The 229,371-nt window shown below is 66.4% G+C and carries 211 protein-coding genes and 1 pseudogene (2 of these 212 only partly in view); 101 read left to right on the forward strand and 111 right to left on the reverse strand.

Features of this window, described 5'->3' with window-relative positions; genetic code table 11:
- Window positions 1–1,104 carry the 5' portion of an aminobutyraldehyde dehydrogenase gene (locus tag BLT71_RS16075; RefSeq protein ID WP_091724078.1) on the reverse strand. 327 nt of this gene lie to the left of the window's left edge, so only the first 1,104 of its 1,431 coding nucleotides appear in the window; the start codon lies at window positions 1,102–1,104; the stop codon falls past the left edge of the window.
- A 166-nt stretch (window positions 1,105–1,270) separates the two neighbouring features.
- Here BLT71_RS16075 and BLT71_RS16080 point away from each other — a divergent pair, with 166 nt between their 5' ends.
- Window positions 1,271–2,707 carry a PucR family transcriptional regulator gene (locus BLT71_RS16080; RefSeq protein WP_091722226.1) on the forward strand — a complete coding sequence of 479 codons (1,437 nt, stop codon included), beginning with the start codon at window positions 1,271–1,273 and terminating at the stop codon, window positions 2,705–2,707.
- A 36-nt stretch (window positions 2,708–2,743) separates the two neighbouring features.
- Here BLT71_RS16080 and BLT71_RS16085 read toward each other — a convergent pair whose 3' ends face one another.
- Complete coding sequence (locus BLT71_RS16085; protein WP_091722228.1) at window positions 2,744–3,043, reverse strand: helix-turn-helix domain-containing protein; 300 nt, start codon at window positions 3,041–3,043, stop codon at window positions 2,744–2,746.
- A 113-nt stretch (window positions 3,044–3,156) separates the two neighbouring features.
- On the opposite strand from BLT71_RS16085, the gene map reads away from it, so the two are divergent.
- Window positions 3,157–3,939 carry a type I methionyl aminopeptidase gene (gene map, locus BLT71_RS16090; protein ID WP_091722230.1) on the forward strand — a complete coding sequence of 261 codons (783 nt, stop codon included), beginning with the start codon at window positions 3,157–3,159 and terminating at the stop codon, window positions 3,937–3,939.
- A 74-nt stretch (window positions 3,940–4,013) separates the two neighbouring features.
- Here map and BLT71_RS16095 read toward each other — a convergent pair whose 3' ends face one another.
- Entirely contained in the window at window positions 4,014–5,636 is a 1,623-nt protein-coding gene (locus BLT71_RS16095; RefSeq protein ID WP_091722232.1) for a CYTH and CHAD domain-containing protein, read from the reverse strand.
- 151 nt (window positions 5,637–5,787) lie between these two features.
- On the opposite strand from BLT71_RS16095, the gene BLT71_RS16100 reads away from it, so the two are divergent.
- The 3 genes from BLT71_RS16100 (at window position 5,788) to BLT71_RS16110 (ending at window position 9,018) form a co-directional block, all read left to right on the forward strand.
- A complete protein-coding gene (locus BLT71_RS16100; RefSeq protein WP_091722235.1) occupies window positions 5,788–7,059 on the forward strand; it encodes an MFS transporter in 1,272 nt (423 codons plus the stop codon).
- A gap of 6 nt (window positions 7,060–7,065) precedes the next feature.
- Window positions 7,066–7,746: a FadR/GntR family transcriptional regulator gene (locus BLT71_RS16105; protein ID WP_091722237.1), complete on the forward strand. Its 681-nt coding sequence runs from the start codon at window positions 7,066–7,068 to the stop codon at window positions 7,744–7,746.
- Between the two features lie 108 nt (window positions 7,747–7,854).
- Entirely contained in the window at window positions 7,855–9,018 is a 1,164-nt protein-coding gene (locus BLT71_RS16110) for an AI-2E family transporter (protein WP_091722239.1), read from the forward strand.
- A 94-nt stretch (window positions 9,019–9,112) separates the two neighbouring features.
- Here BLT71_RS16110 and BLT71_RS16115 read toward each other — a convergent pair whose 3' ends face one another.
- A complete protein-coding gene (locus BLT71_RS16115) occupies window positions 9,113–9,649 on the reverse strand; it encodes a hypothetical protein (RefSeq protein ID WP_091722242.1) in 537 nt (178 codons plus the stop codon).
- A gap of 156 nt (window positions 9,650–9,805) precedes the next feature.
- Here BLT71_RS16115 and BLT71_RS16120 point away from each other — a divergent pair, with 156 nt between their 5' ends.
- From BLT71_RS16120 to BLT71_RS20820, 3 genes are read left to right on the forward strand one after another with little or no spacing between them, the layout of a single operon-like run.
- Window positions 9,806–10,096, forward strand: a complete 291-nt coding sequence (locus BLT71_RS16120; protein WP_091724080.1) for a hypothetical protein — start codon at window positions 9,806–9,808, stop codon at window positions 10,094–10,096.
- 3 nt (window positions 10,097–10,099) lie between these two features.
- Complete coding sequence (locus BLT71_RS16125) at window positions 10,100–10,930, forward strand: DUF1206 domain-containing protein (RefSeq protein WP_091722244.1); 831 nt, start codon at window positions 10,100–10,102, stop codon at window positions 10,928–10,930.
- Between the two features lie 28 nt (window positions 10,931–10,958).
- Window positions 10,959–12,179 carry an SRPBCC family protein gene (locus BLT71_RS20820; RefSeq protein ID WP_231994313.1) on the forward strand — a complete coding sequence of 407 codons (1,221 nt, stop codon included), beginning with the start codon at window positions 10,959–10,961 and terminating at the stop codon, window positions 12,177–12,179.
- Window positions 12,180–12,262: 83 nt separating this feature from the next.
- On the opposite strand, the gene BLT71_RS16140 is transcribed toward BLT71_RS20820, so the two are convergent.
- The 3 genes from BLT71_RS16140 to BLT71_RS16150 form a co-directional block, all read right to left on the reverse strand.
- Window positions 12,263–13,729 (reverse strand): FAD-dependent oxidoreductase, encoded by a 1,467-nt coding sequence (locus BLT71_RS16140; protein ID WP_015937972.1) that lies wholly within the window; start codon window positions 13,727–13,729, stop codon window positions 12,263–12,265.
- An 87-nt stretch (window positions 13,730–13,816) separates the two neighbouring features.
- On the reverse strand, window positions 13,817–15,079 hold the full coding sequence (gene cobA, locus BLT71_RS16145; RefSeq protein WP_091722247.1) for a uroporphyrinogen-III C-methyltransferase: 1,263 nt from the start codon (window positions 15,077–15,079) through the stop codon (window positions 13,817–13,819).
- 94 nt (window positions 15,080–15,173) lie between these two features.
- The gene (locus BLT71_RS16150; RefSeq protein ID WP_231994314.1) at window positions 15,174–15,719 is read right to left on the reverse strand and encodes a TetR/AcrR family transcriptional regulator; all 546 of its coding nucleotides are present in this window, start codon (window positions 15,717–15,719) and stop codon (window positions 15,174–15,176) included.
- A 137-nt stretch (window positions 15,720–15,856) separates the two neighbouring features.
- On the opposite strand from BLT71_RS16150, the gene BLT71_RS16155 reads away from it, so the two are divergent.
- Window positions 15,857–16,354 (forward strand): cupin domain-containing protein, encoded by a 498-nt coding sequence (locus tag BLT71_RS16155; protein WP_091722252.1) that lies wholly within the window; start codon window positions 15,857–15,859, stop codon window positions 16,352–16,354.
- 9 nt (window positions 16,355–16,363) lie between these two features.
- On the opposite strand, the gene BLT71_RS16160 is transcribed toward BLT71_RS16155, so the two are convergent.
- The 4 genes from BLT71_RS16160 to BLT71_RS16175 form a co-directional block, all read right to left on the reverse strand.
- Complete coding sequence (locus BLT71_RS16160; RefSeq protein ID WP_091722254.1) at window positions 16,364–16,825, reverse strand: SRPBCC family protein; 462 nt, start codon at window positions 16,823–16,825, stop codon at window positions 16,364–16,366.
- A 215-nt stretch (window positions 16,826–17,040) separates the two neighbouring features.
- Window positions 17,041–18,078, reverse strand: a complete 1,038-nt coding sequence (locus BLT71_RS16165) for an ABC transporter permease (protein WP_231994315.1) — start codon at window positions 18,076–18,078, stop codon at window positions 17,041–17,043.
- Window positions 18,068–18,793 carry an ABC transporter ATP-binding protein gene (locus BLT71_RS16170; RefSeq protein WP_056075674.1) on the reverse strand — a complete coding sequence of 242 codons (726 nt, stop codon included), beginning with the start codon at window positions 18,791–18,793 and terminating at the stop codon, window positions 18,068–18,070. Before BLT71_RS16170 ends, BLT71_RS16165 begins: the two co-directional genes overlap by 11 nt.
- A 27-nt stretch (window positions 18,794–18,820) precedes the next feature.
- Window positions 18,821–19,957: an ABC transporter substrate-binding protein gene (locus BLT71_RS16175; RefSeq protein ID WP_091722258.1), complete on the reverse strand. Its 1,137-nt coding sequence runs from the start codon at window positions 19,955–19,957 to the stop codon at window positions 18,821–18,823.
- Window positions 19,958–20,250: 293 nt separating this feature from the next.
- Between BLT71_RS16175 and BLT71_RS16180 the strand changes: the two genes are divergently transcribed.
- Complete coding sequence (locus BLT71_RS16180) at window positions 20,251–20,688, forward strand: SRPBCC family protein (RefSeq protein WP_091722262.1); 438 nt, start codon at window positions 20,251–20,253, stop codon at window positions 20,686–20,688.
- Between the two features lie 90 nt (window positions 20,689–20,778).
- Here the strand turns inward: BLT71_RS16180 and BLT71_RS16185 are convergent, their stop codons facing one another.
- From BLT71_RS16185 to BLT71_RS16205, 5 genes are read right to left on the reverse strand one after another with little or no spacing between them, the layout of a single operon-like run.
- Entirely contained in the window at window positions 20,779–22,188 is a 1,410-nt protein-coding gene (locus BLT71_RS16185; RefSeq protein ID WP_091722264.1) for a sulfate adenylyltransferase subunit 1, read from the reverse strand.
- Complete coding sequence (cysD, locus tag BLT71_RS16190) at window positions 22,188–23,135, reverse strand: sulfate adenylyltransferase subunit CysD (protein ID WP_091722267.1); 948 nt, start codon at window positions 23,133–23,135, stop codon at window positions 22,188–22,190. The genes BLT71_RS16185 and cysD overlap by 1 nt, the downstream gene beginning before the upstream one ends.
- A complete protein-coding gene (locus tag BLT71_RS16195) occupies window positions 23,132–23,923 on the reverse strand; it encodes a phosphoadenylyl-sulfate reductase (RefSeq protein ID WP_231994316.1) in 792 nt (263 codons plus the stop codon). The genes cysD and BLT71_RS16195 overlap by 4 nt, the downstream gene beginning before the upstream one ends.
- A complete protein-coding gene (locus BLT71_RS16200; protein WP_091722268.1) occupies window positions 23,923–25,668 on the reverse strand; it encodes a nitrite/sulfite reductase in 1,746 nt (581 codons plus the stop codon). The genes BLT71_RS16195 and BLT71_RS16200 overlap by 1 nt, the downstream gene beginning before the upstream one ends.
- Window positions 25,669–25,722: 54 nt before the next feature.
- The gene (locus BLT71_RS16205; RefSeq protein WP_091722271.1) at window positions 25,723–26,592 is read right to left on the reverse strand and encodes a sirohydrochlorin chelatase; all 870 of its coding nucleotides are present in this window, start codon (window positions 26,590–26,592) and stop codon (window positions 25,723–25,725) included.
- A gap of 60 nt (window positions 26,593–26,652) precedes the next feature.
- Between BLT71_RS16205 and BLT71_RS16210 the strand changes: the two genes are divergently transcribed.
- Both BLT71_RS16210 and BLT71_RS16215 read left to right on the forward strand, forming a co-directional pair.
- Window positions 26,653–27,309, forward strand: a complete 657-nt coding sequence (locus BLT71_RS16210) for a trimeric intracellular cation channel family protein (protein WP_091722274.1) — start codon at window positions 26,653–26,655, stop codon at window positions 27,307–27,309.
- Between the two features lie 59 nt (window positions 27,310–27,368).
- The gene (locus BLT71_RS16215) at window positions 27,369–27,794 is read left to right on the forward strand and encodes a hypothetical protein (protein ID WP_091722276.1); all 426 of its coding nucleotides are present in this window, start codon (window positions 27,369–27,371) and stop codon (window positions 27,792–27,794) included.
- 101 nt (window positions 27,795–27,895) lie between these two features.
- On the opposite strand, the gene BLT71_RS20825 is transcribed toward BLT71_RS16215, so the two are convergent.
- The 4 genes from BLT71_RS20825 to BLT71_RS16235 all read right to left on the reverse strand — a co-directional run bounded on the left by BLT71_RS20825 (window position 27,896) and on the right by BLT71_RS16235 (window position 32,428).
- Window positions 27,896–28,393: an endonuclease domain-containing protein gene (locus BLT71_RS20825; protein WP_231994317.1), complete on the reverse strand. Its 498-nt coding sequence runs from the start codon at window positions 28,391–28,393 to the stop codon at window positions 27,896–27,898.
- 829 nt (window positions 28,394–29,222) lie between these two features.
- The gene (locus tag BLT71_RS16225) at window positions 29,223–30,323 is read right to left on the reverse strand and encodes a polyprenyl synthetase family protein (protein ID WP_091722281.1); all 1,101 of its coding nucleotides are present in this window, start codon (window positions 30,321–30,323) and stop codon (window positions 29,223–29,225) included.
- Window positions 30,320–31,651 (reverse strand): geranylgeranyl reductase family protein, encoded by a 1,332-nt coding sequence (locus BLT71_RS16230; RefSeq protein ID WP_091722284.1) that lies wholly within the window; start codon window positions 31,649–31,651, stop codon window positions 30,320–30,322. Before BLT71_RS16230 ends, BLT71_RS16225 begins: the two co-directional genes overlap by 4 nt.
- 3 nt (window positions 31,652–31,654) lie before the next feature.
- Window positions 31,655–32,428 (reverse strand): demethylmenaquinone methyltransferase, encoded by a 774-nt coding sequence (locus tag BLT71_RS16235; protein WP_231994318.1) that lies wholly within the window; start codon window positions 32,426–32,428, stop codon window positions 31,655–31,657.
- Between the two features lie 124 nt (window positions 32,429–32,552).
- Here BLT71_RS16235 and BLT71_RS16240 point away from each other — a divergent pair, with 124 nt between their 5' ends.
- The 6 genes from BLT71_RS16240 (at window position 32,553) to BLT71_RS16265 (ending at window position 38,983) form a co-directional block, all read left to right on the forward strand.
- Window positions 32,553–33,971: an isochorismate synthase gene (locus BLT71_RS16240; RefSeq protein WP_091722287.1), complete on the forward strand. Its 1,419-nt coding sequence runs from the start codon at window positions 32,553–32,555 to the stop codon at window positions 33,969–33,971.
- Between the two features lie 168 nt (window positions 33,972–34,139).
- Window positions 34,140–34,940: an ABC transporter substrate-binding protein gene (locus BLT71_RS16245; RefSeq protein ID WP_091722289.1), complete on the forward strand. Its 801-nt coding sequence runs from the start codon at window positions 34,140–34,142 to the stop codon at window positions 34,938–34,940.
- 116 nt (window positions 34,941–35,056) lie between these two features.
- A complete protein-coding gene (locus BLT71_RS16250) occupies window positions 35,057–35,848 on the forward strand; it encodes an amino acid ABC transporter permease (RefSeq protein ID WP_091722292.1) in 792 nt (263 codons plus the stop codon).
- 11 nt (window positions 35,849–35,859) lie between these two features.
- Window positions 35,860–36,648, forward strand: coding sequence for an amino acid ABC transporter ATP-binding protein (locus BLT71_RS16255; RefSeq protein WP_091722293.1), 789 nt, complete (start codon window positions 35,860–35,862; stop codon window positions 36,646–36,648).
- Window positions 36,649–37,076: 428 nt separating this feature from the next.
- Window positions 37,077–38,126, forward strand: coding sequence for an aminotransferase class I/II-fold pyridoxal phosphate-dependent enzyme (locus BLT71_RS16260; protein ID WP_407681221.1), 1,050 nt, complete (start codon window positions 37,077–37,079; stop codon window positions 38,124–38,126).
- A gap of 29 nt (window positions 38,127–38,155) precedes the next feature.
- Window positions 38,156–38,983 carry a VOC family protein gene (locus tag BLT71_RS16265; protein WP_091722296.1) on the forward strand — a complete coding sequence of 276 codons (828 nt, stop codon included), beginning with the start codon at window positions 38,156–38,158 and terminating at the stop codon, window positions 38,981–38,983.
- Window positions 38,984–39,000: 17 nt separating this feature from the next.
- Here BLT71_RS16265 and menD read toward each other — a convergent pair whose 3' ends face one another.
- The 4 genes from menD to BLT71_RS16285 form a co-directional block, all read right to left on the reverse strand.
- Window positions 39,001–40,839: a 2-succinyl-5-enolpyruvyl-6-hydroxy-3-cyclohexene-1-carboxylic-acid synthase gene (gene menD, locus BLT71_RS16270; protein WP_172829993.1), complete on the reverse strand. Its 1,839-nt coding sequence runs from the start codon at window positions 40,837–40,839 to the stop codon at window positions 39,001–39,003.
- Between the two features lie 171 nt (window positions 40,840–41,010).
- The gene (locus BLT71_RS16275; protein ID WP_091722298.1) at window positions 41,011–43,092 is read right to left on the reverse strand and encodes a PhoX family protein; all 2,082 of its coding nucleotides are present in this window, start codon (window positions 43,090–43,092) and stop codon (window positions 41,011–41,013) included.
- Window positions 43,093–43,320: 228 nt separating this feature from the next.
- Window positions 43,321–44,322: an o-succinylbenzoate synthase gene (locus tag BLT71_RS16280; protein ID WP_091722301.1), complete on the reverse strand. Its 1,002-nt coding sequence runs from the start codon at window positions 44,320–44,322 to the stop codon at window positions 43,321–43,323.
- 63 nt (window positions 44,323–44,385) lie between these two features.
- The gene (locus BLT71_RS16285) at window positions 44,386–45,402 is read right to left on the reverse strand and encodes a magnesium and cobalt transport protein CorA (protein WP_091722304.1); all 1,017 of its coding nucleotides are present in this window, start codon (window positions 45,400–45,402) and stop codon (window positions 44,386–44,388) included.
- A 125-nt stretch (window positions 45,403–45,527) separates the two neighbouring features.
- Here BLT71_RS16285 and BLT71_RS16290 point away from each other — a divergent pair, with 125 nt between their 5' ends.
- The 4 genes from BLT71_RS16290 to BLT71_RS16305 all read left to right on the forward strand — a co-directional run bounded on the left by BLT71_RS16290 (window position 45,528) and on the right by BLT71_RS16305 (window position 48,585).
- Window positions 45,528–45,869, forward strand: coding sequence for an ArsR/SmtB family transcription factor (locus tag BLT71_RS16290; protein ID WP_091722306.1), 342 nt, complete (start codon window positions 45,528–45,530; stop codon window positions 45,867–45,869).
- A gap of 12 nt (window positions 45,870–45,881) precedes the next feature.
- Window positions 45,882–46,391 (forward strand): SRPBCC family protein, encoded by a 510-nt coding sequence (locus tag BLT71_RS16295; protein ID WP_091722309.1) that lies wholly within the window; start codon window positions 45,882–45,884, stop codon window positions 46,389–46,391.
- 47 nt (window positions 46,392–46,438) lie between these two features.
- Complete coding sequence (locus tag BLT71_RS16300; RefSeq protein WP_157693485.1) at window positions 46,439–47,626, forward strand: MFS transporter; 1,188 nt, start codon at window positions 46,439–46,441, stop codon at window positions 47,624–47,626.
- Between the two features lie 68 nt (window positions 47,627–47,694).
- Window positions 47,695–48,585 (forward strand): phosphatase PAP2 family protein, encoded by an 891-nt coding sequence (locus BLT71_RS16305; RefSeq protein WP_091722311.1) that lies wholly within the window; start codon window positions 47,695–47,697, stop codon window positions 48,583–48,585.
- A gap of 23 nt (window positions 48,586–48,608) precedes the next feature.
- Here BLT71_RS16305 and BLT71_RS16310 read toward each other — a convergent pair whose 3' ends face one another.
- The 9 genes from BLT71_RS16310 to BLT71_RS16350 all read right to left on the reverse strand — a co-directional run bounded on the left by BLT71_RS16310 (window position 48,609) and on the right by BLT71_RS16350 (window position 55,839).
- Window positions 48,609–48,959: a hypothetical protein gene (locus BLT71_RS16310; protein WP_231994319.1), complete on the reverse strand. Its 351-nt coding sequence runs from the start codon at window positions 48,957–48,959 to the stop codon at window positions 48,609–48,611.
- A gap of 563 nt (window positions 48,960–49,522) precedes the next feature.
- Entirely contained in the window at window positions 49,523–49,972 is a 450-nt protein-coding gene (locus BLT71_RS16315; RefSeq protein WP_172829875.1) for a hypothetical protein, read from the reverse strand.
- A 33-nt stretch (window positions 49,973–50,005) separates the two neighbouring features.
- Entirely contained in the window at window positions 50,006–50,659 is a 654-nt protein-coding gene (locus BLT71_RS16320; protein WP_091722316.1) for a signal peptidase I, read from the reverse strand.
- Window positions 50,649–51,254 (reverse strand): hypothetical protein, encoded by a 606-nt coding sequence (locus BLT71_RS16325; protein WP_091722319.1) that lies wholly within the window; start codon window positions 51,252–51,254, stop codon window positions 50,649–50,651. Before BLT71_RS16325 ends, BLT71_RS16320 begins: the two co-directional genes overlap by 11 nt.
- Before the next feature lie 71 nt (window positions 51,255–51,325).
- Window positions 51,326–51,871: an alternate-type signal peptide domain-containing protein gene (locus BLT71_RS16330; protein ID WP_091722322.1), complete on the reverse strand. Its 546-nt coding sequence runs from the start codon at window positions 51,869–51,871 to the stop codon at window positions 51,326–51,328.
- A 174-nt stretch (window positions 51,872–52,045) separates the two neighbouring features.
- Window positions 52,046–52,762: an esterase/lipase family protein gene (locus BLT71_RS16335; protein ID WP_091722325.1), complete on the reverse strand. Its 717-nt coding sequence runs from the start codon at window positions 52,760–52,762 to the stop codon at window positions 52,046–52,048.
- Window positions 52,763–52,827: 65 nt separating this feature from the next.
- A complete protein-coding gene (locus BLT71_RS16340; RefSeq protein ID WP_091722328.1) occupies window positions 52,828–54,042 on the reverse strand; it encodes an FAD-dependent oxidoreductase in 1,215 nt (404 codons plus the stop codon).
- Window positions 54,043–54,130: 88 nt separating this feature from the next.
- Window positions 54,131–55,348 (reverse strand): MFS transporter, encoded by a 1,218-nt coding sequence (locus BLT71_RS16345; protein ID WP_091722330.1) that lies wholly within the window; start codon window positions 55,346–55,348, stop codon window positions 54,131–54,133.
- Window positions 55,349–55,413: 65 nt separating this feature from the next.
- Window positions 55,414–55,839, reverse strand: a complete 426-nt coding sequence (locus BLT71_RS16350; RefSeq protein ID WP_172829994.1) for a hypothetical protein — start codon at window positions 55,837–55,839, stop codon at window positions 55,414–55,416.
- Window positions 55,840–56,023: 184 nt separating this feature from the next.
- On the opposite strand from BLT71_RS16350, the gene BLT71_RS16355 reads away from it, so the two are divergent.
- Window positions 56,024–56,389: a hypothetical protein gene (locus tag BLT71_RS16355; RefSeq protein WP_091722332.1), complete on the forward strand. Its 366-nt coding sequence runs from the start codon at window positions 56,024–56,026 to the stop codon at window positions 56,387–56,389.
- Between the two features lie 154 nt (window positions 56,390–56,543).
- Window positions 56,544–56,867 (forward strand): hypothetical protein, encoded by a 324-nt coding sequence (locus tag BLT71_RS16360; RefSeq protein WP_091722335.1) that lies wholly within the window; start codon window positions 56,544–56,546, stop codon window positions 56,865–56,867.
- Window positions 56,868–57,014: 147 nt separating this feature from the next.
- On the opposite strand, the gene BLT71_RS16365 is transcribed toward BLT71_RS16360, so the two are convergent.
- From BLT71_RS16365 to aztB, 6 genes are all read right to left on the reverse strand, one after another.
- Window positions 57,015–58,784, reverse strand: a complete 1,770-nt coding sequence (locus BLT71_RS16365; protein ID WP_091722338.1) for a GGDEF and EAL domain-containing protein — start codon at window positions 58,782–58,784, stop codon at window positions 57,015–57,017.
- Window positions 58,781–59,611, reverse strand: a complete 831-nt coding sequence (locus BLT71_RS16370; protein ID WP_091722341.1) for an alpha/beta fold hydrolase — start codon at window positions 59,609–59,611, stop codon at window positions 58,781–58,783. Before BLT71_RS16370 ends, BLT71_RS16365 begins: the two co-directional genes overlap by 4 nt.
- Window positions 59,612–59,761: 150 nt before the next feature.
- Window positions 59,762–60,973, reverse strand: a complete 1,212-nt coding sequence (gene aztD, locus BLT71_RS16375) for a zinc metallochaperone AztD (protein WP_091722344.1) — start codon at window positions 60,971–60,973, stop codon at window positions 59,762–59,764.
- A gap of 68 nt (window positions 60,974–61,041) precedes the next feature.
- Entirely contained in the window at window positions 61,042–62,007 is a 966-nt protein-coding gene (gene aztC / locus BLT71_RS16380; protein WP_231994320.1) for a zinc ABC transporter substrate-binding protein AztC, read from the reverse strand.
- 8 nt (window positions 62,008–62,015) lie between these two features.
- On the reverse strand, window positions 62,016–63,233 hold the full coding sequence (locus BLT71_RS16385; RefSeq protein ID WP_091722349.1) for a hypothetical protein: 1,218 nt from the start codon (window positions 63,231–63,233) through the stop codon (window positions 62,016–62,018).
- Entirely contained in the window at window positions 63,211–64,128 is a 918-nt protein-coding gene (aztB, locus tag BLT71_RS16390; protein ID WP_091722352.1) for a zinc ABC transporter permease AztB, read from the reverse strand. Before aztB ends, BLT71_RS16385 begins: the two co-directional genes overlap by 23 nt.
- A gap of 47 nt (window positions 64,129–64,175) precedes the next feature.
- Between aztB and aztA the strand changes: the two genes are divergently transcribed.
- From aztA to BLT71_RS16405, 3 genes are all read left to right on the forward strand, one after another.
- The gene (aztA, locus tag BLT71_RS16395; protein ID WP_091722355.1) at window positions 64,176–64,808 is read left to right on the forward strand and encodes a zinc ABC transporter ATP-binding protein AztA; all 633 of its coding nucleotides are present in this window, start codon (window positions 64,176–64,178) and stop codon (window positions 64,806–64,808) included.
- 173 nt (window positions 64,809–64,981) lie between these two features.
- Entirely contained in the window at window positions 64,982–65,605 is a 624-nt protein-coding gene (locus BLT71_RS16400; protein WP_091722358.1) for a hypothetical protein, read from the forward strand.
- Window positions 65,606–65,680: 75 nt separating this feature from the next.
- Entirely contained in the window at window positions 65,681–68,122 is a 2,442-nt protein-coding gene (locus BLT71_RS16405) for an Ig-like domain-containing protein (RefSeq protein ID WP_231994321.1), read from the forward strand.
- A 13-nt stretch (window positions 68,123–68,135) separates the two neighbouring features.
- Here the strand turns inward: BLT71_RS16405 and BLT71_RS16410 are convergent, their stop codons facing one another.
- Window positions 68,136–68,540, reverse strand: coding sequence for an Hpt domain-containing protein (locus tag BLT71_RS16410; protein ID WP_091722363.1), 405 nt, complete (start codon window positions 68,538–68,540; stop codon window positions 68,136–68,138).
- Between the two features lie 234 nt (window positions 68,541–68,774).
- Between BLT71_RS16410 and BLT71_RS16415 the strand changes: the two genes are divergently transcribed.
- Window positions 68,775–70,760 (forward strand): hypothetical protein, encoded by a 1,986-nt coding sequence (locus tag BLT71_RS16415; RefSeq protein WP_091722366.1) that lies wholly within the window; start codon window positions 68,775–68,777, stop codon window positions 70,758–70,760.
- 108 nt (window positions 70,761–70,868) lie between these two features.
- On the opposite strand, the gene lepB is transcribed toward BLT71_RS16415, so the two are convergent.
- The 3 genes from lepB to BLT71_RS16430 all read right to left on the reverse strand — a co-directional run bounded on the left by lepB (window position 70,869) and on the right by BLT71_RS16430 (window position 73,663).
- Window positions 70,869–71,429 carry a signal peptidase I gene (gene lepB / locus BLT71_RS16420; RefSeq protein ID WP_231994322.1) on the reverse strand — a complete coding sequence of 187 codons (561 nt, stop codon included), beginning with the start codon at window positions 71,427–71,429 and terminating at the stop codon, window positions 70,869–70,871.
- Window positions 71,426–73,036, reverse strand: a complete 1,611-nt coding sequence (locus BLT71_RS16425) for a multicopper oxidase family protein (RefSeq protein ID WP_091722372.1) — start codon at window positions 73,034–73,036, stop codon at window positions 71,426–71,428. Before BLT71_RS16425 ends, lepB begins: the two co-directional genes overlap by 4 nt.
- Window positions 73,037–73,150: 114 nt before the next feature.
- On the reverse strand, window positions 73,151–73,663 hold the full coding sequence (locus tag BLT71_RS16430; protein WP_091722375.1) for a hypothetical protein: 513 nt from the start codon (window positions 73,661–73,663) through the stop codon (window positions 73,151–73,153).
- Window positions 73,664–73,852: 189 nt separating this feature from the next.
- Between BLT71_RS16430 and BLT71_RS16435 the strand changes: the two genes are divergently transcribed.
- Window positions 73,853–76,135, forward strand: coding sequence for a fibronectin type III domain-containing protein (locus tag BLT71_RS16435; RefSeq protein ID WP_091722377.1), 2,283 nt, complete (start codon window positions 73,853–73,855; stop codon window positions 76,133–76,135).
- Window positions 76,136–76,293: 158 nt separating this feature from the next.
- Here the strand turns inward: BLT71_RS16435 and BLT71_RS16440 are convergent, their stop codons facing one another.
- Entirely contained in the window at window positions 76,294–77,700 is a 1,407-nt protein-coding gene (locus tag BLT71_RS16440; protein WP_091722379.1) for a sensor histidine kinase, read from the reverse strand.
- Window positions 77,701–77,716: 16 nt separating this feature from the next.
- Window positions 77,717–79,057 (reverse strand): BTAD domain-containing putative transcriptional regulator, encoded by a 1,341-nt coding sequence (locus BLT71_RS16445; RefSeq protein WP_231994323.1) that lies wholly within the window; start codon window positions 79,055–79,057, stop codon window positions 77,717–77,719.
- A gap of 391 nt (window positions 79,058–79,448) precedes the next feature.
- Here BLT71_RS16445 and BLT71_RS16450 point away from each other — a divergent pair, with 391 nt between their 5' ends.
- The 4 genes from BLT71_RS16450 to BLT71_RS16465 all read left to right on the forward strand — a co-directional run bounded on the left by BLT71_RS16450 (window position 79,449) and on the right by BLT71_RS16465 (window position 87,650).
- Entirely contained in the window at window positions 79,449–81,002 is a 1,554-nt protein-coding gene (locus BLT71_RS16450) for a sensor histidine kinase (RefSeq protein ID WP_091722382.1), read from the forward strand.
- Window positions 80,987–81,685 (forward strand): response regulator transcription factor, encoded by a 699-nt coding sequence (locus BLT71_RS16455; protein WP_091722384.1) that lies wholly within the window; start codon window positions 80,987–80,989, stop codon window positions 81,683–81,685. Before BLT71_RS16450 ends, BLT71_RS16455 begins: the two co-directional genes overlap by 16 nt.
- A 112-nt stretch (window positions 81,686–81,797) precedes the next feature.
- A complete protein-coding gene (locus BLT71_RS16460; RefSeq protein WP_091722387.1) occupies window positions 81,798–82,322 on the forward strand; it encodes a hypothetical protein in 525 nt (174 codons plus the stop codon).
- Window positions 82,323–82,424: 102 nt separating this feature from the next.
- On the forward strand, window positions 82,425–87,650 hold the full coding sequence (locus BLT71_RS16465; protein WP_091722390.1) for a peroxidase family protein: 5,226 nt from the start codon (window positions 82,425–82,427) through the stop codon (window positions 87,648–87,650).
- An 8-nt stretch (window positions 87,651–87,658) separates the two neighbouring features.
- On the opposite strand, the gene BLT71_RS16470 is transcribed toward BLT71_RS16465, so the two are convergent.
- The 3 genes from BLT71_RS16470 to BLT71_RS16480 form a co-directional block, all read right to left on the reverse strand.
- Window positions 87,659–89,029: an MFS transporter gene (locus BLT71_RS16470; protein WP_091722392.1), complete on the reverse strand. Its 1,371-nt coding sequence runs from the start codon at window positions 89,027–89,029 to the stop codon at window positions 87,659–87,661.
- Between the two features lie 78 nt (window positions 89,030–89,107).
- A complete protein-coding gene (locus BLT71_RS16475) occupies window positions 89,108–90,298 on the reverse strand; it encodes a type II toxin-antitoxin system HipA family toxin (protein WP_091722395.1) in 1,191 nt (396 codons plus the stop codon).
- The gene (locus BLT71_RS16480) at window positions 90,291–90,494 is read right to left on the reverse strand and encodes a helix-turn-helix transcriptional regulator (RefSeq protein WP_091722398.1); all 204 of its coding nucleotides are present in this window, start codon (window positions 90,492–90,494) and stop codon (window positions 90,291–90,293) included. The genes BLT71_RS16475 and BLT71_RS16480 overlap by 8 nt, the downstream gene beginning before the upstream one ends.
- A gap of 183 nt (window positions 90,495–90,677) precedes the next feature.
- Here BLT71_RS16480 and BLT71_RS16485 point away from each other — a divergent pair, with 183 nt between their 5' ends.
- Window positions 90,678–91,424, forward strand: coding sequence for an SDR family oxidoreductase (locus BLT71_RS16485; RefSeq protein ID WP_091722400.1), 747 nt, complete (start codon window positions 90,678–90,680; stop codon window positions 91,422–91,424).
- A 6-nt stretch (window positions 91,425–91,430) separates the two neighbouring features.
- Here BLT71_RS16485 and BLT71_RS16490 read toward each other — a convergent pair whose 3' ends face one another.
- Together BLT71_RS16490 and BLT71_RS16495 are read right to left on the reverse strand one after the other, a co-directional pair.
- Window positions 91,431–92,153, reverse strand: a complete 723-nt coding sequence (locus BLT71_RS16490) for a hypothetical protein (RefSeq protein ID WP_157693486.1) — start codon at window positions 92,151–92,153, stop codon at window positions 91,431–91,433.
- A 112-nt stretch (window positions 92,154–92,265) separates the two neighbouring features.
- Window positions 92,266–93,534, reverse strand: a complete 1,269-nt coding sequence (locus BLT71_RS16495) for a glycoside hydrolase family 26 protein (protein ID WP_091722405.1) — start codon at window positions 93,532–93,534, stop codon at window positions 92,266–92,268.
- 236 nt (window positions 93,535–93,770) lie between these two features.
- Between BLT71_RS16495 and BLT71_RS16500 the strand changes: the two genes are divergently transcribed.
- Entirely contained in the window at window positions 93,771–94,499 is a 729-nt protein-coding gene (locus BLT71_RS16500) for an ANTAR domain-containing protein (protein ID WP_091722408.1), read from the forward strand.
- Between the two features lie 344 nt (window positions 94,500–94,843).
- On the opposite strand, the gene BLT71_RS20425 is transcribed toward BLT71_RS16500, so the two are convergent.
- Entirely contained in the window at window positions 94,844–94,981 is a 138-nt protein-coding gene (locus BLT71_RS20425; protein ID WP_157672498.1) for a hypothetical protein, read from the reverse strand.
- 179 nt (window positions 94,982–95,160) lie between these two features.
- Here BLT71_RS20425 and BLT71_RS16505 point away from each other — a divergent pair, with 179 nt between their 5' ends.
- Window positions 95,161–96,837 carry a sensor histidine kinase gene (locus tag BLT71_RS16505; protein ID WP_231994325.1) on the forward strand — a complete coding sequence of 559 codons (1,677 nt, stop codon included), beginning with the start codon at window positions 95,161–95,163 and terminating at the stop codon, window positions 96,835–96,837.
- A gap of 79 nt (window positions 96,838–96,916) precedes the next feature.
- On the opposite strand, the gene BLT71_RS16510 is transcribed toward BLT71_RS16505, so the two are convergent.
- From BLT71_RS16510 to BLT71_RS16525, 4 genes are all read right to left on the reverse strand, one after another.
- Window positions 96,917–97,462: a YceI family protein gene (locus BLT71_RS16510; protein ID WP_091722411.1), complete on the reverse strand. Its 546-nt coding sequence runs from the start codon at window positions 97,460–97,462 to the stop codon at window positions 96,917–96,919.
- A gap of 127 nt (window positions 97,463–97,589) precedes the next feature.
- Complete coding sequence (locus tag BLT71_RS16515) at window positions 97,590–98,825, reverse strand: acyltransferase family protein (protein WP_269457135.1); 1,236 nt, start codon at window positions 98,823–98,825, stop codon at window positions 97,590–97,592.
- A 64-nt stretch (window positions 98,826–98,889) separates the two neighbouring features.
- Complete coding sequence (locus BLT71_RS16520; RefSeq protein WP_091722415.1) at window positions 98,890–101,715, reverse strand: S8 family peptidase; 2,826 nt, start codon at window positions 101,713–101,715, stop codon at window positions 98,890–98,892.
- A 158-nt stretch (window positions 101,716–101,873) separates the two neighbouring features.
- Complete coding sequence (locus BLT71_RS16525; RefSeq protein ID WP_091724094.1) at window positions 101,874–102,074, reverse strand: three-helix bundle dimerization domain-containing protein; 201 nt, start codon at window positions 102,072–102,074, stop codon at window positions 101,874–101,876.
- A 121-nt stretch (window positions 102,075–102,195) separates the two neighbouring features.
- Here BLT71_RS16525 and BLT71_RS16530 point away from each other — a divergent pair, with 121 nt between their 5' ends.
- A complete protein-coding gene (locus BLT71_RS16530) occupies window positions 102,196–103,437 on the forward strand; it encodes an amidohydrolase (RefSeq protein WP_091722418.1) in 1,242 nt (413 codons plus the stop codon).
- 342 nt (window positions 103,438–103,779) lie between these two features.
- Here the strand turns inward: BLT71_RS16530 and BLT71_RS16535 are convergent, their stop codons facing one another.
- From BLT71_RS16535 to BLT71_RS16550, 4 genes are all read right to left on the reverse strand, one after another.
- Window positions 103,780–104,634 carry an SGNH/GDSL hydrolase family protein gene (locus tag BLT71_RS16535; protein WP_231994327.1) on the reverse strand — a complete coding sequence of 285 codons (855 nt, stop codon included), beginning with the start codon at window positions 104,632–104,634 and terminating at the stop codon, window positions 103,780–103,782.
- A gap of 133 nt (window positions 104,635–104,767) precedes the next feature.
- Window positions 104,768–105,508 (reverse strand): hypothetical protein, encoded by a 741-nt coding sequence (locus BLT71_RS16540; RefSeq protein ID WP_091722423.1) that lies wholly within the window; start codon window positions 105,506–105,508, stop codon window positions 104,768–104,770.
- Entirely contained in the window at window positions 105,505–106,464 is a 960-nt protein-coding gene (locus tag BLT71_RS16545) for an ABC transporter ATP-binding protein (RefSeq protein ID WP_091722426.1), read from the reverse strand. The genes BLT71_RS16540 and BLT71_RS16545 overlap by 4 nt, the downstream gene beginning before the upstream one ends.
- A 22-nt stretch (window positions 106,465–106,486) precedes the next feature.
- Window positions 106,487–106,861, reverse strand: coding sequence for a GntR family transcriptional regulator (locus BLT71_RS16550; protein ID WP_091722428.1), 375 nt, complete (start codon window positions 106,859–106,861; stop codon window positions 106,487–106,489).
- Between the two features lie 193 nt (window positions 106,862–107,054).
- On the opposite strand from BLT71_RS16550, the gene BLT71_RS16555 reads away from it, so the two are divergent.
- Window positions 107,055–107,339 carry a hypothetical protein gene (locus BLT71_RS16555; RefSeq protein WP_091722430.1) on the forward strand — a complete coding sequence of 95 codons (285 nt, stop codon included), beginning with the start codon at window positions 107,055–107,057 and terminating at the stop codon, window positions 107,337–107,339.
- An 83-nt stretch (window positions 107,340–107,422) separates the two neighbouring features.
- On the opposite strand, the gene BLT71_RS16560 is transcribed toward BLT71_RS16555, so the two are convergent.
- The 7 genes and pseudogenes from BLT71_RS16560 to galU (BLT71_RS16595) all read right to left on the reverse strand — a co-directional run bounded on the left by BLT71_RS16560 (window position 107,423) and on the right by galU (BLT71_RS16595) (window position 116,234).
- Window positions 107,423–108,355 carry a lipid kinase gene (locus BLT71_RS16560; protein WP_091724096.1) on the reverse strand — a complete coding sequence of 311 codons (933 nt, stop codon included), beginning with the start codon at window positions 108,353–108,355 and terminating at the stop codon, window positions 107,423–107,425.
- 203 nt (window positions 108,356–108,558) lie between these two features.
- Entirely contained in the window at window positions 108,559–109,374 is an 816-nt protein-coding gene (locus BLT71_RS16565; RefSeq protein ID WP_091722432.1) for an MBL fold metallo-hydrolase, read from the reverse strand.
- Window positions 109,375–109,779: 405 nt separating this feature from the next.
- The gene (locus BLT71_RS16570) at window positions 109,780–111,318 is read right to left on the reverse strand and encodes a dihydrolipoamide acetyltransferase family protein (protein ID WP_091722435.1); all 1,539 of its coding nucleotides are present in this window, start codon (window positions 111,316–111,318) and stop codon (window positions 109,780–109,782) included.
- A 5-nt stretch (window positions 111,319–111,323) separates the two neighbouring features.
- The gene (locus BLT71_RS16575) at window positions 111,324–112,445 is read right to left on the reverse strand and encodes an alpha-ketoacid dehydrogenase subunit beta (RefSeq protein ID WP_091724098.1); all 1,122 of its coding nucleotides are present in this window, start codon (window positions 112,443–112,445) and stop codon (window positions 111,324–111,326) included.
- 15 nt (window positions 112,446–112,460) lie between these two features.
- Window positions 112,461–113,675 (reverse strand): annotated as a pseudogene (locus BLT71_RS16580) (thiamine pyrophosphate-dependent dehydrogenase E1 component subunit alpha); the annotation flags it as partial.
- Between the two features lie 669 nt (window positions 113,676–114,344).
- Window positions 114,345–115,169 (reverse strand): response regulator transcription factor, encoded by an 825-nt coding sequence (locus BLT71_RS16590; RefSeq protein ID WP_091722438.1) that lies wholly within the window; start codon window positions 115,167–115,169, stop codon window positions 114,345–114,347.
- A gap of 174 nt (window positions 115,170–115,343) precedes the next feature.
- A complete protein-coding gene (gene galU, locus BLT71_RS16595) occupies window positions 115,344–116,234 on the reverse strand; it encodes a UTP--glucose-1-phosphate uridylyltransferase GalU (protein ID WP_091722441.1) in 891 nt (296 codons plus the stop codon).
- Window positions 116,235–117,157: 923 nt separating this feature from the next.
- Here galU (BLT71_RS16595) and BLT71_RS16600 point away from each other — a divergent pair.
- The 4 genes from BLT71_RS16600 (at window position 117,158) to galE (ending at window position 122,449) form a co-directional block, all read left to right on the forward strand.
- The gene (locus BLT71_RS16600; RefSeq protein WP_091722443.1) at window positions 117,158–118,573 is read left to right on the forward strand and encodes a hypothetical protein; all 1,416 of its coding nucleotides are present in this window, start codon (window positions 117,158–117,160) and stop codon (window positions 118,571–118,573) included.
- Between the two features lie 81 nt (window positions 118,574–118,654).
- Window positions 118,655–120,346 carry a GT4 family glycosyltransferase PelF gene (pelF, locus tag BLT71_RS16605; RefSeq protein WP_231994328.1) on the forward strand — a complete coding sequence of 564 codons (1,692 nt, stop codon included), beginning with the start codon at window positions 118,655–118,657 and terminating at the stop codon, window positions 120,344–120,346.
- A complete protein-coding gene (locus BLT71_RS16610; protein WP_091722449.1) occupies window positions 120,343–121,425 on the forward strand; it encodes a putative glycoside hydrolase in 1,083 nt (360 codons plus the stop codon). The genes pelF and BLT71_RS16610 overlap by 4 nt, the downstream gene beginning before the upstream one ends.
- Window positions 121,421–122,449 (forward strand): UDP-glucose 4-epimerase GalE, encoded by a 1,029-nt coding sequence (gene galE / locus BLT71_RS16615; protein ID WP_091722451.1) that lies wholly within the window; start codon window positions 121,421–121,423, stop codon window positions 122,447–122,449. The genes BLT71_RS16610 and galE overlap by 5 nt, the downstream gene beginning before the upstream one ends.
- Window positions 122,450–122,489: 40 nt before the next feature.
- Here the strand turns inward: galE and BLT71_RS16620 are convergent, their stop codons facing one another.
- Entirely contained in the window at window positions 122,490–123,710 is a 1,221-nt protein-coding gene (locus BLT71_RS16620) for a DUF4832 domain-containing protein (protein ID WP_231994329.1), read from the reverse strand.
- A 452-nt stretch (window positions 123,711–124,162) separates the two neighbouring features.
- Between BLT71_RS16620 and BLT71_RS16625 the strand changes: the two genes are divergently transcribed.
- From BLT71_RS16625 to BLT71_RS16650, 6 genes are all read left to right on the forward strand, one after another.
- Window positions 124,163–124,630: an Hpt domain-containing protein gene (locus BLT71_RS16625; protein ID WP_322788291.1), complete on the forward strand. Its 468-nt coding sequence runs from the start codon at window positions 124,163–124,165 to the stop codon at window positions 124,628–124,630.
- A gap of 160 nt (window positions 124,631–124,790) precedes the next feature.
- The gene (locus BLT71_RS16630) at window positions 124,791–125,255 is read left to right on the forward strand and encodes an Lrp/AsnC family transcriptional regulator (RefSeq protein ID WP_091722458.1); all 465 of its coding nucleotides are present in this window, start codon (window positions 124,791–124,793) and stop codon (window positions 125,253–125,255) included.
- 291 nt (window positions 125,256–125,546) lie between these two features.
- Window positions 125,547–126,002: a hypothetical protein gene (locus BLT71_RS16635; protein ID WP_091722461.1), complete on the forward strand. Its 456-nt coding sequence runs from the start codon at window positions 125,547–125,549 to the stop codon at window positions 126,000–126,002.
- A 78-nt stretch (window positions 126,003–126,080) separates the two neighbouring features.
- Entirely contained in the window at window positions 126,081–127,217 is a 1,137-nt protein-coding gene (locus BLT71_RS16640; RefSeq protein WP_231994330.1) for a COG1470 family protein, read from the forward strand.
- Between the two features lies 1 nt (window position 127,218).
- A complete protein-coding gene (locus tag BLT71_RS16645) occupies window positions 127,219–127,704 on the forward strand; it encodes a hypothetical protein (protein WP_091722467.1) in 486 nt (161 codons plus the stop codon).
- Window positions 127,701–129,836: a beta strand repeat-containing protein gene (locus tag BLT71_RS16650; protein ID WP_091722469.1), complete on the forward strand. Its 2,136-nt coding sequence runs from the start codon at window positions 127,701–127,703 to the stop codon at window positions 129,834–129,836. The genes BLT71_RS16645 and BLT71_RS16650 overlap by 4 nt, the downstream gene beginning before the upstream one ends.
- A gap of 163 nt (window positions 129,837–129,999) precedes the next feature.
- Here BLT71_RS16650 and BLT71_RS16655 read toward each other — a convergent pair whose 3' ends face one another.
- Window positions 130,000–132,462 carry a zinc metalloprotease gene (locus BLT71_RS16655; RefSeq protein ID WP_091722472.1) on the reverse strand — a complete coding sequence of 821 codons (2,463 nt, stop codon included), beginning with the start codon at window positions 132,460–132,462 and terminating at the stop codon, window positions 130,000–130,002.
- Between the two features lie 6 nt (window positions 132,463–132,468).
- Window positions 132,469–133,152 (reverse strand): peptidoglycan-binding protein, encoded by a 684-nt coding sequence (locus tag BLT71_RS16660; protein WP_091722473.1) that lies wholly within the window; start codon window positions 133,150–133,152, stop codon window positions 132,469–132,471.
- Window positions 133,153–133,508: 356 nt separating this feature from the next.
- Here BLT71_RS16660 and BLT71_RS20925 point away from each other — a divergent pair, with 356 nt between their 5' ends.
- From BLT71_RS20925 to BLT71_RS16675, 3 genes are all read left to right on the forward strand, one after another.
- Window positions 133,509–134,186, forward strand: coding sequence for a TasA family protein (locus BLT71_RS20925; RefSeq protein WP_269457136.1), 678 nt, complete (start codon window positions 133,509–133,511; stop codon window positions 134,184–134,186).
- Between the two features lie 97 nt (window positions 134,187–134,283).
- The gene (locus tag BLT71_RS16670; RefSeq protein WP_091722476.1) at window positions 134,284–134,931 is read left to right on the forward strand and encodes a signal peptidase I; all 648 of its coding nucleotides are present in this window, start codon (window positions 134,284–134,286) and stop codon (window positions 134,929–134,931) included.
- Window positions 134,928–135,377, forward strand: a complete 450-nt coding sequence (locus tag BLT71_RS16675) for an Hpt domain-containing protein (protein ID WP_091722478.1) — start codon at window positions 134,928–134,930, stop codon at window positions 135,375–135,377. The genes BLT71_RS16670 and BLT71_RS16675 overlap by 4 nt, the downstream gene beginning before the upstream one ends.
- Before the next feature lie 68 nt (window positions 135,378–135,445).
- Here BLT71_RS16675 and BLT71_RS16680 read toward each other — a convergent pair whose 3' ends face one another.
- Window positions 135,446–136,228, reverse strand: a complete 783-nt coding sequence (locus BLT71_RS16680) for a response regulator transcription factor (RefSeq protein ID WP_091722481.1) — start codon at window positions 136,226–136,228, stop codon at window positions 135,446–135,448.
- Between the two features lie 155 nt (window positions 136,229–136,383).
- On the opposite strand from BLT71_RS16680, the gene BLT71_RS16685 reads away from it, so the two are divergent.
- Window positions 136,384–136,824, forward strand: coding sequence for a hypothetical protein (locus BLT71_RS16685; protein WP_091722483.1), 441 nt, complete (start codon window positions 136,384–136,386; stop codon window positions 136,822–136,824).
- A gap of 543 nt (window positions 136,825–137,367) precedes the next feature.
- Here the strand turns inward: BLT71_RS16685 and BLT71_RS16690 are convergent.
- From BLT71_RS16690 to BLT71_RS16720, 7 genes are all read right to left on the reverse strand, one after another.
- Entirely contained in the window at window positions 137,368–137,694 is a 327-nt protein-coding gene (locus BLT71_RS16690) for an Hpt domain-containing protein (RefSeq protein WP_231994331.1), read from the reverse strand.
- 104 nt (window positions 137,695–137,798) lie between these two features.
- On the reverse strand, window positions 137,799–139,793 hold the full coding sequence (locus BLT71_RS16695; RefSeq protein WP_091722485.1) for a glycosyltransferase family 2 protein: 1,995 nt from the start codon (window positions 139,791–139,793) through the stop codon (window positions 137,799–137,801).
- Window positions 139,793–141,490 (reverse strand): glycosyltransferase family 39 protein, encoded by a 1,698-nt coding sequence (locus tag BLT71_RS16700; RefSeq protein ID WP_091722487.1) that lies wholly within the window; start codon window positions 141,488–141,490, stop codon window positions 139,793–139,795. The genes BLT71_RS16695 and BLT71_RS16700 overlap by 1 nt, the downstream gene beginning before the upstream one ends.
- Window positions 141,480–143,507, reverse strand: coding sequence for a cellulose biosynthesis cyclic di-GMP-binding regulatory protein BcsB (locus tag BLT71_RS16705; RefSeq protein ID WP_091722490.1), 2,028 nt, complete (start codon window positions 143,505–143,507; stop codon window positions 141,480–141,482). The genes BLT71_RS16700 and BLT71_RS16705 overlap by 11 nt, the downstream gene beginning before the upstream one ends.
- Before the next feature lie 412 nt (window positions 143,508–143,919).
- A complete protein-coding gene (locus tag BLT71_RS16710) occupies window positions 143,920–146,025 on the reverse strand; it encodes an acyltransferase family protein (protein ID WP_091722493.1) in 2,106 nt (701 codons plus the stop codon).
- 396 nt (window positions 146,026–146,421) lie between these two features.
- Entirely contained in the window at window positions 146,422–147,669 is a 1,248-nt protein-coding gene (locus tag BLT71_RS16715; protein WP_091722495.1) for a MinD/ParA family ATP-binding protein, read from the reverse strand.
- A 695-nt stretch (window positions 147,670–148,364) separates the two neighbouring features.
- Window positions 148,365–148,673: a hypothetical protein gene (locus BLT71_RS16720; RefSeq protein ID WP_157693487.1), complete on the reverse strand. Its 309-nt coding sequence runs from the start codon at window positions 148,671–148,673 to the stop codon at window positions 148,365–148,367.
- A 530-nt stretch (window positions 148,674–149,203) separates the two neighbouring features.
- On the opposite strand from BLT71_RS16720, the gene BLT71_RS20610 reads away from it, so the two are divergent.
- The 3 genes from BLT71_RS20610 (at window position 149,204) to BLT71_RS16730 (ending at window position 153,945) form a co-directional block, all read left to right on the forward strand.
- Window positions 149,204–150,523, forward strand: a complete 1,320-nt coding sequence (locus BLT71_RS20610) for a hypothetical protein (protein WP_197676718.1) — start codon at window positions 149,204–149,206, stop codon at window positions 150,521–150,523.
- A gap of 373 nt (window positions 150,524–150,896) precedes the next feature.
- Entirely contained in the window at window positions 150,897–152,393 is a 1,497-nt protein-coding gene (locus tag BLT71_RS16725) for a polysaccharide biosynthesis tyrosine autokinase (protein ID WP_091722500.1), read from the forward strand.
- A 1,198-nt stretch (window positions 152,394–153,591) separates the two neighbouring features.
- A complete protein-coding gene (locus BLT71_RS16730; RefSeq protein ID WP_091722503.1) occupies window positions 153,592–153,945 on the forward strand; it encodes a transposase in 354 nt (117 codons plus the stop codon).
- 42 nt (window positions 153,946–153,987) lie between these two features.
- On the opposite strand, the gene istB is transcribed toward BLT71_RS16730, so the two are convergent.
- Together istB and istA are read right to left on the reverse strand one after the other, a co-directional pair.
- On the reverse strand, window positions 153,988–154,746 hold the full coding sequence (istB, locus tag BLT71_RS16735) for an IS21-like element helper ATPase IstB (protein WP_091718504.1): 759 nt from the start codon (window positions 154,744–154,746) through the stop codon (window positions 153,988–153,990).
- Window positions 154,743–155,978 carry an IS21 family transposase gene (istA, locus tag BLT71_RS16740; RefSeq protein WP_091718506.1) on the reverse strand — a complete coding sequence of 412 codons (1,236 nt, stop codon included), beginning with the start codon at window positions 155,976–155,978 and terminating at the stop codon, window positions 154,743–154,745. The genes istB and istA overlap by 4 nt, the downstream gene beginning before the upstream one ends.
- On the opposite strand from istA, the gene BLT71_RS16745 reads away from it, so the two are divergent.
- The gene (locus BLT71_RS16745; RefSeq protein WP_157693488.1) at window positions 155,971–156,441 is read left to right on the forward strand and encodes a transposase; all 471 of its coding nucleotides are present in this window, start codon (window positions 155,971–155,973) and stop codon (window positions 156,439–156,441) included. The genes istA and BLT71_RS16745 overlap by 8 nt on opposite strands.
- A 261-nt stretch (window positions 156,442–156,702) precedes the next feature.
- On the opposite strand, the gene BLT71_RS21065 is transcribed toward BLT71_RS16745, so the two are convergent.
- From BLT71_RS21065 to BLT71_RS16770, 6 genes are all read right to left on the reverse strand, one after another.
- A complete protein-coding gene (locus BLT71_RS21065) occupies window positions 156,703–158,067 on the reverse strand; it encodes an O-antigen ligase family protein (protein WP_407681222.1) in 1,365 nt (454 codons plus the stop codon).
- A gap of 47 nt (window positions 158,068–158,114) precedes the next feature.
- Window positions 158,115–158,885 (reverse strand): polysaccharide pyruvyl transferase family protein, encoded by a 771-nt coding sequence (locus BLT71_RS21070; protein ID WP_407681223.1) that lies wholly within the window; start codon window positions 158,883–158,885, stop codon window positions 158,115–158,117.
- Between the two features lie 110 nt (window positions 158,886–158,995).
- Window positions 158,996–160,477 carry a lipopolysaccharide biosynthesis protein gene (locus BLT71_RS16755; RefSeq protein WP_091722508.1) on the reverse strand — a complete coding sequence of 494 codons (1,482 nt, stop codon included), beginning with the start codon at window positions 160,475–160,477 and terminating at the stop codon, window positions 158,996–158,998.
- Between the two features lie 62 nt (window positions 160,478–160,539).
- Window positions 160,540–161,706 (reverse strand): glycosyltransferase, encoded by a 1,167-nt coding sequence (locus BLT71_RS16760; RefSeq protein WP_091722511.1) that lies wholly within the window; start codon window positions 161,704–161,706, stop codon window positions 160,540–160,542.
- The gene (locus tag BLT71_RS16765; RefSeq protein WP_091722513.1) at window positions 161,703–162,536 is read right to left on the reverse strand and encodes a glycosyltransferase family 2 protein; all 834 of its coding nucleotides are present in this window, start codon (window positions 162,534–162,536) and stop codon (window positions 161,703–161,705) included. The genes BLT71_RS16760 and BLT71_RS16765 overlap by 4 nt, the downstream gene beginning before the upstream one ends.
- Window positions 162,537–163,901: a glycosyltransferase family 4 protein gene (locus tag BLT71_RS16770; protein ID WP_157693491.1), complete on the reverse strand. Its 1,365-nt coding sequence runs from the start codon at window positions 163,899–163,901 to the stop codon at window positions 162,537–162,539.
- A 220-nt stretch (window positions 163,902–164,121) separates the two neighbouring features.
- Between BLT71_RS16770 and BLT71_RS16775 the strand changes: the two genes are divergently transcribed.
- From BLT71_RS16775 to BLT71_RS16790, 4 genes are all read left to right on the forward strand, one after another.
- Window positions 164,122–165,564, forward strand: a complete 1,443-nt coding sequence (locus BLT71_RS16775; RefSeq protein WP_091722519.1) for a sugar transferase — start codon at window positions 164,122–164,124, stop codon at window positions 165,562–165,564.
- Between the two features lie 188 nt (window positions 165,565–165,752).
- On the forward strand, window positions 165,753–167,435 hold the full coding sequence (locus BLT71_RS16780; protein WP_231994333.1) for a DUF4012 domain-containing protein: 1,683 nt from the start codon (window positions 165,753–165,755) through the stop codon (window positions 167,433–167,435).
- 179 nt (window positions 167,436–167,614) lie between these two features.
- Window positions 167,615–168,214, forward strand: coding sequence for an LPXTG cell wall anchor domain-containing protein (locus tag BLT71_RS16785; protein WP_091722522.1), 600 nt, complete (start codon window positions 167,615–167,617; stop codon window positions 168,212–168,214).
- A gap of 137 nt (window positions 168,215–168,351) precedes the next feature.
- Window positions 168,352–168,840, forward strand: coding sequence for a VanZ family protein (locus tag BLT71_RS16790; RefSeq protein WP_231994335.1), 489 nt, complete (start codon window positions 168,352–168,354; stop codon window positions 168,838–168,840).
- Between the two features lie 18 nt (window positions 168,841–168,858).
- Here the strand turns inward: BLT71_RS16790 and galU (BLT71_RS16795) are convergent, their stop codons facing one another.
- The 7 genes from galU (BLT71_RS16795) to paaA form a co-directional block, all read right to left on the reverse strand.
- A complete protein-coding gene (galU, locus tag BLT71_RS16795) occupies window positions 168,859–169,749 on the reverse strand; it encodes a UTP--glucose-1-phosphate uridylyltransferase GalU (protein WP_091722524.1) in 891 nt (296 codons plus the stop codon).
- 88 nt (window positions 169,750–169,837) lie between these two features.
- Complete coding sequence (locus BLT71_RS16800) at window positions 169,838–170,620, reverse strand: enoyl-CoA hydratase/isomerase family protein (protein WP_091722527.1); 783 nt, start codon at window positions 170,618–170,620, stop codon at window positions 169,838–169,840.
- A 29-nt stretch (window positions 170,621–170,649) separates the two neighbouring features.
- Window positions 170,650–171,876, reverse strand: a complete 1,227-nt coding sequence (gene paaE / locus BLT71_RS16805) for a 1,2-phenylacetyl-CoA epoxidase subunit PaaE (RefSeq protein WP_091722529.1) — start codon at window positions 171,874–171,876, stop codon at window positions 170,650–170,652.
- 9 nt (window positions 171,877–171,885) lie between these two features.
- Window positions 171,886–172,377 (reverse strand): 1,2-phenylacetyl-CoA epoxidase subunit PaaD, encoded by a 492-nt coding sequence (paaD, locus tag BLT71_RS16810; protein ID WP_091724109.1) that lies wholly within the window; start codon window positions 172,375–172,377, stop codon window positions 171,886–171,888.
- Between the two features lie 32 nt (window positions 172,378–172,409).
- On the reverse strand, window positions 172,410–173,348 hold the full coding sequence (gene paaC, locus BLT71_RS16815; protein ID WP_091722532.1) for a 1,2-phenylacetyl-CoA epoxidase subunit PaaC: 939 nt from the start codon (window positions 173,346–173,348) through the stop codon (window positions 172,410–172,412).
- Complete coding sequence (gene paaB / locus BLT71_RS16820; RefSeq protein ID WP_091722535.1) at window positions 173,345–173,725, reverse strand: 1,2-phenylacetyl-CoA epoxidase subunit PaaB; 381 nt, start codon at window positions 173,723–173,725, stop codon at window positions 173,345–173,347. The genes paaC and paaB overlap by 4 nt, the downstream gene beginning before the upstream one ends.
- Window positions 173,722–174,741: a 1,2-phenylacetyl-CoA epoxidase subunit PaaA gene (paaA, locus tag BLT71_RS16825; RefSeq protein ID WP_091722538.1), complete on the reverse strand. Its 1,020-nt coding sequence runs from the start codon at window positions 174,739–174,741 to the stop codon at window positions 173,722–173,724. The genes paaB and paaA overlap by 4 nt, the downstream gene beginning before the upstream one ends.
- Before the next feature lie 401 nt (window positions 174,742–175,142).
- Between paaA and BLT71_RS16830 the strand changes: the two genes are divergently transcribed.
- From BLT71_RS16830 to BLT71_RS16865, 8 genes are all read left to right on the forward strand, one after another.
- The gene (locus tag BLT71_RS16830) at window positions 175,143–176,423 is read left to right on the forward strand and encodes an RNA polymerase factor sigma-54 (protein WP_172829996.1); all 1,281 of its coding nucleotides are present in this window, start codon (window positions 175,143–175,145) and stop codon (window positions 176,421–176,423) included.
- Window positions 176,424–176,638: 215 nt separating this feature from the next.
- Window positions 176,639–177,352 (forward strand): hypothetical protein, encoded by a 714-nt coding sequence (locus tag BLT71_RS16835; protein WP_091722543.1) that lies wholly within the window; start codon window positions 176,639–176,641, stop codon window positions 177,350–177,352.
- 48 nt (window positions 177,353–177,400) lie between these two features.
- Window positions 177,401–178,186 carry a hypothetical protein gene (locus BLT71_RS16840; protein ID WP_091722546.1) on the forward strand — a complete coding sequence of 262 codons (786 nt, stop codon included), beginning with the start codon at window positions 177,401–177,403 and terminating at the stop codon, window positions 178,184–178,186.
- A gap of 44 nt (window positions 178,187–178,230) precedes the next feature.
- Window positions 178,231–179,556, forward strand: coding sequence for a hypothetical protein (locus tag BLT71_RS16845; protein WP_197676719.1), 1,326 nt, complete (start codon window positions 178,231–178,233; stop codon window positions 179,554–179,556).
- A 2-nt stretch (window positions 179,557–179,558) separates the two neighbouring features.
- On the forward strand, window positions 179,559–181,121 hold the full coding sequence (locus BLT71_RS16850; RefSeq protein WP_091722551.1) for a hypothetical protein: 1,563 nt from the start codon (window positions 179,559–179,561) through the stop codon (window positions 181,119–181,121).
- Between the two features lie 19 nt (window positions 181,122–181,140).
- Complete coding sequence (locus tag BLT71_RS16855; RefSeq protein ID WP_091722554.1) at window positions 181,141–182,247, forward strand: aminotransferase class I/II-fold pyridoxal phosphate-dependent enzyme; 1,107 nt, start codon at window positions 181,141–181,143, stop codon at window positions 182,245–182,247.
- Window positions 182,247–183,068 (forward strand): amidohydrolase family protein, encoded by an 822-nt coding sequence (locus BLT71_RS16860; RefSeq protein ID WP_091722557.1) that lies wholly within the window; start codon window positions 182,247–182,249, stop codon window positions 183,066–183,068. The genes BLT71_RS16855 and BLT71_RS16860 overlap by 1 nt, the downstream gene beginning before the upstream one ends.
- Window positions 183,059–183,670: a hypothetical protein gene (locus BLT71_RS16865; protein ID WP_157693492.1), complete on the forward strand. Its 612-nt coding sequence runs from the start codon at window positions 183,059–183,061 to the stop codon at window positions 183,668–183,670. The genes BLT71_RS16860 and BLT71_RS16865 overlap by 10 nt, the downstream gene beginning before the upstream one ends.
- Here BLT71_RS16865 and BLT71_RS16870 read toward each other — a convergent pair.
- Together BLT71_RS16870 and BLT71_RS16875 are read right to left on the reverse strand one after the other, a co-directional pair.
- Window positions 183,667–185,079, reverse strand: a complete 1,413-nt coding sequence (locus BLT71_RS16870) for a sigma-54-dependent transcriptional regulator (protein ID WP_157693493.1) — start codon at window positions 185,077–185,079, stop codon at window positions 183,667–183,669. The genes BLT71_RS16865 and BLT71_RS16870 overlap by 4 nt on opposite strands.
- A 169-nt stretch (window positions 185,080–185,248) precedes the next feature.
- Complete coding sequence (locus tag BLT71_RS16875) at window positions 185,249–186,004, reverse strand: AfsR/SARP family transcriptional regulator (protein WP_231994336.1); 756 nt, start codon at window positions 186,002–186,004, stop codon at window positions 185,249–185,251.
- Window positions 186,005–186,097: 93 nt separating this feature from the next.
- On the opposite strand from BLT71_RS16875, the gene BLT71_RS20835 reads away from it, so the two are divergent.
- The 5 genes from BLT71_RS20835 (at window position 186,098) to BLT71_RS16895 (ending at window position 189,596) form a co-directional block, all read left to right on the forward strand.
- Entirely contained in the window at window positions 186,098–186,244 is a 147-nt protein-coding gene (locus BLT71_RS20835) for a hypothetical protein (protein ID WP_231994337.1), read from the forward strand.
- A gap of 210 nt (window positions 186,245–186,454) precedes the next feature.
- The gene (locus tag BLT71_RS16880) at window positions 186,455–187,216 is read left to right on the forward strand and encodes a phosphatase PAP2 family protein (RefSeq protein WP_091722566.1); all 762 of its coding nucleotides are present in this window, start codon (window positions 186,455–186,457) and stop codon (window positions 187,214–187,216) included.
- Window positions 187,217–187,226: 10 nt separating this feature from the next.
- On the forward strand, window positions 187,227–187,937 hold the full coding sequence (locus tag BLT71_RS16885; protein WP_091722569.1) for a DedA family protein: 711 nt from the start codon (window positions 187,227–187,229) through the stop codon (window positions 187,935–187,937).
- A 4-nt stretch (window positions 187,938–187,941) separates the two neighbouring features.
- Window positions 187,942–188,613, forward strand: coding sequence for a response regulator transcription factor (locus BLT71_RS16890; RefSeq protein ID WP_091722571.1), 672 nt, complete (start codon window positions 187,942–187,944; stop codon window positions 188,611–188,613).
- Entirely contained in the window at window positions 188,610–189,596 is a 987-nt protein-coding gene (locus BLT71_RS16895) for a sensor histidine kinase (protein WP_091722573.1), read from the forward strand. Before BLT71_RS16890 ends, BLT71_RS16895 begins: the two co-directional genes overlap by 4 nt.
- Before the next feature lie 120 nt (window positions 189,597–189,716).
- Here the strand turns inward: BLT71_RS16895 and BLT71_RS16900 are convergent, their stop codons facing one another.
- The 3 genes from BLT71_RS16900 to BLT71_RS16910 form a co-directional block, all read right to left on the reverse strand.
- On the reverse strand, window positions 189,717–190,061 hold the full coding sequence (locus tag BLT71_RS16900) for a YciI family protein (RefSeq protein ID WP_091722576.1): 345 nt from the start codon (window positions 190,059–190,061) through the stop codon (window positions 189,717–189,719).
- A gap of 121 nt (window positions 190,062–190,182) precedes the next feature.
- Window positions 190,183–190,941 (reverse strand): phosphotransferase, encoded by a 759-nt coding sequence (locus BLT71_RS16905; protein ID WP_091722579.1) that lies wholly within the window; start codon window positions 190,939–190,941, stop codon window positions 190,183–190,185.
- A gap of 64 nt (window positions 190,942–191,005) precedes the next feature.
- Complete coding sequence (locus tag BLT71_RS16910) at window positions 191,006–191,422, reverse strand: MmcQ/YjbR family DNA-binding protein (protein WP_231994338.1); 417 nt, start codon at window positions 191,420–191,422, stop codon at window positions 191,006–191,008.
- Between the two features lie 100 nt (window positions 191,423–191,522).
- On the opposite strand from BLT71_RS16910, the gene BLT71_RS16915 reads away from it, so the two are divergent.
- Entirely contained in the window at window positions 191,523–191,780 is a 258-nt protein-coding gene (locus BLT71_RS16915) for a hypothetical protein (protein WP_157693494.1), read from the forward strand.
- Window positions 191,781–191,812: 32 nt separating this feature from the next.
- Window positions 191,813–192,268, forward strand: coding sequence for a hypothetical protein (locus tag BLT71_RS16920; protein WP_091722584.1), 456 nt, complete (start codon window positions 191,813–191,815; stop codon window positions 192,266–192,268).
- A 36-nt stretch (window positions 192,269–192,304) separates the two neighbouring features.
- Here the strand turns inward: BLT71_RS16920 and BLT71_RS16925 are convergent, their stop codons facing one another.
- Together BLT71_RS16925 and BLT71_RS16930 are read right to left on the reverse strand one after the other, a co-directional pair.
- The gene (locus BLT71_RS16925; RefSeq protein WP_091722587.1) at window positions 192,305–192,685 is read right to left on the reverse strand and encodes a hypothetical protein; all 381 of its coding nucleotides are present in this window, start codon (window positions 192,683–192,685) and stop codon (window positions 192,305–192,307) included.
- Between the two features lie 96 nt (window positions 192,686–192,781).
- Window positions 192,782–193,684, reverse strand: coding sequence for a helix-turn-helix transcriptional regulator (locus BLT71_RS16930; RefSeq protein ID WP_091722590.1), 903 nt, complete (start codon window positions 193,682–193,684; stop codon window positions 192,782–192,784).
- 93 nt (window positions 193,685–193,777) lie between these two features.
- Between BLT71_RS16930 and BLT71_RS16935 the strand changes: the two genes are divergently transcribed.
- The 3 genes from BLT71_RS16935 to BLT71_RS16945 all read left to right on the forward strand — a co-directional run bounded on the left by BLT71_RS16935 (window position 193,778) and on the right by BLT71_RS16945 (window position 196,110).
- The gene (locus BLT71_RS16935) at window positions 193,778–194,662 is read left to right on the forward strand and encodes an aldo/keto reductase (protein ID WP_091724112.1); all 885 of its coding nucleotides are present in this window, start codon (window positions 193,778–193,780) and stop codon (window positions 194,660–194,662) included.
- Window positions 194,663–194,705: 43 nt separating this feature from the next.
- Entirely contained in the window at window positions 194,706–195,536 is an 831-nt protein-coding gene (locus tag BLT71_RS16940) for an oxidoreductase (RefSeq protein WP_091722593.1), read from the forward strand.
- A gap of 193 nt (window positions 195,537–195,729) precedes the next feature.
- Window positions 195,730–196,110, forward strand: a complete 381-nt coding sequence (locus BLT71_RS16945) for a hypothetical protein (protein ID WP_091722596.1) — start codon at window positions 195,730–195,732, stop codon at window positions 196,108–196,110.
- Between the two features lie 19 nt (window positions 196,111–196,129).
- Here BLT71_RS16945 and BLT71_RS16950 read toward each other — a convergent pair whose 3' ends face one another.
- A complete protein-coding gene (locus BLT71_RS16950; RefSeq protein WP_172829997.1) occupies window positions 196,130–196,720 on the reverse strand; it encodes a ZIP family transporter in 591 nt (196 codons plus the stop codon).
- A gap of 7 nt (window positions 196,721–196,727) precedes the next feature.
- Complete coding sequence (locus BLT71_RS16955) at window positions 196,728–197,162, reverse strand: hypothetical protein (RefSeq protein ID WP_231994339.1); 435 nt, start codon at window positions 197,160–197,162, stop codon at window positions 196,728–196,730.
- A gap of 295 nt (window positions 197,163–197,457) precedes the next feature.
- Here BLT71_RS16955 and BLT71_RS16960 point away from each other — a divergent pair, with 295 nt between their 5' ends.
- On the forward strand, window positions 197,458–198,984 hold the full coding sequence (locus BLT71_RS16960; RefSeq protein ID WP_157693496.1) for a glycosyltransferase family 39 protein: 1,527 nt from the start codon (window positions 197,458–197,460) through the stop codon (window positions 198,982–198,984).
- A 102-nt stretch (window positions 198,985–199,086) separates the two neighbouring features.
- Window positions 199,087–199,833 carry an ABC transporter permease gene (locus tag BLT71_RS16965; RefSeq protein ID WP_091722606.1) on the forward strand — a complete coding sequence of 249 codons (747 nt, stop codon included), beginning with the start codon at window positions 199,087–199,089 and terminating at the stop codon, window positions 199,831–199,833.
- Between the two features lie 117 nt (window positions 199,834–199,950).
- On the opposite strand, the gene BLT71_RS16970 is transcribed toward BLT71_RS16965, so the two are convergent.
- Complete coding sequence (locus tag BLT71_RS16970; RefSeq protein WP_091722609.1) at window positions 199,951–200,307, reverse strand: SPW repeat domain-containing protein; 357 nt, start codon at window positions 200,305–200,307, stop codon at window positions 199,951–199,953.
- 207 nt (window positions 200,308–200,514) lie between these two features.
- On the opposite strand from BLT71_RS16970, the gene BLT71_RS16975 reads away from it, so the two are divergent.
- The 6 genes from BLT71_RS16975 (at window position 200,515) to BLT71_RS17000 (ending at window position 203,910) form a co-directional block, all read left to right on the forward strand.
- Window positions 200,515–200,844, forward strand: a complete 330-nt coding sequence (locus BLT71_RS16975; protein ID WP_091722612.1) for a PadR family transcriptional regulator — start codon at window positions 200,515–200,517, stop codon at window positions 200,842–200,844.
- A 1-nt stretch (window position 200,845) separates the two neighbouring features.
- Entirely contained in the window at window positions 200,846–201,217 is a 372-nt protein-coding gene (locus tag BLT71_RS16980) for a DUF1048 domain-containing protein (RefSeq protein ID WP_091722614.1), read from the forward strand.
- Window positions 201,214–201,984 (forward strand): ABC transporter ATP-binding protein, encoded by a 771-nt coding sequence (locus tag BLT71_RS16985; protein ID WP_091722616.1) that lies wholly within the window; start codon window positions 201,214–201,216, stop codon window positions 201,982–201,984. Before BLT71_RS16980 ends, BLT71_RS16985 begins: the two co-directional genes overlap by 4 nt.
- A complete protein-coding gene (locus tag BLT71_RS16990) occupies window positions 201,984–202,748 on the forward strand; it encodes an ABC transporter permease (RefSeq protein WP_091722619.1) in 765 nt (254 codons plus the stop codon). Before BLT71_RS16985 ends, BLT71_RS16990 begins: the two co-directional genes overlap by 1 nt.
- A gap of 109 nt (window positions 202,749–202,857) precedes the next feature.
- Window positions 202,858–203,265: a hypothetical protein gene (locus BLT71_RS16995; protein WP_231994340.1), complete on the forward strand. Its 408-nt coding sequence runs from the start codon at window positions 202,858–202,860 to the stop codon at window positions 203,263–203,265.
- Window positions 203,266–203,268: 3 nt separating this feature from the next.
- A complete protein-coding gene (locus tag BLT71_RS17000; RefSeq protein ID WP_231994341.1) occupies window positions 203,269–203,910 on the forward strand; it encodes a CDP-alcohol phosphatidyltransferase family protein in 642 nt (213 codons plus the stop codon).
- 57 nt (window positions 203,911–203,967) lie between these two features.
- On the opposite strand, the gene BLT71_RS17005 is transcribed toward BLT71_RS17000, so the two are convergent.
- The 3 genes from BLT71_RS17005 to BLT71_RS17015 form a co-directional block, all read right to left on the reverse strand.
- Window positions 203,968–204,957, reverse strand: coding sequence for an alpha/beta fold hydrolase (locus tag BLT71_RS17005; RefSeq protein ID WP_091722624.1), 990 nt, complete (start codon window positions 204,955–204,957; stop codon window positions 203,968–203,970).
- Between the two features lie 44 nt (window positions 204,958–205,001).
- The gene (locus BLT71_RS17010) at window positions 205,002–205,376 is read right to left on the reverse strand and encodes a cupin domain-containing protein (protein WP_091722627.1); all 375 of its coding nucleotides are present in this window, start codon (window positions 205,374–205,376) and stop codon (window positions 205,002–205,004) included.
- 191 nt (window positions 205,377–205,567) lie between these two features.
- The gene (locus BLT71_RS17015) at window positions 205,568–206,770 is read right to left on the reverse strand and encodes a carboxylate-amine ligase (protein ID WP_231994342.1); all 1,203 of its coding nucleotides are present in this window, start codon (window positions 206,768–206,770) and stop codon (window positions 205,568–205,570) included.
- Window positions 206,771–207,014: 244 nt separating this feature from the next.
- On the opposite strand from BLT71_RS17015, the gene BLT71_RS17020 reads away from it, so the two are divergent.
- Entirely contained in the window at window positions 207,015–207,299 is a 285-nt protein-coding gene (locus tag BLT71_RS17020) for a DUF1540 domain-containing protein (RefSeq protein WP_091722630.1), read from the forward strand.
- A gap of 221 nt (window positions 207,300–207,520) precedes the next feature.
- Complete coding sequence (locus tag BLT71_RS17025; protein WP_091722633.1) at window positions 207,521–208,246, forward strand: GAF and ANTAR domain-containing protein; 726 nt, start codon at window positions 207,521–207,523, stop codon at window positions 208,244–208,246.
- Between the two features lie 53 nt (window positions 208,247–208,299).
- Here BLT71_RS17025 and BLT71_RS17030 read toward each other — a convergent pair whose 3' ends face one another.
- Together BLT71_RS17030 and chrA are read right to left on the reverse strand one after the other, a co-directional pair.
- Window positions 208,300–209,037, reverse strand: coding sequence for a GAF and ANTAR domain-containing protein (locus tag BLT71_RS17030; RefSeq protein ID WP_091722636.1), 738 nt, complete (start codon window positions 209,035–209,037; stop codon window positions 208,300–208,302).
- Window positions 209,038–209,170: 133 nt separating this feature from the next.
- Window positions 209,171–210,394 carry a chromate efflux transporter gene (gene chrA, locus BLT71_RS17035; RefSeq protein WP_091722638.1) on the reverse strand — a complete coding sequence of 408 codons (1,224 nt, stop codon included), beginning with the start codon at window positions 210,392–210,394 and terminating at the stop codon, window positions 209,171–209,173.
- A 146-nt stretch (window positions 210,395–210,540) separates the two neighbouring features.
- Here chrA and BLT71_RS17040 point away from each other — a divergent pair, with 146 nt between their 5' ends.
- The 4 genes from BLT71_RS17040 (at window position 210,541) to BLT71_RS17055 (ending at window position 212,702) form a co-directional block, all read left to right on the forward strand.
- Window positions 210,541–210,975 (forward strand): arsenate reductase ArsC, encoded by a 435-nt coding sequence (locus tag BLT71_RS17040; protein ID WP_091722641.1) that lies wholly within the window; start codon window positions 210,541–210,543, stop codon window positions 210,973–210,975.
- Window positions 210,976–211,028: 53 nt separating this feature from the next.
- A complete protein-coding gene (trxB, locus tag BLT71_RS17045; RefSeq protein WP_091722644.1) occupies window positions 211,029–212,006 on the forward strand; it encodes a thioredoxin-disulfide reductase in 978 nt (325 codons plus the stop codon).
- Window positions 212,007–212,155: 149 nt separating this feature from the next.
- A complete protein-coding gene (locus BLT71_RS17050; RefSeq protein ID WP_091722646.1) occupies window positions 212,156–212,380 on the forward strand; it encodes a hypothetical protein in 225 nt (74 codons plus the stop codon).
- A gap of 88 nt (window positions 212,381–212,468) precedes the next feature.
- On the forward strand, window positions 212,469–212,702 hold the full coding sequence (locus BLT71_RS17055) for a hypothetical protein (RefSeq protein WP_091722650.1): 234 nt from the start codon (window positions 212,469–212,471) through the stop codon (window positions 212,700–212,702).
- Window positions 212,703–212,772: 70 nt separating this feature from the next.
- On the opposite strand, the gene nhaA is transcribed toward BLT71_RS17055, so the two are convergent.
- Window positions 212,773–214,146: a Na+/H+ antiporter NhaA gene (gene nhaA, locus BLT71_RS17060; RefSeq protein WP_091722653.1), complete on the reverse strand. Its 1,374-nt coding sequence runs from the start codon at window positions 214,144–214,146 to the stop codon at window positions 212,773–212,775.
- Window positions 214,147–214,362: 216 nt separating this feature from the next.
- Here nhaA and BLT71_RS17065 point away from each other — a divergent pair, with 216 nt between their 5' ends.
- Window positions 214,363–214,800, forward strand: coding sequence for a hypothetical protein (locus BLT71_RS17065; protein ID WP_157693497.1), 438 nt, complete (start codon window positions 214,363–214,365; stop codon window positions 214,798–214,800).
- Between the two features lie 5 nt (window positions 214,801–214,805).
- Here BLT71_RS17065 and BLT71_RS17070 read toward each other — a convergent pair whose 3' ends face one another.
- Both BLT71_RS17070 and BLT71_RS17075 read right to left on the reverse strand, forming a co-directional pair.
- Entirely contained in the window at window positions 214,806–215,642 is an 837-nt protein-coding gene (locus BLT71_RS17070; RefSeq protein ID WP_091722657.1) for an alpha/beta fold hydrolase, read from the reverse strand.
- A 142-nt stretch (window positions 215,643–215,784) separates the two neighbouring features.
- Complete coding sequence (locus tag BLT71_RS17075; RefSeq protein WP_091722660.1) at window positions 215,785–216,609, reverse strand: PAS and ANTAR domain-containing protein; 825 nt, start codon at window positions 216,607–216,609, stop codon at window positions 215,785–215,787.
- 299 nt (window positions 216,610–216,908) lie between these two features.
- Between BLT71_RS17075 and BLT71_RS17080 the strand changes: the two genes are divergently transcribed.
- The 7 genes from BLT71_RS17080 to BLT71_RS17110 all read left to right on the forward strand — a co-directional run bounded on the left by BLT71_RS17080 (window position 216,909) and on the right by BLT71_RS17110 (window position 225,530).
- Entirely contained in the window at window positions 216,909–219,077 is a 2,169-nt protein-coding gene (locus BLT71_RS17080; RefSeq protein WP_091722663.1) for a heavy metal translocating P-type ATPase, read from the forward strand.
- Between the two features lie 57 nt (window positions 219,078–219,134).
- Window positions 219,135–219,755: a DUF305 domain-containing protein gene (locus BLT71_RS17085; RefSeq protein ID WP_091722665.1), complete on the forward strand. Its 621-nt coding sequence runs from the start codon at window positions 219,135–219,137 to the stop codon at window positions 219,753–219,755.
- Between the two features lie 208 nt (window positions 219,756–219,963).
- Window positions 219,964–220,620 carry an arsenate reductase/protein-tyrosine-phosphatase family protein gene (locus BLT71_RS17090; RefSeq protein WP_056076116.1) on the forward strand — a complete coding sequence of 219 codons (657 nt, stop codon included), beginning with the start codon at window positions 219,964–219,966 and terminating at the stop codon, window positions 220,618–220,620.
- Window positions 220,621–220,718: 98 nt separating this feature from the next.
- Window positions 220,719–221,858, forward strand: coding sequence for an LCP family protein (locus BLT71_RS17095; RefSeq protein ID WP_056076117.1), 1,140 nt, complete (start codon window positions 220,719–220,721; stop codon window positions 221,856–221,858).
- A gap of 83 nt (window positions 221,859–221,941) precedes the next feature.
- A complete protein-coding gene (locus BLT71_RS17100; RefSeq protein ID WP_091722667.1) occupies window positions 221,942–223,639 on the forward strand; it encodes an alkaline phosphatase D family protein in 1,698 nt (565 codons plus the stop codon).
- Window positions 223,640–223,780: 141 nt separating this feature from the next.
- Window positions 223,781–224,557 carry a histidine phosphatase family protein gene (locus BLT71_RS17105; RefSeq protein ID WP_091722669.1) on the forward strand — a complete coding sequence of 259 codons (777 nt, stop codon included), beginning with the start codon at window positions 223,781–223,783 and terminating at the stop codon, window positions 224,555–224,557.
- Window positions 224,535–225,530, forward strand: a complete 996-nt coding sequence (locus tag BLT71_RS17110; RefSeq protein ID WP_172829998.1) for an ADP-dependent NAD(P)H-hydrate dehydratase — start codon at window positions 224,535–224,537, stop codon at window positions 225,528–225,530. Before BLT71_RS17105 ends, BLT71_RS17110 begins: the two co-directional genes overlap by 23 nt.
- Before the next feature lie 375 nt (window positions 225,531–225,905).
- Here BLT71_RS17110 and BLT71_RS17115 read toward each other — a convergent pair whose 3' ends face one another.
- Window positions 225,906–226,328: an Hsp20/alpha crystallin family protein gene (locus BLT71_RS17115; protein ID WP_091722672.1), complete on the reverse strand. Its 423-nt coding sequence runs from the start codon at window positions 226,326–226,328 to the stop codon at window positions 225,906–225,908.
- Between the two features lie 840 nt (window positions 226,329–227,168).
- On the opposite strand from BLT71_RS17115, the gene BLT71_RS17125 reads away from it, so the two are divergent.
- A protein-coding gene (locus BLT71_RS17125; protein ID WP_172829999.1) for a S9 family peptidase crosses the window boundary here: on the forward strand, window positions 227,169–229,371 show its 5' portion. 35 nt of this gene lie beyond the right edge of the window; the window shows 2,203 of its 2,238 coding nt (coding positions 1–2,203); its start codon is at window positions 227,169–227,171; its stop codon lies off the right edge, out of view.

Raw genomic sequence — 229,371 nt, forward strand, 5'->3', positions numbered from 1 at the left:
GGCGCCGGTGATGATGGTGGGCTCGAAGAAGTAGCCCTTCTCCCCCGCCCGGTGGCCGCCGGTTTCGATGCGGCAGTTGGCCGGCAGATTCTCCACCACGGACGTGACGGCGTTGAAGTGGTTCACGTTGTTCAAAGGCCCGAAGTAGTTGTCTTCGTCGTTCTGCGAGCCGGTGTGCAGGGTCCGGGTGTGCTCCACCATGGCGGCGACAACGTCGTCGTGCACGGAGTCCTCCACCAGGACGCGGGTGATGGCGGTGCAGTCCTGGCCGGCGTTGAAGAACGCGAATTCGGCGATGGCCGCGGCGCTCTTCTTGATGTCGGCGTCCTTGAAGACGATGGCGGGTGCCTTGCCGCCAAGTTCCAGGTGAGCGCGCTTGAGGCCCTTGGCGGCGCCGGAAGCGACGGCAATGCCGGCGCGGACCGAGCCGGTGATGGACACCAGGCCGGGGACCTTGTGGTCCACCATCATGGCGCCGGTCTTGCCGGTGCCAAGCACAACGTTCAGGACACCTGCCGGCAGGATTTCTCCAGCCAGCCGGGCGAGGACAAGCGTGGACTCCGGGGTGGTGTCCGAGGGCTTGAGGACCACGGTGTTGCCGGCGGCCAGGGCCGGGCCGATCTTCCAGATGGCCATGAGGAACGGGTAGTTCCACGGGGCCACCTGCGCCACCACGCCGATGGGCTCGCGTCGGACGTACGAGGTGTGGCCCTCGAAGTACTCGCCAGCAGACTTGCCCTCAAGGATGCGGGCGGCACCGGCGAAGAACCGCAGCTGGTCGGCGCCGGCGGCAACTTCCTCGGACGCGATCAGGGAGCGGACCTGGCCGGTGTTGCGGTGCTGGGCCTCAACGAGTTCGTCGCTGTTGGCCTCGACGGCGTCGGCAAGCTTGAGCAGCATCAGCTGGCGCTGGCCGGGGGTTGCGTGCTTCCAGCTCTTGAACGCCTCCGCGGCAGCAGCCATGGCGGCGTCCACGTCCGCCTGCACAGAGATCGGCGAGTGGGCCACGACTTCCCCGTTGGTGGGGTTGACCACGTCCAGCACCTCGGTGCCGGCGGGAGTGACGAACTTCCCGTTGATGAAGTTCTGCAAGGTTTGGACCACGGTGTGCAACCTCTTTCTTAGGGGCCAACGCGCCCGGCGGAGACCACGGCGGATGGATGGAACTGCCTTGAGCCTATGCCAGCCCCCAACCCGAGTGAATAGCCACCTGCACACCCTTCGCGCAGAGGCTTAGTGCGGTTGTCCAGCATCCCCGTATCCTTGTTCCATGGCCATTTCCCTCGCCGCCCTGCTGGGCGTGAACTCCCTGAAGCTGTCCAAGGCAGGGGTTGCCGAGACCACCTGGCACCAGGACATCAACTGGGTTGCCGTCACGGAGCTGGAGGACCCGCAGCGGTTCCTGAACGGCGGCGAACTGATCCTCACCACGGGGCTGAGATTGAAGTCCGCCCCGGAGCAGCGCCGCTTTGTCCGCCAGGTCCAGCGGGCCGGCGCCGTGGGGATCGGATTCGGAGTGGGGCTCTCGCACGAGGCGGTGCCGCCGGCGCTGCTGGCGGAGGCAAACCGGTGGGGCCTGCCCGTGGTGGAAGTCCCGTACGAGACCCCTTTCATCGCCATCACCAAACTGGTGGCGGATGCGCAGTCCGCGGACCACTACTCCAAGCTCGAACGCCTGATCGCCGGGCACCAGATCCTGGCCCGTGCGCTGCTGACCGGCGGCGGCCTCGCCGAACTGCTCAAGCAGCTCGGCAGCATGCTCCGCACGGACATCGCGCTCACGCAGTTCACGGCCCAGCTGTACAACAGCAGCACCGCCGCCCCCGCAGCCGATGCCTGGTCATCCTTTCCCATCCCCACCGGCCGCCGCGACGCCTGCACGCTCTGGGTCCGCCAGCCGTTCGAGGACACGGGAATCGTGGGCTATGCGCAGAACCTCATCAGCGTGGAGCTGAACAACATGGTCAAGCAGCGGCAGGCGCAGCGTGCCCTGTGCGGCCAAGTGCTCGAGGACGTCATCCACGGCGCCCTTGAGACCAGTGAGGCCCAGCGGAGGCTGGCCGGGGTGGGCATCAACAGCACCCGCAAGAACGTGGTGCTGCTGGCTTTCTCCCCTGCCCACAACAAGGCCTTGGGGAGCACATCGGTTCCGCGTGCGCTGGAAGGCGCCGTGGCCGCCGTCGTGGGCAAGGACCTGGTGGTGGTGATCAACGACGACGGCGGCGCGGCGCCGGCCCTGGCGCGCCAGCTCAGCGACCACCTGGCTGAGGCGGGCATCCACGCCACCATCGGCATCGGCGGCGCCTACACGAAGCCGAACGGCCTGCGCTGGAGCTACTTCGAGGCCCGCGATGCCGCAGGCCACGGGCTGCCGGTCAACGAGCCTGAACGGTTGAGCCTGACCTCGCTCCTGCTGGCCAGCGAGGACGTGCCCCTGGCGGACATGGCCCACGAATCGCTGAACCCGCTGCGGGCCTTCGATGCCGCGCACGGCGCCGAGCTGATGACCACGCTGGAGAGCTACCTGACCAACAACGGCTCGGTGGCGGCCGTGGCGGAGCAGCTCACCCTGCACCGGAACACTGTCCGGTACCGGCTGGCCCAGATCACCGAACTGACCGGGTACGATCCCTCGGTCACGGCGGACCGGGTGCAGCTGTGGCTGGCCCTGGCCGTGGCCCGTCTGTCCGCGCGGCAGGGGAAATAGCCGCCCGACCGAGGGGAGCGGGCCCGGTGCCGGAGCCTAGGACGCGAGCCGCTGTGGAGCCGTGCGGGCGGTGGCCCGGCCGGTCCCTGGCGGCGGTTCATTGATCTCGGCCCACACTGCGTCGAGGGAAAGCCCCAGGACGTCGGCGATGGCCGCAATGGTGGGAAAAGCAGGCGTGGCCACGCGGCCCGACTCGATCTTCCGCAGGGTCTCCGGAGACACCAGGGCGTCGAGCGCCGTCTCAAGCATCGAGCGGTCGCCCCGGGCACGCCGCAGCAGCGCACCGAGGCGCTGTCCGCGCTGGACTTCTTCGGGGGTAAGCGGCAGTCTGACCATAGTTCCAATGATAATACCGGGATAATATGACCGGTATAGTTATTGGCCGTGAACCCTGCTGGAAACACAGGAAGCCACCTACGGAACCAGCCAGCCACCGGAAAGGGCACCGCATGATCGAAATCCTCAACCCCGCCGAGATCGCCAAGGCCCGGGTCACGGGCGCCCTGGTGGCCGACATCCTCCAGGCAATGAAGGGCCGAGCCACCGTGGGTACGAACCTGCTGGAGATCGACCGCTGGACCGCGGAGATGATTACCGAGGCGGGCGCCGAATCCTGCTACGTGGACTACGCACCGTCCTTTGGGCGCGGGCCGTTCGGGCACTACATCTGCACCGGCGTCAATGACGCCGTGCTGCACGGGCTCCCCCGCGACTACGCGCTGGCAGACGGGGACCTGCTGACCCTTGACCTCGCCGTCGTCAAGGACGGCATTGCCGCAGACGCCGCCATCAGCTTCCTGGTGGGCGGTTCAGGGCCAGCCGAAAGCGTGGCCATGATCGATGCCACCGAGCGCGCCCTCGCCGCAGGCATCGCAGCCGCAGGCCCGAATGCCAAGATCGGGGACGTTTCCTACGCCATCGGCCGCGTCCTCACCGATGCCGGCTACCCCATCAACAGGCAGTTCGGCGGCCACGGCATCGGCTCCACCATGCACCAGGATCCGCACGTGCCCAACATGGGCCGGCCCGGACGCGGCTTCAAGCTCCGCCCCGGACTGATGCTTGCGTTGGAACCGTGGATCATGGCGGATACGGCCGAACTCGTCACTGACGCGGACGGCTGGACGCTCCGCAGCTCCACGGGCTGCCGGACGGCGCACACCGAACACACCATCGCCATCACCGAGGACGGGGCCGAGATCCTCACGCTGCCCACGGGAACTCGCCCCTGACCCGCGTTGCGCTTCTAGATCGGGGTCCCTGACACAGGGTTTCAGGGACCCGATCTGATGACGCAAACAGGGGGTTAGAGGACGCCGCCCCGCAGGAGGTGCCGTGACTTCCTGCGCGCCTTGCGGTACTTCTTCTCCGCTGCGGACATCAGCTCATGCTGCCTGGCCAGCAGGGCCGCAAACGCATCTGCGGCCGCCGGCGGCGCTTCGGAGCCCAGTCCGGCCAGTAGGTCCCGGGCAATGACGGCGTCGTGGTAATCGCCGAGGATCTTCTGCTGCCGGTGCGCGGCCTTGGCTACCTTTCGGGCGCGTTTGCCGCTGACTGCCGCCGCAGATTCTGCGACATGCCGCAGCCGCTTGGCATCCTTGCGCACCTGGTGGAGGGCGGTTTCACGCTCGCTTCCCCGGCGGGCGTGCGAGGCCGCCTTATGGGAACGCCGGATCCGCTTGGCCGCCTTGTCCACCGCTTTCGCCACCGCGCGCCGCCCCGGCTCCACGGCGGTGCCGCGGACCGGCGGGGTGTCCCGGAAATCCTCGAGGCTGTCCAGGAGCCGGAAGTAGCGCTCGGACGCCAGCGCCTCCTGCAGGAGCCGGTACCCGGCGTCGAACGTTGCTCCGGCGCGGCGGTCCAGGAAGTCCCGGGCTGCTTCGGTCCCCTCGCCCGGCGGCAGTTCAGCCACCTGGCCCAGCAAACGGGAGCGCAGCACCTCGGCATCCCGGGGCGCACCGAGCACCCCGCCCAGCCATGAGAGCTCGTCACGCAGGCGACGCACGGGAACGGCACGGTAGAGCTTGCGGTAGGCGGCGAGCGCAGACCGCATCCGGCGGGCGGCCGAGCGCATGTCGTGAATCGCCTCCGGCTCCTCCAAGCGCACTCCGGCGTCGCGCTCAAGAAGCTGATTGAGCTGGCCCGCCAGGAAGACGGTGACGACGGCGGCCGCCGGAGCCTTCTTCCCCGCCAGCAGGGCGGTGCCGCCGCCCGTTTCGCTGCCCGGAACCTTCGCCGTTCCGCCCGCCCCGAGCGCCTTGGCCAGCTTGGACGCGTGGCCGGCCCGGCGGGCGCCGGCGGCGGCGAGGACCTGGCCGGCAGGTTCAAACAGGCTGGTTGATCCATGGACCAGCTCCAGTTCCCATTCGCGCCAGCGCTTCCCGCCGGCGGCCGCGCCGCCGCCGAAGGGTTGGGCGTCCACCCTGTCGTCTGCGAGGTCGGCCAGGTGCACGCCGTCAGGTCCGTAGAGCGGGTAGGTTGTCCGCTCGGTCTTCAGCCGCACCACGGGCACGAGGGGGTTCCCGCGCACAAAGGCCTGCACGTAGGCCAGCAAGATGTCGGGAACGACGTCGGGCTGGCCCAGCGGGGCGTGCAGCTCGCGCCGCCGCGGGGGTTCGGACTCCGCCTTGGGCGCACCTTCAGGAACGGCGCCCTGCACGAGATTCCGGGGGCCGGCTTCCCCGGGCGACGTCGCTTCCGCCGGAAGCTTAAGGTGCCATCCGGCGTCGGCCCCTCCTGTCCGCCGCCGCAGGGTGATGCGGCGGGACTGCAGGGTCCGCTGGCCGGTGTCGAAGTAGACGGCTTCCAATTCGGCGGTGTGGGCCTCCCCCACCCTCGCTACTCCGGGAAGGTCCTGGAGCTGCGGCACTACGGCATCATCGCCGACGTCGTACTTCTTCTCGACCTCCACTGCCTGCACAGCCTTCACAACCGCTCCTCCCACGCATCCGGTACCGGCTGCGGCCGGATCAGCCGGGCCGCCGGGCTCCCGCTCGCATTCTATGGCCCCCACCTTCAGGGCCGGGAGAGCTTCCCCACAAAACACTAGACATCAAACGTCTAACCTTTACTCTGGAGAGATGTCCGCTTCTCCGCCCCCTGCCGCCACACGCACATCACACCCGCCAGCATCTGTCGCCGCAGCTGAGGACGCCCTCAACACCGCAGCGCAAGGATTGGCAGCGCCGAAGACGCGTACCGCCGTCGTGTTCAGCGTCATCGCCCTGGTGCTCATCGGGCTGAACCTGCGCGCCGGCATCACGGGCGCGTCAGCGCTGCTGCACGACCTGCAGCTGGTACTCGGCTATGGCCCGCTGGTGGCGGCGATCATCCCGTCCATCCCCACACTGTGCTTTGCGCTGGCGGGCGCAGCGACGTCGTGGCTGACGGGAAAGGTGGGCGTGGAGAAGGCCATCCTGCTCTCCCTGGCCCTGCTGGCCGGCGGGCTCCTCCTGCGGGGCATTCCCGCCACCGGAATGCTGGTGGCCGGAACCGTGGCGGGCATGTCCGGGCTGGCTGTATGCAACGTGGCCATGCCGTCCTTCATCCGCGAACACTTCGCGGCCCGCACGTCGCTGATGACGGCGGTCTACACCGTCACCATGACCACCGGCGGCACCGTGACGTCCGTGGCCGTGGTGCCGCTGGCGCAGGCCCTCGGCTCGCCGTCGGCAGCGGTGGGCTCCATCGGCATCATGGCCCTGGCCGCGCTGCTGGGCTTCCTGCCCGTTGCACTGCACGCCCACCGGCACAGCGCCCGGCCCGCGGGCGCCGGCACCTTGCCGTGGCCGCTGCTGCGGACCCGCAAGGGCGCACTCCTCACCGCAATCTTCACGCTGCAGGCGCTGCTCGCCTACGCACTCCTGAGCTGGTTCCCCTACATGCTCACCACGCTGGGCCTCAGCGCCTCGGAGAGCGGGCTGTTGTTCGGCGTGATGCAGCTGGTGTCCGTGCCCGCCGGCGTGCTGCTGATTGCGCTGGGTTCCAGGCCGGGCATGCTGCGGCCCGCGTTCTACCTGGTCAGCACCACCATGGCCGCGGGGGTGGCGCTGCTGCTGTTCCTGCCCGTCAGCCTGTCACTGATTCCGGCGGTGCTGCTGGGATTCGGGCTGGGCATTTTCCCGCTGGTCATGGTGATGATCAGCCGCAGCGGAAGGGACACTGCCGAGACCACGGCGCTGTCCACGCTGGCCCAGTCCACGGGCTACCTCCTGGCCACAGCCGGCCCGTTCGGCATGGGCATGCTGCACAGCGCCACCGGCGGCTGGACACTGCCGCTGGCACTGCTGCTGGTGCTGGCCGTGGTGCAGATGGCGGTGGCGCATCTGCTCACGTCCGGGAAAGTAAAGTAGCAACCCATGAGCCTTAGCCCGTCCGTCCGGCCCGCGCTTGCCGACGAGGTCACCGCCAAACTGCGCGCCATGATCCACTCCGGCGAGTGGCCGCTCCAACAGCGGATCCCCTCCGAATCTGAGCTCATGGCCCGCCTGGGCGTTTCGCGCGGCACGCTCCGCGAGGCGGTCAAGGCCCTGGCGCACAGCGGGATGCTGGAGGTCCGGCGGGGCGATGGAACTTACGTGCGCGCCACCAGCGAAATTTCCGGCGCCGCCCGCCGGCTGTTCCAGGACCACACCGCCGAACACATCCTGGAGGTACGGCTGGGCCTGGACACCCAGGCGGCCCGGCTCGCTGCCAAGCACGCCACGGCCGACGACGTCACAGCACTCCGGGCGCTCCTCACCGCCCGGGACCAGGCCTGGCGCAGCGGCGACTGCGAGGCCTGGGCAACGGCAGACTGGGGCTTCCACGCACGGGTGGCGCAGGCGTCGGGCAATCCCCTGCTGCATGAGCTGTACGTCAGCTTTGGCCCGGCCCTGCACCAGGACCTCCTGGCGCAGCAGAAGAGGCCGGGGTTCGACGGGCTTCCCCTCGAGGGGCATGGCGTCCTGGTGGATGCGATCGAGCGCGGCGACGCTGATGCCGCGGTGGCCACTGTCAACCGGAACCTGAACTCCTGCGCCGAATGGCTCACCACATAGGCGGCCCGTTTCGCATGGGCCGGACCGGTCAGTAGGCTTACTAGCTGACCCAGCTCCCCTCTTCCGCCGTGTTCCGGTGGAATTCGCTTACCCCTGAGGACCCTCGCCATGGCCCTGTTCTCCCGCCATCCCCGCCGCACATGTTCCGAGCATGGAACTGCCGCCACCCCGGAGGGCGGCAGCAAGACCCCGCAGCAACTGTGGGGCGATGGCTACGGCCGTGTGGGTATACGCGCAGCCCAGACCTTGCTCATCCTTGCGGTGTCCGTAGTAACGGTCTTCGCACTCCTGCAGGTCAAGCTGCTGGTAATCCCCATGCTGATCGCCCTGATCCTGGCCGCCGCCATCAGCCCGTTCGTGAACGTCCTCAAAAGGCGCGGCATTAACGACGCCCTTGCCACAGTCATTGCTTTCGTGTCGCTCCTGGTGGTCCTGGGCGGGGTTTTCACCGTTATCTATTTCTCGGTCCGGAGCCAATGGGACGACCTGGTCCAGCAGGCCAGCTCGGGGCTGGACCAGCTGCAAAGCTTCCTTCAAAGCGGGCCCCTGCACGTTGACGAAGCGCAAATCGATGCTGCCCGGAACGCGATCGTGGACTTCGCCACCAGCAGCCAGGCCCGCTCCGGCGCCATCACCGGACTGTCCGTGGTGACGGAATTCCTGACCGGAGCCGTGCTCCTGGTGGTCATCCTGTTCTTCTTCCTCAAGGACGGCGAGCGGATCTGGAGTTTCCTGATCAGCCCCTTTACGGGCGCCCGCGCCAGCCGCCTGCGCCGTGTGGGTACCCGCAGCCAGGAAGTGCTGGGCGGCTACGTCCGCGGCACCGCCATCGTTGCCCTGGTGGACACAGTGGGCATTGGCGCCGCACTGCTGATCCTCCAGGTTCCGCTGGCGCTGCCCCTTGCCATGGTGGTGTTCATCGGCGCGTTCATTCCGATTGTCGGTGCCACCATGGCAGGCATACTCGCCGCCCTGGTAGCCCTGGTAGCGAACGGTCCGGTGGTGGCGTTGATCGTGGTGGCAGTGGTGGTGGCCGTCAACCAGCTTGAGGGCAACCTGCTTCAGCCGGTGGTCATGGGCAAGTCGCTGCAGCTGCACGCGCTGGTCATCCTTCTTGCCCTCACCGCGGGCACCCTCCTGGCCGGCATTGTGGGCGCGGTCCTGGCGGTACCCATCACTGCCGTTGCTTGGGCCATCATCAAAGTCTGGACCACCGACGACGGGCAGGGCGCCGGCCGGGACCCGATGGTTGCCGGGACCGCGGCTAAGTAGCCCCTAACGCACGACGGCGGCCCCGCACCTTTCGCTTTGAAGGGTGCGGGGCCGCCGTCGTGTGCCTTGCCCGCTTCAGCGAGCAATGCCGCGGTCAGCGCTGCAGGCCCGCGAAGACGTTCTTGGGCCGCTGCATCTCGCCGTGCTTGGCGCCAAGAACCACCACTGCCCCCGCGAAGGCGGGGATGACCCACTGGAGGGCCTTGAGCTGCTGCTGCGCGGCCTTCAGTTCATCGGATGCGCCGGGCCGCGGCTCGGTGGCACCTTCGGACCCTTCACCGGCGAGCTTCTCCACCTTCTTGCCGAGGATGCCGGAATAGAGCGTGACGGCCGCGCCTGCCACGGTCACGGCGGTCTTGATGACCGTGTCCCGGGCAACGCCGTCCTGCTTGGCGATGCGGCCCTTGTTCTCGAAGGCTATGGCGAGGTCGGCGGCGAGGTGCGTGGCGAACGCTGCCGTCTGGACCGGAGCCCACCGCATCCAGCCCGCGCTTGAAAGCCGGGTGCGTTCGGAGGGGTCCTTTGCTTCCGCTGCCGCGCCGTTCAATCCGATGGCGCCCATCAGGGAGCCGCCGAACCATGCTGCTGCCGTCAGATCGTGGACTGACCGGGCAATGAGGTTTCCTGCCATGTTGTACATTCCTAACGTTGAACTGGTTCCGAGCTGCCGCCGGAGCGGCGTTGGCTTTCCGTGGCCCAACCATGGCCACTGTCCGCCCATGGTAAGCACACTTACTAATGTTACGAAAGCCCGTCCCTGTCGGCGGGAACGCGTAATATCGTGGCCATGGGAAATACAGGGACATTGTTCGGCTGGGCCTTCGGGGACCCGGCCCGCGAAAGTGATGGCACGTACGTTGGCGGCCTCCAGGACGAGGCGCTGCGCAACGCCCGCGAGACCGCGCAGGCCAAGCACGTGGACGTGGTGGCAGGCTCGGAAGTCTTCACGGTCCTCAGCGGCAACGATTCCCTGGTGGAGCTGGACAACGCGCCGGGACGCCTGGTGGTCCGCTGCACCGTCCACGTCGAAGGACCCGGTGCGGAGAAGCTGCGCGCCGAAGGGCCCATGAACGGCTGACCTGTGTCCGATGGCGAATCCACGCTCAGCCAGGCGGCAGATGCCGTCGAGGAAGCGTCAAACCACAAAGTCCTGGACGTCCTGGCCCGGCTGGGCTTCGCGGTCATGGCCCTGCTGCATGTGATTGTGGGGGCCATTGCCGTTGCCATTGCCTTCGGCCAGCCCGGCCAGGCGGACGCCACCGGAGCCATTGAACAGCTGGCCGCCAACCCCTGGGGCCCTGCCGTCATGTGGGCCTGCGTTGCGGCCTGCACCGGGCTGTCCCTGTGGCAGGCCAGCGAGGCCACCCTCAGGATGCGCGGCGAACCACGCAAGGAACGTGTGGCAAAGCTGGTGTCCTCCGGCTTCCTGGCCATCGCCTACGGCAGCGTGGGGCTCAGCTTTGCCGGCTTCGCTGTGGGGCTCCGCGGGGATTCCGGGGACAGCACGCGGGACTTCAGCGCAGCACTGATGGGCCATCCGCTGGGACCGTGGGTGCTCGTGGCGTTGGGGCTGACCATCATCGGAATCGGCGTCTACTTTGTGGTCAAGGGAGTCACCCGCGGCTTCAAGAAAGAGGAACTCTTTCATTTCAACGGGACCAGGCGCGGCAGGATTGTTGACAGCCTGGGAGTGGTGGGGCACATCGCCAAAGGCATCGCCCTGGGACTCACCGGGCTGCTGTTCATCATCGCCGCGGCGAAGCACAGCCCTGAAGAGTCCACCGGCCTGGACGGAAGCCTCCAGGCCCTGCGCGACCACCCCTTCGGCCCTTACCTGCTGGTGGCCATTGGTGCCGGCTTCATCGCCTACGGTATCTTCGCCCTGATCCGGGCCCGGTTCGGGCACATGTAGCCCGCGTGATTATGGGTAGGGAGTAAATATGACCCAGCACCCGGGCGGCGCGCCCGCCGCCACACGCAGCGCCGGGCAGGCGTTCGCCGCCCTGTTCCGGCTCCTGAAGGTTGCCCGGCCGGAGCGGCCCATCCATCCTCACGGGCTCGGCCTGTCCGGCGAGCTCACCCGCACCGGCAGCCCCGCAGCCCCGAGCGGCATCGACTGGCTCGACAACGCCGGAGTGGATGCCGTGGAGGCCCGCTTCTCCCGGTCAATAGGCCTGCCCCAGACGCTGCCCGACATCCTGGGGCTCGCACTGAGGGTCACCCCTTCAGGTGACGGCGACGCTCCTCCCGGCCCGGCGGACGTTCTGTTCGCCTCCACCGGATGGCGGGTGCCATGGCGTTTCCTGCTGCGGCCGCGGCTGGACGTTGCCGGCGCCACCATGACCACGCTGATGCCCTACCGCGGCCGGCAGGGCCCTGTCCTCCTGGGCCTGCGCACCCGCAGCCTCCCGCCCGGATCCCTCGCGTCAGGCGAGTGGGTCCTCGGACTGCATTGGGCCACCCCGTCAGGGCGGTGGCGGGAGTGCGGCGAGCTGCGGCTGCACGCCGGACCCCATCCAACGGACACTCCCCTGCGCTTCGATCCACTCGGAAACCAGCCGCCGGGGGCACAGGCCTACCCGTGGACCCGGCGCCTGCGGAAGCCTTCGTACCGCGCGGCCCAGCGGACAGCACCTCCCGCCGTCGCACGCCCCGGCGGCGGCCAGCCGGAACGGCCCAAGCAAAGCACTGCCAGCACCCCCGCAACCGGAAGGAACGCCATGTCCACCGTTTCGCAGCACTTCAGCTCCCCGCCCGGCGACGTCTGGCGGGTCATTGCCGACGGCTGGCTGTATTCCGGATGGGTGGTCGGCGCGTCACGCATCCGGGATGTGGACGCCGAGTGGCCACAGGTGGGATCCCGGCTGCACCATTCCGTGGGCGCCTGGCCGCTGGTGATCGATGACAGCTCCCGGGTAACCGCCGTGGAACCCAACCGTTCGCTGGAACTGGTGGCCCGGGGCTGGCCGATGGGCGAGGCCAAGGTGGAGATCACCCTTGAGGAGGCTGCGGACGGCTGCCGCGTGACCATCGCCGAAGACGCCATCCGCGGACCGGGCAAGCTGGTGCCCAAGGTCCTGCGGGACGCCGCCATTTCCGCCCGCAACCGTGAGACCCTCCGCCGGCTGGAACTGATGGCGGCCGGCGGTGCGGGCAAATAGCGCAGCAGGGTTAAGGGCCCCACGGCCCGGTTAACGCCAAAGGCCCGCGGAACCGGGAGGTTCGGCGGGCCTTTGGACGGGCTTTAGACCTGTGCTGCGACGCCGTCGCGGGAGATGGCAACCATGTCCTCGCGCGGCACCACCTTGATGCGCTCACGCTTGACCTCAACACCGTGCGATCCGCCGGCCTCGGTTGCTGCGGCACCGAGCGCGAGCTCGTGGGCGTCCAGGGCCAGCCAGCCTTCCCAGCTGGTGAACTTCACGCCGCGGGCGTCCAGGAGTTCGACGACGGCGTCCTCGGCGGGTGCCGCGGCAACGGGCAGGTTTTCGCGGTCCTCGAGGAGGTAGGTCACGGTCTCGAGGGCGTCGCCCTTGGTGTGGCCGATCAGTCCCACGGGTCCGCGCTTGATCCAGCCGGTGGCGTAGATGCCCGGCACGTGGTTGCCGTCAGCGTCCAGGACGCGGCCGCCGTCGTTCGTTACGACGCCCTTCTTGTGGTCGAACTCCACGTCCGGCAGGGCGGACCCGAAGTAACCGATGGCCCGGTAGACGGCCTGGACCGGGTAGTCCACGAACTCGCCGGTGCCGCGGGCGTTGCCCGTGCCGTCCAGCTCGGTGCGCTCGAACTTGATGCCGGCCACCTTGCCGGGGGCATCGGCGTCGTCGTAGATCTCCACCGGGCTGTGCAGGAAGTGCAGGTGCAGGCGGCGGGAAGCCTTGAGCTCGGAGACGTCTTCGGGCTGCTCGGCGATCCAGTTGGTGAGCGTGCCCACCATGGTCTTGGTCTGGTTGTTCGTCTGGATCTGGCGGTCCGATTCCTCGTCGAACTCGAAGTCCTCCGGGTACAGGATGATGTCCACGTCCTTGGAGTGGGACAGTTCGCGGAGCTCCAGCGGCGTGAACTTAACCTGAGCCGGGCCGCGGCGGCCGAAGACGTGCACGTCGGTGACCGGAGAGTTCTTCAGGCCCGCGTAGACGTTGTCCGGGATCTCGGAAACCAGGAGGTCATCGGCGTGCTTGGACAGGACACGGGCCACGTCCAGGGCCACGTTGCCGTTGCCGAGCACGGCGATTTCCTTGGCCTCGAGCGGCCATTCACGGGAGACGTCGGGGTGGCCGTCGTACCAGGACACGAAGTCTGCGCCGCCGTAGGAGCCGTCCAGCTCGATGCCGGGGATGTTGAGGTCCGCGTCCTTGATGGCGCCGGTGGCGAAGATGACGGCGTCGTAGTGCGTGCGGAGGTCCTCGATGGTGAGGTCTGTGCCGTAGTCCACGTTGCCGAAGAATCGGATGTCGCCGCGGTCCAGCACCTTGTGCAGGGCGTTGACGATGCCCTTGATGCGGGGGTGGTCCGGGGCCACGCCGTAGCGGATCAGGCCGTAGGGTGCCGGGTAGCGGTCAAAGAGGTCGATGCTCACGGTCAGCTCGCCGCTCTTGACGGCTTCGCTCTTGGTGAGGATGTCTGCGGCGTAGACGCCGGCCGGGCCGGAGCCCACGACGGCGACGCGCAGCGGACGCTCGGCAGAGCCTACGGTGGTGCTAGATGACACGGCTGTGTTCCTTTTCTTCTGCATCGATTGCTGAGTAACGGCCGTTTTGAAGGGTCATAACGGACGTTACGGAGCAGTCGATGGGTTTCAGGTGGTGAAGACGGTCTTGCGGGGCTGGTTGGGGCTGGTGGTGCTGTAGTCAGCGGTTTTGAAGTGCGACGGCGCGAACGGGCTCACGCGCACCACGTCACCGATGACAATCACTGCGGGATTCGCGACGCCGGCGGCTTCGGCCTGGTCCGCAATGGAACCGAGCGTTCCGATGGTGACACGCTGGTCCGGCAAGTAGCCGTTTTCCACGATACCAACAGGGGTCCCGGCGGGCAGTCCGGCTTCGCCCAGCGCGGATGCTGATTCCCGGAGCTGGCCCACTCCCATGAGCAGGACGATCGTGTGGTCTGCGCGGGCGGGAACCTCGGACAGTTCTTCGTGGCCGGTGACCACGCTGAAGCCCTTGGCGAGGCCGCGGTGGGTGACGGGGATGCCTGCCGCCGCGGGCACCGAGATGGCGGACGTGACACCGGAAACCACTTCAACCTCGACGCCGTGCCGGCGGCAGTGTTCGGCTTCCTCGCCGCCGCGGCCCAGGACGTACGGGTCGCCGCCCTTGAGCCGGACCACCCGGTGGCCCTTGAGCGCTTCCTCGACCAGGATGCGGTTGATGTCGGCCTGCGGAACGGGGTGGTGGCCGGGGGTCTTGCCCACCTCGATGACGCGGACGTCCGGGGCGAGTTCGTTGAGGAGTTCACGGGGGCCCAGGCGGTCGGCAACCACGACGTCGGCCTGACCCAGGAGCCGGCGGCCACGGACGGTGATGAGGCCGGTATCGCCGGGTCCGCCGCCCACCAGGGCAACGGAGCCGCGGTGGGCGCGGCGGCGGCGGAGCGGAAGGTCCCCGGTTTCCAGGGCGGTGGCGACGGCGTCCCGGACGGCCATGGCGCGGCGCGGGTCTCCCCCGGCGTTCACGGCGATCTTGACGTCATCAACCACGGCGACGGCGGGCGTCCAGGCGGCGGAGGCTTCATGGTCGGAGGCGTTGACGCACCAGACGCGCTGCGCCTCGGCGTCGGCCGATACCTGGGCGTCCACGGCGGGATCGCCGGTGGCGGTCTGGACGAACCACGCGCCGTCGACGTCCGTGGATTCGTAGGGGCGCGCTGCCCAGGTGAGCAGGCCGGCGCCGGCCATGTCCTGCAGCGCGGGAGAGGCAACGGGTGCCACGACGGTGACCAGGGCACCGGCGTCGAGCAACCCCTTGGCGCGGCGGGTGGCTACGGGTCCGCCGCCCACCACCAGCACGGGGCGGCCGAGCAGCCGCAGCGCCGTGGGGTAAATATCCTGAATTGCCATGGATCAACGGTAGGGCTGCGTCACAATGGCCCACAAAGGCTCAGCAACAACAGTTCACGTAAGGTAACGCTGCGTCATATAGTGCTGCGGGGCGTCAACCCCACAGGCCCTCCGTCTGCGCCTTGGCGAGCAAAGCGTTGGCGGTCCAGCGCATCGACTCGATGGCGTCCTCCCGGTCCAACCCGCCCACGTCCGTGAGCCAGACCAGGGCCTCAATGCCGATGGCACTGCGGACGGCCAGCACCAGTTTATGGACCTGCTCATCGGTCAATTCCCCTTGCAGCGGCATTAGCGCTTCGGTCAGCCAGCCGATAGCACGCCCCTGGCGCAGGGGCAGGCGCCGGCCGGGGCCGTCGGCGGACTCAAGCGATAGGCGCAGCATGGTCCGCTGTTGTGCTTCGGTTTCCAGAATCATGCGGGTGAACTCCACCACCACGGCATCGAGCCGGCCGGCAGCATCCAGGGGCGGAGCCTCCGGCAGCATCGAGGTCCGTGCCGTTTCAGGGTGGGCTGCAGCGAGTAGTTCCCGCCGGCCGGTGAAATAGCGGTAGGCAGTGCTGCGTGCAACTCCGGCTGCCTGTGCGGCCTCGTCCACCGTCGGCGTCCTACCGGCGGCGACAAGGGTCCTTGCAGCCGCCACGAGAGCATCCATCGTGCGGCGCTTCTGGCTGCTGCGCCCGCTATCCGCATAGGGTCTTGACACGCTCTTCATGGTACATGAGTCTTGTTATGGGACACGCGTCCCATAAAGTTTCCCAAGGCATCGAGGCGAGCAGCATGGAAACGGAAAATGCGTCATCATCCCTGGTCCGTCAGCCCGGCGAAGGACCACGACGCTGGTTCTACGGCGGCGGAGTGCACACCTGGAAGGCCAGGCAGGAGGAGACGGCCGGCGCGTTTCTGCTCTTCGAGGACGAGATGGCCCTGAATAAGGTCACCCCGCTCCACACCCACCCAGATTCGGATGAAACCCTGTACGTTTTGGCCGGTGAAATCCTCGTGAACCTAGCCGGCACGGAGCACCGGATCGCCGCTGGCGGCCTGGCCATGGCACCACGCGGCCTTCCCCACGCCTTCAAGGTTTTGCAAGAGGGCACCCGAATTCTTTGTCTGCAGACACCCGGCAGTGCGCAGTCCTTCTACGACGGCGCCAGCGAGCCCCTGTCCAATTCTGATGACCCCAACGGTTCAGGCCTGGTGGACTTCAGCCGGATTCGGGCATCCGGCCAGGCCCACGGCGGGATCGAGATCATTGGGCCGCCGCCCTTCGCATAGCCGTAGCGGCTAGCTGTTCCCGGCAATTCGGCCTTCGGCGAGGAATCGCCCCCGCCGCATGATGAGCCGTTCCAGGTAGCGTCTGAGGACGAGGCGTTCGACGACGCGGCCCACGGCACCGCGCGGGGCACTGAACTCCACCCGGTCCGTCATGATGCTGCCGGTGGCCGTGGCTTCAAAGTCGTGGACGTGCCGGAAGGCCTTGAAGGGGCCCTTCACCTGCTCGTCCGTGAAGCTGCGGGGGAAGTCCAGATTCGTGACCCTGCTCGTCATGGTGAGGGGGACACCGAAGTGCCGTGCCCGCCAGGTAACCTCCTGGCCGCTGCCGATCAGTCCTTCGGTGATTCCCGCTACGGCCTGCTCCCCCGAGGTCCGCTGGGAATCCACGTGCAGGTCGATGCTGCGGGCCCGGTCGAACAGCTGCTCCACTGGAAGCGCGGACTCGGTGCGGCACACGAAGCTGACGGTCATGGCGCCAGTCTGCCATTCTTCCCGGCCAGCTTGGGCCCCGCCGTAGGGCACTTTGGCGAGCTTCGGCGTCGTATTGGCCTGGTTCCCCGGCGTGTCCGTGTCGAAGTGCCCCGGTTTGCCGGTGGGACCGGCGGTGGAGCTGCGCCAGGGAACAGCAGAGCCCGACGGCGGGAGGTCGCCGTCGGGCTCGTGCGGTGCGTTGGGAGGGTGTCGGGTCAGCGGGTGCTGCCGGCCAGAAGGCCGCGGCGGCGCAGGAGACGCTTCTCAATGGGCGCGAACACCAGCAGTTCGATCAGGATGCCGACGCCGAGGATGAGCAGGATCGCGGACATCACCACTGTCATGTCGGACAGCGCCCGGCCCTGGTCGAGCAGCGAGCCGAGGCCGAAGCCGATGGTGCCGCCCACTGCGATGATTTCCGCGGCCATGAGGGAGCGCCAGGAGAAGGCCCAGCCCTGCTTGAGGCCGCCCAGGTAACCAGGCAGCGCGGCCGGCAGGACCACCTGCAGGGCCATCTGCAGCCGGTTGGCGCCGAGGACGGTTCCCACCCGGCGGAACTGCGGCGGGATCTGGTCCACACCGGAGATCAGCCCGTTGATGATGGAGGGGATGGCGCCCATGAACACCACGAAGTAGACGGTGGCGTCAGTGAGGCCGAACCAGATGATGGCAGCGGGGACCCAAGCAACCGACGGCAGCACCTGCAGGCCCGAGATCAAGGGGCCGAAAGCCCGGCGCAGCGGCGCCACCTGAGCCAGCAGCAGTCCCACGGGCGTGGCGATGGCCACCGAGATCAGGAACCCAACCAGGCCGCGCTGCAGCGAGGTCCACATGGCTTCCTGCAGCTTGCCTTCTGACCACAGGACGCCCATCTGGCCCGCCACATCCAGCGGGCCGGGAACCAGGTCGCGGCGCTTGACGCCCAGCGACACGTAGAACTGCCAGACGAGCACCAGGACCACCAGGGCGGCCACGGGCAGGAGGATGCGGCTCCAGTCCACCCGGTGCTTGCGCTCGGCGTCGGACTGCAGCGAATCGAGCCCCGATTCGAGCTCCCGGAGGTCCTCGTTTCCGCTCGAAGACCTTGTCAAAGCGGCATGCACGTGAGGTGACGAGGGCGTAGCGCCGGATGCCGCCCTGGGAGTGGCATCGGGCCTGTCGGAGCCGGACGCTTCGTCCGAAGGACGAAAGCCGTCCGGCGAAGGGGCGGGGGCGGCATCCGGCGCGGAGCCGGACAGGAACTTACTTGGCATGGCGGCGAATCTCCTCACGCAGCCGGGCGGTGATGACCCCGGTGAGCTGGCCGGCGAGCCCGGCGTCGGTTCGGTGTTCCTCGGTGACGTCCCATTCCTGGACCACGCGGCCGGGGCGGGAGGAGAGCAGCAGCACGCGCTGTCCCAGCCGGACAGCCTCGCGGACGTTGTGGGTGACAAAGACGATGGTGCGTCCGGTTTCCTTCCAGATGCGTTCCAGCTCGTCGTGCAGCAGGTCGCGGGTGATGGCGTCCAGGGCGGCGAACGGCTCGTCCATGAGCAGCAGCTGGCGGTCCTGGGCGAGCGAACGGGCCAGTGAGACGCGCTGGCGCATGCCGCCGGACAGCTCGTGCGGCCGCTTGTCCCCCGCCGTGCCCAGGTGGACCAGTTCCAGGAGTTCCTGTGCCTTGGTGCGCCGGTCGGCCTTGCCCACGCCGCGCAGTTTCAGTGCCAGCTCGATGTTTTCCCGGGCCGTCAGCCAGGGGAACAGTGCGGCGTCCTGGAACATGAAGGCTGCGCCGTCGCTGGGGACTTCGAGGGCGCCCGACGACGGTGCCTCCAGTCCCGCGATGATGTTCAGCAGGGTGGATTTGCCGCAGCCGGACGCACCGAGGAGGGCGACGAACTCGCCTTTCCCGATGTTGGCGTTGACGTCGTCCAGCACCGGGGCGCCGTCGCCGAAGCGCTTGCCCAGGTTTTCCAGTACGACTGGCATGGTGCCGTCCTTAGGTAGTGGGGTGGTTCAGTCCTGGCCGAGGCCGGCTGCTGAAATCTTGCTGGTGCCGGTGGCAGCGGCAACCTCGTTGAGGGCGCGGAGGTCGAATAGCCCGCTGAGGTCGGCCTTCTTGGTGGTCCCTGCTTCGACGCCGTCCTGCAGCAGCCGGGGGTAGCTTCCGGCCAGCGGGTCCAGGGTGAAGGTGATGTTGGCCAGCGAGCGGGCCAGGACGTCGTCGGCGAGTGTGGCACCGGCGGACTCCTGCAGGCCCGCGTTGATGACACTGGCCTTCTCGGCCTCCGGAGCTTCGTTGAGCCAGGCGACGGACTTTGCGTGGCCGGCCAGCAGTGCCTTGACGGTGTCGGGGTGGTCGGCGGCGTACTTCTGGTTGACGATCAGGATGGTGGTGGGGAACTCGCCGGGCTTGCCGGTGCCGGTCCCGTCCCACAGGTCCTTCTCATCCACCAGGACCTTGGCGCCGGCCTGGAGCACCAGGCGTGAGGCCCACGGCTCAGGCAACCACGCGCCGTCGAGCTTTCCGTCCTGGAACAGCTTGAGGGTCTGGGCGTTGTCCGTGGGGTTGATGGCGACGTCGCCGCTGCCGTCCACATTGGTCTTGTAGCCCTGCCCGGAGAGCCAGGCGCGGAGGGCCACGTCCTGGGTGCCGCCCAGTTGCGGGGAAGCGAGGGTCTTGCCACGGAGGTCCGCGGCGGAATCGATCCCCGGCTTAACCACCAATTGGGCCCCGCCTGCTGCCGCGCCGGCGATGACCTTCACGGACTGGCCGGAGCTCTTGACGAAGGAGTTGATGGCCGGGTTGGGGCCGATGTAGGCAGCGTCGATGGCCCCGGCATTCAGCGCCTCGATGGCGGCCGGGCCGGCGTTGAACGATTCGGTGCTCAGCTGGGTGCTGCCCAGGGCTTCGGCGAGGAAACCCTTCTTGATGCCCACCAGAGCGGGGGCGTGCGTCACATTTCCGAAGTAGCCGAGCTTCAGCGCAGCTGCCGGCGTCGGTTCGGCTGCCTGGGCCTCGGTGTTGCGGGCAACGGAGGACGCCACCACGGCGCCGACGGCGATCAGCAGGACCAGCCCGATGGCCAGGGCGGCCTCGATGGCACGCTTGCGCTTGGGAACAGCGCTTTCGCCTGCCACGATGCGGGTCATCCCGGGCTTGGAACTAGTCATTGTTTCACCATAGGGAGTGGCCCAAAGCCGTTCAATGGAGCCTCAACGGAGGGTCACGCAGGTTCATGCGGCGTCATATTCGGCCGCACCGTCACCGGGTTTTGACGCGCCGGCTGCCCTTAACGTTGACCAACCGGCGCAGCTTGTGCCGCACCGCGACGGGGCCGGACGCGCCCAGACTCCGCGGTTCCCGCATCCTGGCTCCGCGGCTAACGTGGCATCAGGGCAACAGCCACAACCGGCCGCCGCCGGACGCCGGAAGGAGACGCAACATGGTGAACGTGCAGACCCGGATCCACATCGACAGGCCCCGCGCCGAAGTGGCGGACTTTGCTGCCAACCCGGACAACGCCCCGCAGTGGTACGTGAACATCCACAGCTCGCAGCGGCTCACCGGCGGGCCCTTGGGCGTTGGTTCGAAGGTGGCCTTCAACGCCGCGTTCATGGGCCGGGAGCTCAGCTACACCTACGAGTTCGTGGAGTACGTCCCGGGCGGGAAGCTGGTGATGCGCACCGCGCAGGGCCCGTTCCCCATGGAGACCACCTACACCTGGGCGGACGACGACGGCGGCACGGTCATGACGCTCGGCAACACCGGGAGCCCCTCGGGTTTCCCGCGGCTGGCCGGGCTGGTTATGGCACCAATGATCCGCCGCCAAACCCGGAAGGACCTGCAGAAGCTCAAGTCGATCCTTGAGCGGCGGCAGTAGCCCTCCCGAAACGACAAAACCGCGGCTTGTTCGCAAGACCTAACCTTGAAGGCCGGGTTTTGCGAACAAGCCGCGGTTTCATTGCGGAACCTAGATGCTGTAGCGCTCGTCCTCGTGGTCGCCCGGGTGGTCCTTGACCAGGCCGGCTGCCAGCGTGTTGCCGTCCAGCGGGTCGATTACCAGGAACGCACCGGTGCGGCGGTGGTGCAGGTAGTTCTCCAGCGGCAGCGGCGCGGCGAGCCGGAGCTGCGCGTGGCCAATGTCGTTGAGTTCCAGGCTGGAGGCGCCCTCAAGCTTGAAAGAGGCCAGGTCCAGTTTCCCGGAAACGCTGCGGACCAGCGCCTGGACGGTGCGGGTCCCGTGCTTGACCAAAACCTTCTGGCCCTCACGGAGTGGCTTCGGCGACAGCCAGCACAGCGCTGCGTACAGGTCTGCGGTGGCTTCACGGACGGTGCCTGCCGCGGCGATGGTGTCACCACGGGCGACGTCGAACTCGTCAGCCAGGCGGACAGCCACGGACTGCGGGGCGGCGGCTTCCTCCAGGGACTTTCCGGCGAAGTCGATGCCCACCACGGTGGTGGTGCGAGGGGCCTGGCCCGGCGTCAGCACGGATACCTGGTCCCCCACCTTCACGGAGCCTTCGGTGATCTGGCCGGCGTACGCACGGTAGTCGCGGTAAGCCTCTACGTCCAGGCCGGCTGCCACAGCGTCGGGAGCCAGCGCACCCTGCGGCCGGACCACCAGCTGCACCGGGAAGCGGAAGCTCTCGAGGTGGCTTTCCAGCTCATCGGCGGCGGGCAGGGTTTCCAGGACCTCCAGCAGCGCGGGGCCGGTGTACCAGGGGGTGCGCTCCGAGCGCTCCACCACGTTGTCGCCGTCGAGGGCGGACACGGGAACCACCAGCAGGTCGCTGATTCCATCGGAACCCAGGCCCAGTTCGCGGCCCACCTGCTGCACATCGGCTTCGATGTCGCGGAACACGGACTCACTGAAGTCCACCAGGTCGATCTTGTTGACGGCCACGATCACGTGGGCCACGCGCAGCAGCTGCAGCACGGACAGGTGCCGGCGGGTCTGCTCCAGCACGCCCTTGCGGGCGTCGATGAGGACGACGACGGCATCCGCGGTGGACGCGCCGGTCACCGTGTTCTTGGTGTACTGAACGTGCCCGGGGCAGTCCGCCAGGATGAAGCTGCGGCGGTCGGTGGCGAAGTAGCGGTAGGCCACATCAATGGTGATGCCCTGTTCGCGCTCGGCGCGGAGACCGTCGGTCAGCAAGGCGAGGTCGATGCCGCCCTTTTCGCCCCCGAAGCCGCGGTCCGCGGACGTGCGGGCAACCGCGTCGAGTGTGTCAGCGAGGATGGCCTTGGAATCGTGAAGGAGGCGTCCCACCAAAGTGGACTTGCCGTCGTCGACCGATCCTGCGGTGGCGAAGCGGAACAAGGTGGTGGGCAGGTTCTCGTTGATTGAGCCCGCCGGGATCTCAGAAATCGTGGTCATTAGAAGTACCCGTCCTTCTTGCGGTCTTCCATGGCGGCCTCGGAGATGCGGTCATCTGCTCGGGTGGCGCCACGTTCGGTCAGGGTGGAGGCGGCAACTTCAACCACGACGTCGGCCACGGTGAAGGCGTTGGACTCGACGGCGCCGGTGCAGGACATGTCGCCCACGGTGCGGTAACGGACGGTCTTGGTGATGATGTCCTCGCCGTCGCGCGGCTGGGAGACCTCGCCCACTGCGCGCCACATGCCGTCGCGGGCAAAGACTTCGCGCTCGTGGGCGTAGTAAAGGCCGGGGAGCTCGATGTTCTCGCGCTCGATGTAGCGCCAGATGTCCAGCTCGGTCCAGTTGCTGATGGGGAACGCGCGGACGTGCTGGCCCACCGTGTGCCGGCCGTTGTACAGGTTCCACAGCTCGGGGCGCTGGTTGCGCGGGTCCCACTGGCCGAACTCGTCGCGGAGGCTCAGGATGCGCTCCTTGGCGCGGGCCTTGTCCTCGTCGCGGCGGCCGCCGCCGAAGACGGCGTCGAACTTGTTCTGCTGGATGGCGTCCAGCAGCGGGACGGTCTGCAGCGGGTTGCGGGTGCCGTCGGCGCGCTCGGCAAGCTCGCCACGGTCAATGAACTCCTGGACGGAGCCGACGACGAGCTTCAGTCCCAGGCGCTCCACGGTGCGGTCGCGGAAGTCGATGACCTCGGGGAAGTTGTGGCCGGTGTCCACGTGCAGCACGGGGAACGGGACCTTGCCCGGCCAGAAGGCCTTGGTGGCCAGGTGCAGCATCACCACGGAGTCCTTGCCGCCGGAGAACAGCAGGGCGGGCTTTTCGAACTCGGCAACAACCTCGCGGATGATGTGGATGGCCTCGGACTCGAGGGTGTCCAGGCTGGAGAGTCGCGTTGAGACGGCGGAGTCAGTCACCTGGGTGGTCTCCTCGGTTAGTGAAGTGCTCATACGTGTAGTCCGCATTCTGTCTTGTCGGAGTTCGCCCAGCGGCCGGCGCGGGGATCCTCGCCGGGTGCCACCTTGCGGGTGCAGGGCTGGCAGCCGATGGAGGGGTATCCCTGGGCGAGGAGCGGGTTGACGGGCAGGAGGTTGTCTTCGGAGTATTCGACCAGCTGGTCGAAGGTCCAGGCAGCCATCGGGTTGACCTTGACCAGGCCGTTCTTGTCATCCCAGCTGACCAGCGGCGTGTTGGTGCGGGTGGGGGCTTCGTCGCGGCGCACGCCGGTGAACCAGAGTTCGTACCCGGCCAGGGTGCGCTGCAGCGGCGCCACCTTGCGGAGGGCACAGCACTGGGCGGCGTCGCGGGCAAACAGGTCCTTGCCCAGCAGCCGGTCCTGCTGCTCCACGGTGGTCTCCGGAAGGACGTCCACCACGTTGACGCGGAGGTTTGCAGCCACCTCGTCACGCGTGGCGTAGGTTTCCGGGAAGTGGTAGCCGGTCTCCAGGAACAGGACGTCGACGCCGGGCATCTGGTCCGCGACCAGCGCCGGCAGGACGGCGTCGGCCATGGAGCAGGCCACGGAAACGGCGGGCAGGTCGAAGTTCCGCTCCACCCAGGCGATGACGTCGCGGGCGGGGGCGTCCCAGCCGAGCTCGGCGGCGCCGGCTTCGGCGAGGGCCTTCAGTTCTTCCTTGGAGCGCAGCTTAGGCGCTGCGCTGGCCACCGTGGCCTCGACCTGGGCCGAAGCCTCGGCCGGCGCAGCCACGGGGTCAACTCCGAGTGCGTGCTTGGACATTACTGCAGTGCCTCCTCGTCTGCTGCGTGGGCCCACTCGGCGAAGGTCTGGCCTTCGGCACGCTGGGCCACGAACGTGCGGACCACGCGTTCCACGTAGTCGGGCAGGTCGTCAACGTACACCTTGAGGCCGCGGACCGTACGTCCCAGGCCGGCCTCGCCGCGTTCGTTGGATGCCAGCCCGCCGCCCAGGTGGACCTGGAATCCCGGGGAGGGATCGCCGTCGGGCGTGGGAAGCATCATGCCCTTCAGGCCAATGTCTGCCGTCTGGATGCGGGCGCAGGAGTTGGGGCAGCCGTTGATGTGCAGCGACAGTGCCTGCGGCAGTTCACCGGACGTGGCCAGGTCCCCCAGGCGGCGTTCCAGCTCGGCCACGGCGGTGGCAGCGGTGTGCTTGGTCTCCACGATGGCAAGCTTGCAGTACTCGATGCCGGTGCAGGCGATGGTGCCGCGGCGGAACACGGACGGGCGGGCGGACAGGCCCAGCTCGTCCAGTTCAGCCACCAGCGGCTCCACCTGGTCCTTCTCGACGTCCAGGACAACGAGCTTCTGGTGCGGGGTGGTGCGCAGGCGGTAGGAGCCGCGGGCCTCCAGGGTGTTCGCGAGCTTGACCAGGCCCGAACCGGACAGCCGGCCGGCCAGCGGGGTGGCGCCGATGAAGAACTTGCCGTCCTTCTGCTCATGCACGCCGATGTGGTCGCCGGGGGTGGTGGGCTTTGGCGCGGCAGGACCGTCGGCCAGTTTGTAGCCCAGGTATTCGTCCTCGAGGATCTGGCGGAACTTCTCCGGGCCCCAGTCGGCCATCAGGAACTTCAGGCGGGCCTTGGTGCGCATGCGCCGGTAGCCGTAGTCGCGGAAGATGCTGGTGACGCCGAGCCACACATCGGCAGCTTCTTCGGGCTTGACGAAAGCACCCAGGCGCTTGCCGAGCATGGGGTTGGTGGACAGTGCGCCGCCGGCCCACAGGTCGTAGCCGATGCCGAGTTCAGGGTGTTCCACGCCCACCAGTGCGAAGTCGTTGATCTCGTGGACCACGTCCTGGCTGGGGTGGCCGGTGATGGCGGTCTTGTACTTGCGGGGCAGGTTGGACAGCAGCGGGTTGCCGATGAACCGCTCCCCCAGCTCGGCAATCAGCGGGGTGGGGTCGATGATCTCGTCCTTGGCGATGCCCGCAACGGGCGAGCCCAGGATGACGCGGGGCACGTCGCCGCAGGCCTCGGTGGTGGACAGGCCAACACCTTCAAGGCGGTTCCAGATCTCGGGGATGTCCTCCACCCGGATCCAGTGCAGCTGGATGTTCTGGCGGTCGGTGAGGTCGGCAGAGTCGCGGGCAAAGTCCACGGAGATCTGGCCGATGACGCGCAGCTGCTCGGTGGTGAGCGCGCCGCCGTCGATCCTCACGCGCAGCATGAAGTACTTGTCTTCGAGCTCGTGCGGCTCAAGGGTTGCGGTCTTGCCGCCGTCGATCCCGGGCTTGCGCTGGGTGTAGAGGCCCCACCAGCGGAACCGGCCGTGCAGGTCCTGGCCGGGGATCGCGTCGAAGCCCTCTTTGGCGTAAATGGTCTCGATACGCTCGCGCACGTTCAGGCCGTCGTCTTCCTGTTTCCAGGTTTCGTTGGCGTTCAGGGGCGTCTTGCCGTCCACTTTCCACTGCCCGTGCGGCTTTGCAGCGGGGCGGGACGGGCGGGCGGGGCGCTTGGAGGCAGCGGAGTCCGCGGACGCTCCGGCTAGAGCTGTATCAGTCATGCAACGACTGTAGGTCCCGCTCGAATAGCGTCACAAAGGACCGGAAATGCGAGGTCACCTAGGGAAATATTTCGTCACGAAACGCCGCAGGGCCTTGAACAAGCCACCCTCCTGTGCATTTGCAGCCGGTCCCGGCGGGGTTTCTTGGGGGGCTTGGGCTGCTGTTTCGGCCGGCGCATGGGCGGCCGCTTCACGGGCTTTTTCGACGGCGGCGTCGTACCTGTCCAATGCAATCTCGGCGAGCACGCGGGACGGGAGCAGTGGCTCGGTGATGACGTCCGCACCCGCCTTGCCCAGCTGGTCGTGGAAGAAGCCCGGCGCCAAGAGGTAGGAGGCGATCACTACCCGCCCGCCGACGTCGACCGCTCCCGCGGACTCCCCCGCGCCGGCACCCCCGTCCAGCTCCTCGCGAAGCATCGCGACGGCGTCGGGCACGGACGGCTGGGCGGAGGCACCGTAGGCGGCCACCATCCGGTTGGACCGCAGCTCCCGCAGCTGGCCGAGGAGTTCCTCAACGCTGACGGCGGCATTGGGGTTGGAGGAACCTGCGGCCGCCAGGACAATGACGTCGTTATCCGTGGTGCCTGCCTCGCGAAGCCTTTGGTCCAGCAGCTGGGCCAGCCGGGGGTCCGGGCCCAGGGGCGCGGCCGCCGCACTGCCCGGGCGGCTCTTCACGGCCCGCGCAATGTCCACCTTCACGTGGTATCCCACGCTGAGCAGCAACGGCACCACCACTGCCGGTTCCCCCTCAGGCAGGCCTGCCACCACGTCCACCAGATCCGGCTCCTGCACATCGACGTAGGCTTCGCGGACATCGAGTCCCGGCCGGAGCCCGGCAATGGCGGCGCGCAGGGCGTTGACCTCGGCCGCTCCCTGGCTACTGGACGTCCCGTGGGCACAGGCGATCATGATGGGGCTGTTCATAGGGGCTAGCGTAACGTTGGAGCCGCCCCGTCCGCCCTTCTTGAATTACCTGGACCTTTGATGACCTTCGCCTTTGACAACGCCCCGGTATGGCTGGATCTGCTCGGTGTCTTCTTCTTTGCCGTGTCGGGCTCGCTGCTGGCCGCGCGGAAGCACATCGACATCGTGGGTTCCCTGCTTTTGGCCTCGCTGGTGGGGCTCGGCGGCGGCGTGATCCGGGACATCATCCTCAACAGCGGCCCGCCGGCGGCGTTCACCACGCCCGCCTATCTGGTGCCGCCGGTGCTGGCCACAGCCCTGGTGTATTTCCTGTTCCCCAGCGTCCAGCGCTTCACCTCCATGCTCACGCTGTTCGACGCCGGCGGCCTGGCCCTGTTCTGCATGACCGGAACGCTCAAGGCACTGGCGGTCGGCATGAACCCCGTGGCGTCAGTCCTCCTAGGGGTCACCACCGCAGTGGGCGGCGGGCTGCTCCGCGACGTCACGGCCAATGAGGTGCCCGAGCTGTTCAACCCGAAATCCATCTACGCGCTGCCGGCCTTCGTGGGGGCAGTGATGACCACCGTGCTGTGGCTCCTGGGCGTCTTCAACGTCCTGACGGCAGCCGGGGTGGCCGCCGTGGTGTTCACCTTCCGGGTGCTGGCGTGGCGCCGCTCCTGGCAGGCACCCCTTGCGGTCAATGGGTGGCACCGGCGGGGCAAAGACAGCAACTTCTAAAGCCCCGGGGACGCCTGCGGTGGCATTTTGGCAGGCCCGGAATTGGCTAGGATATGAGCATGACTGACATGTTCCTCGAGAAGTTCCGCGCGCTTGTTCCAAAGTATCTCGAGGACGAATGGCAGGAAGAGGACGGCCTTGACGCCGAGGAGCTGGACAAGGCCCTCGCCGACCACCAGTTCCAGATCCCCCTGGTCCTCCGCGAGTTCTACCTCGCCGTGGGTGGCTGCGAGGACCTGATGGAGGCCTACCACTACTTCTGGGACCCGGACGAACTCGAAGTCGATGACGAAGGCTTCCTGATGTTCCTTGAGGACGAGGAAGAGGAATACACCTGGGGTTTCCGCACCGGCGACCTCAGCGTCCCCGACCCCATCGTCTACCGCCGCAACAATGCCCGCGGCCAGTGGAAGTCCGAAGAGGGAACCTTCTCCGAGTTCGTGTTCGACATGTTCGAGTGGGCCTTCGGGGACGAGGAAGACTAGAGCCTTCCTTTCGTCCGTTGACGCAAATGCGTCACTTATGGACCGGATCTTGGCGAGTGCCCCTGCGTTTGCAGGGGCACTCGCCGTTTAAGCCCCATAAATCACGCAAACATGTCGCCCGGCCTCCTGTTCGCTGGCCTCCGCCACACCAGCAGCACCGCCTGGACCTCCGCGACCATGGCGTCGGGCCGGTGGACAACGTCCTCATAGTAGTAGCGCAGCACCAGGTAGCCCCCAATAATGCTCTGGTTGTTGCGCCGCTGGTCCCGCTTGATGGATTTTGGCTCGAAGTGGGTTGAGCCATCAGTCTCCACCACCAGGCATTCCTCGACCAGGAAATCCACTTCTCCAACTCCCGGAATGAAGACATGCCGCCGAACCCGTAACCCGGCCCGGGCGAAATGGACATTAGCGAGTATTTCCAGCACGGAATCCGCGCGGGGAATCGTCAGGTCCAGGACCGACCTGGCACGCCCATTGCGGCGCCCCTGGCAGCGGCCATGCAGGAAATCGAGCGAGACGTCTCCGGCACCCACAGCCGACTGCACCATCACCAGCGCCTCCAAATCCGGCAGGCAGTGCAGCGCATGCAGGAGCACGTCCGCCAGCCCTAGTACTGGAAGCCACGGATGCCGCGGATGTCTTGGCCGGCCGTGGTCGACGACTCCGGGCGTGAGAGTGGGGTGGCTCCGGCTTAGGTGCAGGCCTGTTGGCTCGTTGAGAGTCCACAGACGGTAGACGGGAGCAGCGGACAAACACGTGAGCCGCCCGCCCGCCGCCAAGACTCCAGCAACGCGCGTGTCGCCGGGCAGGGCGTAAACTCCCCGCCTGACTTTCACCAACAGGCCCAGATCCACCGCGCGGCCCACCCCGGTTCGCGTAAACCCAGCTTTTTGCAATTCAAGGGACCGGGCTGCTCCCCCGCGCCTGGCCAGGTAGTCGCAGATATCCATCCCTCATCGTGCCTACGCGAAGCCCGTCACGAGGCAGAGGATTCCTTCCATGTGGATATCCCTTGCATACGGACTGACGCGATTGCGCGACTTTCAGACTCTCCAGCCACCCGTTCCCGCGTGGACCGTGGGTCCGGATCCACGCTTCCGGCTGTAAAACACGCAATTGAGCACGTCGCGTGCCCCACGGCCGCGGAGAATCTCAGCACGAAAACCTTATGACACTCTCAGTAAATTAAGACTTGCATTCTGTGACAGATGTGTCATAAGCTGTTCACGGATCCGCTAAACGCCTCCGGCGGATCTGATGCGAACGGAGAGATAGCCCCGGTTCACAGCAGCTTCGGTTGCTGGGCACCGGGGCTATCCCGTTAACAGCAACCTGCAGCAGGCCGGCAATGTCCGCCAGCGCAGAACCCAACAAACGCAGAAGCCCGGCACCGTTGGAAGGCACCGGGCTTCGACGCACAACAGTTCAGCTGGCGCGGTCCACCACGGCAACAGCGAAGTTGGACAGCGAATCCTTCACGACACCCTCAGGCAGGGGCGCCAGCGCAGCAATGGCCTCATCGGCCCACCGGCGGGCAACAACCCACGATTCTGCAGTCACGGGGTGCTCGCGCAGGCCCGCTACCGCTGCGGCCAGTGCCTCGTCGGAGGACAGGTCCCCGTCAATCAGGGTCAGGAGGTCGACGGCGGACTGGTCGCCGTCAGCAGCAGCCTTACGCAGGAGCAGCACCGGCAGGGTGGGAACGCCTTCGCGCAGGTCGGTTCCCGGGGACTTGCCGGACTTCACCTTGACGCCGGTGACATCGATGACGTCGTCGGCGAGCTGGAAAGCCACGCCCACCTTCTCGCCGTATTCCACCAGAACGTCCTCGTAGGCCTCGTCGGCGCCGGAGAAGATGGCACCGAACTGGCCGGAGGCGGCCACCAGGGAACCGGTCTTGTCAGCGATGACGGACAGGTAGTGCTCCACCGGGTCTTCGTCCGGCCGCGGTCCAACCGTCTCGTGCAGCTGGCCCAGGCACAGCCGTTCAAAGGTCCGGGCCTGGATGCCCAGCGCACGGCCGCCGAGCTCCGACACCAGGATGGAGGCGCGGGCGAAGATCAGGTCGCCGGTAAGGACGGCCACCGAGTTGCCCCACACCTCGTGGGCCGTGGGGGCGCCACGGCGGAACGGCGCGGAGTCCATGACGTCGTCGTGGTACAGGGTGGCAAGGTGCGTCAGTTCAACCACGACGGCGGCCTGCACCACGGCGGGCAGCGAAGCGTCCCCGAGGTGGGCGCAGAGCAGGGTCAGCAGCGGCCGAATGCGCTTGCCGCCGGCTTCCACCAGGTGGCGCGACGTCGCGTCAGCCAGCGGATCCGAGTTGGCGATGGCTTCGCGCAGTTTCTTTTCCACCCGGGCCAGGTTGTTGGTGATGGCCGGGCCCAGCTCGGGATCCCCGGCGATGGCGGCGAAGCCCGCCGGCAGCTGGAGGCCGGTGGCAATGGCGGTGGTGTTAAGACTGGGTTCGGAGTCCGGCAGGCCGTGCCCGGCATGCGTCCAGCTGTGGTCTGCGGAGTTGGTCACGGGTTAACCCTAACTTTTTGTTGCGGATACCGCTGATTCGTCGCCGGAGAGGCATTGGATGTGGCCGGCACCAGGGATTCGAGGACACGGATCATCCGGTCTTCGATGCCCTTGGCGGACGGATCGGTCAGGTTGGCCAGCAGCCGCACCACGAACCGCATCAGCACCGGGATGGGCATGCCAGTCCGCAGGGCGAGCTTCATGACGGCGGGTTTGCCGATCAGCGTGGCGAACGCCCGTCCGAGGGTGAAGTGCGAACCCCACTGGTCCCGCACGTAGTCCGCGTACCGGGAAAGGTGCGCATCGGCGTCGTACGTGGCGCCCGAAGAAGCCGAGCGTGAGGAGGCGTCGATGATGAACTCGGCGGCGAACCGCGCCGACTCCATGGCGTAGGAGATGCCTTCGCCGTTGAACGGGGACACCATGCCGCCGGAGTCACCGAGCAGCAGCAGCCCGGGTGAGTAGTGCGGGGTGCGGTTGAAGCCCATCGGCAGGGCAGCACCGCGGATTTCGCCCACCTGGTTTTCCGGCGTGAAGCCCCATTCGGAGGGCATGCCGGCGGTCCATTCGCGCAGGACCTGCTTGTAATCGAGCTTGCCGAAGTCCTTGGAAGAGTTCAGGATGCCCAGGCCCACGTTGGAGGTGCCGTCGCCCACGCCGAACACCCAGCCGTAGCCAGGCAGCAGCTTTCCGTCGCGGCCGGGGAGCTCCAGCCAGCCTTCCATCCAGTCATCGTCCGTGCGGGGCGAGGTGAAGTAGGTCCTGACGGCCACGCCCAGCGGACGGTCGTCGCGCTTCTGGATGCCGAGCGAGACCGCTGTGCGGGTGGAGTTTCCGTCCGCGGCAAGAACGACGTCGGCACTGAACTCGCGCGTCTCGCCCGTCTTGCGTCCGGACTCGTCCAGGAGCGCTGCGCGGACACCGGTAACCCGGCCGTCGTCGTCCCTCAGTGCTTCGGTGACGCTGTGCCGCTCAAGGATGGTGGCGCCGGCGGACTCGGCATGCCGCGCCAGTTCCTCGTCGAAGCCCAGCCGCGTACGGATGAGACCGTACTGCGGGAAGTCTGAAACTTCCGGCCAGGGAAGTTCGATGGTGCGGCCGCCCGCGATCAGGCGCAGTCCCTTGTTCCGGCGCCAGCCTTCGCCCTCCGGATGCGGCAGGCCTAGCTTCTGGATTTCGCGGACCGCCCGCGGGGTCAGCCCGTCGCCGCAGACCTTCTCGCGCGGGAACGACGTCTTCTCCAGAACCGTGACGGAGAGGCCGGCCTTGGCCAGGTAATACGCGGCGGTGGATCCGGCCGGACCCGCGCCGACAATCAGTACGTCCACTGGTCAGCGGGCGATGTTGCGGCGCAGCTTGGCCACCGGGCCCTTGTGCGCGGCGATCGCGGCGGCTGCGCTGTCCGGGGCGCCAGCCGGCTTGAACGCGCGGTGGACCGCCACGATGCCGCCGGTGAGGTTGCGGTAGTTGACGTTTTCCCAGCCTTCGTCCTGCAGCCACGCGGCCAGGTGGTCCTGGTCCGGCCACGCGCGAATGGACTCGGCGAGGTAGACGTAGGCGTCCGGGTTGGAGGCAACCTTGACGGCGATGGCTGGCAGGGCACGCATCAGGTATTCGGTGTACATGGTGCGCCAGAGCGGAACAACAGGCTGCGAGAACTCGGCAATGACCAGCCGCCCGCCGGGCTTGGTGACCCGGAGCATCTCCGCGAGGGCCTTCTTGGGCTCGTTGACGTTGCGCAGGCCGAAGGAAATGGTGGTGGCGTCAAAGGTGTTGTCCGCGAAGGGCAGGTTGGTGGCGTCCCCGGCAATGAAGTCGATGTCGGGGCGGCGGCGCTTGCCGACCTTGAGCATCCCGAGGGAGAAGTCACACGCCACAACGTCTATGCCTGCATCGGCATATGGCTCGCTGGATGTGCCGGTTCCCGCGGCGAGATCCAGGACCCGCTGGCCCTTAGAGACTTCCATCGCATCAACCACGATTTTCCGCCAGCGGCGGGTCTGCCCCATGGACAGGACATCGTTGACGACGTCGTATTTCGGTGCGACGTCGTCAAACATCGTGGCTACTTCGTCCGGACGCTTATCCAAGGATGCTCGGTTCACCATGACATTGTCTCAAATGTTCCGGCGGGTCCGGACCATGCCTCAAGGTTTCCCCAACTGCCTGTCCGGGCACCGGAAGTTACTCGGCAGGGTAAGCATTTTTAAGTACTAGTGTTGACTCATCATGACGAGCAAGATCGGCACCGGACTCCTGAAAAGCCTGACAGTCCCCCTGGATGGAAACGAATTTTCCGGGGGGCTTCCTGCGTTTCTGGTGCGGGACGATGTCCTTTGCTGGACCCGGCGCGAGGCCGGCCTGGCGGGTTTCGGCGAGATCGCACGTTTCACCGCAACCGGCCCCGAGCGCTTCCTCGAGGCAGATATCTGGTGGCGCCACCTGGTCCTCGAAGCCCGTGTCACCGATTCCGTGGAACTCCCCGGCACCGGGCCCGTTGCTTTCGGATCCTTCGCCTTCTCCAAAACTTCCGCCCACGAATCCCGGCTCATCGTCCCGGAAATCGTGGTGGGCGTGCGGGATAACACGGCGTGGCTCACCCAGTTGACGTTCGACGACGGCCCGCTCACCGAAGCGGGCGCCCTCGCCGCGCTGGAGCGCTGGCTCGGCGGGAAGCCCGTCAGCGCGGGTGCGCCGGCAGGAATCCCGACGGCGGCAGCGGACTTAGCCGGGGACGCCCGCCAAGGTGCCGTTTCCGCGAAGGAGGGCGGCGCCGTCGTACGTCCCCTCCCCCTGGCCGCGGGAGCAACACTGCACACCGGCTCGCTCAGCGAAGAAGCGTGGATGGACGCCGTGGCAGCCGGCGTGGAGGAAATCCGGACAGGTGCCCTGGAGAAACTGGTGCTGGCGCGCGACGTGGTGGCCACGATTCCCGGCGGCGTGAACGCTTCCCAGGTGCTGCGCGAACTGGCCGCCCGCTACCGCGAATGCTGGACGTACGGCGTTGACGGACTGGTGGGCGCCACTCCGGAGATGCTGATCCAGGTGGAGGGGCGGACCGCCCAGGCGCGAGTGCTGGCCGGGACCCTAGACCGCCGGGACGCCCATGGCGAGGACGGCCTGCCCATGGACTACGCAACCCGGGTCCTGGCAGGCTCCGAGAAGCAGCGGCATGAGCACGAGATCGCCATCCAGTCGCTGACCTCCCAGCTGGCCCCGTTCTCAGAGGCGATGAATGCCCATGACGAACCGTTCATCCTTGAACTGCCCAACGTCTGGCACCTGGCCTCGGACGTCAAAGCCGAACTTGCCGAGGTGGAGGGCCACGTTCCCACCTGCCTGGCGCTCATCAACGCCCTGCACCCAACCGCCGCGGTCTGCGGAACCCCCACCCAGGTGGCCGGGGCCCTGATCCGCAAGCTGGAGCACCTGGACCGTGGGCCGTACGCCGGGCCGGTGGGCTGGCTCGATGCTACGGGCAACGGCGAGTGGGGCATCGCGCTGCGCGGCGCAGTGATCGAATCTCCGGACACCGTGCGCCTGTATGCGGGCTGCGGCATCGTGGACGGCTCGCAGCCGGAGGCGGAACTGGCCGAGACATGGGCCAAGTTCAGGCCGATGCTGGAATCGCTCGGCATCCGCAGTTAGCCCAAACGTCCGGTATCCGAGACAGCAAGGCTTCGCCTAGGCTTGAAAGTGCGGGTAATTTAGTTATCCAATAGTGAAACTAAGTTTCCTGTGATGCACATCTCACAATCGGCGCTACACTATGAACCGATTTAGTACCGCATACCCCTGCAACAAAAGGTAAGAAACATGCAGCTCAAGTCCCTGGCCACGGCCAAATTGACCGCCAAGGCAGCAGCACTCTTCGCCGTCGGTGCCCTCACCCTCACGGCGTGCGGCGGCAGCTCCACCCCCGCAGCATCCGAGGGCGGCATCCAGCTCATCAATGCAGGCAAGCTCACCGTCTGCTCCGACGTCCCCTACGAGCCCTTCGAATTCCAGAAGGATGGCAAGACGGTTGGCTTCGACATCGACATCGCCAACGAGGTGGCCAAGGACCTGAAGGCCGAGCTGAACATCGTTGACAGCTCCTTCGAGGCCATTGAGACCGGCACCGCGCTGACCGGCTGCGACGTTTCCATCTCGTCTGTGTCCATCACGGACACCCGCAAGCAGGTCATGGACTTCTCCAACCCCTACATGGATGACGACCTGACCCTCGTGGCGAAGGAAGGCTCCGGCGTGGAGAACATCGACTCCGCCAAGGGCAAGAAGGTGGGCGTGCAGCAGGCCACCACCGGCGCCAAGTACGCCCAGGAAAAGGGCATCGAGGCACAGCAGTTCGAGGACTCCGGCCTCCTGGTCCAGGCCCTCGAAGCCGGCACCATCGACGCCGCCCTGGGCAACCAGTCCGTGCTCGGCTACGCCATCAAGGACAACACCCAGTTCACCCGCGTTGAGGACTACGCCACCGGCGAGAAGCTCGGCATTGCCATCAAGAAGGGCAACACCGCGATGCTGGACCAGGTCAACGGCACGCTCAAGCGCCTCACCGACGACGGCAGCCTGGCGAAGTTCAAGACCACCTGGTTCGGCGAAACCGCCAAGTAGCCACCGCTTGGGGCCACCCCGGGCCCCGGTGAGCAGAGTTTAGGCAATGAGGCCCCGGCTGGCACGTACGGCAGCCGTCCGGGGCCTCAGCCACGCACAACGAATGTGAGCACCCAATGGCAATGACCGCACGCCAGCGAGCCAGAGTAAGCCTGTATGTCCAGGCCGGAATCTTTGTGGTGGCCATCGCCGCACTGGTACTGGCCACGGACTGGAAGACCATGGCCACCAACGTCTTCAACTTCGGCAAGATCGGGCCGATGTTCCCGGACATCTTCCTGGTGGGCCTGAAGAACACCCTGATCTACACGTTCCTCGGCTTCGTGGTGGGGCTCAGCGGCGGCCTGCTGCTGGCCCTGATGAAACTGTCCAGCTTCCCGCTGTACCGCTGGATCGCCACCGGCTACATCGAATTCTTCCGCGGCATCCCGGCCCTGTTGGTCTTCATCGCCTTCGGCTACGGCGTCCCCCTGGCCTTCGGCGTCCAGTGGAACGTGACCATCATCGTGATGATCTCGCTGGGCATCGTCGCATCGGCGTACATCGCCGAAACCCTCCGCGCCGGCCTGCAGGCAGTACCCAAGGGCCAGCTGGAGGCAGCCCGCTCCCTGGGCATGCCGCAGTGGCGGGCCATGGTCACCATCGTCATTCCGCAGGCCTTCAAGATCGTTCTTCCGCCGCTGACCAACGAGGTCATCCTCCTCACCAAGGACTCATCGCTGATCTACGTCCTGGGCCTGACAGCTTCGCAGTACGAGCTCACCAAGTTCGGCCGCGACGGCATCTCCAGCCTGGGCGCCGGCCTCACGCCGCTCCTGGTGGCCGGTGCCTTCTACCTGGTGGTCACCATCCCCCTGAGCCTCCTGGCCCGGAAGTTCGAAAGCCGCTCCGCGCGGACCAAGCGATAGGCAGGGAAGCCATGAACGACGTCGTACATTCCACCACCGTGCACGCAGCCGGCGTGGACATCTCAGACCTCCGCAAGTCCTACGGTTCCAATGAGGTCCTCAAGGGCATCAGCCTGAACGTGAAGCCCGGCGAGGTGGTGTGCCTGATCGGTCCCTCCGGCTCCGGCAAGTCCACCCTGCTGCGCTGCGTCAACCTGCTGGAACAGCCCAACCAGGGCAGCATCCAGGTGGGCGGTTTCGAGGCCACCGATCCCGACGTGGACATCGACAAGATGCGCCGCAAGGTGGGCATGGTGTTCCAGCAGTTCAACCTGTTCCCGCACCTGAACGCCCTGCGCAACTGCTCCATCGCGCAGACCAAGGTTCTCAAGCGGTCCCAGGCCGAAGCGGACAAGGTCTCGCTGCACAACCTGGAGCGCGTGGGCCTGGGGCACCTGGCCGACCGCTTCCCGGACCAGCTCTCCGGCGGCCAGCAGCAGCGCGTGGCCATCGCCCGCGCCCTGAGCATGAACCCCGAGCTGATGCTCTTTGACGAGCCCACCTCAGCCCTGGACCCGGAGACCGTTGGCGATGTCCTCTCGGTCATGCGGAACCTGGCCAAAGAAGGCATGACCATGCTGGTGGTCACCCACGAGATGGCCTTCGCCCGCGAGGTGGCTGACCGCGTGGTCTTCATGGACGGCGGTGTTGTGGTGGAGGAAGGCGTGGCCGAGCAGGTCATCGGCTCCCCCGCCCAGCCGCGCACCAAGGAGTTCCTGCGCCGCGTGCTGGACCCCACCCACATCAACATCGAGGACTAGGCCGGGCCCTTCTTCGGCTTTCAACGATCCCTGGCGCTGCGGATATCCCCGCAGCGCCAGGGATTTCGTGCGTTATGGGCACCTTTGCGCGTAGAGGACGCAGGGCCGCGGACGACGGCGGGACCTGGCGTGGGCAGTCACGCCAGCCTTTACACGGTGGCAGGCGGAGCCGAGAATGGGTCCCACCACAGCCCCCGCCCCGCAGCGCCCTGCCCGAGCCGTCTGCGATCCGGTCCCGGGCCACCAGAGGAGCGCCGATCCATGAACGATGCAACCGCCCCGCAGGCAGCCTCGTGGGTCTCCGCCCGGGCGGCCCGGCTGGCATCAATACCGTCCTTCCTGCGGGTTGACGAATACATCCGGGAGTTTGGCGCACGCAGGGACGGGGTGGCGGGAGGCTGCGATTTCACGTTCGGCATCCCCACCAGATGCCCGCCAGCCGCTACGTCACTGCGCTTCAGGATGCCCTGGTCCCGCAGCATGACCAGTGGTTCGCGTACCAGGCCAACGGCCGCGCCGCCTGTGAGGCCGCCGCGGAGTCGCTCCAGGTGTTACTGGACGTGCCCTTCCGCCCGGAGGACATCTACCTCACCACCGGCGGTTTTGCCGCGATTGCGCTGGCGCTGGCGCTGAAGACCGTTGCCGATCCCGGCGACGAGGTGGTTTACAGCCTGCCGCCGTGGTTCCTGTACGAGCCGCTCATCCTTGAGGCGGGCCTGATACCCGTGAAGGTCACGGTGGACACCACCACGTTCGATCTGGACCTGGATGCTATCGATTCAGCCATCACCGGCCGGACCCGCTGCGTCATCGTCAACACGCCCAACAACCCCACCGGCCGCATTTATCCGCCCGAACTGCTGACCCGGCTCGCGCAGTTACTGGAGACGGCATCGGCACGGATCGGCCGGCGGATCTATCTCATTTCGGACGAGCCCTACAACCGGATCGTGTTCGACAGCATCCGCTTCCACAGTCCAGTGGAGTTCTACCCCTACACGCTGTTGGCCTACTCCTACGGCAAAACCCACCTGTCCCCCGGCCAGCGGGTTGGCTATCTTGCCCTGCCGCCCGGAATGCCGCACCGGGACGACCTGCGTCCGGCCATCTCCGGCCTGCAGGTGGCCATGGGCTGGATCTACCCGAACGCACTGCTGCAGCATGCGCTGCCGGAACTCGAAAAGTTCTCCATCGACGTCGGGCAGTTGCAGCGGCGCCGGGACCGCCTGGTCGACGCGCTCGGCGGCATGGGCTACCGAGTGCACCCGCCGGAAGGCACCTTCTATCTGTACGTCACCTCACCCATCGCGGATGACGAGGCGTTCACCGCGCGGCTCGCCGCCCGGGACGTCTTTGTCCTCCCGGGTGCGCTGTTCGAGACCCCTGGCTTCTTCCGGATTTCCCTCACGGCCAACGAGGACATGATTGAGCGCAGCCTGCCGGTCTTCGAAGCTGCCCTGAAAGAAAACCCTGCATGACAACTGTCCCCAACGCACAGGAGTGAAGCATGAATCCCAGGACCTACCCCGCCGGCGTCCCCTGTTGGATCGACACCGCCCAGCCGGATGTTGACGCCGCGGCGGCCTTCTACTCGGGGCTGTTCGGCTGGACATTCGAGGACGTCATGCCTCCCGGCGCCCCCGGCCGGTACCTGATCGCGAAGCTCGACGGCCAGGACGTTGCAGGCCTGGGAAGCGGAGGCGGCGCGGAAGCCTCCTGGAGCACTTATATTGCCGTTGACGACGCCAATGCCGCCGTCCAGCGGCTTGTTGCCGGAGGTGCCACCCTCCTTTCCGCGCCGGAGGACGCCGGCGAGGGCGGCCGGGACGCGGCCCTCGCCGATCCGCAGGGGGCCGGTTTCCACGTCTGGCAGGCCAGACGGAGGCCGGGTGTTCAGGTGGCGAACATGCCGGGATCCTGGAACTTCAGCGACCTCCATACATCGGACCCGGGACCGGCCATCAGCTTCTACCAGGAGGCCTTCGGCTGGGAGGTGGACGATCTCGGTTTCGGCATGCTGGTCCGGCGCCCCGGCTACGGAGACCATCTGGAAGCCACGGTTGACCCGGACATCAGGGCGCGGCAGTCCGAGATAGCCTCACCCATGGGGTTTGAGGACGCGATTGCCTGGATCGTCACCACCGGTCCGGACAGGCCGCCGCACTGGCACGTCACGTTCACCGTCGCGGACCGGGACCAGACCGCCTCCGATGCCGAGCGGCTGGGCGCCGAGGTGCTGCAGCGGGACGAATCAGACTGGACACGCGAGGCACTCATCCGGGATCCGCAGGGAGCCATCTTCTCCGCCAGCCAGTTCACTCCCCCGGGTGGCTGACTGCGCGGGCTTCCCGCCTACTGGCCCGCCAGCACGCCTGTCACGGCGGCAGACACCGCATCCTTGATCCGCCCGTGGAGCTGCCGCAGGGCGCTGCGGTCGGTGCGGACCTCCACGATGCTGCGCCCCCGGACGGGCCGGCCAAGCGCTTCGGCGAGTCCCGCCGTCGTGGTCACCTGTGAATGGCCGACGCCGAAAGCCGCGGCGAGTGCCGCAATATCGGCTGAGTGCGGGGTGGCGAAGAGGCGTTCGACGGCGTCTCCGTAGCGGCCGCCGTCGCGCACGGCACCGTGTTCCAGCAAATCGAAGATCGCTCCGCCGGCATCGTTGAGGACCACGATCCGCAGGTCGGGCACCTCCTCGCCCGTGCCGAGGAGCAAGCCGCCGGCGTCGTGCAGGAACGTGACGTCGCCCAGCAGGACGGTGGTTTCCTGGCGGCCGCCCAGAGCCAGCCCGGTGGCGGTGGAGATGGTGCCGTCGATGCCCGCCAGACCTCGGTTCGCGTACACGGTGGCGGCGGGGTCCGGGGCGGGGAGGGCCGCGAGGTCGGCGTCGCGGATGCCGTTGGAGGAGCCCAGAAGCAGCTGGCCGCGGGTGTGCTTCCACACCAGTGACGCCACGGACGGGCCCGTGGCGGCTGCCTCCGCGGCCACCACCTGGTCCACGGCGTGCTGGGCTGCCGAGCCCGCCAGAAGCCAGGTGTCCAGCCACTGCGATGATCCCCTGCCCGCAAAATCGGCGAGATCGGCCAGGTCCGCCAGCGGCAGTTCGGTGCGGCGGCCGGGCTCGTACCAAGCTACTGGTACCGGCTGGTACAGCGCAGACTGGACGTCGGGACGGGCCAGCAGGGCGGCCACCGGCCGGGAAAGTGTGGGCCTGCCGAACAGCACTACCCGCTCCACGGGCTGCGCTCCACTGGGGCCGAAGTGCTCCAGCAGCAGCCGGTAGGGGCCCACGGCGTTCGGACCGAACCGGGCATTCGAGGACGGCTCGGCGAGCAGCGGCAGGTTGTGGGCGCGGGCAAACGCTTCGGCGACCGGGCCGGCGTCGTGCCCTGCCAGCACTACGGTGCGGCGCTCCGGCAGGTTTTCGGAGGCAGGGGGCAGCTCCATGACCAGCGGCTCGGCACCGATCCGGAAGCGCCGGCGTGTTGCTGCCGCGGGAAGCCCTTCCCCGTGAGCCGGCACCAGCGGGTCCCGGAAGGCGAGGTTGAGCTGGACCGGGCCCGGCGGAATGCCATCGAACGCACCGGTCGCGGCGGACAGCGCCGTGCTGACGGCCCGTTCGGGGCTGGCACCTGCGGGAACGTCAACGGCGAACCGGACGTGGTCGCCGAACAGGTCCGGCTGGATGGTGGTCTGGTTCGCCCCGGTGCCGCGGAGCTCGTCCGGCCGGTCCGCGGAGAGGACAACCAGCGGGACGGCGGCGTGGTTGGCTTCCATCACCGCCGGCATCAGGTTTCCGACGGCGGTCCCGGACGTAGTCAGCACGGCAGCGGGCGAACCGGTGGCCAGGGCGAGTCCTAGGGCCGTGAAGCCCGCGGCCCGCTCGTCGATCCGGACCAGCAGCTCTACCCGGCCCGCTGCCGACGCCTCAGCCAGGGCGTAGGCCATCGGTGCCGACCGCGATCCCGGGCAGACCACCACATGCTGCACACCGCCGTCGAGCAGGATCCCGACGACGATGCGCGCCGCGGCAATGGCGCTCAGCGCGGGCGCGTCCCCGGCTTCGGCTGGAGCGTCGAAGGTGGCGGCGTCGTGCCCGTCGGAAGTAGCGGCGTCGTGGGAGGGAGAACTGGCGGCGGCGTGCCCGTCGGAAGTGGCGGCGGCGTGGGCGGGATCGTTCTGCGAAGTCACCAACCCAGTCTGCCACCCTCCAACGCCCGCTCACTTCCGGTCGCTTAAATCGAAACGCCCGCTCACTTCCGGTCGCTTAAACCAAAACGCCCGCTCACTGGCCCCAGACGCCTGGAAGTCCGGTGAGCGGGCGTTTGCCCCGAAGGCGCCACAAGTGAGCGCGCGTCGGGGTTAGCCGCGGAACACCTGGATCACTGCCGGGCGCGGGGCACGCACCTGTCCGGCGGCCGGCTTTGCACCCGCACCAACGTAGTCCGGGAAGTACGAGTGCGGCGCTTCGAAGGTGCCTTCCTCGCCCGGGTGTTGGACTGCGACGAACACGGTCCGCTCCTCGTCGTGGATGATGGGGCCGCAGGTCTCTGCGTCGCGCGGGACGGCCAGGAACTGTTCCACCTTGCCACGCTCCGCGCCGTCCAGGGTGACCTTGAACAGGCCGTCGTTGTAGCCAATACCGGAGGGGGCGCCGTCAGTGGAGATCCAGAGGTTGCCCACCGAGTCGAAGGCAACGTTGTCCGGGCATGAGATGGGCGAAACCTTGTCCACCGGGTAGCCGGAGAAGTAGGTGACGTCGCCCTGGGCCGGATCGCCGCAGACCATCAGCAGGTTCCAGCCGAAGCTGGTGGACGTCTGGTCGCCAGTCTCGGTAATTTCCACGATGTGGCCGTCGCGGTTCTGGGTGCGGGGGTTGACCTCCGTGGCACCTTCCTTACCGGCCTTGCCGCGGTCGGAGTTGTTGGTGCAGACCACGTAGACCTTGCCGGTGTGCAGGCTCGGCTGGACGTCCTCGCAGCGGTCCATCTTGGTGGGGCCGCCCTTGGCGTTGGCCGCCTTATCAGCGGCGATGCGGGTATGAACCAGGACCTCTTCGACGGACATGCCGGCGATGGCTGACTTGCCGTCAACCACCAGGGGCAGCCATTCGCCGATTCCGTCGAACGCACCGTCGGAGGGGACCGCGCCGGTACCGGTGATCTCCGCGGCGGGCGAGTTGCCGGTGAACTGGGCCACGAAGAGGTTGCCCTCGGACAGCAGGCCCATGTTGTTCTTGCGGTCGCCTTCGATGTACTTGCCCTTGGAAACGAACTTGTACAGGTAGTCGAACCGCTCGTCGTCGCCCATGTAAGCCACCACGTGGCCTGATTTGGCGACAATCACGTTGGCGCCTTCGTGCTTGAAGCGGCCCATAGCGGAGTGCTTCTTCGGAGTAGAGGTGGGGTCGAAAGGATCGACCTCGACGATCCAGCCGAACCGGTTGGCCTCGTTTTCGTAGCCGGCGTTGCGGGTGTCGAAGCGGGGGTCGTCAAGTTCCCACTTGCGGGAGGTGGCGTTGGCGGTCAGGCCGTAGCGCTTGTCGCTGGCCGAGGTGCCACCGGCCACGAAGTAGCCGTTGAAGTTCTCCTCGCCGGAGAGGATGGTTCCCCAGGGAGTGGTGCCGCCGGAGCAGTTGCCGAACGTGCCCTTGATAGCCTTGCCGCTGGGGTCGGCGACCGTCTTCACCAGGGCCGAGCCGGCAACCGGGCCGGTCAGTTCATAGGTGGTGTCGTCGAGGAAGCGGCGGTTAAGGGGTGCGCCCTTGACGTAAGACCACGGCTTGGTGGTGTTCTTGCGCTCGAGTTCGACGACGGCCAGGCCATGGGCGGCGCGGCCGATGGCCCGGGTTTCCTTGGCGTCGTAGCCGGCGGGAACCATGATGTTCTCGTTCGTGTACTCGTGGTTGGTGAACAGGACTGCGCGGCGGCCCTTGGTGTTGGGGATTTCCAGGATGTCCGTGTAGTCGTTGTTGTAACCGAACTGGCGGGCCTGGGCGGCGGCGGTCTGCTTGTTGATGTCGAAGTCCGGCGAGTCGCTGAACAGCGGGTCACCCCAGCGAATGACCGGCTGCCAGGTGAAACCGTCCGGGACGGTGACCGCATCGACGGCGGCGTCCACCGGCTTGATGGCGGTGAACTTGAGCTTCGACTTGCCGAAGCCTTCCTTGGCGGCCTTTGACAGGCCGGCGGCGGAGGCCGGTTCAGCCGATGTGACGGCGGAGCCGAGCGCCACGGCGAGGGCACCGGCAGCACCAAGGCCGAGTGCGGCGCGACGGGACATCGTGGCCGAGGCGACATCGCGGAAGTAGCTGTTGGAGCTGGTGTTGCAGGTTTCGCCCGCACACGCGTTGTCGCACTTCAGGGCACAGGTGACCGGGCTGCGCTTGCCCTTGGTATGGCCGAGCATGGGCAGCAGGTTAAATTTGCGGGCAGTTTCAGACATGGGGAACCTTCCAAGGAATCTCTCTGGGGTGCCCGATCACCCTTCCAGCCGGTTCCGACGCGGAGCCATCCAGCAGGTGAAGTTGAGGTTAACCGCCCATGACCTGCAGAAACGTCAGGAGTTTGCACACGGGTTTGCGGGAAAGCCGCCACAAAAGAGCGCGCGTCACAGGGAGAGCCGCCACAAAAGAGCGCGCGTTACAGGGAAGGGACCGGAGGGCGGGCGGGCTTACCCGGCCAGGAGGGCGTGGACGCGGCGGAGCCGTGCCAGCCACCAATCCCGGCGTTCGGGCGCTGCCGCGAACTGCTCCAGCAGCCCGGGATCGACGGCGGCTTCGCGGAGGGTGATGGCGCCGTCGTCGGCCGTCAACGGATCCCGGGTGATGTCGGATTCGAACAGGGATACCGTCCCCAGCCCGCACGCATACGGCAGGTCGGGGAGCGCCGCGGCAAGGGCCAGCCCGGCACGGATCCCCACGGAGGTGTCCAGCGCGGAGCTGACGACGGCGGGCAGCCCGGCCTGCGCCACGATGTCCAGCGCACGCCGCACTCCCCCGAGCGGCGCCACCTTAACCACGATCAGGTCGGCCGCGCCGGCCCGTGCCACTTTCAGGGGATCGTCCTCCTTGCGGACACTTTCATCGGCGGCCACCAGCACCGGCGTTCCCGCAGCCCGCAGCCGCGAACGCACCTCGGCCAGGCCCTCGATGTCGGGGACGGGCTGCTCGGCGTATTCGAGGCCGACGGCGGACAGCCGGGTCAGCGCCCTGACCGCGGCGGGCACGTCCCACCCGCCATTGGCGTCAACCCGGATGGCTGCATCCGGAAAGGCGGCCCGGACGGCTTCCACCCGGGCGGCGTCGTCATCCAGGGTTTGGCCGCGCTCCGCCACCTTGACCTTGACGGCATCCACCCTGCCGAAACGTGCCAGGACCTCCGGCACCCTGGAGGCTTCCACGGCAGGCACCGTGGCGTTGACGGGTATGGCCGTGCGCAGCGGCTGGGGAAACCCCTGCCAGGCGGCCTCGATGGCGGCGGCCAGCCACCGCGAAGCCTCGGCATCGCCATACTCCGGGAACGGGCAGAATTCGCCCCAACCGGCAGGGCCCTGGATCAGCAGCGATTCCCGGTCCATGATCCCGCGGAACTTCACCCGCATGGGCAGGCTGACAACGTGTGCCCCTGCCAGCAGTTCGTCCAGTGGGGGGATCTGTGCGTCGGGGGCAGGCATGGGATTCACTGTACCGGCGGGCCGCGCGGCCGCCGCGGCAGCAGAAGGCCAATGTGGAGAAACCTAGATCCACTTGTTGTGCTTGAAGGTGACGTACAGCCCCAATCCCATAGCCAGCATCAGGCCGATGGCATAGGGGTAGCCGTAGGTCCAGGTCAGCTCGGGCATCGCAGTGAAGTTCATGCCGTAAATGGACGCCACGAGGGTGGGGGCGAACAGGATGGCGGCCCAGGACGAGATGCGCTTGACCTGTTCGTTCTGCTCAAAGCTGGATTCGGTCATCCGCTGCATCTCCTCGTTCTGCCGCTGCGCCACCAGGGCCGCGTTGACCGCGAGCGCGTTCTGGAGCAGTGCCCGGAAGGACGCCACGCGTTCGTTGAGCCGCAGGACGTGGTCCAGCACATCGCGGAGGTGGTCCTGGAGGTCGGCATCAGCGGGGCGTTCCGGGGTTCCGGCCATCAGGGCCTGCAGGATCCCGGCCAGCGGGCTGGTGGCGCGCTGGAACGTGATGACCTGCCGGGAGAGTTCGTAGATGCGCCGGGAGACCTCGGGGTCGGCGCCGAAGAGGTCGTCCTCGATTTCGTCGATGTCGTTTTCCAGGCCGGCGGCCACGGGCTCGTACTCGTCCACCACCTGGTCCAGGATCCCGTACAGGACAGCCTCGGGGCCGAGGGCCAGGAACTCCGGCATCGATTCCATGCGCCGCCGGACCTTGGCCAGGTCCGGTGACTCTGCGTGCCGGACGGTCACCACGTACTCGTCACCGGCAAAGACGTGGATCTCGCCGAAGTCCACCTTCTCCACGTCATCGCGGTACCGGGCCGGCCGCAGCACCAGGAACAGGCATTCGCCGTAGTGTTCCAGCTTGGCCCGCTGGTGGCCTGCGAGGGCGTCCTCGACGGCGAGCGGGTTCAGGTCGAATTCCTCCCCTACCGATTGCAGTTCCTCGGCGTCCGGGCGGTACAGGCCGATCCAGGCCATTCCCTCGCGCTGCCTCAGCGCAAAGTAGGTTTCGTCCAGGCTTTCCGGGTCCGCTGTCCGCATCCCGTTCACGTAGACGGCATTGTCGACGATCGTCACGGCTTTGCCTCCTTCAGGAGCCACCGCGGGGCCCGCACCGGACCCCTTGCACGAAGGGTAGACCTTCGGGACCGGCACGCCAACAGCCCTTTCTTTACATATCCATATGGGTATACGATGAGGCCATGGCACGGGCAGCGACAACCGCAGATGCGTTCAACGCCGTGGCCGAGCCCCGCCGTCGGGAAATCCTGGACGTCCTGGCCGGCGGCGAGCGGACCGTCAGCGAACTGGTGGAACTGCTGGAGCTGGCGCAACCGCACGTATCCCGGCACCTGCGGGTCTTGCGGGAAGTGGGCGCCGTGGAAGTCCGCGACGCCGGGCGGCAACGGGTCTACCGGCTCCAGCCGCAGGCGCTGAAGCCCATCCACGACTGGGTCTCCGGCTACGCGGACCTTTGGGCGGACCGCTTCGACCTCCTCGACGGCGTACTGGAAGACATCCGGGATCAGGAAAGCGGACACTAAGGAGCAGGACAAATGGCACAGGCAGGCAGCAGGACCATGGACGTGACCTTCCCCAGCGACGAGGAAATCCTCATCACCCGGACGGTGGACGCCCCACCGCACCTCGTCTTCAAGGCCTGGACCACACCGGAGCTCGTCCGGCGCTGGTGGCCGGGACGGCGCGGCGAGATGACAGTGGCGGAGATGGACTTCCGGGTGGGCGGGAAATGGCGGTACGCCATGCTGGCGCACGGCGAAGCGGAGGTGGCCTTCCACGGCACCTACCGCGAGATCGAGCCGGACCGGCGGATCGTGCACACGGAAGTGATGGAGTTCCCGGGCATGGCACAGGACGGCGAAGAGGGCGCGGTGGTCAACACGGTCACCTTCGAACCGGCCGACGACGGCGCCGCCACCAGGGTCAGCATCCGCACCCATGCGGGCAGCAGGGAAGTCCGGGACATGATTGCGCAGTCCGGCATGGAAGGCGGCGTCCGCGAACAGTTCGAGATCATCGGGGAAATCGTGGCCGACCTCGCCTGACACGGGGATGCGCGCCAGGAGATCCAACAGTTGTTACAGTCCATCGTGTGACTGAGTCCGGAACCCCTTCCCGCCACCGGGTAGCCACCCGCACCGCCACGGCCCCGCTGTACGCCGCAGGGTTTGTGACGGCCTTCGGTGCCCACAGCATCGCGGCCGGCCTGGGCGCGCAAAGCGGGAACATCGGCCTGACGCTGCTGAACCTCGGCATCCTGCTGGCCCTGTACGACGTCGCCGAGGTCTTCCTCAAACCCGTGTTCGGCGCCCTCAGCGACCGGGTGGGGCCCAAACCGGTCATCGTGGGCGGGCTCCTGGCCTTCGCCGCCCTGTCGCTCATCGGGCTGTGGGCAGCGGACCCGCTCATGCTCGCCCTGGCCCGGCTGGGACAGGGCGCCGCCGCCTCAGCCTTCTCGCCGGCGTCGTCCGCCATGGTGGCGAGGCTCGCCCGCGGTGGAAAGGCGGGCGCCTACTTTGGCAAATACGGCTCCTGGAAGAGCCTTGGCTACATCATCGGTCCGCTGCTGGGCGCCGGGCTGATCCTGGCCGGCGGCTTCGCCCTGCTGTTCGGCGCCCTGGCCGTGCTGGCAGCGGCCACTGCCGTGTGGGTGCTGGCAGCGGTACCGCACCTCGAGCCGCTCCCCCGCCAGCCCTACACGGTCATGGACCTGGCCCGGCAGGTGGGCGAGCGCAGGTTCTGGGTTCCCACGCTGGTCCTCGCCGCCTCCACCGGCGCGCTCGGGGCGGCCATCGGCTTCCTTCCCGCACTGGCTACCCGACACGGCATGGACGCCTTCGCCGGTACCGCCGCCGTCAGCGTCCTGGCGCTCGGCTCGGTACTGACCCAGCCGTGGATGGGCAGGCTGCGGGACCAGGGCCGGGTCACGGACAACAGGGGCACGACGGCGGGGCTCCTCCTGATTGCCGCCGGCGTCGCACTGCTGGCGGCCGCCCCCGCGGCGGTCACCATCTTCGTCGCGGCGGCGGCGATCGGGGTGGGCATCGGCGCCGCCACTCCCCTGGGCTTCGCGCACCTCGCGGACAGCACCCCGCCGGAACGGATGGGCCGCACCATGGGATCCGCCGAGCTCGGCAGGGAACTCGGCGACGCCGGCGGCCCGCTCCTGGTGGGCGGCGTGGCTACTCTGACGGCCCTGCCGTTCGGACTGGGCGCCCTTGCGCTGGTGGTGGCAGCGGCCAGCATTCCCCGGCTGCCCCCAACCAGCCCGCCCGAGTAGCGAACACCGACGGCGCGCCCAGCACACGCGGAGAGGCCTCCCAGCTTTCTATGACACCCTTAACGGCGATGACTTCCTCACGGCAAACGCACCCCAGGACGCCTGCCCGGCCCGCACCGGGCTCGGGTTTCCTGTTCGTGCTGGCCACCCTGGCCTGCGTTGCCGGGCTCGTGGCCACGTACTACTACTTCGTGCAAACCACCACGGGGCAGTTCATCGATGAGTCCGCACTGGTGGAAGCGGTGGACATCCACGGCCCGGCCGGCAAGGCAACCACCCGGTTCCTGGACCTGCTGCCCACCATCTCCCTGGTGATGGCCGCCGTCGTGATCCTGTTCGTCACCGTGATCAGGAAGCACTGGACCGAAGCCGGGATCGCCGTGGCGGCCTGCATCGGCGCGAACGTGGCCACGCAGGTGCTGAAGGACCTCCTCCCCGCCCGGCCGGACAAGGGTGTGGTAACCCTGGAGCTGAACTCGCTGCCGTCCGGGCACACCACCCTGGCGGCCTCGGCTGCGGCAGCCGTGTTCCTGATGGCCTCGCCCCGTTGGCGGCCCATGGCAGGGTTCGTGGGCGGCACGTTCGCCATCGCCTCCGGGGTATCCACCCTGATCAACCAGTGGCACCGGCCGGCCGATGTTGTGGCCGCGTTCCTGCTGGTGGGGGCATTCATGATTCCGGCCGGGTGGCTGATCCTGCGGCGCGGAACCTGGATCGCGTGGGAGGGCTTCAACCGGCACATCGGCTCGGCCAGGATCTGGCTGGTACTTCCCGTGCTGCTGGGCCTTGCCTCCGCGGCCGTTGCGGCCTATTCGCTGATCCGGATTGCACCGAGCCCCTGGCAGGAAACCAGCACCACCAACTACTTCTGGGCCGGGATCTCGCTGATCGTGATCGCCGGCTACCTGGCCACGGTGGCCACCACATCCCTGTTCGCATTCGCCGCGCGGCGCCGATGACGCCCAGGCCCGCTGCCGCTCCCCTACTCCTCGTCAAGGTGCGGCGGGATGCCCAGGCCGGACTGCCCGCCGTCGGACTCCTCATCCATGGCCGCCGCGAGCTCAATCGAATCCAGGTACCGGGCCGCGGGCCGGCCGGTGGCCAGCGCGAGTTCCTCGAGGGAGGCCAGGTGTTGCCGGGCAAGCTCAATGGCCACCCGTTCAAGGATGTCCGGGCCGTTCCTCATCACCAGGTCGCCCAGGAACACCTGCATCCGTCCGGGAGGCTTCCCGCCGCTTTCGAGGTCCGCGGCCGCCAACCGGGTCAGGGCGGCAGCGGCCAGGGCAGGCTTGTCACTGAAAAGTTCCACCAGCACCATCCCTTCCGTGATCACGGGGAAACCACGGACCCTTCGCTCCCAAAATATCCCGGGCCACGCAGGACGGTAGGGCCTTCCTGCCCTTGGTGAGACGCTTTTGGGCGCGGAATGGTTCAAATCATGACGCGAAGTTGAGTGTTCCTTGCGGCAGATCCGGCCGTACCTTGATCCGGCTACCGGATAGTAGCTCTTACCGGGTTGCTGGGACCCGGCATCGCGGCTCCTGCTGGAGACGCCCCAATTCTCCTGGCGGCGTCTTGAAGTGGGCGCCGCCAGGAACCCACTTCCCAGTCATCATGAGCCGTTCCCGCCAGGGCAGCGGCTCTTCGCTTTTAACGGCTTGTTGCCCCGCCGGCGCCTTGCCTTGGGTGAACCGCAGGGCAATCCAGGGAATCCGGCCGGCCACGCCCGGCGCGTCACGGCCCTGGGATCCTCGGGCGCGCCCTGGGGTTCCCTGCTACCGGCGGATCTTCCAGCCCTTAAACCAAACCAGCTCGGCAGAAGCTGGCGCCGCCCTCCGGGGGGGGTGGTGGCGGCGCCTGCTTCCGCCGAGCTGGCGGACTTTTGGTGGCCAATTCCTAAGAACAGGTGACCTCGCTGTTGCCGTTTCCCTTGCGGATAGACCGGAGGACCGAGGCCGACGAATTGTCCTTGTAGGTGACGGTCACTTCGATGTCGATCAGCCCAGTGCTCTGGCTGCTCACGAGGGGGTGCCCTGTGGTGAGAGTGATCTTGCCGCTCGTGTTGGGCGCCGTAATCTGCCAATCCGAATAGCTTGCCGAGGAGTTGACCGCAGAGACAGAGAGCGTCGCCGGCAGCTGATTCGACGAGAGGGTGGTACTCGGCGCCACCGTTAGTTCCACGGATTTCTTCGACGGGTCGGCACACGACAATGTGAACGCGGGCCCAGCCCAGGAACCAGCAGCTGTGACAGTCATGGCGGCTGTCGCGCTTTGCTGCCACAGGGCCGACGCCGCAGTTCCACCGATCCCCAGAATGACTGTCAGCACGAAGGCACCGACGGCCACCGCGGCTCCTGGCAGGTTCCGGAACGTGCGCATCTAGGCCACGGCTCCGGCCGGGTCCTTGCTGCCGCGGGGCTTGCGGACTGATTTGTAGACCGTGATGGCGCCGTAGCCGATGAGGCCGACGGCGGCCAGGACGGTCCAGGTGTCCCGGTCAGCGTTGCCCAAGACGTTTGCCACGAAGCCCACGTACGGAACTGCGTAGAACAGCTTGCCCTTGACCTGGATGGCCCGGACGGGCTCAGGATCGTTGGCGCCGTTGTTGTCGCCCTTGGTGATCAGAGTTTTCTCGCCCGACTGGGTGGACCCGAAACCGATAATCCGGTGCGTGTCCACGTCCGGCCGGCCGGAATACATCTGGAAGGTGATGACGTCGCCGTACTTCAGTTCGTCGAACGCCACTGGCTTCATCACCATGAAGGTGCCCGGCGGGAACTTCTGCACCATGGACTTGGTCAGGATGGTGTAGGACTGCGAGCCGGTTGCCACCGGAATCACGATCAGAACAACGGCCGCGAACAGCGCCACGAGCATGGCGGACATGCTCAGGATGCGTCCGACGGCGGCCCACGCCCCGGTGCCCTTGCGGCGGCTTTCGTCAGCGGCCGACGGCGACGGCTTGGCGGAGCGAAACTTCTTGCGCGATGCGCGGGCCGGGAAGGCCGGCCCGGCGGTCAGGTCAGCAGCCACCGGACACCCCGCACTGACGGGCGGTGAGCGGAAGGGTGATGTTCACTGCTTGTCCTTTCACGGATGCGGGGGCCGCCGAGCTGAGGCTGGCCTGGAAACAAAAGATGGTGAAACCGTTCTTAGCCACAGTGGGCGACGCGAGCCCGCCGGCGCCGATCGCCGTGAACCCGGTGCCGTTGCTGCATTCTGCGGTGGAGGTGGCCAGCTTCGCGGTAACACTGATGTAGCTGGCCAGGGTCCCGCCCCTGACATTGGCAATGGTTGGCTGGCCCGCTGTGATGACGGTGTTGAACTGGCCACCGGCGTTGGTGTTGTTGGTGACCTGCACCCCGCCGTAAACCGGGGTTCCCGGCCCCAGCGTGCCTGCCGGAGACAGCGTCAGGGTTGCTGCCGTTCCGTTGGCCAGCGTCATGTTGGTGGTTTGGCCTGTGTTCACGGTGGTCATTGCCATATCGAACGAAGCCGCACTGACGGTCCCGGGGGCTGCTGACGTGGTCGCGTTCCAGAGAGCGTAGCTGCCCTGTACGGTGAGGAGGCCCAGGAGCACTGCTGCGGCGACCAGGGCCGCCGCCTGCAGTGAGCGCTTGATGCGCATCGTGGTCTCCTCCTGGTCGGTTTCCTTATTCTGCTGGCCAGGCGGCCCAAGGGCCACCCGGCCGCGTCAGGTTAGGAAAGACCAGTCTGGGTCAGCTGGGTCAGCGTGTAGCTCACATTGCCGAGGTCGTAGTTCTTGGCAACATCGCTGCGGCCGGTCGTGGTGCTCTTGAATTCGAAAACAGTCGATGCCGTGACGGTCTGCGTGGCGCTCCCGTTGACAGGCCTCAGAACGGTGCTCGACGTGACATCACCTGCGGTGTTGGTGAGCTTCAACGGGGAGATGGCGACGTTGTCAGCGGTGAAGGTGTTGGCCGGAACGTTCGCGAGCACCACGTTGGCGGCCATCTTGTCGCCAGTCAGTGCCACCGTCAGGGTCTGGGTGTAGGTGAGCTTGTCACCCGGAACCACCTTGTAGGAGTTGACGTTGATAGTTGCGCCGGTGCGGTCGGTCCAGACGCCGGCGGCAGCTGTGACGTTCAGGTCGCCGGCGACGATGGTGCCGGGAGCCGCGGATGCCTCGGCGTTCCAGTTGGCCAGCGATCCGCCGCCGCCCAGCAACAGTGCTGCGCCTACGGCGATGGCTGCGGATCCCTTGATCAGAGTGCTGTTCTTCATGATGTGTCCCCTCAGACTTTGCTTACTTTGGTGGAAGTTGTCTTGCTGGGAACAACAATGCACAGCCAAACTCAGGAACTGAGGGGGCAAAGGGACAAAGAATGCTCAAGTTATTTGAAAGTTAAACCACGGCCTGAACAGGGCTTTTACCCATATGCTGGCCGCGCAGCCGGCCTACAGCGCGGAGCCAGGCTCCGGGAGGGCCAGCTGCTCCGTGATGATCCGGGCGGTCTCCGGGTCGCCCAGGATCCGGAAGTGCCCGGCCGTAGGAATCGCGATATTGGTGGCACCCGGCAGGACGCTCCCCTCGGGGATGTGTGGATCGAACGGGCCGTAGACGGAGGTGATCCTGCTGTTGATGGCTTCTTCGCGGGCCAGCTCCAGGGTCAGGGCATTCCGTGGCGAGAACATCCGCAGGCTCGGCAGCAGCATGTACCTGGCGTAGCTGGAGCCGGAAAAGGGGGTGCACACCGTGATCATTTTGCTGATCCGGCGCTCCGGGTCCATCATCAGCATCGCGTACTTGCCAATCAGCCCGCCTTTGCTGTGCGCCACGATGGCGGCATCACGCAGCCCTGCCTCCTCGATGTGCTGGGCCACCAGCCGGGCCGCCGCCGGGATCTCGAGCTTGTTCCGCTGCAGGACAGTGACCACGTGGACGGGGTGGCCGGCGTCGTGGATCCGCTGGATCAGGGGCAGCATGAACTGCCAGTTTTCGTACACCCCGGGGATGATCACCACGGGGTTCCGTGTGCCCTGGTGGAAGGACCCGGGCTGCACCCGGGACAGCACGCCCTCCACCTGGCACATGGCCGCGTACACATAGTCCTGCACCCACCACAGCGCTTTCTGCAGTGGACTGGTCCGAACCCGAGTCCCCGTTTCACCCATGATTCGAGGATAACCGCGGTCCGGCGGGTACCCACCAACGCCGCCGGCCAAACTCCTCCGTCGGGTCAGAAAAACCGTGGGTGTTCTGGGCGGAACCCGATGCCGATGAACCGGGCTGCCCTCCGGCGTATCCACGGGCCGAAGGCACGCAGAACCCACTTTGCCGGCCGGGGAACGAAGGCGCGCCGGCCGGGACGCCGTGCGATGGCGCGGTGGCCCAGGCGTTGAATGCGCTGCATCTTCCGGACCGGTACCTCCCGGCGTTTCTGCACCGCTGCCAGCGATTCGTCGCTCACCTCGCCGCGGGCCAGCCCGGGGGCGACGGCGTTGGCGAGTGCCACGGCATCCTGGATGGCGTAATTGACGCCGACGCCGAACATGGGCGACATCGCGTGGGCCGCGTCCCCAATCGCGATGAATCCGGGCCGGTGCCACGTCTCCAGCCGGTTGATCTTCACGGACAGGAGTTTGATCTGGTCCCAACCCACGATGCTCTCCGCCGGGACGGCAAGGTGGGAAGCTGCGGCACCGATGCGGGCACGGAACGCTGCAAGCCCTTCGGCTTTGATGCTTTCGAAGCTGTCCTTGCGAATGATCATGCCGGATTGGTAGTAGCTGCCCCGGTCCAGGGTCAGCACCATCCCTTTGCCGGAAACGTAGCCGAGCGTTGGCGGAAGCGGGTCGAGGGGCTTGGGCAGGTGGAACCACAGCACGTCTATGGGCACGCCCGAGCCGGTTGGGTAAAGCCCGGCGTCGTTCCGGAGCGACGATCCGCGCCCGTCGGCCGCCACGGTGAGGGGCGCGCGGACTTCCAGCGCGCCGTCAGCATACGTGGCCCGCACCCCGGCCACGCGGCCGCCGTCGTGAAGTACTTCATCTGCCCGTGTGCTCATCCGGAGCTCGAACCCCGGCAGCGCCGAGGCCTCGGCCGCCAGGAAGTTCAGGAAATCCCATTGCGGGGCGAACACCAGGAAGTTGTCCGGCGCCGGCAGGGTGCCAAAGTCCGCGATCGTGAAACGCTCCCCGTCGAACACCGCGTCCATGGTGGTGATGCGGGTCAGCGGCAGGTCCAGGAACCGCTCCAGCAGGCCCAGTTCGCGCAGGAGCGTAATGGTGGACGGGTGGATGGTGTCACCGCGGAAATCACGGAGGAAGTCGGCGTGCTTTTCCAGGACCGTGACCTGCAGGCCAGCCCGCGCGAGGAGGTAGCCGAGCACCATTCCGGCGGGCCCTCCCCCGGCGATGACGCAGTCCCGCTGGATGCTCCGGGGAGTGTTCATGCGTACAGTGTCCACCCACAACGGCCCGTTGCCCTATCACGTGGAGTCCCCAAAACCCGGTTTTGGGGACTCCACGTGATGGAGCAAGTCAGTAGTTGCGGCGGTGCTTCAGGCGGGGAATAACGACGGCGAACACGGCCGCCGCCGCGAACCCCAGGATGCCGGTGGCTGAGATCCCCGTGCCCAGGGATGCCACGGCGGTCACCCCGGAAAGCAGCAACGGCCCGCCCGTGGAGCCGGCGTCGGCCATGAACCGCCAGAGCCCAAGGAACTGGCCGCGTCCGCGGTCCGGCGAGAAATCGGCCCCCAGCGTCATCACCAGCCCGGAGCTGATGCCGTTGCCGAACCCGATCAGCAACGAGGCCAGCAGCAGCCCGGTGAACGAGCCTGTCAGCGGGATCAGCACCAGCGCCGCACCCATCAGCAGGGTGGACGGTACGGCCACGAACTGCCGGCCCTTGCGGTCCATGAGCTTGCCGGCGGGATAGAACACCAGCATGTCGATGGCCCCGGACAGGCCGTAAATGAGCGAGGCGGACGTGGCGTCCATGCCCAGGTGGTCGGCCCACAGCGGGATCACCACCTGCCGCGAGGAGCGGAGGGCGGACAGTAGGAGAATGCCGATGCCCACGGAGAGGAAGACCCCGGCATGGGACACCGCGACGCTCCGGAGCGTGGGCTGCGGGCCTGGCGTGCCGCCGTCGGACGCGTCCGGAGCGGCCAGGTCCGGGATGGTGAGGGACAGCAGCGCGGCCGCCGCCATGGCCACCACACCCACCCAGTAGGCGCCGTTGATGCCGCCAAACTGCATCACCCCAGCACCCAGGAACGGCCCGATGAACACGCCGATCCTGTTTACGCCGCCCAGCGTGGACAGCGCGCGGGCCCGGAATTCCACCGGCACCGCCTCGGTGAGGTACTTCTGCCGTGCCAGGCCAAAGACGCTTCCGGACATCCCGACGACGGTCATCGCCACGGCGAGCAGCACCAGGCCGTTGGGGGCAAGGGAGGACAACCCGGCAGCGGCGAGAGCCAGGCCGGCGGCGACGGACGCGCCCACGATGGACCAGCGCTCACCGAACTTCAGCGTCACAAGCGAGGCCGGCAGGTTGAAGAACCAGGATCCGAGTCCCATCAGGGTGACGATGAGGGCCGCCACGGCGACTGTGGCGCCCAGGTCGCGGGCGGTCAGGGCCACCACGGGAAGGATGGCCCCCTGCCCCAGGCCAAACAGCAGGGTGGGTCCAAAGGCGGCCACCGCAATGCTGCGCAGGTTGAAGGGCTGGGAGCCACCGGGGGAAGTCATCAGATTTATCCTAGGGCTGCACCCTCCTTCACCCGGGCGCGCAACGTCGCCCCGCGCAACGGAAGCTACTGCCGGGTCCGCGGTGCCAGCCCTGCCAGTGCCCGGATCAAGGCCACCACCTCCACCACGGCACCGATAACCGAGCCCACCATTCCCAGCGCAAGGAACACCCGCACCACCACGGGCCACCCGGACCAGCCATCGCCGAAGTCGAACGGGAAAACATCCCAGAGCCGGAGCAGTGCCGCCATTCCGAAGCCGAGTGCCACCAGGTTTCCGAGGGCCTGCAGGCCCCTCGACCGGACCACCACGAAGGCCAGGTTCACGATGATGCCGGCAATGAGGGCGGCATTGAGGGCGTCGAGGATGCGCGTCATGTCCGGAGCCAGGAACGGGACCGTGCTCCAGCCTGGCCACACATTGATGGCCCACAGCAGGACAGCATTGACGAGGACGGAGCCAACGCCGCCGCTGCGGCTGGTCGAAGCCATGCCATCAGCGTCGCGCCGGGCCGCCCTGGCCCGGAAGTGCCGAAAGTCCCGCGGGGCCGGGTGCCCGCAGCGCTGACCCGCCTTAGCCAGGCAATAAATTCGGGGGTCACAAACGCCCTGCGGAGGAGTAGATTTCGCCTTAGGGGTGCTGTTCCGTGCCCCTAGCCAAGGGGAGGTCAATGCAATGGGTGAAGTGTGGATCCGCACGCTCGGCAACGGGCTGGTCCGGGCAGACAGAGTCACGGAAATTTCCTCCACCCGCGGATCCCTCCACGAGGACCAGGGATATTCGTTGAAGGTCATCGTGGACGCCAAGGGCCATGTGCTCATTGACGATGCGGATCTGCAGGGCTCCCTTGGTGACCGGCTGGAGTATGCCCGGCACATGGAGGACGCCCTGCTGCTTGCCATGGATGAGGCCCGCGAAAACGATGCCTCAGTGGTGGTGTCCTTCGAGCCCGAGCGTCAGCGCTGGTCAGCGGCTCCCGTGGCGGTGCTGACAGGTAGGCTTCCGGACCTGGCCGGCAGGGTTCCCGAAGCAGTGGGCTGACCAGCAGTCACAGGATCAGCATCAACCCGGCCGGTAATAAATTCGTCAAAGTGTTGCGTGGATCACATTCAACCCCTACTCTGTATGAGGCTGATGAAAACGGCCACGCAAAAAGCTGCAGCGTCGCAGCCAATGCCGGGGAAGGCTTTACATCTTGAACTCTAAGCTCCACATTGTTGTCCGTGTTGATCTCGACCACGCACGTGCGAAGGTGATTGCAAAGGGGCATATCACCGTCCACAGCGTCAACGCCCTTTACGTAGTAGCTAAACGGGCCAACTCCTTGAAGGAAGGGCTGGACCTGGAACTGGATATCTCGCAGGCCTTCGTGGATGAAGCCGCACTGGAGATGCTCCGGACCGCGTCGGAAACCCGACATCTGCCCACCAGGATCGATCCGCTCCAGGCACCCTGCACCATCAGTGTCCTGGCACCGCGCCGCAGGGTTCCCGCCGCCGCCACCCGCCTGGCCGCATAGCGAAGACCCTGGCACCACAGAGCCCACGATTCGGGCCCGCGTGCCAGCCATTCCTGAAAGTTCCGCCCCTCGCCCTGTCCCCTTGCCGCTGAACCCACACATACGGGTGGCGGCTCCGGACGGGGCGACGTGCGTTAAGGGCCGTACTCAGGTGTGCGATGCCAGCCATTCCCTGAGCCGCGGCTCAGGAAGCGGACGGGCGAAAAGGTAACCCTGGGCAAGGTCGCAGCCCATGTCCTGCAGCGTCTGCGCCTGGCCGGAGGTTTCCACCCCTTCGGCCACGGCCCGGATCCCCACGGCGTGTGCCAGGTCGATGCAGCTGCCCACGATCGCGGCGTCCCCGGTGTCCAGTCCCAGCCCCATGATGAAGGACCGGTCAATCTTCAGTTCGTTGATGGGGAATTTCTTCAGGTAGGTGAGGCTTGAGTAGCCCGTGCCAAAGTCGTCGACGGCGAGCCCCACGCCCAGGTCCTTGAGGGCGGTCAGTGATTCGACGGCCGCGCCGGGATCGGACATCAGGGCCGTTTCGGTGATTTCGAGCAGCAGCAGCGCCGGGTCCATGTTGCGCCGCTCCAGCGCGCTTTCCACCATGTCCACCAGGCCGGGATCGTTGAGTTGCCGGGCGGAAAGGTTGACGGCGAATTCCAGTCCGGCACCGTGGTGGTCATCCCGGCGCAGGCTTTCGGCCAGTTTCAGGGTCTCGTCCAGCACCCACGCACCCAGCGGACGCACCAGCCCGGATTCCTCGGCCATGGCAATGAATTCCGACGGCGGCAGCAGGCCACGGGTGGGATGCTGCCAGCGCACCAGGGCCTCCACACCGCTGGCCCGCCCCGTATGCAGGTCAATCCGGGGCTGGTAGTGGACACGCAGGGCGCCTTCGCCGATCCCCCGGCGCAGTTCGCCGAGGGCACGGAGCCGGTCCACTGCCGGGTCCGATGGTGCGGGCCGGTGCAGTTCCCAGCGGTTCCGGCCGCGTTCCTTGGCCCGGTACATGGCGATGTCCGCACGGCGGATGAGGTCCTCAACGGTGTCGTCCCCGCCCCGGGCAACCGCGATGCCGATGCTGGCCGAGGTGACGATTTCGATGCCCTCGAGATGGATCGGTGCCGCGAGCACGTCCAGCAGCCGGGCGGCCAGGGCGGCCGCTTCCTCTGTCCCGGCCACCCCGTCCAGCACCACGAACTCGTCCCCGGACAACCGCCCCACCGCACCGGGAGCCTGGACAGCTGCGGCCAGCCGTCCCGCCACGGACACCAGCAGGTTGTCCCCGGCGCCGTGGCCCAGGCTGTCGTTGACTGCCTTGAAGTGGTCCAGGTCGATAAAGAGGGCCGCCAGTGGATTCCCCTCACTCATGCCTTCCGTTGCTGCCCCGACAGCCGGCACTGCGCCAAACCGGGCCTTCAGGCCGGCCCGGTTGGGCAGGCCTGTCAGGGCGTCGTGCAGGGCCAGCCGCTGCAGTTCCTGCTCCGCGAGGGCACGCCTGGTATCCGATTCCTCGGCGGCGCGCAGGGCGGAGACCAATTCCTTCTCGTACAGCCGTCGCTCGTGGGCGCTGAAGATGATCACGCGGACGCTGTCCGGTTCCTGCCCCGTCGCCGCGAACCGCGAGGCCGAGAGCAGCGCCGGGCGCCGGACGCCGTCGGAGCCGATGATGTCCACGGCAATCTCGGACACCGAGCCCGTGATGCCCAACTGCGGAATGCAGTGGGTGGCGTAGAGGATCTGGTCCCCCACCGGCATCAGCGATTGCAGCTTCGTTCCGAACAGCTTCGCCCGGCTGTAACCGGTCCACCGCACGAAGGTGTCATTGACCGCGGAGATACGGCCGGCGTCGTCCGTGATGAGGTAGCCGCACGGAGCCTGGTGGAAGAGCGTCTCGAAGTTGGCCACTGGCTGGCCGGCGGTGTCCGTCACGGGCGTGGATGGAGGTAGTGCAGGATGGCTGCGGCTGTGGCTTCGGGAGCGCTCACATGGGGGCAGTGGCCGGTTGCGGTCAGCTGGACCAGGGAGCTGTGGCCGAGCTGCTGGTGGACGTAGGACCCCACAGCTGCCGGTGCCAGGAGGTCATCGGTGCATTGCAGGATCAGGCTGTCGCACTGGACCTGCGGCAGGACGTGGCGGGTGTCGGAGAGGAAGGTGACCCGGGCAAAGTGCCGGGCGATGGAAGGGTTGGTCCGGCAGATGCTGCTGCGGAGCTCCTCCGCGTACTCCGGGGTGCCGGCGTTGCCCATGGCCATCGGCGCCAGCGCCTCCGCCCAGGCGAAGTAATTACTGTCCAGGGACTCCAGCAGCCCTTCGATGTCCTCGTGCGAGAACCCGCCCACGTAGCCGTCGTCGGCGTCGTCCGTATATCTGGGCGACGGGGCCACCAGGATCAGCCTGGCAAAACGCTCCGGTTCGCGGGCCGCCGCGATCAGGGCGATCATGGCGCTGACGCTGTGGCCCACCAGGATCACGTCGTCCAGGTCCAGTGCCTCACAGATTTCCAGGACGTCGGTGGCGTAGCCGTCCAGGGTTCCGTACTTTTCCCGGTCGTACGCCTCCAGGTCGGAGTGGCCGGCGCCCACGTGGTCGAAGAGCACCACCCGGTAGTCGGCGGCGAAGTAGGGCACCAGCCGCCGCCACATGTCCTGGTCGCAGCCGTAGCCGTGGGCGAACATCATCACCGGCCCGTCCGCGCGGCCCAGCACGGTGACGTTGTTGCGATTGGCAACGGTCTCTGCGGTGAGTTCTCCGAGCATGATCCGGCCCCTAGGTAGTCAGCAGGGTGGCTTCTTCCTCAGATAGTAGTAGCGGCAGGCCTGAAACCAACCACAAATTTCGCGCAAGAGCCCTGGGAGCCGCGGACGCACCAGCCCGCGGCTCCCAGGACACAGCCATCGGACAAGCGCCTAGCCGGTAACCCCGGTCAGCTCGTTGGACACTGCCTCCAGCGTGCCGGTGCCGGTAATCTTTCCCGTTTCGATGTCGACGGCGTGGATGGTCTTCGACGCCGGATCGGTCACGTAGGCGGTGTGCCCGTTGACGAACAGGGTGGGCCGGGGCTGCTGCCAGTCCAGCGGTTCCTCCCACGGCGCGGTCACCGGGAAGACGTTTTTGACAGCCGCTGTTGCGGGGTCGATGACGTGGAGGGCGCCGTCGGTGCCGAGCACCAGGGCTTCGCCGTGCGGTCCGCGGCCCAGGGAACGGAAGCTGTAGCTGGTGCCCAGGTCCACGAAAGCCAGGGATTTCGTTTCGGTGTTGATCAGGGAGACGGTCTCCGGCCGTTCCAGTTCGGCGTCCTTGTCCTGTTTGTAGTCGCCCAGGGTCACCGGGGATTCGTCCGAGCCGGCCTGGTTGCCGATCCGGCCGTATTCAGTGGGGCTCGCCAGCTTGGTGATGGCACCGTCGGCGTAGATCAGGACGCCGGTCTGGCATCCGATGACCACTGCCTCTCCGGCCGCCGTGGCCTCACCGTGGACGCCCGGGCAGTCCTCGTTCCTGGCTATTTCCTTGCCGTCGGCGTCCGTCACCACAATGCCGGGCCGTTCCTTGTCGTTCCCGAGGGTGAGGACCAGCTCGCCGTTGGCAAGTTCGACGGCGACACCATGGTGGGCTTCTTCGGTGCGGTGGGTTTCCACCCGGGGCTGTCCGGCGGCCAGGTCCGCAGAGTTGAAGACGGTCACCTCGCCGGTGCCGTCGCTGAAGAGGATGGTCTTTCCATGGTGGCGGACCACGTGGCCGGGCTTGGTGGTGGGGAAGACGATGTCCGTCATGGCCGGGTCCTGGGCGTAGTGCCTGCCGCCGTCGGTCCACGCCCCGGTGTCCAGGACCTCGAATCCCTTGGCGGTGGAGATGACCACATGGCGGCCGTCGCCGGCGGGGTTGATGCGGTTGAATCCCTCCATGGGAAAGTCGGCCAGCACCTTGAAGGTCTCCGGGTCGAGGACCTGGATGCCGCCGTCGTAGGTGGTGACAAGGCGCGGAGCTGCGGAGTCCACGGTGGCGGCCTGGGTTGGTGCAGGGCTGGCGGGGCTTGAGGCGGCAGTGCCGCAGCCGGACAGCAGCAGGCCGGCGGCGGCCAGCACTGTCATCAGGCGGACGGGTGCGGTGCGGTGATACATGGGTGGTTCCTTCTGTATGGGTGGGGAGCTCCGGGAGCGGAGCCCAGGGTCTGTCTGGTGGCGACGGGTCAGGCCAGGGCCCGGGTGATGCGCTCGGCGTTTGCGCGCATCATGCCCAGGTAGGTGCCGGCGTCGGACCCTTCAGGGCCCAAGGATTCGGTGAAGAGCGGGACCACGGTGATGTCTTCGCCGGCCTCGGCGGCCAGCACCTCGGCCAGCCGGGCGGGTTGCGACGAGTCGGCAAAGACGGCCCGCACCCCGGCGGACCGGATCTTGCCGGTGAGGTCGGCCAGGTCCGTGGGGCTGGGTGAGGCGAGCGTCGTGCCGCTTGGGATCACGGCACCCACCACCTCGAAACCGAACCGGTCGGCCAGGTAGCCGAACACGTGGTGGTTGGTGATGAGCTTGCGCCGGCCGGGATCGATGCCGGCGAATCCGGCCTCCATGGCTGCCTCCAGTTCCTGCAGTTGTCCCTTGTATTTGGTGGTCTGCGAGCGCACGGCACCGGCGTCAGCGCCTGCCACGTGCTCACTGACTGCCGCGGCGATGGCATCCGCGGCCCTGGCCACGCGGGAGGGGTCGGTCCAGAAGTGCGGGTCCGGAGCGCCCCGTCCGGACTGGGTGAAGGAGAGGGGCCCGACGGCGTCAAGCACCGGCAACGCCGGCACACCTTCGGCCTCGGCTGCTTTCACATGGTTGAGGACGTTCTCTTCGAGGCCGCCGCCGTTGTGGATGATGAGGGCCGCGTTTTCGATGCCGGCCGCCTGCCGTGCGGAGATGCCGAAGGAGTGCGGGTCCGCGTTGGCAGCCATGAGGACCACCACCTCGGCCTGCTCCCCCACCACGTTGCGGGTGATGTCGCCCAGGATGTTGGTGGTGACCACCACCGTGGGGCGGTCCGCGGCGGCGGCCGAACATCCGCCCAGCGCAAGCCCCAGGCCGAGGCCCAGCACCAGCAGGGCGCCCAGCCGGGCCGGCCAGCCTGCTTTCCGGGCAGGGTTCCGGCCTGCAGCCGGGGCGTGCCGCGTGCCCATGCCCCGCCTCACAGCCCGGTCTCCAGCACGATGTCCGCGGCAGGAACGTCGAAGCTCCGTGCCACCCGCAGCCCGTCCGCGTAGTCGATCTCGTGCACAGCGGAGCGGGCGGGGTCGCTCACATAGGCCCGGGAAGTGTCCACCAGGATCCGCGGAGCAGCGCCTCCCGGGACGGCAGGCGCAAGCAGCGGAACCTGCGCATCAACGGCACCGGTGGCCGGGTTCAGGGTCAGCAGTGATCCATCGGCGGCAACAGCCAGTACCCGGCGTCCGTCGCCCACCGCGGAAGCGGCAACCACCGGAGCCGGCGCGGGCAGGAACGTCCACTTCCGTTTGGCGGCATCGAGGTGCCACACCCCGGCATCGCCGGCCGGCCCGGCCAGTTCGTTGGACCCGGGGCGGTGGTCCAGGTGCGTGGCCGGCGGACGGCCCGCCCCGCCGTCGGGATACAGAATCTTCTCCGCGCTGAAGGTGCCCCCGTCCCCGCTGACCAGCAGCGCCCCGTCCGAGCACCCAAACACGATGCCCGCCCGGGTGGCAGCGTGCCCGGCCAGGCCCTGGCAATCCTGCCGGCCGAGCACCACCAAACCGCCGGCGTCGCGCACTTCAACCCCGTCCGCGGCACCGGAACCGGCGGCCAAGGACGCAACGAAGTGGCCCTCGTAAGGCACCACCACGCCGGTGTGCGGCGAGGTGGTGATCCGGGCCGACTCCGCCAGGTTGCCGGCGTCGAGATCCTTGTGGCGGTACACGGACGCGTACCCGCCGGACTCCGAAAACACCGCAATGGAGGTGCCGTCACCGGCCACTGCGCCCGCGTCCGGAACCTGAAGCGGGCCCACGGACCCTGGCTCGGCGCTGTAGTAATGCTTGTGCTCGCCGTGGTCAACGGTCCAGGCGCCGGTATCGAAGACCTCCACCCCCGCTCCCGTGGCCATCAGGGCGTACCGGCCGTCGCGGTAGGCGGCGGTGACGGGACCGCCAACGCCGGCGTCGGACGTGTCACCGGTGAGGAGCGAAAGCAGCTGCCCCTCCCCTGTGGCTGCGTTGACGGTGAGCAGGCCGGTCTGCGGTTCCGAATTCTCCTGCGCACCGGCAATAAAGCCGTGCGGTTCAGCGGTTTCCGGCGCGGATGCCGTGTCCGGGCCCGGTTCGGCGCAGGCGGACAGCAGCAGGGGCAAACCGAACAGGAGGGCGGCGGTTCTAGGCGTAGTGGTGCGGGGCACGGGTTTCCTTTTCCGGGAGTGGGGCTGGGGAGGGGACGACGACGACGGCGGCGGCGGCCAGCGCGCCAGGGCGCGGCTTGGTGCCGCGGGTGGCGGAGTGGCAGAGGGCGGAGGCGAAGTAGGACAGGGCGGCGACCAGGGCGATGGTGGCCCCGGCGGCAGTGGACGCGTACCAGGAGATCCACAGCCCGGCCACCACGCTGAAGACGCCAATGACGGCACCGAGTGCCATGACCGCCCTTATGGACCGGGCCCACACGAGCGCCGCCGCGGGAGGGGCGATCAGCAGCCCGAACACCAGGAGCGTTCCCACCACCTGGAAGGAGGCAGCCACGGCAACGGTGACCATGCCCAGGAGCACGGCATGCGCCAGGCGGGGCCGCAGCCCCAGGCTTGCCGCCTTCTGCGGGTGGAACGTGGCCGCCGCCAGGGCGCGGTGGAAGAGTGCGGCCACCCCCAGCACCAGGCAGCCGACGACGGCGAGCAGCGCCACGTCCTCCATGCCCACCGCCAGCACGTCCCCAAAGAGCGTGCCGGTGAGGTCCACGGCGAACGAGCCGGAGGCGGACACGATGATCACACCCAGCGAGAGCATCGCCACGAACAGCAGGCCGATGGCGGTGTCCTGGGAGACCCGCCGGTTCCGGGTAATCGCGGAGACGCCGGCCGCTGTGGCCGCAGCGCTGAGCGCGGCCCCCAGGAGGAGGTTGCCGCCCAGCAGGGATGCAACGGCGATTCCGGGGAGCAGCCCGTGGGACATGGCGTCGCCGAGGAAGGCCATGCCCCGCACCACCACCCACGTGCCCACCACGGCGCAGACCACAGCCACCAGGCTGCCGGCCAGGACGGCGCGCTGCACGAAAGTGGCGCCCAGGGGTTCAAGTATCCATTCCATCGCCGCCACTGTATCTTAATAAGAATCATTATCAATAAAGGAGCAGAATGGATGCCGTCAGGTTCAGCAATGTGGGGTACGCCTATCCGGACCGGCAGGTGTTGTCGGGCGTCAGCCTGGCGTTCGCGCCGGGGACGCATACCGTCCTGACCGGGCGGAATGGCTCCGGAAAGTCCACCCTCCTGGCCATGGCCGCCAGAGTCCTGACTCCGGATAGCGGCACCGTCGCCACCCAGGCACGCCCGGCATATGTCATCCAGCACATTGAAGCGCCTGACTCCATGCCGTGCACGGTGCGCCAGGCTGTGGAAATGGGGCGCTGGCCGCACCGCCGGGGGCGTCCACTCCGGGCCGCCGATCGCCAGGCGGTGACGGACAGCATGGAGCGGATGGGGATCACGGAGCTTGCCGGACGGCAGCTTCGCGAGCTGTCCGGCGGCCAGCGGCAGCGCACGCTGATTGCCCAGGGGCTGGCGCAGGAATCCCCCATCCTCCTGCTCGACGAACCCACCGCCGGACTGGACGCGGAGGCCCACCATTTGATCCGCGCCGCCGTCGCGGCAGAGCTGCGACGGGGCACCACGGTCCTGGAGGCCAGCCATGACGCGGCGGACATTGGCCGGGCCGGCCGCGTGATCACCCTGTCCGGCGGACAAGCGACCGAAACCAGCATCCTGTGAATATTTTGTCATACTGATGACAAACTGTGATGCGTTGATGTCATACCCGCGTAGATTTATCCGTAGGCCCTTTGTAGTCTGGACGTGTCAGTGCTTGGGGGGCCGGCAAAATCAGGGATGAATTTGCCGGGCAGACCGGGCAGGAAACTCGGTCAAAGGCAAGGTCTCAGCGCATGAAAACTCCGTCCGCACGCGTCCGCAAACTCGCAATGTTCGCTTCCGCCCCCGTTGCCATCCTCATCGCAGGCGGCATGGTGTGGCAGGGTTCCCAGGCGGCGTTCAACGCCACTACCCGCAACGCCGGCAGCTCCTGGAGCACCGGCAGCGTCACCCTCACCGACGATGACAACGGCGCCGCCGCTTTCCACGTCGAAAACATGGTCCCCGGCCAATCCGGCCAAAAGTGCATCGTGGTGACTTCCCAGTCCAACGTCCCCGGCGAGGTCCGCGCCTACACGCAGAACCTGGTCACCTCCAAGGGCTTGGAGAACCGTATCTACTTCGACCTTGAGCAGGGCACCGGCGGCTCGTTCAACGACTGCACCGGTTTCACGCCCACCGCCAACGAGGTGCCGGAACTTCCGCTGTCCCAGCTGGCCACGGTGAACCGGGACTTCGCCACCGGCGGCGCGGCCTGGGACACGGCCGGAACGCCCGGCGAGACGCAAAGCTACCGCGGCACCTGGCGCTTCGACACCACCGGCATGTCCCAGGATGAGGTCAACGCCCTGCAGGGTGCCCGGGTCAGCATCGACCTGGTGTGGGAGCTGCAATCTGACAACGCGCCCACCCCGTAGTCCGGGCCCGGCAACAGCATCGCGGTGAAGCGGGAGAGGCCCGGGTCTTCCCCGGGTCCCTCCCGGGCAAGTGCAGTGTTTTCGGCGGATGGCTGGGGGATCTTCCTTGCCTCCCTGGCATCCCGGCTGTATCTGGGTATCCTGCTGAGCCTTGCTCTTTTTGCGGTGCTGCCGGCCCTCCTCGGCTGGCACGGCGCCGTGGTGCAAAGCGGTTCGATGGAACCGCACATCTCCCCCGGCGACGTAGTGCTCGCCTCGGACCTTGACCCCGCACAGCCGGTGCCGCTGGGCCGCGTGGTGCAGTTCCGCAGCCCGGCCTCGGCCGAACCGAGCGGCGTTGAGAAGACCCGGCTGCACCGCATCGTCACGGCCAACGACGACGGAACCTACGTCACGGCCGGCGACGCCAATGCGGATGTGGACAGCACTCCCCTGACCCGCGGGCAAATCACCGGGCAGGCGCGCCTGCTGGTTCCCGGCGTCGGCCTCCCTGGCTTGTGGCTGGGCAGCGGCAACTTCCCGCCGCTGGCGCTCTGGTCCGTCATCACCCTCGCTGCCGTGGTTGCCGCGGTCTTCGGCGGCAGCAACCACGGACGGGACCGCAGCCCTGGCGCGGGCGGACCCGCGGAACCGGACGGGGACGGGGACGGCGGCGGTGGCGGAGACGAGAGCGGGCAGCCGGACGGGGACGACGGCGGCCCCTCCCCCGCGGCGAAGGCCGGCACCGCCGTCGGGATCATTGCAGCCCTTTCCGTAGTTGTGGTGCTGGGCGCCAGCGTCTTCTCGTCAGCGGCGTTCACCGCCAAAACGGCCAACGCCGCCAACTCGTTCGGCACTGCCGCGGACTGGTCGCCGCCCTCGGTCACCCTCGCGAACCCCGGCCCCACCGTCCGGGGCGCCGTGGTGCTCACCGCCGACGCCGGGGACCCCGAATCCGGCATCCGCACCGTCGCCATCCAGTACTCCGCCGCCGGGAGCAGCACATGGACCACCCTCTGCACCCCGGTCTCGGCACCCTTCTCCTGTGCCTGGAACACCGCCGCGCTGCCGGACGGCCAGTACAACCTGCGGGCCGTGGCCACGGACAACTCCGGCCTGAGCGCCACCACGCAGCCCATCAGCACCGCCGTGGCCAACGCCTTCTCGGTGGTCCTCAACGATCCGGGCGAGGTGGTTCGTGGAACCACCACCCTCACCGCCGGGCTCAACAACCCCGGCGCCGGCCTGTACACCGTCCGACTCGAGTACTCCGCAGCGGGGGCCAACAAGTGGAGCACGCTCTGCCTGAACCTGCTCTCCCCGTACAACTGCGCCTGGACCACCACCCTGTTCGCCAACGGCTCGTACGATCTCCGCGCCGTGGCCGTCTCCGGCCTGACCACCACGTATTCCGCTACGGTGGCGGACGTCCTGGTGGACAACACGACACCGTCCGTCACCCTGACGGACCCCGGCGCCACCATCCGCGGCACCGGCACCTTCGCGGCGACGGCGTCGGACACTGACTCGGGAGTGGCGCAGGTGCAGTGGCAGTACCAGCGCACGGGTACCAGCACATGGCTGGCGATGTGCGCGGTGACGGACATCCCCTTCTCCTGCCGGTTTGATACCACCGCCCTGGCCAATGGCACCTACAACTTCAGGGCGGTAGCTACCGACGCGGCCGGCAACAGCTCCATTTCCACTGTCGCCTCCAACCGGACCGTGGACAACACCGTCGCCTCGGCATCCATGGAGGACCCGGGCGAATACCTCACCGGCACCGTCCCGCTGACGGCCGCGGCCAACTCACCGGCCGGCATCACCAGCGTCCGGATCCAGTCGGCGCCGGCCGGTACTAACACCTGGACCACCCGGTGCACGGCCATCACCAGCCCCTACTCCTGCGGGTGGAACACCACGGCGGTAGCGGACGGGCTGTACGATTTCCGCGCCATCCTGCTCGAGCCGTCCGGCAGGGAAACCACCTCCGCGACCATGGCCTCCCGCCGGGTGGACAACAGCCCGCTCCGCGGCGCCGACGTGCAGGCCGTCAACGGCACTGGTACCGCCGGGCGCCTTGATGCCGGCGACGTGCTCACCTTTACCTACAGCCAACAGGTCAGCCTGGGCTCCGTCACTTCCGGCTGGAACGGCTCCGCCCTCCCCGTGACCCTCCGCCTTCGCGACGGCAACCTGCTGGGCCTGGGCAACGGCGCCGACGCTGTGGACATCCAACGCACCGGCGGCACCGTGAACCTCGGGACACTGAACACCAAGGGCAACTTCATCAAGAACCGCAAGACCGCCACGTTCAACGCCACCATGTCCGCCACAACGGTCACCGCGGGCGGCGTCCCCAGGACTGTGGTCACCGTGACGCTTGGTACGGCGGCCAGCGGCGCATCCTCGCTGCGCACCTACGCCAACCCGGCGGCCATGGTGTGGAGCCCGACGGCGGCGGTCACCTCACTGACCGGCGTCGTGTCCTCCACGGCGCCGGCAACAGAGACGGGCATGCTGGACCGGGACTTCTAGAGCTTTGAGGGACTTACCCTAAGGCGCCGATGTACTGTCCGTTCAGGTGGTCGATGGTCCGCATTGCACACCGGTTGACCGGCGCGTGGAAGGCCACGGCCAGCTTTGGCAGCCTGATGGTTTCAGCCTCGTAGGCAGGTCCCCGGAGTTCCTCCTCCAGGTCCAGCATCAGGCCTGCCAAACGCTCCGCGCCCACCATCTGGCTGGCGACCTTCAGCGCCCTGGCCGCATCAAGGGCGCCCGCCGGGTCAGCCGTGGACAGTGCGAGCCGCAGCCGGTCCATCCGGCGCGGCAGGCCCGCAATAAAGTCGTCCACGAAGACCTGCCTGCACCCGTCGCCCTGCTCACGCTCGAGCCCCAGTTCAAGGAGGAATGCCTTGTCCACTACAGGACGCTCAGGGGTTGCGGGGATCTTCATGTCCGTCCTTCCGGGCTGCTTTGCCACCAATTTCCAGCAGGTTAGCCACGGCTGATTGGGGTTAACTTGGCGGCGGAACGACCCGTCCGGAGAATCAAAGGTTCCTCCAAGGTGGCGGCCGGCGTGCAGGCGATGACCACTGCCGCCGGCGGCCAGCGACGGACCGGTACAACAAAACTCCAAGGCCCGCCGCCGAGAGTGGAGCGCATCAGCCCCATTTCTTAGGAGAGAAGAATGGTTCAACAACCAGCTGAGGGCCCGGGCAAGCGCCTTGAGCCAAGAACTGCAACCCGGCGGGGGGTTGCCGCGGCGGCCGCACTGATCCTCACCGCCACCGGCATCGGGTCCGCCGTTGCCGCCACCCAGGTGACGGTCAAGAATCCCGGGAAGCTGGTGGCCGTTGGTCCGGTCAACACCGAGTACGGCTTCCCGGCCTGGTACGAGGACAGCAACAAGACCCGCGTCGAATTGTGCCTGGATGGCGAGAACCCCCTGTGCGGCTTCCTGCCGGGCGATATACCCAACGAAGCTGCCCCCATCTCATTCCCGGGCAACTTCCCTGACGAAGCCTTCTATATGCTGGCCGGCTCTGACCTGGATCTTCCCGGAGGAGGCAAGGCTGTCCTGGTCCTCGGGCTGGAAGCGGCCTTTGCCAATTCGGTGACGGAAGGTGACCAGGTGGTCTTCGGCCGTCAGCGGATAGTGGTTAAGGGCGGCCCGGCAAACACCACCCTGGAGTTCAAGCACCCCTACGGCACCATCACCATCGATACCGACGGGACCGGCAGCGGGAAGCTGGTGGAAGACATCTCCCCCGCTATCGGCAACTTCGGTACTGCCTTGAAGAGCAATATCGGCCCCTTCCTGAAGTGGGATCCGGCCGTGGCCCCGGCAGCGCCCGAGGGCTACCTGGGTGACCCGAACCAGGACCACGCCGTCACGGGCAGTCCCTTCAACTACAACAAGTTCTCCGTCAGCGGCGGCGGCCTTGCCCTCGAAACAAGCCAGTTTGGCCTCCAGGGCAAGATCGCCACGAACCGCGGCGTCAGCGCGGACGGCGCCTTCCTCAATGGGGACATGATCGACGTCTTCGCCACCAGCGGGCCCGAGTCACAACTGCAGGTGGACGGACAGGCTGGCCTCTTCGAGACGACACCCATGGCCAGCGACCCCGGCAGCGGCCGCTACTACGCCAGGATCAAGGTCACCGGAACCGCTCCGGAGGGCATCAAAATCACCAACATCGGCGACAAGCCCGCCAGCAGCAGCACCGTGAAGGTGGCAAAGCCCAGCAGCATAGCCGTCACCAAGGCAACCTTCGATGGCACCGCCCTCACTGTCGCCGCGGTATCAAGCGAGGCCGGCGCCCTGACGGTGGCAGACCTTGGCACCCTGGACAACCCTGCACCCGGCACTTCAGCCGAGAAGTCCTTCCCGGTCAAGGCCCCACCGGCCACCGTGACCGTCAGGACAGCATCCGGCAGTTCCGCCTCCCTGCAGGTGACTGTCAGCGGAGGTGCGGCAACCCCCTCGGGCCTGGATCCCGTCACGCCGCAGCCTGATCCGGGTCCAGTGGTGGATACCGGTGGTGGCACAGGTACGGTTACCCCTCCGCCCACAGGGCCTGCACCCGTGACGGCAGCAGCCACCGCGGCCACGCCCACACTGGCCCGGGGCGGCAGCGTCCAACTCGATGGCAGCGCGTCCACGGGAGCAGTCAGCTACAAGTGGCGCCAGGTCAGCGGACCCACTGTCACGCTGTCCAGTGACACAGCCGCCAAGCCTGTGGCGTCCATCCCGTTCTACGCCAAGACCACCGACACGGCGCCGCTGGCAGCCGCGACGGCTGGCCCCGCAACCATCGAGCTCGTGGTGACAGACAAGAACGGAACCACCAGCACCCCGGCCACCGTCCAACTGGCCATCCAAACGGACACGGTGGTCCTCGATCCCAGTTCACGCCACCGGCTGGGAACGGAAATGCGGATCCAGGGTACGTCCACCATCGGCGGCACCGCTGCCCTCCTGGTCCCCGCAACAGCCGTGGTCATCTACGACACCACGCCCGGCAGGCCCGTCTCCAAGCTGGGAACGGCCACCGTGGACACGCTGGGCGCGTGGTCGCTGAAGGTCAAGCCGGGCCCCGGACGGCAGGTCACCAGCGTGCTGGTCCAGTCAAGCCGTGGCGGCACCGCCGCGGGATCAATTTCCCTCCGGTAAGCACCGAAAGAAGAGTCCGGGGTCCTGGCCGCTAAGCGGCCGGGACCCCGGACTTTTGCCCGCGCGCAGACGGGTCACATGCACATATATGGTGGCAGAGCCGGGGTGCTATTTCCCGCCGGTCAGCAGGGTGCCATGGATGGCGGTGAGCGGCACGGCACCGTAGTCCCGGGAATCAATGGACACACCCCTGTTGTCGCCCAGCACAAAAATGCTGCCGGCAGGAACGGTCACGGGGCCGAAGTACGTGGCGTCGATGCGGCTGTGGTCGGTGAACGGCTCGTCAACGTGCACGCCGTCCACATAGAGTTCGGCGTCCCGGATGGCTACGCTTTGCCCCGCCACGGCAATGACCCGCTTGATGGCCACGTGGCCGTCTTCCGGGCTGGTGAAAGCCACCACCACGCCGCGGCCCACAGTGCCTGACGCCGCAGCCGGTTTGTACATCAGTACCACCGAGCCCTGGGCGATGGTGGGTTCCATGCTGTCCGATGAAACCGTAAAGGGCTCCACCAGCCAGGCCCGGGCGCCGAGCAATGCCAGCGCCGGGACCAAAGCCAGCGCCAGGCGGCGCGGGACGCGCCGGCCTGACCCCCGCTGTGGCGACGACGGATGGCGGCCGGGGCTTTCACCCCGGCCGCCGCCCGTCGTCGTACGTTCTGTGGTCAATCCTCTTCGTCGTCCCACTCGGCTTTTGCGGCGGTCATGGGATCGTTGACGTCCAGGTCCGACTCCTTAAGGCCAACCCGGAACTGGACCATCATGTCGTGGTCCTCGTGGGGCAGGTTGTGGCAGTGCATCATGTAGACGCCCTGCTGGGGCGTGAACTTCATGAGCAGCCGGACCGTTTCGCCTTCGCCCACATAGACCACGTCCTTGGGGCCGCGTTCGTGCAGCATAGGTGCCTGGCCGTTGCGGCTGATGATCTGGAAGTCCACCAGGTGGATGTGGACCGGGTGGAACCAGCCACCCGATTTGTTCTCGATTTCCCAGATCTCCACCGAGTTCAGCGCCGGATCCGCGGCCACCTTCTTGTAGCCGCTGGCAATGACGTCCTGCCAGCTGTCCTCGTTGATGGTCCACAGGTTGGTGGCATCGTTCCGCTTGACCCGGAACGAGCGGGTCTTCACCGACTGGCTCGCCTTCAGCGACATCGTCTCGCTGCCCGCCAGGGTGGTGGGGATCCGGTTCCAGGTGGGATCAGTGGTGTCCACTGGCTCGTCGGTGACATCGAAGGCCATGATCTTGTTGGTGTAGTCGTAGTCCACGTTGTTCTTGTTGGACAGGTTCCGGAGCTCGATCCGCTGCCCGGTCTTGTACTTCCGGAAGTCGATCAGCACCTCGTAGCGCTCCGCCCCGCCGTGCCGGTAGCTGCTCACGCTTTGCGCCGTGGGCACCAGGCCTCCGTCGGTTCCAACCACCACCAGCGGATCGCCGGTGCTGAGGGTGGGACGGAGGGAACGGGAGATGGAGGCGTTGAGGATCCTGAACCGGTAGACGCGCTTCTGGACCTTCATCACCGGCCAGGGCTTCCCGTTAACCAGGATCACGTCCCCCCACAGGCCCGAATGGGTGTTGTCGTCGTAGCCCAGGGCCCCGTTGGAGGCGAACATTACATCGTTGACGGTCAGCGCCACATCGTAGCGGCCCTGCGGGAGCAGCTGGCGCTCGAGCGGATCATGCATGTGGTACTGCGCCGCGAGGCCGGAGTAGGCGTTCAGCGCCGTGAAGTGGACGCCGTGGTCGTGGTACCAGAGGGTGCGTGCCGGCTGGAAGTTGGGGTAGTGGTAATCCTTGAAGAAGCCCGGGTGGGTGATATCTGACGCGTAGCCGTCATACTGCGGCAGCGACGCCGAGCCATGCAGGTGGGTGGACGTGGACAGGGCATGCCCGTCGATCGCGTGCTGGGCGGGGAGCTGGTTGCGGACCCGCAGCACGGCCTTCGTCCCCTGATCCAGGCTGATGGTGGGCCCGGGAAAGATCCCGTTGTAGCCCAGGATCGGCGTGGTGAGGCGCGGCAGGATGTTGGCCGTGGCGGCCTTCTCCGTCACCCGGTAGTAGTTGACCGGCAGGCCGTCAGCGGGATCGATGCCGGTGGCGTAGGGGGCCAGGAACGGGGCCTGGACAAAGGCGGACTGGAACGGACGGGGCATCTCCTTGTCGCTGAGCCGGCTGGCCGACTTCGCTTCAACCGAACCCGTAGGCAGCATGGCGGCTCCCGCCCCAAGGACTCCCAGTCCTCCGATCAACAGGACCTGGCGGCGTGAAATGGACATTGGGTGTCTCCTTTGCTCAATAACCAGACTGTGCAGGGGCCAGCTTGGGGATTCCCTGCCCGGGTTACCTGGTTCTTGGAATATTCATGGAAGTCCCGGAACTGACGGGACGGTTCACTTGGCGCCCCGGTGGTGCCCTGCACCCAGGGACAGTCCCGGGCCGCCGGGCAACTCCAGGGTCAGGTCTATGGCGCGGTCCGGGAGCTCGAACACCAGGGTGGCGTTCATGCTCTCTCCCTGCGGGACAAGGGCCGGGGCCGGCGTGGCCCAGATCGGCTTCCAGCTACCCGAACCCAGGGCAGAGACGGCGTACTGCGACGGGTCGAAGGAAATACCGTCCTTCTCCATGGCTGTCAGTTCCACGAGGATGCGGACGCGGTGCATTTCCGCGTCCGGCGGGCTGGCGAGAGATGCCGGGGCTGATGGGGGCGTCCAGCCGTCGGCTTCGAGGGGTATGACCCCGTTGATTCGTCCCAGCCCGCCGTCGAGGCTTCCTGAGGCACCCAGCATTGCCGGCGGTGTCCGCGGCGCAGCAGTCACGATGCCCGCCACGAGGCTCCCCACCAGTGTGAGGAGGAGGAGCGGGACAAGGACCCTGATGCGCCTGATGGTTGCTGTTGATGCCATGCCGGACAGTGTTGCCCGGGCTTCTAGGGAAAGCCTTGGGATCCGGTGGGGGCCAGCGGACGGCCACCGTTTCCCTGCCGGTTTCCTCCACTCCGGGGTTGCTTGACCAGCGTTTCCGCAAGGTCACGTTCCTACCGTCAGGGCATGCGCGAACACCTTGCGCAAGCACCCAGGATCAGTGAGGTTCTCATGAAATCACCACAGCACGAACCGGGAGGGCAACGGTTCCGCGTCAGGTACGGCAGGGCCGGCACCATTGCCGGCGTCTCCGCCGTACTCTGCGCCACATCCCTGATGGCCATCCCCTCCGCCAACGCAGCCGTCCCCAACTTCCCGGACAACCTTGTGGTTTTCCCGGACCGGGACTTCGTTACCATCGAGGGCTACCAGGACCGCGTGGGCCAGACCGCCCTGGTGGAAGTCACCCGGAAGGGGGCCGGAGTGATCGGCTCCGCCCAGGGCGTGGTCACCGCCGGGGACGTGGCCTTCGAGATCAACCACCCTGGAGGATACTGCTGGGGCGCCGGTACGGGGCTGAACGTGACCCCCGATATCCGGCCCGGCGACGTCGTCTCCATCAAGTTCAACGGCGCTGAGGCAGGGGCCACCACGGTCCAGGATGCCTACGTCACCGAGCATTCTTCCCTGTCCGGCACCACGCTGACCGTTAAAGGCCATGCAGGGGCCGGCGTGAACCCCGCCCAGATGGAGCAGCGGATCGTAGAGCCGGCCCTCAAGGACACCAGTGTGGGCCGCCGGGACGTCCGGGCAGTTCCCGGGCCGCTGACCGCCGAGGACGGTTACAGCTCCAGCCTGGTCTTCGGCACCGACGGCACGTTCACGGCCACCTACGAGTTCAACGACGCCGCCACCGCCGAAATCGCGGCCGCCGCTTCCGGCGAGCGCGCCATGGCGTGGGAAGTCGAGGACGCCGACGCGAACCGCCAGGGCCTCACCATCGCCGAATTCGGTGAACTGGGCGGCCCCGGAATGGGCGGTTGCCCCAACGGCCCGCTGCAGTCCGGCCCCGCCGGGCCCACCAACGTCAAGGTGGCCAAGGTAGGCGGCGACCTGAAAGTCAACTGGACCCCGGCCCAAGCAGTCCCGGGCACACCCGCTATCACCGGGTACCGTGCCATCGCCGTCGGCCGCACCGTCAACGGAAGTGAACAGGCCGAGACGGGCGTGCGCATCAGCGATCCGAAGGCCGCCAGCACCACCATCAAGGGGCTCACCTCCGGCGAAGAGTATGACGTCTATGTGGTCTCCGTGAGCAGCGCAGGTGAGACGTTCCCCGCCATTCCCTTCATCCCGGAGACAGACACCACGCAGCCGACGGTGGCCGCTTCACCGAACGGCGGCACCTTCCCGACGGCGCAGGAGCTGACGCTCACCGCCAGCGAACAGGGCAGCGACATCTACTACACCCTGGACGGATTGGACCCCGTCGGCAGCGGCGGCGTCGCCGCCGAGGGAGCCATCCTGTACAAGGACCCGGTTCCAGTGACGGCAACCAGCAAGTTCACCTTCGCGGCCATCGACCCCTCCGGGAACGTCTCGGACAAGGGCACGGTCGAGTTCACCATCACCAACGACCCCGTACCGGCCGCACCCGCCTTCACCGGAGCCCCGGTAGCAGGCAAGGGCACGGCCACGGTGTCCTGGACGGCACCCGATTCCGGTGCTGCAGGACTGACCATCACTGGCTATTCCGTCCAGGCCTACACAGCAGACGGCACACCATTCGGCTCAGCGAAGAAGGTGGCCGGTGACGTGACCAGCCTCGTCTACGACGGCCTCGCCGGGGACACCCAGTACCGCTTCACGGTGCGGGCAGGCAACAGCAACGGTGAGAGCCCTGAATCCGCCATGAGTGATCCCGTGACTGTCCAGGGCGACGTGGTGGCCAACGCCGGACCCGACCAGAACGTAGCCCGCCGCACCACGGCAACCGCCGTAACCCTGGACGGCACAGGTTCCACCGCCACCGGCGCCACCTACCAGTGGCGGCAGGTGCTGAGCAGCCCCACGGATCCTGACGGGGTCACGCTCAGCGGCAGCACCACCCTGCAGCCCACGTTCAGCCTTCCCGTCTACCGGTACCCCATGACCAACAAGCCGCTCACCTTCGAACTGGCGGTCACGGCAGGCGGAGTCACAAAGACGGACGTGGTCACTGTGACTCCGGTTCCGGACCGGGTTACCGCGAGCCAGGGGCAGTGGAAGAGCCGCGACTTCCGGGTCAACGGCACCAGCAGCGCCGTGGGCGGGACGGTCACCGTCCGGGTGGGCGGCCCCGGTGGCACCATCATCGGCACGGCACCGGTAACGGCTGCGGCAGCACCGGAAACCGGAGGGGTCTTCACCCTCCGCCTCCGGGACGGCAACGCACCGGCAACCAACCCCGGCAACATCTGGATCGAATCCACGCTGGGTGGCACGGCAGGACCCATCACGGTGGTGAATAAGTAGCACCGGCCAAGCCAAACGAAGGTCCGGCGGCTCCCGCTTAGTGCGGGGGCCGCCGGACCTTTGTGATGGCACCCGTGGTCTGCGGTGTTCCAGGATCCGGGCGGCCCGGGGTGGGTGGCGGCCTGGCGCCTCCCCTGATGCTGGCAAGGGCGAAAGTACTAGATGGTTTCCGGTTCCATGGTGCGGTTGCCGTGGCGCCTGGAAGGGTACCGGCCGGCCCACCGGACCGTTGGAGTGGCAGCCCGGAACGTCGCCGTGACGAACGTTCCCCGGCCCGGGGCCGAACGGATATGGAGGGTACCCCCGGCCTGCTGGACCGTGTCCTTGAGGATTCGGAGGCCAAAGTGGCCCTCCCGGTGCGCGGTGCGGGGGTTGAAGCCGTGGCCGTCATCCGAGACCGTGATCTGGGTGAGCTCGCCGGATTGCCGGATCTGGATGTCCACCGCCGAGGCCCCTGAATGCTTGGTGGCGTTGACCAGCGCTTCACGTGCCACCCGGTAGGCCAGGACCGCACGGTCCCGGTCCAGGGACACCTGTTCCGGGATGCTGGCGGTGAAGGCGATGCCGCGTTCCACCAGGGGTGCCTCCAACCTCATGATGGACGCCTTCAGCCCCAGTTCTTCGAGGTCCGGCGGATAGAGTTCGCTGGTCATGGCACGCAGGGCCCTGATGTCGCGCTGGAGCATGGTCCGTGCGTCGGCGAACACCTGCCGCTGGCCGGCCTGGCCGCGGCGCTCTTCCGACTCGAGGGCATAGGCCAGTCCGGACAGGTTCTGGATGACGTCGTCGTGCAGTTCGCTGGCGATCTGGCGCCGTTCCTGGTCGGAGGCTTCGATGGCGCAGCGAAGCAGGGCGTTGCGCTGAGCCTGGTGGAACTGGATCCGCTTGGCCAGGCGGACGGCCGGAATCAGCAGGACCAGCTGCAGCACTGCCAGGGACAACAGCACCGGCGGGATCATGCTGAGCAGGACCGCCTGCTGTTCCGCGCGCACCGCCGCGCCCGAGGAATACGTTTCGAAGATCATCGGCGCCCCGTCCTTGGCGGCGGAACGGACGTAGACCTCCACCAGTTCCCCGGACGAGGACTCAAACTCGTTTTCTGCACCGGTCTGGGACTCGAGTGTGGCCGTGGCCGGCCCGCCGGCCAGGAGGAGGTGCGCCCACTCCTCCTGTTCGAATTCCTGCCCGATCAGTGACGGGACGTCCGAGTAGACCACCCTGCCGTTGCCATCCCACACCTTGATCCTGGTGACGCCTCCGTTGGCCAGCCACGGTGCCACCCGCTGGTCCAGTTCCTCCAGGGCTGCGGGCTCCTGGGCCAGCAGTCCTGGGGTGATCAGCGGGCCAACAACGTTATCTGCCAGGCGCTGGGTGAAGTCCCGGGCGTTTGTCAGCGCATGCTGTTCGGCAGCGTCGCGGATCCAGAAAGTCACCGGGGTGGCCACCAGCACCAGCGCTGCGAAACCTGCCGCCAGGAACCGCGCCACGGCCATCCGCACTTCGCGCCGCTGGATGACCTCCGGTGTGGCAGTCGCGCTGCCACGGACGCGGCTAAGGCTTTTCACTGTCAGCTGCCTGCGGTCAGGCGGCAGGTTCCGGCGCTATGCCCATCCGTGCCACCAGGGACGGATGCACAATCATGTTGCCCGGGCAGGCGTGCCGCAGCGCATCGAGGATGACACCCAGGGCGCCGTCCTTCGGCAGGAACCCGCAGATCCCCATGCGTGCTGCCTCCCGCAGTGCTTCCTGGGAGGGGTTGCCGGTCAGCATGACCACACGGGTTTGCGGCGCTTCGGACAGGATGCGCTCGGCCGCGTGCAGCCCGGAACCGTCGGCCAGGTGCAGATCCATGATCACGACGTCGGGACGCAGTTCCCGGAACATTGTCACCGCAGATTCCACGGACTTGGCGGCGCCAAGGCTCCTGAGGTCCGGTTCCCGGTCCAGCGCACCGGCCAGCAGGTCGGAGAAGACGGTGTGGTCGTCCACGATCAGGATGCGCAACCGGTCAGCCACCGCCGTTTCCATCCCGGCCATGGGTGCAGCCACCGCATGCACATCCCGCACCTGGCGGACAGCGGCGCTGGTCCTTGGAGCTATGGCAGGCGCGGCCGTCCGCTCCAGGAGCCGGGCCTGCGCCTGCTTCAGTGCAGGAGACGGCGTGCACCCCAGCTCGGCGTCCATGATCCGGCGGCAGCGTTCGAAGGCCCGCAGGGCTTCGTTGTCCTGCCCGTTCCGTTCAAGCCCCAGGATCAGCGCGTTCCATCCCCGTTCGTTGAGGGGATCTTCGTTGGTGGCGGCAAGGCCCCACGCAACGGCCTTGCCTGCTTCCCCCACCGCCAGGGCGCACTCCGCGGCCTGGACCCGGGCAAGCGCAACGCGCGCCGTGTGCAGCGCCCGCTCCTCCTCCGCCCAGGCCGGGAGGAGTTCATCCCCCAGGAGCGGGGCGGAACCGAGCTCAAGGGCCTCACTGAGCAGCGCGAGGGCAGCTGCCGGGGCGGCGTGGCTGGCCTGCTTGGTCAGCGAATCGAAACGGTCCAGGTCCAGTTCCACCAGGGAACGGTCTATCGCATACCCCCCGGTGACGGTCCGCAGGGGTCCCGTCCGGCCCGAGCCGGGCTGCAGGTTCCGCCGCAGGACGCTGACATAGCTTTCCAGCGTGGGAAGGGCAACAGCCGGATGGTTGCCGCCCCACAGCAGGTCCATGATGCGGGTCTTGGACACCGCCGAGCCCAGATTCAGGAGCAGGATCTCAAGGACCTGGCGGGGTTTGGGACCGCCCAGGTCATTGGCGCGGAGCTCCACATTCCCGCGCCTGATGGTCAGGGGGCCAAGAACCGAGATGCGGAGCGCCGGCGTCGTCGACGGCGCTCCAGATCCCGAACCCAGCAGTCCTGCACTTATTTCCAATGTAGCCACCATGAATTCCCCCAATAAGTGATCGAACCTTCCGGGTTAAGTTCAGTTCCCAGGCAAACGTCAGACAACAGTAGTAAGTACTCACATCAGTTTTCGGGTTTCCCTCCCGACTACTTGGGCCGCCGGAAGCAGGTACTTGGCATTTCCGCCCCGCCAATCAGCCCTGGACGGACGCCCGGGCGCGGTCCGGACCGGATTACCGCAGGTCAAGGCGATGCACTCCCGCCTGTGTGAATGTTGGGAAAACCCTAGGTGGTGGCCCGGACCTACGTGCGGCCGCTGTCAAAGGAATCCCCAAGCGGGTCCCCCTAATTTGGCCAGAAGACGGCATCACAGCGCGGTATGACGACCCCGCCCTCCTCATACGCCGGCCGGAAAAGGATTGGAGACGCCCATGAACCTGCGCAGAACCCCCGCCTCTGCCCCTTCCGACAGGTGGGGGGCAGGTCTCCTGGTCCGCTGGTGGCGGGCAATCCCGGCAGCACTTCGGAGCGTCCGGGCAGGCCTGCGGACCGTCCGGGTCCGGGTCCTCGCCACGGTCCTGGCCTTCCTCGCGGTGGGACTGTTCGTTGCCGGCACCACCACACTGGCGTTGAACCTGCGGGACCTGAACAGCCGGGTCAGCGAGGACCTCCTGCATCAGTCGGCGCGCCTCCAGGACATCGTGGACCAGGGCCTTCCCGACGGCGCGCCCTACCCGTCGCTCGATGACCTGTTCACTGTGTTCCTGCGCGGCGGCACCCTGGGCCGGTACGAGTCCGTGATGGCCAGCATTGCCGGTGGGGACACGTTCCTTCCCGCCGGATCGCAGGCCCGCAACCTCGGCCAGCCGCAAGTGCTCGAAACAGCCCTCGCCGTGCCCTTGGACGGCAACACCGCACTGCGGGACGTCGTCCTGGACGGCCACATGGTGCGCCTGGCCATTACCCCTGTTTCGCTGGGCGGCGACTCCCCGAACGGTGTGCTGGTGGCGGGGAACGAGATCGGGCAGCAGCGGGAACAGATGGTGGCATCCTTCGGGACCTTTGCCACGGTTTCGCTGGCCACCCTGCTGCTGGCCGGCGCGGTGGGGTACGCCGTGACCGGACGCCTCTTCGTCCCCATCCGCCGGTTGCGCCAGGCCACCGAAACCACCACCTTCGAGGACGTGAGCAGCCGCGTCTCGGTGCCGCCCGGAGACGATGACGTCTCGCAGCTGGCAACCGACTTCAACCGCATGCTGGACCGGCTCGAAGTGGGCATCGAGGACCAGCGGCAGTTCGTGGATGACGCCAGCCACGAACTGAGGACACCACTGACCATCATCGGCGGCCACCTGCAGCTGCTGCAGCCGGCCGATGCCACGGACGTCGCCGAAACCCGCGTGCTGCTCCTGGAGGAAGTGGACCGGATGCAGTCCCTGGTGAACGAGCTCCTGGTGCTGGCCAGGAGCGGCCGGCCCGACTTTGTCCGGCCGGACTGGATCGATACCGATTCCTTCCTCGAAGCAGCCATGGAGCGGATCCACGTCCTGGGAGACCGCCAGTGGCAGATTGAACAGCTGCCCGGCGGCTGGTTCCGTGCAGACCGCAACCGCCTCACCCAGGCCATTGAACAGCTCGCGGCCAACGCCGTGCACGCCACGGAGCCCGGCGACATCATCTCCATCGGCGCAGCATGGGTCGCGGCCGAGGACAGCGCTTCCTCCGAAAAGCCCCACGAACCCACGATTGACATCTGGGTCGCCGACACAGGGTGCGGCATCAGCGCCGCGGACCAGGAACGGATCTTCGACCGGTTTGCCCGGGCCGGCGTATCCAGGGGTGCCGAGGGCTCCGGACTGGGCCTGCCCATCGTCAAAGCGATCGCCGAAGCGCATGGCGGCTCCGTCCGGCTGTCCTCACGGGTCAACGTGGGCAGCAGGTTTGTCCTCTCCCTACCGTCAGGAACATCGTGGCTCGCATTCTGATCGCCGACGACGAACCACGGATCGCCGCCTTCATCGCCAAGGGCCTTACGGCGGCCGGGTACACCACGTCTTCCGTGGAGGATGGCATCCGGGCGCTGGACTACGGCAGTTCCGGTGAGTTCGACCTGCTGATCCTGGACATCGGGATGCCGCGGATGGACGGCTTTGGCGTACTTTCGGCCCTCCGTGCCATGAACTGCACCGTTCCGGTCATCGTGCTGACGGCACGGGATTCCCTTCCGGACACGCTGGCAGCGCTCGACGGCGGCGCGGACGACTACATGAGCAAGCCCTTCCGTTTCGAGGAGCTGCTTTCGCGCATCCGGCTCAGGCTGCGGGACACTCCGGCAGCGCCGGCGGCCACGGCCCCCGCAAGCGGAGACGTGAGCCTGGACGTAGACCTCCGCTGCGCCAACGTCCGGGGCCGGACAGTCTCCCTGTCCGCCCGCGAGTTCGCCATGGCTCGCGTGTTCGTGGAGAACGCAGGCAAGCTGCTCAGCCGGGAACAGCTGCTCAGCCGGGTCTGGGGCTACGACTTCGACGGGTCCTCGAACGTGGTGGACGTCTACGTCGGGTACCTCCGCACCAAGCTGGGGCCGGAGCACTTCCAGTCCGTCCGGGGAGCCGGCTACCGCTTCACCCCGGTCCCTGCCAGCCCAACGAGCCCCGAGCCGGCACCGTGAACACCCTGAGTCACAACCCTGAACCATGGATGAGAGGTCTCTCATGGAAGATTCATTTCCCTTTCACAACGGCGAGGAAGAGTGGTGGAACCAGCAAATGAAAGGAAGACCAATGTCCAAGCTGTGGTATCTCCCCCTCGCCGCCGTCCTCGGCGCTGCCAGCCTCACCGTCTGGGCCCAGGCGAATGCCGGGCCTCCTCCCGCCGTCTCCCCCGGCGTCGTGGTTTCCAATGTTGATTCCGGCAGCAAGCCGGCTGTCTTCGAAGACTCGCCCAAGCCCGACGATTCGCCGTCGGCACTGGCCACTCCCACGCCGACCGCCAGCATCACGGCGGTGCCTGAGCACACGCCGGAGACCCAGATTGTTCCGGCCGAACCGGTGACCCTGCCTCCGGTCCAGGTCACGCACGCCCCCGGTCCCGTGGACGACAAGGGCGGGCTCCGCGCACCCGGCGTCTCCGACGACGGGCCCACCCACGACCTCAACGATGACAAGGGCGGGCTCCGCGCACCCGGCGTTTCCGACGACGGCGCCGCGCACGACGCCAACGATGACAAGGGCGGCCTCCGGGATCGGAACTCCTCGGACGACGGCAAGGGCCACGATTCCACGGACGATAAAGGCGGCCTCCGCTAGTGTTCCTTGGAGTTACAAGCTTTTCCCTAGAAGGCTCCTCCACGATGGCCTTGCGTAGCCGGTTCAACTGGGAAGCCGGCGCTACTGGGGAGCAGTCACGGCATGGGGAAAGTACCTCGCGTTTCAGCGCGCAAAAGAAACCGCACAACCGCGGGTGCAGGCCTGCGGGCCTTTGCAGCATCAGGCGCCCTGGCGCTGGTGGCGTCCATGGGCCTGCCTCCGCTGGCAGCCCAGGCCGTACAGGCACCGGTCGGCTCGGGGTTCACCGTCACCCCGGCCGACCTGTCCTACATCCTCAAGCAGATCAAGATCGCCGAAGCGCACGTGGCGAACACGACGTCCGCCACAGGCCCGTGCGGGGCACTGATCGGCACCGGCCCCAACCAGCTGGCCAGCCCGCTGCTGTCCCACGGCCTGCGGACCGTGGACGGCAGCTGCAACAACCTGCAGCCGGGCCAGGACACCTACGGCGCCTCGGACCAGGTGTTCCCGCGGCTGGCGCCGAAATCGTTCGGACCCGCCGAGAGCGGCTCGTTCGGCGGACCGCCGGTGGCCACAAGCTACACGCAGAAATCGGGAAGCGTCTTCGATTCCCGGCCCCGGACCATCAGCAACCTGATCGCAGACCAGACGTCCGCCAACCCGGCCGCGGTGGCTGCCGCCGGCTTCCCCGCCCGCTCCCAGGGCAACACCGGCGTGGTGCCGTGCACCACTGACCCTGTCCCCGAGGCCGTCCCCCCGGTCGCAGCAGCGCCCGAAGGCTGTGTCCCCTCGCACAACACCCTGGATATCCCCAACGTCACTACCGACGTCGGCCTGTCACCGCCCTACAACTCGCTCTTCACCCTGTTCGGCCAGTTCTTTGACCACGGCATCGACCAGACCGTCAAGGGCGGCGGAACGGTCTACGTGCCGCTCAAGGCCGACGATCCGCTCATTGCAGGGCCGGACCACGCCTTCGGCACCGCGGACGACCTCGATCCCCACATGCGCTTCATGGTCCTCACCCGGGCGCAGAACCAGCCCGGCCCGGACGGCGTCCTGGGCACCGCCGACGATCTCCAGGACGCGCTGAACACCGACTCTCCGTGGGTGGACCAGAGCCAGACCTACGCGTCCCACTCGTCCCACCAGGTCTTCCTGCGCGAATACACCAACAACTCCGAGGGCCGGCCGGTCTCCACCGGCGGCCTGCTGGGCGGCCCGGCGGGTACGGCGGCGGCCGGCGGCATGGCCACTTGGGCCGACACCAAGAAGCAGGCCCGGGAAATGCTCGGCATCCAGCTCCTGGACAAGGACGTCCTCAACGTTCCGCTGCTGGCGGCCGACGCCTACGGCAAGTTCATCCCGGGCCCCAAAGACGGGCTTCCGCAGTTCGTCACCCGGTCCGGGCTGGTGGAGGCGGACCGGACCGCGAACGGCGGCAACGGGACGCTGGTACCGCAGGATGCGCTGTACTTCAACACACCGTTCCTGACGGACATCGCCCACAACGCCGACCCTTCGCCCCAGGACACCGACCACAACCCGGCAACGCCGCCGGCGGCACCGGCCCCCGACGCGGACAAGACGGCGTCCGCAGACTTTGCGGCCCAGGCTCCCGGGACGTATGACGACGAGATGCTGAATGCGCACTTCATCGCCGGCGACGGACGGGTCAACGAGAACATCGGGCTGACGGCAATCCATCAGGTCTTCCACTCCGAGCACGACCGCCTGGTGGGGGACATCAAGAACGTCCTCAGCACGGACAAGTCCACCCGCGGTGCTGCTGCCCTCCCCGAGTGGCAGGCGTCCGCCGGCGCTGACGGCTGGAACGGCGAGCGCCTCTTCCAGGCAGCGCGCTTCATCACGGAAATGGAGTACCAGCACCTTGTCTTCGAGGAGTTTGCCCGCAAGATCCAGCCGGCTGTGAACATCTTCGAACCCTTCGCGTTCTCCCAGACCGACCTCAATCCGGCCATCAACGCCGAGTTTGCCCACTCGGTCTACCGTTTTGGGCATTCGATGCTCACCGAAACCATCTCGCGGCGCAACGAGGACAGCCCAGGACCTGACGGCGTCTGGGGCAACCAGGACGACGTGCCGGGTTCGCAGAACGACCTGCCGCTCCTGGGAGGATTCCTGAACCCGCCCGCCTACACCGACGGCGGCCCGGCAGGTCCGCTGACCTCCGAGGAAGCCGCCGGCAGCATCGTCATGGGCATGTCGGACCAGGTGGGCGCCGAACTTGATGAGTTCGTCACGGACACCCTGCGCAGCAAGCTGCTGGGCCTGCCGATGGACCTGGCTGCCATCAACCTTGCCCGCGGCCGGTCCGAGGGGATCCCTTCGCTGAACGTCTTCCGCCGGCACCTCCACGGCGCCACTAACGACAGCCAGCTCAGGCCGTACGCCAACTGGATCGATTTCGGCGAGAACATCAAGCACCCGGCTTCGCTGATCAACTTCATCGCCGCCTACGGCACCCACCCCTCCATCGTTTCCGCCACCACCCTGGAGGCGAAGCGGAAAGCAGCCCGGCTGATTGTCAGCCCGGACGCCTTGGCCGGTGAGGTGGCCCCGGACGACGCCGTGGCCTTCATGAACAGCACCGATGCATGGGCCAACAACGGCACCGCATCCACCACCGGCCTGGACGACATCGACCTCTGGATGGGTGGCCTGGCCGAACGGACCAATATGTTCGGGGGCCTGCTGGGCAGCACCTTCAACTACGTGTTCGAAAGCCAGATGACGGATCTGCAGAACGGTGACCGGCTGTACTACCTGGCGCGCACCCCCGGGATGAACCTGATGGCTCAGCTTGAAGGGAACTCCTTCGCGGAGATGATCATGCGCAACACGAACGCGAAGGCCCTGAAGGCTGACGCGTTCGCCACCGCCGACTGCAAGTTTGAGCTGAAGAACCTGGCGGGAACTGTCGAGGGCTTCGCTGCCTCCGGCAACAGGGTGGCGGACGATGCCGGAACGGAGTGCAGCGAGACCGCACTGCTGCTCCGGATGCCGGACGGCACCATCAAGTACCGGGCCACGAACTCCGTAGACCCGGTGGGAATTAACGGCCAGGCCGTGTACAACGGCACGGACCGCGCCGACCGCGTCCACGGCGGCGTGGACAACGACACCTTCTGGGGCGGCAAGGGCAACGACGTCATTGAAGGCGGTGACGGCGCCGATACGGTCCTCGGCGGCGAGGGCAACGACATTGTTACCGATCTTGCCGGCGACGACATCCTCAAGGGCGGCCCGGGCAATGACGCGCTCGACGGCGGCCCGGGCCTGGATCTGATGCTCGGCGGGGACGGCAAGGACTTCATCAACGGCGGGGCGAATTCGAACGAAACCTTCGCCGGCGAAGGCGACGACTTCGTGATCGCCGGTGAAGGCCTGGACGGCGTCTTCGGCGGCGGCGGGGACGACTGGGCCGAGGGCGGCGACAGCCCCGACCTGCTGATCGGCGACTCCAGCAACCTGTTCTTCCTCGACGATTCGCAGAAGCCCGGCCACGACATCCTCATCGGCCAGGGCGGCGATGACGACTACGACATGGAGGGCGGCGACGACATCGGCCTGGCCGGGCCGGGCATCGAGAAGGCGGCCGGGGCGTCAGGCTTCGACTGGGAAATCGGCGCGTACGATCCCCAGCCGCAGGACGCCGACCTCAACCTGCCGATCGCACCGCTGGACATCCTGCAGGTGGGCGTCCGGGACCGGTACAACGAGGTGGAGGCACTCTCCGGCGGTCCGTTCGCCGACACCCTCCGCGGCGACGACCTCACCCCCCGGACGGTGGGAGGCGGCGGCTTCATCGGCTGTGACGTCCTGGACCAGGCCGGCGTCGACCGGATCGTGGGACTCGACCAGCTGATTACTTCCCTACCCACGCCGGTGGAGGACGTTATCAACGCGTCGGCTTCGAAGGAATGCCCTGTCCTCACCGGATCCCAGGTGTGGGGCGAGGGCAACATCCTCCTCGGCGGCGGCGGTGACGACACCATCGAGGGCCGCGGCGGGAATGACATCATCGACGGCGACCGGTACCTCAGCGTCCGGCTCAGCGTCCGCACGGACCCCGCAGATCCGGCCACCGAAGTGGGCAGCGCCACGTCCATGACGGCCCAGTTCCAGCGGGCCGCTGACGGCACGCTGACCGGTCCGACGCTCCAGCAGGCAGTTTTCGCCGGCAGCATCGACCCGGGGGACGTCGTGGCGGTGCGGGAGATCCTCAGCTCGGCCGAGGGCACCGACACCGCAGTGTTCTCGGACCTCGAGTTCAACTACACCATCACCACCACCGGCGGCGACGGCACGCTTGGCTCCCCCGGCTCCGTCACCACCGTCCAGCACAACGGCGGCCGGGACGGCACGGACACCCTGCGCAACGTCGAGCTGCTCGTCTTTGGCAATGGGACCGGCACCGGTAACGGCAACGGCAACGGCGGAAACGGGAATGGCGGGAACGGCGCCGACGACGGCATCGGCGGGGTCATCCCGGGCGACGGCGAGGTGGTGGTCATCATTGATCCCGTTCCCGACCCCGCGACGGATCCCGGCACTCCGCCCGTTGACCCCGCACCGGTAGACCCGGCACCCGCGGACCCGCCCGCCAACCCGGCACCCGCGGACCCGCCCGCCAACCCGGCACCCGCGGACCCGCCCGCCAACCCGGCACCCGTGGACCCACCGGCCAACCCGGCACCCGTGGACCCACCGGCTAATCCGGCACCGGCGGACCCGCCCGCCAACCCGGCACCCGTTGACCCGCCCGCCAACCCGGCACCCGTGGACCCCCCGGCTAACCCGGCACCCGCGTCAGGCGGCGTCGCCGTCAGGACTGTCGATGCCACGGGCACCCAGGTGGGCGAGATCATCATGGCCGAGCCCGGCACATCCCGGGTGGTGGTCCGCGGCCTGGAGAACGGTGAGGCCTACCGGTTCCAGGTAGCCCCCACCACAGGGGACGACAGCGAGCCGACGTTCTCGGCGCTGAGCGAACCTGTTGTCCCCAGCCCGGAAGCTGGACTCCGCAGCCAGGCCGGCGGCAGCGCCGTGGCACCGGTCCCCGCGGAGCCTGTGACCGAGCAGCAGCCCGCGGTCACAGGTACCCTGCCGCTCGGAGGCCTGGCCGCCGTCGCGCCTGTCCTCCTTATTGCCCTGGGGCACTATCTGGCCACGGGCGAAGGGGCCACACCCCTGGGCCTGGCCATAGGGGGCCTGCTGGCAGCCGCAGCCTTGCTGGCTTTCCGGTTCTACTCCGCCCGTTCCAAGGGCAGGACAGCAGGCACCGGAACAGCCAGCAATGCGAAGGCCGGCGACAGAGCGTGAGCCGGACCTCAGGCCCCGGCCGTCTCCTCGGCCGGGGCCTGGGCGTAGGACGCGGACACCCGCCGGTATACGGGGGTGAGGAAGGCCAGCACCGCGGCCACGATCATGACGATCCCGGCTACCAGGAACACCAGGGCGATGCCCCGGGACGTCCCTTCACCCAGCAGCGGCGCCAGCTGTGCCGCCCCTTCACTGGACCGGGCGTAGGGGATGATCCAGAACTGGGCGAGCGGTGCGATCAGGAACGCCGTGATGGGTGCCGCCGCGGATTCGAAGGCCATGGCGAACCCGAATACCCGGCCCTGCTTGTTGAGCGGGACAACCCGTTGGATCACGGTCTGCTCGGCGGCCTCGACGCATGGCACCAGCGCCAGGTACAGCCAGATTCCCGCCACGTACAGCCAGGCCCATTCCCGGATGGCGAACAGGGCCCCGAGCGCACCCATGATGGCGACGGCGATCAGCAAGGTCCGCAGCGGGTTGGCGCCCAGGCCGAACTTGCCAATCAGGGCACCGCCCACAATGAACCCGGTGGAGCCCAGGGCCAGGAACAGGCCCCACAGCTCCACGGGAAACATCTCGAGCCCATAGGGGTCCATCAGGGCCATGTAGACGCCGCCGATGAAGTTGTTGAACGTGGAGAAGATGATCAGTGCGAACAACCCGGCAACGGCAAGCACGGCGGCGATGGAGCCGCGGAGGTCGAAGCCGCCCTGGGCGTCGCTGGCCGCCACGTGGGTTTCCTCCGGCAGGCGCAGGGTCAGCAGGTGCAGGAACGCAAGGGCGGTGAGGACCACGGCGATGGCGATGGTCCAGCCCATGCCCAGGAGTCCCACGGACAGCCCGGAGAATACCGACGTCACGATGAAGGCAAGTCCCTGGACCATCCCCACCATGCCGTTGGCGTTGGCGCGCCGGTCCGGCTCGATGAGGATGGTGACGGTGGTGGACAGGGCCACGTTGCGCAGGTTCTCCACCACCGCGCCCACCAGGATGATCAGGGTGAAGATCCAGAACCAGGGCTGCCCGAGGTCCAGCAGGCCGGCACCGGGTGTCAGCAGGAACATCACGCCGGACAGCACGAACATCACCAGGGTGAAGGCGGCGGCGAACCGCATGATGGCCAGCTTGCGGTAGCGGTCCACAAAGGTGCCAAAGCTGATGCTTGAGAGGGCGATCAGCAGCATGTAGGCGCCGCCCACCACTCCCGTGGCGATCACGTTGCGGGTTTCCAGGTAGACCCAGAACGTCAGGGCGAACCAGAGGTAACTGGTGGTGACGTTGGCCAGTGCCGTGTTGATGAGGATGCCCGCGAACGTGCGCGAACGCTCCTCAGGGGTTCGTAGGGACGTGTCGACTGCAGCTTCCTGCCCGGACATGGGTCCCAGTCTACTGAGAACCCGCTGCCGCGGACATGGCTGCCCCTCCCCTGCCTGGGCATGTACCCGGCGCCCGGATCAGGCCGCCAGTTCGCCGCGGCGGAACCGCAGCTCACGCAGTGCCCCGTTCAGTGGTGATCCGGAAAAGGGCAGTGCCTCCAGGTTGACTCCTGCAGCCGCCCGGAGGGCCACCTGGTTCGCGGACACCGCAGCGCGGGCAGGGAGCCCGATATCGGACGCGAACTGTTCCCAGTGCCGGGCTTTGAGGTTCTTGACCCGGCCGCCGATGGTCAGGGCCAGGGTATCGTCGCCGTACACTAGGGTGCAGGGAATGTCGTACAGGGGCGACACAGCCCAGGCTCCGTTTTCGCCTTGGAGGACTGACATGTTTTTCGCATGCAGGTCGCCGTTGCCGGTCACCCAGGCGAAGACGCATTGCATGTAGAGGTTCCGGAGGGCAACAGCCCTGGCCTTGCACACGTCAGTCAGTGCCAGGATGGCGTCTTCGGCGCTGACGGCATACTTGGACGACGGCGGCAGGTTGAGGACCTGGGCAGCGTCCTCGAGTGCCAGGCGGGCCAGGCCGTCCTTCCCCGTCCGGTCGAAGCGCTCCACCAGCAGGCCCTGCAATCCGTTCCGGTCTGTGACGACGGTGCCCTTTGCCACGGGGATCCGCAGGGCTTTCGCCGCGGCAAGGTGTGCGGCCTCATTGGCCACGAGGTGACGGTGGCGGGGCGGGTCCAGCTTGAGCAGGTAGCGGCGGCCCGCGAGGGAAAGAGGGGTGGTCAGCATCGATGCGCTGGCCTTGGCCTGGACCCCTGGAAGGCCGTGCGGATCGATGGCGTCCGCGAGCGCGGCAAAGTCGAGTGTTTCCGGATGCGACGCTTCGGCCAGTGCCGGAGGTTCCACAGGGTCCTGGCCGGAGGCGACCACCTGGACGTCGCCCGGGGTGTCGGAACCAACCGCCAGGAGCAGGCTGAGTTCGTCCCCAAGGCTGGTTTTGATGGCGTCCTTGAGCACGGTCAGGCGGTGGCCCTCGGGCAGCAGGCCGGCGAAGAACGCGGGAACGGCGCCGCTCGGCGCTTCAACGGGTGCGTCCGTCAGCGGCAGTGAGTGGGATACGGGAGCCCCGGCCGCGGCTAGATACGCGGCGTTGTAGGTGAAGACGATCCCGCCGTTGTCCCCGCGGTTCAGGTGTCCCGCCAGTACCCCGGCTTTGTAGACGTCCGCCCGGGTAACGAATTTGAGGCGCGCCAGGTCCTTAATCATCGGCGGTCCGGAGGTGCAGCCCCACCGCGTTGGCGGCCGCCACGACGGTGATCAGGGACGGATTGCCGGTCCCCGTTTCGATGGCGTGGATGGTGCGGGGTGACGTTCCGATCAGGTCCGCCAGCGTGCCCTGGGTGATCCCCGCTTCCTTCCGGGCGCGCCGGATGCCGGCACCTATGGCTGCCACATCCTCCATATGCCACCTCTTCGGAAATATATTGCAGATTACGGGTCCTGCCGTATACATCCTGGCTTAATAAGCCGGATTCCGCAAGATATTGCAGATTACGGCGCGCTTTCGCCCTCGAATAGCTCAACCACCATTAACCAGCAATATCTTTCCGATTCTTCACCACGGATTCAGACATAGGATGCTGCCATGAGGATTGCCGTTGCCGGTGGGACCGGAACCGTGGGCCGCCACGTGATGGATGTTGCGGTGCAGCGCGGGCACGAGGTGGTGGGCTTGAGCCGTTCCGGCGGCGTGGACCTGGCAACCGGCCGGGGCCTTGACCAGGCGCTGGCCGGGGTTGAGACGGTGATCGACGTTGCCGGCATCAACAGTACGGCCACCAAAAAGGCCGTGGACTACTTCACGAACGCTTCGCAGAACCTGCTGGCCGCGGAAGAGAAAGCCGGAGTAAAGCACCACGTGGTGCTGTCGATCGCAGGCATCGACAATGCACGCTCCGGCCTCTACGCCGGGAAGCTGGTGCAGGAGGACACCGTCCGGCATGGGGACATACCGTGGACCATCCTGCGCTCCACCCAGTTCCACGAGTTCGTGCCGCTGGTGGTGAAGGTCGCCTCGGCAGGGCCGGTCGTCGTGGTGCCCAAAATGTTCACCGCGCCAGTGGCCGCCCGCGAGGTGGCGGAGGCCCTGGTGGACGCAGCCGAGGCCGGTCCGCGCGGACGGATCCCCGATCTAGGTGGCCCGCGCACAGAGCAGCTGGCCGGCCTGGTACGGACCTACCTGCAGAAGACCGGCCAGCGCAAAAAGGTCGTGGAGGCTCCCTTCCCGGGCGCCATGGGCAAGGCAATGCGCAGCGGTGCCCTGATCCCGGCGGCGGGTGCCGCCGTCGGGCGCCAAACGTTCCAGGACTGGCTGGACGGGCTGCCCCGCTGATGCGGATCAGCCGTGGGCCAGGATGGTGTCAATAAGCTGGACCAGCTCGGCCGCATCGGCCGGAGTGACATCAGGTCCGGCTTTCACTGCCGTGGCAGCCAGGTTCCCCTTGATGCCGGTCATGGTCAGTGAGGTCTGAGCCTCCCCCGTGGACAGGCTCTCCTTGGCCAGCGCGGCGAACGACTGGTCCCCGCCCGTCGCAGCGTCTATCTCCTGGACTTCCGTGGTGACTTTCTGCCCCGCGAGCTCAGCTGTGAACTTTCCGCATGCCGCCACGGCCTTTCGGGAGGCTTCCAGGTGGCCGGTCAGCTCCTTGGCGTCTTTGAGGGCGATGGCAGTCACCACAATCGCCGTCTTGTCCGCCGCCGAAATGGTGGTTCCTGCCGCATAGGTGCTGTCTTCCGGGATCTGGGAATTGCTGTCCGCAAAGACGTTGCACTCCGGCGGCGTGAAGACCGCTCCCTTCAGGATTTCCTTGGCCTTGATGATGCCCTGGTCGATCTGGGCCGCGGGAACAACTGTCAGCGCGCGCCCCTGCGAGTCCTTCAGGGTGCCCACAATGGAACTGAGGTCCGCATCGGTGTAGGTCTTTGCCGGGCTCGGAGTGGGGCTGGGCGCCGGTGGCGAGGACGTTGCGGTTCCAGTTCCGGTTCCCGTGCCTGATCCGCAACCCGCAAGGGCCAGGAACACGGTCATCAGAAGGGCTGCTTGGGTTGGGCGCCTGCGCATGGACTGAGCCTCGTTTCACTCGAGCGTCGTACGTGAAGGGCCCACCCTAGGAAACCCGGCAAGCGCCCAACAGAGTGGCCACTACCTGTTTCGTAAGTCTGCTGACTAATCCTCAGCCCGGCTGGCAGGACTGGGCCGGGCCGTAGCGGAACCAGTCCGGCAATGCTGCGGTAAAGGCCTCCCGAACGGCCGGGGTGTTGGTGACGGTCCAGTCCACGCGGCCCTTGACCTCCACCTCGTTCTTATCCCACTCGAACCAGTTGATCATCTTCAGCTGCGGGAACTCGGTGGCCAGGTCCGGGCTGAACAGCTGCTCCCACCAGGAACGCTTGATGTCCATCTCGGCCGCACCGCCCGCGCCGGGAGCAAACAGCGCCGCGGATTCAGGGATGGCCACGGGCTTGCCGTGCTGCTGCCCGTACACGTGGTAGAAATCCGACAGCAGGCTGTCGTCGCCGTTGGCGCCCACGTAGTTGCCGGTGAGCTGGTCCTTGAACTTGTTTGCTTCGGGCAGTTCGTTCTCGCCCCAAGGATATTTCGCGCCCCAGTGGTAGAGGGACATGCCTACCCAGTCCACCGCGTCGTCGCCGGGATAGTACGGGGCGTAGGAATCGTCGGCCATGGTGACGGTGCCGTCGCCGTCCGTGTCAAGGGCGGTAAAGTCCGCGGTGTCCCGCTTGGCCTCGTACTGGCCGCCGGCGAACGGGTAGCCGCCGCCGTAGTTGGGTGCCCACATCATCGAAGAGCCTGGCGCCGTCGTGTGAACCGCCTTTGCCATCCGGCTGAAGGCGTCCACATACGCTGCGGGCTGCTGGGACCACGGGTACCAGGATCCGTTCATCTCGTGGGCGAACCGGACGATCACGGGGACGCCGTCGTCGTTGAACGCTGCCAGGTCTGCCGCAAGCGCGGCGACTGCCTCATCCGTGACGGCACCCAGGCCCTGCATGGGTTCGAGCGTGAGGAGCATTGTCTGGCCGTCGGCGCGGATCTGGGTGACCGCCTGGTCCAGGTGCGCCTTCTCCTCCGCCGTGTACGGGAATCCGGCGAAGGACACGCTGACGGCGGGTTTGTGGCCCAGGTCCGCGGCGTACTGGGACAGGGGTTTGGCGTGCAGGTCCAGGTTCACGCCAAAGAGCGCGCCCGACGCCGGCACCTGGCTCCTGCGGTCCGGCACCTCGCAGCGCGGCAGGGTGGGGGCGGCCTGGGCAGCGTTGTCCTGGCCCGCCTGGTCGCGTGAAGCGAGCCCGTTGGCGATGCTGGCAATGCCGATGCCGGCCGCTGCCACGGCGATCACCACGGGCAGGGCGAAGTCCTTGAGCGATGCGCGGGTGAACCGGCGCCGGGCGGGGTCCTTGGATGTGGTGTCTTCACCGGACATGAAGGGGTGGGCTGCCTTTCTGACCTGCGGTTTTACCCCCATCCTAGGGGGTGGCCCGGGAACCTGCCCGGCAAACAGGTGGTGCGGAACGGTGGCGCGGCGAAAGTAGAGTACCCACTACTCGTGTCCCCTCCACCGGCGCCGCCTACATTCGAGGAAAGCCGCACATCGCCGCGCGGCACGGAGCGTATCGGGGGAAACAGGTGACAGTACAACCGGCAGTTGGCAGCAGACGCATGGACCGGCCGGGGTTCCTGCTGGACCTGGTCACCGGCGCGGACACTGACCTGGATTCCGTCCAGCGGCTGGCGGACAGCGCGGCTGTGGCACTCGCAGCGTCGGCGGGGGTGCCGGTGGACGCCGCCGCAACCCTCACGCGGGCGGGAAACCTGCCTGCCACGGCCGGCAGCGCCACCCTTGCCTACAACGTTGCCTCGTCCGAGGACAGGTACAGCGACGGACCCATGGCGCAGGCCGCCGCCTCCGCCACACCGGTCCAGGTCACCGGGGACAACTCATCGCAGCGGTGGGAGCCGTACCGCCGCCGGCTGGTGGGCGCCGGCTATGGAACTGCACTGGCCGTGCCGCTCACTTTGGACCCGCGGTCATCCTGCGCATTGGTGTTCCTGGGTCCCGCAGGGTTCGAATTCACTCCGGAGCTGGTGGGCGAGGCCACCTGGTTTGCCGCGGTCGCGTCACAAAGCATGAAGCTGGCCATCGAGGTGCGCAGCGTGAGGTCCGCCGGTGACAACCTCAAGGCGGTCTTGGAGAGCCGGACCTCCATCGACGTTGCGTGCGGCGTGATCATGGCGCAGAACCGCTGCTCCTACACGGAGGCGTTCGGCAAGCTGGCCGGCGTCTCCCGGCAGCGGAACCTCAAGGTGCGCAGCGTGGCGGAGAACGTCCTCAAGGCACTGCCCAGCGGATCGCCGGCCACCCGGTTCGAGCCGCCCGCGCTGGCGTAAGGAGGGCAGAACCTCAGATCAGTGGCGGGCTTTGGCCCGAATGACGCCGGCGGCCAGCAGCCCCACGGCGCCGAGTGAGGCCAGCATCCCGCCAAGTGCTGCAACGTATTCGGTAATGCTCATCGCGTCCACTCCCTTTCAGAACTGCCTGATGAGCCCAACGTACGCGTCAACAGTCAAGGTTCCCCGAAGGATCGCCCGCGGGTTGGGTCAAGATTGGTGCAGACCAGAAGGCCTGGCTGCCCGCTGACGCACTGCATGCCTCACAACGCCCCACGAACTGATGGGGGCAATCCAGGTCCTGGCCGTCGGATGACGGCAGCCTCACACGCATGGCGGACCGCCTAACCCGCAACCGCGAACATGGCGATCCCCACAGCCACCAACAGGGCGATACCGAGGAACACGAACCCTTGGGCGCTTCCCTTGGCGGCTCCGGGCATCCGGCGGCGCCCACGCTTCCTAACAATTACTTCAGCCATGCACCGAATGTACGGTGCAGTAATCCCCCGCACACGAGAACTGCGTACTTGTCTTGGTTAATTCCACTACTCGATTTAGCACCTGCCTGCCGCCGCCAATCCGGGTGCCCTCGGCTGAAACATCCAGCCGGCGGTGCGGATCAGGCAGTATGCTTCAAAAACGTTGACGAAACCGGGGCATGGCTGGGGGCACGATGCTATACGACTGGGGAGCCCGTTACTTCCGCACGCTCGGGAGGAGGGGCCGCACCGTCCTGTTCCAGCTGCCGCTGACCGGCACCATGCTGCTGGTCATGCTCCTGGCATCGGTCTTGCACCCGGACCTGAAGTGGTCCGCGGCGTTCGTTTCGTCCCTGGTTTTCCACGCCGTCCTGCTGGCCGCGTGCGCGGCCATCCCCTGGGACCGGCTCCCGGAGCGGGCGGTTCTCGCCATCCCGGTGCTGGACTGCCTGGCCATCGGACTGTCCCGGGAAGCCGGCGACCAGTATCTGTCAGTGCTGAGCTTCCTGCTGGTCTTCCCGGTGGTCTGGCTGTCCCATGGCCCGCGCCGCGGCGGCGTGGCATTGGCGGTGATTGCCGCCATCCTCAGTGTGGCCCTCCCGCCCATCATTCTCGGTTCGGGCTTCACCAGCGCCTCCTTTATCCGGGCGGTGCTGCTGCCGGTCATCCTGGGCGCCATCGCCTTCACCACGTTTGGCATGGCCAACGCCCTGCGCCTGCAACGGCTCCGGCTGGAAGAACGGGAGGCGGAGGTCCGGGAACTCCTCGCGGCCAGTGAGGACCGGGAACAGCTGCTGGGCACGGTGATGGACACCGTCAGCGTGGATGTGTGGGCGCTTGACCGGGAGGGGCGGACCATCCTCACCAACCGCCACCGCGGTAGCCTGTCCGGCGGGACCGTCCAGCAGGAGCCCGCCCCCGTGGAGGCGGACAGGCCCGTCTTCGGGATCGACCGGAAGGACGCCCTGCCGCCCGAACAGCACCCCCGCGCACGCGCGGCGCAGGGGCAGTCCTTCACCGACGAGCTCGTATGGATTGGCACGGGCAACAGCCAGCGTGCCTACTCCGCCACCTGCCGCCTCATTCCCAGTTCCACCGGAAGACAGGCTGGCGCTGTCCTGGCCCTCACGGACGTCACCGCCCTGGTGGAGGCCCTTTCGGCCAAGGACCAATTCGTGGCCAGCGTCTCCCACGAACTGCGCACGCCCCTGACCTCGATCCTGGGCTACCTCTCCATCGCCATGGACGAGGAGGGGCTGGATCCGGAACTGGAGCACTGCCTGGAGGTGGCCAAGCGCAATGCTGAGCGCCTGCTGAACCTGGTGGCGGACCTGCTGACCATCGCCTCCGGTACGCTCGCCGTCCGGCCGCGGCAGGCGGACCTGGCGGAGGTTGCCGCGCAGAGCGTGGACGCCGCACAGCCGCGGGCCACCTCCGGCGGAGTGACGCTCAGCCTGGAATCCGAGGGCCCGGCACCGGGCCGCTTCGACCCGGACCGCCTGGGCCAGGCCATCGACAACCTGGTCTCGAACGCCATCAAATACACGCCGAAGGGTGGCACGGTCACCGTCCGGGTTCGCACGGAGGACGGGAACCTGGTGTGCGAGGTGGCGGACACCGGTGTGGGCATGACGGACGAGGACGTGGCGAACGCCTTCACGCGATTCTTCCGGACAGCCACCGCACACTCGTCAGCCATTCCGGGCGCGGGCCTGGGCCTTGCTATTACCCGGTCCATCGTGGAGAACCACCGCGGCAGCGTCACACTGGCCAGCAGTCACGGTGAGGGCACCACAGCGAAGCTGACACTGCCCGAATCGCATGCGGTGGAAGGCTCCCTCGCCGGCGCGAAGTAGCAGAGAGCAAGGAACGGGGCAGGCCGGGCACCCGGATGAAACCCGGTGCCCGGCCTGTAGCCGAAACAATGGTGCAGCGTCAGCCCTGCTTAACGAGGGCAGCCTCCAGGTTGATCTTTACCTTGTCGCTGACCAGCACTCCCCCGGCTTCCAGCGCGGCGTTCCAGGTCAGGCCGAAGGCTTTGCGGCTGATCTCGGTTTCGGCGGAGAAACCGGCCCGTGTGGCGCCGAACGGGTCCACGGCCACGCCGGTGAATTCGACTTCCAGTTCCACGGGCTGGGTGACGCCCTTGATGGTGAGGTCACCGGTGAGGGTGTAGTCCTCGCCGTCGCCCGTGATGGACGTGCCGCGGAAGGTCATCTCCGGGTACTTTTCGACGTCGAAGAAGTCCGGGCCGCGGACGTGGCCGTCACGGTTGGCGTCGCCCGAGTCGAAGCTGGCGGTGGCCACTGTGGCGTGCAGGCTGGAGTCCTGCAGGGAGTCGCCCACGCGGGCTTCGGCCTCGGCCTGGGTGAAGCGGCCGCGGACCTTGCTGATGCCTGCGTGCCGGACACTGAACCCGATCTCGCTGTGGGACATGTCCAGCGTCCACGTTCCGGGGGTCAGTTCCTGGGGAAGAGTCATGGTCTATCTCCTCTTGCTCGAAGGTCTGCGGGCACGGGCAGCCCGCCGCCGGCGTGTGCCGTCGTGGCCAGCCTATTCCCCGGAGCGTCGCCTGGGCAGGGCCGATGGGCCATAGTTCATCTGCCGGCTACCGGGCAGTCACCAGTTCACGCGCCTTCCCGGCGGCAGGCTTGGGCACAGGACGTACGACGGCGGGCTCCAGCCTTTGGTTCGCCCACCGGCGGATGGGTGCCTCCACCAGCCGCGAGGACGCGAACGCCACCGCCACGGTGAGGACGGCCGCGAGGGCGACGCGAATGGACAGCGACGGGACGAGGGGCAGCAGCAGGAGGTAGACGGGAATGTGCCAGAGGTACATGCCGTAAGAGAGTTCGCGGCCCGGCCAGGCGAGCCAGGGGTGGCTGAGGACCCGGCCCAGGAAGCCGGCCGGCTGCAGGACCAGTGAGCCGATCAGCACCGCTGCCAGCATCGACAGGGTGGTGGGCCCCGCGGTCCAGAACACGGTGAACCAGGTGCCGGGTGTGTCCGGTTCCTTGAGCAGGAACAGCGCTGCCACCAGCACGGTGCCCGCCACCGGGGCACCCCAGCGTGCCACGGATACCAGGGAGGCGTGCACACGGGAGCCGTTGCGGACGGCGGTGAACAGCAGCGCGAGGGCGCAGCCGATCAACAGTTCGTCAGCCCGGGTGTCCGGACCGTTGTAGAGGCGGTTCAGCGGCGCGCCGGACATCACCAGGGCGAAGCGCTCCAGCATGAAGGCAACGGCCAGTCCGGCCGTGGCCCATGCGGCGGTCCGCAGTTTGCAGTACCGCAACATGACCAGCAGGAGGACCGGCCACACCAGGTAGAACTGCTCCTCGACCGCCAGCGTCCAAGTGGGGCCGAGCGTCTCGCCGGCAATCGAGTTTCCGAAGGCGCCCACGTGCGCGAAGTTCATCACGTAGGCGACGGCGGGGAGGATGAATCCCGCCTGGCCGCCCCAGCCCGAGGCCGGGAAAACGAAGCCCACGACGGCGATCACCGCACACAGCGCCAGCAGCGCCGGCCACAGCCGGGCCAGCCGCTTGGCGTAGAAAATGCCCATGCGGACACGGCCCGTCGCGAGCCGTTCCTTCATGATCAGCAGCGTGATGACGAAGCCGCTGAGGGTGAAGAAAACGTCCACGCCGATGAAGCCGCCCGGCATCTGGGCGGTGAGGGTATGGAAGAAGAACACCCCCACAACGGCCACCGTACGCAGGCCGTCCAGGGAGTGCTTCCGCCCTGAGATGATGCCTGTTTGGTGCCCTGCTTGGCGCCCAGTTTTGTGCGCTGAGGGGCGCTCCGGAACCGACAAATTTCCACTGCTTGACCTAAGAACCACTAAGCAAGCATATATAACGTTTCGGTAACTAGGCTAAACGGAGGCTGGGAAAAGCCTCCATGGATCACCCCGGAAGGAAGTATCCGGAGACGTCCGCGATCAGGTGCGTGATCCCCGCCGAGCGGTTGAACAGTGCCACGCCTCCGTGCTGGAAGATCGGGGTGGTTACCGAGTTCGCAACGATCTGGCCCCTATCGAAGTTGACGCTGGAGATGTCCGGACGGGTTGCCCCCACCGGGAAGGCGGTGACGAAACCATTTGACGTCGCCTGGGCCACGGTGAGGTTCATTACGATCGCGGTGGCACCTGCGGGAATGCCGTGTTCCCGGGCAGCCTGGAAGGACGTTGTGTCATCCGGCGCGAGCGGGTAAAACAAGCGGGTGTCCAGGAAGCGCGTCGGGGCGGCCAGCGGCTGGAAGGTACCGCCCGCCGTCGGGGTTCCGGATAGGTAATAGCCGGAGACGTCCGCGATCAGGTGGGTGGCACCGTTGGAGCGGTTGTAGAGCATCACCTTCCCATCCGGTCCCACCGGAACGGTCACGGAGTTGGGGATGATCTGCCCGGCGGCAAAGTTTATGTTGGAGGCGTCCGGCCTGTTGACCCCCGTGGGATACGCGGTGACGAAGCCGTTGGACTTTGCTTCCGCGACTGTCAGGTTCAGTACGACGGCCGAGACAGTTTCCGGCAAGCCGTTGGCTCCTGCCACCTGGAAGGCCCGGGCGGTATCGGGTGCGACGGCGGTGCCGCTGCGGGTATCCAGGAACCGCTTGGGTTCTATCGACTTGAAGGCTCCCGGCGCTGTCACCTCGCCCTCACGGTAGTAGCCAGAGATATCAGCCAGGAGGTGCGTGGCTCCGGCGGACCTGTTGAAGAGCGTCACCTTTCCGTCGGCGCCCACGGGCACGGTGACGGAGTTGGCCACGATCTGGCCCTTGTCGAAGTTCAGGTTGGATGCGTCCGGACGCGCGGTCCCGGAGGCATAGGCGGTTACGAAGCCGAAGGACCGGGCTTCAGCCACCGTCAGGTTGAAGACCACTGCGGAAACCTTGGCAGGAATACTGTTACGTCCTGCCACCTGGAAGGAGACGGTGGAATCCTTGGCCACTATGGAGCTGGTCCGGGTATCCAGAGCCCGGAACGGGGTGACGGTGATCAGCGATCCGGCAACCGGTGCAGAGGTGGTGGCGTAGGTGTGGGACCACTGGATATTGGCACCGGCCATCAGCGTATAGCCAGGGATCGACCGGGCGAACACGTTAACAGTTCCTGACCCTGTGTGGATGCCGGCGGGGAAGACTGACCCGGCGAAACCGACATACTCTACGCCCTGCACTTCCGGCACCGTCAAGGTGTCATCGGCAGTGCCATCCTTGTCAGAGAATGTCACCGCGGCCGGGATGACCGTATTCGCCGGCAGGTCTTGGTTCGTCAAGGCCAGGGCCTTGGCGGCATCAACCAGGCCGGCACCGCAGCCTTCGGGGCAGGCGACCGGTAGCGGCCGGGCCGTGGCTTTGAGTCGGGCTTCCACCATGTCCGGGGTGTAGGTGCTGCCCACTTCAGATATGAGCATGGCCGCGATGGCGGAGACGTGCGGGGCGGCCATGGAGGTGCCCTGCAGGAGTTCGTAGGCTTCTCCCTCGGGCACGGTGGAGCCGAAGTTTGAGGTGGAGACGATACCGGTCCAGGGGTTCTCGTTGGTCATGTTGCTGCCGCCGGGAGCGGTGATGTCCACGGCGGACCCGTAGTTGGAGTAGTCCGCGCGGGCGCCGTCGAGTCCGGAAGCAGCCACTGTGATGACATTCTGGCAGTTGGCCGGGCTGATTTCCGATGCCGGGTGGCCGGAGTTCCCGGCTGCTACCACCACTGCGGTGCCGGCATTTTGAGCGAAATTGATGGCGTTCTGTTCGGTAACGGAACAGTCCGAGACTCCGCCGAGGCTGAGGTTGACTACGTGGGCGCGTCTCGGGTTGGCGGGTACTCCGGACACGGTGCCGCCGGCGGCCCAGATGATGGAGTCCGCCACGTCCGAGATATAGCCTCCGCAGGGACCGATGGCGCGGATGGGGAGGATCTTGGCGGCGGGTGCAGCACCGATGATGCCGTTGCTGTTATTGCCGACGGCGGCGATGGTTCCTGCCACGTGGGTGCCATGCCAGGATGAGCGCGACGCCGGGAGGCCCGGTTCGCACTGGTTGTCCGTGGACCAGTCGCCCTGGTCCTGAGGGTTGGGGTCACGCCCGTCGCCGTCCCGGGCCCAGTCCGGGTTGGACAGCATGTCGTAGCCGGCAAGGACGTTCGCAGTCAGGTCCGAGTGATAGGTGATGCCACTGTCCACCACGGCGACTACGGCGCCTTCGCCGCGGTTGTAGTCCCAGGCGCCGGGTATGCGAATGCCGGCGGTCTCGTCCCACAGGCTCCACTGGGATACATAGCCGGGGTCGTTGGGGGCAGTAGCGGTTGCCTGAACGATAGTGTCAGGTTCCGCGTAGGCCACGTCGGGGCTGGAGCGCAGTGCCGCAAGGAAGGTATCAGCGTCGGCACCCTGGAGTGACTTGCCAGTTTTCACCACCTGCGCGCCGGTCGCAGTGGCCCGGACGTACTGGGCGGCGGTGCCCACTCGGCCTGCGGCTGACCGTGCGGCCTGGGCCGTCACAGCTGCTTCGGAGGCAATGTTGCCGCGGCTCTTGAGCCCCACGATGAACTGGTCCGTGGGGACCTGGGCTGAAGCGGACTGGGGGCTCGCGTCCCGGAGTGGCAGCTCGGCAGCCGCGGCTGGCTTGGAGGGCTGTGGTGGCTCGGTGGCCTGGGCGGGAAGGGCCGTCAGGGCAGCACCGGCAAGTACGGTGACCAGCGTGAGGGCAGCGGCAGCGAAGGGCCGGGGGTTGAACATGGGCGGGCATCCTTGAGACGGGCGCGGGCCACGAACAAGGGGCCTGGCGCGGACAGCCGGGAATCACCAGCTGACCCCCGCCCTGATTATAGCCATCGAGTTGACTATTCGGAGGACATTACGGAACGGACCCTTGGGATTTCCCGGACTGTCGCCGGCTACCGGCTCACGGTGTGCAGGCGGTCCCGCGCCGCGTGCTCCACCAGGATGGGCACGAAGTCCCGCACCCTTCCCCGGTCCAGTGACCGGTGCTCCTCCTGGACCACGTCCTCGATCACGTGCCGGGACACGTCCGGGTGCCGTTCGGCAAGCCGGTCCACTACCGCGGACAGTGCCCGCGCCTCTTCGCTGACGCCCATCGGCACAGGATCCGGCATCGGCAGCGGCGGTTCAAGACTTGACTTATTCCGGCGCCTCCAACCAAAAAAGGTTCGACGGCAGCCCATATCTGACAGGCCAAATGGACGGCATACTGGCCTGATGACCAACGCGGCGAAAGTACTGGCAGGCCTTGAGGCAGAGCTTGGCTGGGTCCGGGACACGTACCGGGACCTGCACCGCCAGCCCGAGTTGAGCCTTGAGGAGCACCGGACCGCCCGGCTGGTGGAGGACAAACTGGCCGGGTTCGGTTACCGCGTGGTCCGCCTCGGAGGCACCGGCGTCGTGGGTGTCCTGGCGAACGGCGACGGGCCCACCGTTCTGGCGCGGGCGGACATGGATGCGCTTCCGGTCACCGAGGCCACCGGACTTTCCTACGCGTCCGAGGTCACGGGCGTCATGCATGCCTGCGGACACGACGTGCATGTCAGTACGCTTCTGGGTGCCGCCAAACTGATGGCGGACGGCCGCGGCGCGTGGTCCGGCACCTACATCGCGCTCTTCCAGCCGGCCGAGGAGGTCGGCGCCGGGTCCAAGGCAATGGTCGACGACGGCCTGGCCGCCAAGGTGCCGCGGCCCGACGTCGCGCTTGCCCAGCATGTGATGCCCGCCCCGGCGGGGACCGTCTCAACCACAGCCGGGCCGGTGCTCTCCGCCGGCGACTCCCTCAGGATCACTGTGTACGGCAAAGGCGCCCACGGGTCCATGCCGCACATGGCCGTTGACCCCGTGGTGCTGGCGGCATCCATCGTGCTGCGGCTGCAGACTGTGGTGTCGCGGGAGATCCGGCCTGGCGAGTTCGCCGTCCTGACCATCGGGGCGCTGAACGCCGGAACCAAGTCCAACATCATCCCGGACCGGGCCGAACTGCTCCTCAACATCCGCACCTACGATCCCCAGGTGCGGTCCACAATGCTGGCGGCCATTGAGCGGATCGTCAAAGGGGAATGCCTCTCAGCGGAGTCCCCGCGCGAGCCGGACTTCGAGTTTTACGACCAGTTCCCGCTGACGGCCAACGATGCCGCCGTGACGGAACAGGTGACCGCCGCCTTCACATCCCATTTTGGCCCCGCTGCGGTGGGCCACGCGCAGCCCCAGACCGCGTCCGAGGACTTCAGCCACATCCCGGATGCATTCGGGGTGCCCTACACGTTCTGGCTGTTGGGCGGCGTGGACCCGGCAACGTACAGGGCCGCCGAGAGCCAGGGAACCGTCAGCCGCGACATCCCGGGCAACCACTCCCCGTTCTTCGCCCCGGTGCTGGACCCCACCCTGTCCATGGGAGTCCAGGCCCACGTGGTGGCGGCACTTTCGTGGCTTGCCCCGGACACCACCCGCCCGTGACCGCCCGCCCCCGGCACATTCGCAGGCTGACCACTCAAATGACCGTCCCCGGCAAAGTTCCCGGCCCAACCAGTCTTGAGGAATTCTTGACCCTAATTGGCGCAGATGTTGAGCCGGTTCCCGCACAGTTTTGAGTGAAGGATGGGAATGCATGGGGGTGCACCTGGGAACTGAGGCCCAGTCAGCCCATTCCTGCAGTCGGCGTAGAACCCGATGGTCTCGATCGCTTGGCGGCGTCGTCACGGCGCCGCCAGGCGGTCCACAAATTCACAAAGACCGGGGCCGACGGCGGAGGCGGCGGATCAGCGTCGATCCGCAAATAGCTGTCGGCCCCCACACTTCTTAATCCACCAGCGCTGCCCAGGACTCCAGGAACTTGTCCGCAATGTAGGCGTGCCCGGCGGTGTTCGGGTGCGCACCGTCGGCATCGAATCCCGGGCTGTTCGCGGTGGTGAACCAGCGGCCCTCCACGGCGTCGATGAACGGGGCATTCGCTGCCTCGGCACCGGCACGGACGGCGGTGTTCACGTCCCGCAGGTCCTCCCCCAGCGGCTGCGGCGCCGACGGCCCAAGCACCACTACCTGCACCCCGGGCCAGAACCGACGTGCCGCCTCGATGGTCTGGCGGGTTGCGGCCGTGATCTCACCGGCGTCAGTGATCTGGGCATCGTTCTGCCCACCCTGGAGAATCAGCAGGTTGGGGACGAAGGCCGGGTTGTTGGCCGCGGTCTGCCGCAGCCGGACTTCGTATTCGCCGCCCTGGTCATCCCGGGCACCGCCACCCCAGGCGAACCCGGTCCCGCCGCGGCCGTCGATGTTCGTGGGGTACCCCAGCGACCCCGCCACGAGGTTCGCCCAGCTCTCGTCCGGCTGGTCGGCGCCGTCGCCGGCCGTGTAGGAGTCCCCCATGATCAGGAGAACAGGCTTCTCGGGCAGCTCGATCTTCGCCGGCCGGCCCGTTGAGGTGGCCGAAGGTGTGGGAGCAGCCGAAGCCAGGGCCGGGGAGGCAGCCGGCGTACCGGTGGCCGATGCCGCAGGGGTGCTCGCCGCCGCCACGGGGGCGGTCCCGCCCGGGTCCCGCGGGCCCATGAGGGCGAGCGCGGCCACCCCGAAAGCCGCAACCGCCAGCACCAAAAGTGCCGCGTACTTGATCCACTCCCCCGCAGGCGCGCCCGGGCGCCGACCGTTTCCCCTCACCCGCAAAATCTTACTTGCCGGCACGCGCCGCAATAGCGCTTAAGACGACGCCCCGCACAGGAAAGACGTACGACGGCGGCGCGCGGCCGCCGTCGTACGTCCTGCTCTTGCGGTGGTCCAGGGCGCTCCGGACTCAGGCGGGCATCCTGCGCAGGGTGAGGTAGGAACCGACGGCGAGCAGCCCGGTGACCGGGATGGCCCACAGCGTCAGGCCCAGGGCTCCGGTGTCCGTGAACCACTGGCCCACTGCCGGCCAGGCCTGCTGGAACGTGACCAGCGCGATGGACCCGACCAGTGTGAGGCCCAGCGCCAGCAGGACGATGGTGAGCCCCAGGGCGCCGAACCGCTTGAAGATGGTGGCGAACCAGAAGCCGATAGTGAAGAAGAACATGGTGGCCGTGAAGTAGGTCAGTGCGGCGGCGAACGGCCCTGACGCCCATACCCAGTCCAGGTAGGCGAAGTATCCGTTGATGCCGTAGCCGCCGGTGGCCTGCTCGAACAGGCCCAGCAGCACGAACACCAGGGACATGCCCAGCCCGCTGACCGCCGCCGCCGCGAGGGAGCCCAGGAAGAACTCGCGCCGCGTGAGGCTCATGGCCTGGGAGAACGGGAAGGTCATGGTCATGGCCTGGATGCCGATGGCGAGGAAGTACCACAGGGGTGCCTGCGAACCGCCGCCGGCTTTGACCTCGGTGACGCCGGCGCCGCCGATGATCCAGAAGATCATCATGGACAGGACCCACGAGCCGCCCAGCACCAGCGCCGGCACCCAGATGAACGTCTGGGTGTTGACGAACTGCAGCCGGACAACGTTGAGCATGCGGTTGCGCGGCACCTGGTGTTGCAGTGCTGCGCCGGGATCAAGGGTTGTCATCGCAGGCTTCCTTCCTGGGTATCCGCGCCTGAGGTGTTCGTGCCAGAGGTGTTGGTGCGGGAGCTGAAGCCGTCCGGGCGCCCGGCTGAGCGATGCTGGGTGAGGCGGACAATGAGTTGCTGCAGTGAGACCGGCGCCAGTTCGAGGCCGTCGGCAACAACCGCGGCGCGTTCGGCGCCATCCAGGCGGCCCAGGAAGGTCACGGATGCCACGCGGCCCAGGCCTTCGCGGTGGATGACTTCCCGGCCGTTCACCACCCGCTCCACAGCGGCGGCGTCGCCCACCACGTTGGTGGCGAGGGCGCGGGCGTCATCGGCCGATTCGTCCATGATGATGCGGCCGTCGTCGATCAGGAGCACCCGTTCGATCAGGTTGGATACTTCGTCGATGAGGTGGCTGGAGAGCAGGATGGTCCGCGGGACTTCGGCGTAGTCTGCCAGCAGCCGGTCGTAGAAGATTTGCCGGGCCACGGCGTCGAGGCCCAGGTACGGTTCGTCGAAGAAGGTGACCTCCGCCCGGGATGCCAGGCCGATGATGACCCCTACGGCCGAGAGCTGCCCGCGGGAGAGCTTCTTGATGGTCCGTTTCAGCGGGAGCTGGAAATCGTCAATGAGTTCGTCCGCCAGGCCCTGGTCCCACCGGGGAAAGAACAGCCGGGCGGCCGCGAAGGCGTGGCGCGGGGTGGCGTCGTCCGGGTATTTCTGGCTTTCCCGGACGAAGCACATGCGGCTGAGTACCCGGGCGTTCTCGTATGGGTTCTCGCCGAACACGCGCACCTCGCCGCTGGTGGGCAGGTTCTGGGCCGTGAGGATGGACATGGCGGTGGTCTTGCCGGCGCCGTTGCGTCCCAGCAGGCCGTAGATGGCGTCCTGCTCGATGTCGAAGCTGACACCGTCCAGGGCGAGCGCGTCTTTGTATCGCTTGGTGAGGTTCCTGACCTGTATTACGGAGTTCATCGCGTCCTTCGATCTGGCAGGTTTATGGTTTTGCCGGTTCAGCGCCGGCACCGGTGCGGACCAGGTCCGCGACGTCTTCGGGCCCGAGCCCGATCCTGCGGGCTTCGGCCAGCAGGGGTTGCACATACCGTTCGGCAAAATCGCTGCGGCGCTCCTTGAGCAGGAGTTCGCGGGCACCCGGGGCAACGAACATGCCGATGCCCCGGCGCTTGTACAGCACGCCTTTGTCCACGAGCATGTTCACGCCCTTGGCCGCAGTTGCCGGGTTGATGCGGTGGAACACGGCGAGCTCGTTTGTTGACGGCGCCTGTGACTCCTCGGCGATGCTTCCGTCCAGGATCGAGGCTTCGACCTGTTCGGCGATCTGCACGAAGAGTGGTTTGCCTTCGTCCATCAGGCGACCTCCCGGCCAGTTGGTTACTTACTTGACTAACTAACCATGGAAGTAGGCCGTCGTCAAGACGCAACGTTCCTGTTCAGCCTCCCGGCGCCCGGGTGTTAGGCAACCGTGACCTCCGGGCAGTTCCTAAGCCGGGAAACAGCCACTACTGTCAACAGCACCATCCGGCTATTACGGAAAAGAGGCGACGATGAGCATCGACATCGGAATTGGTAGCAGCCTCAGCAGCGAGGACGCGGCACACTTTGTGGCCACAACGGAAGCAATCACGTCCGCACTGCAGCAGGTCAGGGAAATCCACTCCGCGTACAGCTGGGTGTGGACGCACGAGATCCGCTGCCGCGGCTGCCACACCCGCCTCGAGATACCGGTGCTTGCCAGCACCAAGGCCAACGCGGACAAGGCGTTCGCCGCGCACCAGTCGGCGGAGCTGGACGCGTTCCTGGCCGCGGACGGCGGACCCACCTTCACGTGAGAAGACGTACGACGGCGGCGCGCGGCCGCCGTCGTACGTTTCCGTTTGACGCTGGCCGCCTCAAGAAAGCGGCGCGGGGCGGGCTACCCGTCCAGTACCGCGGCGGTGCTGCCCCGCGGCACCACGACGTGCACGGCGTTGCGCTCGATCGTGAAGTCCGCGGGCGTGACCGTGGCGATTTCGCCGTCGAGGTTGACCGGCATGGGCGGATCGGTGACCAGCCGGACGCGCTGGGTGGTCGCGTGGTGCACGTCGCTGCGTTCCACGAAGCTGCCGTCCTTGAGGAGCCGGGCGATGCGCATGTGTTCGCGCAGCGGTGCACCGGGGATGGCGTAGATGTCGAGGGTGTGGTCGTCGATGCCGGCGGTGGGTGAGACGGCATTCCCGCCCCCGTAGTGCTTGCCGTTGCCCACGGCCACCTGCAGCAGGTTCTCGAGCTCGATGGCCTGGTGGTCTCCCCCGGGGAATTCGAGGCGTGCCCGGAACGGCTGGTGCCGGGCGTAGGCGCGGACGGCGGCGACGGCATAGGCGAGCGGGCCGAGGCGGCGCTTCAGCCGGGGGCTGAGGGTTTCGGTGACGCCCACCGAGAGGCCCACAGAGGCGACGTTGAGGAAGGGCTGGCCGTTGACCCGGCCAAGGTCGATGTCCACCACTCTTCCGTCGGCGAGCGCGGCGCAGGCGGCGGGCAGGGTACTGGGAATCTCCAGGGTGCGGGCGAGGTCGTTGGCTGTTCCCAGCGGGAGGACGCCCAGCACGGTGCCGGTCCCGGCGAGCCGTCCGGCAGCGAAGGACACGGTACCGTCGCCGCCGCCCACCACCACCAGGTCGTGGTTCTCGGCCATCACGCGGTCAAGGGTCCCGGCCAGGTCCGTGCCGGACAGGATCCGGTGCACGGCAGTGACGGGCAGGCCCGCGTTCCGCAGCATGTCCACCGCCTGGTCCGGAGCCGCGGCACCGAGCCGTGCCCCGGCATTTATCACCACGGCAACGGACCGGGCACCTCGGGCAGCCTTCATGGGCTCCATCCTAGGGTGGCGGAGCTGGGAGGGCCCTGCATGTTTCCTGTGCGCCCCGCCCCGGCATGCCGGTTGTTGGACCCGTTGAAACTCAAGGGCGACGCCCGTTAGGGAAGCCGCCCGCTGGGTACGGAGGCTGCAGAGAGCCCCGCGGAAAGTGATATCCCCCGCGGGGTTTCTCGCGTCAACGGGTGCCCGCTTGGTCAGTACTCCCGGTGGGTTTCCTGGAGGCGTTTGATGAACCAGCGTGACTGTTCCGGCCCATAGGGCAGCACGGGGATCGCCTTGGTGGCGTCGTCCGGGGTGTCCCGGATGGACTGGCGGGCCTGGCGGACGGCGGTGGTCAGCGTGTTGGCCATGGTCTTGACGAACTGGTCGCTGCACGGCTTCCCGTGCCCGGGGATCAGGTACTCGTAGCGGTGGCGGAGGGCCGAGATGTGCCGGAGCGCGTCCGCCCACTCCTCGGGGAACGAGTCTTCGAAGGACGGGTGGGCGCCCTGTTCCACGAGGTCGCCCACGTACAAGGTGGTGGGAGTGCCCACCAGCAGGTCGCCGTCGGTGTGGCCGCGGCCCAGGTAGAACAGTGTGGCGGTGACGCCGCCGAGGTCCACCAGCACGGGCTGGTCGCGGACGATGGCGTTGGGCACCACGAGCTCCACGTTCTCGCCCTCGCCGGTGGACATCTCCGGTTCCAGCGTGCCGACGAAGCGCCGCTGCAGGTCACCGCGCTGGTCGATCTCGGTGGCGCAGTTCTCGTGGCCCCAGAATTCCGTGACGCCGGCTTCGGCGAACACCGCGTTGCCGAAGAAGTGGTCGTAGTGCGCGTGGGTGTTGACGACGACGAGGGGCAGCTGGGTCTTTTCCCTGACCGCGTCCAGGATTTCCTTGCCCTGGCGTGGGCCGCAGCCGGTGTCGATCACCATGGCCCGTTCGGTCCCGACGATCAGTCCGGTGTTCAGCAGCGATCCCTCGGTGACCAGCACGTAGTTGTCCGCGCCGACCTCAAGCCATTCCGACATTGTTTCTCCGTACCTCCGGCAAAGCAGTGTGCGTTCGTGTAGTCGTCGATTGTACCCATGGGTCCTTGGCTGAGCCCGGGGCCACGCCCGCAGGGCCCCAGGCCTACCGGGGGTGGCCCGAATCAGGAAGTCTCCGGACAAGGGGAAGGCCCCTCCTAGGAGGGGCCTTCAACGTAGTGATCATTTGTCTTCAGATTATGGTCAGCGGTGATGCACTCCCCCTTCCCGAACGCCTCTGGCGTCCATCCGGACTATGACAGAACCGACTCTAAAACGATTGCCACCCGGGCGTAAAGGGTTCCAGAGGAAAAAGTTCATTCAGCGGATATGTGAGCCGGGAAGACCACCACGAGTGAGCGCGCGTTTGGAAAAACACCACCACAAGTGAGCGCGCGTCGGTGGGGGTCAGATGTCCGCGAGGAGGGTGGTGGGGTTTTCGATGGCGTCGGCCACGAAGCGGAGGAAGCCTGCCGCTGTGCCGCCGTCGCAGACTCGGTGGTCGAAGGTCAGCGTCAGCTCGGTGACCTTGCGGACCGCCAGCTCGCCGTTCACCACCCACGGCTTGTCGATGATCCGGCCCACGCCCAGGATCGCCACCTCGGGGTGGTTGATGATCGCCGCCGAGCCGTCCACGCCAAACACACCGTAGTTGTTCAGCGTGAAGGTGCCGCTGCCCAGCTCCGTGGGGGTCGCCTTGCCTTCGCGTGCGACGTCGGTCAGCCGGCGGATCTCCGCGTCCAGCTCGCGGGCGCTCAGCTTCTCGGCGGAACGGACCGAGGGAACCACAAGTCCCCGGTCGGTCTGCGCGGCAATGCCCAGGTTGACGCCGTCGAACCCGATGATCTCCTGCGACCCGTCCTCAGCAGACTCAATCCGCGTGTTCAGTTCCGGATACTTTTTTAGCCCGGCTGTGACAAAACGGGCGATGAAGGCCAGCAGACCCGGAACCGCGGCCCCGCCAGCCTTCATGCCTTCCCGAAGTTCCATCAGCCCGGTGGCGTCCACGTCCACCCACACCGTGGCTTCCGGGATCTCCGACCGGCTGCGGGACATGGTGGCGGCCACGACCTTCCGGACTCCCCGAACCGGCGTGCGGGTGGAGATCGCGAGCCCCGTGCGGGCGTCACGCCCCTGGGTTTCTTTGGTTTCGGCAGGCTCAACCACCGGTGCGGGCTTGGTTTCGACAGGCTTTACCAACGCGGCAGGCGTGGTTTCGGCAGGCCCAGCCACGGGAGCACTGATGGCCTTCTCCACGTCGCGGCGCATGATGAGGCCGCTCTCCCCGGAACCGTGCAGCTCCCCCAGGTCCACGCCATGCTCGCGGGCCATCCGCCGGACCAGCGGGGAAATGACAGCCCCCAGCTTGCCGGGGACTCGGGTGCGCAGGAGCGTGAGGTCGTCAGCGGCCTTGTCCGCAGGCTGGGTTTCGGCCGGCTCAAGAACGGAGACGGAAGCTTTCGGCAGCCGCGTCCGCTTGGCAGCAGCATGCCCACCCGGGGTTCCGTAGCCGATCAGGACGTTCCCGGATCCGGCCTTTTCTTCTTCCCGGTAGGTCTCGGCTGCCGCCTCGGCCGCAGTCGCCGCGGATGATGCCGCCCCGGGAGTGGCATCGGGCCTGTCGGAGCCGGACGGCATGCTGCTTGCAGCATGGCCGTCCGGCGAAGGGGCGGGGGCGGCATTATCTGCGGTGGGAACCGAGGAAACAGGCGTCACCGAGATCAGCGGCTTCCCCACGTCCAGGGTCTCCCCCGGCTTGCCGTGCAGCTCGGCCACGATCCCGGCGTAGGGGGACGGGACCTCAACAGCTGATTTGGCCGTCTCCACCTCGGCGATGGGCTGGTCCACCTCAATCGAATCGCCAACAGCAACATGCCAGGACACCAGTTCGGCCTCGGTCAGCCCTTCGCCCAGGTCCGGCAGCAGGAACACACGCGTCTCGCTCATAGAAATCAGTTCTCCCACTGCAGGTCGTCAACGGCGTCGAGGATACGGTCCACGCCGGGCAGGTAATACTTCTCGAGTTTCGGCGCCGGGTAGGGCACGTCGAACCCGGTCACGCGGCGGATAGGGGCTGCCAGGTGGTGAAAGCAGCGCTCCTGCACCCGGGCCACGATCTCGGAGGCCACGGACGCGTACCCGTGCGCCTCGGCAATCACCACGGCCCGGCCGGTCTTCCGCACCGACTCACAAACAGTCGCGTCGTCGAACGGCACGATGGTCCGGACGTCGATCACCTCCAGCGAGCGCCCCTCCAGCGCAGCGGCCTCGGCCGCGGCCAGGGCGGTGGGCACGGACGGGCCGTACGCGATCAGCGTCGCGTCGGTGCCGGGACGCGCGACGGCGGCCCTCCCCTCCGAGCCACGTCCCGCCGTCGTGCCTTCCTTGGAAAGTTCGTGCTGGCGGCGGAGCTCGGCGAGGTCCACGGAGTCCTTGGTCCAGTACATCTTCTTGGGCTCCATGAAGACGACGGGATCGTCCGAGTCGATGGCTTCGCGGAGCATCCGGTAGCCGTCGGCCACGGTGGCGGGGGTGTAGACCTTCAGGCCGGCGGTGTGGGCGTAATAGGCCTCGGAGGAATCGCAGTGGTGCTCCACGCCGCCGATGCCGCCGCCGTACGGGATGCGGATCACCAGGGGCAGCTTCACGGTGCCGCGGGTGCGGTTGTGCATCTTGGCCACGTGGCTGACGATCTGTTCGAACGCCGGGTACGCGAACGCGTCGAACTGCATCTCGATCACCGGGCGCATCCCGTTGATCGCCATGCCCACGGCCATGCCCACGATGCCGGACTCGGCCAGCGGGGTGTCGAAGCAGCGCTGCTCGCCGAACGTGGCGGTGAGGCCGTCCGTGATGCGGAAGACGCCGCCCAGGAGCCCTACGTCCTCGCCGAACATCAGGACGGAGGAATCGGCGTGCATGGCATCGGCCAGGGCGGTGTTCAGGGCCTTGGCCATGGTGACCGGCTGCGGGCCGGACGCATCGGCGGTTGCCGCGGCGGAGGCGGCAGCCCGGGCGGTGGCGGCGGAAACGTTGCCGTTGGCCTCGGACGAGGTGGTGACGGTGGGGCTCACTTGCCGGCCTCCAGTTGTGGATGCAGCGTCGCGGGCGAGTTCGTCGGCGAGCATGTCGGACTGTTCCTTCAGCTGCGAGGTCTGCTGGGCGAAGACGTGGCGGAAGAGTTCCTGCGGGTCCACGGGCACGTCCTCGCTGAGGCCTTCGCGCAGCTGCGCGGCAACCGCCTCAGCCTTCGCACGGATCCGGGCCTCGCCGTCGTCGTCCAAAATCCCCTGGTCCGTGAGGTACGTCCGCATCCGGTTCACGGGATCCTTGGCCCGCCACTCGGCAACCTCGGCGCTTTCCCGGTAGCGGGTGTCATCGTCGGCGTTGGTGTGCGCCTGCATGCGGTAGGTATTGGCCTCCACCAGCAGCGGGCCGGAACCGTCGCGGCACAGGGCGACGGCGCGGTCCAGGACGGCGAGGAGCGCCACCACGTCGTTGCCGTCCACGCGTTCGCCCGCCATGCCGTAGCCCACGGCTTTGTGCGCGAGCGACGGCGCCACGGACTGGTGCGCCAACGGCACCGAGATGGCGTACTTGTTGTTCTGGACGAAGAAGATGACGGGCAGGTGGAAGACGGCGGCGAAGTTGAGGGCCTCGTGGAAGTCGCCTTCGCTGGTGGCGCCGTCGCCGCACATGGCCAGCACCACGGTGTCCTCGCCGCGGAGCTTGGCGGCGTGCGCAACGCCGACGGCGTGCAGCAGCTGCGTGGTCAGCGGGGTGGACTGGATGCCCACCTTGTACTGGAGCGGATCGTAGCCGCCGTGCCAGTCGCCGCGGAAAATGGTCATCACCTGGACGGGGTCCACGCCGCGGGTCATCACGGCCACGGCGTCGCGGTAGGTGGGGAACATCCAGTCGCTGTCCCCGAGGCACAGGGCGGCGGCCACCTGGCACGCCTCCTGGCCGTGGCTGGACGGGTAGACGGCCATGCGGCCCTGCCGGACCAGGGCGGAGTTCTGGTCGTTGACACGGCGGCCGACGACGAGCTTTTCGTATGCAGCGAGCAGTTCCGTATCGCCGGGTACGGGGTATTCGTGGCCGGGTTCGGCGCCCTGCTCACCCTTGTCCTTGAGCCGGCCTTCCGGGTCCACCATCTGGATCTGGTGCCGGGCGGGCAGCATGTAGTCCTCGGCGGTGATGCCGAACTTCTTGACCGCCTCGGTGAGTGCGTTGTCCGGCTGCGTCCGTGCCGGGGCGGCGCCGGCGGTATCCGGGGCCGTGTGGTTCGCGGAGATCGTCATTGGTCTGTCCTTCTGTTGCCACTATTCCTTCCAAGTATTGACCCGGGGCCAGTTTCGTATCCAGCAGCTGCGGAAATCGTGGAGAAGTTGTATCAAGGGACCTAGACTGAGAGACGATTTGTAAATGTGAGCTGGGTTACGGCAGCGGTTGTGGACGAAATGGCGGGGCCGTGGGCGGGCGGAAGCCGCTGGTAGGCCGCCAGGACTCCTGGGGGGCTCTGCTTCCGAAGAACGAACCACCCCTCGTCGCATGTCAGCATCCGCGATCGCAGCGCGCTGACGGCACGTCATCGATTCCGGTACGGTTCCGTCATTTACGCTTCGAAGGACCACGCCGAGGTGTCGAGAAGCTTTGGCCGCAACTGAGCGGGACTGAAAGGGCGCAGACCTATGCACTACGTCGTACTGCAGGTAATCCTCAAGGAAAAGCTTTGGGGAACCGGATCCGGCAATCTGACTTCTCTTGAGAAGACCATCAACGACCAGGCAGCCAAGGGCTAGCGTCTGCACACCATAACTACGTCCAGCAGTGGAAGTAAGGGACTCGGTGGTGGCGACCGGATCCAGGCAACTATGGTGTTCGAGAGCCTAGGATAGGCGCCCGCCTACATCGTTTAATGGAAGGCATGCCGCCAGGGCACGGACCTGTTGGGAATCTCGCTTTTCGGGCTAGGGGGTCATTCGGTACCCGACGCCGTGCACCGTCTCGATCCACCGGGGTCGCCTGGAGCTTTCCCCGAGCCGCTTGCGCAGGTTGCTGACCTGCACCTCCACGGCGCGCTCCTCCTTGGCACTGACGAAGGACCCGGAGGTGTATGGCTCGTTGCGGAGCCGCCGCACCAGATCGGACTTGGTCTGGACTGTTCGTCCGTTTTCCATGAGGACCAGCAGGATGTCGAACTGGCTCCTTGTCAGGCTGATGGGAATGCCATCAACCGTCACCTGCCTGGTGCCTTCATGGAGGGCCAGTCCCTGATGGGCGAAGTCGAAGCCGCCGGCAGGCTCAACGGGCAACCCCTGGACATCAGCCGCCCCCGGGAGGGCGTCCATCCTGTCTGATCCCGCGAGAACCAAAGCTCCCTGGCTGACCGGCACGGAACTAACGCCAGGGAGCTGGCGCATGATTCTGGGCCGGCGGAACATTGCCCGGACCCGGGCAATGAGTTCCCGTTTCCGGAAAGGCTTGATGAGGTAGTCATCCGCTCCCGCCTCAAACCCCATGAGCGCATCCGCTTCGTCTGCACGCCGGCTGATGATGATCACATAGGCGTCGCTGAAGGTCCTGATGCGCCGGGAGACTTCAATCCCGTCAAAGTCTGGCAGGCCGATATCGACAGTGACGATGTCGGGCTTGTGTTCGATCACCTTCGAAATGCCCTCGGACCCCGAGGACGTTGGGTGCACGGCAAAGCCTGACTGCCTGAGAATGTCAGTCAGTGCTGTTCGGATGACACCGTCGTCCTCGATGACTACGGCTACGCCGCGCTCCCCCAAAATCGTTCCCCCTTACGTCGTGGAGCCTCGGCGTGGGGTCTGATCCAAGTGTCTCCTGCCCTGATGCCGGCGGCTGCCGCCTGGCTTCAAGCAACCGCAGTGGAGCCGGCTGCCTGGTACTTCTCACCGCATTCGACGCCGCTCATGGCGCGGATGGTTGCGGCGGCAAATGTTTCAGCTGATGAAGTCCTTGATCCAGGTCTTCAGGTCCTCGCCGAATTCCACCCGCTCAGACGCCAGGGTGATGACGGCTTTCAGGTAGCTGAGCTTGTCACCGGTATCGAAGCGGCGGCCCTTGAAGACGACGCCGTACACGCCGGGGCCTTCACCGCCCTCGGAAGCCATGGTCTGCAACGCGTCGGTCAGTTGAATTTCGTTGCCGCGGCCCGGTGCCGTGTTCTCAAGGACTCCGAAGACGGACGGGTGCAGCACGTACCGGCCGATCACGGCGAGGTTGGAAGGGGCTTCGGCTGCAGCCGGCTTTTCCACCAGGCGGTCTACCCGGACGTACTCCTCACCCTCCACAGCGGTGACGGCCGCGCAGCCGTAGGCACTGATTTGGGCCGGATCAACTTCAATCAAGGCGATGACTGAACCGCCCGTCTTCTGCTGCACATCGATCATGGTGCTCAGCAGGTCCTCGGCCTCATCAATGAGGTCGTCACCCAGGAGAACCGCGAAGGGCTCCTCCCCCACATGCTGCTTGGCGCAGAGCACGGCGTGCCCCAAGCCTTTGGCTTCGCCCTGGCGGACGTAGTGGATGGGCCCCAAATCCGACGCGTACTGGACCGACTCCAGCCTGGTGCTGTCGCCCTTTTCCTCCAGCACGCGTTCGAGGCCGGGTGCCCGGTCGAAGTGGTCTTCAAGGGCGCGCTTACTGCGGCCCGTAATCATCAGGACGTCGTCCAGGCCGGATTTGATGGCTTCTTCCACCACGTACTGGATGGCCGGACGGTCCACCACCGGCAACATTTCCTTTGGCATCGCCTTGGTGGCGGGCAGGAAGCGAGTTCCCAATCCGGCAGCAGGAATGACGGCTTTAGTAACAGCTTTCCCCATAGTCATGGGAGAACCATATAAACGAAGTCAGCAAACTTACAATCCGGTTGATCATTCCAGAAATGACAATATTCACATGCGTAACAGCATTGGTCAGCAAGGCCTGGATGGCAGCCCGGGGATTTCCCACGGAATCCTTGTATTAGCGCGCGTCAATAGGTGATTACCACTACAATCCCAAGACGACGAGAGACGTTAATCACAAGGCAAGCTCCGGCTCTGGCGCACTCTCAGGGCGCCGGTGCGGTACCCTCAGGAAATTCAACCGCACTCACCACGTCAGCGCACCCTAGATGTCGCTGACCTGCGGTGATACCAGCCTAGTGGGCGATTTGCGCCGGCGCTGAGGAAATACTGAGAATTCGCTGCACATTTCAGAAACCTTGATCTTGAGTAAAGAAAATTCTGAGAAGTCCCTGATTAGCTGGAGACGCGGACCGCCGCCAGCAGAGGGTGATGGATGCGGGACCGCGTGAATTATTCCTACTTTCCGGAACTCGACGGACACCGAATAGATGCTGTTTTTCAGGTCTTCGAAACAACCAAGTATTGGGCCAAAATGAAACTGAGTACTCATTACTCGTGCATTCATCCGCTGGCCTTCATCTAATGAGGTTGATGAACTTCGGCTCCCGTAATGGGTGCCGGTTTGACCGGAGTCGGCGGCGGAAGCCAGCCTTCTGAGACCGGGCTGGCCCCCCAGTCCGCCGTCGGCTCCCTGCCTCTGTCCGCCCTCAGATGTTCTACGCAATTTCATTCGCGCCAACGCCTGCCGCGTCTCTTCATCGAAGAGAGACCGGCGGGCGTTTCCATGCCCTCACACAACCCGATTTTTGAGGGGCTGCGGTTGCCACACCGCCGCCCGGCTGCCTTAGAGGAAAGACACACATCCCTTGAAGTCCCTGTTGCAAGATTCGTATACCCGTCAGATGTCCATGCTCATTCTCGTAGGCCTGGTGTTGTCGGCTCTTGTACCCTTCGCCGTCCAGTTTTTCCCCGCCGGTGCGGACATGCCGGTCTTCGTGGCGGCAGTCCTGCCCATGCTCCTCGCGTTGGCACTGATCCTCCGGCCGGGCGTTGCGGGGCGCGACCGCTATGGAAACCGCCGCGCTTCTGAGCGCCTTGGAGCGCAGCTCCTCCTGTACCTGTCGCCCGTACTCCTGCTGAACATTGTGTACCCGGTGGTGAGCCCTTCCATGGCGGCGGTGGACGTGGACGGGGTGCCGCTGACGCTGGTGGTCCTGGCATCCTCCATCACTGTCCCCTGGATGGCGCAGGCAGCCTGCCTTCCCATCTACCGGGTACTCGGCGACCTCATGGCTAACCGGGACCTGGAAGCCATCACCCAGCGGTTCTGCCAGTACTGGCCCACCATTTTCCTGCAGACCCTGCCCCTGATCGCCGCGTTCGCCGTGCCGATGTGGCTGGCAACCGGGTGGTCCGCGTCAGTGATGCTCCACTACGTAGTCCTGTGCGTCCTGCACCTGCTGTTCGTCCAGTCACTCGTCCTGGCAAACGTGGCCAACCGCCGCGGCCTGTGGGCCATCGCCTGGTCCGGCTACGCTGCCGCACTCTTTGTATCCCCCACCACCTGGTGGCTCCCGCCGGTGGTGGGCACCCTCACTCAGCTGGTGGCCATGCGCGCCGGGCTGCGCCACGTGGGCTTCGCCAAGCGCCTCAGCATGCGGGTGGTGGGGCTGGACCTGGTCCGCGGAATCCTGATGGGCGCAGTGCTGTGGGCCGATAAGTTCGCCCTGTTCGCTGTAACCAAAGGCGACTTCAACGTCGTGGCGGTGTTCGCCGCAATGCTCCCTGCAGTGGTTGCCTATAACTTCTACTTCGTCCAGCTGGCCCCCGGCGTGGACAAGGCCCTGGGCCGCCTTCACCAGGACATCGCCGAAGCGCCCATCAGCTCGCTGAAGGGCAGCTCCCGCCGGCTCACCCGTGTTGTTGACCGATCAGTGTTGCTCACGGGTGCAATCGCTGCGCTGCTTACGCTGACCGTCTCCCTGGTCATGGCGGGCGTTGATCCGGCGCAGACCGTGTTGGCGGTTGCGGCTGCGGCGGCTTCGTGGGGCTTCATGATCATGACACTGCTCAGTTACGAGCTGGACTTCATCGGCGAGAAGGTGACACCCCAGCTCCTTGGCGGCGTCCACCTGGCCGTGTGTGTTCTCGCCTTTGTGGCGGGTGGACTGTTCGGTCCACTGTCCGGTGCAGCGGGAAGCTACCTCATGCTCGGAGCCGTGGACTTCATCCTCATCGCCATTGCCTGGATGTTCTACAGGCACCACTGGAGCCAGCCGGAGTACACCCTCTTCTGGCGCCACGCGACCACCTGGTAACTGCCTGCCAGGGCAACCAGGCAACCAATCCACTCCATCAACACAACAAAACTGACTACGTGAATGCATAAGGGGAACATCTTGTACGCGACACTGAAAAGCCCGGACACGCTGCCAAAGGACATCCTGCCGCTGCGGTCCGCCCAGCCTGCGGCTACTTCGGTTCCTGAGTACGAGGACGTCGATGTTGCCATTGTCATGGAATCCACTTACCCGTTCCTCAAGGGCGGGGTATCGGCTGTTGTTCACGACATCGTCACCCACAACCCGGACCTGACCTACGGGATCATCCACATCACCTGGGACTCGAATTCGCCGCAGACGGACCTCTACGGAATGCCCGCCAACGTCCGCTGGGTCCGCACGGTCTTCCTCAGCATGGAAGAGCACCGGAAGGACTTCCTTGCGGTGACCGCGAAGGACCTGGGCATGACTTCCCAGCAGCGCACTGACCTTTCGCACCGGCTCTTTGACTCGTTGTACGCGTTGTCTGAGTTCGGCGACGTTGAGGGCCTGTGGCAACTGATCGACGAGGGGCTCAACGAACGGACCCGGCAGTACCCCCTGTGGGCGCTGCTGGGTTCCAAGGAGTTCATGCAGGCGCTGCAGGAGCGGCTGCCCCAGCTGAACCTTTCCCTGGCCAACTCCTTCTGGACTTTGCGTAACTTCTTCTCCCTGGCTTTCGCGGTGCTTGGGGAAACCATGCCCCGCGCCGGCGTCTACCACGCGCACACCACCGGCTACGCCTCGCTGCTGGGAGCCGCCGCGGCAAGGGACCATGACACAGCATTCCTGCTGACCGAGCACAACCTGTACGTCCGGGACACCGTCAACACGCTGCTGGACCGCAATATGGCCCTGTCCATCACCTCGGAGGACTACCGGACCTTCGACGTGACTGCGGAACAGCGCGCCTGGATGGCGTGGTGGACCGAGATGGGCCGGTTCTGCTACCCCAGTGCACGGTTGATTACTTACCTGTACCCGAGCGCGATCACCGAAGCCGCCCGGCTGGGCACGGACATCGACAAGTCCGTGGTGGTGCCCAACGGCATGGTCATTGAAGAGTTCGATGAGAAGTACCGGGCCCGCCAGCGGGCTCTGGCGACGATGGAGAAAGAGGGCTCCAACTACGTCTGGCATCTGGTTTACATCGCCCGCGTGGTGCCCATCAAGGGCCTCCTGGATCTGCTGTCCAGCCTGGAAATCCTGCGTGACCGCGGCTACCCCAACATCCACCTGGACGTCCTGGGCCCCACTGAGCACGTGCCGGAATACTACGAAGCCTGCCTGGCAAAGATCGAGGCCCTGGGCCTCACGGACCACGTCACCATCCACGGAACAGTCCACGTGCGGGACATGCTGGACCAGTTCGATCTCCTGGTCCTGCCCAGCTACAACGAGGGCCAGCCCATCGTCATCCTCGAAGCCATGGCAGCAGGCATCCCCACTGTGGGTTCGGACGTGGGAGGCGTAGCCCAGCAGATCGCGGACAACCTCATCACTCCGGACGGCCGCACCATCGGCCCTTGCGGGGAAACGGTGACTCCGGGCGACGTCCACCAGATGGCTGACGGCATCCAGGCTGTCATCGGGAACCTGGACGGGTACGCGGCCTACGCGGCCAACGCCCGCCTCAGGGTCCAGGAGCTCTTCCAGATGCATGAGGTGATGTCCTCCTACAACCAGATCTACCGTGCCCTGGGGGACCTCCCTGCCAGCGGCGACCTGCTGGATCCCCTGGATGACGAACTGGTCCCGGCAGAGCTGTGAGCGGCGTTGGCGCCTGGATCCGGTACGGCGATCCCATCACCCCGGACCAGCGGGAGTTTGCGGCCAAGCACTACCGCTCAGCCATCCTCCAGCCCTGGGAGACGGCGGCGGCAGCCCAGCTGAAGCGTCTCCGCCCGGATATGACAGTCCTGTGCTACAAATGCCTGTCCTCCACCCGCGACTACGAACCGGGTCCGGTCTACAGCTCAGGGATTTCCTACCAGGAGGCCGAACAGCAGGGCGGCAGCTGGTTTGCCACCCGGCTGGACGGATCGCGCATCCAGTGGAACGGCTACGGCGGGCACTGGCAGATGAACGTGTTGGATCCCGCGTACCGGGAACGCTGGGTTGAAAACGTCTCCGCCGAGCTGGCCGATTCGCCCTTCGACGGGGTGATGGCTGATAACGACGTCTTCGAGGACTACTACCAGCTGGACCTTCCCATCCGGGAGGCCGACTCCATGGAGGACCTGCGGCACGGCCTCGACCTCCTGGTCCACGCCGCCGGCACGTCGCTGAACAGCGTCGGAAAGATACTGGTTCCCAACATTGCCGAGTCGCGCCGGATTCCGGGACGGTGGGCTTCCCACGCGGCGTACGGGGGCGGCTTCGAAGAAGTGTGGCTGGGCTATGGTCCTGCCAACCTGTTCGATCCCGTGACCGCAGAAGCGCAGCTGGGGCAGGTGGAAGGGCCCGGCCTGTCGATTCTGCGCGTTCCCACCGACGGTGATGACACCCATCCCAACTTCACGTACGGGCTGGCGGCCTTCTGGATCTTCGGCGCAGGCCGCGGGTCCTACTCGGCGACGGCCCACGACGACTACAGCCGCACCCAGCACATCCCCGAATTGGATTGGTCCCTGGGCAGCCCGCAAGGGAAACCCGAGGGCCGCAACCACGTCTGGTCCCGGGAATTCAGCAACGGCTGGGCGGCTGTGAACTTCAACCAGGACGGCCGCCGCCGGAAACGGGTCCGCGTGCCCGTGGGGCTGCAGGACGCGTCCGGGCGTCCGGCTCCGTCATCCGTGGTCCTGCCAGCACAGCGGGGCGTCATCTATCAGCGAGGACAGAACAATTAGGATTCTCATCACCGGCGGGTGCGGGTACATCGGGTCGCACACGATCCTTCGCCTGCTCGAAGCCGGACACGACATCACAGTCATCGACAACCTCAGCAACTCCCTCTCCGAGTCTCTGCTGCGCGTGGAGAAGCTCACGGGCCGCGGGATCTCCTTTGTGGAGGGAGACATTGCAGACAGCTCGTGCCTCAAGAGGATCTTTGACCAGGACGATATTGAGTCGGTGATCCACTTCGCCGGGCACAAAGCCGTGGGCGAATCCGTGAGCCAGCCCCTGCGCTACTACGGCAACAACGTCAGCGGAACGCTGACTCTCCTGGAGACCATGGACGCCTACGGCATCCGGAACCTGGTGTTCAGTTCATCGGCCACGGTGTACGGCGCGAATCCCGAGATGCCGCTGCGGGAGGACTTCCCGCTGAGGGCCACGAACCCGTACGGCCGGACCAAGCAGCACATTGAGGAGATCCTGGTTGATCTCCAGGCGGCTGATAGCCGGTGGCGGATAGCCCTGCTGCGCTATTTCAATCCGGTCGGCGCCCACCCTTCCGGGCTCATCGGCGAGGACCCTCAGGGCCCGCCCAACAACCTCTTCCCCTTCGTCACCCAGGTGGCGGTGGGCCGCAGGGACAAGGTCAGCGTCTTCGGGCATGACTACCCCACCCCTGACGGAACCGGGGTCCGCGACTACATCCACGTCATGGACCTGGCAGCCGGCCACGCTGCAGCGCTTGACTATCTGGCCGAACACCAGGGGCTGCATACGTGGAACCTCGGGACGGGCCAGGGTTACTCCGTGCTGGAAATCATCCATGCTTTCGAGGCCGCCTCGGGCACCACCGTCCCGTACGAAATAGTGGAACGGCGCCCGGGAGATGCACCCGTCAGCCTGGCCGATCCGTCCAGCGCCTTTCGCGATCTGGGCTGGACGGCGTCGGAGACGCTGGAGACCATGTGCGCGGACGCGTGGCGCTGGCAGCAGCACAACCCGGACGGGTACCGGGCGAGCCCAATTCCTGCATGAGAGGGCCCGACGGCGGCTGGCGAGTTCCGTCGTCGGGCGTTCAGGGAGCAGGGAGGTACTTGCGCCCCAGGGTCAGCCATCCCGGTTTGGTCTGGTCCTGGGAGGCGTTGGCGAAGCGCAGGGGCACGCCGTTGGCGAGCGGGTTAGCGGCGCGCACCACGAGGGTGTAGGTGCCGGGGGCCAGCCCGCTGACGCTGACAGGGGACTTCCACTGGACCGACATCCCGGGCTTCACGGCGGTGAGCTTCCACGACGTTCCCCACGTCCGGACCATGTTTCCTGCGCTGTCCACGGCGGCAATCTGTATAGGCCAGTCGTAATAGAAAGGTGCCACCCCCACGTTGCTGACCATCACACTGACATCGCTCTGCCCGGACACGGTTCCGCGGGTGACGGCGAAGGAGGTCGCGTGGAACCGGTAGCCCAGCGACTGGGCCGCGGCGGTGGCGTTGCTGAGCGCCTGTCCCGAGTAACCGGGGCTGAAGGCGTGCTGGTTGAGGAGCCAGGAGGCGTGGGTCGCTTGTACGCTGTCCGTGAATTTGTTGTCGGCACCGCTTTCCACCACGGGGCAGAGCATGGGAGCGTCGAAAATGCAGTGCTGGATTTCGGGCCGGAGTTCTCCGCCCACTGGCTGGGTGAGCCATTTCTGGGTGGCGCCGGCCTGCGCCATTTTGTCCATGAAGTGCCACCCGGGTCCCGGCAGGGTGCTGACGGCGAAGGAGTCGTCGTGGTAGCCCACGTTCAGGCTGCTGTTGGCGGCGTCCGGGTACCTGACCTGGAGCTTGGTTTTGGTGAAGGCCTTCGTGTAGGCCTGCAGCACGCGCTGCTGGGAGGCCGGCGATGCGAGCCAGTTCTCGGCGGAGGCCCACCCGTCGTGAGGGTAGGTGTGCCATTCGCCCCAGAAGCCCAGGAGGCCCATTTGGATGAACCCGATCCGCGGATCGCCGTTGTAGCGGGACCCCAGGGCGGCGATGAAACCGTCCATGGCGTCCAGCAGGCGGGGGTCGTCGTAGTTCGGGGAGACGCTGATCCCGCCGTTGCCGTGGTCCCAGTAGGCGTGGGTGGCGAGGCCGGAATTCAGGAGGTATGCGGGGACGCCGGAGGGCTTCCCCGGATAGTCCAGGTAGAACCTGAAGACCGACTGGTGGCCGCGCGCGGCGATGGCGTTCAGCTGTGCTTCGAAACCTGACCAGTTGTATGTGCCCGGTCCCGTCACTACGGAGCTGACCGGCACGTAGAACCACTCCATGGAATGGGGCACCCCGTTATAACTGCCGGCGTACGGAACGAAACCTGCAAGGGGACTGCTCGCCGGGACAGGTCCGGCGGCCAGCGAAACCCACTCACCCGCCGGATCCGCTGCTTCGGCCGGAGAAACCGCTGATCTGGAAGGAACGATTAATAACACCGCAGCCACCAGGCATGACACAACAACAGCAAGCACAAGCCGCCAGTGGCTTGCTAATCCGCGCGAACGAAACCCCAAAGTATTCAATTGCATTTCCCCCTGAGACCCGGTGCAAGCACCAACTGAGACCAAGCAGTGAAAAACATCTATGAGACCAGGAACTGCAGACGCCACTCCCAATGGCGCTTCACACTCAGTACTTCGCACTGATCCTAAGGCCAAAAGCACCAGCCCCCTCAGGGATTTCCATAACTCTTTTCGAAACTTTTGTGCTGAAAAGCCACCCCTACCCCAAGGCAGTACGCATGACCCCCATGACATCCCCGTCCCACGAGTTCACCACCCGGCCGGTAAGGACGCTTCCCGCCCAGACAGCCCAGGCCGAGCGCCCCTTGGTGGACCACCTGGTCCTCGAACGGCTGAGAGAGGAACTGGAGGATGACCGGGGCTATACCCGCGTCTTCGTCGCCGACTTCGTCCGCTGCCTCCCCGGACGGATAGAACGGCTGCGCCATGCCCTCACTACCGGGGACTGGGCGGGCTCCTTTGACACTGTGCTGAGCTTGAAGACCTCCAGCCAAATGGTGGGCGCGGAGCAACTGGCCTCCCTGGCCGCGGACCTCGAGGCAGAATTGCGCAGCGACGCCACCACGGCGAACCTGCCGGATGCACTGCCGCAGCTCGCAGCAGCATTTCTCGCACCGATCCTCCGCTGCAGCACACGAACCAGGGACAGCCTCGCGTCCCGGTATCCGGTCCCGTTCCGCCGCTGAAATGCCGGGGAATTCCAGGTCATTCTTCTTCCGAGAGCTCGCCTGACACGAGGATCTGTATACCGCGCCCCGATTCACGGCATTGAAGTTGCTTCCCAATGCCTACACTGGGAGACGATTTGTAAATGTGAGCTGGCTTACGGCAGGGGTTGTGGAGGGCATGGCGGCGAAGGACGGCCGGGCAGAACCGGTGGAGCTGGACGACATCGACAGGAGCATCATCGCGGAGCTCACCCGGGACGGCCGGATGTCCGTGACGCAGGTGGCGGAGAACGTCCACATCTCCCGGGCGCATGCGTACACCCGCATCAACCGGCTCACCTCGGACGGGGTGCTGTCCCGGTTCACGGCCGTGGTGGACCCCATCAAGGCCGGGCTGAAGTCCTCCGCGTACGTGACGCTCAAGCTCAAGCAGGACTCGTGGCGGGAACTGCGCGACCAGCTCGGCGCCATCCCCGAGGTGCACCACATCGCCCTGGTGGGCGGCGACTTCGATGTCATCCTCCTGGTCCGCGCCGTGGACAACATCGACCTCCGCCGGGTCATCTTCGACCAGCTGCAGTCCATGCCCGGCGTGCTGGACACCCAGACTTTCCTGGTGTTTGAGGACGTGGACACCCGCTAGGCAAGCTCCTGCGCCCACGGCTCCGGGGTGCTACCTGCTCGCCCCCGGAGCCCAACAACGGCGGGACGCGGGAGCCGGCGGGCCGATTCGAGTACTGCAGAAAGCGCGAGTAGGCGGACCCAAAAATCAAGTACCTCTGCTGGACCGCGCCCAAATAATCGCGTACCGGTACGTGTTGTTGAGCCCGTGGGCGCCCGGCAAATATTGGGTCATCGATCCACCGGAAGGCACCTGGATGGGAGCCACCAATGGGGGAACGGGTTCTCAATCACTTTTACAAGGAGTCTTTCCATGCGCCCTATGACCAAGAAGAACAAAGTCGCCGCTGTTGCCCTGTCCGCTGCCCTGCTGGCAGCCGGTGGCGGTGCCGCGTACGCCTACTGGAGCACCACCGGCTCGGGTAACGGATCCGCTGCCGCGTCGTCCGGCACCTCCCCCGTCACCATCAACGTGACCGTTGACGCCGGTGTCGCCCCGGGCACCCCGAAGACGATTACCTACACGGCCACCAACCCCAACAGCAGCAGCACCCCGGTGACCCTGGCCAAGCCGGTTGTCACCACCAGCAACGCGGGATGCCTCCCGGCATGGTTCGACGCCACCGCCCCAACCGGAACCACCACGGTCCTCGGCAACGCCAGCGGCACGGCCCTGGGCACCGGAACCCTGACTCTCAACGATGATCCGGCAGTCAACCAGGATGCCTGCAAGGGCGCCACCATCACGGTGACCGTCGCCAGCAACTAACAAGCGAGCGGGCCGGGGATGGGTGAAAACCCCGTCCCCGGCTTGCCGTCATTTGCACCAAATGGGAAGGGGCACGGGGTGCACAATCAGGATGGACGGCCACGGCGCCGCAAGCGGGCAGCGTTCAAGGGGGCGTTGATCGCGCTGGCGCTGCTGCTCGGCAGCGCGGGCGCGCTCATCGCAGCCTCCAACAACCCAAAGCCGGGCATCACCGTACAGGTCTCCCCCGCCAGCCAGTCCGTCCAACAGGGCCAGTCCGCCGCCTACACGGTGACTGTCACGTCCACCGGCGGTTTCAGCGGCGCGGTGAATCTGGCCGCGGCGGGGCTGCCGGCAGGCACAAGCGGCGCATTCACGCCGCAGTCCATAACGCTGGCCTCCGGTACCACGGCGACCGCCACCCTGAACGCCGCCACCGCCACCAGCACGCCGGCCGGCACCAGCCCGGTCACCATCACCGGCACCAGCGGCAAGGTCTCCGGCAATGTCGATGCCAGCCTCACCGTGAACTACAAGATGACCAGCGCCTTCTCCGTGGCAGCCACGCCGGATTCCGTGACCATCCCGCCCGGAGCCACCGCGGTATACAGCCTGCAATTGGCCCGCAACAACTTCAGCGGCCCGGTCAGCTTCAGCGTCCTCGGCGGCCTCCCGGCCGGCGCCACCGCCCAGTTCTCACCCAATCCCGCCACCGGCAGTTCCACTACCCTTCAAGTGGCCACCACCGCAGCTTCCCCCACGGGGACGTCCAGCCTCTACCTGGTGGGAACCGGCAAGGACTCCAGCGGGAAAGTGCAGTACGCGTACGCCAACGTCCAGCTGGTCCTGGACTCCACGGTCAAACAATTCATCATCTCCGGGAAGGTGCCCGGCACCCTCTCCCCCGGCACGTCAGCGGCCCTGGACCTACAGATCAGCAACCCCATCAACAAGTCGCTGTCGCTGACCAACCTGTCCGTCGCCGTCACGGGCGTCACCCGTAGCGCCGACGCCGTGGCGAGGAAGCTGCCCTGCACGGCGGCCGACTTCGCTGTCGCCCAGTTCAGCGGGCCCTATCCGCTGACCGTCCCGGCCGCCGGCGGAACCCTGTCCGGACTCCGCGTGGCGCAGTCCGCCTGGCCGCAGGTGGGAATGCTGGACACATCCGCCAACCAGGATGGCTGCAAAGGTGCACTCCTCCAGCTTGCTTACTCGGGATCAGGACAGGGGAACTGAAATGCCCACCACCGCAAAGCGCCTCAAAACGGCGGCTCTCGCCGGGCTCCTGATAACCGCCGGCGCAGGAACGGCCTACGCCTACTGGACCGCCACGGGAACCGGCGGCGGGTCCGCAGCGGCCGCCGCCATGCAAACCGTCGCCGTGAACGCCCTCGTGGCCGGCGACAACCCCAAGAATGCGCTCTATCCGGGCGGCAGCGCCGACGTCGTCCTCCGGCTCACCAACCCGAACCCGTATGCGGTGCAGGTCTACCGCGTCACCGGCACGGGCCCCGCGGCGGCCGACGCCGCCCATTCCGGCTGCACCACTACCGGCGTCACCTTCGCCGCGCCGGCCGCACCGCTCTCCCCAGCAACCTCCGTTGCCGCGAACTCGTCGGCACTCATTACCCTCCCCGGAGCGGCCGCCATGGACACCACCTCGCTCGCAGCCTGCCAGGGCGCAACCTTCAGCCTTCCCGTGACGGTGGAGGTGCGCAAATGAGCCTCGCAACGCTTATCCCGGCGCTGCTGCGGGGCCGTCCGTCACGGAAGCTGACGGTGGTCTGGGTTGCCACTGCGCTCCTGTTGCTGCTCGGCACTGGCTCAGCGGCCTACGCGTTCTGGGCTTCCACCACCAGCAGCAGCAACGCCGCCGCAGCCGCCGATGCCCTGACGCCGGGTTCCAAACCGGCGGTGTCCGCCAGCGGCTCGTCGCTGTCCGTCACGTGGGCAGGCGGGACCACCGTCAACGGGCGGGCCGCCACGGGCTACACCGTTACCCGCTACGCGGTGGCCTCGGGCGGCGCCGGCATCCCGGCCACCGGCGGATGCGCCGGTACGGTGACCACCCTCAGCTGCACGGAACAGAACGTCCAGGGCGGGATCTGGTACTACACGGTCACGCCGGCCATCGCCCTGTGGACCGGCGTCGAGAGCCCCCGCAGCAACGGCACCAGCAATGACGCGAGCGCGCCCGTGGCCACCGTTTCGGGCATCTCGCCCACGCCCAACACAGCCGGATGGAACAGCTCCAGCCCCGTCACGGTGAGCATCACGGCCGGCGACGGCGCGTCCGGTTCCGGCGTCGCCTCCATCTCGTACGCGGTCGACGGCGGTGCGCAGCAGACGGTGGGCGCCGCCGTCGCCAGCATCCTGGTCAGCGGGGACGGGACGCACATCGTGTCCTATTTCGCTACGGACAAAGTGGGTAACGCCGGTACCGTCCAGAGCCAGACCGTGCGGATCGATACGCAGGCGCCGGCCGCACCCGGCCTGACGGTGCCCGCATTCGCGAACTCGGCCAACGTTGCCGCGGTGCCGGTTTCCGGCACAACGGAATCGGGGGCAAAGATCACGCTGACGGCCGCCGACACGGGGGCGGCCCATTCCGCGACCCCCGTGACAGCCACGGCGGACGGCGGCGGCAACTGGTCCGCCACGCTGAACCTCAGCAGCCTTGACCAGGGTGCCGTCGCTTTCTCGGCCACGGCAACCGACGCCGCTGGCAATGTCAGCGCTGCAAAGACTGCCTCGAGCGTGAAGGAAACAGTGGCCCCTGCGGCGGCACAGTCCCTGGGCGTCCCGGCCTACGTGAACATCTCCACCGCAAGCTCGGCACAGATTTCGGGGACCGCGGAAACCGGGGCAACAGTGAAGATTTCCGCCACCAGCCCGGGCTCGGCCCAGCCTGTCACGGGCACCGCCACGGCCATCGGCGGCAACTGGTCCGCAAACCTCAACCTCAGTTCGCTCAGGGACGGCACCGTGACCTACACGGTCACCGTCACTGACGCTGCAGGCAACACCGGCACGGCTGCCACCGCCACTAGTACGAAGGACACCGTGGCGCCGGTCCTCAGGCTCGATACGCCGCCGAACATCCTTGCATCCACCGTCACGGGTTACGCAGTGAGTGGCACCAGCGACTCCGGTTCAGCGGTAAGTGTGACTGTAACGGACGCCGCCACCAGCATCCCCGCCACAGCGTCCGGCGCAACGTGGAATACCGGGCCACTGAACCTGTCCGCCCTCAAGGACACTTCCAGCACGGCGCCGGTCGTGGCACTCACCATCACGGCAACCACCACGGACGCCGCCGGCAACAGCACCACCGTGACGTCGGCGGTCACCAAGGACACCAAGGCGCCAACCGTCGATGTCACATTGCAGAACGCCGGAGGAACCCTGGGCAAAGCCGAACAGGGCGATACGCTGACAATCCAGTTCTCTGAAGCAATGGAGTCCAGCAAGATCTGCTCCACCTGGACCAACAGCGCGCAAACGTTGAGCGGCAACAACAACGTGGTTGTCAACATCAGCACATCCAATGTCCTGACGGTGACCAGCACAAGCTGCACGCTGAATCTCGGCTCAATCACCCTCGGAGCCAACGCCAAGTACGGTTCAGCCGGTGCCCTCAGCTTCAACGGCAACGGCAACGCAAGCAATATGAGCACCGTTACCTGGGACGGGTCCACCACCCTGACCATCAAGCTTGGCAAGTCCACCGGCGGAACCTCCGGGACCACCACCACGCCGGACGTGCCCGTCTACACCGCGGGTACGGGACTCACCGATGCGGCCGGAAATGCTCTCGGGACGGGTCCCTTCAACGGCACATCATCGAGGTTCTAACCTCGCTCACCCAAACAAGATGGCCCTGCAGCCCGGCGGACTGCAGGGCCATCTGGTTTAACCGGGGCGCGGTCTGCGTGTGGATGCGCCGCCCAACCCGGCGTTGACTGGGGGTCGTAACCAGATTCGATGCGCAGCGAAAACAGCCCAGCCAGCCGAAGGGTCAGCCGCCGGTCGTCGGTGCCGGCGCTACCGTTTCCCCAGCACCCGACCCCACAGTGGGTGCAGGCGTCGCGTTGTCCACGGACGACGTCGGCTGGCCACCTCCCGCAGGCTGGCTCGCCGGAGCAGTGGGCACGGGAGTTGCGGCCGGGCCGGGGGCGAACGTTTCGGCAGGTGCACCAGCCGGAACTGTGGGCCGCCCGTCCGGGGCAGAAGAAGACGTCGGGACAGAGGACGGGCCGCCACTGGGACCGGCGGAGGGCGGAGTGGTGGCAACAGAGGTGCCGTCCGCAGCCGGGGATCCCTTCACGATGGCCGTGATCTGCTCCTTGAAGCCGTTGAGGGTGGCCTGGATTTCGGAGAGCGGGACGTCGCGGATGTTCCGGCCGTACTCGGCAATCTTCAACCACAGCGCCTCAAGCTGCTGCTTGCTGTCGCCGTCCAGCGGCCCGTCGAGGGTCAGCACCAGCTGGCTGGCCAGGGCGTACGTGAGGCAGTCCAGGCAGTTGTAGTTGGCCGCCGCCGACAGGTTCTCCGGCACAATCACATCCGTCTGACCCACCACCAGGACCACCTGGAACCCCACGGCCACGGCGGCGCAGCCCGAGCAGTTGGCGAACGCGTACGCCTCGTTGGCAGTGGTGACGGGAGCCCCGTCCTCCGCCCACACCAGCGCGAACGCCACACTGTAGGCAACGGAACCGTCCGTGGTGTTGACGGCGAGCGCCTGGTTCCCATCAGCTTCGGGGGCGGCGGGCCGGTCGAACGGGAACACCCAGGACGGCGCAGCGGGCGCGGCGGCCGCAGTGCCGCCAGCGGCACCAGCAGCGCCACCAGCCCCAGCACCCACCGGCACCAGCACCATGCTCAGCTGCGGGTTGTCCCGCGTGGGCTTCGTGGCACCGGCCGGCCACAACGCCACCGTCTGCCCGGTGCCGCCCTCACGCAGTTCCCCGCGCTCACGGACGGGAAGGATGGCGCGCGTGGCGTCCCCCAGCGTCCCGCGTTCGTACGCCTGCACCGGACGGTACGTCCCGCCGTCGGGCCACCATGCCCAGGCGAGGCCGCCCAGCAAAACCGCGACGGCGGTCATGGCCGCGGTGCGCTGCAGCGCCTTGCCGCGGGTCTTCTTCCACAGCCCGGTGACCAGCTGCCGCAGCAGCCGCACCACGATGTACAGCAGGCCCAGTACCGGGATGGCCACAATGACAATTGCCACTCCCCGGACGGCTGCGCCCAAAACGTCCCCATCGGCGAGCGACGCCAGCAGCATCTCCTGCTGCTTGCCCACACTCGCCCAGCCCGTGGCCAGCAGCCGCGGCAGGGACAGCACCATCATCACCATGCTGAACAGCAGCACCGGGACGGTCACCAGCACCCATACGGTCACCACGGCCCGCGCCCACGGCTTGAGCACCTTGCTTTCGGGGTTCCCCCACCGCCAGGGCAGGATCCCCAGAAGGGTGGGCTTGATGCGCTGGAAGAGGTCCGGGACGCCGGTGGCGTCGGCCAGGATGTGGTAGCCGTCGTACTTCACCAGCGGGATCAGCTGGCGGACCATCTGCAGGATCTGCGTGACCACCACAAGCAGCAGCGCGTCGAAGCCGGTGGCCCACCACACCCCCATGATGGCCACGGCAACGATGGCGTTGAAGTACAGCCCGCCCAGGTCCGTGCGGATCCTGCCGCCGCGGCCCAGCCGGTAGGAATCGGTGACGTCGGTGAAGAACGCCGGCCACAGCAGGTACAGCCCGGCGCCCATGGCCCCCGGCGTTGCACCGCCCTTTCGTGTGGCGGCGGCGTGGCCGAATTCGTGGAATCCCGCGGACAGGATGGTGACGGCGAGGATCAGCAGCAGGAGGGCGGGCTGTTCGAACGCCTCATGCGTGGCCGAGCCCAGGCCCTTGACCATTAGCACCCACCAGCACGAGGCCAGGAACGCAGCCGCCACGGCCACCACCAGCAGCGGGTGGAACAGCACGGCGAACGGGGCGGTGATCCTGCGGGTGCGCTCGGGATCGGACACGATGTAGCGGAACCGCAGGCCCAGCAGCGGGTTCGACTTCCTGACCTCCGGCTGGCTGCCGTCCGCGAGCCGGAGCACGCCCATCGGCAGCAGTTGCGAGTCCATCAGGGTCCGCACGTTGTCCGCGCTGACCAGCCGGCCGGAGCCTTCGCTGACGTGCCGGGCGATGCCCTCAAGGTCCTGCGTCCCGTCGGCGGCCTCCAGCACCAGGTACAGGAGCCTGGTCAGCTGCAGGGTCTGGCCGTCGGCGCGACGCACCAGGGCGGGCGGTTCGCGGTAGCCGGACCCCTCCGCGGTGCCCAGCAGCTGGACGCCGTCAGCGCGGGCGGGAAGGTGGGCTCCCGCCGTCGTCGTCTGGCCCGGCGGTTCCTGGGCAACGGTAACGCGCGACGGCGGCCGGCCCGCCTCGGGAGGCGGGCCGCCGTGGGTCTGGGTCATGTTGGCTTACTGCTGCAGGTCGGACGTCTGGCCGGCGTTTGCGTCCGCGGTGCCGTCAATGTGCTGCGAGATGGTGGCGCTCTGGTCCGAGATGGCGTACGCCTGGCTGTCGATGGAGCCGACGTTCGCGGCCACAGCGGCGTCGATGGGCGCGGCCACGTTGGCGTTCGCTGCTACGGCACCGTTGATGGGGGCGGCGATGGCGGCGTCGGCGTCCAGGTTGACGTCCACGTTCAGCAGGTTGCCGTTGAGGGCACCCGCGGCATCGGTCACGGCATCGGTGCCGGGCAGTGCGGAGACGGCATCTGCGGCGCCGTCCGTGGTGCCGGCGTCGGTGGTGCCCGTGCCGGCGGCGGTGTCAGTTGCGCCGTCGCCCTGCCCGATCACGCTGTCCTGCTGGGATTCGGCGTTGGCGTCAGCGGTGATGCCCTGGTCAATGGCGGCGTCCTGGGTGGACAGCGCCTGCGCGTCCGAACCGTAGGAGAGGATGTTGGCCGAGGCTGCGGCGTCGATGGGTGCAGCCACGTTGGCGTTGGCGGCGACTGCCAGGTCGATGGGTGCGGCGGCGTTGATGCCCAGATCCAGGTCCGCGTTCAGGTCCAGGACTGATGCCACTTCCTTGTCCGGCAGTGCGGTGGCCTGCTCCTGCAGCAGTTCTTCGTCAGTGAGGGGACGCATCTGGTTGTCCATGCTTGAAAAACCTCCGGTGCAGCGCGGGTGCTCTGCCCCCAGCGGGCAGCCCGCGCTCCACAATACTAAGCATGATTAGCAGTTTTGCGAAGGGAAGCTGGTTATCGACGCGCAAATTCGCCTTCGCGGCCCGGATAGAGGGGGCGTCAACGGACCTGAGCAGCGAAAACACATATGCGCAGCGAAAACGGACAGGTGCGGCGAGAACGAACCTGCGCAGCAGAAGCGGCGCGCAGTGGCCCCAGTTGAGCACAACCTGAGGGACTACCGGGAAGTTGAAGAAGTCTTGAACTTTTCTTGTCAGTGATGCCCGGTTGGCCTTGAAACTGCGGCGGCAAAGTTGTTGTTGTCAGCCGATGGGGCTGGCAAACAGTCCGCAGGCCGCACCGGCCGGCCATCACGAACGGATCACCATCATGGGTCTCAACCTCAAGTCCACCACCGGCAAGGTCCTCGCTTCCACCGCCCTGGTTGCCGCCGCAGCGTCCGTTGCAGGCCTGGGTACCTACGGTGCCTTCACCTCCACCACCAGCGCCAGCGAGACGGTAGCATCCGGCACCGTGAACGTGGCCCTCGGCGCCACCGGCGCAGCGAACCGCCTGAGCGTCGCGGCAAGCGGCCTGGTTGCCGGCGACACCGTCCAGCGCGCCGTAACCCTCTCCAACACGGGCAACCAGAACCTCTCCGCCATCACCCTGACCACGGCAGCGTCGCCGTCCTCGAAGCTGGACACGGACACCGTGAACGGCCTCCAGCTGACCGTCGATGCCTGCTCCGTCCCGTGGACCGAAGCCGGCACCTCCCCCGCCTTCACCTACACCTGCTCCGGCACGGTCACCCAGGTCCTCGCTCCCCGCGCCGCCGTGGGTGCCAACATGGCCCTGGCCGGCCTGAACTCCGTGACCTCGGCCGCTGCTGACAACCTCCGCGTCACCGTGACGCTGCCGTCCTCCGCGGACAACACCTTCCAGGGCCTGTCCAGCACCGTCGGCTTCAGCTTCACCGGCACCCAGCGCACCGCCACCAGCAAGTAACCAGTTCCGCCACCAGCCGTTCCGCACGGCGGCGCGGATGCCCAGGCATCCGCGCCGCGGAATCAAGAACCAACACCAGACCTGAACCGAGGGCATCATGACCACGCAGACACAGTCCTACCCCGGACGGCGACGCGCCGCCACCACACCCTCGTACCCCACCGCTGCTGCAATTACCCGGGCCGCGAAGCGCACCGCCAAACTGGCCGGCAAGGTCCTGATGGTCGGCATCATGGTGGTGGCAACAGCAGCCTTCCTGTTCCTCGCGGTAGGCCCCCGGGTGTTCGGCTACCAGACCTCAACCATGCTCACCGGCTCTATGTCGCCACTGATCAACCCGGGTGACGTAGTGGTCAGCGTCCCCACCCCTGTCACTGACCTCAAGGTGGGCGACATCGTCACGTACCACATCCCCGTAGAGGACCAGCGGATCGAGACACACCGCATCACCGACGTGACCCACGCCGGCACCTCCACCACCATCCAGACCAAGGGCGATGCCAACAACGGCGCGGACCCCTGGACCGCCACCATGGCCGAGGACCACGCCTTCACCACCGTGGCCGTCATCCCGCACCTGGGCGATGCCATCCGTGCCCTCCGCTCCCCCGTGGTGGGCAAAGTTCTCCTCTACGGCGCCCCGGCCGTTCTGGTCCTCCTGCTGCTGACCAGCATCTGGTCAAAGCCCAAAGAATCCACCGGTTCCGCCAAAGGCACGGCAGTTCCCGCTACCATCCCCTCATGACCAAAGTTCCTGCTGGCGGCCCGGAGCGTCCCGGGCCGGGCGACGGCGCAGCACTGGACAACATTGCAGTACTGAACAACAGTGCAGTACCGGATGACAGTGCAGTGCTGGACAGGTCCTGCCTCACCGACCTCGCCGATCAGCTCGCCTCACCCGAAGCGGCGGCCCAGTTCGCAGCCGTGTTTGTGGAGATGCTGCCCGAACGGGTGCAGGCCATCGAGGAACCCTTGGCGGACATCCGGGTACAGGCAGCCCGCACAGCGGCGCTGTCCCTCGGTTCGTCGGCCGCGATGATCGGCGCCCAGCAGCTGGTCCGTGATGCCGGGCTGATCAACCAGCACCTCAAAACGGGCTCGCTCGACGCGGCCCGCGAAGTAGCGGCACGGCTGAGCGCCGACGCCGCAGCCGTGGCCGCTGCCATCGAAGACTTGCTCGCCGGACAGTAGCCGTCCGTACAGTCGTGTCAGGACGGACGACGGCGGCGGGTCAGGACGGGAGCGTCAGGACCGGCGCGTCAGGACAGGGCAGCCGCGGGCACCAAGCCGTAGCCCACTCCGCGCACGGTCCGGATGATCTGGGTGTCGGAGCCGCCGGCGCGGATCTTCCGCCGCAGGTTGCCGACGTGGACCTCCACCAGGTGCTCGTCCGTGGCCCACTCATCGCCCCACACGCGCCGCAGCAGGGATTCCTTGGTCCACACCCGGCGCGGCGCCCCAACGAACGCCGCCAGCAGATCGAACTCGGTCCGGGTCAGCACAACCTCGTTGCCGGCCACGTGGACAGTCCGGGACTCCGTGTCCACACGAACGGGCCCGTGGACGGTCGCCTCGGAATCCGCCTCGGCCTCAACGGCCGGCTGTTCCGGCTCCGCAGCCGCCAGCTCGGCAACCGCTGGAGCACCGCCGTCGGGAAACCCCGGACGGGGACGCCGGAACATGGCGGTGATGCGCGCACCCAGGGCACGGGGGCTGAACGGCTTGGTCACAAAGTCGTCGGCGCCGATCTGCAGGCCCAGGAGCTCATCGATTTCCTCCACGCGGGCGGTGATCATCACCACGTAGGCGTCGGAGAACTCGCGCAGCCGCCGGCACACTTCGGTCCCGTCCAGGTCCGGCAGGTTCAGGTCGAGGGTGATCAGTTCCGGCTGGTGTTCCCGGATTCGAGCGAGACCGTCCATGCCGTTTCCCGCCACCACCACGTCGAAGCCCTGCATGCTGAGCGTCCTGTTCAGCAGCATCTGGATGTCTTTGTCGTCTTCAACAACTACGGCCCTGCGGTTGGCGGTTTCATGTCCCATGATGCCTAGCATTCCAGATAAGGCCACCCTCACCAGCCACCATGTCGGGGAATCGCGGACATTCTTGAAGAAACCTTGAACTGTCCCCCGGCAGGTGTTGAAGCGCGTGGCCCAGAATTGAAACAAGCAACCACAACGGAAGGCAGCAGCGGAACATGGGCACGTCAAGGCACGCAGGCGCAGCACGGCATCTCCGCCGTCTTGTTGCCGGTTTCGTCGTGGCCCTCTTCCTCGCAGCCACCCCCGCCATGGCCCAGGCCGCTTTCAGGGCCACAGCCTCCGCACCGTTCACCACGTCCACCTACGTGATCGCTGCTCCGGCGTCCATCGGCGGCACCTACTCCTGCGACACCAGCCGCCCCTACGGCTCCACCATCAACGTCACCAGCTTCGGCAAGGTGCCGCGCGCCACGGCCTACCAGCTCACCCTCATCGCGCCCGACGGCACCTCGCTGACCCAGTCCGCCACCGCGAACGCAAACACCATCACCATGACCAAGCCCTCCTCCCTCAGGAACGGCACCTACACGTACGAGCTCAGCGCCCTCGTGGGGACCTGGACCGGCACTCCCTACCGGGGTACCTACACCTGCTGACCGGGGGCCGTCTCCACTTTCGACGCGCACATTCGATATCGCGGCCCAGACAGGGGGTGCGTCAACGGACTTGCGCAGCGAAACCGGGCATGGGCAGCGGAAACGCAGGGCCGTACCGCGCTACGGCCTGTGGGCTGACGCGTCGCCCCAGTACTGATAGCTGTCATAGCAGTCGCGGGAGCAGAACACCGCGGACGGGTCCGGAAGCAGGGCTTGCCCGCAGTACCGGCATTTCGGCTTGGTTCGCAGGATCTGCTTCACGATTCTCAGCATGGATGCAGGCTAAGCGTTCAATCCGCGCCTGTGACCAGTAGATCGATACCCCACTTTTCAGACGAGTAATACCTACTCAGTACAGGCGTCTCGGGGGTGGATAGCCCCCTGCCCAGCAGATCGAGGGCCGGCGGCGAGTTCATTGTCGACGCGCAGATCCGCGGCCGGCACGCAGGGGCAGAATCGCGACCCACATACCCCGTGCGCCCGTGCATCACCGCGTCGAAAGCGGGAAGGTCACAGGCAGCACGCGGGATAGGGTCCGGAGCGTCACCCCGGGGCTCCGGATATGCCGACGGCAGCCCGGCCGGCTGCCAGCACCGCCGCCACGTCAGCGTCCAGCACCTCCAGCAGCGGTTCCGCGGCAGCCCAGTTGCCCGTGCACACCAGCCCCTGCAGCACTTCGGCGAGCGCCGCCAGCCGGGCGGCGCCCACCATGGTGGAGGACACCTTCAGGCTCAGCACCCGGTCCATGGCGGCAGCGGTGTCCTCCAGCAGCACGGCGGCGCAGAAGGTGGCCAGCCGCTGGGGCAGGAAGTCCAGGTAGGCGGAGAGGAACGTCAGGGCTGAGCCGTGGCAGCCCAGCTCCTCCCCCATCTGCCGGAGACAGCCCGGGTCCAGGACAGGCAGGTCCGCCCCCCGGAGACCTGGAAGCCCTGCGCTGGAAAAACCCGAAAGCCCGGACGCACGAAGGTGCACGCTCACGCGGACCACCGCCCGTCGTCGTGATACTCCTCGTCCAGCCCGTGCGGTGTCTTCTCCCACTTGTGCGGGCTGGTGAGCATCTGCCAGGCGGCCCGCCACGCGGCCACCGAGTGCAGCACCCAGTACGCCGGGTTCAGCAGCGCGAAGATGGCGATCCGCCAGCCGTGCCGCCGCCAGGTGGCCACCCCGGACACCACGATCATCATGGCGTTGCCGAACAGCATGGACACCACCCCGCCCACCAGCAGCCACTGCGGCAGGACCAGCCCCACGAAGTTGTAGCCCACGTAGGTGACGATGGTGAAGCCCAGCACCAGCGGGTAGGCCAGGAACGCCAGCGGGGTGCCCAGGATCAGGCCCAGGAACCCGACGGCGCCGGCCACCCCGGTGCGCTGGATGTACCGGAGGGTGTTGCGGGTGTTCACGGCCGCGGTGACCATGTAGCCCTTGATCCAGCGGGTGCGCTGCTTGATCCATGCGGGCACCTGCGAGCAGGCCTCCTCCCACGTGGTGGAGCTGATGACGCCCACGCGGTAGCCCTCGACGGCGGCGCGCAGCCCCAGGTCCGCATCTTCCGTCACGTTCCACGGGTCCCAGGCGCCCACCAGCCGCAGCAGCCGGGTATCGAAGTGGTTGGAGGTGCCGCCCAGAGGCAGCGGGATACCGGAACGGTCCAGGCCCGGGAGCATGGAATCGAACCAGTGGGTGTATTCGATCGTGAACAGTCGGGTGAGGACGTTCTGGTCCGCGTTGAAGTAGTTCAGGGCGGCCTGCACGCAGATCAGCGGCCGCCGGTCCGGGTCCAGGTACTGCCGCTCGAATGCGTCCTGCCGGAAGGCGTCGATGGCGGCGCGGAGCTGGCCGGGATCGGGCCGGTCCTCGGCGTCGTAAATCACCACGTACTCGCCCCGGGCGAAGGTGAGCCCGTAGTTGCAGGCCCGCGGCTTGGTCTGCGGTTCGCCGCGGGGCACCACCAGGATCCGCACGTACTCCGGCGGGCGGGAGCGCTTGGCGGCCTCGATGGTTTCGGTGTCGTCCTCCTCCAGCAGCACCAGGACGTCCAGCTTGGAGCGGGGGTAGTCCAGCTGGCCCAGGTTGCTGAGGAGCTTGTCGATGATGTTGGCCTCGCGGAACACCGGGATGAGGATGGTGTACACGGGCAGGTCCGCGTCCGGGATCCGCTCCGCCTCCTCCGCCGGCAGGCCGCGCCGTTCCAGTTCACGGGCACGGGCTTTCGCCGCGGACCGGTCGTGCAGCACGTCGAACGGCTGCCGCAGGCTGGCCACGGTCTTGAACCCGATGCTCACCAGGAACACCACGTTGACGGCGGTGAGCAGCACGATGGTGGTCAGCAGCGCATTCAGTGCCAACCCGGCCAGCAGGCAGCCAAGCAGCACGGCGGGCAGCAGGGTCTGCCACCGGTTCAGGGCGGTCCGGGCCGAGCCGTCCGGCAGTTCTTCGGCCAGCCGTTCGGCGGATTCGTAGAGCAGGTGGTTGCGGAAGGCCCGCTGGATGGAGTGGTTGATGTCCCAGTCGGTGGTGGTCCGGAACACCACGTCCGTGGCGCCGGTAGCCCGCATGGCGGCACGGCGGATCGCCTCGCTGGGTTTCACCGCGGTGGCCACTGTCAGCACCCCGTCCTGCAGGCGCCACGGCAGCCAGCCGGGCTCGGACACTTCGCTGAACCGCAGCCGCTCCAGCAGGGCATCGTCCGACGGGTGCGACACCAGGTCCACCAGCGGCGCGTCCCACTGCTCGGCCAGGACCTCGTAGACGTGCCGGCGGTTCAGCCCGGTTTCGAGGATGATGTGCCGGCCCAGCAGGCCGCCCTCGGTGGCGGCGCGGAGCAGGGCACGGTCCAGCTGGCCGGTGGTGATCAGGCCGGCCTGGAGCAGGGTCTGGCCCAGCGCGAGCGACTGCCGCCCCGGGCCATCAGCCAGCGGCCCGGCGTCGGCGTCGGGCGGGTCAAGAACCGGTACTGCCTCGGACATCAGTCCACGGTCCTTTCGTAGATCCGGTGGGTGGGGCTGGTGAACGCCACCGCGTAGCGGGAGTTGAAGGTGGGGTCGGCGCTGATGGCCTCATAGACCAGGTCCGTGAAGCCGGAGTCCTGCGGCCCGGCGCCCGCCTCCACGTTCACGTACACCCATTCGGCGTACCGGGCGGGTTCCTCGAGCGCCGGGGCGAAGTGGTCGCCGGAGGCACGGTTGTAGATGTTGCTTAGCGGGATGCCCATGGTGGGAAGTACCGCGTTCCCGCGGGCGCTTTCGTCCATGAGGATCCCGCCGCCGCGGTAATGGTCCTTCAGCCAGCGCGCGGCGGCGAACGAATCGGTGTTGGACTCGCGGGACATGCGCCCCTCGGCCAGGATGGCCAGCCGGCCGGCGGGGTCCTGCAGCCACCACGCGTTCTGCGCGGCGAGGGCCAGCAGGAGCGCGGCAGCCACCAGGGAGCGCGCACGACGGCGGCGCGTCACCTCGTGCACGAACGCCGCCACCAGCACGGCGGCCAGGGGCAGTGCGGTGAGGGCGAAACGGTTGTTCCACCAGGTGCTGGGGAGGGAGTGATCGTTGTTGATGGCGGTCTGCCCCAGGTACAGGCTCACCAGGGCGAAGGCGTAGGCGCTGCCGGTGACGGCGATCAGGAGGGTGCCGGTGGCCAGGCCGCGGCGGAACACCACCACCACAGCACCGCAGGCAGCCGCGGCGACCACCACCACGCCCAGGGTTTCGAACAGGGACCAGTGGAACGTCCAGAGGGTCAGGCCCAGGTTGCCCTTGGTGGGGAGCAGGCCGCCGTCGGTGATGTTTTTCTGCTGCGCGTAGGCCGAGTACTGGCCGAACATGAATTCCAGCGGGTTGCCGTAGATGGCCCAGTTGTAGGAGAGCCACCAGAGCACAGCGGCGGCGGGGACCATGGCGTAGCCGGAGGCCATTTTGATAGCTTCACGGACCTGCCCGGAGCGGCGCAGCTCGGTGATGAGGACAAAAAGGGTGCCCGTGAGCACCAGCGCCCAGCCCTCGTAGCGGGACAGCACCGCGGCGCCGGACGGGATCGCGGCGAACACGGCCAGCTCGCCGGCGCTCATCCTGCGGCGGCTGGTGGCCCAGTGCGCCAGCCCGGCCATGCCCGCCACCAGGCACATGAGCAGCACCGGTTCGGTGAGGGCGGTGGTGTAGGTGTAGAGGATGGCCGGGTTGGCCAGGACCACCAGCACGGCGGCCAGGCGCCCGGCCCGGCCGTAGCCCAGGCGGGCGGCAATCCGGTAGAGCCCGGAGGTGGTGGCGGCCAGGGCCAGGATGCCCAGGATGCAGGCGCCCCAGCCGGTGCTGAACATCCAGAGGTTGATGATGAACGGCATCAGGAGCAGGTGCGGCATGGGCAGCCACACGGTGCCCAGCTGTTCGAAGCCGGGGGCTTTGCTGTCGAACACGCGCCGGGCGATGGTGAGGTGGCTTTGGGCGTCCGAGTAGTCCAGGTTGCTGCCGGAGCTGGTGGTGTAAAGGCAGGCGAGGAACCCCACCACAGCCGCAGCCCCGGCGATCACGGCGGTGCCGGGCACGTGCCGGCCGGCCACCGGGGCGCCGAGTGAGGCCCAGGCGCGGGCCAGCCGCGGGGTCCGCTCCCCCGCGGCGTCCCGGGCCGGGACGGCCCGTGTGGCCGGCGGGGTGTGGAGGCTACTGGCCACTGGCGGTGTCCGCGGCGGCGGCCTGTTCCCGGGCTTCTGCGTAGGCGCCGGCGTGCCGCTTGTGCCGTCGGCGCAGGAGGACGCGGGCGGCGAAGGCGAGCAGCAGCACGGCGGCGGCCGCGCCGATCCAGAGCGCCAGGGGCCGGAACCCGTCAGTGACCTCGGCCTGGGGTGTGATGGCGTTGCTTTCGAGCAGCACGGGGTCCCCGGTGGTCTGGGTGACCAGCAGGTTCCGGGAGAGGGCGCTCCAGCCGCCGGGCTGCTGCTGGACGTGCGCGGCCAGGCTGCCCTGCAGGGTGCCGGCGGTGGCGGCGCCGGTGGCGTTATCGGGGGCCCAGCCGCCCAGGAGCACGAGGTTGCGGCCGTTCTGTTCGAACCCTTCCAGGACGCCGTAGGGGGCGGTGGTGCCCACGCCGAATTCGATGTCCCGGGCGGCCACGGTGCGGAAGCCGGCCAGGCGGAGCGGTGCGGCCACTTTCTCGGCGGTTTCCGCGGTGGCGCCCACCAGGAGGCCGGAGTCGCTGGAGTCCAGGAGGCCGGCGGCGTCGGTGAGGCGGACGTCCAGGAGCCCTGCGGAGTCGCGCTGCAGGGCGAAGGCGAGCGTGGCGGCGCTGATGGTGTTCTCCTGGGGCGTGGCGCCGGCGTCGAACGCTATGGGCAGGGTGCTGCCCAGCACCTGCGGGAAGCGGGCGAAGCCGGGCTCGAGGGAGTGGCCGCGTTCGGCGGTGAGTTTGCTGCCGGTGGTGTCCACGGTGAGTTCCATGGGCATCAGGCCGGCGGGGCCGGAGCAGTCGCCGCCGGCGGGGAGGGCGGTGAGGCGGAGGCGGAGGCCGTTGCGGGACTGGATCTGCCCGGCGGGGACGCTGGCGGTGAGGTCGAAGCTGTCGCCGTCCAGGGTGTGGGAGCTGATCAGGTAGTCGTTCCAGTAGACGGAGAGGGCTGCCTGTCCCCCGGCGGGCACGGCGGTGTGGGTGCCGCTGAGGTGGAGGGTGACGGCGGAGACGGGCCCGCCGAACTGGGACTGGTTGACCCCCAGGTAGGTTTCCTGGGTGCCGTAGCCGGCCAGTTTGATGGTGTTGGCGCCGAGGTCCGCCAGGGTCTGTTCGGGCCCGGCGGCGGCCGGGACGGTGGAGGTCATGCCGGTGACGGTGGTGGAATCGGCCAGCGCTGATTTGGTGTTGGCCAGTGCCTGGGCGGCGCTGCGGAGTTCGTCGCCGTGGCCGGTGAGGGCCAGGGCGGGGCGGCCCGCCTGGGTGGCGAGGGTGGTGCTGACGGCGTCCTGTTCCTCCGGCTTGGCGGCGGCGATGCTGATGATCCGGGAACCGGCGGGGAGGGCGGCTGCCCGGGCGGCGGCGTCCGGTTCGGGGACGAGGCTGAGGGCGGCGTCCGGGTAGCGGTGGGCCATGGCGGCGGAGGCGGCCAGGATGGCGGCGGAGACGTCCGACGGCGGATTGGCCGGCACCGGGATGAGGACGGCGGGCATGGAGGGGGCCAGGAATTCGGCCACGGTGGCGGGGGCGGCCTCGGTGCCGCTGGTGGCGAGGGCCACCTTGCTGAGGGTGGCGGCGGACTGGGCGGCGGTGCAGACGTTCTGGACGGCGGGGAGGTAGTCCAGGGTGAGGACCAGTTCGTGGTCCGTGAGGTCCGCGGCGGTGACGGGTGCGTCCAGTGTGAGGTTTGCGCCGGCGGGTGCTTCGAGGAGGGTGCGGCCCTTGGCGGTGACGCGGATGGTGCCCTGGACGGCCTGCCCGGCGACGGCGATGGCGCCGGTGACGCGGGCGGGGTTGAGGCCATCGGCCACGTGCAGGGCGAGCTGCTGCCCGGTCTGGCCGGGAAGGGCTGACACGGAGGCTTTGGACGCCGGCGCTGCCGTGCCGTCGGTGTGCGAGGCCAGGACGCCGGTGCGGGTCGTTGCCGGGGATGCTGCGTTCGCGGCGGGTGCTGCGAGGAGGAAGCCGGAGGCGAGCATGGCGGCGCAGGTGAGCACGGTGCTCCCTGCCCTGAGACGTGAGAGCATTCCCCCAGCTTCTGCGGGCCAGTTCAAGGCAAGGCGGTGGCTACGCTCAAGACTTGGTCAAGAAGTGGTGTTTGGGCTGGTCTCGGGCCTGAAGCCCGCATCAATGTTGATTGCGCGGTAGGTTCTGTTGCTTAAAGTCAGGGTGCCGGCAAGCCTGCATGGAAGCCAGGAACGGCCTACGCAGCGGGCGCGCTGGCCGTCGCTCCCTCTGGGACGTTGGCCAAAGCCAAGGCACCTTTCACCAGCGGGAGCGCCTACAGCGGGTCAAACTGGGATGTCGTTGCATCTGCCAGTGCAGAGGCTCGGTGCTACGACGACAACAACTTCACGGACCGCGGAGCCATGAAGGTCATCCCTAGCCAAATACCGTCACCGAATGGCCTCCAGCACAACGTCTTCCAACTTGTGTCAGTCAGCTGATAGCAGCGGCGATTGACTTCACCAAGTAGGGTGCCAACGTCTTGCTGAAGGTTCCGGTGATGTGGCCAACGGTGTCCCGGTAGGCGATCACGTTTCCGATCACTACCGGGCACCTGGACTCATCGCAGTAGATGGAGTTCATGTCCACGAGCTTCGCGTCCGAGACCAGGTCCGCAGCTTTCACCAACGGGTCCGTTACGGCGAATGCCTCGGAGTTCGCCGTGGAGCATGTGTTGTCTTTGACTGAGAAGCCCAGCCGATTCACGCACTGTAGTGCGGCGCCCGCGACCCCAGGGTTGTCTGCGATAACGACAATCTGTGTGCCGCGAGCCGCCACAGGCGCCCACGCGGCAGCGTACTGCCTGGATACCCAATCCTTATCGGTTGCCGTTTTGTGGCGCGCCCCGGTCACGAGTACCAAGTCGTACTGCGGCCCCGTAGTCAGCCGCTCCTGGATTGACTCCATAGCGTCATTGCATTCACTGCCGGTTCCTGTTGCCATCCACTGGCATCCCCAGCCGACGTAGCTGTCTAGCGTCCAGTTAGCCGATTCCAACTGGGTCGTAAGGCCGGGCAAGAGCATTGCAGCGTGGCTGTCACCAAGAAGGGCGACCTTCATGGCACCCGGCCGGTCAGTGCCGTAGGAGCACGCTTTCATGGGGGCGCCCTGGTCAATCCAGCAGTCGAATGCGCCAGCAGTGTCGTTCGACATCGCCGCTGGGTCAGGGGCTATGGAATCACCCAAAAAAGCAGGGCATTCGAGTGCAGGGTCCTTGGAAGCTGCACCGAGACACTTCTGAGCGACCGGAAGCTCCCCGGTTGCAGCCAAGGCGGTGGGAACGAAGGTGGCCGACTCAATCGGTGGCTTGACCGGAACGAGAGCTGCCCCGGCGACAGTGGCCGTCGCGATACTCAAGGCCGCCAGGCCTGTAATTTTCCATCCATACCGAGATGATTCAGGAAGGCTGCCACGCTTCGGGAACCACTGGCCGTTTCGGGCCGGCGTTTCCAGCCAGTGGTAAGAGGCTATGGACAGTGCGAACATCATGACGAGGCAGACTAGGTAATACGCAGGCTGGTCAGTTGGAAGAAGGGCAACCATGAGCACAAGTACTGGAAAGTGCCAAAGGTACAGCGAGTAAGAAATCTCCCCGATGTAAATGCTGAACTTGTTGGTCAGCGGCCAGACGTAAGGCTGCTCACCGCCGATGCCCGCTAGGAGAACCAAGGCCGTCGATAAGACTGGAAGCGCCGCCCAAGGTGCGGGAAAGCCCGACGACTGCGGTACGGCGAAAAGCGAGTAAACGATACCGGCAACGCCGACCCACCCGAGAAGGGTTCGGATTGCAACTTGCCGAATCTGAAGCCCCTTCTGAACAACCGCGATTAGAGCACCGACCCCCAGTTCCCATGCGCGGGAGCCCGTCGAGAAGTAGGCAAAGGTCGCGTTGCTTACGGACTCACTCATCGCCCAAGCGAAGGAGAGTAGCGTAATGACGGTGATGGCCACTGTCACGGCAGCCCTCCGTTGTGATACTCCCCATCCGAAGCGCCGGACGCCCAGGGCAAGAAGTCCCAGCATCAGCCACGGCCACACGAGGTAGAACTGTTCCTCGACTGCCAGCGACCAGAAGTGCTGCACCGGCGAAGGCGGCAGCCCTTCTTGGAAGTAGTCGGTTCCCTGCGCGGCAAAGCGCCAGTTCGCCACGAAAAATAGGCCCCACACGGAATCCCACATGGTTTCCCGGAAGCGCTCAACGCCGATAAGGAAGTATGAGGCGGACACCGTCACTATGAGTAGGGCGATAGCGGCAGGCATGATCCTCTTGAACCGGCGCTCATAAAAGCCGCGGAATGAGATGGTCCCCGTCCGCTCGTGCTCGCGCAGCAGCAGGCCCGTAATCAGGAACCCCGAAATCACGAAGAAGACGTCCACCCCTATAAAGCCACCCGATGGCCAGTGGAACAGGTGATCAGCAACCACGGCGAGAACGGCTATCGCCCGTAGTCCCTGAATGTCGCGCCGAAAATGCGACGTTGCGCCCTTCGGTTTCCCCTTCGATACCTGCCCGCGTTTGCGCGTGCCAAGTAGAGACATTTGTGTTCCCCCAGTATTGAGACCTAGCGCTATTCTACCGGGGGGATAATTTCACAAATGCACCTTAGACAACGTGGCTATGACTTCGGGACTACCGTCATTGGAAACCAAAGCAGACTGTCGCGGACCAAGCATTGGACGGCGGACGCGGCTTCGTCGACATGCCGTGCTGGAAGGGGTCGCCGCAAGGATCATCCTCGGCCCCGTTCATCGGCCCCATTCCCGAAAGAATGCAAGCCGAGAACATCACGCTAGTTGGGCGGTGCATCAACCGTGGCAGATTGGGGCCCTGACGGAATGCCTGGTCGGTTAACGGAGGAGAGGCTGCGGTCGACGCCTACATCAGTCCCAGCCTAGGAGAGATGGACTGCTCCCTGGGCTGGAACGGAGCCGGTGCTAGCTGTAACCGTCCACGATGGCTGCGGCAATTTCCTTGTACGCTCGCCGGGTCTCCGGCTTCAGAACGTCCAGGGTCACCAAATCACCGTCTGCAACGCCCCGGTCGTGTGGAACTGCGATGAGCTGGCGGCAGATCCCGGACAGGTGTTCCTCAATGGCGTCCTTGTCCACACGGGACGAGACTTCGTCCTTATCGGTTATCACGACGATGGCGTTCCGGGCCAACTCCTCATACCCGTGGCCGGCAAGCCACTGCAACGTGCTGCGAGCACGCTTCGCACCTGACACGGCGTAGCCAGCGGCGATGACCAGGTTGTCCGCCGACTGCAGGATCCCGCTCATCGCGTTGTGCGTCACGCCTGTGCCGCAGTCGGTCAGCGCCACGGAGTAGTAGCCAGAGATGAGCTTGCGGATCCGCAGGTACTCTTCGGCGGTGAGCGAGTCCGAGACTTCGGGGTCCTGCTCCCCCGCTATCAGGTGCAGCCGGCCGGCATGGTGCATGTACCGGGCCAGCGCGGTGAGGGAGTCGACAGATTCAATGTTCTCCAGCAGGTCGGTGATGGTGCGGGGACTGGCCTGCTGGTAGATGCCCTCTCCCAGGGCACGCTCCACAAGGTCGCCCGAGTCCGGGTTTGCATCAATGGCACACGGTGCATCTCCTCGGAACTCAGCAAGGGTGAGGCCTACGCCGACGGTGGTGGAAGTCTTTCCGATGCCGCCCTTGAGGCTCAGGATGGCGGTGTTGTAACTGCCCTGGAGCTGTCGTGAAATGCGGCGGGCAAGCTCATCCTCCTGGCGCTGCTTCGGCCCTGGACCCAGGTTCCAGGAACCGCCGGTCAGCTTGTACATGGCGCCGCGGAAGCCGCCCACAGGGCGAGGCTTCTGCTCCTTGACGAACAGTCCGGGCGAGCTGATGAAGTCCGGCGCAGGGGTACCTGCGATGGCCTCACCCACGGTAGGGCGGCTTCGACGGAAAGAAGGCGCATCAGAAGCAACGTCCGACGGCGACACGGAGACTTCCTGGGCGGCCTCAGCAGCGGTTGCATCACGGGGCACAGCGGAGATGGGAGCTTCCGGCTGGACAGCGGACTTCGCGGAAACCGGCAGCCGCGTCGGGGCGGCCGGCCCGGACGAAGCGGGCTTAGCCGCGTCGGCTGCGGCCGCCGCTTCCGCCCAGGACGAGCGGCGCGTTACCGGCCCTCCGGCGTCGTTCTTGCGAGGCGTGTTGGGAGTTACGGCTGGCATGGTTCCTGTCCAGGCATCCTCAATCGAGCCATCGGCGCGACGAATGTCGCGGCGTCGGCGCAGTCGCGGCTGCCCTGCATCTTCTGCTGGGGCGCCTGCATTCTGATCCGCCGGTTGTGGCATGTCTGTCCCCCCGGACGCTCGGCAAACTGTTATGCAGCACTAGTTCAAGGAATAAGTCTAGGTGCTGCGAACGACACGCTCAGCCAGGCTGCCTAATAGCGGTGCGTAAGGGCGGTGGCGACCACACAGGCCGTAAGCACAAGGAGGACGGCGAGAATGGTGTATCCAACCCATTTAGGACGGCCTTTGTGGGGGTTGATGTCGACGTACGGCATGTCAGTGTTGGTTACCTCGGGGCTCGGAGCGGGCGGGGATCCGTATTGCGCGACGCCTAAGCCTCAGCATTTGGTAGACGACAAAGGAGGGAACCAACAAAGTGCCGAGCAAAGCGCAGAGCGCAAGTGCGTAGTCCGAAAAAACCACAACAGCCTCCCTTGGATAAGTGAACCTCCCCATAAAGCCAATCACGCGTTCATGGAATTGACAAACTGAGTCAAATTAGCGCGTGATTTGTCACGACTTGCCCTGCTGATGGTGAGGACCTTTTTGGCCCTTTGTACGAAGGCCATCGTGAACCGCAGATTATCGAGCCATCCGTCGCCGTGAAATTCGTCGTCCAGCCCGAGCGGGGCCTACTCCCACTTGTGCGCGCTGGTGAGCATCTGCCAGGCGGCGCGCCCCGCGCCAACCGACCACAGCGCCAAGTACGCCGGGTTCAGCCCGCGCAAAGGTGACGAGGCCAGCCGTACCGCCGCCACGTAGTCGCCCCGGACGGCGTAATCACCATGGCATCGCCGAACAGCATCGGGCACCTCTCCGCCCACCAGCAGCACCACGCCCACGAAGTTGTAGCCAACGAGGGTGACGATGGTGAAACGCAGCAACAGCCGGTAGTCGACGTAGCCATGTGCCGGCATCATGACGTCTGACAAATGCGCCAATCGCGCTTCCAGGGAGCGGCGGGCGCTGTCCCAAACCCTCTTAGTTGTCAGGAGCTGGCTGTTACTCATATGCAGGGATGCACTCCAAAGCGAATATGGCTAGTACATGGAGCAACGATATTTCCCCGCCGCTGCCGAACATGAATTACAGGGCAGGTGGTTCAATACAGTGCTAGCTGTCCGCTTGCCAAAGGCGAATAGAGATGCAACGCCGAGCGCACGTCTGAAATCCCGATATCCGCAGCAGCGATATCCCCAGCACCTCCCTAGAAGGTTTCTAGCAGGCTGAGTAGCGTGTCGCGCCTCCCTAAGTATTCACGCGGACAATGTCCGATAAATCTGGGTACCCCGCCACGTGCACGCAAGTACGTCTCCAGCGAAATCAGGTAAACCCTACTGGCGTCAAGTGAATCTAGGGTGCATAGCCTTACAGCATGTTGAGCGGCGGAGGTTCATGAAACGTCACGTTCAACAAATACCTAACGCACGCACTCTAGGCCAGCGTTTGTAGAACTCGATGGGATATAAACATGGACAGGAAAGACAACTCACCCGACAAGGTTAAGGGCGTCAAACGCCGAGGACTCCTGCGCTTCGGAAGCCTCGTAAGTGCAATATCTGGCGCCGTTGTCCTCACCGGAACTACAACGAGCGCCGTTGCCGCACCAGGTGACAAGAACCTTTCTTCTTACGTGCCCACTGCCGAAAAGGGAGCGCCATTGGGGGTAGCAACCCTGGACAACGGCACGAAAATCCCATCCACACAAATACCAGACCTCTCTGAATCTTATGCGCGAGCAATTTCTGCACAAGCGTGGAAGCCTTTTACTTTTTACTCGACCGGAACGGTGATCGCCAGCCCTGCAGGGAGCTTAGTTAAAGCAAGGATCGATCACCAGTCAAATATAGAGTTTCAAATCGGAGATTGGCTGCAGATAGCCCCGGCGGCATTGATGCCAAGATACTACGATGAGGGAGGCAGATTTGTTGATCGAGGCGCAATTCTAACCCTGTCACGGAATCATGATCCTTCCGGCTTCCAACCCCTAATATGGGCAAACGTTGCCGGCCAAGGCGACAACAAGTCATTCAAGGGGGTCGTTGCCGGTCAATTTCTCGCCCGAGATCGTTTCGAAGTGGATTCGACAAACAAAGGCGTTTTGTACGCGATCCAGGCTGTCGTCGCGCCGACCATTGACCGCGACAACATCCCATACGACGACGTGGTGGGGCTTTCAATAGTGAACCAAGGGACAGCAATGGGGACCGATGGGCTGTACTTTGGTAATAATCGGATGGACCGTGCCACAAATCCTGATGCAAAGGATTTTGCAAATGTGATACAGAATGACATGTCTTCGAACTCCTTTATTCGTTCAATCGGAAGACATGATGTGGGCATTAGCCTAAGTGGGGCCAAAATAACTACGACCGCCATCCGCCTGGGAAACAGTCAATCTATTTCTTGGAACGATGAACTGGGAAATCTGACTCATGCCATACGCCTCAGCGCTAAGGGGACACTTCGTCTTCTGGAGGGTGGCATCGATATACGTTCGGACAAGTCAGTATATTTCAACAATAAAGTGGTGCTTTCAAACAATACCCCGTTGTATGGCTTGCGGTTCGGCGCAGCTACCGAGTGCGAGGTAATTAAGGTTGCGACGGACGACAACGTCGCACTATTCGGAGGCCGGGTAAAGATACTGGCCAGCGGCGGCATCGCCCTCCAAGGCTCCACAAGTCAACCAGCGGCACAAGCCAGTGGTGCTGGAGCTCTCTTCGTTGAAGCGGGCGCACTCAAGTACAGAGGCTCCCTCGGAACTGTAACCACTATCGCCCCAGCCTAGGAGGCAAAATGAACTCGAGCGCGCTTCTCTCACTGCTAGCCGACCTGTACGCACAAGTTGCGGCACTTACTGACGAGAACAATCAGCTCCGTGAACTACTCAGCCAGCCGGCCAGCCAGCGAGCCAGCGACAAAATACTGTAGGTACGTCCACCACCGACGGCTCTGATCACGAGCGGATCAGATGAGGAGCACCGCTTCAAATCGCGTTCTCCAGACGGAAGGAGTTGGATCTTGCCGAAGTCCTTGGCCTACGGAGGAGTGAGGATAAATGGGAACGAGCTCAACCGCTACAATTGGCTTGATCGCAGAAATCGCCGTTAGGAGGCGTGCCACCCGGCAGGTCTGCAGATATCGATCCAGGGGGACCCGGTTTGGACTTACGCGAATACCTGCGCTTGGCGCGCCGCAACTGGATTTTGATCGCCGCGGCAACCTTAGTCGGTCTTTTATGCGGCGGGACGGCCTCCGTGATGGTTCAGCCGACTTACACTGCAGAGACGCAGTTATTCGTTGCGATACAGAGCTCAGGGACTGTTCAGGAACTCCAGCAGGGAAACACCTTCAGCCAAGCGCGAGTGCAGTCGTACGTAAAGACTGTCAATACGCCCGTAGTTCTGCAGCCCGCAATTGATTCTCTCGGTCTGGACATCACCTCTGCTGCCCTGGCTGACAGAGTCACAGCCAGTACCGACCTGAATACGGTACTGATCAACATCTCAGTCGAAGATCACTCTCCTGTACAGGCCGCCGCCACAGCTCAAGCCATTGCTAGCAGTCTGATCCGAGCGATTGACACTCTAGAGAAACCAAAGGCTGGGGGGACGTCACCCGTAAGCCTGTCGGTCATCAAGCCGGCTGAGGCTCCGACGACTCCTTCCGCTCCAAATACTCGGCTAAACCTCATCGTCGGTTTGGCGGCTGGACTCCTGGCTGGACTCGCTGGAGCCGTCCTAAGAACGACTCTCGATTTCCGCATTCGAGGCGAAGCAGATCTGAGGACTGTAACGGATGCGCCGCTTCTGGGAGGTATCGCTTTCGACCCCGATGCCGTCCGAAAACCACTTCTAACACAGGCGGCGCAGCAGAGTCCGCGCGCCGAATCGTTTAGGCAACTTCGAACGAACCTGCAATTCGCGAACATCTCTGGACGTGCCAAAACCGTACTCGTGACATCCTCCCTGCCGGGCGAGGGGAAGAGCACGACAGCAACGAACTTGGCAATTGCTTCAGCCCAAGCCGGACGAAGCGTTTGCCTTGTGGATGCCGATCTGCGAAGGCCAATGGTTCACGACTATTTAGGGTTGGAACGCAACGCAGGGCTGACCACTGCTCTGGTTGGAGCAGCAGACTTGCAGGATCTGTTGCAGCCGTGGGGCGACGACGACCTGTTTGTTCTCACCTCAGGTCAGATCCCACCGAACCCAAGTGAACTACTGGGGTCGGCCGAGATGGGGGCGCTTTTGGAACGTCTTGAGCAAGATTTCGACACCGTCATTGTCGATGCTCCCCCGCTTCTACCCGTGACGGACGCAGCAGTGTTGTCGCAGTTCGTCGGAGGTATCGTTTTGGTGGTCGGTTCACACAAGATTAAGCATCAGGATCTACAAAAATCCTTGTCGGCCCTGGACATGGTAGGAGCAACATTGCTCGGAGTTGTCCTGAATCGCCTCCCCGTCAAGGGGCCGGACTCGTACGCCTACAGCTACTACAGTAGCGATGAAGTGCCGGTTCTCGGGTCCCAGAGCAAAGTCGCATCTACCTCCGTTCACACCCAGGTCGATGCCAGTTACGCGAACAATAACTACGCAGAGGCGCGCCCGGCAAGCTCCTTTCCCACCGCCACTAAGAAGTCCAACCATAGCTATTAGGGCTTGGTGACACTTCGACTCGTTTTCCGGGCTGGGTACCCAATTAGGGGGCGTCTATTAGTTGGCAGTTGAGCCGTGGCTGCCCTCAATCGGGTCTGGATTGACGCGCCCCCGCGACGGTTCCTCTTTGTGCTAAGGCAGCACGGTCTTCACGGGTCGAGGTGAACGCTCTACCGTAAGGGATGCTCATGCCCTTATCCTGGCGCCGCGCACCAGGTCCTTGATGTCTTTTAGCGTGGTGTTATTGGGTTCGACCCTCCCTGTTGTGTCCGGTAACGATCAGCACCTCAAATCTCTTTCTACCGTCTGCAGACGGTCCTCAGTACCCGTTTGCCTCCGGCCGTGCTGCTGCCCTCTGCCCTCTGCCCTCACTACTTCTTCGACTTGGTTCTTGGCTGCGGCGGCGTCGCCCGGGGAGCCTGTGCGCAGCAAAACACGGAGCTGTTCCTTGACCTTTCGGACGGCCTGTAGGGTGCCGTTGGGGTCGCCCCAGGCAGATACTTCCTCGATCCGGGCGCTTGCCGGCTCTTCACGTTTGGCATGGAATTGAGTTCGTGTCTTTAAAGGCAAAGGGGCCCGTGGCCCTGCTGGGATGAGTATCTAAGCATTCAACCTGGAACTGGACCACCAGCCTTGAACGAGCCTACCGGGGTGTCAGCCGACGCTGCCACTATCCTCTTTAACCTGCCCGACTACCGTGTCATTGCCACGAGCATTACTGCCGGCCGCAGGCAGGTGATCATCGAAACCAACCACCCGCCAGGGTGCCCGAGCTGCGGTGTTATCGCGGCTCGGCGGAAGTAGCACCGCTTCCAGGGGCTCCGCGATATTCCTGTTGCCGGCAGGTGGACGTCCTCTGGTCGAAATACCGGTGGTACTGCGAAGAGCCTATACGCGACCGGCTGTCGTTTTTCGAATCCACGCCGCAGGTCCCGCGCCGTGCCCGTTCCACGGGCAGGCTGAGGGACCATCTCGTGGACGCGGTCCTCCGCTCCGGCAGGACGGTGTCAGAAACAGCTGCCGGGTTCGTCGTGTCCTGGTGGATGGTGCGGGCCGCGGTGACCGAGGCCTGTCTGCTGCGACTGCCGGGCGTGGACAATCTCAGCCCAGAGTACTGGGCATTGATGAGCACCGGTTCCGGTCAGTTCGCTACTTCCAGGACCCGTCAACGAACGCGTGGACCCGGTTCGAGCCGTGGATGACAACGATCGTTGACCTGGACACCGGGCAGGTCCTCGGCGTCGTTGGCGGCCGAGACCACAAGGGCGTCGGAGACTGGCCGTTCGCCCGACCGTTGGAGTGGCGGCTGGCGGTGCAGGTCGTAGCGATCGATCCTTCTGCAGCGTTCCGCAAAGCGTTGCGAATGTGGCTCCCGCGCACCGCGGTCGCTGTCGATCACTTCCACCTGATCTCGCTGGCGAACCAGGCCACGACCGAGACCCGGCAGAACCTCTCACAGCAGGTCAAGGGCCGCCGCGGACGGAAGATCGACAAGGCGTGGGCGCACCGGATGCTCCTGCTGCGCGGGGGTGTTAACGCCAACCGAAGATAGGGCCAGTTTTGCCGACTGAAAACAGGGCCACGGGTTGCTGTTCTATTGTGCCTGAAGCTGGGTTCTTGTCTTGTTCCGGAGTCGGTAGCTGCTGCCGGTGAGGTTCAGGACTTCTGCGTGGTGAACGATCCGGTCGATCATCGCCGAGGCCACTGTCGCGTCGCTGAAGACCTCGCCCCACCTGCTGAAGGCGAGGTTGCTGGTAAGCACTAGAGAAGCGTGTTCGTAGCGGGATGAGACCAGCTGGAAGAACAGGTTGGCCGAGTCCTGGTCGAAGGGGATGTAGCCGACTTCGTCAACGATAAGGAGCTTGTATCGGCGTAACTTGGCCAGTTCCTGGGGCAGGCGGCCGCGGTCGTGAGCTTCGGCCAGTCTCGATACCCACCCGGTCGCGGTGTCGAACAGGACGCGATGACCGGCGCGTGCGGCCCGGATGCCGATCCCGACGGCCAGATGGGTTTTCCCGGTGCCAGGCGGACCGAGCAGGACCACGTTCTTGGCTTCTTCCAGGAAGGCCCCGGTTCCCAGATGGGCAACGAGGTTCCGGTCCGCGGCGGGCTGGTGGTCGAAGTTGAACTCTTCCAGCAGCTTGTGTCCGGGGAACCTCGCGGCTCTGATCCGAAGGGCGGCCCCGGAAGCTTCGCGTTCGGCGACTTCGCGGGAGAGGACAGCAGCTAGGTATTCCTCGTGTGACCAGCCCGCCTCCCGAGCCCGGTCGCCAAGGGACCGGTAGCTGTCGGCGACCCGCGGGGCGCGCAGTGCGCGGGCGTAGTACTCGATGTCCTTCACCGCAGCGCTCACCGTGCTGCCCCGGAGAGTTCGCGGGCATCGTCGGGGATTGCGACACCGAACAGTTCGTCATAGATCGACAGGTCCCGTTCCTCCACGACGGTGGACCGTCCGGCCTTGACGCTGCGGTGGATTCGTCGGAGGGAGGCGGCCTTGTCGACATGCCCGGGGTCGGTGAAGATCTGGTGCCTTGCCCACCGCCGCTCGTGCGTGGCCAGCAGCCGGCCATCTGCGCTCACAGTCACCTTTTCCAGGTCTGCTTCGACGTTCACGATCCGCCCGATCGCGCCCGGATCCACGGAATAGTCGTTGGAGAAGACCCGCACGTAATAGTCACGTGGAAGCCGGACGCTGCTGCGGAAGGCGAACTCGGGCGCCACCGGCGTCAACGGCCGCATTGCATCCCGGTCCCGGACGAAAAGCTCGACCGGGCGCCCGTGCCGGGTCCGTGAGTAGCGGGCGTTCGCCCGCGGCAGCCAGTCCGCGAGCTGGTCGTTGAAATCCAGCGGGGACGCGAACGTCCGGCCGGGCATGAAGCCCTGGCGGAAGTAACGGTTCATCCGCTCCACCATGCCCTTGGATTCCGGATCCCTTGGCGGCAACTGCCGGATCTCGCAGCCCAGCACGCCAGCGAACGCCGCCGCAGGCTCGGTCAGCCGGCCCTGGCCGATCCCCGATTCGTTGTCCCAGACCAGCTGCTTGGGCACTGCGCCGGCCTCCTGCAGCAGCGACCACATCCCGCCCAGCAAATCAAAGGTCGTGCGGGTCGGCAGCATCCTGGCCTGGATGTATCCGGAGAACGCGCTCGTCATCACCAACACCGGAGGCTTGCCCTCCTGCCCGTGCCCCAGAGGCAGCGGCTCATGCGGAAACCACAAATCGCACTGCATCGCCTGGCCCGGTTCATGAACCAGCCGGTCCACCGGATCCGCCGGCATATACTCGGGCCGGAGTCCACGGACCTTGTCCCGGAATAAGGATGCAGAGCCCGTCCAGCCGACGCGTTCGGCCAGTACCGAAGCCGGCATCGTCGGCGTCTGCACCAACAAGGCACGCACCTGCGCCGCGTAAGCATCAAAACTCGATCCGGCCGGCCTCCGCTCATACTTCGGCGGCCGCTCCGCCTCCAACGCCCGGTCCACCGTCCCCCGCGAAACCCCGAGCTGTTTAGCCAGCTCCCTCTTGGAGATCTTCTCCGTCGCGTATCGGTGGCGTATCTGCGCCCAAACATCCAATGTGATCACCTTCCATAATGGTCAGTGGCCTCATTTTCAGTTGGCGTTTTTGGCCCTATTTTCGGTTGGCGTCAACAGGGGGCGACAATCTCAGTTGCAGGCCCGCCGCCCGGCTCAAGGAAGTCTTCAGCCAGGACGATTCGTCCGGCACCCTCCAGGCCGTTTGGAAAGTCAAGGAACAGCTCCGGACCCTGCTTCGAACAGGCTCCCTGGAGGACGCGGCGGCGGCCAGAAAGTACTCGAGGAACTAGTCAAGGCTGCCGCACGGCCGGAGACCAACAGGCTCTACCGCACCGTCTGCAGATGGTTGAAAGAGATCAAAGTCCTCATCATTACCGGCGCCAAAACAGGCAAAGTGGAGGCCAACAACACCGCAATCAAAAACATCAAACGCACGGCCCGCGGATACCGCAACGCCGCCAACTACAAGTCGGTTATTCTCTTGAGAAGTGCCGTCCGGACGGCGGCATGACGCTCATGCCGGGAATCCATTTCCCCACGAACCGCGAAGAGCCCCTTTACGGAACGTCGCCCATAGATCGATGTTTCCGGGCCGGAGCAGCAGCCGGTTGGCCGGGCCGGTCGACGGAGCGTACCCGCCCGCTATGGACATGAGGGTGAAGCACTGCGGAACTTCGGTAAGCATGACGTTGCCGAGCTAGCGTGGGCCCCACGGCCCGCCTCAGCGAGAACCATCCACCAGCAGGTGCAGTGTCCTACTTACGAGACAGCACTAGGAGATCGATTTACGTTGACTACTACTTGCAACTGTCGGCGCCCCATTCCGAATTGGGACACCAGAGGACCCGATGCGACTCCATTTGAGGTCCCCCGATTTCCGCGGTTCGCCAAACGACCATCCGTTCAGGAGACCAAATGTTAGAGCAAGTATCGGAAGAACATAGCCGCCGAGAATTCCCCACCCGGTTGACCCTATGAGGTACAGACCAGGCATCGCAGAAACGAAAACGCGCGAGGCCTCCCCTGATTGGTTCGCGAGCCGCAGTCTTCGAAGGCACATCAGTAATCCCGCTGCGAAGGGCAGTAAGAGCAGTGCTGTGCTCACGAGCCCCAGCTCCGCCAAAGCCAGCAAGAATGCATTGTGTACTGGTACTCCCGAAGCGGTAAGAGCGTTGTAGCTGCCCACAGCATCTACGTACGAATTGGGACCAACCCCAGCCCAAAGATTAGAACCAATTTGCGCCCAAGCTATGTCAGTCAATGTCGAACGATCCCCTCCTTGCGGGTCCTCGTCGAACCGAGCTAAAAGAGTTCCGGCCAGGAACGCGGATACGCTGAGTGCTACCCCAAGCGCCACAAGCTTTCCACCTCTTCGTGACTTGGCGCCCGGTGCCAGTACTGCCCACAACGTAAGCATGCAAACTGCAGCGGCAGACACCGCACGCCCCCCAGTCATTGCGAGAACAATAAAGGCACTACCTACTGCTGCCTTCCATATGTTGGAGTCAAGCCGATTAAGCGAGCGGCCAAAAGGAAGCAACATAGCAAGTAGCAAGAAGATGACTTTTCCGAGGTCGTTGGGGTGACCTAGCGTCCCATTAGCTCGGGAGCCCAGAATCGCTTCCTGCGTAGCCTCCATTGGATTAACCTGTATGCCCATCGTTTGGAGCAAACAGACGGCAAGCTGAAGGAATACAACCAATGCAACGGCTCGGATTAAGAATCGACCACCGTCAGCGGCAAGATGTGTGGACAAACTCATCCCAACAATCCAAGCTGCTGGCGCAAGGAGAAGTTGTATCAAGCCGGCGTCTTGTACTGGGCCGCCGGCCCATACCAAGCTCGCGCTAGCTACTAGCGAAACCACAAACGGGACCCAGGTCCAGGCCCCGCGTCGGGTTCTAGCCATGAACAGCGTGCCAAGCAGTGTTACACCGACGGTCACCAAGTAGGTAGTCGGCCGAGGCATGGGAGACGCAATACCGATGTGTCGGAACGCAACTTCCTGCGTCAGATTCCTAGGAACTACTGCAGCAGAAAGGAGAATTAATATAAGCGCACACTTAGGGAAACCCCACTTGTGAACAGCTAGCCCAAATACACAGGAGACAAGCACGAGGCCCAGAAGTTCGGTCATGGTGCCTGTACACCCTTCGTTCGATAGTGAATGATTCGTGCCGTGCTTTACAGCGTCTCGGCGACGCGCATTAGATCCTCGGCAAGCTTTGACGTTTTCGCAGCCAGTTCAGGGGTCTTGGCATCAGCCCGGTCCCAGGCTGCACGCAAACTGGGTTCAGACAGAACTGCGCTGATGGGTATTTTTGAAGAGACCTCGCCGATGCTTGAGAAGTAATCGGCATACTTGAAGTCCGGTTCTGACTGCCCATGCGAATCCCATGAGACTAGTTGAGTGGGTCTTCCAAGTGAATGACCCAAAATCAGTCCGTGGAGGCTCGAAGTGAGAACCAAACTCGAATCCGTGATCCGATTTATCATTGACTTCGGATGCAATGTCGGTTCCGCGATGTCGAAGCCGGCCGCTCGCAAGCTTGCTAGGGTATCACGACCGCCCACCGATGCCCATGCACGAAAATGCGGTATCACTAACGGCCGTCTATCGACCTTAGGGGAAGGCCGGGCAAATAAGGGTGCTAGCACCCCAGGATCACCCAAAACTTGTGAATCGGATAGTCCAAGAGCGTTTCTAGTCAGCTGTCCTCGCACCGCCAGTACCGGTCCGAGCCTGTCGTGCAACCTCTTACTTTCGAGAGGGTCTAAATGCTCACGAATACCGCTTCCCCATATGGCGGCGCCCGAGCCCAAGGATGCGTAAAGACCTAGAACGGAACCTACGCCCACCAAATCCGCCGACCCGGGCGCGGACCACACCACGCGCCTCCTAGTTGCAGCCTCAACAACATGTTTCGACAGCTCGTCCCCAAAGTTTGTAGCCACTCTGCCCGTCCGAGCAGCTAACCGGACCCATACTCCTGGATTAGTCTTAATTTCCGGCCAGGCCAGACGCGCATGTCGAGTCGGCGCCCACCAGAACAACTTGATTGGCTTCAAAATGCCCCCTCCTTCAAAGTAGCTTCAGTACGCTTTCGCGATACAACAAGTTTGATCGTAGCCAAAATTGCGACGAAGTCCCGCCGGAATGTGGGCAATATAAGTAATAGCGCGGCGCCCGCGAGAGCGCCTGCAACTACAACTGCGATTGCCAGAGGATCTTCTAGATCGCGTCCGAAGTGCTGCAGAACTGACCCCGAGCAGAAACAAAGCATCCCAAGAATCGCAGCACGTAATCCGCCTAAAAATAGGGGCGCCACCTCGATTTGAGCCACCCCCCTTAGCCAGAGCAATGCGAGGGGCCAGCTCGCTACGGCACCAAAGCTGTAGCCCGCCGCAATACCGATAGGACCCCAGGCGCTTCCGACGACGATGCAGATAATAAGGATCGAGCGCGAGATCAATGAAAAGCGGAAATGCGAAGCAGTTAGACCTTTAGACAGAAAAACCCAATAGCTCACGTAACCAATCGCCTGAAAGGCGCCCGCCAATGAAAGTACCTGAAATATCGCGGCGCTCGGTAGCCACTGCTCACCGAAAACCAGCCGTATCAGAGGTTCAATTGCCGCAGAGACGGTGGCAAACAAGAGCACAGTCGGGTATGCAACTAGGATCTGGGCGCGCCGAATGTAGCCATTGAACCGTATTGTCTCCTCATTTATTCGCGACAACACCGGCAAAGCCACGGCTGTCAGGGGAGTCAATATCTGGTTGAGTGGCATCATTAGCAACTGAAAGCCCCTGTTGTAATAGCCGAGTTGCGCTGGTCCGAACCTCGCACCGATTATCAGGGAATCAATATTACTGCTCGCGTAGACAAGGACTTGTGTCATCACAAGGCTTCGACCGTAAACTACCAGTTTCCGGATACTCGCCTTCTTGGTTGGAAGCCCAGGTAACCATTGTGCTGCGCTTACCCTGAATACTAGAAGCGAGAAAGACTGCAATCCCAACTGAATAACTAGAGCCCAGTAGCCCAAGCCCAGGACCGCGGCAATCACTGCTGAGCCAAGTCCGACTACCTGAGCCGCTAGGTCTGTTATAGAAAGAGCAGTAAATCGCATCTCCCGGGCTAATCCTGCTTGAAATTGCGTTTGGAGTCCGCCAAAAATGAATGTTAAGGAAAGAACCAAAGCGATTTCTGATACGCGCTTATCATCGTAGATTAGCGAAAACAGCGGTGAGGCGAAGAAGACAGCGGCCGCAACCAATAGTCCCAAACCTGTGTTCAACCAAAAAAGATTCGAACGTTGGGGGCGAGAAATGGACGTCGCTTGGACCGTTGCTGGCACCAAACCGAACTCTCGGATGATGTCGCCAACACCAATTACCGCAGTGACCATCGCAACAAGACCGAAATCCGATGGGGCCAGAATCCGCCCCAAGACTATTAATCCTGCGAACTGAACAACAAAGCGCGCACCTTGAACGCCAATTGTAACGACGGCCCCCCGTGCAGCTAATGTACTAAGACTCACGAGGCGACCAGAAGACTGCTGTGCTGCTTAGAAACCGAACCAAGCTTGGCGATAACACTTTGCTACCTCAGCTCTTTGGTCACTGCGATACCAGACAGAGCTTCGTCAAGGGAACGGTATATGGAGTCAACCGAGTACTCTGAACCCACCCAGGTTCTGGCGCGCTCGACCAGCGAGGCACTGCTTCCTTCATCAGTCAATGCCGCAACAACCATGTCGATCCATTCCGCCGCCGTGGACGCAACATAACAATGTTGGGTGTCTACTCCAGCGCCTCTCGCGACAATAGGCGTCGCAACAACGGGGGTCCCCATCACCATAGATTCAATGAGCTTCATCTGCACGCCTGTGGCCATAGTTACAGGTATTACTGACACCGTGGCGGAAGCGTAGTGTTCAGCAACGTCTTTAACGCGCCCGGTCACGGTGACATTGTCACTCCCGAGCCTACGGGTGCTCTTAGGTGGAGCATCGCCAACAATGAACAAATGGGCATTGGGAACCCTCTTCAGTACACCGGGTAGGACTTCCCGCACGAACCAGTTCACGGCCTCCGCGTTAGCTCGATAACTTTGTCGTCCGACGAAAATTATTCGAAGGTCGTTCCTAGCACGATTCTCACTGCTGCCAAGCGGCGACGAGAGCGCATGGGGACTCCTAACCAACCTGATGCCTGGATTGTTAGGCTGTAAATCGGTTGGCGAAGAAACAATTACCCGATTAAACTCCGCCAGGACGCGTTCTTCGGCCTCACGCATGCGTTTCTTCTCAAGACTGGCAATGATCCGCCACATCGGATTCTTGCTTGTCTCGGACAGCAATTCATAGTAAGAGCTCCGGAATTCATCGAGATCAATGACGGTGGGTATTTCTCCAACCTCGTTGCCGAACTGCGCAGTCCTAATGACATTGAAGAAAGCCAGGTCAGGCCGGAACTCGGCCACAGCTTGCCGCAGGACAGAGCGGAAGTGCGGAGAGTCAACATAAGACTGTTGTAGCGAGCGTCCCTTCAGTAGGCCAACTAATGACCGCCAATAGGCTCCCGTTTTCTTCATTGGTACCGCTACGACGCGCGTCACTGGGAGTTGTTGGAGTTCCTCAGCATCCGAAGCCGACCAAGTTGCCCCAACCACCAGCACGTCATGGTTCTTGGCGAGATAGCTGATCAGCCCCAAACTCCTTGGCCTCGTTACACTCGGAGCCCACGGCACAACTACGATAATCTTCATTTGACTAATCCCAATGTCTTGGCAAAGAGACGGCTGCCAGCGGTGCCGTGCTTGCGAAGATAGACCGACAAGCCCTGGTAGTAGTGACGGGACTTGCCCGCCGCAATAGTGCTTGTACTTTCCAGATGCAGTGCCGATATGTTTCGGACGAGCTTCACAGAATATCCTTTTTCTGTAGCCCTGCGGCAAATGTCAACATCTTCAAAGTACAAAAAATAGTCGCTATCAAAACCTGCGACTTCGCGAAATGCCTCGGCGCGGATCATCATGCAAAAGCCAGAAACCCAATCAACGGAGATTGCGGCTCCTGGTACCAATGAGTCGTAGTATGAGGCCCCATTTGACGATGACTTGAACAAGCTCAGGATGATTGATTTCAGGCCCTTGGGCACGAATCGATCAACGCCAAGTTTACCTAGAAACTCCTTCAAAACACTGGGATAGGGCCCCCCAGCAATTCCCTGTTGCCCATTTTCATAGGTCATTCGTGGGGCAACTATCCCCGTTTCGGGTTGATCGAACTCGCGGCACAGGCCTTGCACAACGTCCGCCGTCACAAAGCAGTCGGGATTGATGAGTAATATTTGGGCAGCATCCGCGCAGTGTTTTGACGCCTTGTTTATTGCTCCACCGAATCCCTCATTGGTTTCATCTCCAATGAGCATTAGGCGACTATCTTCGACATGAGAAAGGGCTTTCAGCGATCCCTGATCGTCAGCATTGTCCCAAACAATGACCTGCGATAATCCAGAGGCCAATGCGGCGTTCACGCAGTCGACAATTAGGTCTTCAGAATGATAGGCAACAATAATTGCTGATATATCTTGCATTTATCCTTCAATCCCCCGCAACATCTCGTTCGCGTAAGCAGTCCACGAAAATCTTTCGCGCACGAACTTTGCGCCTGCAGCTGCCACCGGAACAGCTATTTCAGGATTTTCCAAGATAGCGATCATTTGTTCAGCGACAAGACCGGGCGTATCTCTGACATAACAGTTCACTCCATCCTCAACGTCCAGAGGATCGGCAGATGCAGAATTGAGTATCACTGGAACCCCGCAAGCCATCCCTCGAAGTGCCTTTAGTAGTATGCCTGCGTCGACAAGTGTCGGGGCTAGTACGGCCGCAGCTTGAAGATATTCGTCTTCAATATTTTCAACCCTGCCTACGACTTGAATCCGAGTATCGGCAGCGAGTGCCAAGACGCGTGGAGCAGGGCGGGCGCCAACAATTCTTAGAGTTGCGTGAGGAGATTTTTCCCAAACGAGTGGCATCACGGCATTGGCTAACCACTCGGCGACAGCGATATTGGGCTCACGCCACATCGCGCCCGCAAATACAAAAGTACTCTCTCCCGCCGAGCTCCACGCCACAGAACTTGTAGGAGGATCCATACCGATGCGCAGATGCGAAACGGACTGGGCCGGCGCCTTCAGCTGGACCCATTCAGCGTCCCGAGCTGACAACGTGAATACGTGCTTCGCGGCTCGTATCGTCCGTCGCTCAAGTACGTACACCCGGATGTACTCTGCCCAGCGGTAAAACTTTTCAATCCCCTTGGAAGCCTGGGCACGCTGCCGGAAGACTACTGACGTTATGTCATGCAGTGATATGGACCACGGTATGCTCCGACCAGTTCGCACGGCCTCCGCGCATTGCAGATACTCAACGTGGAGGTAATCCGGACGACGGCTCTCTATGATTCTCCTAAGTTCGCGACTGTTTGCTCTCGACCAGTCTTTTCGAAGGCCCGCCGGGTAGAACCCAAAATGACGTAAGAAAGAGGGCTTCGCAGCCATCGCAGGTAGATATGTTACGCCGTCAATGGATTTCGCCCGGGTTTCAACCTCAGTTTGACCCGGAGCATAGATGTCCACGCTGAAACGGGCTGAAAGTACTTCTACGAGTTTCTGTCCCAGGTCGTCCGCAGCGTGTCCGTGAGTCTTCAGTGGGGAGTACGGCGTGACAAGCAGGAGCCGTCCCGCAGTGCCACCGGTGTCAAGGCGATCACGTTCCGCGTCCGTGTGAACACCAGATTCATGCATAGTATTGCCTCCGAATTCGGTCGATGCCGGGCCGAACTCCGGGTCACGCCGCCAGAAGAGATTCCCCAGATCTCGCGGCGCCGACGCTGCATGAACCAAGAATAACAGCCCGCCAAGCCGCTTCAGGAGCTGTTGCGCTGCATGTGTCATGCTCACCACTAGGGCGTTCTCGATTCCCCGGCTGGAGCGGCCGCCCGTACGGATGTCGACGGCAGGTCGGTCTTGAAGATTGGATTGTAGCTTTCGAAAGCTACGTTGCTTCCGCCGTGCGCACCAGCGTAAGGGCTGTATCAATCCGCGCAAGGCCGATCATCTCTTACAACGGCCTATGATTGGGCTTGCATTAGTTGGAGCATCACATGGGGGGCGCATGAACACCACGGCCAAGGGCTGGAGGCCTAAGTATGCGCGGAGGTTGCTACTTATAGATGCAGCCGTAACGCTTTGGGCCGTAGTTGGCGCATACATCGTCCGTTTCGGTTACACAGACGCACCCGTCGTGGACGCAAGTGACATCACATACCAGACATTTGCTATTGGCTTAGCGGTCATCTGGTGGTTGATGTTGGGCTTCTGGGGCAGTCGAAACAGCAGGGTACTAGGCGCAGGGTCAGAAGAATATAAGCGAGTCCTCGCTGCTTCAGTTTGGCTCTTCGGTATTGTGGCCGTGGTTTCCTATGCACTCCGGATTGACACTGCCCGCGGATTCGTGGGCTTAGCCTTCCCGGCTGGCGTTCTTGGCCTACTTGTTGCCCGCTGGCTGGTGCGCCAACACCTCAGCCTTGATCGCAAGCTTGGACGCAGTAACTCGCGTGTCCTGATAATCGGGGGCCCAGATTCTGCAAAGCACCTAGTTCGTTCCCTTACTAGCGCACCTGCAGCGGGTTATCACCCCGTAGCGGCTCACCTGCCCGGGGCACAACAGCTCGACTTTGCTCATGAAGATTTCCCAGTTCCAGTAACGGGTGTGAGTTCAGACATCGAGGCACTCCTGAGCGCCATCGAGGCACACCAGGTGGATGCTGTTGCGGTGTCCGCCGGAGCACTTCTGACGCCATCGGACCTGAGAACGTTGGGCTGGGAGCTAGCGGCCCGCGAAATCGGCATGATTCTTGCACCCGCTCTTACTGACGTGGCCGGACCCAGAATCCACACCCAGCCTGTGGCAGGGCTGCCTCTTATTCATGTTTCGACACCGAAGCTAACTGGTGGCAAGAAGGTCGCAAAGCGTTCATTTGACCTGTTCGGAGCCGGCATACTGCTGATCCTGCTGTCACCACTCTTTTTACTTCTAGCAGCCCTGGTCAAAACAACGAGTGCTGGGCCAGTTTTCTACGCACAGGAGCGCATTGGCCTGCGTGGAACGACTTTCAAGATGTTGAAGTTTCGGTCCATGAAGGTCGACGCCGACGCGCAACTCCAACAATTGCTGGCCGCGCAGGGTTCTGGGGACAAGCCTCTATTCAAAATAGAAAACGATCCACGTATCACGCCGGTAGGACAAATACTGCGGAAATACTCTCTAGACGAGCTCCCGCAACTACTAAACGTCTTCCTCGGCAGCATGAGCCTGGTTGGACCTCGTCCCCAGCGTGCGAGCGAGGTAGCCCTATACGACGATGCTGCTCATAGGAGACTCTATGTAAGCCCCGGCATGAGCGGCCTCTGGCAGGTGTCCGGTCGCTCCAACCTCACATGGGAAGAAAGCATTCGCCTTGATCTCTACTACGTAGAAAACTGGTCGCTTATGGGCGATGTGGTGATTCTGTTCAAGACTTTCCGGGCCGTTTTTGGAAGTACAGGAGCGTTTTGATGCAGGAGATGCCAAGTTCAAGTGCCTCGCGCTCAGGTGAACTCAGCTCAAACGACAGCCGAAGAGGCCGGCGCCGGCGACCTAGGCAGCCTCGACGGATTCTCCTAATTTTCGCCGGTGTGTTCCTGCTTCTCGTTGTGCTCAGTGCAGCTTGGCTAGGAATTAGGGCCGCCACACTGCATTCTGAGATGCAGCATGTTGCAAGACTTGTACCTGAGCTGAAGACAGCGATTCAAGATAACAACCGATCCACTGCGCTGACCAAGGTGGATGAGCTCTCTGTCAGGGCTCAGTCATCGCGTCAACTTGTTAGCGACCCAGTCTGGAGCATGGCGACCATTTTGCCCTGGATTGGACCCAATTTCCAAGCAGCAAGAGAAATGGCAATTTCCGCCGACGACGTTGTTCAACTCGGAGTGGCACCGCTCGCGCAATCCTACGAGGCGCTTGATTGGCAGAACCTCATTACCGAGCAGGGCATAAACCTGCAGCCTCTAAAGGCAGCGTCGCCCGGACTAACGTCGGCCTCCCATGCCCTGCGCGCGTCCTCCGCCCGCTTGAGGGGAATAGACGCTGGTGCTTTAATCCCCGCGTTGAAAACCCCTCTCATCGAGGTTCGAAGAGAACTTGATACTGCCGGCGCTGGTTTGGAGGCCGCTTCGGACGCCGCTCGAATGACGCCCGAAATGATGGGTAGCGCCGGTGCACGGCATTACCTCTTGCTAGTCGAGAATAATGCCGAAGTTCGTGCGACTGGAGGAATACCCGGAGCGCTGGCCATCCTCAGCTTCGATAACGGCAGAATGTCACTTGCAGGGCAATCTAGCGCCGGAGCGCTGGGCACTTTCTCCCCTGTCGTTCCCGTAAATTCTGATCAAACGGAGATCTACTCGGCCCGTCTTGGTAAATTCATGCAAGACGTAAATTTAACTCCGGACTTCCCCACTGCTGCCAGAACCGCATCGTCGATGTGGGAAAGCAGAACCGGTCAACGGGTTGACGGTGTCATTTCTCTCGATCCGGTAGCTTTGGGCTATCTCCTTGACGGGACGGGTCCAGTCGACTCCATGAACCCCGAGATTGCGAAGATCGCACAGGGAAAACTGCCACAGAAGCTGAACGGACAAAACGTTGTTAAGACTTTGCTATCCGACGTTTACTCTGCGATCGAAGAACCCGAGATGCAGGACGCATACTTTGCGTTTGTTGCAAAAGAAATTTTTGGTGCTCTTTCCAAAGGCCAGGGCAACGCAAGCGGTCTGATTGAGGGCGTTACCAGCAGCGTCCAGGAAGGCCGGCTTCGGCTCTGGTCGCAGGCGGAGACTGAGCAATCAATCATCGGGAAATACGCGTTGAGCGGTTCTATAAGTGGAGTCACAGTGGCACCCGCCGAGTTCGGCGTCTATTTCAACGATGGCACAGGCGCCAAAATGGACTACTACGTGAAACGCACTGTTCAGTTGGTGAGGGCGTGCTCAAAGGACGGCTACGAAGAGACAACCGTGCGCGTTATTAGTACCAATACAGCCCCTAACGACGCCGCAAGATCGTTGCCCGCGTACGTGACCGGTGACGGCAACTTCGGCGTCCCGCCGGGCTCAGTTCAAACCAACATTGTGGCCTATGGCCCCGCGCAATCCACTGTTGAAACAGCGGTTATTGACGGGCAGAAGGCCCCGTTTTCGCCACATATCCACGACGGAAGACCCGTAGGCGTAGTGGCTGTCCGCTTGGCACCTGGCGAGAGTCAGACCGTCGAGTTTAAGTTTGGCAAGATCGTGCAGCACGCTGAACCTAACTTGGTTGTCACACCGACCGTCCAACCCGTCAAGGATGTGATCCTGCCCACAGCAAACGCGGCCTGTGGTTAAATCTCGAGGTTCATTCGTTAACACTATGTAAACCGACTGGATTGAGATTGCTCACAGCGAACGCCGGATGGTACGGTCTTTTTTGGGATATCTATCCGTGGTTCTGCACAGGGTCTCGTGCGGAGGGGAACTTCCCCAAATTCGGGTATAACAAAACTTAAACGTCTCCGGGGGGACACATGAAGAAAACACTCGCAGCACTCGCACTGGCAGGTTCCATCGCACTTATCGGCTCGACTCCGGCCATGGCCGCAACCTACCCGGCCCTTCCGCCGGCGGCTGGCGTTTCTGACGGCACCGTTGCACCGGGCGAAACCTTCACCTTCACGGGTCAGGGATTCATTGCTGGGGAGACGGTAACCATCACGGTCACAGTCGTTACGGGCGGCGCAGCAAATGCTGGCGGCACCGCAGTTTCGGCCAAGATCCCCGTGTTCCAGGCACCGCAGACGCTTACGGCAACTGCTGACGCTCAGGGCAAGATCGCTGTCCCGCTTGCTCTCAACGAGGCCGGGACTTACTCCATCACGGCAACTGGCAACACCTCTGGCGTTACTGTTGGCCCCGTGACGGTGTCGGTTGCTGCTTCACTTGCAAACACCGGTGGCAACGCTGGCGGCGCGCCGCTGGCCAACACCGGTTCGGGTACAGGTCTGGCCAACACCGGTGCAGATTCCGGTTTGATCCTCTGGACTCTGGTTGGCGCTGGCGCACTGGCAGCCGGCGCAACCTCCGTGGTGGTTGTTCGCCGCCGCGCCAAGGCAGAGGTTGCTGCATAACCGCAGCTAGTAAAGCTCCACCAAGAAGGTGGGTGGTCCTCCGCACTTGGAGAACCACCCACCTTTTCGTTTAACTTCTTTTCAGTTGCGGCCGTCCGAGCTCTGAGAGGCCTGACCGTTACTGTTATTGCGTGTAGTTGAACCATCAGGCGACGCTGGAGAAGTCATTTGGATCTGTTTTGAACGGCTTTCACCAGCAACGGTTTTGGAAGCTCATCCTCGTCGCCATGTTCATCCCCCTCGCCTTCATTGCGTTTTGGCCGACACCAGTCGACCAACCCATCGACGGACAGATCGCGGATGTTCTCAGCCTTCTGCATCGCCACGGCTTGCCGCTGTGGTTTGACTACGCATTTATTGAGGCCTTTGCGAACATCCTGCTTTTTTTGCCTTTAGGATTCGTGACCCGTCTCGCTTTTCCGTTCAAACGATGGTGGCAAATTGGAGCATTTGGCCTCCTTGTATCCGGTTGTATTGAGCTGGGGCAGCTTCTGTTTCTTCACAACCGTTTTGCAAGTCCGTCAGACATCGTGACTAATACTGCAGGTGCTGTCATGGGAGCTTTGCTGGCCAGCTTGGTTGTCAAGGCAAAGAGGCCCGCCGCCTTCCGGCAACGGGCCTCATGAGACGTCTGAAATTACCACCTATCCAACAAAGCTTTTTAGCCAGGTCTTAAGATCCTCGCCGAACTCCACTCTCTCGGACGCAAGGGTAATGACGGCTTTGAGGTAACTCAGCTTGTCCCCGGTATCGAAGCGGCGGCCCTTGAATACCACTCCGTAGACGCCGGAACCTTCGCCCTCACCGGCTGCCAACGTCTGCAGGGCATCAGTGAGCTGGATCTCGTTACCGCGCCCCGGCTTGGTGTTCTCAAGGACAGTGAAGACAGACGGATGCAGCACGTAGCGGCCGATCACGGCCAGATTCGACGGAGCGTCTGCCACGGCGGGCTTCTCTACCAAGCTGTTGACGCGGACGTAGTCTTCGCCCTCAACGGCCGTGACATCCGCGCATCCATAGGCGCTGATCTGGGATGGTTCCACTTCGATCAGCGCGATCACGGAGCCGCCTGTCTTTTGCTGCACCTCAATCATGGTGCTCAGCAGGTCCTCCGCCTCGTCAATGAGGTCGTCACCCAGCAGCACCGCGAAAGGCTCGTTACCTACGTGCTGCTTGCCGCACAGCACCGCATGGCCGAGCCCCTTTGCCTCTCCTTGACGAACGTAGTGAATTGGACCCAGTTCGGAGGCTGCCTGAATCGATGCAAGCCGGTCCTTGTCCCCCTTCTGTTCAAGAAGGCGCTCCAGGCCCGGCGCGCGGTCGAAGTGGTCCTCCAAGGCTCGCTTGCTGCGGCCTGTGATCATCAGGACATCGTCGAGCCCGGACTTTATGGCTTCTTCCACGACGTACTGGATGGCTGGACGGTCAACCACCGGCAACATTTCCTTCGGCATTGCCTTGGTGGCCGGTAGGAAACGAGTTCCCAGTCCAGCTGCAGGAATGACGGCTTTAGTTACGGCTCTCCCCATAGTCATATCTGAACCTTAACAAATCTCGTAAAGCGACGGGTGGCTGATTTGGATTTTTGGCAGCGACCCCGTAAGCCCGTCATCTTGAGGCCAGTCACCGGCCCTTAAACGCCGGCTCCCGCTTCTCCTGGAACGCCAGGAAGCCCTCGGCGTAGTCGTCGGTCTTGCAGAGCCGGGCCTGCTCCTGGTTCTCCTCCTGCATGGACGCCCACAGGCCCAGCCGCTGGTCGCGGATGTGCGCCACCAGCTCCTTGGACGCCACGAACGCGCCCGTGGCCCCGGCAGCCACCCGCGAGACGATCGCCCGCGTCGACTCCAGCAAAGAATCAGCCGGCATGGCCCGGCTGAACATCCCCTGCGCCACCGCCTCGGCGCCCGAGATCAGGTCCGCCGTGTAGATCAGGTCCAGCGTCCGGTGCATGCCCAGCCGCTCCGTGAAGTACCAGTGCCCGCCCGAATCGAGCGTGGCCCCCAGCTTGGCGAACGGCGAACCGAACTTCGCGTTCTCCGCCACGTACACCACGTCCGTGGCCAGCAGCAGCCCCAGCCCCACCCCCAGGCAGGCGCCCTGGGCCGCGGCAAACGTCGGCGCCGGGAACGCCGCCATCTTCTTCAGCAGCGGCTCCACCAGCCCGCCCAGGTACGCGGCGGCGTCGTCGCTCTCCGGCGTGACCCCGGCAATGTCCCGGCCCGCGCAGAAGGCGCGGCCCTCTCCCCTGAGCAGCAGCGCCCGCACCTCACCGCGAGAGGCGGCGACAGCAGCGTCGTCGTACGCCTGGGTTAAATCCCGCAGCGCCTGCTCGTCCAGCGAGTTCAGCTTGTGCGGGGCGTTGAGAACAACCTCGGCGATGCCGTTGCTGATGGAAAGGGAAATCATGGAACTCCTCCGTTGAAGCTGAAAATGACCTACACGTCGAAGTCGACAGTGACTTCCTTGCTGGTGGGGTGGCTCTGGCAGGTCAGCACGTAGCCCTTGTCCAGCTCATCCTGCTCCAGCGCATAGTTCTCGTCCATGGTCACGGTGCCGGTGACCACCTTGGCCCGGCACGTGCCGCACACTCCCCCGGCACACGCGAACGGCACATCCGGGCGCACCCGCAGCGCCGCGTTCAGGATCGATTCGCGCGCATGCGTGGGGCTGGCCACGTCACCCTGCAGGCCATCCAGCTTGAACGTGATCTTGTACGTCTCCTGGCTCTCGTCCACGATCACGGGACGGCCGGCATGCCCCTCCGGGCGGTCCGGCTTGCCGGACGTGAACAGCTCGAACCGGACGTTCTCCGGCTTCACGCCGCGCTCGGCCAGGGTGTCCCGGCACAGCTGCACCAGCTCGAACGGCCCGCACAGGAACCACTCGTCCACATCGTCCGCGTGGATGGCGGTGCCCAGCAGCTGCTGCAGCTTCTCGGCATCGATCCTGCCGGACAGCAGCGGCGCGATCCGCTGCTCACGGCTCAGCACGTGGTGGATGGCCAGCCGCTGCGGGTACTTGTCCTTCAGGTCCGCCAGCTCCTCCAGGAACATCACGTCCATGGCGGCCTTGTTGGCGTAGATCAGGTCGAACCGGGTCTCCGGGTTGGCGGCCAGCAGCGTCCGGGCGATCGCGATCACCGGGGTGATGCCGGAGCCCGCGGCGATGGCCACGAAGCTGCCCGCCTCCCCCGCCAAATCTTCCGGGTGGTTCATGGAGTTCATGACATTCTGCTCAACAGCCTGGCCGTCGCGGCCGTGCTTGGACACGAACGCGCCCATGGGGCTCATCACGTCCAGCTCGTGGCCGGCCTTCAGCTCGGCGTTGGCCCACGTGGAGAACAGCCCGCCCAGGTCCTTTTTCACGGCCACGCGGATCTCACTGCTGCCGTCCTCGAAGCTGCGCGGCTCCGCGCAGATGGAGTAGCTGCGGCGCACCTCGTGCGGCTCGCCGCCGGCGTCCGGCAGGGTGGTGCGCAGCGCCACGTACTGGCCGGGCAGGTAGTCGAACTGGCCGGTAAGCTCTTTTGGTACCGCGAAGGACACCTCGATGGCATCGTCGGTGAGCCGGCGCACCTCCTTCACCGCAAGGGTGTGGAAGGACGGACGACGGCGGCCGGTGGCCTGCGCCTCCTCGGCGGCGGTCTGGCGGACAACAGTCATGGCGGTTCCTTAGAGGACTTTGAAGTAGTCGAACGGTTCCTTGCAGTCCTGGCACACATACAGGGCCTTGCAGGACGTGGAACCGAAGCGGGTGAGTTCCTTGGTATGCAGGCTGGAGCACTGCGGGCACTTCACGGCCATCTGCAGCCGGATGGGGCCGGCATGCCTTGCCGCGTCGCTCCTGCCGGTGGGCGGGGCGATGCCGTACTCCCGCAGCTTCGCCTTGCCGGCCTCGGTCATCCAGTCAGTGGTCCAGGCCGGGGCGAGGACCAGGTCCACGGTGACGTCCGCGATGCCCTCTTTGGCGAACGCGGTCTTCACGTCGTCCCGGATGGCGTCCATGGCCGGGCAGCCCGAGTACGTGGGCGTGATGGTGACGGTGGTGCGGCCACCGGCAACCTGCACATCCCGCAGGATGCCCAGGTCCTCGATGGTGAGCACGGGGATCTCCGGATCGCACACCGTGGCGGCGATGTCCCACGCCTTTTGGCGCGGGGTCATGGTCCGGGTCTCGAAGTCCGAAATGTACACGGTCACCAGCTCGCCCCGGGATGCTCCCGCGCCAGGACCTGCATCTCCGCGAGGAGGTAGCCCAGGTGCTCCGAGTGCAGGCCCTCACGGCCGCCGCCGGGGGCCGCCGGAACGTCCGGCACCTCCAGCTCGGCTTCTTGGAGGACCTCGCCGGTGAGGCGGTCAAAGTCTTCCCTGAGCGAGGAAGGCGCGACGGCGGCACCCGCCTCGGCGAGGCTGGCCGTCAGATGATCGTCGCGGAACAGTTCGGCAACGAACGGCCACATGGTGCGGAGGCCGTGGATCATCCTCGTGCGGGATTCCTCGGTGCCGCCGGCCAGGCGCAGCACCCACTGGGCGCTGTGGTCCCGGTGGTAATCCACTTCCTTGACGGCCTTGGCGGCGATGGCTGCCAGGGTGGCGTCCGTGGATTCGGTGAGGCGGCGGTACAGCTCGAACTGGTAGTAGCTCACCACGAACTGCCGGGCGATGGTGGCCGCGAAGTCCCCGTTGGGCTGCTCAAACAGCTGCACTGAGCGGAACTCGTGCTCGCGGCGGAAGTACGCCAGGTCATCCTCGGACCGCGGCGTGCCGTCCTCCTTGGGGATGCCGGCACCGGCGTAGGTGAGGAAGCTGCGGGCGTGGCCCAGCTGGTCCAGGGCGATGTTACCCAGGGCGATGTCCTCTTCGAGCTCCGGGGCGCGGGAGATCCAGTGGCCCAGGCGCTGCGCCAGGATCAGGGCGTCGTCACCGATGCGCAGGGCGTACTCCGCCACGTCCTCGGTGGGCTTGGCCAGGCCGGTCTTGACCTCGAGGGCGATGTCCTCCGGGCGGAGGGCGTTGCCAGGGGTGATCCGGGTGGCGGAGGCGTTACTTTCACCACCGACCATTGGCGCGGCTACGCCGGTGGAGATGTCGCCGTGACCCGTGGTGGTTTCGCTGTTCGTTGGGGGCGTGCTCACAGGTGCTTTACCCCTTCGCTCTTGGTGTAGTACGTGGCGTGCCGGTAGTCCTTGCCCTGCGGGGACTCGAAGAACGAGCCCTTGGAATCGGGATCGCTGGCCGCGATGGCGTCGGCCGGGACAACCCAGATGGAGACGCCCTCGTTGCGGCGGGTGTAGAGGTCGCGGGCGTTGCGGAGGGCCATCGCGGCGTCCGGGGCGTGCAGGGACCCGGCGTGCACGTGGCTCAGGCCGCGGCTGGACCGGACGAAGACCTCCCAGAGGCCCCAGGCGGAGCGGTCGTGGTGCTCCTGTGGTGCAGTGCTGACTTTGGGGGCTTCGCGGTTGATTTCTGCTGCGCCGCTTGCGGGGGCTTCCGGGTTGCCGTGGGGGCTCATGCTGCGTATTCCTTCTGCATCTTTGCTGACTGTTTTGCTGCGTAAGCCGCCGCTGCTTCCCTAACCCAGGCGCCGTCGTCGTGCGCTTGACGCCTGCGTTCCAAACGCTGGGCGTTGCAGGGACCGCGGCCGGCGAGCACTTCCTGGAACTCGTGCCAGTCCAGCGGGCCGTGCTCCCACTTCTTGGTGTCCTCGTTGTAGCGGACCTGGTCATCGGGGAGGGTGAGGCCCAGGACCCGGACCTGCTCCACCATCATGCCCACGAAGCGGCTGCGGAGCTCGTCATTGCTGAACCGCTTGATGTTCCAGGCCATGGACTGCTTGGAGTTGGGCGAATCGTCATCCGGCGGTCCGAACATCATCAGCGCCGGGGCGTACCAGCGGTTCACGGCATCCTGCGCCATCTGCTTCTGCGCTGCCGTTCCGTTGGAGAGCTCCAGGAGGATCTCGAAGCCCTGGCGCTGGTGGAAGGATTCTTCCTTGCAGACGCGCACCATGGCGCGGCCGTAGGGGCCGTAGGAGGCGCGGCACAGCGGGACCTGATTGCAGATGGCTGCGCCGTCCACCAGCCAGCCGATGGCGCCCATGTCCGCCCAGGTGCGGGCGGGGTAGTTGAAGATGCTGGAGTAGCGGGCCTTGCCGGCGATGAGGTCGTCCATCATCTTGTCGCGGCTCTGGCCGAGGGTTTCGGCGGCGCTGTAGAGGTAGAGCCCATGGCCGGCCTCGTCCTGGACCTTGGCCATGAGGATGGACTTGCGCTTCAGGCTGGGGGCACGGGAGATCCAGTTGGCCTCGGGCTGCATGCCGATGATCTCCGAGTGGGCGTGCTGGGATACCTGGCGCAGCAGCGTCTTGCGGTAGGCGGCCGGCATCCAGTCCTTGGGCTCAATGCGTGAATCTTCGGCGATGACGCGGTCGAAGTGGGCCTGGCCGGCTGCGTCCGCTTCTTGCTGGGCCGCCTGGGCCTGTTCGGTTGCGGGCTCAGCGGGCACTGACTGCAGGTTCTGCGCTGCCATGGTTGCTCCTATGCAATGACCTTCCGGGACGGCGCGGATTTATTTACCGACCGTTCGTTCAGGATATGCGGAAGCGTTTGGGGCCGTCAAGCGTGCCACCCCTTTTCGACGCGCGCTCACTCGTGGCGGCTCCCCCTTCGACGCGCGCTCACTTGTGGCGGCTCTCGCTACAACGCGCGCTCACTTGTGGCGGCTATCCCTCCAACGCCCGCTCACTCGTGGCGGCTCCCCCAACTGGGTAGCAGTAGATGTCGTTTTGGGGGCTCGGCGTAACGCTGCAGTAACGGCCGTCGTGGCAAATGGAGACCAACCAACCTGAAACCAGTGAGCGCGCGTCCCCTGGGAAGACACCGCAAGTGAGCGCGCGTTTGAGGGGGTACTGAAGGGCCATGGCGAGCGGAGTGGCGGGTCAGAGCCTGCAACTGCAGACCGTGCTGCACGCTGAACTTCGTGCGCTGCCCGGCCTTCTAAACGCCATGGGCATGCTGGCCCTGACCCACGACGAGGTCACGCAGGCCACAGAACGCGCGCTCGCCGAGAACCCCGTCCTGGAGCGGGCCGAGGGCCACCCGTGCCCCGGCTGCGGCCGGCACGTCGCCTCCGGAACCTGCCCCCGCTGTACGGGGCGGGCCACCGCTGCCCAGTTCCCCGGCGGCATGGAACCGGCCTATGACCCCTTCGCGACGCTCGAAGCCGACGCCGGAACGGAAGTCCGGTCCGACTGCCGTCACGCGCTCACCCTGGTCATCGCGCACCTGACCCCACGCGGGCTCCTCGACGCCGGACCGGAAGCGATCGCCGCAGCTGAAAACCTGGAGCCCGGGCACGTCCACGAAGCCGTCCGCGCCATCAAGGCCGTGGGCCCGCCCGGCATCGCCGCCACCAGCATCACCAATTTACTGGCCGCCCAGGCTGACGCGCTCGCGGAGCAGGGCCACGTCCCGCACTGGCTCCCCCGCCTGGTTCGCGGGCACCTCGGCGACCTGGCCGCGGGAAGCACCGACGTCGTCGTCCGCGCCATGGGACTGACCGAGGCCCAGGTCCGGGAAGGCCTGGCGCTCATCAAGGACCGGCTGAAGCCGTTCGTTTCCGCGGAAACTGCGTCCGTTGCAGGAGCGGCTCCAACCGCGGACGTGTTCCTGTACCGCAGGCCCGACGGATCGCTGGAGGTGGAGGTGCCGGCGAGCGCCTGGTTCGGGCTGCAGGTGGCGGACCTCTCCGCCGGCCTGCGCGGGGCGTCAGGCACCACCGAGGCGGCGCAATGGCTCACAGAGCATGAACTTGCGGCGCAGCGGCTCCTCTACCAGATCGACCGCCGCGCCGGCGCCCTCCTCCGCATCACCGAATGCGCGGTGATGCACCAGAAGGACTTCCTGGACCGCGGCACCGGGCACCACAAACCCCTGACGCGGACCGCCGTCGCGCAGGAACTCGGGCTGCACCCGTCCACGGTGAGCCGGGCGGTCAGCGGCAAGCGGCTCCGGCTGCCCACCGGCTCCGTCACGGACCTCGCCTGCATGTTCGGCAAGGGCCTGGCTGCGCGGGCTGCCTTGCGGGAATCAATCACGACGGCGGGTCCCGCCTCGGACGAGCAGCTCCGGGAGATGCTGGCGCGCGGCGGGTTCAGCGTCGCCCGGCGGACCGTGAACAAGTACCGTCACACGCTGCAGCAGGGCGCCTGAGCGCAACTTCGCTGCACCAGCCCCACGCGAATCTATTTTCGCCGCGGCGAACCCCCGTTCGGCCCCGCGCTTGTCAGCGCCCGGAAACCCGGCCCCGGAGACCGCAACCCAAGCCCCCAAAGGGTTGGCACGAATTGTGCAGTAAGAGGGTATGCGGTGTTCCGCGGTGGCGCCTCCAACGGCGGCGCCTGCAAGACTCCGGAAAGGAAATACTCATGCACGACATCGATAGGGCACTGTTCGAGGGCCAGGACGAAGGCACCTGGGGCGAGGTGATGGAACAGGAGTCCGGCTACTCCTACGAGGACGAGTCACCGTTCCAGGGCGAAGACGCCGGCGAGGCCGGGGGCCTGTGGGGAGAGGCGGACAGCCGCGAAGCCGACGAGCTCGCCCTCGCCGCGGAACTGCTCGAAGTCAGCGACGAGGACGAACTGGACCAGTTCCTCGGCGACCTGGCCAAGAAGGCCTTCTCCGCCGCCCGCGACTTCGCCGGCAGCGCCGCGGGACAGGCCGTGGGCAACGTGCTCAAGTCCGCCGCCAGGAAGGCCCTGCCCCAGCTGGGACAGGCGGTGGGCAACTACTTCGTCCCCGGCGCCGGCGGTCAGGCCGGACGACAGGTGGGCAAGTGGCTGGGCAGCAAGTTCGAATCCGGCCTGCAGCTGGAGGGCCTCTCCGCCGAGGACCGCGACCTGGAAACCGCGCGCGCCTTCGTCCGCTTCGCCACCGACACCGCGCAGCGGACCGCCGCCACGCCCAAGAGTGTGCCCGCCGTCCAGGCAGCACAGCAGGCAGCCACCGCCGCGGCCCGGCAACACCTCCCCGGCCTCCTCAAACGCCCCGGCCAGCCCGGCCAGCCCGGCCAGTCCGGACGTTCCGGCGGCCGGTGGATCCGCCGCGGCCGCAACATCGTCATCCTCAACGCACGCTAACCCGGCACAACCCACCCCCGAGCACCACCCAACCCAAAGGACATTGCCATGAGCACCTACTACGAGACCGAGTCCGCCAGCCCCTGGGCGCAGGAAGAAGAGGACGAAGGCGGCTTCAGCGGCTACGAAGGCGAATCGGACCACGAAGGGAACCTCGAAACCGAACTGGCCATGGAACTCCTCAGCGTCAGCTCCGAGGAGGAACTGGACCAATTCCTGGGCAGCCTGGCCCGCAGCGTGGTCCGGGGCGCCTCCAAGTTCATCAAGTCCCCCATCGGCAGAGCACTGGGCGGCGCGCTCAAATCGGTGGCCAAGACGGCGCTGCCCATTGTGGGAGGCGCCATCGGCTCCTTCGTGGCTCCCGGCGTCGGGACAGCCATCGGCAGCAAGCTCGGCTCCATGGCCGGCGGCCTGCTCGAAGCCGACGAAGCCGAGTCCATGGACGAATCCGAGGCCGAGGAAGAAGCCGCCCGCCGCTACGTCCGGTTCGCCCGGGCCGCCTACCGCAACGCCGCGCGGACCCCCGTCTCGGTCCCGCCCAACGCGGCCGCCCGCGCCGCAGCCACCGCAGCCGCCCGCCGCTACGCCCCATCCCTGCTGCGCGCCCGCCAGGCCGCCCGGCGCGGATCCAGCGGTTCCGGCGGCTACCGCGGCGGCACCCGGATCTACAACAACCAGTACTCCGGAGCCACCTGGGGCGCCCCGGACGAGGGCTGGGACAGCGGCCAGCAGAACGGAAATTCCGACGCCGGCCAGGGCGGCGGCCAGGACGGCGGCGCGGACGAGGGCCGCTGGATCCGCCGCAACGGGCGCGTCATCCTGCTGGGTCTCTGACCGGCGGAGCGGACACGGCAGACGGCTGACGGCAGGCGATCGAGGTGGACACCAACAGCATCGGCACGGCGCTGATCGAGAGTGAAGCGACCGGCCTGATGTCGCGGCTGGACCAGATCAAGCCTTTCGTCATGCACGAAACAATGGTCCTCGCCGCCGCCCTCCCCCGCGACGCCCAGCTGCTGATCGAACGGTTCCTGCACACCGGACGCCACGAACTGCGCGTCCAGATCGGGGACTTCCTCGACTGGCTGCACAGCGACGGGCGGACCGCCACCCCCGCCGAACAGCAGCGTCGTTTCGTCCTCATCCGCCTCCAGTTCAACATGGTCCTGTCCCAGTTCGACATGTTCACCGAGGTGGTCACCCAGCGCAGCGAACACTCCACGGGGGTCTGGCTTTCCGGGCTGGACATCCTCGCCCAGGATGCGCTGCGGCTGGGACGGTACGACGACGGCGACGCCCGGCTGGTGGTCTACCTCGCCCGGGGCGCGGGTGCTGCGATCCGGCGCGCCAAGACCCGGCTGCCCGGCGGCAAGCCCAACCCGGTGGGCATCATCCGGCTACCCCGGGAGCGGATGGTGGGCAGCGGGATCGCGTCCTCCCTGGCGCACGAAGTGGGCCACCAGGGGGCCGCGCAGCTGGACCTGGTCACTTCACTTCGGGCCGAGCTGGACCGGCGGGCAGCGCAGGACCCGGACGGCGGCTGGGACGTGTGGTCCCTCTGGATCAGCGAAATCGTGGCGGACATGTGGTCCGTGGCCACGGTGGGCATCACCTCCACGGTGGGCCTCCTGGCGGTGGTCAGCCTTCCCCGCTATTTCGTGTTCCGCCCCGGCGGCACCGACCCCCACCCGATGCCGTACCTGCGGGTGCTGATCTCCGCGGCACTGGGCAATGCCCTCTACCCACATCCGCAGTGGCGGGAGCTGGCGGCGGTGTGGCGGGCGATGTACCCGGTGGCCGGCCTCCCGGACCACCACCTCGCCTGGATCAGGAAACGCGAGTCCCATATCGGCAACCTGGTGGAGGTCCTCATGAACCACCCTGTGGCCTTGGCCGGCGGCCGGAAGTTGGGCACCATCTGGCCCGTCCGCCAGCGGCAGCCCGACCGGCTGCTGAGCCTGCACGAAGCCTGGGGCAACGATTTCGGCATCATGGCCCGGCAACGGCCCGCCCTGGTGTTCGCCGTGCTGGGCCAGGCGAAGGCCGCCGGCCGGATCACCGCCGGGGAGGAAAGCGCCCAGCTGTCATCCCTGCTCACCGCGTGGGCCGTGCGCAGCAGCCTGGACCTCATGGGCAGCCCCGCACCACCGGGCCTGCCCGCACCGCAGAACCCCACCACACCAGCACTAACAACAAGGAGATAGCCATGGATTTCAATCGACGGCCGGTTGCACCGGTTTACGCGGGACAGGACGTGGGCATCCGGTTCCAGCTGGAATCTTCGGACCCGCTGGGCGACTACGACTTCCAGGTCCTGGACGAACGGGGCAGGAGCGTGCCCATCGGCGGGAACAAGGGCGGCGTTTTCAGCAAGACCATGAGCCGCGGCAAGGCCCTGGACCTGAAAGTCCAGCTTCCCGAGGCCATGGAGTACAGGATCCGGTTCCGGCCCAACATGCGCGGCATCGTAGGGAACTGGACCATCATCGACCGGATCGATGTGCAGGCGCCCGAGTCCGCACCGGTGGTCAAGGTGGCCCTGGAGCCGAACGCCTCCCCCAACAGCGGCCATTCCCAGCTTTGGGAGTTCATTTCCGGGGTATCCGGGAACCTGACCTACACCAACTTCGCCGCATTCGCGAAGACACGGAAGAAGAGCTTCAATGCCTTCCCGCCCTTCGGCGGGATGACGTACCAGAACCTGCACGCCCTCTCGGTGGAATTCGTTTCGAAGGGGGCGCTGGGCAACAAGTTCGGATCGGGCAAGAAGGGCACCAGTTGGGGACCGGCCCCGCACAGCAGCCAGGCCATTCCGCTGTCCTACGTCAGCGACCAGGACAAGGACCTCGCCAGCCCCTTCCCGAGCGGCATCCCCAACGGCCCCTACCCGCTGGACCTGGTGCCCTTCGTCGAGCTGATTTACGTGTACTGGCTGGAGGAGGGCATGCTGTTCCAGTCGCTGAACCGGATCATTGCCCGGTTCCAGAACCGGCGGACCCCGGCCGGCGGGGACGCGTTGTCCCGGCTCGCCGTCAGCCCGCTCCTGCCGCTGAGAGGCCTCCTTTGGGGGCTGGCCGAGGCGGAGAAGGACCGGCTCTCGCTGCGCCGCCGCGCCGCCGAGTACGAGTACCAGTACGGGCTGCAGCTGATCGGCCGGGCCATCCCGCCGTCGGAGACGCTCGTGGAACGGCGGACCCAGTTCCTGGACGCCTTCCATGGCCTGCTCAACGCCTGCCACCGCTACTACAAGGAGTTCAGCGACAAGACCGTGGACGCGGACGCCTTTCCGCTGCTGAGCAACCTGCAGGAACTGCACCTGGTCCTCGCGGCCGGAGCCAACAACCAGTTCGCCGACGTTTCACTGACCGCCCGGATCGAGACCCTCGACGTGCAGTGGATGCTGGCCCAGCCGGAGATGCGCGAGTTCCTGGGCGGCCGCACCATGGTGCCCTACCAGGAGGAATGGATGGGCCGGGTGGACACCATGAAGCTGATGCAGGAGTGGGCCGATACCAGCGTGACCCACTTCTACGACCTTGCCGTCCACGGCGAGCAGCTGCTGCTGTCCGTCCGCCACGGCCGGTGGAACGAGTCAGGCATGGCCAGCGACGACGCCAAGAACTGGGCGCTCAAGTGGAAGCCGTCCGTGCAGCGCTACATCCACGCCTACCGGGCCGTGACAGGGGCGGACCTCAGCGAGCGGGTGGACACCACCATGCCGTCCGCGCTGCTGCAGCGCCGGCTGGCCCGGAAGCTTGTGCGGTACTAGGCGATGGCCGGGTCAGGAGATGTCTAGCCCGCTGCAAGGGACGGACTTCACCTCCGCACTGTTCCTGGGCCAGCACCACCCCAGCGCCTCACTGGCGCCGTGGGCGGAGTTCACCACGGGGGTGCCGGCAGCGCTGCGGGAGCTGCCGGCCGCCGCGGACCTCGCCTCAACTGTGGCCGCCCGCCAGCACGCCGGCGCCGGCCTGGTGGCGCGCTCCGCACTGCACGGCATGATGGACATTCTGCAGGAAATCCCCCGCCCCGGGGACCTGCTCCTGGTGGACGAGGGCGCCTATCCCCTCACCCACTGGGCCTGCCGGGCCGGCGTTTCCCGCGGCGTGCGGGTGGCGACGTACCCGCATTTCCGGCCGCCCGCCGTCGTGCCCTCAACGCGGACGTGGCTGGTGACCGACGGCTGGTGCCAGGGCTGCGGACGGCCTGCTCCCCTGGCCCGGCTGCAGGCGCTGGCCGGAAAGACCGGCGGCCGGGTGATCGTGGATGATTCGCTGGCGTTCGGCGTCCTGGGCAGGAGGAATCACGACGGCGGACGTCGCGACGGCGGGCACGGCGGCTTTGGCGATGCTGACCTTGCGGGCGGCTTCGGCGACGGGTCCGGCACGGCGCGCTGGCTGGGGCTCGGCCACGACCATGTGCTGTGGCTGGGGTCGCTGGCCAAGGCGTACGGCACCCCGGTCACGGTGATCACCGGCGACCGGGCCGCTATTGACCTGCTGGCCCGGCACGGGGAGAACCGGGTGCACAGCAGTCCGCCGTCGGCAGCTGATCTTGCCGCCGGGATCGGTGCCCTCCGCAACGGCCGCCTCCCCGCCCTGCGGGCCAGGCTGTGGCGGCTGACCCGGTGGCTCCGGCAGGCCTTCCGGGGCCTGGGCCTGCCTCCGGTGGGACAGCCGTTCCCCATCGTGGGAACCCGGGTGGCGTCGCTGCCGCTGGCGCGACGGTGGCATGCGGCCCTGGCCGCCAGGGGTGTGGAGGCACTCGTCCAGCTGCCCCGCTGCCGGCCCGGCGCCGTGCTGTCCGCGGTGGTGCGGGCCGACCACACTCAGGCCGACCTCGACCGGCTGGTACGGGGACTGGACTCCGTGACGCGGGACAGGCGGGCGGCCTGATGGACATCGTCGACTCCCACGTCCATGTGGGGACCGCCGGGGTGCCGCTGGGCCCTCCCGACCCCGCTGCCTCCTTTGCGGTGTGGCGGAGGCGCGCGGCCGCCGTCGGGATTTACCGGGCGGTGCTGATGGCCGCTCCCGTGGGCGCCTATGCGGCGGCCAACCGGACCGTGGCCGGGCTGGCCGGGCAGGCGCCGGGGCGATGGCTCTGGTACGTGTTCGTCAACGCCGCCGCGGATCGGGGACGGGTAGGCAGCATCGTGGCGGACGCCCACACCCATGGGGCCTGCGGGATCAAAGTGCACTGGTCCGACGGGCCGGCGACGGACGAGGTGGGTCTCGCCGCGGAACGCCACCGGATGCCGGTGCTCTTCGACCCCGGCGGCGACGTGGAGCAGGTGGTGTGGCTGGCAGAGCGTCATCCCGGGGTGGCGTGGATCGTGCCGCACCTGTCCTCCTTCTCCGATGACTGGCGGGCCCAGAGCCGGCTGATCGGCGCGCTGGCCATGGTGCCCAACATCTTCACCGACACCTCCGGAGTGCGGTACTTCGACCTGCTGACGGAGGCGGTGGCCCGGGCGGGGGCGCGCAAAGTGCTGTACGGCAGCGACGGCCCCTACCTGCACCCAGCCCCCGAACTCGCAAAGATTTTCGCGCTGGACCTGCCGCCCGCCGAACGGGCCCTCATCCTGGGCGGCAACGTCCTGCAGCTGACCGGCCCGGCGCGCAGGACCGGCGGGCGCCGCACGGCCTTCGCGGGCAATGGGCGAAGTCGCACCGATCAAAGTGGCACCGACAGGAGGAACACGGCATGGCTATGACAACAACCGGACTGACCGTCGGAAGCAAGGCCGTCGGCGGCCCAGGACTTGCGGAGATCAAGCCGCACAACGATGCGGCGATCCGGAAGGGCCTGTATCAGCTGCAGCGCTACGTGCAGCAAAGCGCGGCGGCCCGGGGAACCTCCACGGGCAAGCGGCCGGCGTGGATGGCGGGCAGCGAACCGGACCGGACCTCGGTGTGGCTGGTCACCTACAGGCCGTGGTCGGCCAAGGGCCCGCCCACCCACGTGAGGGTGTTCGCGCATGAGCTGAAGCGCGACGAGCTGCTGAAGAAGGGCCCGCTGCCCAGCCTGGAACGGCTGCTGGTTTCGCGCCGGGAGCTGGACAAGGTTGAGCTGCCCAAGACGATGCCGTTCCCGCACCCTGGCAAGCCGGACCTTTTCGGCCTGGCGGTGGAGCCGCTGGTCCGGCAGCGGTTCGCCGGCACCTTCCACCGGCCGCAGCAGAGGCCCCAGCGGCTGCGCAGGAAGGGACCTGACGTGCTCTGGCGGGAGCTGGGCGATCTGTTCCGGGAACTAGCCGACGAGACCGGCGACCGGTACTGGCGGGAAGTGGCCAACGAGCTGTCCCACGGCGTTTAGGTGCCCTCGCCAGCGGCCGGATCTGTTTGTGGACCTGCCTTGCGGGCCTGCCGCTGCTGGACGGCGCGGTCCGTGAGCCCCAGCATGGAGGCGGCCGCATGGACGTTCCCGCCGCTGCGCTCCACCGCCAGCGCAACGGCCTCCTCCGCGGCGCGCTCCTTGATCTCGCGCAGCCCCAGGCCCGCGTCAACGGCCCAAGCCACCGCCGCGGTGAGCGGATTCGCGGCGGAGGTACCGCCGTCGTACGCGTCTTTGCCCAGCGGCCCCCGGGATGGTTGCGGCCTGTCATCGCGGGGAACGTCGCCGGGGGTGATGGCGCCGGGGCCCACGTGCCGGGCGGCGATGCGGAAGGCGAGCTGCCTGAGGTCGCGGAGGTTGCCGGGGTAGCTGCGGCTGACGAGGGCGTCCTGGACCGCCGGGTCCACCTCGGGATCGGTCCGGGCCCCAGTGGCTTCGCGGCAGAACCTGGCGAACAGGCAGAGGATGTCCTCCAGCCGGTCGCGGAGGGGCGGCATGGTGACCACGGAGGCGGCGATGCGGTGGTACAGGTCGGTGCGGAAGCCGCCGCCGGCCACTTCGCTGAGGAGGTCGCGGTTGGTGGCGCAGATGAGCCGGAACTTGCTGTGCAGCCACCGGTCGCCGCCCACCCGCTTGTAGGTGCCTTCCTGGACCACGCGGAGCAGTTCCGGCTGGAGCTCCAGCGGGAGCTCACCCACCTCGTCCAGAAACAGGGAACCCTGGTCCGCGCCGGAACACGCACCGGTCCGCACGCTGACCGCACCGGTGAACGCGCCCCGCTCGTGGCCGAACAGTTCGCTGCCCATCAGTGTGGGGACGATGGTGGTGCAGTCCACCACCACCAGGTTTCCGCGCTGGCTGCTGACCGCATGGGCCACCCGTGCCGCGAGCTCCTTGCCCGTGCCCGTCTCGCCCTGAATCAAGATGGGCGCGTGTCCGAATTTCGCCGCCACCACCAGCTCCCGCAGGGCTGTCCGGAGCGCCGGGCTCTGCCCCGCCAGCTTGTCCCGGACCGGCAGGGAATCGATCACCGATTCGACGTCCTCCACCCGCTGCAGCCACGCCGAAACCGCCGCCGCCTGCTTATGCCATGCCACGCATTCCGCCGCGCCCGCCTCCAGCACCGGCCACGGCCGCAACGATCCGTCCGGCGGCCCGATCACCATCACCCGGCACCGGCCGTGCTCCGCAGCCGCGAGCGCCGCCTCCAGGTCCCGGGTCAGTTCCTGCGCCACGATCAACCCCGCTGCCGAAACGCTGCCCGGCGCATCAACGGAATCCAGCGCGATGTCCCCGGCACGGAGGGTTGCTATCGCCTCCCCGGCCCAGGCCTGCCGGCCACTGAGGTCCATCACCCACGGCATCGAGCCCCTCGCAGTTCCGCCGCCCACGTTGCCACCGCCTGAGGAAGGAGACCACGGCCGGCGTTACTGCCCCGTTACCGGTGCGTCCCGTCGCGCGGACCGGCTGCGCGGGTGTGCCGATCTTGCGTCAATCTTTCCGTAAAAACAGCGGGTTGCAGACGGTTCCTGCAGCATGATCAGGGCTACAAAGAAGGAGTCAGGTGACAGCATGATCGACGACAGCGCCCCCGCCGGGTCCGCCGCTCCCGCCAGCGGCGGGACGCTTGTCATCCGCACGTGGATCGAGGCCGACGGCGAGCCCGCCTTCCGTGCCCGGGTGACCTTCAGCGAAGGCCCCGGACGCCACGGCAGCCTCGCCGCCGCCGACCGGGAGCAAGTGGTCCAGGCCGTGCGGGAGTGGCTGTGGGACCAGAACGGCTGAATAGTCCACCGGTGTTTTCCGGCCGCTGTGCACCTGCGGATGGACCGGGCCCTGGACTTCGTCGATGAGTTTCACGAGTTCCTCGGAAGGCGCCACGCCCATTTCCTGCCACAGGGTCACCGCATACTTTTCATACGCCAACAGGCCTGAGGCGGAATTTCCCATCCGTATTTCGGCGATGACCAAAGCCCGCACTGCGCTCTCATAAAGCGGTTCAATATCCAGTGCGGCCACCGCGGCTTCCGCAGCGCCTTCACAGTCACCTGCCGTCAGCAGCGAGCGGGACAGCGTGGTCAGGGCCCAGAGCCGGGACTGGCGCAACCGGCCTTCCTCAAAGACCACCCAGTCCTCGTACCACCCTGGCAGCAGCTCGGCCCCGCGCAAGTCCAGGAGCGCCCGGGCGGCCTGCCCGAAGCCGGCGGAGCCGTCCTGGAGCAGGGCACGGACCCGATGCAGGTCAACCTGCACCGCAGGGTCCAGGGCGAGCATCGGCCCGTTCTTCGCCAGCAGCCCCGGCACCTGGCGCGTCACCAGATGAGTGCTGACCCTCAGGCTTTCCAGCGCCCTCGGCTCAGGGCAGTTTGGCCACAACAAACCGGCCAGATAGATCCGCAGGCTGGGCCCGTGGACGGCAAGCACGGCGATGAGACGCTGCTGCCTGGCGGCAACGCGGACAATTTCTCCGTCACGGCGCAGTTGCCAATACCGGAGCAAATTCAATTCCAAATGTCCACAGACGCCATTGCCCACGGGACACCTCAACCCGTTTGAATTACCTGAAACACGTAGGAACGAGCATCCCCAGCTTGAAATGGAAAGTCAATGAACGTTAGCCCCTAATCAGGTTGGGAGGGCTGTCTCTCATACACCCATCCCCACCACAGGAACAGGGCACAGGAGTTCTTAAGCCTTTCTTAAGGACGCCTTGGGAGGGTTGAATGTGGGCCGGACAGCGGCCACATCCCCTCCCCAAGGAAGCCGATGCACCAGCCAACAGACAACTCACGCGGTCAACAGCACCCCGCCCCCACGGCTTCCCCGGCCGTCGGCACCCGGTTCCGGGCACTCCCCCAGCCCCGGCACTGGCTGCCGGTGGGAGCGCTGCTGTGCGCCGCCGTCGTGACGATTGGCCTGGCCGTGCAGCTGCTGCCCGGCGATACGGCCGCGGAACTGGGTTTTGACCAGACCCTCAGCCTGCACCACGCCGCCGCGCTGACTGCCGTGGCCATGGGGATCAACCTGCTGTTCGGCCCGGTGGCGGGGCTGCTGCTCATCGCCGCGGCCGCGCTGGCCATCTGGGTGTTCCGGCGCGACCTGGTTGGCGCCGTGGCGTTCGGCCTCACGGCATGCTCGGGCTGGGTGGCCAGCGAGGCCTTCAAGCTGATCTTCGCCCGGCAGCGGCCCAACCCGGCCCTGCTTTTCGATCCCCTTGCCCCGGAGACCGGCTCCAACAGCTTCCCCAGCGGCCACACCTGCTTCGCCGTGGCCCTGGCGTTCGCGCTGTACTTCCTCTTCCGCGGCACCCGCTGGGCAAAGCCTGTGGCCGTGGCCGGCGCGGTGATGGCCGTGGTGGTGGCCTGGTCCCGGCTCTACATCGGCGTGCATTACCCCACGGATGTGGCGGCGTCCTTCCTGGCCGCGAGCGCCGCAGCGGTCCTGCTCGCCGGGCTTTGGAACCGTTTCGCCCCGCGGCTCCTGGAGCGCCTGCCCGCCGCCACCATGCGCCCCTCGGGCCGGATCTAAGGGACCAGACATGCACAACATTCTTGTTTCAGGCGTGGTTCACGCCGCCGGTTCACCGTCCCTGCTGGACCCGGCAAGCCTCCTGGAAGGCCTGGGGCCGGCGGCCCTGGGCGTGATCGCGGCAATGGTGTTCATCGAATCCGGGGTCCTGTTCCCGTTCCTGCCCGGCGACTCGCTGCTCTTCACGGCCGGGCTCTTGCACCAGCAGCTCCAGCTGGCACTGCCCGTGCTGATCGGCGTGATCACCGCGGCCGCCATCGCCGGCGACCAGGTGGGCTACATCATCGGGCGGAAATTCGGCCGCCGCTGGTTCAAGGACGATGCCCGCATCCTCAAGACGGCGCACCTGACCGCCACCGAAGACTTCTTCCGCCGCCATGGAGGCGCCGCCGTCGTCCTCGCCCGTTTTGTGCCCATGGTGCGCACCTTCGCGCCGCTCACCGCAGGGGCCGCCCGCTACGAATACCGTTCCTTCGCGCTGTGGAACATTGTGGGCGCGGCAGTCTGGGCGACGTCCGTGACGCTCCTGGGCACGTGGCTGGGGCACTACGAGATCGTGGCGAAGAACATCGATGTCATTGCCGTGGTGATGGTGCTGGTCTCCGTGGTGCCGTGGGTGGTGGAGTTCCTGAAGCGCCGCCGCAAGGCTGCCGCCGCTGACGGCGCCGCTCCTGACACCGCCGCCGTTGACCCCACCGCCGGGCCGGCTGCGAAAGAATAGGCGCATGACAACCGCGGAACGGCTGGCCCTGCTGCTCGTTGAGGACGATCCTGTGCTGGGCCCGCTGATCGCCGAGCTGCTGGAGCCGGACTATGCCGTCCGGCTGGCCGCCAACGGGCAGGAGGGCCTGCACCTGGGCCTGACCCAGCCGTGGGACGTGATGGTGATTGACCGCGGCCTGCCCGTGATGGACGGCGTCAGCGTGATCGCGGCCCTGCGGTCCAAGGGCGTGGCCGCACCGATCCTCATCCTCACCGCACTGGGCGACACGGACCAGAAAGTAGCGGGCCTGGACGCCGGCGCCAACGACTACATGACCAAGCCGTTCGACGCCGGCGAGCTGGCCGCGCGGCTGCGCGCCCTGACGCGGACGTACAGTACGCCCGGCGGGACGGTGGGCATCGGCACCTGGGAGCTGGACCCGGCGTCGCGCGCTGTCCGGTCGGTGTACGGCGACACGGTGTCGCTCACCGCGAAGGAGGCAGAAGTTCTGGCGGCCCTCGCGGCCGAACCCGGCCGCGTGTTTACCCGCGACGAACTGCTGGCGGACCACTTCCACCCCACCGACCAGCCCGGGGTGATCGACACCTACGTCCACCATCTGCGGCGGAAGATTTCCCGGACGGTGGTCCGCACCGTGCACGGCGTGGGCTACCAGATCGGTGACCCCTCATGACGCCGGCTCCCGCATCCGGCGACGCCGAGACGCTCCGGCGGGCCTCGCTGAAGGTGGCCCTGCGGATCACTGCGGCGTGCGCGGTGCTGGTGCTCTGCCTCCTTGCCGCTGCCACCGCCTTCCTGATGTACAAGCTCGCCAACCCTGTACTGCCGGGGTCCACGGCGCCCGGGAAGACCTACACGTACCTCGATTCGAAGGACCTGATCGAGGGCATGATTCTTGCCGGGCTGGCAGGCGTTGTGCTGGCCGGCGTGGTGGGGTGGCTCAGCGCCCGCAGCGCCATCCGCCCCCTGGGTGAAGCGCTGGCCCGCCAACGGCAGTTCGTACAGGACGCCAGCCACGAACTGCGCACGCCCCTCACCATCCTGGACACCCGCATCCAGCTGGCCCAGCGCAAGGCTGACCCCGGCTCCGAAACCGGGCAGGCGCTGGCGCGGATCAGGGAGGATGCGGGCACCATGACCGGGATTGTGAACGAACTCCTCCTGGCAGCCACCGGCGGCGCTGCGGATGCTGCCGATCCGGTGGATGTGGCCTCCGTGGGCCGCTCTGTGACGGCCGACCTGCAGGACCTGGCGGCGCAGCAGGGGGTCCGGCTGGTGTTCACGTCCAGCGGGGCGCCTTCCGCACGGATCGACTCCGGTTCCCTGCGCCGCGCAGTGCTGGCCCTGGCGGACAACGCGCTCACGCACACGCCCGACGGCGGGACCATCACCATTAGCGCCTCGGTGGAGGGTTCGTTTGCGGTGCTCCAGGTGGCGGACACCGGAGCGGGGATCACCGGCGTTGACCCGGACCGGATTTTCGACCGCTTTGTCCGTGCACCCGGGCCCGGCAACGCCCCCGGCAAGCGGAGCTTCGGGATCGGCCTGGCCCTGGTCCGCGAGATCGCTTCCGGGGCAGGGGGCACCGTGAAAGTGGCCCGCACCGGGCCGGACGGGACCACCATGCGGCTCGCCCTGCCGGTGGCCCGGGACTGAGGGTCCGGTCCCGACGCTGATCTCCGATTTCGACCCGCATCCTCGATTTCGCCAGGGGTATGCGGGCTGCGCTCACGGGTATGCGCGTCGAAATCGAAGAAGCGCAGCGCGGCCCGGCTGTCAGCTGGCGGGATCGTACATGAACTCGCGGAGCTCCTGGGCGCAGCGGCAGGCAGCCGCAATCTTTGCCGCCCACTGCTCGGCCTCCGCCCGGGTGGGCACCTCCAGCACGGTAAACCCGCCGGTGATGTCCGAGCCCGGGTAGATGTCCGTGCCAGCGGAGCCGTCGGCCTGCACCAGCACGGGAGCGATATCCTCCGCGATGCCGCCGCCGAAGACGTACACGCCGGCAGCCTTGGCCTCCTCAATCACAGCATGCGACTCGGCCACCACGATGGGGAACTCCTCTTCGGTGAGGTTCATGGCTTGGCCCTTGCCCGGAAAAGAAATCAGGTACTTGGTCATGGGTTAGATGGTGCCACGCAGCCCTTCACCCGGGAAGGCCCCGATTATGGCTCCGCACGGAGGCAGCCGCGGGTGGCTGCCGAGGCGTCGCTCCGGGTGTTACGGACACGGACGACGGCGGTCAGTCACCTGGTGCGAGCGCGTCCGCCCAGGCTTTTTGGTTCCGTTCGACATACTGTGCCGCCGCCTGCCAGTGGGCGCCGTGCCCGTTGACGAACATGTCCGCCCAGGGCTGGAAGCCGGACTGGTGGGATGACTCCAGGAGCCGGTGCATGGCCGCCGTCCGCCGAGCCATCGCAGCGGGAAGCGCCGCCCGCAAGGAGGCATCGGCGTCGTACCCGTCCACCAAGGCACGAAGCCGGAGCGCCGCGTCCTGCACCGGCTCGCCTTCCACCAGGAGCCCGAATGACTGCGCCGAATACGCCAGGTCCCACAGCCGGGTACTCGGGCCGGCGCCGTCCCAGTCGATGAATACCCATCGCTCGCCCATGATGAGGTTCCAGGGCGCGAGGTCGTTGTGGCACATCAGGTCCGGCTTCTCGGCGGGCAGCAGCATCTCCCAGGAATCCGGGGTGGGGATGGCAAAGGCTTCGCTGGCGTCATGGATTTTCCGGATCATGCCGCCCACCCGGACCAGGTCCTCCCTGCCCAGCGGCAGCAGGTCCATGGCTTGCTGTCCGTTGATGAACTCGACCACGGCCCGGCCCATCCCGTCGCGGCCCAGCGGCCGGGGAACGTCCACCCCGGCGGACCGCAGCGTGGCCAGGTAGCCCTGCACTGCGGACGAGGTACCCAGCCAGGGTTTCCGGACGGTGTCTCCCACCCGGACGACGCCTGTGGATGCGTTCCCGCCGGTCAGCTCCTGCTCATCAGCGCTCACCCGGCCACCCTACCCGGGGTGCGGTCGTCCGGAGCGTGCCGGCCGCCGTCGTGCACTCCCGCAGTCAGCGGCCGGCGAAGAACTCCGCTGACAGCTTCTTCGGCGCCCGGGTGGCCCAGGCTTCCACCAGGATCTCGGCCAGCTCGTCCCGGGGGATCTCACCCAGCCGGGATTCCTGCACCAGGACGGCGTTGTACCCGTCAAAGTGGGGGATGGTGAAGAACGGAACGGACGGGTCCTCCACCAGGGCTTCCTTGGCGGCGTCGTCCGGGACCATGATCACCAGCAGGTCCTGGTACTGCTCCCCCGTTGCCGGGTCCACCGCCGTCTTGTGCGGGGCCCGGTACAGCACGAAGCCCCGCCCTTTCGGCCCGCGCGGCACTTTGTAGGTTGGCCGGTCGCCCCAGGAAATCCCGAGCTCCACCTCGGGCAGGCCGCTGCAGATGGCATCGATGTCTTCGGGTACGGCCATGCGTTCCATGGCCACAAGGTAGCCCCGCTCCACGGAAAGCGGCAATACCCGCAGCCGCCGAATCCGGGTCCTGTAGGCTCGGGGAACCAACGCCTGAGGGGGCAGACGCATGGAACACGAACGCTTGAGGGACCACACCAAACCACCGGCTCACGCGAAGTCCCGGGACGAACAGGTCAACATCAGGTTCTCGGCCTGGGCTTCCAGCGTCGTGGCCCTGCTGGTCATGGCGCCGTCAATTTACCGCCTTGCCACAGGTGCTTTCGCCGGGTGGGACCTGGCGTTCATCGCTGTGGGCATCGGGCTGATTACCTTCCATATGGTCCGTCTGGTCCGGCTCCGCAACGAACAGGGACACGCACAGTGAGGGCGCCACGGCCAGCAGGCAAGACCCTGAACATGCCGGTCCTCATCATTCTCGCGATCGTCGCTGCGCTGGCTTTGGGGGTGCTGCTGAACTCACTTTCTGGCCCTCCGCGCCTGGCGGTGCTGGACCGTCCGGCCACGGAAGCTGACACCCTCCCGCCGGGCGTGACTGCCGTGCCCGAGGGCGAGCACACGCTACGGCTCGTGGCGGACGTCGACGACATCCGCTACTTCGTCAGCCAGAACACAGAGGGCACCACATCCTGCCTGACGGTGTTCCCGGACAACCACCCCCGGCAATGGGTCGCCGGCTGCGGCACCGGGTCCAAGAGCGACCAGGAAATCGTGCGGACGGGGTCCACCGGCATCGTCACCGCTGTCCTGGTTCCGGACGGCTACAACACCGCCGAGCTCGAGCAGGGCGGGTTCAAGAAGATCCACGAGAACGTCTACGCCGCCGCCACTCCGCGCGTTCCGGGTTCCTTCTAGGAAGCACGACGGCGGGACGGGGCTTGGGGAGGTCCGTTACCGCCGGTAGCTGCCCGGGTCCGTGTAGGCCGCCCAATATTGCGCCTTGCTCACGGCCTCGTCCCCGAGGTACCAGCTGACGACGAAGGGCACCAAGGCCAGCACCGCCACCAGTCCGCCGGCAATGATGCGAACCGGCCGGCGGGGCAGGGCGAACATCGAAGCAGCCGCGGTTGCCATCGAAGCAGCGGGTACGGCAACTCCAATAGCCATGATCCACTGGCGCTGCGGGATTTCAGCCTTCCAATACTCCGGCGGATAGTCGTCCGGGTCCCAGTCGAAACCCGACCCGAACACCATGAACGTCGACAGCACTGACAGGAACAGCAACGTGACGGCAAAGACCATCAAGACGCCGCCATCCAACCGTTTCCCCATGCCAACCATCCAACCACGGCACTGGCCACGCCCCTGACCCGCACCTGACCGGGCGTGACGGCGAAACTGGCCTCCCGCCGTCGTCCGCGGTTACCGTTAGGGCCGAAGCTGCTCCTGCGCTGCCAACGAATCCCGGACAGCCCCGTCCAAACTCCGCTGCGTGGCGGCCCAGCTGGCCAGCACCTTCAGCGCATCCTCCGACGGCGAGGCGGGCTCGGCTGTGTAGACGTTGATCCGCAGGCCCGGGTCCGCGGGGAGCTCAAGCGCCTCGTAGGTCAGGTCCAGGTCGCCCACGGCCGAGTGGTGCAGGCGCTTGCGGCCGGTGCGGTGGTACTTGACGTCATGCTTGGCCCAGCGGGTGCGGAATTCCTCGCTGCGGGTGGAGAGCTCGCCGATCAGGTCCGTGAGGTCCTTGTCGAACGGGTTCTTCCCGGCCGTGGACCGCAACACTGCCACAATGTCGTCGGCGCTGCGCTCCCAGTCGCGGAAGAAGGCCCGCGCCTTCGGGTTCAGGAAGGTGAACCTGGCGCTGTTGGGCGGTGTGACTTCCTCGGCCATCATGTCCTGGTACAGCGCCCGGCCCAGCTCGTTGGACGCCAAGACGTCGCCGCGGTCGTTCCGGACCCAGGCGGGCGCCGTCGTAATGGCATCGAGGATGCGCTGCACGCTGGGCCGCACCGTCTGCGGGCTCCGTTTGCGCCGCACACGGGGCGCCGCCGCGGACGCCCGGGCCAGGTCGAACAGGTGGGCCGTCTCGGCGTCGTCCAGCTGCAACGCCCGTGCGAGCGCCTCCAGGACACTGTCCGACGCGCCGGACAGGTTCCCGCGCTCCAGCCGGATGTAGTAATCGATGCTCATCCCGGCGAGCATCGCCACTTCCTCGCGGCGCAGCCCCGCCACCCGCCGGTTCCCGCCGTACGCAGGCAGCCCGGCCTCCTCCGGCGTGATCCGGGCACGGCGGGAGGTCAGGAACTTCCGCACATCGTCGCTGTGTGTCATGGCCTCCACGGTACGCGCAGGCCCGGCACCGGAGGGAGGTACCGGCGCACCCTCCCACAACCGCGCAAACCGAAATACCGTGAAGGCATGACCATGGAACTTACCCTCAACAACGGCGTCACCATGCCCGCCCTGGGCCTTGGCGTCTTCCAAAGCCCACCGGAACAGACGACGGCGGCAGTCCAGTCCGCGCTCGACGCCGGCTACCGGCACATTGACACCGCCGCCGCGTACGGCAACGAGCGCGAGGTGGGCGAAGGCATCCGCCGCTCCGGCCTGGACCGCTCCGACGTGTTCATCGAAACCAAAGTGTGGGTCAGCGATTACGGCTACGATGAAACCCTGCACGCCTGGGACAAGGCCGTGGGGAAGCTCGGGGTGGAACAGCTGGACCTGCTCATCCTCCACCAGCCCGCCCCGGACCGGTTCGCCAAGACCATCGCCGCCTACAAGGCCCTGGAGACCCTGCTCCAGGACGGGCACGTGCGGGCCATCGGCGTCAGCAACTTCATGCCGCACCACCTCAAGCAGCTGCTCGCCGAAACAGACGTGGTCCCCGCCGTCAACCAGATCGAGCTGCACCCCTACTTCGCTCAGCCGGATGTCCAGGCAGCCGATGCGGCCAGCGGGATCCTCACCCAGGCGTGGTCGCCCATCGGCGGCATCACGTTCTACCCCGGCTGGGGTGATGAGCACCGGCGGAACGTCATGGAAGACCCGGCGATTGCCGCCGTCGGGCAGGCCCACGGCAAGTCGCCCGCGCAGGTGATGCTCCGCTGGCACCTGCAGCAGGGCCGCTCCGCCATCCCCAAGTCCACCAACCCGGGGCGCATCGCCGAGAACTTTGACGTGTTCGACTTCGAACTGAGCGCCGAGCAGCTTGCCGCGATCGATGCGCTGGATTCCGGCGTGCGCAGCGGGCCGGACCCGGACGAAGCGCGCCTGGACCGGTTCGCGATGCCCATCCCCGAAGCCTGACCACACCCGACCGTCACCCGACAGACCTCCGAAAGGAAACCCCATGGCAACGTGGCTCATCACAGGATGCTCCACCGGACTTGGCCGCGCCCTGGCCCAGGCCGTCCTCGAAGCCGGGCACAACGCCGTCGTCACCGCCCGGAACGCCGCCTCGGTGGAGGACATCGCGGCAGCCCACCCGGACACCAGCCTGGCCCTCCCCCTGGACGTCACGGACACGGCGCAGGTGGCGGACGCGGTGGGGCAGGCGGAGGAGCGCTTCGGCGGCGTGGACGTGCTGGTGAACAACGCCGGCTACGGGTACCGCGCGGCCGTTGAAGAAGCGGACGACGGCGACATCCGGAGTTTGTTCGACACCAACTTTTTCGGCGCGGTGGACATGATCAAGGCCGTCCTGCCCGGCATGCGGGCGCGGAAATCGGGGGCGATCTTCAACATCTCCTCCATCGGCGCGCGCATCACCCCGGCAGGGTCCGGCTACTACTCCGCCACGAAGGCCGCGCTGGAGGGCCTGTCCGGCTCGCTCCGCAACGAGGTGCAGCCGCTGGGCATCAGCGTCACCGCCGTGGAACCGGGCGGCTTCCGCACCGACTTCGCCGGCCGCTCGCTCACCCAGTCCGCGACGCCGATCGGCGACTACGCAGACACGGCCGGCAAGCGGCGCAAGGAGAACGACACCATGGACGGCAACCAGGCCGGCGATCCGGTGAAGGCGGCCCAGGCGATCGTCACAGTGGCCGAGTCCGGGAACCCGCCGGCGCTGCTGCTCCTGGGCACTGACGCGTACGGGGCCTTCGGCATGGTGGCCGACGCCCAGCTGGCCGAGCGGGAGCAGTGGAAGGACCTCAGCACCAGCACGGACATCACCGGCTAGGCCCCTGCCCCGCCGCTGAACCCAACTAAGTCGCATTTGATGTCGTTTTGAGCCCTCATAACGACATCAACTGCGACCCAGTTGCCGGGGTGCGTCAAGAACCCGTCAAAATCGCCGGCAAACCGGCCCCTTTTCCGGCCCGCAGGCGTGTGATGGACGTGCAGGGTTGGCACGGGCGGCAAAGGCAGGGCACATGCGCTGGGACGATCTTCCCCAACACGACAGCGGGGTCCGGTTCGCCGCCCCTCCCGAAAAGGTGGAGGGGTACGGCGGCCGCGGCGTGAACGCGATCGCTCTCCACCCGTCGGGCGGCTACGTCTTCCTTGACACGGGCGGTGCCGGCTGGTGGGTGGTTTTTCAGCCTGATGCCGGGCCTGGTCTGCACTGGCGGCAGCGCCCGGGAGACATCCTGGCGTGCAGCGCCGCCTTCGATGAGATGGTCCACGTGGTGGTGCTGGCCTCGCATGTCCGGGGAGCCGACGCCCTGGCTGCCTTCCATTCCGCGATGCCCGCCACCCTCGAAGAGGCCGTGGACGTGGCCGCCGCGCTCACCACCCCCACCAAGTTGGAATAGTTCCGGGACGGCGCCAGAGCTACCTCGTCCAGCGAAGTGGCAGTGATGCGTTCACCATAAGGAACGCGAGGAGGAACCAGCCACCGCAGAGAAGAACCGGGTCCGGTGTGAGGACGCTGTAGTGGATGCCGTTCTCGCCGCCAACGTGCGGAACCCTCATCAGGCATCCTGCAGTCATCAGGCCCACGGCGATAGCGGATACTGCGACATATGCTCTGGCGTTGCCTGCCCACCGGCGGTTGACCCACGGTATGAGGCGAACGGGCAGGCCAAGCACAACGAGTGAGACGATAGCGACCGCTGCCACCACGAGACCGCTCAGAGCCAGGCCGACCAAACTCAACAACCCGTCATAGTCGACCGTCAGGGACAGCTGGATGATGCACCAGCTTGGCGCCATCAAAGCCAAGGCCAGAACCAACTGGCCGAGCGGAGCCAACCCCGTGCTTCCGTAACGTTGTCTAGGAAGGTCTCCCAGCGTTTGAGGTGCCGCCGGTGGGGCGATGAAGTGCTGCCAGTTCGCATCCCGGTAGTGCGTTTCGGGGCTCACTGGGTAGCGCGGAGGCCCTTGCGGAAGACCCGCGGCCGCGTCCTGTGCTTGGTCGCGCATATCGTCCCTACGCCGCTCGCCCGTGGCCGCCGCGGCGCCTCAATCGAAACGACGCGTTTACCGCCAGGAAAGTAAGGGCGAAGCATCCTGCCGTGAGGAAGCCAGGATGAGGCGTAGTCACGTCGAACGGAATTCCGTCGATTTCGCCAACTTGGCGCTCCGAAATATTGAAGCCGGAAATCAGGAGCCCTGCACCGGCTGCAGCGATGAGAACGTAGAGCCCCCAGTTCCCCAGCCACCAGCTGCTCAGCCGGCGGTTCAGGCGAAGAGGAAGTCCAAGCGCGATGCCTGCCCCCATGACGAAAATGGGCCCAAAGAGGAGCAGGATGATGGTGCCCAGGAACTCATATCCAACGCTCGCTGGCATCAGGCAGACGAACCACAGGACCGAAAGAATTGGATACGCGATGGCCAGTTGCCTGATGGGGGCGATATCAGGCATGTCCGCTGGTCTCACCCAGACGCCTGGCGCGTGGGTTTGTACCTCCGCGTGGACTCTTGGCCGTGCAGGTGAGTCACCTTGTTCCCCCATCCCGCCATTATGCCGGAGTTGTTTGGCTCGTAGATGGATCGTTCAACGCGCACCGCCGGCCGGTCTGCAAGCCGCTTAGGATTTCACTCATGGCACCCCCAACTAACTAGCAGTAGATGTCGTTTTGGGGCCCCATAACGGCATCTACTGCGACCTAGTTGGGAGAGCGGGAAACTGCGTGCGCCGCCCCGTGTAGGGTCAACGGGTGGAATCTCAGAGGACTGCGACGCTCACGGGCATACTGGACGGACTCGGGAACCGGCGGCAGGGCCCGGACTCAGGAGCAGTAAGTAGCGGATGGAAGCTCCCGGCCGCCCTGGGGCTCCTTGCATTCTGCGTGGCCTTCGTGGGCATGTGGATCCCCTCCTTCTGGGACGACGAGATCGCCACCATCTCCGCCGCCCGCCGCTCCCCCGGCGAACTGCTGCTGCTCCTTCAGTCCGTGGACGCCGTGCACGGGCTGTACTACCTCTTCATGCACTTCTGGACCTCCGTGTTTGGATTCTCGGAGATCGCCATGCGGATCCCGTCAGCCCTGGCCGTGGGGCTGGCGTGCGCCGGAACCACCATCATTGGCCGCAGGCTGGGTTCACCTACCACGGGCATCGCCGCCGGCCTGGTCCTGGCCTTCCTTCCCCGCATGGTCTGGGCCGGCACCGAGGCCCGGCAGTCCGCCTTCGCGGCGCTGCTGGCCGTGGCCCTCACCCTGCTCCTGCTGCGGGCCTGGGAGTCCAACCGCGTCCTCGACTGGGTGCTGTACGGCCTGTGCGCGGTGGTGGGCGTCTGGATGTTCATGTTCTTCGTCCTCGCCGTGATGGCGCACGCAGCGGCAGCGGTAATCCTGCGGCGGCGGGTCCTCGGAACGCTGGTAGCCTCCGCAGTGGCCGGTGCCACGGTGTTGCCGTTCGTCCTGCACGCCCTGGGGCAGAAGGCACAGGTGGACTGGATCCAGAACCGCTCGCTCGCCCAGACCCTCATGACCGCGGCCGTGAAGCAGTTCTTCTACGGCGATGACAGGCCCACCAACAACGCTCCGCCGCAGTGGGTCCTCGGCGCCATGCTGGTGCTCGGCGTGATCGAGGTGGGCCTGGTGGTGTGGGGTATCTGGGCTTCCCGGCGCCACGGCCGGCACCGGACTCTCATCGTCCTGGGCCTCTCCATCATCCTGCTCCCGGCCCTGGGGCTCCTGCTGGTCAGCGTGCTGGCCCAGCCGGTCTACGTGGCCAGATACCTGACCTTCACCGCCCCCGCCTTCGCCCTGCTGGTGGGCCTGGGGATCTCCCAGCTGCCCGCCCGGAAAGCCTGGCTGCGCCCGGTGGCGCTGGCCGCCGTCGTCCTCTGCAGCCTGGTTCCCCAGCTGACCATCAAGAGCGTGGTCAGCGAACCCGCCGACACCGAGCGCCGCGTCGCCGGCATGCTGGACGGGGCACTCCCCCGGCCCGCCGCCGTCGTGTTCGGGGAGCCGTACCTGCGCGACCTCGCCCTGGCCTATCCGGAACACTTCGACGGCGTGGCAGACCTCGCGCTGGAGGCAAGCCCAGCGGAGTCCGGAACGCTGTGGGGCGTGAACTCGCCCGTCGCCGCCGGTGAACTGGCCCGCCGCGGAAATGTCCTCTTCGTCGGCCAGGCCGGCGCGCCGGCCGACCTCTCCGCCTTCGCCGAAGCGGGCTGCCGGGAAACGGACAACCGGCCCTTCGAGCGCATGGTGCTGATTTCCTTCACCTGTTCCTGACCGGCCGCGCTCACATCCCCAACTAACTAGCAGTAGATGTCGTTTTGGGGCCCCATAACGACATCTACTGCGACCTAGTTGGGGGCGGGATACGCTGTCGTGATGCCCCACCTTGCCGACCTGCTGCCCACCCTGGCGGCGCTCGCCATCCTGGTGGCACTCACGGTGGGCGTCCTCTGGGGCTCCCGGACGCCGCAGTACCTCGCCCCCGCCGTGGCCATCCTCCGCGGCGCCGCCCAACTGGCCCTCATCAGCCTCATCCTGGGCGGCATCATCAGCGATCCGCTGTGGGTGGGCGCGGCGTTGCTGGTCATGTTCAGCGTGGCGGCCACGACGGCGGCGCGCCGGCTGGGCTGGTCGTGGCACCGGTTTGCCGTGGTGGGCGGAACAATGGCGCTGGGCATCACGGTGACCCTGGGCGTGGTGTTCGCAACCGGCGCGATCGACTTCACGCCGCGGTACGTGCTGGCGGTGGGCGGCATTGTGATCGGCAACTGCATGAGCATTGCCACCCTGGCCGGGCGCCGGTTCTACGAGGCCGTCAACGAGCAGTGGGACCAAGTGGAAGGGTGGCTGGCGCTGGGTGCCACCGCCGGAGTGGCCACACTGACGCAGGCCCGGCAGTCCGTGCATTCGGCCCTGATCCCCTCCACGGACCAGACCAAAACCACCGGCCTAGTCACGCTTCCCGGCGCGTTCGTGGGCGCCATTTTCGGCGGCGCCTCACCGCTCGAGGCGGGCCGGTTCCAGGTGGTGGTGCTCGCGTCCATCATGGCGGCGGGTTCCATTACCGCCGTCGTACTTCTCCGCTCGCTACGCGGCGTGAAGGTGCGTCCGGCGGTTCCCTGAGCGCCCGCACACCCGGCCCCGAACCAGGGCCGCCGGACATAGCTCCGCCACGGCCTCGGCTGCTGGTGGCGGGCCCAACCCCGCTCCGCGCGGCTCCGGCCGTGGCAGATTCCGGTGCTAATGCGAGACGCGGTAGGCGTGGCGGACGTCGGTGCTCGGCTTGATGGCGGCTGCTGTAACCACCAGCGCGGCGCCACCTGCGATCCACGATGTCAGCGCCGCTCCCGTGGCGCCTGTGTAGGTCCCCAGCCATGGCGAGAGGACCAGCCCTGCGGCGAGGATTGCCTGGACATATTCCATAGCAGGCATACCGGGCATGGCCAGGTTGATCAGGCCACTGACCACCAGCAGCCCGCCGAAAACGAGCATGCAGGTTGTGGACAAGTTGAGCTGCCGGGTCCACAGGACCGCGACCGCAGTGAAAAGTCCGGCGGCGACTGTTGCCCAGTCCTGCCACCGATACCACTTAGTCACTGAATTTCCTTTCTGTCCGGAACGGTCGGGCCCGCTGCCTTTCCGCCCCGCGGACACTGCTGTCCGCAACTTAAGTCAACGCCTCCCTGACCCCATCTTCAAGGGGAAAAAGGCCCTCCGGAACAGCCCGGAAAGACCTCTTGCACCGCCGGTACCAAGTGTTACTATGTAGTGGTAGTCAGCAACACTAAGTAGCAGGAGCAGCACATGGGCAAACAGATGACGGAGATGCTCAAAGGCACGCTGGAAGGCATCGTCCTGGCAATCCTGGCCACCCGGCCCGCCTACGGCTACGAGATCACCACGCGGCTGCGGGACCAGGGCTTCGCGGACATCGCCGAAGGCACGGTGTACGCCCTCCTGGTCCGCATCGAACAGCGCGGCCTGGTGGACGTGGAGAAGGTCCCGTCCGAGAAGGGCCCGCCGCGCAAGGTGTACTCGCTGAACGCAACGGGCACGCAGGAACTTGCAGAGTTCTGGAGGACGTGGAGCTTCCTCGCAGAACGAATCGAACAGCTCCACCAGGAAGGTAACTGACATGGCCGCCAAATGGATCGAAGCACTCACCGGACCGCTGGAGCAGAAGAAGCAGTACAAGCAGGCCAAGGCACGCCTCGATGCGCTGCCCGAGCCGTACGTCACCGCCGCGGCGGCCTTCAACAGGTACCTCATGTACTACGGCGGAGTCACCGAGGGCGACACCATGGTGCAGATGATCTCCGACCTCGCCGACCTCTGGGAACGCGCCGCCATCGACGGCACCCCGGTGGGCGACATTGTGGGCAGCGACCCCGTGGAGTTCGCCGAATCGTTCGCCCAGGCCTACGGGGGCAAGCGCTGGATCGACAAGGAACGCGCCCGGCTGATCGAGGCCGTTGACGATGCGAAGAGGAAGGAATCCAAGCCATGACCGCGGCAGCCGTCCCGGAACCGGCCATCCGGGTGCGGGGCATCGGCAAGTCGTTCAAAGACCTGCACGTGCTGCGGGGCGTCGACTTTGACGTGACGCCGGGGACCATCTTCGCGCTCCTCGGCTCCAACGGCGCCGGCAAGACCACCCTGGTTCGCATCCTGTCCACGCTGCTGGCGGCGGACGCGGGCACCGCCACGGTGAACGGGTACGACGTCGGCGCGGAGCCGGCTGAGGTGCGCGGGTCCATCAGCCTCACGGGCCAGTTCGCCGCGGTGGACGAGGTGCTCACCGGGCGGGAGAACCTGGTGCTGGTGGCCCGGCTGCGCCACCTGCCCGAACCGCGAGCCATCGCGGACGAACTCCTGGCCAGGTTTGCCCTCACCGAGGCGGGGAACCGCAGGGCCGCCACCTACTCGGGCGGCATGCGGCGCCGGCTTGACATCGCCATGAGCCTGATCGGCAACCCGCCCGTCATTTTCCTCGACGAACCCACCACCGGCCTGGACCCGCAGGCCCGGCTGGAGGTGTGGCAGACCGTCCGGCAACTCGCCGGCCAGGGCACCACCGTGCTGCTCACCACGCAGTACCTTGACGAGGCCGAGCAACTGGCAGACCGCATCGCCATCCTGCACCAGGGCACCATCATCCGGAACGGGACCCTCGCCGAACTCAAGCAACTCCTGCCGCCGGCCACGGTGGAATACGTCGAGAAGCAGCCCTCCCTCGAGGACGTCTTCCTGGCCCTCGTTGGAAAGGAACTGTGATGACCACGCACATTCTCAGCGACACCCGTGTGCTTACCGGCCGGTCGCTGCGCCACATCCTCCGCAGCCCGGACACCATCATCACCACAGCGGTGACCCCGGTGGCCATGATGCTGCTGTTCGTTTACGTGTTCGGCGGGGCCATCAGCACCGGCACGGGCGGCCCGTACGTCAACTACCTGCTGCCAGGCATCCTGCTGATCACCATTTCCTCCGGCGTGGCCTACACCGCATACCGGCTGTTCCTGGACCTGCAGGGCGGCATCTTTGAACGGTTCCGGTCCATGCCCGTGGCCCGGCCCAGCGTCCTCTGGGCCCATGTGCTCACCTCGCTTGCCGCAAACTTTGCCGCCGTGGCGATCGTGGTGGGCGTGGCCCTGGTGATGGGCTTCCGGTCCGGGGCGTCCGTGGCGGCGTGGCTCGCCGTCGTCGGGATCCTGGCGCTGTTCACCCTGGCGCTGACGTGGATCGCGGTGATCGCGGGCCTGCTGGCGAAGACCGTGGACGGGGCCAGCGGCTTCAGCTACCCGCTGATCTTCCTGCCGTTCATCAGCTCGGCGTTCGTGCCCACCGGCTCCATGCCCGGCCCTGTGGCATGGTTCGCCGAGAACCAGCCGGTCACCTCCATTGTGGACACCCTCCGTGCGCTTCTCGCCCAGGAACCGGTGGGCATCGGCATCTGGACCGCGCTGGCCTGGCTGGTGGGCATCTTGGTAGTGGCCTACGGCCTCGCGGCGGCCATCTACCGCCGGAAGTCCGGCTGAACGGTGCCGGTTCAGATGGTGCCGGTTGAGGTGGTTCACCGCAGCCCGCGGTGAACCAGTTCGGCGTTTTGGACGTTTTATCAGTGTGGTCCTCCGAATACTGACGGCTGTGGCATTGTTCATCGACGCCGGGGTGCACCTCTTCCTCGCCCCGGGCCATCAGGACGCGCCGCCCGGCGTCATCAGCCAGGGCACCCTGTTCCTGCTCGAGGCCGCCGCCGCGGTCCTGGTGGGGCTGTGGGTGCTGGTCCGCGGCAGCCGCGCCTCCTATGCCGCAGCCCTGGTGGTGGCCTTCAGCGCGTTCGCCGCCGTGATGCTCTACCGGTACGTTGATGTCCCGGCGTTCGGCCCGTTCCCGGCTATGTACGACCCTGTGTGGTTCTTCTCAAAGACCCTCAGCGCCGTGGCCGAGGGCGCCGGAACCATCCTCGCGGCGGCAGGCCTGGTCCGCAGCAACCGTGCCCGGCGCGGCGCCCCGGACGCCGCTCGTCACGACACTGTGCGCCGGGATACTTAGATGGTGGAGACCATCGCAACCTGGCGTCCGACGCCGGCCGACCGGATCACCCTGGTCCGTGCCGCCCTCGCCGCCGCCTGCGCCGTGCTGGCCGTCCCGCCGCTGTTTGCCGGACCGGTGCCCGGCCAGGTTCCCGGCGAGGGGACCGGCCTGCTCCTGGTAATCCTGGGCAGCACAGCACTCCTGCTCGACGCTGTGGACGGCCCCGTGGCCCGGCGGACCGGGACCGCGTCGGAGGCGGGAGCCCGGTTCGATTCCGCCACGGATGCTTTCCTGGTGCTGGTCCTGTCCGTTGCCACGGTGACGGTGGTGGGCCTGTGGACGCTGGCCATTGGGGCGATGTATTACGTGGTGGCGGCAGCCGGGCTGGTCCGGCCGCACCTGCGTGAGCCATTGCCGCGGAGCATGGCCCGCAAGGTGATCGGCGCCGTCCAGCCGCTGGCTCTGCTTCTAGCCTTGGTCATGGCCCTGGTCCCGGGCATTCCGTCCGCCCTTGCGGCCGCCGCTCCGGCCGTGGCACTCCCGCTGCTCCTGTTCTCCTTTGGCCGTGACGTCGTCGCGCTTGAACGGCGCCACCATGCGTCCGCGGCTTCGTCCCGACCGGCAACTCCGCAGGCGGCACCCGCACGCGGCGCCGCCACCTGAGCCAGAGGTCCAGGTTCTCGGCCCAGAAATTATCTGCCGGAAATTATCCGTTCAGGATTATCCGCTCTGGCCGAGGAACGCCCGGATAGCCTCGGCCATCCGTGGGGCCTGGGTCCAGTGCAGGTAGTGCCCGCCCTCGAGGGGCAGCACCTGGTGGCGCCGGACGTTCTGGAGCAGGTTCTCGGCCGCCGAGACCTTCTCCGCAGTCTGGTCAGTCTTTTCATCGGCAACAAAGGCCAGGACCGGCAGGTCGTCCGGGTACGTGACGCCCCGCAGTGCCTCGGCATTGTTGGCGATCCGGGCCGTCTCGTCCTCCACGGCCGGGTTGCCGAAGTTCCAGGACCACATCATGCGCATGCGCTTGAGTTCGTCCTCGGTGAAGGCGCTGCTGCCCGGATCCACGACGGCGGGGGCCACCGACGCCACGGCCCGCAGCAGCCCGGTGGCGGACACGGCCCGGGCCCAGTTGATGCCCGGCTCCGGCTCCGGGACTGGCCCGTCCCCGGGCTTGGGGATGCTGGCGTCGATGCCGATCACCGCTGCCACCTCGCTGCGGTACCGGTTGGCGTAGTCCAGCAGGTAGAACCCGGAGATGGAGTGGCCGGCCAGGACGTAGGGCCGCGGAACCTGCAGCGATTCGAGTGCCTGGTGAAGTTCGTTGCTGATGTTCTCGTTGCTCCGCGGGCCTGCCTCCGGATCGCTGTAGCCGTAGCCGAACCCCTCCACCACCGTCACGTCGAAGCCGTTGAGCTCACGGACCAGCGGCTGGAAGTCCAGGCCGGGGGCCGGGGTTCCCAGCCCGCTGAGGAGCACGATGGCCTGGCCCTGCTGCCCGTTCCGCACCACGTTCAGGTTCCCGCCGGCCACCGCCACCCGCTCCCCGTACGGCTGGACGGTGGCCCGCTCCCGGGACTCCAGGAACAGGTTCAGCAGCGTGGAGGCCAGGACCAGGCCCACCACGGCGAGCAGGACGAACCCGGCCCGGCGCAACCTGCGCCGGGGCTTCTTCCGAAGCCCGGCGTCGGTGGCTTCCCTGAGGCGGAACATGCGGACGGCCTGGTGAGCGGTATCAGGCGGGAATCAGGCCCGGCTCACTCGGGCTTGGCGTACGCAGCGGCGCTCAGGATCTCGTAGCCCACGAAGGTCTCATCGCCTTCCACCCAGGCGTCATGCCCGGGCGGAACGGCATAGGCGTGGCCTGCGCTGACGGTGGTCCGGGTGCCGTCGTCCATCTGAACGGTCAGCGTCCCCGAGGTGCAGATGCCCACGTGGTTGACCTGGCAGCTGTCCGTGTTGACCACCGTCTTCACCGTCTCGGACCAGCGCCAGCCGCGTGCAAAGGTGAGCCGGGCCAGGGTGGTGCCGCCAACGTGCACCACATCCACCACGGTGTTCGGGGGACGGCGCTTCTCGTCGGGTTCATCAAAGGATTTCGCTTCAAGCGCTGTGGCAGTTTCTCCGGCCATTTCATTCTCCAGACAAGGGAGCATTTTCAACTGTTCGTCCGGGGCGCCGGGGCAGCTCCGGGATGGTTGGCCGCCCGCCCGTGGGTTCAACGCCACGGGTTCCACGCCGGGCTTTCAACAGCCGCGCCGGCGTCCAGGCCGCACCAATGCAGGCCCCAGCGGTAACAGCGTGCGCCCGGGACGGGCCGCTGTCAATCCCCCGGCGTCCCCCGCTGCGCACCCTGGATTTCGGAACCCACGGTGCAGTTGGCGGCGTCGTCCACCACGTCCTCCAGGTCGCCGGTCCGGTGCAGCACCTCGAGCTGGCGGACGGCTCCGGTGCCGGTGTGCAGGAGCTGGTCCGTCAGTTCCTCCACCCGCTGGAGGTCGCCCATGTCCTCCAGCGCCGTGCGGATATGGTGCAGGAGGGAATTGACGACGCCGAGGGCCGGCCCGGGCCTGCTGGTCACCGGATCCAGGAGTTCCCCGCGCAGCCCCCAGCGGCTGGCCTTCCACGCGGCCAGCCGCAACAGGGCGGTGGGCACGGGCGCGGGGTCGGTTCCGGCCTTCCATTCGCGGGCAGCCGTTTCCACCAGCCCGCGGACGATCCCGGCAAGCAGCACCGTGTTTTCCGGCATCATGCAGACGTCGGCGATCCGCACTTCCACGGTGGGATAGTGCCGGGACAGCCGGGCGTCGAAGTAGATCATGCCCTCATCCATGGCAACGCCGGTGCTCACCATGTCGTGCACCAGCTGGTGGTAGGCGTCCGGGGTGCCCAGGATGTCCAGCGGCCCGGCGGACGGCCACCGGCTCCACACCTGGGAACGGTAGCTGGCGTACCCGGTGTCCTCGCCATGCCAGAACGGGGAGTTGGCACTGAGGGCCACCAGCACCGGCAGCCAGTTCCGGATCCGGTCCAGCACCGCCACCCCTTCTTCGTCCGAGTCCACGGACACGTGGATGTGGGTGCCGCAGGTCAGTTGTTCCCGGGCTGTGAGTCCGTACTCCTCCACCATGGCGGCGAACCGGCGCAGCCGCACCGGGTGCGGGTCGCTCGGAAGGGGCGAGGTGCCCAGGGCGGCCACCCGGACACCCACGTCCTCCGCGGCCTGCCGGGCAATGTCCCGCCCCGCAACGATGTCCGCCTGGAGACCGGCGAGGGTGGAGTGCGGCGGGGTGACCACTTCGATCATTTCCTGCTGGAACTCGGCCGTCAGCACCGGCCCGGCACTGGACTCGAAGGGCCTGACGTACAGGTCCAGCAGTGCGCCGGCCATGGGCACCGCATCACCCCGGCCCGGGTCCACCAGCAGCAGTTCCTCTTCAACCCCGAACGTCCTGGAACCGGGTGGTGCGGTGCCGTTATTCCGGAAGGTGTCCATCGCCGTGTCCGCCGTTTCATGCCCGTCCATGCCAGCCCTCCCATTGGCCCAGCCGTGGGTATCTGCTGGCGGTCGCTGCTTGCCGCCGAGAAGTACAGGATAAGCACCCGGATCGGCCGGCGGGAAGGGTTCGCCCGGCCAGGGCGAATCGGGCGAGGAAAGCGGTCAGCGGCCAATTAGGCAAGACAATTGGGTCTTTTTGATTGGCCCACCCGGGTCTACGGTGGTCAAACGGAGCTGCCCGCCCGGGGTTGCCGGCCAAGGAGGACTTTCCATGACAACGCACGTCGCAGACTGCAGCGCAACGAACTGTTCCTTTAACGACCACACGAACTGCAACGCCGCCGCCATCACCGTGGGCGGCGACGAAAACCACGCCCACTGCGCCACGTTCATCGAGGTGGGCGTCCACGGCGGCCTGCCCAAGGTGCTCGCCGACGTCGGAGCCTGCCAGCGCAGCGAATGCGTCCACAACGACCACCTGATGTGCAAGGCACCCGAGGTCCATGTTGGCCCGGGCCGGGACAACGCGGACTGCCTCACCTACGCACACGCCTAAACCGTTAACCTCAGACTCATGCACCCGGGGCGGCTTCCGCTCCGGGTGCCCTGCTGTACCCGCCTGACTCCCGCTGTACTTCCCCCGCTAACGCAGGTACATTCTGAAACGTGACGGGCACCAGGGCCTGTCCTCCCCGGCCCCCTCTGCACAGGCCGGCGCGAGTAGCCGCTGCAGTCCACCGGCGGCAATGGATGCAGACGCGGAACAGGCCTGCAAGCATGAAGCGGCTCCCCCTCGACGACCTCTCGGACACCATCGCACGCATTCGCGGAGTGCTGCTGACCGAGGAAAAAGCAAGCCACGCCGTGGCCTTGATCGCCCGGGCCATCAAGGAAACCCTGCCCGGCCACCCGGAGGCGGGGGTGTCCATCCTGGACGCCGGCGGCAACCGGATCAGCAGCGCCGCCACCCATCCCCTCGTGGAGCAGCTGGACGCCGTCCAGTACGAACTCGACGAAGGCCCGTGCCTCACCGCATGGTCCGCCGAAGAAGTGGTGATCGTTGAAGACGTCCACACGGACCAGCGGTGGCCGAACTGGCGAGCAGCTGTCCTGGACACTTCGGTCCGTTCCGTGGCCAGTGCCCCGCTGATGGCCGGCGGCCAGGCGCTGGGTGCCCTCAACATCTACTCGGCACTGCCGGGCCAGTACGACGGGTCCACCGGCCGGGTGCTCCCCCTGTTCGCCGGAACCGCCGCCACGCTGCTGGCGCACATCCAGGGCACCGAGGTTCCGCTGCGGATGGCGGGCGACCTCAAAGCCACCCTCGCCACACGGGACACCATCAACCGGGCCTGCGGGATGCTGATGGAGCGGCACGGCATCGGCCACGATGATGCCCTGGGCCGGCTCATCACCAAAGCCAGGAAATCCGGCGGCACCCTCGCGGAGGTCAGCGCCTTGCTGGTGGCCGGGGCTGCCGCTCCCGGGAACAACGGCGAGTAAGGCACCGTGGCGGCAGGCCGGCGTCGTACGCCCTGCCGTGCCCTATGACCGCGTCAGGCGTCGAAGTGGGTGCTGACGGTATCGTCGGCGGCCACCGAGGCGATCACCCGGGCAGCGACGTCCCGGAGCTTGATGTTGCGCGTGCTGGAGGCGCTCTTGAGGATGGCCATGGCCGTTTCCTGGTTGCACCGGTTCTGGCCCATAATGGCCCCGGCCGCGAGGTCGATGGTGGTGCGTGAAGCCATGGCGGCGGCGAGGTCGTCGCGCGCATCCGTCAGCTGGGCGATCCGCAGCGCGAGCCGCAGGGACTGGCTGGCTTCCCGGGCGAACCGTTCGGCTGAGGCCACGGAGTCCGCGGGGAACGCATCCTTGCCGTCGGAGTAGAGGTTCAGAGCCGCCCGCGCCTCGTTGTCCACAGGGACGGGCACCGCGAGGATGGATTTGAGGGTTCCTTCGTTCACCGCTTCCAGGTACTCCGGCCAGCGGAGCTCGTTGTGCAGGTCCGGGACATGGATGGTGGTGGCCAGGCGGATGGCCGACAGGCACGGGCCGTCATTGAAGGTGTACTGCACCTCGTCCATGGCCCGGGCGCGTCCATCGCTGCTGGCCGCCGTTGCTGCCTTCTTGCGCCGCACCACGGTGATGGAACAGGACACCTGCTGCCCCGTCGAGGAGAGCTCGGCTGCGGCCTCAACGGCCAGGTCATGGAGGAATTCTTCAACATGGGAACTGGTGAGGACCAGTTCGCCGAGGCGCTTGGCTACCGGCTCGTCGGTTCTGTCTGTGGCCATGGAGGGCTTCCTGGTGCTGCCCGGCACAGCCACCCACGGACTGAACCGGGACCCGAGCCGCCCAGGACCGGACGGCAATTCCAGCCTACTCCCACGGCACCGCTTCGGGCCCAGCCGCTGGCTTTCCCCGGAGTCAGCCGGCGAGCGCCAGCAGCACTCCCCCGGCCGCGCCCACCAGCACCACTGCCCAAGGCGGCGCCTTCCACGCGATGAGCAGCACGAAGCAAACCAGGCCCAGGCCGAACGGGCCCGGCCCGGTGATGGCAGTGGTGAACAGCGGGTTGTACAGGGCCGCGGCCAGGATGCCCACCACGGCGGCATTGGCGCCCCGCATCAGGGCCTGGGCCCCGGGCCGGGAACGCCATGAGTTCCAGAAGGGCAGCACTCCGGCGAGCAGCAGGAACCCGGGCAGGAAAATGCCGGCGAGCGCGACGGCGGCACCAGCCACGCCGCCCGGACCGTAGCCGGACGCCGTGCCCAGGTAGGCCGCGAAAGTGAACAGGGGCCCCGGCACCGCCTGCGCGGCGCCGTAACCTGCCAGGAACTGCTGGTTAGTCACCCAGCCCGGGTCCACCACGCCGGCCTGGAGCAGGGGCAGCACCACATGGCCGCCGCCGAACACCAGCGCCCCGGCCCGGTAGAACGCCTCAAACAGGGTGATACCGGCCGAGCCCGTGGCCAGCGCCAGCACCGGCAGGCCCAGCAGCAGAAGCGCGAACAGTGCCAGGCAGATGATGCCCGCAGTCCGGCTGACGGGGAAGCGCATTTGGCCGGTCAGGTCGGTTGTGCCCCGCCGGCAGACCAGCAGCCCGGCGAGCGCGCCGAACAGGATGGCCGCGATCTGGCCGACGGAACCGGCCAGCAGGGTGGCGGACAGGGCCGCGACGACGGCGATCGCCGCCCGTTCCCGGTCCGGGGTGAGTGCCCTGGCCATGCCCCACACGGCCTGGGCCACGATGGCCACCGCCACGATCTTCAGCCCGGTGAGGATCCCGGACCCCACAGCACCCTGGAACAGCGCGGCTCCCAGGGCGAAGGCGACCAACAGGGCCGCGGACGGGAGGGTGAAGGCGAGGAACGCGGCCAGCGCGCCGAGGGGGCCGGCGCGGTGCAGCCCCATGCCGAAGCCCACCTGGCTGGAGGCGGGTCCGGGCAGGAACTGGCACAGTGCCACCAGGTCCCCGTATTCCTGCTCGTCCACCCACTTGCGCCGCCGGACCAGTTCGTCCCGGAAATAGCCCAGGTGCGCGATGGGGCCGCCGAACGAGGTGACACCCAGTTTGAGGAAGACCCGGAAGACCTCCCAGGCCGAGCCGCGGGCCGTGGTTGACGCCCCGCCTGATGCCTCGCCGGTCATGGGGCTGCCACGGGGAGCTGCGGTGGGGTCATGGGCCCATTATGCAGCGGATTGACAGGGGCCGATGACCATTGCTCCACTGGTAGGGCGCACGCCACGCCGCCTGAAACGCAGGCAGCCTGCCGGCCTGCATTCAAGGAGCACCGTTGACCGCCGACCCCGCCGCGAAACCGTCCGTCCTGTTCGTATGTGTCCACAACGCCGGCCGTTCCCAGATGGCAGCGGCATTCCTGTCCTCCCTGGCCAAGGGAGCCATCGAGGTCCGCTCCGCCGGATCCCAGCCGGCGGACACCGTGAACCCGGCCGCCGTCGAGGCCATGGCAGAGGTGGGCATCGACATGTCCGCCGAGGTCCCCAAGATCCTCACCACGGAGGCCGTCCGGAAATCCGACGTGGTGGTCACCATGGGCTGCGGCGACGAATGCCCCTACTTCCCCGGCAAGCGCTACGAGGACTGGGTGCTGGAGGATCCAGCCGGCCAGGGTGTGGATGCCGTCCGCCCCATCCGGGACCGGATCAGGACAAGGGTGGAGGCCCTCATCACCGAACTCGTCCCCGCGCAGCACCCCGACGCCCAGTAGCCGCACCCGTGACCCGCAAACACCGCAGCCCCGAACCTCCCAAGGAGAACCCCATGAGCAACGAACAGCTGATCATCATCGGCTCCGGCCCCGCGGGCTACACCGCCGCCATTTACGCCGCCCGGGCAGGCCTGGCCCCGCTGGTGCTCGCCGGTTCCGTCACCGCAGGCGGCGCGCTGATGAACACCACCGAGGTGGAAAACTTCCCCGGTTTCCCCGGCGGCATCCAGGGCCCGGAACTGATGGACGGGCTGCAGCAGCAGGCCGAGAAGTTCGGCGCCAAGGTGGTGTTCGACGACGTCACGTCCGTGGACCTGAAGGGTTCCGTCAAGCGCGTGGTCACCGGCGCCGGGGAGACCCACGAGGCACCCGCGGTCATCCTGGCCACCGGCTCGGCCTACAAGGAACTGGGCCTGCCCGAGGAAAAGAAGCTCAGCGGCCACGGGGTGTCGTGGTGCGCCACCTGCGACGGGTTCTTCTTCCGCGAACAGGACATCATCGTGGTGGGCGGCGGCGACTCCGCCATGGAGGAAGCAACTTTCCTGACCCGCTTCGGGAAGTCCGTGACCGTCGTGGTGCGCAAGGGCGAGCTCCGTGCCTCCCGCATCATGGCGCAGCGGGCCAAGGACAACCCCAAGATCCGGTTCGAATGGAACTCGGCCATCACCGCCATCCACGGCGACACCAAGGTCACCGGCGTCACCCTGAAGGACACTCGCTCCGGCGAGACCCGCGAACTCGGCGCCACGGGCATCTTCGTGGCGATCGGCCACCTGCCGCGCACCGAACTGCTCACCGGCCAGGTGGACCTGGATGACGAGGGTTACATCAAGGTGGACTCCCCCACCACGTGCACCAATCTCTCCGGCGTCTTCGCGTGCGGTGACGCCGTGGACCACCGCTACCGGCAGGCCATCACCGCCGCGGGAACCGGCTGCGCCGCCGCCCTGGATGCGGAACGGTACCTGGCCGCTTTGGACGACGCCTCAAGCATCGCCACTGCCCTGGTGGAGGAACCCACGCACAGCTGACGCCGCCCCGGGTGAGCCCGGAAAGTGGTTCCGGGAAAGCCTTGCCGCCCACGGACTTATAAGTACACTTAGTATATTCATCCAATGGGCTTGGGAGAGGCTGCTGCTTCCTCCCCGGGGAGGGCTCCCAGCACAAAGGCGGCAACCCCATGTCCGGCAATCCCAAAACTCCGCTGTCCGCCAATGAGGAAGTGGCGCTCCTGGACCTCCAGCTGCAGGCGCTGGAAATCATCGAGGAAATCATGAGCGGCACAGATCCCGCGGAAGCCGGCGCCCGCGCCTCCCTCAGCCTGTTCGTGGACCGCAATCCGGGCCAGCCGCAGCGTGCACTGCTGCTCCACATGCTGAGCATCCGGCGCACCAACCCCAACTGACACAGGAATAACACCCTGCGGAAACACTCCTGCAACCTCGCCACGGCAAGCTGGGCTTACGGGGACACAACCAGCAGGAGGCACCAGCATGGACGCACAGGGAGTCAGTACCGCTCAGCTCCGCATTGGAGACAACATCGAGGCGTGGCACCGGGGCAAGCTGTTCCACAGCGGCCGGGTGACCGGGGTGGTGCCCGCGCTGGAACTGTTCTGGATCCTGGACGCACGGACCGGCGCACGCAAACTGCTGGACCCTGAGGCCCTCGAGATCCGGCACCTGGAAGTACCGGCGGAACCTTTGCTGGGACTCTCCCCGGCCTAGCCGGCCACAGATAAACCACGACGCCGGCACACGCGTTAGTGCCGGCGTCGTGCGTCCCTGAATGATCCGGTTAGGTGCGGTTTTGGTAGACGTCCGGGACGCCGTCGTGGTCTGAATCCACCGTCTCCAATTCCTCAGCCTGCCGGTACTGCCGGTTCCGGGTCCGGAGCACCGCGGTGGCCAGCAGCGCGGCGAGCAGGGACGCGGTGAGGATGCCCACCTTGGCGTGGTCGTCATGCAGGCTGCCCTGCCCGAAGCTCAGCTCGGCCACCAGCAGCGACACCGTGAACCCGATGCCGGCCAGCAGGGCGACGCCGAAAATGTCGATCCACCGGTAAGAATCGTCCAGCTTCGCCTTCGTGGTTTTGGTCAGGAGCCAGGTGGTGCCCAGAATGCCCACCGGCTTGCCCAGCACCAGTGCCAGGATGATGCCCAGTGACACCGGGTCCGCGAGCGCCGACACGAATCCGTCCCACCCTCCGATGGTGACGCCCGCCGAGAAGAAGGCGAACACGGGGACGGCAATGCCTGCGGAGATGGGCCGGAACCGGTGCTCGAAGATTTCCGCGAGCCCCGGGCCGGCCTCCGGTCCGCCGCTGGCCTGCGACCGGAGCACGGGCACCGCGAAACCCAGCAGCACGCCGGCAACCGTGGCATGGATGCCGGACGCGTGCACCAGCGCCCAGGCGGCGAAACCCAGCGGCAGCAGGATCAGCCAGGCCGCCGCCGCATGGGTGCCGAAGAACCGGCGGTACTTCTGGACCAGGAACGTGAACAGGGCCAGCGGGACCAGCGCCAGGAGCAGCGGTGCCACCTGGAGGTCGCTGGAGTAGAAGAACGCGATGATGCTGATGGCGATCAGGTCGTCCACCACGGCCAGGGTCAGCAGGAAGATCCGCAGGGCGCTGGGCAGGTGCGATCCGATGACGGCCAGCACGGCCACGGCGAACGCGATGTCCGTGGCGGTGGGGATGGCCCAGCCGCGCAGCGTGTCCGGGTTGGCGGCATTAACGACGGCGTAGATCACCGCCGGGACCAGCACACCGCCGGCTGCGGCCAGCACCGGGACGATGGATGTGCTGATCTGGCGGAGGTCCCCGGCCACAAATTCGCGCTTGAGTTCCAGTCCCACCAGGAAGAAGAAGACCGCGAGGAGCCCGTCGGCCGCCCAGGCACCGAGGCTCAGCTCGAGGTGCAAGGGCTCGTAGCCCACGGTGATGTCCCTGAGGGCGAAGTAGCTGTCCGACGCCGGTGAGTTGGCCCAGATGAGGGCGATCACCGCGGCGGCCACCAGGAGGGCGCCGCCCACGGTTTCCTTGCGCAGGATCTCGCCAATCCGCAGGGCTTCAGCGTACGAGCCGCGGGCCAGGAACGGACGGCGGGGCTGGGGCTCGCTCTGGTGTTTGTTTTGGTGCTTGTGCGGGGGCTGCGGGGCAGAGGTCACGGCAGGGTCCTGACTTTGGGGGTCGACGAAACTATGCCGACCAGACTTCCCGGCGCACCTCCATCCATCTTACCGGCCGGCAACGACCCCTTCGACGCAGGCGGCCCCGCGTTCCGGCTGGAATGCGGGGCGGGTGCGTCCGTATGACAAGACCCGCCGGGAACAGTGCGATAGCGTCGTGGGCACGGTATTAACGATCCTGTGGGGGAACAGATGATGAAGCTCAAACCCGCGGCAACGGAGGCAGTGCTGACTGTTCCGCTGCTGCTCGGTGGCTGCGCGAGCGACGGGTATGGCATTGATGCGCTGAAAGCTCCTGCCGGACCTGAGGATACCTTCCCGAACGATGCCAACTTCCTGGAACAGGTTGATCCCACCACCCTCCGTTTCCTGGTCGAGGACGACGGCCGGAGGTTCTTTGCAGCGCAGAGTTCCGATGGCGCCCAGGCCTGCCTGGCCGTGGTCAACGTGAATCAGCAAGTCACCGATTACGCGGGATGCGCGGTGGCAGCCGGCAGTTCCAGCAACAAGATCGTGACCGTCAGCGGAACCGACAAAAGACCGGCAACCCTGGTGCCGGACTATGCCGACGCCGTCTACTTGGAGTCAGAAGGCCTGAGGCGTATCCACCAGAATGTGTACGTCGGCCCGTAGCCGGCCTACTTGGCCAGGAATCCGATCACCACGGTGTTCCACTCCTCCGCGTGGCTCACGTTGCAGCCGTGCGGCGCATCCTTGATGACGTGGACCTCGCTGTCCGCCAGTGCGGCGTGCGTCCGCTGGCCGGACCCCTCGAACGGTACGGTTGCGTCGCCGTCGCCATGGATCACCAAAGCCGGCACCGTGACATCGGCGAGGTCGCCCCGGAAGTCGGTCCCGCCGAAGGCCGCCATGCAGGCCAGCACCGCATTCTTGTTGGCCTGCCCGCACATGGCACCGGCTTCCTTGCGCTGCACCTCGCTGACCTTGAGGACTCCGTCCACGGAGAAGAAGTCGCGGGTAAAGGAATCGTAGAAAGCTGTTTCGTCCTTGACGAGGTCCTCGGCCATGCCGTCAGCCTGCTCCGGGGTCAGGGGACCATCCGGGTTGTCGTCCGAGCGCATGAGGTAAGGCGTCACGGCGGAGGCAAAAACCACGCTGCGGATCCTCGACGGTCCGTACAGGCTGAGGTAGCGTGCCACCTCACCGCCGCCCATGGAAAACCCCACGAGGGTCACGTCCGTCAGGTCCAGCTCCACCAGGACCTTCTGCAGGTCCTCGGCCAGAACATCGTAGTTGTAGCCTGCCGGGGGCTTGCTGCTGAGGCCGAACCCCCTGCGGTCATAGGTAATGGGACGGTAACCCGCCTCCTGCAGCGCCGGGATCTGTTCCTCGAAGGATTTCCCGGAGAGCGGCCATCCGTGGATGAGGACCACCGGGCGGCCCGCTCCGCCGGCATCGTCCACATGCAGATTGGTGTCCTTGAACAGCCCATGATGGGCAGTAACTTCGGTCATGGCTGACCTTCCGATATGCGGTTTCCGGGCCTCGGTTGACGCCCGAACACCAGTCATTCGGCAGCATGCTGACTTCTGGATGGGTGCTGCATGCTGGGTATCCGCTGGATGCCTGCGTGCCCGGTAGCTACTCTCCCCGGCCTCAGGCCGTGGGGCGGCGGCCGGGGGCCGGGCGTCCCGTGGGAGGACGGGGCGAGGGTCCGGGGACGGCGGAGCGTCCGGCAGCTACCGCGGACGGACCTGCGGCGGTCCGGCGTTCAGGTGCTGCCCGGTGGTCCCTGGCGGCCTGGTGTTCCCTGGACTTGCTCCGGTCCCCCGAAACTGCCGGCGCCCGGTCAGCTATGGCCCTGACGGCCCTGACCAGGTACTCCCGGGCGTCTTCCGAGTTGGCCAGCTGCACCAGTTCCGCTGCCACTGCCACCAGCTTGACGTTCCGGTAGCTGCTGGTTGCCACCAGCAGCTGGAAGGCTTCATCGGAGCCAATGCCGAGCAGTCCCATGAGGATGCCCCGCGCCTGGTCGATGACGGTGCGGGTGGACGTAGCCCCGGCCACCGCATCACGGGCGGTCTGCTCGGTCTCGCGCTGCAGGGTTGAGGTGAGGTCCACCATCACGCCCTCGATCACCGTGACCTTGCCGTCCGGGCCGATGATGCCCTCGCCGGAGGACAGCACCCGTTTGGTTTTGCCCCTGGAGTCGATGATCCGGTGGTACATGCAGAAGTACCCGCCGGTCTCGGCAACCTGGGCCACAATGGCTTCGCAACGCGGCCGGTCCTCGGGATGCTTGTGCGCGAACAGCAGTTCCAGGGTGGGGACCACGTCGCCGCGGCGGTAGCCGTGCAGCTGGTACATCCCGTCGGACCAGGAAAGCTTCCAGCCATCCACCTCTGCCGTGTAGGTTCCGGCGACGCAGTCGTCGTCCCCCAAGGCACTCGAGTAGGTGTAAGGGCCGCGAACGTCCTTCACAGGGCCACCTCCATGTAGCATCCGTTCCGCCCGCACAAGCATGCTCTGCCCGTGTGGGCCTTTATACAAGTATGACGGGAGCAAGATTAAGTTGGTAGCCCGGGCTGCTAGCTCTCCCCGGTCACAAGCCGCGCCGAACTCTTGACGACGATACCCCCTAGGGGTATATTAAAGGTGTTGTCAGTGAAGTGGTATGTCCCGGCCGGCGTTTCCAAGCGCCCCGCTTTCACAGCCGTTCAACCCCAGCGCCTGCTTGTCCACAAGGATTCTTCCTTCGCCAAGAAACGGACCTGACTCCCATGCAAGACCATTCCCATCACCATCACGACGGCGGCCGCCAGTCCGCGGGCGGGGTCACCGACGCTCCGGCTGCTGCCGCCCCTGCCGGGCAGGGCCACGCTCCCGGCCACGCGCACACCGCGGCACCCCTGCAGCACGGCGCCCACATGCACCACGATGACGGCCACACCGTGCACACGTCCGGCCAGCACGCCGGGCACAGCACCGCCATGTTCAAGAACAGGTTCTGGCTCACGCTGGCCTTATCTCTTCCCGTGGTCTACTTCAGCCCCATGGTGGGCCACCTCCTGGGCTACATGGCGCCCGTGTTCCCGGGCTCCGCCTGGATCCCGCCTGTATTGGGAACCGTTATATTCCTGTACGGCGGCCAGCCGTTCCTCAAAGGCGGCCTGCAGGAACTGAAGGACCGCCAGCCCGGCATGATGCTGCTGATCGCCATGGCCATCACGGTGGCGTTCGCCGCCTCCTGGGTCACCAGCCTGGGCCTGGGCGGCTTCGACCTCGATTTCTGGTGGGAGCTGGCGCTCCTGGTGGCCATTATGCTGCTGGGCCACTGGATCGAGATGCGCGCCCTCGGATCGGCACAGGGAGCGCTGGACGCCCTCGCCGCGCTGCTGCCGGACGACGCCGAACGCGTCACAGCCTCCGGCACCGAGACAGTACCCGTGTCCGGGCTGAGGCCCGGCGACCTCGTCCTGGTCCGCCCCGGCGCCCGGATGCCCGCCGACGGCACGGTTGCGGAGGGCCGCGCCGAGTTCGACGAATCCATGATCACGGGCGAATCCAAGACCGTTCCGCGCGGGCCCGGTGACGCCGTGGTGGCCGGCACCGTGGCCACGGACTCCGGGGTGCGCGTTCTCGTCACAGCAGTGGGCGACGATACCGCCCTGGCCGGCATCCAGCGGCTGGTGGCCGAGGCACAGGCATCGTCCTCCCGTGCCCAGGCACTGGCCGACCGCGCCGCTGCCTTCCTCTTCTATTTCGCCGCCGGAGCGGGTGTGCTCACGTTCATCGCCTGGACCCTGCTGGGCAGCGTGCCGGAAGCGGTCACCCGGACGGTGACGGTGCTGGTGATCGCCTGCCCGCACGCCCTGGGCCTGGCCATTCCGCTGGTGATCGCGATCTCCACCGAACAGGCTGCCCGCGCAGGGGTGCTGATCAAGAACCGGATGGCCCTGGAGCGCATGCGGACCATCGACGTGGTCCTCTTCGACAAGACAGGCACCCTCACCAGGGGCGAACCCGAGCTCCGGGACATCGCCACAACCGGGACCCTGGATGCTGACGGCCTGCTGTCCCTGGCCGCCGCTGTCGAATCCGACAGCGAGCATCCCGCAGCCCGGGCCATCGTCCGTGCTGCGCGGAGCCGTAGCCTCACCGTTCCTGCCGCGTCCGGGTTTTCGGCACTGGCGGGCCGCGGCGTGCAGGCAACCGTGGACGGCCGTCCGCTGCACGTGGGCGGACCCGCGCTCCTTCGCGAGCTTGGCGTCGTCGAACCTTCCGGCCTGGCTGAGGCCACGCGCAGCTGGCGGGAGCGCGGCGCGTCCGTCCTGCACGTGCTCGACGGCGGCCGTGTCCTGGGTGCCGTGAGCCTGGAGGATGCGGTGCGGCCGGAGTCCCGGCAGGCGGTGGCGGCGCTGCAGAACCGCGGCGTCAAGGTGGCCATGATCACGGGCGACGCGCGCCAGGTGGCGCAGGCCGTGGCCGCGGACCTGAAGATCGACGAGGTGTTTGCCGAGGTGCTGCCGGCGGACAAGGACAAAAAAGTGGCGGAGCTGCAGGGCCGCGGGCTGAAGGTGGCCATGGTGGGCGACGGCGTGAACGACTCCCCCGCTTTGGCCCGCGCCGAGGTGGGCATCGCCATCGGCGCCGGGACGGATGTGGCGATGGAATCCGCCGGCGTGGTGCTGGCCGGCAACGATCCGCGTGCCGTGCTGTCCATGGTGGACCTGTCCCGGGCAAGCTACCGCAAGATGTGGCAGAACCTGGTGTGGGCCACCGGCTACAACGTCCTGTCCGTGCCGCTGGCCGCCGGGGTGCTCGCATTCGCCGGGGTGGTCCTCTCGCCGGCCGCCGGCGCCGTCCTGATGAGCGCCTCCACCATCGTGGTGGCGCTGAACGCCCAGCTGCTGCGGCGGCTCAAACTCAACCCCGCCGATGTGCGCTGACACCGCCACATCCACAAACACTCCATTGCCAGCTACTTTCCTGAAGGACGTTCAACCATGACCACCAAGACCAAAACCCTGATGCTCGCCGTTGCCCTCACAGCCTCCCTTGGCCTGGCAGGCTGCGCCGCCGGTTCGGGAAGCTCCGGTGGAAACACCATGCCCATGAACCACGGCAGCTCCGCACCGATGTCCAGCATGATGCCGGACGCAAACTCCGACCATAACCAGGCCGACATCATGTTTTCCCAGATGATGATTCCGCACCACCAGCAGGCCGTGGAGATGAGCGGCATCATGCTGGCCAAGCAGGATACGCCCGCCCCGGTGGCCTCGCTCGCCACCCGGATCAGGGACGCGCAGACGCCGGAAATCAAACTCATGACCGGCTGGCTGGAGGGCTGGAACGTGCCCACCATGATGAGCGACCAGTCCGGCCACGGGATGGGCGGCATGGTGGACGGGGACGGCATCGCCAAACTCAAGGCCGCGCAGGGCACCGAAGCGGCCAGGCTCTTCCTCCAGCAGATGACCGGGCACCACGAGGGCGCCATCGACATGGCCCGGCAGGAGATCAGCTCCGGCAAGTACCCGCAGACCATCCAGCTGGCCCGCGACATCATCAAAGCCCAGGAAGCCGAGATCGCGGAGATGAAGGAACTCCTGGCCGGCTTCTGACCCCCCACCACCGAAACGCACGCTCACTTCCGGCGGCTCTCACCGAAACGCGCGCCCACCATTCCAGCGCGAGGTGAGCGCGTCAGCTCCCAAGCAACCAAAGGTGAGCTCGCGTGCGGGGTGGGGCGGCCGCCGTCGGGCGTGTGCGTGTTAAGTTGAGAGGCACGGACTGTACGGTCCCGGCACCGGCTGGAAAGAGTAACTTCCCTTGGATATCCCCGCACCAGTAAGAATCCTGACCGTCTGCACCGGCAACATCTGCCGCTCGCCCGTGGCCGAGAGGCTGCTGCAGACAGGACTCAACCAGGTGGTGCCCGGCGGGTTCGAGGTGGCCAGCGCCGGAACCAGGGCCATGGTGGGCGATCCCATGCAGCCGATTTCGGCGGACATCGTGCGGACCTACGGCGGGGACCCGGACGGCTTCGAGGCTCGGCAGCTCAACTCCAAGATCCTTCGCGGGGTGGACCTGGTGCTCACCATGACTTCCGGCCACCGCGGCGAGGTGCTGCAGCAGGACGCGTCCATGCTGAAACGGACGTTCACCATCCGCGAGTTCGCCCGGATGCTCGACGTGCTGGACGGCCGCGCCACGGACGCCCCCGCCGAGGATCCCGGTGACGCCGACCCGCTGGCCGCGAACACCGCGTACTGGCGGAGCCTCCCGGCCCGTGCCGCAGGCGTCCGGCACCTGGCCCTGCCGGCGGATTCCGCGGAGAACGACATCATTGACCCCTACCGGCGCTCCCCCGAGGTGTACCGGCAGATGGAGGACGAGCTGGCCCCCGCCATCGTGTCCATCCTGCGGCATGCCCGCCTCAACTCGGTGCCATCACGACGGCGGCACCCGGCGGTGTCCGGCCCGTGACCACCGTGCAGGTGACAGTTTGGCCACGGCAGTAGCCAACCGGGCACCGGCGGGCGGACACTGATCCCACCACAGTCACGGTGAGGTGAGGGGCCACTATGAGCACACCAGGCGGTTCGGACCCATCCGGTCCTGCGGGACCCGCTTCCCCGGGCGCCCACCCGCACGGGCGCTGGCTGGTGGCGCACGGCCGCCGCCGCTGGATCGCCGCGCTGCTGGCCCTGGTCCTGGTGGCGGCTGCCGTCGTGGCCGTCATCAGCCTCAACCGCGCCGGCACCGTCACGCCGCCGGCCGCCCAGGGCACAGCGACCCAAAGCGAAACCACCACCCCCACGCCGTCGGAGACCCCGTCCGAAACGCCCCCGCCACCGGCGCCGGCAGCTCCTCCGCCGCCCCCGCCCATCGCGGAACTGCCTCCCGGGGCCATGAACGTCCTGGTGATCGGCAGCGACATCCGCGGCGGCACACCAGCAAAAGATGCCGCCGCGCACACGGCAGCCACCGGCGAAGCGCAGGACCACCGGGCGGACACCCTGATGGTGGTGCACGTCCCCGCTGACCGCAGCACGCTCTACCTCATCTCGATCAACCGCGACACGTGGGTGAACATCCCCGGCTACGGTGGCGCCAAAATCAACGCCGGGTTGGAATACGGCGGCATCGACATGCAGACCGCCGCCGTCCAGGAGCTGCTGGGAATCACCATCAACCACACCCTGATGCTGGACTTCGGCGGGTTCAAGCTCCTGGTGGACGGCCTGGGCGGCATCGACGTCAACGTGCCCATCGCGTTCCAGTCCACCATCGAGACCCAGCATGTGTTCCCCGCCGGCATGAACCACCTGGACGGCCAGGCGGCGCTGGAGTTCTCCCGGGAGCGGTACGCCTTCTCCGACGGCGACTTCCAGCGGGTCCGCGACCAGCAGATCATGCTCCGCGCCATCCTGGCCCGCCTCACCGCCGGCGGGGCGCTGAACGACGTCACGGCCGTGCGGTCCCTCGTGGAGTTCGCCTCCTGCTGCCTCACCGTGGACAAGGGCTTCGACCCGATCCAGGCCGCCATCCTGGCCTACAGCCTGCGGAACCTGGATGCCAACGCAATCCGCAGCATGACGCTTCCGACGGCGGGGTCCGGGTTCATTGCCGGGCAGTCGGTGCTGTTCCCGGATTACGGCGGCATCGCGGCGGTGGGTGCAGCCCTGCGGGAGGGCCGGATCGGCGAGCTCGCGACGCAGTAGTCAGGGCGCTGTTCAACCCGGGCTTACCCGCAGTTCACCCTGCCGAAAAGACCTGTGTGCACGGCGCCTGAAGGGTGGAGGGCATGACTGACATCTCGCGCCGCACCATCGTCAAGGGCTCCGTGCTCGCCGCCGCACTTGCCTCTGCCCCGGCCGCAGCAAACGCGGCCAACGCAGCAACCGCAGGCGCTCCCACCCGGTCACCGGCCGGTGTTGCCCTGGTCCGTAACCGGCTCACGCTCCCCAGCGGCATCGCCACCGGCGACGTCACCTCCGATTCGGCGGTGCTGTGGTCCCGTTCCTCGGAGGCAGGCCGGATGACGGCGGTGCTGCGGGCAGTGGACGACGGCGGCGCAGTCCTGCGCGGTCGGGGCGCCTTCGAGCGGGTCATCCGCGGGCCCCGGGCAACCCAGGCATCCGACTTCACCGCGAAGATCCACGCCGGCAACCTCCCGTCCAACACCTGCTTCGCTCTCGAGATCAGTTTCGAGGACGACGGCGGGGCGGCCGGAGAATCGGCCCGCGGCACCTTCCGCACTGCACCGGACAGGGGCGCGGTCAACGGCAAGGGACGCACCGGTGACACAAGCAACGGAGGCGACGTCCCGGCGTCGTACGCGCAAAGCTTCGTCTGGACTGGCGACACCGCGGGCCAGGGGTGGGGCATCAACGAGGAAATCGGCGGGATGCGAGGCTACCGGGCCATGCACCAGACCCGGCCGGACTTCTTCATCCACTCCGGCGACACCGTGTACGCGGACGGCCCGCTCACCCAAACCGTGGTGGAAAAGGACGGGCAGGTGTGGCGGAACCTGGTCACCGAGGAGGTGTCCAAGGTGGCCGAGACGCTCACCGAGTACCGCGGCCGGCACCGCTACAACATGATGGACGCCAACATGCGCGCCATGTTCGCGGACGTCCCGGTGATCGCCACCTGGGACGACCACGAAACCACCAACAACTGGTACCCCGGCGAAATCCTGGACGACCCCCGCTACACCGTCCGGGACGTCAACACCCTCGCCGCCCGCGGCCGTCAGGCCTGGCAGGAAAACATGCCCATCGCTGACAGCAGCGCGTTGTGGCGGCCGGGTACGTTCGACGACGGCGGCCAGTACCAGCCGGCCCGTATCTACCGGAAGATTTCCCGCGGCCCGCAGCTGGACATCTTCTGCCTGGACATGCGCACCTTCAAGTCGCCCAACACGGACGGCAAGGAGGCCTACACCACCAACATCCTGGGCCAGGAGCAGGTGGACTGGCTGATCCGGGAGGTCTCGAAGTCCAAGGCGACGTGGAAGGTCATTGCCGCGGACCTGCCGCTGGGCATCATCGTGCCTGACGGCGCCGTGAACCAGGAGAGCCTGGCCAACCGCGACAACGGTGCTCCCCTGGGCCGCGAGCTCGAGATCGCCGGGGTGCTGAGTGCCTTCAAGAAGAACCGAGTGAAGAACGTGGTGTGGCTGACCGCCGACGTGCACTACTGCGCGGCGCACCACTACTCCCCCGAGCGCGCAGCCTTCACCGATTTCGACCCGTTCTGGGAATTCGTGGCCGGGCCCATCGCTGCGGGCTCGTTCGGACCCAACGCGATGGACGGCACCTTCGGCCCGGAGGTGGTCTTCGCCAAGGCGGGCCGCTTCCCGGGCGAATCACCGCGCGACGGCGAAAACCAGTTCTTCGGGCACGTCCAGCTCGGCGAGGACAACAGTTTCACTGCCAGCCTCAGGAACGCCAACGGCGCCACGGTGTTCTCCAAGGTGCTGACCCCGGAGCGGTAGCTGCCCGGGCCGGGCGTCTCGGCCTTCGACCCGGCGCCGGGGCGCCTCGCCGCCGTCGTACGTTTATCTTTCCGGCCCTGTGGGTACGGCCGCTGGTAGTGTCCCGGATTCGGCGCGGACGCGGACGGGGAGTGATTTTTTATGAACGACGACGGACTGACGGAAGCGGTGCAGGAGGCCGGTGCGGTGGAGCTGCTGCTGATCCGGCACGGCGAGAGCGAAGGCAACGTGGCCGCCACGGAGGCGAATCTGGCGGGTGCGGAGATCATCGAGGTTCCGGCGCGGGACGCGGACGTGAACCTGTCCGAGGTGGGCCGGGAACAGGCGACCGCCTTGGGTACGGCGCTGGCCCGGATCGCTGACGAATCGCGGCCGGACGCGGTGGTGTCCTCCCCCTACGAGAGGGCCCACCAGACAGCTCAGATCGCGGTGGAGACGGCAGGCTGGCCCGTGAAAGTGCAGGTGGATGAGCGGCTGCGCGACCGCGAGTTGGGCATCCTGGACCGGCTGACCCGCCTGGGCGTTGAGACGCGGTACCCGGAGGAGGCCGAACGGCGGTCCTGGCAGGGGAAGCTGTACTACCGTCCGCCCGGCGGGGAATCATGGGCCGATGTGGCGCTCCGGCTCCGCTCCGTGCTGGACGAGCTGAACAGCCTCGGCACCGGGCACCGGGTGATGCTGGTCTGCCACGACGCCGTGATCCTGCTGTTCCGCTACGTGCTGGAGGGCATGACGGAGCAGGAACTGTTGGACCTCGCTGCCAGCACCTCGGTGCTGAACGCGTCGATGACCCGGTACGTGCGGCCTACCGGCGAGGGGCCGTGGACGCTGGAAAGCTTCAACGTCGCTGACCACTTGGCCGAACAGGGCGTCGAAGTTACCGAACATGCCGGGGATGCCAGTGTCCGCCCGCGGTGACTCCGGCCCCCAGCTGGTGACGCCCTCGCTGCTGCGGGACTGGCGGCTGCCTGCCCCTGGCGAGGACAAGTATTCGCGCGGCTCGGTTCTGGTGGTTGGCGGGGCGCGGAACACCCCCGGTGCTGCACTGCTGGCCGGTACCGCCGCGCTGCGGGCCGGGGCAGGAAAGCTGACGCTCGCCGTGGCCGAATCAGTGGCGGTCCAGGTGGGTGTCGCCCTGCCCGAGTGCGGCGACATCGGGCTGCCGGAAACCTCTGACGGATCGGTCACCGCTGAGGGCGTGGACCGGATTTCGGCCAACCTGGACTCGGCCGATGCCATCCTGGTAGGCCCCGGGCTCGACGATCCGGACCTGGCCCGGGAGCTTCTTGAGGCGCTCCTGGCCCGCGAAGAGGCAGCCGGTTCTTCAGGGGACGCTGCCGGTGACAGGCAAGCCGGCGGGAAGCACGACGACGGCGGCCCAGGCTCCGGCGCATCCGGCCGGGAAGGAGGTCCCGCCGTCGTCCTTGACGCCTTTGCGCTGGCCGCGCTTGCGGAGCTGGAGGACCGCGTGGGCCCGTGGCGGGGCCGGCTGATCCTGACCCCGAACCCCACCGAGGCCGGCATCCTGCTGGGCCGGGACCCTGAGGACCTGGAAACGGACGTGGCCGAAATCGCCCGCAGGTTCGGCGCGGTGGTGAGCTGCCAGGGGCTGATCGCGCGGGCGCCGGGCGTTGGCCCGGAGGAGTCGGGGCTGTGGAAGATCACCACGGGCTACGGCGGGCTGGGAACCTCGGGCAGCGGGGACGTCCTGGCCGGGGCGATCGCCGGAGTGCGGGCCCGCGGAACCACCGGCGCGCAAGCCGCCTGCTGGGGGACGCACCTGCACGCGGCGGCGGCCGACCGGCTGGCCAGCAGGATGGGACCGCTCGGATTCCTGGCCCGCGAACTCGCCGACGAACTGCCGGCGCTCATGCTGGAGCTCGGTACCTGACCCGTCCGGGCAAGCGGATGGCCCCCCTGCATTAACGCGGAGGGCCACCGTCTCGGAGGGGATCACTCGCAACTGCCGATGCGCTACCGGCGCTGTGGCGTTCCATAGTGGCAATCGCCCAAAACTGGCAGATACAACGCGTTCGGATCCTCCCGGTACCCCCGTTCTACACCCGCCGGGACGCCCATCACAAGGCATCCCCGCCGGTAACTTGGACGGCCCCCGGCCGAAACCGGGGGCCGCCGTATCAGGAAGCGCGGGCACAGCTGCCGGTGCGCTGTCTGGCACTGTGGCGTGCACAAAGTGGCGAATCGCCCAAGAAGGCAGTCAACACAAAGGCCCGGCGTCCCGATCCCTTCGCGAGTTTCAGCGGGGCTAGGCTGCGATTTCCTGCTTGGCCCCCTTCATCTCGATTTCGATCTTGCGCGGCTTGGCCTTCTCGGCAACCGGGATCCGCAACGTCAGGACGCCGGCGTCGTAGCTGGCCTTCACGTTTTCCGTGTCCAGGGTGTCGCCAAGGATCAACTGGCGGCTGAAGACACCGCGCGGCCGTTCGGAGGCGATCAGTTCGGTGTTGTTGGCGGCAGGGTCCGGGCGTTCGGCGCGTACTGTCAGCACGTTGCGTTCAACATCCAGGTCCACGGACTCGGGCGAAACTCCGGGAAGGTCGAAGGCGACCACAAAGTCATGGCCCTCGCGCCAGGCGTCCATCGGCATGGCTGCCGGACGGGCCGCCGTGCCGAGGACCTGCTGGGCCAGCCTGTCCAGCTCGCGGAACGGATCGGTTCGCATCAACATGGCTTCCTCCTCATAAGGGTGGTCCAACACTGTGTAGGTTTTCAGCCGATCTATGGTGGCTGATATAGATTTTTTAGCACCAGCGGCACAGGTATGCAAGCCCGTCCGGCGAAAATTATTTGGCGGCCAGGGCACGCACCGGGGCACGCCAAAGGGCCCTCCGCCAGATCTGCAGAGGGCCCTTCGATGGGGTTCGTGATGGCTGGCTAGTCCCGCGTGGGATCCGGGCGAAGGGGTGCGGGCCCCGGGTCTGGGACAGGCAGCGGCCCGGGAGGCTCGGGGGTGGGGAACGGGCTGGGCGCCGGAGGTCCGGGGTGGCCGGGCTGCGTGGGATCGGGCGATGTCGGATCCGGGCCGGGCTCCGGCGGGAACGGCGAAGGTTCGTGCACTGGCGGGATGGTCATGGATCTTCCCCTCTCACGCTGGGCGGCGCCTGTACCGAGCTAGGTGCCTTGAACTGAACACGATACGCCTGCCACCCCCGCCCGGACAGGCCCCAGCTTCCCTGCAACGCCCGCTCACATCCGGCGGCTCCCACCCCCACGCGCGCTCACATCCGGCGGCTCCCACCCCAACGCCCGCTCACTCTCTTCAGAAGAGTGAGCGGGCCTTGGGGGTCTCAGGCACCACGAGTGAGCGGGCGTTGGGGTTTTAGGCACCACGAGTGAGCGCACGTTGGGGTTTTAGGCACCACAAGTGAGCGCGGGTTCCCACTCCCCTCCCCGCCCTTTCCCGCGTCCAGAAAATCTCGGCGCCCCATCAAGTAGGGAAACGAGCGGGGTTTCTTCCCCGGTAGCGAACGCCGGCCACGGCGGGGTGCCCGGTCTATATATTGAGTCCATGACCTCCACTCCGCTGCAGAACTCCGCCAGCACGCCAGCGTCCGCCGCCACCCCGCCCGTGGCCAAGAAGGTGCCCACCGACAGGACGCACCACGGGGACACCTACGTGGACAACTATGAGTGGCTGCGGGACAAGGAGTCCGCCGAGGTGGTGGAGCACCTGAAGGCCGAGAACGCCTACCAGGAAGCGGTCACCGCCCACCAGGAGCCGCTGCGCGAAGCCATCTTCCAGGAGATCAAGGGCCGCACGCAGGAAACCGACCTCTCGGTTCCGCACCGCAAGGACGGCTGGTGGTACTTCAGCCGCTCGGTGGAGGGCAAGGAGTACGGCATCCAGTGCCGTGTCCGCGCCAGCGACACCGATGACAGGATCGCCGACTGGACCCCTCCGGCCGTGGAGCCCGGCGTCGAAATCCCCGGCGAAGAAGTCCTGCTGGACGGCAACGTCGAGGCCGAGGGCAAGCCGTTCTTCTCCGTGGGCGGCACCGCCGTGACAGTGGACGGCACCCTCTACGCCTACGCCGTGGACAACTCCGGCGACGAACGCTTCACCCTCCGGATCAAGGACCTCCGCACCAGCGAGCTGCTGCCGGACGTCATTGAGAACATCTTCTACGGTGTGTCCTTCTCCCCCGACGGCACCCGCATTTTCTACACCGTGGTGGATGACTCGTGGCGCCCATACCAGGTGAAGGCGCACGCCCTGGGCACCCCGGTCAGCGAGGACACGGTGATCTACCAGGAGGACGACACCGCCATGTGGCTGGGCTTCGAGCTGTCTTCGGACCGGCGCTACCTGATACTGGGCATCGGCTGCTCCGAGTACAGCGAAACCCGGCTGCTCCGCTTCGACGACCCCGCACAGGAGCTCACCACCGTCATTTCGCGGGACGAGCGCGTCCTGTACGAGGCGGAGCCGTTCCTGCTCGAAGGCCCCGACGGCGCCAAGGCCGAGAAGATCCTGCTCACCCACAACCGCGGCGCCATCAACTCCATGGTCTCCCTGGCGGACCCCGCCGAGCTGGCAAAGCCGCTGGCTGAGCAGGCCTGGCAGACCGTCGTCGAGCATTCCGACGACGTCCGCGTCAACGGTGCCAGCGTCACCTCCACGCACCTCATCGCCTCCATCCGCAAGGACACCATCGAGCGCGTCCAGGTGATGGGACTCGCCGGTCTGGGCACGGCCGCGCAGCAGGAACCGGTGGAGCCGGCGTTTGACGAGGAGCTCTACACCGCCGGGGTGGGCGGCTCGGACTATGAGGCACCCGTGATCCGGCTGGGCTACACGTCCTACTTCACGCCGTCGCGCATTTACGACTTCGTCCTGCCCACCGCGGAGCAGCCCGCCGGCGAGCTGCTGCTGCGCAAAGAGAGCCCGGTGCTGGGCGGCTACGACGGCAGCGACTACGTGGCCACCCGGGAATGGGCCACGGCGGCGGATGGCACCCGCATCCCACTGTCCGTCCTCCGGCACAAAAGCGTCAGGCAGGATTCGACGGCGGCCGGCTTGGTCTACGGGTACGGCTCCTACGAACTCAGCAGGGACCCGGAGTTCGGCATCGCGCGGCTCTCGCTGCTGGACCGCGGCGTGGTGTTCGTGATGGCGCATGTCCGCGGCGGCGGTGAGCTGGGCCGGCACTGGTACGAGGACGGCAAGAAGCTCACCAAGAAGAACACGTTCACGGACTTCGTGGACGCCACGGACTGGCTGGCCAATTCCGGGTGGGTGGACCCGGCGCGAATCGCGGCCATGGGCGGCTCGGCGGGCGGCCTGCTGATGGGAGCCATCGCCAACATGGCGCCGGAAAAGTACAAGGCCGTGGTGGCCCAGGTACCGTTCGTGGACCCGCTCACCAGCATCCTGGACCCGGACCTGCCCCTCTCGGCCCTCGAGTGGGAGGAATGGGGCAACCCGATTACCGACGCCGATGTGTACGCGTACATGAAGTCCTACTCGCCCTACGAAAACGTGCGGGACGTGGCCTACCCCAAGATCGCCGCCGTGACGTCCTTCAACGACACCCGCGTCCTCTACGTGGAGCCCGCCAAATGGGTGCAGGAACTGCGGAACCGCACCACCGGATCCGAGCCCATCCTCATGAAGATCGAGATGGACGGCGGGCACGGCGGCGCCTCCGGGCGCTACGTGCAGTGGCGCGAACGGGCGTGGGACTACGCATTCATTGCCGACTCCCTGGGCG

It is taken from the genome of Pseudarthrobacter equi, from assembly GCF_900105535.1.
Taxonomy (GTDB): Bacteria; Actinomycetota; Actinomycetes; order Actinomycetales; family Micrococcaceae; genus Arthrobacter; species Arthrobacter equi.

Coding starts and splice junctions, on each gene's coding strand:
- BLT71_RS16080 (WP_091722226.1), top strand. CDS start 1,271: ATGGCCATTTCCCTCGCCGCCCTGCTGGGCGTGAACTCCCTGAAGCTG.
- BLT71_RS16500 (WP_091722408.1), top strand. CDS start 93,771: ATGGACCGGCCGGGGTTCCTGCTGGACCTGGTCACCGGCGCGGACACT.
- BLT71_RS16925 (WP_091722587.1), bottom strand. CDS start 192,685: ATGGGGAAACGGTTGGATGGCGGCGTCTTGATGGTCTTTGCCGTCACG.
- BLT71_RS16945 (WP_091722596.1), top strand. CDS start 195,730: ATGCGCTGGGACGATCTTCCCCAACACGACAGCGGGGTCCGGTTCGCC.
- BLT71_RS16660 (WP_091722473.1), bottom strand. CDS start 133,152: ATGGACAACCAGATGCGTCCCCTCACTGACGAAGAACTGCTGCAGGAG.
- BLT71_RS16600 (WP_091722443.1), top strand. CDS start 117,158: ATGTCCATGCTCATTCTCGTAGGCCTGGTGTTGTCGGCTCTTGTACCC.
- BLT71_RS20610 (WP_197676718.1), top strand. CDS start 149,204: ATGGACAGGAAAGACAACTCACCCGACAAGGTTAAGGGCGTCAAACGC.
- trxB (WP_091722644.1), top strand. CDS start 211,029: ATGAGCAACGAACAGCTGATCATCATCGGCTCCGGCCCCGCGGGCTAC.
- BLT71_RS16935 (WP_091724112.1), top strand. CDS start 193,778: ATGGAACTTACCCTCAACAACGGCGTCACCATGCCCGCCCTGGGCCTT.
- BLT71_RS16855 (WP_091722554.1), top strand. CDS start 181,141: ATGTCTAGCCCGCTGCAAGGGACGGACTTCACCTCCGCACTGTTCCTG.
- BLT71_RS16785 (WP_091722522.1), top strand. CDS start 167,615: ATGAAGAAAACACTCGCAGCACTCGCACTGGCAGGTTCCATCGCACTT.
- BLT71_RS16655 (WP_091722472.1), bottom strand. CDS start 132,462: ATGACCCAGACCCACGGCGGCCCGCCTCCCGAGGCGGGCCGGCCGCCG.
- BLT71_RS16890 (WP_091722571.1), top strand. CDS start 187,942: ATGACAACCGCGGAACGGCTGGCCCTGCTGCTCGTTGAGGACGATCCT.
- BLT71_RS16290 (WP_091722306.1), top strand. CDS start 45,528: ATGGCACGGGCAGCGACAACCGCAGATGCGTTCAACGCCGTGGCCGAG.
- BLT71_RS16775 (WP_091722519.1), top strand. CDS start 164,122: ATGAACACCACGGCCAAGGGCTGGAGGCCTAAGTATGCGCGGAGGTTG.
- BLT71_RS16860 (WP_091722557.1), top strand. CDS start 182,247: ATGGACATCGTCGACTCCCACGTCCATGTGGGGACCGCCGGGGTGCCG.
- BLT71_RS17115 (WP_091722672.1), bottom strand. CDS start 226,328: ATGTTGATGCGAACCGATCCGTTCCGCGAGCTGGACAGGCTGGCCCAG.
- BLT71_RS17055 (WP_091722650.1), top strand. CDS start 212,469: ATGGACGCACAGGGAGTCAGTACCGCTCAGCTCCGCATTGGAGACAAC.
- BLT71_RS16470 (WP_091722392.1), bottom strand. CDS start 89,029: ATGTCCGGGCAGGAAGCTGCAGTCGACACGTCCCTACGAACCCCTGAG.
- BLT71_RS16355 (WP_091722332.1), top strand. CDS start 56,024: ATGGGTGAAGTGTGGATCCGCACGCTCGGCAACGGGCTGGTCCGGGCA.
- BLT71_RS16565 (WP_091722432.1), bottom strand. CDS start 109,374: ATGTCGGAATGGCTTGAGGTCGGCGCGGACAACTACGTGCTGGTCACC.
- BLT71_RS16980 (WP_091722614.1), top strand. CDS start 200,846: ATGGCCGCCAAATGGATCGAAGCACTCACCGGACCGCTGGAGCAGAAG.
- BLT71_RS16110 (WP_091722239.1), top strand. CDS start 7,855: ATGGCCCTGTTCTCCCGCCATCCCCGCCGCACATGTTCCGAGCATGGA.
- BLT71_RS16120 (WP_091724080.1), top strand. CDS start 9,806: ATGGGAAATACAGGGACATTGTTCGGCTGGGCCTTCGGGGACCCGGCC.
- BLT71_RS16490 (WP_157693486.1), bottom strand. CDS start 92,153: ATGCGCAGGCGCCCAACCCAAGCAGCCCTTCTGATGACCGTGTTCCTG.
- BLT71_RS17050 (WP_091722646.1), top strand. CDS start 212,156: ATGTCCGGCAATCCCAAAACTCCGCTGTCCGCCAATGAGGAAGTGGCG.
- BLT71_RS17105 (WP_091722669.1), top strand. CDS start 223,781: ATGAACGACGACGGACTGACGGAAGCGGTGCAGGAGGCCGGTGCGGTG.
- BLT71_RS17095 (WP_056076117.1), top strand. CDS start 220,719: ATGAGCACACCAGGCGGTTCGGACCCATCCGGTCCTGCGGGACCCGCT.
- BLT71_RS16630 (WP_091722458.1), top strand. CDS start 124,791: ATGGCGGCGAAGGACGGCCGGGCAGAACCGGTGGAGCTGGACGACATC.
- BLT71_RS16705 (WP_091722490.1), bottom strand. CDS start 143,507: ATGCTCTCACGTCTCAGGGCAGGGAGCACCGTGCTCACCTGCGCCGCC.
- BLT71_RS16435 (WP_091722377.1), top strand. CDS start 73,853: ATGAAATCACCACAGCACGAACCGGGAGGGCAACGGTTCCGCGTCAGG.
- BLT71_RS16670 (WP_091722476.1), top strand. CDS start 134,284: ATGACCACGCAGACACAGTCCTACCCCGGACGGCGACGCGCCGCCACC.
- aztD (WP_091722344.1), bottom strand. CDS start 60,973: ATGTATCACCGCACCGCACCCGTCCGCCTGATGACAGTGCTGGCCGCC.
- BLT71_RS16770 (WP_157693491.1), bottom strand. CDS start 163,901: ATGACACATGCAGCGCAACAGCTCCTGAAGCGGCTTGGCGGGCTGTTA.
- BLT71_RS16325 (WP_091722319.1), bottom strand. CDS start 51,254: ATGCGCATCAAGCGCTCACTGCAGGCGGCGGCCCTGGTCGCCGCAGCA.
- cysD (WP_091722267.1), bottom strand. CDS start 23,135: ATGAGCACTTCACTAACCGAGGAGACCACCCAGGTGACTGACTCCGCC.
- BLT71_RS16100 (WP_091722235.1), top strand. CDS start 5,788: ATGTCCGCTTCTCCGCCCCCTGCCGCCACACGCACATCACACCCGCCA.
- BLT71_RS16215 (WP_091722276.1), top strand. CDS start 27,369: ATGACTGACATGTTCCTCGAGAAGTTCCGCGCGCTTGTTCCAAAGTAT.
- BLT71_RS16900 (WP_091722576.1), bottom strand. CDS start 190,061: ATGACCAAGTACCTGATTTCTTTTCCGGGCAAGGGCCAAGCCATGAAC.
- BLT71_RS16160 (WP_091722254.1), bottom strand. CDS start 16,825: ATGACCGTCAGCTTCGTGTGCCGCACCGAGTCCGCGCTTCCAGTGGAG.
- BLT71_RS16850 (WP_091722551.1), top strand. CDS start 179,559: ATGGATTTCAATCGACGGCCGGTTGCACCGGTTTACGCGGGACAGGAC.
- cobA (WP_091722247.1), bottom strand. CDS start 15,079: ATGGCAATTCAGGATATTTACCCCACGGCGCTGCGGCTGCTCGGCCGC.
- BLT71_RS16625 (WP_322788291.1), top strand. CDS start 124,163: ATGACCCCCATGACATCCCCGTCCCACGAGTTCACCACCCGGCCGGTA.
- BLT71_RS16880 (WP_091722566.1), top strand. CDS start 186,455: ATGCACCAGCCAACAGACAACTCACGCGGTCAACAGCACCCCGCCCCC.
- BLT71_RS16180 (WP_091722262.1), top strand. CDS start 20,251: ATGGTGAACGTGCAGACCCGGATCCACATCGACAGGCCCCGCGCCGAA.
- BLT71_RS16280 (WP_091722301.1), bottom strand. CDS start 44,322: ATGCCTGCCCCCGACGCACAGATCCCCCCACTGGACGAACTGCTGGCA.
- paaE (WP_091722529.1), bottom strand. CDS start 171,876: ATGACTGTTGTCCGCCAGACCGCCGCCGAGGAGGCGCAGGCCACCGGC.
- BLT71_RS16305 (WP_091722311.1), top strand. CDS start 47,695: ATGACTTCCTCACGGCAAACGCACCCCAGGACGCCTGCCCGGCCCGCA.
- BLT71_RS16400 (WP_091722358.1), top strand. CDS start 64,982: ATGAAAACTCCGTCCGCACGCGTCCGCAAACTCGCAATGTTCGCTTCC.
- chrA (WP_091722638.1), bottom strand. CDS start 210,394: ATGACCGGCGAGGCATCAGGCGGGGCGTCAACCACGGCCCGCGGCTCG.
- BLT71_RS16695 (WP_091722485.1), bottom strand. CDS start 139,793: ATGTCCGAGGCAGTACCGGTTCTTGACCCGCCCGACGCCGACGCCGGG.
- BLT71_RS16335 (WP_091722325.1), bottom strand. CDS start 52,762: ATGGGTGAAACGGGGACTCGGGTTCGGACCAGTCCACTGCAGAAAGCG.
- BLT71_RS16685 (WP_091722483.1), top strand. CDS start 136,384: ATGGGCACGTCAAGGCACGCAGGCGCAGCACGGCATCTCCGCCGTCTT.
- BLT71_RS16475 (WP_091722395.1), bottom strand. CDS start 90,298: ATGATTAAGGACCTGGCGCGCCTCAAATTCGTTACCCGGGCGGACGTC.
- BLT71_RS17010 (WP_091722627.1), bottom strand. CDS start 205,376: ATGGCCGGAGAAACTGCCACAGCGCTTGAAGCGAAATCCTTTGATGAA.
- BLT71_RS16170 (WP_056075674.1), bottom strand. CDS start 18,793: ATGCCAGTCGTACTGGAAAACCTGGGCAAGCGCTTCGGCGACGGCGCC.
- BLT71_RS16690 (WP_231994331.1), bottom strand. CDS start 137,694: ATGGGGGAGGAGCTGGGCTGCCACGGCTCAGCCCTGACGTTCCTCTCC.
- aztA (WP_091722355.1), top strand. CDS start 64,176: ATGGATGCCGTCAGGTTCAGCAATGTGGGGTACGCCTATCCGGACCGG.
- BLT71_RS16340 (WP_091722328.1), bottom strand. CDS start 54,042: ATGAACACTCCCCGGAGCATCCAGCGGGACTGCGTCATCGCCGGGGGA.
- BLT71_RS17020 (WP_091722630.1), top strand. CDS start 207,015: ATGACAACGCACGTCGCAGACTGCAGCGCAACGAACTGTTCCTTTAAC.
- BLT71_RS17110 (WP_172829998.1), top strand. CDS start 224,535: ATGCCAGTGTCCGCCCGCGGTGACTCCGGCCCCCAGCTGGTGACGCCC.
- BLT71_RS16425 (WP_091722372.1), bottom strand. CDS start 73,036: ATGTCCATTTCACGCCGCCAGGTCCTGTTGATCGGAGGACTGGGAGTC.
- BLT71_RS16910 (WP_231994338.1), bottom strand. CDS start 191,422: ATGGAACGCATGGCCGTACCCGAAGACATCGATGCCATCTGCAGCGGC.
- BLT71_RS16895 (WP_091722573.1), top strand. CDS start 188,610: ATGACGCCGGCTCCCGCATCCGGCGACGCCGAGACGCTCCGGCGGGCC.
- BLT71_RS16485 (WP_091722400.1), top strand. CDS start 90,678: ATGAGGATTGCCGTTGCCGGTGGGACCGGAACCGTGGGCCGCCACGTG.
- BLT71_RS16345 (WP_091722330.1), bottom strand. CDS start 55,348: ATGACTTCCCCCGGTGGCTCCCAGCCCTTCAACCTGCGCAGCATTGCG.
- BLT71_RS16920 (WP_091722584.1), top strand. CDS start 191,813: ATGCCGGTCCTCATCATTCTCGCGATCGTCGCTGCGCTGGCTTTGGGG.
- BLT71_RS16115 (WP_091722242.1), bottom strand. CDS start 9,649: ATGGCAGGAAACCTCATTGCCCGGTCAGTCCACGATCTGACGGCAGCA.
- BLT71_RS16650 (WP_091722469.1), top strand. CDS start 127,701: ATGAGCCTCGCAACGCTTATCCCGGCGCTGCTGCGGGGCCGTCCGTCA.
- BLT71_RS17030 (WP_091722636.1), bottom strand. CDS start 209,037: ATGGCCACAGACAGAACCGACGAGCCGGTAGCCAAGCGCCTCGGCGAA.
- BLT71_RS16155 (WP_091722252.1), top strand. CDS start 15,857: ATGGAAACGGAAAATGCGTCATCATCCCTGGTCCGTCAGCCCGGCGAA.
- BLT71_RS16210 (WP_091722274.1), top strand. CDS start 26,653: ATGACCTTCGCCTTTGACAACGCCCCGGTATGGCTGGATCTGCTCGGT.
- BLT71_RS16275 (WP_091722298.1), bottom strand. CDS start 43,092: ATGTCTGAAACTGCCCGCAAATTTAACCTGCTGCCCATGCTCGGCCAT.
- BLT71_RS17025 (WP_091722633.1), top strand. CDS start 207,521: ATGAAGCGGCTCCCCCTCGACGACCTCTCGGACACCATCGCACGCATT.
- BLT71_RS16260 (WP_407681221.1), top strand. CDS start 37,077: ATGCCCGCCAGCCGCTACGTCACTGCGCTTCAGGATGCCCTGGTCCCG.
- aztB (WP_091722352.1), bottom strand. CDS start 64,128: ATGGAATGGATACTTGAACCCCTGGGCGCCACTTTCGTGCAGCGCGCC.
- BLT71_RS16330 (WP_091722322.1), bottom strand. CDS start 51,871: ATGAAGAACAGCACTCTGATCAAGGGATCCGCAGCCATCGCCGTAGGC.
- paaA (WP_091722538.1), bottom strand. CDS start 174,741: ATGGCAGCGCAGAACCTGCAGTCAGTGCCCGCTGAGCCCGCAACCGAA.
- BLT71_RS16085 (WP_091722228.1), bottom strand. CDS start 3,043: ATGGTCAGACTGCCGCTTACCCCCGAAGAAGTCCAGCGCGGACAGCGC.
- BLT71_RS16105 (WP_091722237.1), top strand. CDS start 7,066: ATGAGCCTTAGCCCGTCCGTCCGGCCCGCGCTTGCCGACGAGGTCACC.
- BLT71_RS16955 (WP_231994339.1), bottom strand. CDS start 197,162: ATGCCTGATATCGCCCCCATCAGGCAACTGGCCATCGCGTATCCAATT.
- BLT71_RS16460 (WP_091722387.1), top strand. CDS start 81,798: ATGTCCAAGCTGTGGTATCTCCCCCTCGCCGCCGTCCTCGGCGCTGCC.
- BLT71_RS16165 (WP_231994315.1), bottom strand. CDS start 18,078: ATGCCAAGTAAGTTCCTGTCCGGCTCCGCGCCGGATGCCGCCCCCGCC.
- BLT71_RS17065 (WP_157693497.1), top strand. CDS start 214,363: ATGAAGCTCAAACCCGCGGCAACGGAGGCAGTGCTGACTGTTCCGCTG.
- BLT71_RS16730 (WP_091722503.1), top strand. CDS start 153,592: ATGACAACGATCGTTGACCTGGACACCGGGCAGGTCCTCGGCGTCGTT.
- BLT71_RS16350 (WP_172829994.1), bottom strand. CDS start 55,839: ATGGCTTCGACCAGCCGCAGCGGCGGCGTTGGCTCCGTCCTCGTCAAT.
- BLT71_RS16445 (WP_231994323.1), bottom strand. CDS start 79,057: ATGGTGGCTACATTGGAAATAAGTGCAGGACTGCTGGGTTCGGGATCT.
- BLT71_RS16715 (WP_091722495.1), bottom strand. CDS start 147,669: ATGCCAGCCGTAACTCCCAACACGCCTCGCAAGAACGACGCCGGAGGG.
- BLT71_RS16680 (WP_091722481.1), bottom strand. CDS start 136,228: ATGGGACATGAAACCGCCAACCGCAGGGCCGTAGTTGTTGAAGACGAC.
- BLT71_RS16560 (WP_091724096.1), bottom strand. CDS start 108,355: ATGAAGGCTGCCCGAGGTGCCCGGTCCGTTGCCGTGGTGATAAATGCC.
- BLT71_RS16295 (WP_091722309.1), top strand. CDS start 45,882: ATGGCACAGGCAGGCAGCAGGACCATGGACGTGACCTTCCCCAGCGAC.
- galU (WP_091722524.1), bottom strand. CDS start 169,749: ATGACTATGGGGAGAGCCGTAACTAAAGCCGTCATTCCTGCAGCTGGA.
- BLT71_RS16840 (WP_091722546.1), top strand. CDS start 177,401: ATGAGCACCTACTACGAGACCGAGTCCGCCAGCCCCTGGGCGCAGGAA.
- BLT71_RS16530 (WP_091722418.1), top strand. CDS start 102,196: ATGACCAACGCGGCGAAAGTACTGGCAGGCCTTGAGGCAGAGCTTGGC.
- BLT71_RS16175 (WP_091722258.1), bottom strand. CDS start 19,957: ATGACCCGCATCGTGGCAGGCGAAAGCGCTGTTCCCAAGCGCAAGCGT.
- BLT71_RS16865 (WP_157693492.1), top strand. CDS start 183,059: ATGGCTATGACAACAACCGGACTGACCGTCGGAAGCAAGGCCGTCGGC.
- BLT71_RS16635 (WP_091722461.1), top strand. CDS start 125,547: ATGCGCCCTATGACCAAGAAGAACAAAGTCGCCGCTGTTGCCCTGTCC.
- BLT71_RS16240 (WP_091722287.1), top strand. CDS start 32,553: ATGACGAGCAAGATCGGCACCGGACTCCTGAAAAGCCTGACAGTCCCC.
- BLT71_RS16950 (WP_172829997.1), bottom strand. CDS start 196,720: ATGCGCGACCAAGCACAGGACGCGGCCGCGGGTCTTCCGCAAGGGCCT.
- BLT71_RS16520 (WP_091722415.1), bottom strand. CDS start 101,715: ATGTTCAACCCCCGGCCCTTCGCTGCCGCTGCCCTCACGCTGGTCACC.
- BLT71_RS16415 (WP_091722366.1), top strand. CDS start 68,775: ATGGTTCAACAACCAGCTGAGGGCCCGGGCAAGCGCCTTGAGCCAAGA.
- BLT71_RS16675 (WP_091722478.1), top strand. CDS start 134,928: ATGACCAAAGTTCCTGCTGGCGGCCCGGAGCGTCCCGGGCCGGGCGAC.
- BLT71_RS16205 (WP_091722271.1), bottom strand. CDS start 26,592: ATGAACAGCCCCATCATGATCGCCTGTGCCCACGGGACGTCCAGTAGC.
- BLT71_RS16430 (WP_091722375.1), bottom strand. CDS start 73,663: ATGGCATCAACAGCAACCATCAGGCGCATCAGGGTCCTTGTCCCGCTC.
- BLT71_RS16555 (WP_091722430.1), top strand. CDS start 107,055: ATGAGCATCGACATCGGAATTGGTAGCAGCCTCAGCAGCGAGGACGCG.
- BLT71_RS16710 (WP_091722493.1), bottom strand. CDS start 146,025: ATGTCTCTACTTGGCACGCGCAAACGCGGGCAGGTATCGAAGGGGAAA.
- BLT71_RS16915 (WP_157693494.1), top strand. CDS start 191,523: ATGGAACACGAACGCTTGAGGGACCACACCAAACCACCGGCTCACGCG.
- BLT71_RS16940 (WP_091722593.1), top strand. CDS start 194,706: ATGGCAACGTGGCTCATCACAGGATGCTCCACCGGACTTGGCCGCGCC.
- BLT71_RS16985 (WP_091722616.1), top strand. CDS start 201,214: ATGACCGCGGCAGCCGTCCCGGAACCGGCCATCCGGGTGCGGGGCATC.
- BLT71_RS16545 (WP_091722426.1), bottom strand. CDS start 106,464: ATGAACTCCGTAATACAGGTCAGGAACCTCACCAAGCGATACAAAGAC.
- BLT71_RS17080 (WP_091722663.1), top strand. CDS start 216,909: ATGCAAGACCATTCCCATCACCATCACGACGGCGGCCGCCAGTCCGCG.
- BLT71_RS16975 (WP_091722612.1), top strand. CDS start 200,515: ATGGGCAAACAGATGACGGAGATGCTCAAAGGCACGCTGGAAGGCATC.
- BLT71_RS16525 (WP_091724094.1), bottom strand. CDS start 102,074: ATGGGCGTCAGCGAAGAGGCGCGGGCACTGTCCGCGGTAGTGGACCGG.
- BLT71_RS16370 (WP_091722341.1), bottom strand. CDS start 59,611: ATGCTCGGAGAACTCACCGCAGAGACCGTTGCCAATCGCAACAACGTC.
- BLT71_RS16465 (WP_091722390.1), top strand. CDS start 82,425: ATGGGGAAAGTACCTCGCGTTTCAGCGCGCAAAAGAAACCGCACAACC.
- BLT71_RS16930 (WP_091722590.1), bottom strand. CDS start 193,684: ATGACACACAGCGACGATGTGCGGAAGTTCCTGACCTCCCGCCGTGCC.
- BLT71_RS20425 (WP_157672498.1), bottom strand. CDS start 94,981: ATGGCTGAAGTAATTGTTAGGAAGCGTGGGCGCCGCCGGATGCCCGGA.
- BLT71_RS16765 (WP_091722513.1), bottom strand. CDS start 162,536: ATGCAAGATATATCAGCAATTATTGTTGCCTATCATTCTGAAGACCTA.
- BLT71_RS16540 (WP_091722423.1), bottom strand. CDS start 105,508: ATGACAACCCTTGATCCCGGCGCAGCACTGCAACACCAGGTGCCGCGC.
- BLT71_RS16570 (WP_091722435.1), bottom strand. CDS start 111,318: ATGAGCGAGACGCGTGTGTTCCTGCTGCCGGACCTGGGCGAAGGGCTG.
- BLT71_RS17085 (WP_091722665.1), top strand. CDS start 219,135: ATGACCACCAAGACCAAAACCCTGATGCTCGCCGTTGCCCTCACAGCC.
- BLT71_RS16410 (WP_091722363.1), bottom strand. CDS start 68,540: ATGAAGATCCCCGCAACCCCTGAGCGTCCTGTAGTGGACAAGGCATTC.
- aztC (WP_231994320.1), bottom strand. CDS start 62,007: ATGGGCACGCGGCACGCCCCGGCTGCAGGCCGGAACCCTGCCCGGAAA.
- BLT71_RS17005 (WP_091722624.1), bottom strand. CDS start 204,957: ATGTTCCGCCTCAGGGAAGCCACCGACGCCGGGCTTCGGAAGAAGCCC.
- BLT71_RS16495 (WP_091722405.1), bottom strand. CDS start 93,534: ATGTCCGGTGAAGACACCACATCCAAGGACCCCGCCCGGCGCCGGTTC.
- BLT71_RS17015 (WP_231994342.1), bottom strand. CDS start 206,770: ATGGACGGGCATGAAACGGCGGACACGGCGATGGACACCTTCCGGAAT.
- BLT71_RS17100 (WP_091722667.1), top strand. CDS start 221,942: ATGACTGACATCTCGCGCCGCACCATCGTCAAGGGCTCCGTGCTCGCC.
- paaB (WP_091722535.1), bottom strand. CDS start 173,725: ATGAGCCCCCACGGCAACCCGGAAGCCCCCGCAAGCGGCGCAGCAGAA.
- BLT71_RS16800 (WP_091722527.1), bottom strand. CDS start 170,620: ATGATTTCCCTTTCCATCAGCAACGGCATCGCCGAGGTTGTTCTCAAC.
- BLT71_RS16200 (WP_091722268.1), bottom strand. CDS start 25,668: ATGACTGATACAGCTCTAGCCGGAGCGTCCGCGGACTCCGCTGCCTCC.
- BLT71_RS16185 (WP_091722264.1), bottom strand. CDS start 22,188: ATGACCACGATTTCTGAGATCCCGGCGGGCTCAATCAACGAGAACCTG.
- BLT71_RS16245 (WP_091722289.1), top strand. CDS start 34,140: ATGCAGCTCAAGTCCCTGGCCACGGCCAAATTGACCGCCAAGGCAGCA.
- map (WP_091722230.1), top strand. CDS start 3,157: ATGATCGAAATCCTCAACCCCGCCGAGATCGCCAAGGCCCGGGTCACG.
- BLT71_RS16265 (WP_091722296.1), top strand. CDS start 38,156: ATGAATCCCAGGACCTACCCCGCCGGCGTCCCCTGTTGGATCGACACC.
- BLT71_RS20925 (WP_269457136.1), top strand. CDS start 133,509: ATGGGGCTGGCAAACAGTCCGCAGGCCGCACCGGCCGGCCATCACGAA.
- galU (WP_091722441.1), bottom strand. CDS start 116,234: ATGACTATGGGGAAAGCTGTTACTAAAGCCGTCATTCCTGCTGCCGGA.
- BLT71_RS16965 (WP_091722606.1), top strand. CDS start 199,087: ATGCCCCACCTTGCCGACCTGCTGCCCACCCTGGCGGCGCTCGCCATC.
- BLT71_RS16645 (WP_091722467.1), top strand. CDS start 127,219: ATGCCCACCACCGCAAAGCGCCTCAAAACGGCGGCTCTCGCCGGGCTC.
- BLT71_RS17070 (WP_091722657.1), bottom strand. CDS start 215,642: ATGACCGAAGTTACTGCCCATCATGGGCTGTTCAAGGACACCAATCTG.
- BLT71_RS16480 (WP_091722398.1), bottom strand. CDS start 90,494: ATGGAGGATGTGGCAGCCATAGGTGCCGGCATCCGGCGCGCCCGGAAG.
- BLT71_RS16760 (WP_091722511.1), bottom strand. CDS start 161,706: ATGAAGATTATCGTAGTTGTGCCGTGGGCTCCGAGTGTAACGAGGCCA.
- BLT71_RS16505 (WP_231994325.1), top strand. CDS start 95,161: ATGGCTGGGGGCACGATGCTATACGACTGGGGAGCCCGTTACTTCCGC.
- BLT71_RS16255 (WP_091722293.1), top strand. CDS start 35,860: ATGAACGACGTCGTACATTCCACCACCGTGCACGCAGCCGGCGTGGAC.
- BLT71_RS16450 (WP_091722382.1), top strand. CDS start 79,449: ATGAACCTGCGCAGAACCCCCGCCTCTGCCCCTTCCGACAGGTGGGGG.
- BLT71_RS16885 (WP_091722569.1), top strand. CDS start 187,227: ATGCACAACATTCTTGTTTCAGGCGTGGTTCACGCCGCCGGTTCACCG.
- BLT71_RS16780 (WP_231994333.1), top strand. CDS start 165,753: ATGCAGCATGTTGCAAGACTTGTACCTGAGCTGAAGACAGCGATTCAA.
- BLT71_RS16195 (WP_231994316.1), bottom strand. CDS start 23,923: ATGTCCAAGCACGCACTCGGAGTTGACCCCGTGGCTGCGCCGGCCGAG.
- BLT71_RS16990 (WP_091722619.1), top strand. CDS start 201,984: ATGACCACGCACATTCTCAGCGACACCCGTGTGCTTACCGGCCGGTCG.
- BLT71_RS21065 (WP_407681222.1), bottom strand. CDS start 158,067: ATGACCGAACTTCTGGGCCTCGTGCTTGTCTCCTGTGTATTTGGGCTA.
- BLT71_RS16510 (WP_091722411.1), bottom strand. CDS start 97,462: ATGACTCTTCCCCAGGAACTGACCCCCGGAACGTGGACGCTGGACATG.
- BLT71_RS16835 (WP_091722543.1), top strand. CDS start 176,639: ATGCACGACATCGATAGGGCACTGTTCGAGGGCCAGGACGAAGGCACC.
- BLT71_RS16250 (WP_091722292.1), top strand. CDS start 35,057: ATGGCAATGACCGCACGCCAGCGAGCCAGAGTAAGCCTGTATGTCCAG.
- paaD (WP_091724109.1), bottom strand. CDS start 172,377: ATGACCCCGCGCCAAAAGGCGTGGGACATCGCCGCCACGGTGTGCGAT.
- BLT71_RS20820 (WP_231994313.1), top strand. CDS start 10,959: ATGACCCAGCACCCGGGCGGCGCGCCCGCCGCCACACGCAGCGCCGGG.